Genomic DNA, 230,686 nt, shown 5'->3' with positions numbered 1-230,686 from the left:
GTGGCTAGTTTAGATGCTTTGATTACAAAATAGAAGAAGCTTGCAGTTGCACATTTCTAAATAAAAAAGCTGGAACTGAAAGAATCAGTTCTGGCTTTTTTTCTATGTTTCTCGATTTTTTTTGTACTTAGAATTGCTTTCTTGCAGTGTTAAATATTATATAATAAAAAACATTTTGACCCATTACTTTTCAAGGGATCGAACGATTCTTCGGCTTTAATGATTGGGGATTTGATGATGCTTATAATGATACAAAGATTCTCATCATACAGACCGATTCATTTTTCCATTGAAAATACGCTGAAACGATAGGTGCAATAAAATAGCCTGACAGATCACAAAATGATTTGTCAGGCGAATGTTTATTTGCGGGTCAATTTTACCACCACTTCGCAGCGTGCGGTTTGTGGAAACATATCTACTGATTGCAGATATTCTACGTGAAACACTTTGGCTAATTGGACTAAGTCTCTTGCTAAAGTAGAAACATTACAAGATATATAGACCATCTTCTTCGGTGGTTGTTTCAGCAAAGCTTGCAATAATCGTTCATCCAAGCCTGTCCTTGGCGGATCAACAATGATGCTATCAGGTTTGAAGCCTTCATTGAACCATTTTGGTAAGAGCTCCTCAGCAGTTCCCGTTTCATAATGGGTATTTTGGGCACCAATACGGTGGGCATTTTCTTGGGCATTTTCGATCGCTTGAGGAATAATGTCCATGCCGCGGACTTCTTTGGCATAAGGTGCCACACTCAACCCAATCGTCCCCACACCACAGTAAGCATCAACAACTGTTTCATTTTTGCTCAAGTCAAGGGCTTTTAACCCTTCTTGATACAAGACGCTGGTTTGCTGCGGATTCAGCTGGAAGAATGCGCGGGCGGACAAATCGAAGGTCAGTTCATTCAACCGTTCTTCGATTGCTTCTTTGCCCCAAAGATGAATCGTTTCCTCTCCCATGACGACGGACGTTTTTTTGTTTTGCACATTTTGCATGATGGAAACGACTTGCGGCAAGCGCTGATTGATCTCGCGAATCAGCGCATTTTTTTGCGGCAGTTTGACAGAATTGGTAATGAAAACAACTTGGACTTCGCCAGTGGCGATCCCGATGCGAACCATCAATGTTCGTAAAATCCCGCTATTTTTTCGTTCATCGTAAATCGGGATCTGGTATTTGTTCAACAATTGGACGATGCCGTTGATCACTTTTTGCGTATCTTGTTCTTGTACGAGGCAATCATCAATGGCGACTAAGCGATGAGACTCCATTTCGTATAAACCCGCTTCGATTCGTTTGGTTTGACTGTTGTAACGCAATTGAAATTGTGCTTTGTTGCGGTAATGCCAAGGAACATCCATGCCTAAAGTATCCCTTAGTTCAAACTGTTGGTAACCTTTTGGCTTAAATTTTTCAAGTGCTTGTTTCAATAGGTCTTTTTTGAAGTCTAATTGTTTGTCGTAGACTAAGTGCTGCAATTGGCAGCCGCCGCACCGGTCGTAAAACTTGCAGGGTGGTTGGATGCGATCGCTGCTTGGCTTGATGATTTTGGTCATCTTAGCTTCAGCAAAGCGGGGAGAGGCTTTGGTGACTTCGGCAATGACCTGTTCCCCCGGTAGAACACGGGGAACAAAGATGATCAGCTTTTTGTAATACCCGATGCCTTCTCCGTTGATCCCCAAGCGTTTGATCGTTAGTTGTAGTTTTTGTCCAAGCTGGACTTGTGTATTTGCCATGTGAACTCCTTAAATAAAATAGTCAGTTCATTTTACCACATTTTTTCAGCTTGATTAGAAGGAATTTCATCGTAGTTGTGGTAAAATAGAATGTACGTTCGCGAGGTGAAGAAGATGAATACAATTATTCGTATCAATAAAGGAAAAGGACCATTTTATGAAGTGGCGACATCAGAAGGTGAAACGCTGCGGGTCTCAGAAGATCTTTTGGTCCGTTTTCGGCTATTAAAAGGCAAGGAACTGAGTGAAGAAGAATTAAAAGAAATCAAAAAAAGTGCGGGGTTTGATTTAGGATTGCAGCAAGCCATGAACTATATCAGCTATCAGCTGCGTTCTGAAATGGAAGTCCGTACCTATTTGAAAGACAAAGAAATCGAAAAACAAGACCGAGACTTAGTCGTTAAACGTCTGAAAGAGTTGAATTTGATCGATGACAAAAACTACGGAGAAAGCTACATTCGCACCCAAGTCCGCATGAGTGATAAAGGACCCGTGGTCATCAGTCAGCAATTGAGAAAAAAAGGATTAAAAGATCCCGTGATTCAGGAAGTATTGCCTTTGTATACCGAGGAAATGCAGTTTGAAGTCGGGTATCATACGGCTGAAAAAGCGATGCGTCGTTTTCACAACAAAAGCCATAAAGAAATGATCCAAAAGATAAAAATGCATTTGATGCAAAAAGGTTTTCATCAAGGAGTCATTCAGATGATTTTGGATGAATTACCGATGGAAAAAGATGAGGACCAAGAAAATGAAGCGCTCCAAAGAGAAGGGGCCCGACTTATGCGGCGGCATCAGCGGTTACCATTGATGAAACGAAAAATGAAAATCAAGCAAGGCCTTTATCAAAAAGGGTTTGCCATCGATGATATACAACGATTCTTAGATGAGGAAGTAATGGATGAGTAAGCAATGGGAAACTTGGGATGAAGAAAAAATCAAGACGTTCCAAGAAACATTTTTAACTTGGTATCATAAAGAAAAACGCAATCTGCCTTGGCGGGCGACCAACGATCCGTATGCAATCTGGATCTCAGAGATCATGCTTCAACAAACACGAGTGGAAACAGTGATTGGCTATTTCTATCGTTTTATGGAACAATTCCCGACGATCCAAGACTTGGCGGCAGCCGAAGAACAAAAGCTTTTAAAGGTTTGGGAAGGTTTAGGTTATTACTCTCGTGCCCGTAACCTTAAGGCTGCTGCACAGCAAATCGTTGCCGAATTCGACGGAGAAATGCCCCAATCAATTGAAGAGATTCGCTCATTAAAAGGAATTGGTCCCTACACAGCTGGAGCCATTGGCAGTATTGCTTTTGGCTTGCCAGAACCGGCAATCGATGGAAATGTGATGCGGGTCGTCAGTCGGTTATTTTGTATCGAAGCAGATATTGCGAAAGCCAGCAGCCGAAGACCATTTGACGAGGCGATGAGAACAATCATTTCCCCCGATGAACCTGGTGAGTTTAATCAAGCCTTGATGGATCTTGGCTCACGAATCTGTACACCCACTACACCGAAATGTGAAGAGTGTCCCATCAGTCAGTATTGTCTTGCTTATGCGGAGAATCGACAAACAGACTTTCCAGTGAAATCGAAAAAAGCAAAGCCAAAAGATGTCTATTACATCGCAGGCGCCATCGAAGATCAAGGCTCGTTTTTACTCGTGCAGCGACCTGAAACAGGCTTATTAGCTTCTATGTGGCATTTTCCTTTGGTAGAAGTGACGAAAGAACAGTACGAGGCTCTGCAGCGAACATGGGCAAAAGAGGAGCAGCTGCAGTTGGATTTGATTGCCGAAGATGATGCGCTCGAAATTTTTCCTGATCTGCCTGTCGTTTGGCAAAAACGACATTTTGGCGAGATCACTCATATCTTTAGTCATTTGAAATGGCACGTCCTTTTATTTTACGGCAGAAAACGTGGAGAGCTCACGTTACAAGACAGCGAATGGGCAGCAAAAGAATCCTTTCAAAACTATGTTTTCCCAAAACCCCAGCAGAAATTGGTGGATCAATTAAAGAAATATCAGAAACTCGATAAAGATTTCTAGGCAAAGCTTTCTTTTATTGCTATAATATTAACGATGTCGGTGTAATGAACACCCAAACAAAACGCAAGTTTTCTTGCTGAGGGAAGGGTTGCTATGCGAGTTCCAAAAGAAGGAGAGTTTGTCAGCATTCAAAGCTACAAACATGACGGCAATTTGCATCGAACGTGGCGGGATACGATGGTCTTAAAGACCAGTGAATTCTCAGTGATAGGGGTCAACGATCATACATTAGTGACCGAATCAGATGGAAGACGCTGGGTTACCCGTGAACCAGCAATTGTATATTTTCATAAAAAATACTGGTTTAATGTTATTGCAATGATTCGAGAAAAGGGGGTTTCCTATTATTGTAATCTTGCTTCACCGTATTTACTTGATGAAGAGGCATTGAAATATATCGATTATGACCTTGATATCAAAGTATTTCCTGATGGCGAGAAACGTTTACTAGATGTGGATGAGTATGAATTGCACAGTAAGATTATGCAATATCCGCAAGACATTGATTTTATCTTAAAAGAAAATGTCAAAATTTTAGTAGATTGGATCAATAATGGCAAAGGACCCTTTTCGCAAGGGTATGTGGACATTTGGTATGATCGCTACAAGCAGTTGTCTCAAAAATAAGTAAAATGGGTCGAATCGCTCATTTTCCCTAAGAAACTTCAACCAAGTTGGTTGGAGTTTTTTTGTGTTTCTAATGGAATGCTTCAATCAGCAGGTTTTAAGTTCTGTTTAAGCTGACAGTCCCATGATAGAGAGACCAAGAAAATTAGTGGGGGAAGCACATGAAGAAAAAAGGGAAGCTTGTTATCGGGACCACCATGATTCTGCTTTTTGCAGCGGGGTTTGCTGTGTTGAGAAACGACCAATCCGCTCGTGAGGAGAGTCAAGAAAGTACTTCTCAAACTGAGCTTAACGCTCAAACTGAAGAGACCGCTCAGACTGCCAGTATGGTTCAAATTTATGTAGATCCCTCAGAATACGATGCAGCGATTGAAAGTGAGAACGATTATGTACCGATTTATCAGTCAACAAGTCAAGAGACAGTCATTGGGAAAATCCATCGGGGAAGTTGGGCAACCTTCATCAGTCAAACAGAAGACATGGTTGAAATTCAAACAGACGATGGGGTAACTGGTTATATTGAAAAACAATCAGCATCGATTCAAGAAGTCGCGCTTTCGGCAATCCCAAAAGATCTATCGAACTTCAAAGTCGTCCTTGATGCAGGTCACGGCGGCGAAGATTCTGGGGCACTGTCAACGGATCAAACGATCATGGAAAAAGACTTGACGCTAACAACGGTCCAAACGATCGGCGAAGTGTTGACAGAAGCAGGTATTCAAGTCAGTTATACACGCACTGAAGATCGTTATCTCTCGCTGTCTGATATCACCGCTGCTTCGCTTTCAGAAGAACCAGATTTATTTATTAGCATTCATTACGATAATTCAGAAATACCAAACAGTAATCAAGGACTGACAACTTACTATTACTATACTGGGTCAAAAGAGATGGCAGAAACGATCACTGCCAATTTGAGTTCTTCGGTGGCATTGAGTTCCAACGGCACTCGTTTTGGTAACTATTATGTGTTGCGAGAACAATATCTTCCAGCAGTATTATTGGAGTTAGGCTATTTGAACAGTGACAATGATTTGGCAATGATTACAAGTGAAGGGTATGATCAAAGGGTGGCGCAAGCGTTGCTGACAGCGATTGAAGAGATCGTTGAAGCAGAGGAATAAAAAACGGCGACTACAAAACAGAGGAAGGATCTGTTTTGTGGTCGCTATTTTAAGGAATCACTTCTCGTTAAAGGTTTTGCTCATTTTGATATGGGGCATATCTGCGTCTAAAAAGACATCGCCTTCAGGCTGATAGCCTAACTTCAAGTAAAACTCTTTTGCGGTTATTTGTGCCCCTAAAGTGACTTTTTTGATTCCTTGTTTTTGAATGAAGGCTTCCGCACCTTCGATCAGTTGTCTGCCATAACCTGAACCTCGATGAGCAGCGGGGACCGCCATTCGCTGCAACTTCACTTCATGATCAGAGATAGGTAAGAAACGCAAGGTTGCGACTGCTTCATTATCGTCGTCATATAAGACAAAGTGGACTGCCAATGCTTCATTTTCATCTACTTCCAATGCTAATGGAACACCTTGCTCTTTCACGAATACTTGATTTCGTATTTTCAATGACGCCAAATAAATGTCACTCAGCGTATCTTTTGTTTGTGCAATATGCATAAAAAACTCACCTCAGCTAAGATTTCTCCGTTATTTTTAATAGTATACCACTTTTTTTACAAATTTTTTTTGTTTGCGGCTAAAGTCGCAAGCTTTTTTTTTCAAAATCATCTATAATGTTATAAAAAAGGGAGGGAATCTTTTGTTCGACAAATTCAAACAATCAAAACTGTTCTTTTGGTCATTGGAAGCATTGGTTTTAGTGACACTCGTGTTTGTGTTAAGTAAAGTCAATTTTCTATTTGCACCGATCGGCACGTTTTTTTCTACTTTATTTGCACCAGTATTGATTGCTGGCTTTCTGTATTACCTGCTAAATCCAATCGTCTTATTTTTGATGAAAACCACAAAAATAAAACGACTGTTTGCAGTCATATTGGTTCTGTTGTTATTAGTAGCAGCAATCATCTTGATTTTCGTCAGCGTTATTCCTAATCTAGTGAGTCAGATTACTTCATTGGCGGAAAATATTCCAACATTTGCCAAAAATATGGAAAGTTGGATCTCAAGAATCGCAGATGATCCATTTTTCAAACAAATCGATATCGCGCAGCAGTTAGAAAACCTAAATCTTTCTTATGGTTCTTTGCTGCAGCAGTTTCTTAGTGGGTTATCCACTAGCTTAGGATCGATCGTCAGTACGATTGCTTCCGCGACGATGATCATCGTTACAGTACCATTCATCCTTTTTTACATGTTGAAGGATGGAGAAAAGCTAGTTCCTAATCTGAAAACTGTCTTTCCAGAAAGAAGACGAGATCAGATTGTTGGGTTGCTAGGTGACTTAAACAAGACATTATCCAATTACATTAGTGGGCAAGCGATCGAATGTATTTTTGTCGCTACCTTCACGTTTATTGGTTACTGGATGATCGGCGTTAACTATGCCTTTCTTTTTGGGGTAATTGCAGGCGTCACAAACTTGATCCCTTATTTAGGCCCATATCTTGGTTTGATTCCGGCGGTGTTAGTGACGGTCTTTGATGAACCATTTCGCGCATTATTATGCTGTATCGTGGTTCTGGTCGTCCAACAATTAGACGGAAATGTTATTTACCCGAATGTAATCGGAAAATCATTGGCGATCCATCCGTTAACGATCATTTTGGTCTTATTAGTTGCTGGAAATCTAGCTGGCTTGCTGGGGATTTTCCTAGGTGTGCCATTTTATGCGATTTGCCGAACGATCGTCGTCTTTATTGTTCGCCTGATCAAAGACGACAAAATTAAGAAAAATCAGGAACGGTTGATCGAATAATCAATGACTGGTGTTTTTTATTGCAAAGAAAAAAACTTTGTGATAGGATTTTATCGTGGGCTAAGCCCACGATTTTTTTTAGAAAATGAAAAAATAAGGAGAGAATGCTATTATGAATGCTGACCCCGAGAGTCAGTCGCTTCTAGCGCAAATTTTATTATTGATCGTTTTGACATTGATCAACGCTTTTCTAGCGGCCTCTGAGATCGCAGTTGTCTCAGTTAACAAAAACCGTGTGGAGCAAAAAGCGGAAGAAGGAAATGTCAAATCACAAAAATTATTGAAAATCATTGATAATCCAACAAATTTCTTGTCAACGATCCAAGTTGGGATTACCTTGGTGAATATTTTATCTGGGGCATCTCTGGCAGATACCTTGTCGACCCGTTTGGCACCTTTATTAGGTGGAGGGACGGCGGCTAAAAGCTTAGCGAACATTATTGTTTTAGCGATCTTGACGTATGTGTCGATCGTTTTCGGTGAGTTGTATCCAAAACGGATTGCCATGAACAAATCAGAAGAAGTTGCCCAGTTCACTTCTGGTGTCATTCGAACGATCGGGATTATTGCAAAACCTTTCGTCTGGTTCTTATCTGCTTCGACAAGTTTATTGGCGCGCATCACTCCAATGGAATTTGACGATGAAGACACGAAGATGACCCGTGATGAAATGCGGTATATGTTGGAAACAGAAGGGGTCTTTGAAGAAGATGAATTAGAGATGCTGCAAGGGATCTTTTCATTAGACACGAAAGTCGCCCGGGAAGTCATGGTTCCTAGAACCTCAGCCTTTATGGTGGACATCAATGACTCAGTAGAAGAAATTTTGACTGAAATTTTAGCAGAAAATTATTCTCGTATTCCTGTATATAATGAAGATAAAGACAAAGTCGTAGGGATTCTACATACCAAAAATCTTTTGAAATGTGCGTACAAATACGGCTTTGATACGATGGACATCAAACAAATCCTGCAGGAACCATTGTTTGTGCCAGAAACGGTCTTTATCGATGATTTGCTTTATGAATTAAAGAAAACCCAAAACCAAATGGCGATTTTGCTTGATGAATATGGCGGCGTCGTTGGATTGGTTACACTAGAAGACTTGCTAGAAGAAATCGTCGGCGAGATCGATGATGAATCAGATGAAGTCGAAGAGCTTTATGAAAAAATCTCTGATAAAGAATATGTCATCCAAGGACGCATGTTGATCGATGATTTTAATGAAGCCTTCAACATGAGCTTGCATATGAGTGATGTGGATACGATGGCAGGATATTTGATCACTGCTTTAGGATTAATCCCCGATGAAGGAGAAAAACTATCCTTCGAAGTGGACAATGTGAAGCTGATCTCTGAAGAAATGGAAGGATCACGCGTCTTGAAGATCCGGGTGATTTTCCACGACCCGGAAGAAGGGGAAGTGGAACCAGAGGAAGAGCGGCGCTATTTCCGTAAAGATTTTGAGGAAGATGAGCCTCGCCGTTAAAGTTCCGTATAAATGAAATGAGAAAGACCAAGGCAGTTGCTTTGGTCTTTTTTGTTCGTTTTTTTACGTATTCCCCTTGATTTGTATGGAAGAAACGGTTACGATAAATTTATTGAATAATACAGTTTAAAAACAGATAAAAAAACACGTGTATCTTATCGTTAAGCAGTTTGATTGCAATTTTCCGTAAGAAAAGCGAGAATATCCATAGAAATATAATGAGAATGAGGGGCTTGAAATGAAATTTTACCGTATGCTTAGTGAAGATATCCGTTACAATTTGGCGACTGAAGAGTATTTGATGAATAACGTAGATGTTTCGGAGCCTTGTCTTCTGTTATACATACAAAAACCATGTGTTATAATCGGCAGAAATCAAAATGCGTATCAAGAGATTGATTTTGACTATCTAAGAAGCCGTAAGATCGTTTTGACTCGCAGAACGTCTGGTGGTGGAGCGGTTTATGACGATCTAGGCAATATGAGTTTTAGTTTTGTCACCAAAAAAGATGCCACGAGCTTTGGTGACTATCAAAGTGCAACACAACCTATCATGAAAGGCTTAGCGGCAATGGGAGCCAAGGATGTTGAAGTACATGGCCGTAATGATCTGTTCATTGATGGGAAAAAGTTTTCTGGCAATGCGATGTATACAAAAAAAGGCCGGACGTATTCCCATGGCACATTGATGTATGATGTGGATCTAGAAGAATTGACGAAAGTTCTACATGTTGCCCAAGAAAAAATTGCTTCTAAAGCCACGAAATCAGTTCGGAAAAGTGTGACGAATATCAAGCCCTTTTTGGCAGAGCAATACCAATCAATGGATACCAAGGAATTTCGAGATACACTGCTTTGCCGAATCTATGAAGTAGAATCGATTGATGAAATCAGTGAGCAAGAGATCGTCTTAACGGAAACCGATCGACAAGCGATCCAAACACTGTTTGAAGAACGATATGCCAATAATGAGTGGATTTTTAATGAAGCGCCTGCTTTCGAATGGCAAAAAAGAAAGCGGTTTGAGCAGGTTGGGATTGTTGAAGTCGATTTTACTGTCAACAAAGGCAAGATTGCAGCGATTCAAATTACCGGTGATTTTTTTGGACAAAAAGAGATCAGTGAACTTGAAGCGATGTTGCAAGGTATTGATTTTGAAAAAAGCACCATTAGCCGCTTGCTAGAGGGAATCGCCATCGATCAGTTTATCCATCAGATGACCGCTTCTGAATTTTTAGCATTGCTGTTTGATTAGGAGGAAAAAGATGTTAGAAGCGATCAATCTCACAAAGCGTTACGATCGAAAGGTTCTCGGTGGTTTGTCTTTTTCTGTTCAGGCAGGAGAAATCGTTGGGGTCGTCGGCAAAAGCGGCTCAGGAAAATCGACGTTGTTGCGGCTTTTAAACTTGATTGAAACCCCTGACAGCGGGGAATTACTTTTTGATGGCAAAAAAATCGATACATCGAATAAAAAGCATCTGCTACGTGCACAACAAGAAATCGGCATGATTTTTCAAAATTACAATCTGTTACACAATCGAACCGTTTTCGAAAATGTCTATTTGCCCTTGAAGTTAATGGGAAAGTCAGCAGATATGGTACTTGAGATGCTTTCGTTTGTTGGCATGGAAGATAAAGCCCACATCTATCCGGCCAAGTTAAGCGGCGGAGAGAAACAACGAGTGGCTATTGCACGGGCTTTGATCCGTGAGCCCAAAATCTTGCTGTGTGACGAGCCCACTAGTGCGCTGGACGAAGATACGAAAGCCGATGTTCTTGCTTTGCTCCAAAAAGTTCAACAGACGTTTCAACCAGCTGTCGTCTTTGTCAGTCATGAGCTATCGGCCGTCCGACAAATTTGTCAACGTGTGTTTGTATTGGAGGATGCCGTCTTTGAGGCGGAGTTTGCCAATCAGCCACAACCAATCGTCCGCATTGAAAGCTCTTATGTGAACAAAGTGGAGAGGAGTCTGCTGCATGACGATCAGTGAGAGTATTTTGTATTATCTGCCTGAATTGCTGCAATCTTTGAAAGAAACAGCGATCATGATGGGCATTTCGATGCTCGCAGCCATTGTCTTAGGTCTACCGTTAGGTGTCTGGCTTTTTCTCAGTCGCAGCCGAGGGAAAAAAATCTCATTTCTTTATGAGTGTTTGAATCTCGTTGTGACGATCATCCGCTCGTTTCCTTTTTTATTATTTGTTGTAGCGTTGATCCCGTTGACGCGGATGCTTTTAGGCAGCTCATTTGGACCGATTCCCGCCAGTTTTCCTTTGAGCATCGTTGCTATGAGTATTTTTGCTCGTTTGACGGAGCAAGTGCTGTTGGATGTTCCAGAAGAAGTTTCTTATTTGGCGAAATCTCTTGGTGTCAGTCAATGGCAGTATGTTTGGTCGTTTTTACTAGTGGAAGCTAGAAGCGGCTTGATTTTATCTTTAACGACGACAGCAGTCAGCATGGTTTCTTATTCGACGGTGATGGGGATCGTTGGTGGCGGCGGTATCGGCGATTTTGCGATCCGTTATGGGTACCAGCGTTATGAGTATGGCGTGATGTATTTTGCAATTATCATCATGATTCTTTTGGTCTTTATCCTGCAAGGGATTGGCAATCAAGCAGCAAGAAAACTTGATAAACGAAAATAGGAGGAATGAAAGTGAAAAAAGGATTTGTTTTAGGATTGAGTGTATTGGCATTAGGTGTATTGGGGGCTTGCGGTACAGGTTCTGATGAGGCGAGCGAAGAGAAAATCATCAAGGTCGCTTCGCAAACGACGCCAATGACCGATGTCGTAAAGGTTGCAGCTGAAGCAGTGGAAGATGGCTGGGAAATCCAATTGGTCCAAGTCAATGACAATATCCAGTACAATGAGTTGCTGAATAATGACGAGGTTGATGCTAACTTTGCGCAACATGAACCATATATGCAAATGTATAATGAAGAAAAAGATGCAAACCTAGTGGCACTAGATAAAATCTACAACGCAAAAGTCGGTTTTTATTCCAAAGAGTATACGGATATCAATGATATTCCAGAAGGAACGAAAGTCGCATTGCCAAATGATGTGTCCAATGAAGGTCGAGCGTTAGCGATTTTAGCAGAAGAAGGATTGATTACCCTTAAAGAAGGCGTTGGTGTCAATGGGACATTAAAAGACATTACCGAAAATCCGAAAAATTTTGAGTGGTTATCTGTCGATTTACTGAATCTTGCGGAAGCCTATGATGAACCAAACGTATCTTTGGTATATAATTACCCAACCTATATCGCGAAAATCGGTTTGAAACCAGCAGATGCCCTTTTCTTAGAAAAAACCATCGATGATCGCTTTGCTATCTCATTGGTTGCTCGAGAAGACAATCAAGATTCTGAAAAAATCGCTGTATTGCGCCGTGCCATGACTAGCGATAAAGTTCGTGAGTTTTTAGAAAACGAGCATAGCGATACCTTATTGCCAGCATTTTAATTTATTTCTATCAAAATGGAAGGAGCGCCCTTTGCCTAACTCTCTAAAAGAGAGTAGTCAAAGGGGTTTCTTGTCTTTTTTTGCTTTTTTATCACCCTTATCCATGATATACTGATTTGGTCAGAAAACTAGCGACAGTCTAAAATAGACACTGTTCGCATTGTAAATACAAGAAATGGAGCAATAGAATCAATGGATAATCCAAAATTAAAACAACAAGTCGATAGTCGCCGTACCTTTGCGATTATTTCCCATCCGGATGCGGGGAAAACAACCATTACAGAACAATTATTATTATTCGGTGGCGCGATTCGCCAAGCTGGTACGGTCAAAGGGAAAAAGACTGGTAATTTCGCAAAGTCCGACTGGATGGAAATCGAAAAACAACGGGGGATCTCCGTTACCAGTTCCGTTATGCAGTTTGATTACCAAGGCAAACGGGTCAATATTTTAGATACCCCTGGGCATGAGGACTTTTCTGAAGATACCTACCGTACCTTGATGGCGGTGGATAGTGCTGTCATGGTGATCGATAGCGCAAAAGGGATCGAAGCACAAACGAAAAAACTCTTCCAGGTCGTTAAAAAACGTGGTATTCCGATTTTTACTTTTATCAATAAACTCGACCGTGATGGCCGCGAACCATTAGAATTATTAGAAGAACTAGAAGATCTTTTAGAGATCGAATCATTTCCAATGAATTGGCCGATCGGCATGGGGAAAGGCTTGGAAGGACTGTATGATATCCACAACCAACGGGTCGAATTTTACCGTCCTGACAATCACGGTGGGGAACGTTTAGTTGCCCTAGATGAAAATGGTCAATTCCCAGCAGATCATCCATTTGCCGAAGATGGGCTGTTCCAACAAGTTTTAGAAGAAGTGGAATTGCTGCAAGAAGCTGGCGACGCCTTTGATACAGAAAAAATCGCTCGGGGCGATCAAACCCCTGTATTCTTTGGTTCTGCTCTCACAAATTTTGGCGTACAGACCTTTTTAGAAACCTTCTTGACTTTTGCACCAGCACCTTACGGACATAAAACACTAGCTGGTGAGGAAGTCAGTCCTTATGAACCAGAAATGTCTGGGTTTGTATTCAAGATCCAAGCAAACATGAATCCTGCCCATCGTGACCGGATCGCCTTTGTCCGCATTTGTTCAGGAACCTTTGAACGAGGCATGGACGTTACTTTAGAACGTACTGGCAAAAAAATGAAACTCAGTAATGTGACTCAATTTATGGCTGATACCCGTGAAAATATTGAAGAAGCTGTCGCCGGAGATATCATTGGTGTCTATGACACGGGGAATTATCAAATCGGTGACACGATTTATGAAGGAAAACTAAAAGTTGCTTACGAAGAGCTGCCATCGTTTACTCCGGAACTCTTTATGAAAGTTACTGCGAAAAATGTGATGAAGCAAAAATCTTTCCATAAAGGAATCTATCAGTTGGTCCAAGAAGGGGCTATCCAGTTGTACAAGACGTATCTTAGTGATGAGTATATCATCGGTGCTGTCGGGCAACTGCAATTTGAAGTTTTCCAATATCGCATGATGAATGAGTACAATGCGGAAGTCATCATGACCCCAATGGGCCACAAGATCGCCCGTTGGATCGATCCGAAAGACTTGGATGAGCGTATGAGCTCCAGTCGTAACATTTTAGCGAAAGACCGTTTCGACCAGCCATTGTTCTTGTTTGAGAATCAATTTGCGATGCGTTGGTTCGCAGATAAGTACCCAGATGTCGAATTGAAGAGCTTGATGTAAGAGCCGTTTCCCGCGAGCCTGTCTAGGTATGCGCAACTCTGTACGTAAGGCTGATCTTTTTGAATTGAACGATCGTAGAAAGTCCTTTCTTATCAAAATGGATAAGAAGGGGCTTTTTTTGCTGAAAACGTGCTTTTGATACAGAAGGAAGGCTGTGTGATTGGGGCAATGGTCCAATGATCAGACAATTATCCTAATTTATAAGCATTCTTTTAAAAGAAGATAAAAAGAGTTGGAAAAAGAGCGTAGTATTAAAGATGACCGCAAGGAAGTGCACTTGAAATGAATAGAAAAATATCATAGGCACATTTGGTGATTCAGGAAATTTTCACTTGTTTGAAAGTAGAGGGAAAGCAGAGAATAGATTGCCAGTGATAGAGGTCATTTAATCATTTGATCGAGGGATAAGTTCTTTTTGTCAGATGCTACTAGTGAAGACTAAACTTTCTTTATCTGAGCATGATTCGGTTATAGCCCTTAAAACTTCATTTGAAGCACTGCTAACAGATGGCTTAAGTTTTCCGTTGGTGAACCATGGCTTCATAAATCCAAAATGAATTAGTCTCATTGCTAGTCTACTAGTTATCTATAGATCGATTTTGCTAAAGCGAATGATTATTTGTTAAATAAAAGTGATTTCTGAAAGAAGAAAGGGGACCATGTAGTGCTAAAAAGTTTGTTATTCATATTTTCGGCGATATTTTTCTTTCCAACAGTAGAGGCTGCGGCTGATGAGGTTTCCGAAACGTTGATTTTTGATTTGAACACGATTGACTTTAATGACGAACACTATTATTTGTTGAAAACCACACAAGATCTTCAGTTGACCGTCGATAGCAACGGCAGTGAAGGTGCTTTTGGCGTAGAGATCACAGCTGTCGGGAAGGCATTTTCAGCAGAACTAAACAGCGTGAACGGTTCGGAAGAGAAAATCATTCAGATTGAGGATACTGATGAAGCATCAATGATTCTTAACGTAGCTGCAACATTGAACATAAAGGAATATCTTGATTCCAACTCTGAGTACTACCTATCAGTCACTTTTACAGCAATTGATGATTCAGAGACCTTTACGAAAGATATAAAAATGAATCAGACGGATGAGGAAAAAGAAGAGATATCGGATGAGAATTTAATGACTGAAGACCAAGACGATGAAAAGCAAGAAGACAATGGCATCGAAGATGATTCTGAGAGCCAAAAGGAAGAAGCAGAATCTATTTACGACGAGCAAGCAAACTTGGAAGAAGACTCGCTTGATAAGGATTCTACCAAACTAGAAGATTCAATCAGTGATGTTGAGGATGAGGCTGGTACTGAGTTTTTTTTAGGGAAGAAAAGCCAATGTGAGACAGCAACATTTTTTTCAAAAGAAATGATCATTGAAACAAATATGTTTAGATTTATATTAGGAAAAACCGCTTATTTGATATGAGCAGTTTTTCTTGTCTCACTTCTTCTATTTCTTCCTAAAGAGGAAACCATGGAGAGAAGATACGCAACATTTCTTTAAAAAGGAATCTCTCAATAATTGATGACCAATGGAATAAGTAGAAGCAGAACAAAAGAGAGGAACTAGCCCTCTCTTTTTCTTTTTGATTTTAAAATGTAGATGACTGCAGTTGCTAGCGCTGCAATGAGAACAAAGATGATCCAGATAAGGATTTGATTATTTGTCTGAACGTTGGCAGCGTTCGTTGGACGGTTCTCTTTTTTGAAGTTATCCAAGTCCTCTTTCTCATAAGAAAAAGTAGTGGTGATCGCTTTTCTAGTTGTTTCTATTGTTAAACGGTATTCGCCTTCAATAAGCTCACTATCGTCTATTAAAGGAATCTGCATTCTTGATTTGGTTAACGGCGTTAAAAGAACGGAATCTGCTAACTCTCCAGAGGCAATTGTTTCTCCATTTGGGTTTATTAGTTCGTAGAGCGCATTGTTTAAGTTGCCTAAAATAGGATTATAGTTGAGGGCATAAAATTGTAGGTTTATCGTGTCCTGAAGAGCAACAAATGAGAAATCTTGATAAATAATATCTTGAATATCCTCATATTTGCTAAAAATTAAGTTGATAAAAATGATAGACTCGTAGGCAGACGCAATACTAATAGAATCTTCAGCTGTTTGAACACCTAATATTTGCTTAAAATTAATTCCACCCATTACAGTACCTTCAAGCTCTATGTCGTCTGGAACATTTATGGTAATGCTGACACCAACAGATTCATTAGGAGCAATTTCTATTTGATTCTCTTCGTCTATAGCTTCTGAAGCGATAGTAACATAATTTGAAAAGTCGTATTTATCATCGAGAAGGTTCTCTGTATTCGAAGTGTACAAAATAGAGGATTCTCTTGAAATAGCAGTTGAAGCAAAGGGAGTGACCACTATTGATGAATCACCAGCTCCGATGTTTTCCAATTTAATGTCAAATGTATACTTTTTATCAACATCAGAAGGAAGAGTAATAGTATTTCTTGATGTCTCATATTCGGTATCGCTAAGCGATAGTTTTAAAGTATTCGTTGTCTCATTCGCTGTTGCAATACTTATATTTATATTTGCGATTATTGTCAATATGAGGAAGAACACAGAAACTCTTAGAAAGGAGTCTCTGTGTTTTGATATTTTATCCATATGTTATCCTTTTTAAGAATTAAAGGTCTTGGCCATTGTCTAAGTCAGTAGTATCTGATGCAGTAACTGTGATAGTGGGTGTGCCATCTAGCAAAGCAGTTTGACGATTGAATGTGAAAGTTGTATCTACGCTGGTAGCTACTGATTGGGAAATAGCTTCTGCTTCAACGGCAACATCACCATTTTCGGTGATAACGATTCCTTCAGAATCAGAAGAAACTGTAATTGTAACTTTATTAACTGAACGAGTTAAGTTTGTTAATGTTCCGCCAACGTTTTCAATAGTTCCTGTCATTGTTCCGTTGACAAATAATGCTGGACTTATTTCGAACGTTTCGTTTAAATTCATATCATTAAATGCAAAACTAGATGTTCCTTCTGTTATAGTAACAGCAAATGGAACAGAGGGAACCTCTGGCATAGCAACATCTGCTGACGCAGTGATTCCTCCTACTAGTAGTAAAGATGTTGCCAATGTAGTACCCAAAATAACTTTTTTCATAATAAAACCTCACTTTAATTTTTGCAGATGATTTACTGCTTAAATAAAGTATACAATGATGATGTATTAAGTTATTATCCGTTTTTGCGCTATTTTTAATGAAAAAGTAGAAAGTATTTTATTAATCTGATTTTTTATAAAATAATTTAATCAAATTTTCTAGTAGTCAAGTGATGTTGATTATCAAGTCCACATATTTTTCTGTGTAGCAATTGTCCGTGCGGTAATGATTTATATGAAAATAATTTTGTTGCAATGTTACAATTTGGCTAATATTTTAAGTCAAGATCTTCTCAGAGTTGAAAGAATTGTCGTTCCAACTACGATTCGACCTAGCAAAGTAATTATATTGTTATTCGTAGTCTCTGAGAATTTGCTCTGAATCAGTCGCTATCAGGGGAATCAGTTCTGAAGATTCATATCTGTTATTTCTTTCGTGAACATCTGCAATTCAGTAGAATACAATCTTCTATCATTTTTAAGATACTATTTATAGAAGTAGTTTTACGAGTATGAACTATTGCATAGGTGGGGATTGAACGTATTGTTCTATTTATGCATTTCTATTGAATGGGCAATCAAAGTCATAGATTTGAAAATTATCAATTAATGTTTTTATTCAATTTGTAATCTGTACCTATAAATCTTCTACCTTAACGGGACAGAGATATTAAAGGTTGCTTCAAGCTTAAAATTATAAATCCGTACTTGTTTCATTTTAAAAATATCTCAAAAAAATTAGCTGTTTAGAATTACTATCTCATTAATACTAGATTTTAGTAGGATTCATAATATTAGGAGAATATACAATAAGACTCTTTGAAGAAACCTTAGAGTTTTTTTGTCTCTTTTATTTTTATGAAGTTGCTACTCGTTTCTAATTAACAGGTCTTTTAGTCAGTAGAAAGAAAAATGAGGAACAATGATTATTTTATTTGTAGTTTTTTTGAAAAAAAGACGATAAAAATCGGCTGGTTCTTACTATATCCTTAATAGCAGAGGATCAAAGTTCTTTTAAGGAGTGAATCAAAATGCTGCAAACCAGAATAAATTTCAGTCGACAAAAGAATGCTACCATGTTGACTGTGCGCTTTTTCAGCAACAAGACGAATACGATTTTAGAGAGAAATTTAATTGTGGATCAAGAAGATGATCGCCAATCGGTTCTTGACTACTTAGCACAATCACTAGGGGAAATCAACATCTTGCAATACTCTTCGAAAAACGTTTTGTGTATCGCTGAACGTTCAAGGTTAGAAAAAGCAGGCGGCAGTCATCGATTGGAACATTTTTGGGGAGATGTGATCAGCTATATCGTTGAGTGCGTGGATAAATCTGGTGTTCATTATGATTTGCATGTCATTGGCAATGTTGATTCGGATGATGAAGAAATCATGCGGTCAATCAATCAAATGAGTGATGAATTGTCGATCATCAACATTTATGAATACAAAGATTGCTGGCTAAAAAGAGAAGATATTTTATTACAAGCTCTTTGAAATGAACTTGATTCCTCAAAGAAGTTTGTCCAGCTAGAAAATGATTTTACTCTCCAAGTCACTTACCAATCAATGAAAGAATACGAATTTTTTCTAAGTTTATGGAAACAGCTAATTCACAGGTTCTTTTTCATGGTTTCCAACACTTTTATGTTACAAAAAATAAGAATCGTTTCACAAGTTTTTCTCACCCGTACTGTTTTAAAGAAGAGGGGATTTTTCTGAAGTTTTTATTAAAATTGTCCGTTTAATGAAAAAAGAGGCTTGAATTTAAGTTTATTTTACTATAATTGGATACTGGGATACTTTTTAAATAAGGCGGGTAAAAAATTTTGGAGTATATAGAAAAATTGTATAGGTTTTATTTAACCAAAAAACAGGTAGATAAATTAACTGTTGTTAGAAATATCATTTTGGAGAAGCAGCTGTCTCTCGATAAAATTTGTGAAACGACAAACAAATCTTTGTATCAGGTGAAAATATTGATCAATGAAATCGCCGAAGATATGAGAGAGTTTACGACTTTTGACGAGTCAATTTTTTTGCTGAAAAAGAGAACTGTTTATTTGTCACGAGAATTAAATGAAGAACAAAGCCTGCATATTTTTGTGAATCTAAAGAAAAAATATTTCTTAGAATCTCCTTATTATCGTCTATTATCCTATTTGTTAAGAAAAAGAAAGACCCGTATGGTGGACATCTCGGAAGAATTGATTTTTAGTATTTCTTATTGTTATAAATTGATCAGCTATCTTAAGAAAATGCTGGTTATCCAAAATGTTCCGATTACTATCAATAACAATACAGATTCCATTGATTTGACAGGGGCAGAGCCGTGTGTGAGGATGTACCATTATTTAGTTGAGATCATGGCTTGTAATGTATACATCAATCAGCGAACCCGTGCCAGCGTTGAATTAGCAGCTAAAGAATATGAGCCGTTAAAAACCACGAAAGTGAAGCACGACATTATGTTTTCAATCATTGAAAATGCGGTGTTGAGAGGCTATATTGTCAACGAGTTAGACGATGCTTCCATCACTATTTATGAGCAAATCAAGCAACTAGATGGGGAAAAGCAAGTGATCAAGCTGCTGCCGATCAGAAGTCAGCAAGATATTGAGAAAGAACAGATTTTTTATCATTTCTGGGTTTTTCTTTTCATACCTGAAACGATCTCGGATCAAGAAAAACTACTTTTGGGCCAAAAGCTGAGAAATCTTTTAGGAAATCCGCTGGTCGAATTTTCTGCCGATGTTGTAGCTGTCTTGTCGCAAAAGTATAATCTTTCTAAAGAGATCGAAGAATTCATTACCTATGAATTAGTGATGAATACATGGGGCTGTCTTCATCTCTTTTTGGATAGTTTTGTGTCTACTGAAGATTTGTCCTCTACGAACGAACGAGTATTAGAGGTGGAAGAGCTGATTGCAGCTGCCTTGCAGCGCCATTCGTTTGTAATAGAAAAAGAAGCCCTCTTCTTAAGGAAAATCGCTCAGATCACAGCGTCTTATTTACCTATCCAGGAAGAGGAACCGATTCGCATTGGTATTTCTCTTTTGAACCATCCAGAATATATTCCGGTCATTAAAAACAAACTGTTGAAAATTTACAATGAAAATGTGATTCACTTTAGTTCGAATTTAGGAGACTCAGATATATTGGTTTCTGATGGCGTGCTAATCCATAATGAGTCGCAGAAATTCACATTTTTTGGCAATGTTCATAGTACCAAGGATTGGCACAATCTAAATGTGATGATCCAGTCGATGATTTCTAATAAATATACTTGAAAAGAGAGCGTATGGCTCTCTTTTTTTACTTGAACATCAGGTATCGTTGATCGAAGTACTAACCAAAAGAAGGAAGAGAGAAGACAAAAAAAGATATCTATAAAAGAGGGCTGCGACAGTCACCTTTTATAGATATTTTTTAAACCCATGATCAGGCAAAGCTAACGTGATGAGGATAGCGTTTTTTTGATGGAGATTTCCACCACTTCGGGCATTTGGATCACAGAGATCGTTGCAGGATCATAAGAGCCATCAGGTAATTTTTTCAAGAAGTAATTTTTGATTTCTTCAACTTCCGTCGGGCGAATAGTTCTTTTTTTATTGATCAGCAAAATTTCATTGTGGTTCGGCGCTGAGGTAAAGATCACGGTTGTATCTCCGGCTGTGTAAACCTTTACAAGTTCCGCGTCGGTATTTTCAAGTTGATTCAATACTAGTCGAGAATGGCTGTTCGTAACATTGATTAATTTCACCAGACTCACCTCACATTCTATGTATTTATTAATAACATTATAGGGCGTTTTTTTTCAAAAGAAAAGCCAGACAACTCGGAATTACCCAATTTTTTGGCAAAACATGGTTGTCTGGCAAAGGAAACGTTTCGTTACACGTTTTGGCAGCTTGTTACTCGTTTGTTTCCGATGCTTCTTCTTCAGAAGCCGGATTGGCTTCTTCAAGAGGTGCAGGGGACTCAGCGGAGGTCACAATGATTTTATCTGCATCTTCTAATTGTGCTTTTAGTTGATGTACTTGTGGATGCTCAAGATAAAATTCTGCAATGCCGTCTTCGATTTGATCTTGGATGGTTCTACGCAATGGGCGAGCCCCCATCGTTGCACTGTAACCAAGATCCACCAATTTTTCTTGCACGTCTTGTGGAACGTCGATATGCAATTTTTGTTGGTTAAGGGTTTGATTGACTTCATGCAGCATGAGAGACACGATCGATAACAAGTTTTCCTTGCTTAAAGCTTTAAATTCGATGATGCCGTCAAAGCGGTTGAGAAACTCTGGTGTAAAGTAATTATTCAATTGATTCAAAACGGAACGAGTGATACCTTCACGCGCCGCACCGAAGCCAACGTTAGCTTCAACTTTGCCGGTTCCGGCATTACTTGTCATGATGATCAAGGTGTCCTTAAAGCTGACGGTACGTCCTTGAGCATCGGTCAAGCGACCATCATCGAGAATTTGCAAGAACATATGCAATACATCAGGATGGGCTTTTTCTACTTCATCTAATAGAATCAAGCTGTAAGGATTCCGACGAACTTTTTCAGTCAATTGACCTGCTTCTTCATAGCCAACATAGCCTGGAGGAGAACCAATCAATTTGGATACACTGTGTTTCTCCATGTATTCTGACATGTCGAAACGAATCATTGATTCTTCAGAACCAAACATTTCATAAGCTAATTGTTTTGCTAATTCGGTTTTCCCGACACCGGTTGGACCGACGAATAGGAAAGAGCCGATCGGACGGTTTTGTTTGCCTAAACCGACCCGATTTCTGCGGATCGCTTTTGCAACTTTGTCGATTGCTTCGTCTTGACCAATAACTTTAGCTTTCAAGTCATCCGCAAGATTCCTCAACTGGGTTTGTTCTTTTTCTTTTAATTCCCCAACAGGGATATTTGTCCGTTCTTCAACAATTTGTTCCATGTCTTTTTCGGTGATGACAGGCGTTTCTTCTTCGCTGATTTGACGTTCTTTCATTTTTTGAAGCTTGTTGATTTGATCGCGATAGTAAGCAGCTTTTTCAAAATCTTCTTCTCGAGAGGCAGCTTGTTTTTGTTCTTCCGCTTCTTGTAATTTCTTTTCGATCGTTTTTGGATCAACGATTTGGATCGTCAAGTTTTTCTTCGAACCTGTTTCATCTAGCAGATCGATCGCTTTATCAGGCAAGAATCGATCTTGAATGTAACGGTTAGAAAGGGTAGCGGCAGCTGCGATCGCTTCATCCGTATATTTCACATGATGGTAATCTTCATAACGCGGTTGTAGGCCTTTTAAAATACGAATGGTTTCTTCCACAGAAGGTTCATCCACACGTACTGGTTGCAAACGCCGTTCTAAAGCGGCGTCTTTTTCGATGATGCGGTATTCATTTAACGTCGTTGCTCCGACCATTTGTAGTTCTCCACGGGCAAGAGCTGGTTTTAAGATGTTTCCAGCATCCATATTTCCGTCGCCGGCTGCACCAGCGCCAACGATTTCATGGACTTCATCGATAAACAAGATCACATTTTCCGCTTGCTTGATTTCTTCGATCAATTTTTGGATGCGTTCTTCAAATTGGCCACGAATACCTGTGCCTTGAACAAGCGACGCAACGTCCAAACGAATAACTTCTTTTTCCATCAATTTTTGTGGCACATCACCATCAACGATTTTTTGGGCTAACCCTTCAACAACGGCAGTTTTCCCAACCCCAGGTTCACCAATCAATACAGGATTATTCTTGGTTCGGCGATTAAGGATCTCGATCACGCGTTTGATTTCTGAATCACGACCGACCACTGGATCGACTTCACCATCACGAGCCATTTGAGTGATATTGATGCCATATTCTCCCAGCAGACCCGCAGGCGCTTGGTTATTGCGTGGTGGTTGCCCGCCAACAAAACCGTTACCGCCAGTTTGTGTCGGTGGGGTTTGTTCATAAGGGGGATTTCCTTGCTGCATTTGACGAGACATTTGACGGAATAAATCATCAAGATTGCCAAATCCAAAAGGATCTTGCGCCATTGCAGCTGCAGCATTCCCAGATTGTGCTTTTATTTTTTGGTAACAACTTTGACAATAATCGAGTTGTTTTCTTTGACCATTGACATTGGCATATAAATGAATTGAAGCTTCATTTTTGCCGCAATTTTGACAAAGCATAGATTCACGACCTTTCATATTTGTTCCAACAACCCTATTTTACGGCGCATTTGATTGCTTGTAAAAGAAAAGGGGCTGTGGGCAAAGTAACGGTCACCTTCAAGGTAATGTGTTATTGACCTTTACTGACCATAATTCTATTATACTAACTTTTTGTCAGACTGCAAGAATTTTACCTTTAAAAATTTTACCTTCGATTTCACTTATAGAAGCGGTCTTTTAAATAAAAAGTAATTCCTATATAATAGAAAGAAAGAGGTGAGAATAGACGTTGGAGAACAGAGATTTTGCTGCAGAAGTAGTACGTTTACGTAATGGAGAGATCCAAGAATTGATTGTCCAACAGCCGGAATTTCTGGCGTTTAGAGATGTCTGGCTCCAGTTGGAAGACCGGTCTTCTTTTGTCGGAGAAGCGGGGTTAAATGGGAAGATCATCTACCGTTACGTGCAAGAAAATAAATAGGACATTTATTTCAATCGTTTATTTAAGAGAAAACGGTTGTCTATCGAGGAAAAAAATGGTAATCTTAACAGTTGAAAGGGCGATTTTTTTCGGGTATCATTGCATGCATGGAAATTTTGCCTTCACACAAAAAAACGTATCATAAAGGAGATTGATCAATATGGAAAAGAAAGATTTTCACGTAGTTGCTGAGACAGGGATTCACGCACGTCCAGCTACATTATTGGTTCAAACAGCAAGCAAATTCAACTCTGATATCAACTTAGAGTACAAAGGTAAATCAGTAAACCTTAAATCAATCATGGGCGTAATGTCATTAGGTGTTGGCCAAGGTTCTGATGTAACTATCACTGCTGAAGGTGCTGACGAAGCAGATGCAATCGCTGCAATCGTAGAAACAATGAAAAAAGAAGGTTTGTCTGAATAATGGTTGAGATGCTAAAAGGAATTGCTGCTAGTGATGGTGTAGCCGTTGCGAAAGCCTACCTGTTAGTACAACCTGATTTATCTTTTTCAAAAGTATCAGTTGAAGATACTGCAGCAGAGGAAGCACGCTTAGATGATGCGTTAGCGAAGTCAACAGCGGAATTACAACAAATCCGCGACAAAGCAGCGCAAACTTTAGGTGAAGCAGAAGCACAAGTATTTGATGCTCATTTAATGGTTCTTTCAGATCCTGAGATGATCGGTCAAATCAAACAAAACGTGACAGATAACAAAGTCAATGCAGAAGCTGCATTGAAAGAAGTTACTGACATGTATATTGGTATGTTTGAAGCAATGGATGACAATGCTTACATGCAAGAACGGGCAGCTGACATCAAAGATGTTGCTAAACGTATCTTGGCGCATTTGTTGAATGTGACTTTGCCTAATCCTTCAATGATCAACGAAGAAGTAGTCGTTGTTGCGCATGACTTGACACCAAGTGATACCGCACAATTAGACCGCAACTTTGTTAAAGCTTTTGTAACAGATATCGGTGGACGTACTTCTCATTCCGCAATCATGGCACGTTCTCTTGAAATCCCAGCAATCGTTGGAACGATGGAGATCACTGCAAAAGTGAAAGCGGGCGACATCTTAGCTGTTAACGGCATTATCGGTGACGTTATCGTCAACCCGACAGATGACCAAGCGGCTGAATTTGTTGAAGCTGGGAAAGCCTACGCAGATCAAAAAGCAGAGTGGGAAAAATTAAAAGATGCTGAAACAGTTACGGCTGATGGTAAGCACTTTGAATTAGCTGCGAACATTGGTACACCAAAAGATTTAGAAGGTGTCCACAACAATGGTGCAGAAGCAGTCGGTTTATACCGTACTGAATTCTTGTACATGGATTCTCCTGATTTCCCAACAGAAGAAGACCAATATAAAGCGTATAAAGCAGTTCTAGAAGGAATGGCTGGAAAACCAGTGGTTGTCCGCACAATGGATATCGGTGGCGATAAAGAACTTCCTTACTTAAAATTGCCTCATGAAATGAATCCTTTCTTAGGCTATCGTGCATTGCGTATCAGCTTGTCTGAACTTGGGGACGACATGTTCCGTACCCAACTTCGTGCGTTGTTACGTGCTTCTGCTCATGGTAACTTACGTATTATGTTCCCAATGGTGGCAACATTGAAAGAGTTCCGTACAGCGAAGAAAATGTATGAAGAAGAGCGTCAAAAATTGATTGACGAAGGCGTTGAGATTTCTAACGAGATCCAAGTCGGAATCATGATCGAAATTCCAGCAGCAGCTGTCTTAGCAGACAAGTTTGCGAAGGAAGTTGACTTCTTCAGTATTGGTACCAATGACTTGATCCAATACACAATGGCTGCAGACCGCATGAATGAACGCGTGTCTTACTTGTACCAACCATACAACCCATCCATCTTACGCTTGATCAAAAACGTGATCGATTCAGCGCATGCTGAAGGCAAATGGGCTGGTATGTGTGGAGAAATGGCCGGCGATCAAACTGCTGTGCCACTTCTTGTAGGTATGGGCTTAGATGAGTTCTCAATGAGTGCAACATCTGTTCTGAAAACACGTAGCTTAATGAAACGTTTGTCAACCACTGACATGCAAGAATTAGCAAAACGTGCTTTAGAAGATTGCGATACAATGGAAGAAGTTGTAGAGTTAATCGAACAGTATGTAAAATAATCATTTCTAGGCAACAAGCAATTTTTGCTTGTTGCCTTTTTTTGTTTTAAGAAGACATTTTGTTTGATTTGACTTGCAACAACTTACTACTTTTTTCAGAAAACGAACAGTTTTGTCATATCTTGGAATTAAGCTATGATTCCCTGAGTTTTTCCCGTATCATGGTTAAATGGGGAACAAAATCTAGGACCATGGTAGGAGTATCTCTGCGATCGCCTATGGTATACTAATATCAGATATAAGCATTTCCAAGGAGGAATCATCTTTGAAAGTACTTCTTTATTTTGAAGGAGAAAAATTATTAGCTAAATCAGGTATCGGTCGCGCATTGGCCCATCAGCAACGAGCGCTGACATCTGTCGGGATTCCTTTTACTCTCGATAAAAATGATGAGGATTATGACATTCTTCACATCAACACGTATGGAATCAATAGTATGTATATGGTCAATAAAGCCAAAAGACAAGGAAAAAAAGTGATTTACCATGCCCATTCTACAGAAGAGGATTTTCGGAATTCATTTATCGGTTCAAATCAGCTTTCGCCATTATATAAAAAATATTTGATCAATCTTTATTCCAGAGCCGATCAATTGATCACCCCGACCCCTTATTCGAAAGAACTTTTGGAAGGGTATGGTATCCAAGTGCCGATCGAAGCGATCTCAAACGGGATCGATCTTGACAAATATCAGCCGGATCATGAGAAAGAAAAAGCCTTTCGTGAGTATTTTCAGCTTTTACCTGATCAAAAAGTCATTATATCGGTCGGCTTGTTTTTTGAACGAAAAGGCATTCTTGATTTTGTAGAGATAGCTAGACAATTGCCTGAATATACGTTTATCTGGTTTGGTCATACACCAATGATGACGATTCCTAAGCAGATCCGCGACCTTGTCAATGAAGACCATCCAGAAAATGTGCTGTTTCCCGGCTATATCAAAGGAGACATCATCGAAGGGGCATATTCAGCGGCTGATCTGTTCTTCTTTCCTTCCTATGAAGAAACAGAAGGGATCGTGGTCCTTGAGGCGTTAGCCAGCCACCAAAATGTGCTTGTTCGGGATATTCCAGTATATAAAGGGTGGCTAAGCAATGGGCACAATGCATACATGGAGAAAACCAATCAAGGGTTTATCGAGAAAATCAAAGGAATCGTAGATGGCACGTTGCCACAGTTAAGTGAAGCGGGTTATGAAACGGCCAAGCAAAAGAGTATTGATGAAATCGGATATGAGCTAAAAGAAGTTTATACAAAAGTGATGAATACGGAATAAAGAAACTAATGTAAAGTTTGGAGGTACCGTTTTGAAAATCGGATTTTTTACAGACACCTACTTCCCCCAGGTAAGTGGTGTGGCGACATCGATCAAGACATTGAAAGAAGAGCTTGAGAAAAAAGGCCATAAAGTGTATATCTTTACTACGACCGATCCCAATGCTGATCTAGACGAAGAAGATATCATTCGCATGCCAAGTGTCCCGTTTGTGTCCTTCAAAGATCGGCGAATCGTAGTGCGCGGCATGTTGTATGCCTATTTGATCGCCAAAGAGTTAGAGTTGGAATTGATCCATACCCATACCGAGTTTGGCTCTGGGATGTTAGGGAAAATGGTGGGGCGCAAATTGCAAATTCCTGTGATCCATACCTACCATACGATGTATGAAGACTACTTGCACTACATCGCCAATGGGAAGGTCTTACGGCCGTCTCACGTGAAATATCTTTCGCGGCTATTTGCCAACCACTCGACAGGTGTTGTTTGTCCAAGTGAACGAGTCATCGATACGCTGAGGGGGTATGGTGTGGTTTCACCGATGCGGATCATCCCCACAGGGATCGAAGTCGAGAAGTTTCGTCGACCGGACATTACATCTGAAATGAAAAAAGAATTGCGGGAGAAATTAGGTATCACTGAGGATCAACCCATGCTGCTTTCCCTCAGTCGTATTTCTTATGAAAAGAATATCCAAGCGATCATCGATGGGATGCCGGAAATTCTAACCAAGATTCCTGATGCGCAATTAGTGATCGTTGGGAAAGGTCCGCATAAAGAAAAATTAGAAGAAAAAGTGGTGGATATGGCGCTAACTGACCATGTTCAATTTGTCGGCGAAGTGGCGAATGATAAAGTGGCGATCTATTACCACGCTGCCGATTACTTCGTCAGTGCCTCCACTTCAGAAACACAAGGACTGACATACACGGAAGCAATGGCTGCTGGGACCCCATTAGTCGTTGAAGGCAATGATTACTTAAACACCTTGATCGATGATCCATCGTTAGGCGTCACCTATGAGAATGATCGGGATTTCGCAAAAGCATTTATTGATTATTATGAACAAAAGATTCCTGCTGATCCCGAAGTTCTTTCTAGGAAGATGTACGAGATCTCGGCATTACGCTTTGGTGAGTCGATGCTGTCTTTCTACCATGATATGGTTGCCTATTATGAAACCGAACGCATCGAGAAAGAAACCGAGCAGACGTTAGAAAAATTCAAAGTAAAATTAAAGGCATTTCGCCGAACGATCGATTAAACAGAAAATTTTCGCAAGTTCATGTTTTTAGCGTATACTAAAGACATGAACTTTTTTATTTTGGAGGGATCTGCATGAAATTAGGATTTATCGGTACTGGTGTCATGGGTCAAGCGATGGTTGGTCATCTCTTAGCTGCAGGACATACAGTGAATGTTTACAATCGGACGAAAGCAAAAACAGATGAACTCGTTGCGAATGGAGCAATTTGGTGTGACACCCCAACAGAAGTTGCATCAGAAAGTGAAATCATCTTTACAATGGTTGGTTATCCATCCGACGTTGAAGAAGTTTACTATGGGCCTCAAGGGATTTTTCAAACGGCTGTGACGGGCAAAACATTGGTGGATTTTACCACCAGTACACCTGATTTGGCAGAACGAATCTACCAGACAGCGAAGGAAAAAGGAGCAGCGAGTATTGATGCGCCAGTTTCTGGTGGTGATCTTGGTGCGAGAAACGCCACGCTAACGATTATGGTTGGTGGCGATGAAGAAGCTTACCAACAAGTAAAACCACTTTTTGAAGTATTAGGAAAGACGTTTCAACTTCAAGGAGGGGCAGGAAAGGGTCAGCATACGAAAATGGCCAATCAGATCATGATTGCCGGAACCATGACGGGGATGACAGAAATGCTGGTCTATGCGAACCAAGCCGGTCTTGATTTACCACGAGTGATTGACACGCTTTCTGGCGGTGGGGCAGCCAATTGGTCCATGACGAATTACAGTCCTCGTATCCTAAAAGAGGATTATTCACCAGGCTTTTTTGTCAAACATTTCATCAAAGATTTGGGAATCGCTTTGGATGAAGCCAAGAAGATGGGATTGGATTTGCCGAGCACCACTTTAGCTAAAAAATTGTATGATCAGTTGGCTGAAAAAGGCTATGAAAATGACGGAACGCAGGCGCTGATTAAACTTTGGTGGCAAGATGGAAAAAAATCTTAAAATGACAAAAAAAATACGAAAAATCAATGCAAGATAGAGGATGTTTTGATACAATATAACGGACAGAAAAAGGAGGCTTACGAATGAAAAGTTCGCAATTAGTCGCTATCATCAAACGTTTAGAAGCGATGGTCGAAGCGCAAGACAATGAAGTTCAAGTACGTCGTTTTGAAAAAGAAGGCGTCGAAAAATGTACCGTTACTTATGACAATTCGACAGAAACGTTTGAATTAACGGAAGCAGAATCAAGTCAATCTTATCAATTTGATAATGTTGATATTGTAGCCATGGAAATCTATGATTTGATCCAATAAGAATGAGTGGGACGTTCGTCGTCGCTTTCTCATTTCTATACAGCAAGCCTACTTGGGCTTGCTGTTTTTTATTTTTCTGCTGCTTTTTCTTGGCGATACAGGTGATTAAGGATGATCCCTAATGGATCGAGATCTTCCGGGGCTAAAGGAAGCGCAGCGCTTGCTGGCGGATGTGGCTGGAATGTTTCTTCGGGAGAAAGAATGTTTGTTTGGATCAACTTACCAAAGCTGACTTGATAGTATTTGAGTTGAGTCGTCTGTGATACTGGCTCCTCTAAGTCAAAGGGAATCGAAAAAATCACTTCCGGTTCTTGAATGAACTGATTGACCCTCACGATTTCTTGGTAAAAGCTTTCTGCTAAATGGATCTCTCGCTGCAGTACACTAGCTTGTTCAAACAATAAGTGATCAATCAGGTATGCCAAGCGTTTTTTAAGGAGTGAAAAACAGTCTGTCTTCTTTCCTGCAAAAAAACAGCCGATCTCTCGCCACTTCTCTTCCAAGGGATACGCCTCCATTTGAGGGAGTTGTTTACGTAAGGTTAATAGCGTCAGTTCGTTGACAGTCGGCAATTGAAACGTTTCTGACAATAATTGAAACAACACAGGCAATTTTTTTGTTTGCCGAAAGGGGCCATAACTGCCAATTTGTGGTGTTTGAGTGATCGTGAAGCTATGATTCGTCAAATCAACAAAGCAATAGTTCGCTGAATGGTTCATTTGGCGGTTGTAGATAGGATGAAAAGCTTGGATCAAACGACATTCAAGTAATAGTGCATCCAATTCGGTATCTGTTTCGATGGTTTCAAAATCAACGACATTATAAACAAGTCGAAGTACCTTATTGGCATGCTGCTGGTTTTTTCGGAAGTAGGAAACGACACGCTGCTTCAATGATTTGGCTTTTCCCACATACAAGACTTCGTTGTGTTGATCTTTCATTAGATAAACGCCAGGCTTTTCAGGCAGTGCATTTGCTTTGTTTTTTAGAAACTCTTTGTTCGGATTCATCGATCTTTCCTCTCCTTCCTTCAAAGAGTAGCAGATGAGAGCGGAGAGAGCAACGTTTGCTGACCGTTGACAAGAAAAAAATAGGAATAGAGTGGAAACAATGCAATGATAAACTTTGATATTCAAAGGAAATTTCTCTATAACGGAAACGGATTATTTTGTCAACTCGCAGCTTTTAGAATCTTAGAAAATCAATTCTTAAATAAAAATGTGCTTAAAAATAAAAAAAGTTCGAAAAAATTCTTGCATTTCTCAATAACTTCCGATATAGTTTGACTATCAAATGATTTGATTATCAAAGTATTCGGATGGTGAAGGTTATGGAACCCAATTTAGAAACAGTTAATGACTACTTAGTCAGCGTCTTTAATGACATCTTAGTGATTGAAGAATCTGAATTGAAAAAATCTCAATTCAAAGACCTTTCAATTACCGAAATGCATACCATCGAAGCCATCGGGATGTACAAAAAAAAGACCACGACTGAAGTTGCCAAAGAGCTTTCGATCACTGTTGGGACTTTGACCATCGCGATCAATCGTTTGGTGAAAAAAGAATATGTAGAACGGATTCGCAGTGAAGATGATCGGCGAGTCGTCAAACTAGGTTTGACGAAAAAAGGAAAACTCCTTTATCGTGTTCATCAGCATTTTCATCGTGAGATGGTGAAGGGTGTCTTGAGTCAGATGTCTCCTGAAGAGGAACAGGCACTGTTGAAAGCACTGAAAAATCTGCATGACTTTTTACAAGATTATAAGTGAGAATAATGGATGAATATGTTTGGAAAAATTACCGCGACTGCAAGTTATGTTCCAGAAAAAATCGTAACAAATGATGATCTATCAAATTTGATGGATACTTCAGATGAATGGATTCATTCTCGCACGGGAATCAAACAAAGAAGAGTCGCTGTTGGCGAAAACACTTCTGACCTTTGTATTCGCGTCGCTCAAACGCTCTTGCAAGATGCTCAGCTTTCAGCAGAAAGTCTGGATTTTATCTTGGTAGCGACGATCACACCGGATTTCAATACACCGGCGGTTGCTTGCCAAGTCCAAGGGGCAATTGGGGCAGTCAATGCCTTTGCTTTTGATATCAGTGCAGCATGTGCTGGTTTCGTGTATGCATTGTCTATGGCTGAAAAACTGATTCGAACAGGCGCTAAAAAAGGATTGGTCATCGGTGGAGAAGTACTTTCAAAGGTCTTGGATTGGAACGACCGTTCGACGGCTGTTTTATTCGGAGATGGTGCCGGTGGTCTATTGCTGGAAGCATCTTCAGAGCAGCATTTGCTCAAAGAGTCTTTAAAAGCAGATGGGACGCGAGGCATGTCCTTAACATCTGGGTTTCGGACGAATGAGAATCCTTTTTCACAAAACGTTCCGGCGTATAGTGCTTGTATGCAAATGATTGGACGAGAAATCTTTGATTTTGCGACGCGTGATGTGGTCGCCTCGATCAATGATCTGATACAAGATGAAGCAATTGATTATTTTTTGCTTCACCAAGCAAATTCACGAATTTTAGACAAAGTTGCTCGCAAGCTGAAGCAACCCCGTGAGAAATTTTTGCAAAATATGCAAGATTATGGCAATACTTCGGCAGCCTCGATTCCGTTATTGCTAGATGAAGAAATCAAACGAGGTACACTGTCCCTTGGCAGTGGTCAAAAAGTGGTGTTCTCAGGTTTTGGCGGCGGATTGACATGGGGAACTATGTTAGCCACCTTATAACTTGTTCACGAAACAAAATTACTATTGAAAAACACATTGGAGGAATATACACATGGTATTCGAAAAAATTCAAGAAATCGTAGCAGAAGAATTAGGAAAAGAAAAAGAAGAAATCAAATTGAACACGAACATCCAAGAAGATTTAGAAGCAGACAGCTTGGATCTTTTCCAAATCATTAACGAGATCGAAGATGAATTCGATGTGAAGATCGAAACAGAAGATGGTATCACAACCGTTGAAGATCTAGTTAAATATGTAGAAAAACAACAAGCATAAAACAAAGGCTAGGCAGACAGCCTAGCCTTTCCTTTTTAAGAACGTGTTTTTGCTGATTCATAGACGAACTGCAAGAAGCCATGTTCTCCAACGACAACGATCAAAGTAATGAAGGAGTACAAGATGAAGACAGCCTTTTTATTTAGCGGTCAAGGCGCACAGTACCCCAAAATGGGAGAAGAGCTCTATCACCAAGAAGCCATCGTTCGTGAGACGTTTGAACAAGCCAGCACCATTCTAGGATATGATATGGCGGAGCTATGCTTTACTGAAAACGAACGTTTAAACCAGACGGAATATACGCAGCCTGCCATCTTAACGGTAAGTACGGCTTTTTGGCGTCTTTTGGATGCGCAAGGAATCAAAGCAGATGCTGTTGCTGGCTTGAGTTTAGGCGAATATACAGCCTTAGTCGCTAGTGGTGCGCTTGATTTCCAGACAGCAGTCGCATTGGTACAAAAGCGCGGTCGGTATATGGCAAGTGCGGCGCCAGCAGGTGTTGGGAAAATGGTTGCTGTGATGAACACACCCGCTGAAACGATTGAAGAAATCTGTAAAGAAGCAAGTCAAGTGGGGATCGTGACACCAGCGAATTACAATACGCCGCAGCAGATCGTCATTGGCGGTGAAGCGCCGGCAGTGGATAAAGCGGTGGAATTGTTACAAGCTGCTGGAACCAAACGGGTGATTCTTTTAAATGTCAGCGGTCCTTTCCATACCGCTTTGTTGGAACCCGCATCGCAGCAATTAGCACAGGAATTAGCTCAAATCACCTTTGATGAGTTGCAAGTACCTGTCATCAGCAATACGACCGCGCAGCCAATGCAGCAAGACCAAATCAAGGAACTGTTGACGCTGCAAGTGAAATCGCCAGTGCGTTTTTACGAAAGCATTGCGACACTGAAGCAGCTTGGCATCCAACAAGTCATCGAGATCGGACCAGGAAAAGTATTGAGCGGTTTTATGAAGAAAATAGACAAAGAAATCCAGACTGCGCGTGTAGAAGATAGCCAAACGTTGGCAGATACACTAGCCCGATTCAACTAGGAGGAATTTATGGATCTGCAAAATAGAAACGTCTTTGTAACTGGTAGCTCGCGAGGGATCGGTTTTACCATCGCGGAAGCCTTTGCCAAAGAAGGAGCGAATATCGTTTTAAATGGACGAAAAGAAATTCCCCAGTCACTGATCGATCGCATCACCAGCTACGGCGTGAAATGTGTAGCGATCAATGGGGACATTTCTGATTTTGATCAAGCGGCAGCCATGCTTTTGGAAGCAGAAGCGGCAGTCGGACCGATCCACATTTTAGTCAATAATGCCGGAATCACGAATGACAAATTATTGTTGAGAATGAAACCCGAAGATTTTGATTCAGTGATCAAAATCAATTTGACTGGTACCTTCAATATGACGCAGCACGCGTTGAAAAAAATGATGAAGTTGCGAGAAGGCCGCATCATCAATTTGACGAGTGTGGTCGGCTTGACGGGAAATATCGGGCAAGCCAACTATGCGGCAAGTAAAGCTGGCGTGATCGGTTTTACGAAATCTGCCGCTCGTGAAGGTGCCGCTCGGGGGATCACCTGCAATGCGATCGCCCCAGGATTTATCGAAACAGAGATGACTGAAGTGCTGTCGGATAAAGTCAAAGAACAATCATTGGCAAATATTCCATTACAGCGTTTTGGTTCCACACAGGATGTTGCGCAAACAGCAGTCTTTTTAGCAAAAAGCCCCTACATCACTGGTCAGGTGATCAGTGTAGACGGCGGGATGGCAATGCAAGGGTAGGAGGAAGAAAAGATGAATCGAGTAGTAGTTACAGGATACGGCGTCACTTCTCCAATCGGAAATGACCCAGAAACTTTTTTAGCAAGTTTACAAAACGGGACCAACGGCATCGGCCCGATTACAAAATTTGACGCAGAAGCAACAGGGATCTCAGTTGCTGCTGAAGTCAAAGATTTTCCGTTAGAAAAGTACTTCGTTAAAAAAGATACGAAGCGGATGGATCTTTTTTCCATTTATGGAATTTATGCGGCCTTAGAAGCGATGGAAATGGCGAAGTTAGATACAGAAACCATTGATGTGGATCGTTTTGGCGTGATGGTTGGTTCGGGGATCGGCGGCTTGCCAACGATTCAAGACCAAGTGATTCGAATGCATGACAAAGGAGCAAATCGGGTATCACCAATGTTCGTACCGATGTCGATCGTAAATATGGTTGCCGGCAACATTGCGTTACGGGTAGGTGCGAAAGGCATTTGTACGACGACTGTTTCCGCCTGTGCTTCTGGTACCCATTCAATCGGTGAAGCTTTCCGAAACATCAAGCATGGCTATGCAGATGTCATGATCGCTGGTGGTTCAGAAGCGACGATCTGTGAAATCGGTATTGCTGGTTTTGCTTCGCTGACGGCGTTAACCACTGAATCAGACCCTGACAAAGCTTCCGTTCCGTTTGATAAAAATCGTAGTGGATTTGTCATGGGTGAAGGCGCTGGCGTCTTCATTTTAGAATCATTGGCGCATGCACAAAAACGTGGGGCAACGATTTTAGGTGAAGTCGTAGGGTACGGTGCGAACTGTGATGCCTACCATATGACTGCGCCAAACCCTGATGGATCAGGGGCTGGAAAAGCAATGAAATTAGCGATGCAAGAAGCGGCGATTACCCCAGCTGAAGTTGGTTACATCAATGCCCACGGTACAAGCACGCCCGCCAATGACAGTGCAGAAGCGACATCGATCCAATACGGATTGGGCGAAGACTATAAAAAACCATATGTCAGCAGTACAAAGTCAATGACTGGTCATTTGCTTGGGGCGGCTGGTGGAATCGAAGCCATTGCTTCACTATTAGCATTACAACATCAATTTATTCCACCAACCATCAACGTGACAGAACAAGATCCTGAGATCGACTTGAACGTTGTTATCAATCAAAGCCAACCAGCAGAATTGACCTATGCCATGAGTAATTCACTTGGGTTTGGCGGTCATAATGCAGTGATCTTGCTGAAACGTTGGGAGGAAGCGTAATTGGAAACACATGAGATAAAAGAGCTGCTCAGCCAATTCGATCAATCGACGTTAACTGAGCTTCAATTAAAAAAAGAGACGTTTGAACTTTATTTTAATAAAAATACGACAAGTGGGCTACAAAATGCACAATCTACACCTGCGCCTGCTCCTGCAGCGAATGCTGCGCCAACTCCTGTTGTACCAACGCCTGCTGTCTCAGCGACACCTGACACAGTAGAAGCGGCGAAACCTGTCTTAGAGGGCAAAGAAGTTGTCTCGCCATTAGTGGGTGTCGTTTATTTGAAACCAAGTCCTGACAAAGACAACTTTAAGCAAATCGGCGATCACGTGAAAAAAGGCGATATTCTTTGTATCGTTGAAGCGATGAAAGTCATGAATGAAATCGTCAGCGACGTCGATGGCGAATTGGTTGAAGTCTTGGTTGAAAGCGAACAAATCGTTGAATTCAATCAACCATTATTCCGTGTGAAAGAAGGGTAAAGCAATGAGCGCATTAACGATTCAAGAAATCAAAGAAATCATCCCTCATCGTTATCCGATGCTTTTAGTGGATCGCGTTGAGGAGTTAGAAGAAGGCAAACGGGTCGTTGCGAAGAAAAACGTTACCATTAATGAGCCGTTTTTCCAAGGCCATTTTCCCCATGAACCAGTGATGCCTGGAGTATTGATCGTGGAAGCAATGGCGCAAGCAGGTGCTGTGGCATTATTGTCATTGGAAGACTTTCGTGGGAAAACTGCCTACTTTGGCGGTTTAGACAAAGCGAAATTCAGAAAAAAAGTAACACCAGGCGATACCTTGATCTTAGAAGTAGAAATAATCAAAGTGAAATCTGCAGCTGGCATCGGCAAAGGAATTGCCTATGTTGATGGGAAAAAAGTGGCGGAAGCAGAATTGACTTTCATGATTGGATAGGTGAGACATGTTTTCTAAAGTATTGATCGCAAACCGTGGCGAAATCGCCGTACGTATCATTCGCGCTTGTCGCGAATTAGGTATTCAAACGGTCGCCGTTTATTCAGAAGCAGATAAAGAAGCGTTGCATACAGAGCTTGCCGATGAAGCGATTTGTATCGGACCTGCCAAAGCAGCCGACTCTTATTTGAATGTACAGCAGATCCTAAGCGCTGCGATCGTCACAAAGGCTGAGGCGATCCATCCTGGATTTGGCTTTCTTTCAGAGAATAGCCGCTTTGCTGCGATGTGCGAGGAATGCAATATCGTCTTTATTGGGCCAAAGAGTGAGACTATCGATGCAATGGGAAACAAAATCAATGCAAGACGCTTGATGATCGAAGCAGAAGTACCGGTCATTCCCGGAAGCAAAGGCGCGATTTCTGATGTGGAAGAAGCTTTAACGATCGCTGAAGAGATTGGTTACCCGGTCATGCTCAAAGCAGCAGCCGGCGGTGGCGGTAAAGGGATACGGAAAGTCGCCGATAAAGAAGCGTTGCCACATCATTTTGCTTCGGCACAGCAAGAGGCGAAAGCGGCATTTGGCAACGATGAAATGTACATTGAAAAAATCATTTATCCTGCTCGACACATAGAAGTGCAAGTGTTAGGTGATTCTTTTGGTAATATTATCCACCTTGGTGAACGCGATTGCTCGCTGCAACGCAACAACCAAAAAGTGTTGGAAGAATCTCCTTCTGTGGTGATTTCTGAAAGCAAACGAGCAGAGCTAGGAGAAGCAGCGGTACGTGCCGCACAAGCGGTAGGGTATCGCAATGCCGGTACGATCGAGTTTTTAATGGCAGACACTGGGGCGTTTTATTTCATGGAAATGAACACTCGAATCCAAGTGGAACACCCCATCACTGAAATGGTGACTAACATTGATCTAGTCAAAAAACAACTCGAAGTTGCTAGTGGTGAACCGCTAGGCTTGACACAAGCAGACATCAAGATGACAGGTGCGGCAATCGAATGTCGGATCAATGCAGAAAATCCAGCCTTCAATTTTGCACCGTCACCAGGAAAGATCAACAATTTATTTCTGCCTGGTGGAGGCTTGGGTGTACGGGTAGACAGTGCCATGTATTCCGGCTATACGATCCCGCCTTATTATGATTCCATGATCGCTAAAGTGATCGTTCACGGCGAGAACCGTTTTGAAGCATTGATGAAAATGCAGCGGGCGTTAGCTGAATTAGTGACCGATGGTGTCATTACGAATGCAGAATTCCAAATGGACTTGATCAGTCACCCGAAAGTGATTGCGGGAGACTATACAACCGCCTTTTTACAAGAGGAATTTTTGCCAAATTGGACACCTGAACAATAGGAGGGAAGTTGAGTGGCTTTATTTAAGAAAAAAAACTACATTCGCATCAATCCTAATCGAGGTCAGCTGCCAACGAACGAACCAGTCGTCCCAGATAATCTTTGGGCGAAATGTCCTAGTTGCAAACGAACGCTTTATACGAAGGAGATGGGGGCAGAAAAAGTCTGTCCCCACTGCGGGTATAATTTCCGGATCAGCGCCTGGGAACGGATCGCTATCACGATTGATGAAAAAAGTTTTGAAGAATGGGACACAGATGTTACCACAAAAGATCCCCTTGATTTCCCAGGGTACCTGGATAAAGTCGCACAAATGCAAGAAAAAACTGGTTTGCATGAGGCTGTTCTAACGGGAGAAGCCAAAGTTCGAGGATTGCCGTTAGCAATCGGTGTCATGGATGCGAATTTCATCATGGGCAGTATGGGAACGGTCGTGGGGGAGAAAATCACCCGTTTGTTTGAACGTGCGATCGAAAAACAGCTACCAGTTGTTCTTTTTACCGCTTCAGGTGGTGCGCGGATGCAAGAAGGAATTTTGTCACTGATGCAAATGGCAAAAATCTCTGCGGCGGTAAAACGCCACAGTAAAGCTGGCTTGTTTTATCTAACGGTTTTAACGGACCCGACAACCGGTGGCGTCACCGCTAGTTTTGCGATGGAAGGGGATATCATCCTGGCAGAACCGCAAGCCTTGATCGGTTTTGCTGGACGACGTGTGATTGAACAAACCATTCGTCAGGAACTACCTGAAGACTTTCAAAAGGCAGAGTTTCTGTTAGATCATGGCTTTGTCGATCAAATCGTTCCACGGACGAACTTGCGGGAGAAAATCTACCATTTGATTTCTTTGCATACGCGGAAAGGATGGAATCGCAATGACTAGAGCAGCCCACGAAATCGTTGAACTCGCTCGCAGCAAAGACCGCTTGACGGCACTGGATTACTTTGAAGGCATTTTTTCTGAGTTTGAAGAGTTTCATGGAGACCGTCTGTTTGGCGAAGATGAAGCCGTTGTTGGCGGGATTGCTTGTTTAGATGGCAAGCCCGTGACCGTGATCGGTATTCAAAAAGGCCGTAATCTGCCTGAAAATTTACGCAGAAACTTTGGCTCGCCACATCCTGAAGGCTATCGCAAAGCGTTACGCTTAATGAAGCAAGCAGAAAAATTTCAGCGACCTGTGGTCACATTGATCAATACAGCAGGGGCGTTTTGCGGTATTGGCGCGGAAGAGCGCGGAGAAGGCGAAGCGATTGCCCGTAACTTGATGGAAATGTCCGATTTAACGGTACCGATCTTGGCAATCATCATTGGTGAAGGCGGCAGCGGCGGTGCATTAGCACTGGCATTAGGCGATGAGGTTTGGATGATGGAACATTCGATCTATGCCATTTTATCTCCCGAAGGCTTTGCTTCGATCCTATGGAAAGATGGCAGCCGTGCCAAAGAAGCTGCTGGCTTGATGAAGATCACAGCTCAAGAATTATATGAACTCGGTGTTATTGAAAAAGTGATTGCTGAAACCCATGAAGAGGCCTTTTTACCGAAAGAGCAATTGATGGAACAGATGAAAGCGGCAATTTCAACGAAACTCGCTGAACTTTCTACGTTGCAAACAGAAGAATTGCTTGAGGCAAGGTATCAGCGTTTTCGCCGATTTTAACAACTAGGATATCCACTCTGATTAGAGAGAGGGTATCCTAGTATTTTTTTATTAAAAGTGTTATTGAATAAATCGTGCAAATGACGAAGTTTTTAGTTTAAAATTTAATTATTCTGTGCTATTATGTATATATTCTGAATATAAGAAGATTATATTGCATAAATATTTGTTTTGAAGAGGAGCGTTTTTAATGAAAAAATTATTTGGAGCACTTGTTGTATTGACGGGGATTTTGGTTTTAGGAGCTTGTGGAAATGGCGGCTCATCGAGTACTGGCAGTTCTAGTGCCAGCGGTTCGGCGGATAACCAATTGGAAGCCATCAAAGCAGCCGGTGTGTTAAATGTGGCAACTTCTGCTGACTTTGCCCCCTTTGAATTTCATGCCTTGATTGATGGCAAAGATACGATCGTGGGCGCAGATATCGATATGGTCAATGAGATCGCTGATCGTCTTGGTGTCGAAGTGAATATTTTGGACCTTGATTTCAATGCTGTCTTGACTGCTTTGCAACAAGGAAAAGCCGATATAGCTGTTTCAGGCATCTCAGCAACTGACGAACGTAAACAGACTTTTGATTTCACCGATAACTATTTTACACCAGAACAAAAAGTAGTTGTTAATAAAAACAATGAGTCGGCATTTGATTCAATCGAAAGCTTGTCTGGCAAAAAGGTGGGCGCTCAAAAAGGCTCGATCCAAGAAATGATCGTTCAAGACCAATTAGCGGATTCGCAATTGGTTTCCATCGCCAAAGTTCCGAATCTAGTCAATGAATTGAAACAAGGATCGATCGACGGTTTGGTGCTTGAAAGTGCGGTGGCTGAATCGTATGTTGCACAAAATGATGACCTCGTGATCACTGATGTAGCATTAGAAGCGTCTGAAGGCGATTCTTATGCAATTGCTTTACCTAAAGGGAGTACCGAACTACAAGAAGAGCTAAACAGTATTTTGAAAGAATTGATTGAAGATGGTACAATCGATGAGTATGTACAAAAGAACACAGATCTAGCCAACGAAAATGCGGCGCAATAGATAGAACGGAGTAGACACAATTATGGATTTATCCTTTTTAGCGATATATTACCCTTATTTTCTTTCTGGTGTGGTGATCACCATCGTGATCTCTATCATCACCGTGATCTTTGGAACGATTCTAGGGGTGATTTTTGCCCTAATGAAATTATCAAAAGTGACGCCTTTGCGCTGGTTTGCTAATGCGTATATTGAAGTCATCCGCGGCACACCAATGTTGGTGCAGATATTGATCGCTTTTGGTCTTTTGCAAGGCATGTTTGCCTTGCCGACAGTCTCGATCGGTGTGTTGAGTCTTGATTTTGGGCGGTTATTTCCTGGGATCATTGCGCTCTCGCTTAATTCTGGGGCATATGTTGCTGAGATCGTCCGAGGGGGAATCAATGCCGTTGATTACGGTCAAACAGAAGCGGCTGGTTCTTTAGGGCTGCGGCCTTTTCAAACGATGCGTTATGTCGTATTGCCACAAGCACTACGCAACATCTTGCCGCCACTAGGCAATGAATTTATCGTTTTGATCAAGGATTCCTCTTTGCTTTCAACGATCGGCATCTACGAGCTGATGAACAGTGCGCAGATCGTTGTCACCAGTTCTTTCCAACCATTAACGCCTTTCTATGTGGCGGCGGTCATTTATTTCATCTTGACGTTTACGACTTCGCGACTATTGAGTTTATGGGAAAAGAAACTAGGAAAAGGCTATCGTCGTTAAAAGGAGAAGACAAGCTATGATGTTAGATATTCAAGAGTTACACAAAACCTTTGGCAGCAATCAAGTGCTAAAAGGGATCACAACGACGATCGAGCAAGGAGAAGTCGTTGTGGTGATTGGACCATCTGGTTCAGGAAAAAGCACGTTCTTACGCTGTTTAAACTTACTAGAAGTACCGACAAGCGGAAAAATCTTTTTTGAAGGAACCGATATTACCGATCCAAAGAATGATTTGTATAAGATGCGGGAAAAAATGGGCATGGTTTTTCAAAATTTCAATCTTTTTCCGAATATGACGGTTTTAGAAAACATTACTTTGTCCCCGACGAAAGTCAAAAAGGTAGCAAAACCAGCTGCTGAAACACTAGCAAAGCAACTATTGAATGATGTAGGTCTGCCTGATAAGGCAAACTCCTATCCACAAAGTCTATCTGGTGGACAAATGCAACGGATCGCTATTGCACGTGCCTTGGCGATGGAACCGGATGTGATGCTCTTTGATGAACCGACTTCTGCGTTAGACCCTGAAATGGTTGGCGAAGTATTGTCTGTCATGCAGCGTTTGGCTCAGCAAGGAATGACGATGGTCATCGTCACTCATGAAATGGGCTTTGCGAAGGAAGTCGCGGATCGGATTTTATTTATGGATCAGGGAATCATTATGGAGGAAGGAACGCCAGAACAGCTCTTTGATCATCCGAAAAACCCGAGAACCATTGATTTTTTAAGTAAAGTATTGTAAAATGCGAGAAGCTCGCAGTTGCAAATGACAATTTTGGACTTTTTCTAAGCATCCTTTCAGTAAAAGGATGCTTTTTTGACGAAAAAAAAGACTACTTTAAAGAAGTGATGGAACAAACTGTTGTTTCGACACCTTCGTTTTTCAGTTCTTTTACAAGAAACCTGCAGAAACTAGCGCACTTGCTAGTATTCAAAAAGATTCTATTGTATAATTACAGGTTGAAGAGGTCTGATCCTTTTAGAAACTGCCTGCTTGCTTGTCAACAGCTAGTACGGTTTCTTTTTAAAGATCGACTATGTGGATCGATGACTAGTCGCCGACTTTTAACATGCGAAGAAATCAGATAGTAAAGGAGATTCTATGTTTTCAAATTATAAACCGACTTGGATGGTCGATGCGATTTATAAAATCACCCCTAGCCAACTAAAGGCACAGGGGATCAAAGGGATTTTGACCGATCTTGATAATACCTTGATTGCTTGGAATAATCCTGATGGAACCGAAGAATTAAAAAACTGGTTATTGGAAATGAAAAACGCTGGCATACCGGTGATTGTCGTTTCAAACAACAATAGTGAACGCGTGGCACGGGCTGTTGCGCCTTTTGGTTTAAAGTACGTACACCGCGCATTAAAACCTTTTTCAAGAGGGATCAAACAAGGGTATCAGCAATTAGGCTTGAAAAAAGAAGAGGTTGTCATGATCGGCGATCAGATTATGACGGATGTACGAGGTGCCAATCGTGCTGGTGTTCGCAGCATTCTAGTGAAACCAGTGATCCCAACGGATTCTTGGAAAACCCAGTTTAATCGAGCAGCAGAAAGAAAAATCATGAACTATTTATTGAAACACAACCCAGAGTTAAAATGGCGTGGAGGAATTTAATATGACAGAAGGAATCGAAGAAATTCACTGTATCGGCTGCGGGGCATTGATTCAAACAACAAATCCTAACGAATTGGGGTACACCCCGCAATCTGCATTAGAAAAAGGACTTGAATCAGGAGAAGTCTATTGTCAACGCTGCTTCCGCTTGCGCCATTACAATGAGATCCAAGATGTCGCGCTGACAGACGATGATTTCCTACGTTTGCTGAATGAAATCGGGGAAAAAGACGCCTTGATCGTTAATGTCGTAGATATTTTTGACTTTAATGGTTCATTGATCCCAGGACTACACCGCTTTGTTGGTGATAATCCTGTTTTATTAGTGGGCAACAAGGTGGATATTTTACCGAAATCTTTGAAAAAATCGAAAATGACCCAATGGATGAAGGAACGGGCTCACGAAGTCGGTTTAAGACCCGTCGATGTATTGTTGACGAGTGCCAAGAAACCGGGTGAAACCCAAGCGTTGCTACAAGCGATCGAAACGTATCGTGAAGGTCGTGATGTGTATGTGGTTGGTGTGACGAATGTTGGAAAATCAACATTGATCAATCAAATCATCAAACAAATAGCAGGGATCAACGAGCTGATCACCACTTCGCGATTTCCTGGAACTACATTGGATAAAATTGAGATTCCATTGGACGACGGGCACTTTTTGATCGACACACCAGGAATCATTCATCGTCATCAAATGGCACACTATTTAGGTAAAAAAGATCTGAAAATCGTGGCACCAGCCAAAGAAATTAAACCGAAAGTGTATCAATTGAACCCTGAACAAACCTTGTTCTTAGGGGGACTTGCCCGTTTTGATTTCCTACAAGGAGAACGCAGTTCATTTATTGCTTATGTAGCAAATGATGTAGCGATCCATCGGACCAAATTAAGTAAAGCCGATGAATTTTATGAGAAACATGTTGGTGGGCTGCTGCAGCCGCCACGAGCAGATGAAGTGGCGGATTTTCCTGAACTCGTCCGTTTCGAATTTTCAATCAAAGAAAAAACCGATATCGTTTTTGCTGGACTTGGCTGGATCACGATCACCAAACCATGTGTCATCGCCGGGTGGGCGCCAAAAGGTGTCGATGTGCTTAGACGTAAAGCATTAGTATAAGGAAGAAGGAAGATTATGGACTTACGAGGAAAACAAAAAAGATTTTTACGAAGTGAAGCGCACCATCTAAACCCGATTTTTCAAATCGGCAAAGGCGGCTTGAATGACGCGATGATGGCGCAAATTGAAGAAGCACTAGAAAAACGAGAATTAATCAAAGTCTCATTGCTCCAAAATACCGATGAGGTTGCTGACGAAGCAGCTGAAACGATCCGGGAGAAAGTCGGCTGTGAAGTAGTTCAGATCATCGGACGAGTGATCGTTTTATTCAAACCGTCTAGTAAAGAAAAATACCAAACGATTTCAAGCAAAGTTCGTTCAATTTAGGAGGGAGAAGGCATGCAAGGACAAACATTTGGAAAGGTACAAACGGTTTTAGAGACACAAACACAAGAACTTGTACCGAAAAAGCAAGTGGGCATTCTTGGTGGAAATTTTAATCCAGTACACTACGCACATCTGGTCATGGGTGAGCAAGTAGGGCAAGCATTAGGGCTGGATAAAGTTTATTTCATGCCTGAGTATTTACCGCCTCATGTTGATGAGAAAAAGACAATCCCCGCTGAGCATCGTTTAGCGATGTTGAAGTTGGCGATCGCCGATAATCCGCGATTTGCTGTAGAGACCATTGAGTTGGAACGAAAAGGTAAGAGTTATACGGTTGATACGATGCGGGAATTGACAGCTAAGAATCCAGATACTAATTATTATTTTATCATTGGCGGGGATATGGTGAACTATTTACCAAAATGGCATCAAATCGATGAGCTGATGGAATTGGTAACTTTTGTGGGGGTTCGCCGCCCGGAAGTGCCGATCGATAGCCCATACCCGATTATTTGGATCGATATTCCTCTAATGGATGTCAGCTCAACAACAATTCGTAAAAAAGTGCAACAAGGTTGTTCGGTTCGCTACTTATTGCCTGATAATGTGTTACACTATATTCAAGAAAAGGGGTTGTACTTGGATGAAGAGTGAACACTACACACAAGCAGAACGGGAACTTTTGATGCAAAAGGTCCAAATGCAGATGAGTCAAAAGCGCTTTGAGCATGTGTTAGGTGTCGAAAAAACGGCCGTTGCCCTTGCGGAAAAATATGGCGCTTCACCGGTCAAAGCCAGCATCGCTGCTTTGACTCATGATTATGCCAAAGAACGCAGCGATGAAGAATTTCGATTAGTCATTCGTAGAGATGGATTTGAATTGGATCTCTTGAACTGGAACAATGCTATCTGGCATGGACTCGTCGGTGCTGATTTCGTTCAACGAGAATTAGAAATCGATGACGAAGAAATCTTACAAGCGATCCGTTTGCACACAACCGGAGCTGCCAAGATGAGCCTACTAGATAAAATCATCTATGTAGCAGATTATATCGAACCCGGGCGTACGTTTCCTGGAGTCGTTGAAGCCAGAGAAATCGCAATGATCGACTTAGATGCCGCTGTTGCTTACGAAACGAAACATACCTTGCTTCATTTGATCGAAACAGAAGCAGTTATCTACCCAAAAACGATCGAAACCTACAATTTTTGGGTAGCCAAATATAGGAGGGAATTACCATAGATAGTCAGAAAATATTAGAAATTGCTGTAAAAGCCGCCGATTCAAAACATGCCGAAGATATTATGGCATTAGATGTGCGGGAAATCTCTTTGCTAGCAGATTACTTTGTGATCTGTTCAGGAAATAGCGAACGTCAAATCAATGCGATCATTGATGAAGTCATCGATAAAGAAGAAGAAAATCAAGTATCTGTTCGCCGTGTCGAAGGAAAAGATGGTGGAAAATGGGTCTTGATCGACTTAGGTGACGTGATCGTTCACGTATTCAGTGCCTCAGAACGTGCTTTTTACAACCTAGAAAAATTATGGTCTGATGCGCCGCTTGTGGATCTTAATGAATGGGTCGTGGCGTAATGGCTTACGAAACCTTCGCATTTGTCTATGACGAAGTAATGGATTCCAGTCTCTATAAAAAGTGGCTGGATTTTTCTTGTCGTCATTTAGGAAAAAGAAAACAGCTGTTAGAATTGGCTTGTGGAACTGGTGCGTTAGCCGTTGAGTTTGCCAAGGCTGGTTTTGACGTGACTGGGTTAGATCTTTCAGAAGAGATGCTGATAATCGCTAGTCAACGGGCTGAAAAAGAAGAGGCGGCTGTGCAATTTGTTGCGGGTGACATGCTGGATCTCGTAGATGTTGGCACCTATCAAGCAATTACCTGCTATTCTGACTCCCTTTGCTACATGGAAGACGAGCAGAGTGTGCAGCAAGTGTTTGATGGTGTTTACAGTTGTTTAGAAGAAGATGGCGTCTTTTTATTTGATGTGCATTCCTTATATCAAATCAATGAAGTGTTTCCTGATTATAGCTACCATTACCAGACGGATGAATTTGCCTTTCTTTGGGAAAGCTATCAAGGAGAAAAAGACCATAGCATTGAACATTTCTTGACCTTTTTTGTTGCACAAGAGAGTGGGTTGTTTGAACGCTTAGATGAGCTTCATCAAGAAAGAACCTATCCTCTCGAAAGCTATTTAAGAATGTTAGAAAATGCTGGTTTTGCTAATGTTGAATGCTACGCTGATTTTATCGATACAAAACCAAATGAAAAAAGCCGTCGCTGGTTTTTTGTCTGCCATAAGTAACCGTTATGTAAAACAGGAGGGATGTCGATGAAGGCTTGCGGACTAGTCGTAGAATATAATCCTTTTCACCATGGCCACCAATACCACGTGGACAAAGCCAGGCAAGAAAGCAACGCCGATGTCATTGTAGCCGTGATGAGTGGAAATTTTTTACAGCGTGGTGAACCGGCGATCATCGATAAATGGCAACGAGCCCAAGCGGCATTGCAAAATGGCGTCGATTTGGTCGTTGAACTGCCATCCGCTTGGGCCGTTCAGTCTGCTGATTTTTTTGCAGCGGGAGCGATTAGGATCTTACAAAATCTGCAATGTGATTCTTTGTGTTTTGGTACAGATGCGAAACAACCCTTTGACTATGCAAAGTTCGCTCAGTTTGAAAAAGAAAATCAGCGGATGATCGATGACGCATTTCAACGCATAGCTAGGCAAAATGCTACCTATAGTCAAAAAATGAGTATGGTCCTCAGTGAGCTTTATCCTGAGTACCATGCAGAAAAAGACCAGCCGAATCATCTGTTGGGTATGGGGTATGCACGGGAAGTGTTGTGTTATGAAAAACCAATGAGGCTTGTTCCCATCCAACGAATTGCGGCCTCTTATCATTCAGAACAATTTGAGCATCCAACGATCGCTAGTGCCACAGCCATTCGTCAAGGACTCAAACAAGGTGAAGCTGTTGTGGATTTTGTTCCTGAAGCAACACAAAAATTTCTTTCGCAAACAACAGTCGACTGGGAAACCTTTTGGCCGTATCTTCAATACCAGATCATTTCTGCCCCCCTCGAAAAATTAGCTGCTATTTACCAGATGGAAGAAGGACTAGAATATCGACTAAAACAATATGTGACTGCGGCGGATTCGTTTGCAGATTTTATCAAGTTGTTAAAGACAAAACGCTATACCCAAACGAGACTGCAGCGTCTTGCTTGTTATGTATTGTTCCAAGTGACAAAAGCTGAAATGAAGGAAGCCCAAGCACATCCCTTTATTCGAGTCTTAGGCTATACAAAGCAAGGGCAGCAATATTTAAAAGAAGTCAAAAAAGAGCTGACCCTTCCGCTGATCGCTAAATTCGGTAAGAAAGAAGCACAGCGCTACGGCTTGTCATTGCGGATCGACCAGATCTATCAGCAAGGGAATCCTCAAATCACAGAACAAAATTTTCGAAGAATTCCGCTTTTTATTGATAAATAAGTGAAAATTACTTCACAGAACGCCATTTGACAAGTATAATGAATAAGGATTTTTAAAAACAAGAAAGCGAAGTGAAATCATGGGTCGTAAATGGGCAAATATCGTAGCGAAAAAAACTGCTAAAGATGCAAACAATAGCCGAGTTTATGCAAAATTTGGAATCGAAATCTACGCAGCAGCAAAATCGGGTGATCCTGATCCTCACGCGAACCAAAAATTACGCTTTGTTATCGAACGTGCGAAAACCTACAATGTGCCAAAACACATTATTGACCGTGCGATTGAAAAAGCCAAAGGTTCTGGCGATGAACAATACTCAGAACTTCGATATGAAGGATTTGGACCAAATGGATCAATGGTGATCGTCGATACTTTGACAAACAACGTCAACCGTACCGCAGCCGATGTTCGGGCCGCTTTTGGTAAAAACGGCGGGAATATGGGTGTTTCTGGGGCAGTTGCTTATATGTTTGATAACACAGCATTATTTGGCTTTGCTGGTGACGATGCCGATGAGATCTTAGAATACTTGATGGACAAAGAGATCGATGTTCGTGATGTCGTTGAAGAAGATGGACAAATCATCGTTCACGGTGAACCAAGTGACTTCCATGCCATTCAAGAAGCCTTGAAAGAAAAAGGAATCACTGAATTCTCAATTGCAGAAATGCAAATGATTCCTCAAAATGAAGTAACCTTGACGGGTGACGATCTAGAAAAATTCGAAAAAATGATCGATGTGTTAGAAGATCTTGAAGACGTACAAAACGTCTATCACAATGTGGCAGATGCGGAAGAATAAGTGTCACTTGGCAGCCTAGAGACAATCTGGCTGCCATTTTTTTAGTATGTTTTTTTATGTAGAGGCTTTGTCGCTTATGCAAGAGAAATAATGAAGCGGTAGCGTTGCTCATTTACTGAAAATTCTTCTGTGTTGATCATCTTTTCAGTTGGTTTCTATACATTTTATGTGTTATGATTTACTACATAAGCAAACAACTCGTTAGGGGGGCAGACATGGAAGAAAAAATCGTTTTAGAGCCATTTAATCGAATCTTAAGTGGTTTTGAAAAGCTAGCAGAAGTGTCTGTATCGATTTCTGACTGCTCGGCTCTTTGTCGGAAATATCAAAAGTATGGGGTGGAAGGGTATCGTCTAGGCGATTATCGTGGTTCTTCTTATTTGAATCGTTATTTAAATGTCGTCGTTGATCGCGCACCCTTGTTAATTTATAAAGAGCGATTCTTGATTCCTTTGGTCTTTCGCATGTCGGAATACTCTGAACGGCTCTTTATCGATGATTATCGAATGGAAGGGTTCTTCATGCTGTTGGATTGGCTTTTGGAACACCGACCAGAAAAAGCAATTATTGATTATAAGCGAACGCGTGCTTTACCTCACAGAAAAGAATTGGTGATCGATAGTTCTTATGTGCTTTTTCGATTGACGGAAATTCTCGACGGTGCTGGTTTTCCTCTTAGTCGCTTTACAACGATCGAGGAATTTAGTCAATGGAATCGTACCCATCGTTTGATCGATAATGGCAGTATCGGACGTCATACAAAATTATTTGTTCCAGAAGATCCGGAACACGTTTCTGAGCTGCAGATGATTTTAACAATCGTTGGGATGCGTTATCCAGAAACCCGCTTATTTATTGGCGAATTAAAAGGCTAAAAAACATCACAATCGGCTGGTTTCATTTGAGAATCAGTCGAAAGTGATGTTTTTTTGTTAGGTTATTCGTCAATCCGTGATGCTTCTTGAAACTGATAAGTGGCAGGATCAGCTTTCACTAGAAGCGGCAATTCTTCTTGGGTAAGGACGGTCAACTGATGCATCGCCCGTGTCGCCATTGTATAAAAAATCAATTGGTCTTGTTCAGTCGCGAAAGTGGCACCTGGTGTCCAGACAAATACTTGGTCAAACTCTAGCCCTTTTGCTAAAAAGGCCGGGAAGATCATGACATTGCGTTTCATGAAGTCTTCTTCAGAGGTGATCAGCTGCACTTGTTCCTGCATTGTTTCTGTCAGCTGGGCATATAACTGCTGGCAATCCTTTGCGGTTTTACAAATGATCGCGGTGCGCCAACGCTGATTCTCCGCTGCCTTTCGAATACTGGTTTCTAGGAAAGCCAGATTTTCAGATTCAGTTCCTTTAACAATTGTTGGTACCGCACCTTTACGAGCCGTCAATTCCACTTGATCACTGCCAACTAAAAATTGATTGGCGAAATCTGTGATTTCCTTAGTCGAACGATAGCTGGTTTTCAATTGATAACGTTTCACGCTTTCGTGGGGGAATAATTCTGCTAATGCTCCGACGATCGTTTCATTGCCATAAACTTTTTGGTTCAAATCGCCGCACAGGGTGATACCAGCCTTTGGATAAAGCTGACGCAGCAGAGCCACTTGTGCTGGTGGAAAATCCTGCATTTCATCGATAAAGATAAACCGAGCTTTTTCTTCGACGTGAACAGGATAAAGCTGTTTGATCAGTAAGAAAAACAAAACGGCGTCTTCTTGTTTGATCTGTCTTTGGCGCATGCCTTGTCGAATATCGGCAATACTTTGCTGCCAAGTCGCAGCCTCGATGCCAGTTTCTTTGACTGCAGCAGACTCAACCGATTGTAAAAAGTGTAAGTATTGCTTGGCTTGGTTGATAAACTGAAAGTTTTTCACTCCCCGCGTCAAGGAACGGAACTTCTTGCGGACGATCTGCTGTCTAAGTTTCTTCCGCAAACGGCGTTCGTTTTCTTCGCTGTATTCTTGATGAGGATCATTGGCAAATACTTGTTGCAATTGTTCTTCGGTCGCTTCTTTGACCCAGTCTTTTTTGGCTTCATCTTTTTCCAAGCCGCCGATTTTTTTTAATAATTTCGTTTGAAGCAGTTGGGTTCTTTGGTAAATCGGCAGTTCGTTATTGGTTTCTTGATACCAGCGGCGAATCTGTTCTTTCGTCAAATAGGTTTGCCCTTGGATTTTTAGATCACGGAACAAGGGACCGATCGGTGCAATCGAACGGACATAACGGTTGATTTTTTCCACCAAAAAAAGACTACTTTTGATTTTTTCAATGGCATCATCGTCGCCGCTTAAAAAGTTCTCTTCTTGTTGGGTTTCTTTTGTTACTTCATAGCCAGTCAGAATCAATTGGATAAAGTGGTGGAAGGTTCTTGTGGGCACTTCACTTTCCCCTAATGAAGGCAGGACCATGGATATATAGTCAGAAAACAAATGATTGGGTGAAAACAGCAAGACTTGTTTTTCGTCCAGCCATTTGCGATTACGGTAAAGTAAAAAGGCGACCCGTTGCAATAAAGCAGAGGTTTTCCCACTTCCAGCAATCCCTTCGATCAGTAAAAATTTATTGGTGGTATCACGAATAATTTGGTTCTGTGCTTTTTGGATCGTTGAAACGATGTTACGCATTTGAGAAGAAGAGGCCTCATCCAAGATTTCCAATAAAAATTCGTCATTGATGATCTCCGAAGTATCGACCATCGATAAGATCTCACCATTTTGAATTTTAAACTGGCGTTTTAAGAGCAGCTCTACCGTAAAACGGTCGGTGTCTGTTTCGTAGAATGTTTCACCAAGTTCTCCTTCATAGTAAAGATTAGCGATCGGTGCGCGCCAGTCAATGACGATCGTTTCTTCCTCTTTGTCTCGTAAAGAAGCGATCCCTAAATAGAGGGTCTCGGTTTCTTGCTCTTCTTTGAAATCGATTCGAGCAAAGTAGGGATTGCCTGCCATCGTTGTTAGGGTTTTGACGCGTTTTTCTTGTGATTCTGCGGTTTGATACTTGATCAGCAGTTCTTGTTCATGCTGCTGGTACTCGATCACTGATTCATAAAAGGCTTCACTGTCGCCTCCGCGAATTTTCTTATCGGCGATTTCTTTTAATTGATCATCCATTTTAGCGGCTAATTCTTGTTTTTGCTGCGAAAGGATCGCTTGTTCTCTGTGGATCAGAGCAATGGTTTCATTGACATGTTGTTGTTCTTTTTGACGTTCGTTCACGAAGGATCCTCCTTAAAAAAATTGCGACATAAAATTATAGCATATTTTCCCTGTGAATGTCGTGGAAAAAAAGAAACTATGCTAATATTTATAAAAAGAGCTTAGGTGTTCAAAAACGAAACGAAATAGAGGTGGAAAAGGTGAGAGAAGAAGCAGAATTGCGCCAATTGATCCTGTCTGTTGGGAAACGTGTTGGGGCACGTGCCATCGGTTTATCTGGTTCACGGACCGATCCACAGGCGCCAAAAGATATTTTGCAGGATTTTGACGTGGTCTTCGTGATGGAGGATATTCAGCCTTTGGTCGATGATTCTTCATGGTTAGAAGCCTTTGGATCAATCATGATCAGGCAAACACCGGAAGCTAGCACGATTTATCCGCCGAGTTTGGGCGGGTGTTTTACGTACTTGATGCATTTTTTAGACGGAGTAAGAATCGATCTCATGCTATGTCCACTTGCACTGGTCGATCGTCTTGCTAAAGAACCAGGCTTGCAGCCGCTGCTTGATCCAGACCAATTACTAAGTTTTGCTAATCAAGCAAATCATTCGCATTACTGGATCAAGCGCCCGACCCAAGCCGCTTTTCAAGAACACTGCAACGAATTTTGGTGGGTAAGCACGTATGTCGTGAAAGGGCTGCTTCGAAAGCAACTAATTTATGCTACGGATCATTTATACACCATTTGTTGGCAAGAATTGTTATGGATAGAAGATTTGTTTGTTGCCCATGCTCAGCAATTTCAGGTGAGTACTGGGAAAAATCATAAATACCTGCAGTCGTTTCTAACGGAAAAGGAGTGGCGGGAATTGACCTCATTGCTTGATTTTTCCACGATCACTGCTTGCGGTCAGTCCCTTTTGAAGATGCAAAAACGATTTGATAAGCAAGCAAAGAAAATCAGCGAGAAATTAGGGTTGGCCTATGATTGGCAAGAAGCTGAGAATGTCCAAACATATACGAAGTATTGGAGTGAAAAAAATTGGCAGATGAGACCAGAGAACCAAAAATAAAAGACAGTCAGATTCAAGCGTTTTGGCAGCGGTTTTTAAAAGCAAATCCAAGAAATCAATCTTCTCTGACCTATGAAGATGCTTGGTCCTTTGGTGATACTTCAGAAATGGCGGATGAACTGGCAGCACTTGTTTTAGCTGGCAAAAAGACAGCGACGACCTCCGCCGCTGCGCTCTATGAAATCGAGCAAGAAGCATTGCCACAATCAGAAACGTATAGTGTCCTTTTAGATGGTTCGGATGTACCAAGAGCTGTTCTTTATTTAGAGTCAGTGTCGATCGTGCCATTTGATGAAGTGACAGCAGCGTTTGCCTTTTTAGAAGGGGAAGGAGATCGCACTTTGGCTTATTGGCGCCGTGTTCATGAAGCTTTTTTTCGACGAGCTTATGCCTCAGCGGGGGTGTCTTTTCACGATCAAATGCTATGCGTTTGTGAAAAGTTTTCTGTCGTGTATCAGGAGGAATAAAGACACGTTTTTCTTTGGAAATCATGGGAATAGCTTTTGTCTTTTTGAAAAAGGTGTATAATCAAAAGCAAACAAAGGAGGAAATCGTATGCCATTTATTCATGTCGAACTAGTTGAAGGGCGTTCGCAAGAACAACTGACGAATATGATGAAAGAAATCACTGAGGCGGTCCATAAAAATACGGGTGCCCCTAAGGAGCATATCCATGTCATCATCAATGAAATGAAGCAAGGAACCTATGCTGTGAATGGCGATTGGAAATAATTCTCTTGCTTTTTCTTGTAGGTAGTGGTTTAATTGAGCCATAATCGATCAATAAAAAAGACACCTGAGTTTGAGAGTCTTCGATAAGAGAGGGAAATCTTGGCTGAAAATTTCCTGGAAGAAAACCAAAGGATGACCACTTTTTTAGACCTCTGTCGAAACGGAGGCGGTTGAACCGTTATCTCATGAAGAGGAAAACAGACTTTTTCTGTTTTCGAACAATAGGTGGAACCACGAGTGATCGTCCTAGTATCGTAACCGATACTAGGACTTTTTTATTGATTGAAATCATTCAAAGGAGGACATTCATATGTCATTATTTATTACATTTCCTGATGGCGCAAAAAAAGAATTTGCTGTTGGGGTAACAACTAAAGAGATTGCTGAAAGTATCTCGAAAAGTCTTGCAAAAAAAGCCTTAGCTGGAAAAGTCAATGGACAACTGATCGATCTTTCACGTCCGATCGAAGAAGATGCAACGATTGAGATCGTGACACCCGATCATGAAGACGCCTTAGGTTTACTTCGTCATTCGACAGCTCATTTAATGGCTCAAGCCATGCGCAGACTCTATCCATCGATCCATTTTGGAGTAGGACCTGCAATTGATTCTGGTTTTTACTATGACACAGACAATGGGGAAAACCCAGTAACTGCGGAAGATCTACCAGCAATCGAAGCAGAAATGATGAAAATCATTAAAGAAAATCTGCCAATTGAACGACGTGTATTAACAAAAGAGGAAGCTTTGGCTCTTTTTGCTGAAGATCCATACAAAGTTGAGTTGATCACAGAATTACCAGATGACGAAACGATTACTGCCTATCAGCAAGGAGAATTTGTTGACTTATGCCGCGGCCCTCATGTCCCATCGACAGGTCGTATCCAAGTGTACAAATTGTTATCAGTAGCCGGAGCCTATTGGCGTGGAAGTTCTGATAATCAAATGATGCAAAGGGTATATGGAACAGCCTTTTTCGATAAGAAAGACTTGAAGGAATTTATTCGTTTACGAGAAGAAGCAAAAGAACGCGATCATCGTAAATTAGGGAAAGAATTAGAATTGTTTATGTTGTCCCCTGAAGTCGGCGCGGGTTTGCCTTTCTGGTTGCCAAAAGGAGCAACGATCCGTCGTACGATCGAGCGTTATATCGTGGATAAAGAAGTTAGCCTTGGGTACCAACACGTTTACACACCAATCATGGCAAACGTGGATTTATACAAAACATCAGGGCACTGGGATCATTACCACGAGGACATGTTCCCACCAATGGATATGGGGGATGGCGAAATGCTGGTTCTACGACCAATGAATTGCCCGCATCACATGATGGTTTACAAAAATGACATCCATTCGTATCGTGAACTACCAATTCGGATCGCTGAATTAGGAATGATGCACCGCTATGAAAAATCAGGGGCACTATCAGGGTTGCAACGGGTTCGGGAAATGACCTTAAATGATGGTCATACATTTGTTCGTCCTGATCAAATCAAAGAAGAATTCAAACGGACACTGGATCTTATGGTGGGCGTTTACGAAGACTTTAATATTACTGACTATCGTTTCCGTTTAAGTTATCGCGATCCACAAAACAAAGACAAATATTTTGATGACGATGCGATGTGGGAAAATGCGCAAACAATGCTAAAAGCGGCCATGGATGAATTAGAATTGGATTATTTTGAAGCTGACGGTGAAGCAGCTTTCTACGGACCTAAACTAGATGTCCAAGTGAAAACAGCTTTAGGTATGGAAGAAACCTTGTCAACGATCCAATTGGATTTCTTATTGCCTGAACGGTTTGATCTAACATATGTTGGTGAAGATGGCGAAAACAATCACCGTCCAGTGGTGATCCACCGCGGAATCGTTTCAACGATGGAACGTTTTGTGGCTTACCTGACAGAAGTCTATAAAGGGGCATTCCCGACTTGGTTGGCACCAATCCAAGCATCGATCATTCCGGTCTCAGTCGAAGCCCACAGCGACTATGCTTACGAAATCAAAGAACGCCTGCAAGCGCAAGGACTGCGAGTGGAAGTGGATGACCGCAACGAAAAAATGGGGTATAAGATCCGTGCATCACAAACCCAAAAAATTCCTTACCAAATTGTTGTTGGGGATCAAGAAGTCAATGATGCGACAGTCAATATCCGTCGCTACGGCAGCAAGGAGACCCAAGTCGAAGAATTGAATCTGTTTGTTGATGCAATGGCTGCTGAAGTGAAAAATTATAGCCGAGCATAGCTTTTGGTTCAAAGAAAACGAATGATTTTATAGTATAGGCACCTGCTTTCAGCAGGTGCTATTTACCTTTTTTAATCTATATAAAATAAAATGATTAGATTTTTTTTGTTTTTGTGAATAAAATCGTGTATAATTAGTATGTGATAAAAAGGAATAAACTAGAAGGAGTTTGTGATGAATTATAATTACGGAGTTAGAAAGAAATCGGTTGTATCGGTCATTTTATTAACATTTATTACTTGTGGCATTTATACATTCTTTTGGATGTACCAAACAACCAAAGAGCTGGCAGAATACAGCGGGGATAATCGTCTTTCGCCAGAGACGTCGATTTTACTCACGATCCTTACTTGTGGATTGTATCAAATTTATTGGTGGTACCGAATTGCGGATATCTTTATGAGTGCACAACAGCGAGCGAATATGCCTCGTCTGAGTGACAACAAAATTCTTTTTGTCGTCTTGAGCCTGTTTGCTTTTGATTTCATCAACATGGCGATTTTACAAGGTGATATGAACCAAATGTGGGAAGCGGCTGATCAAAATGCCATGACCTCATCTAACAATACAAACGATTCGTCTGATTCAGATGATTGGGTAGATTATTGATTTGTCCGTTTAAATGGTTAACGGGGTTTCCTTGTCCAGGTTGTGGCATGACGCGCGCCTACTTGCACTTATTTCAGGGTGATCTTGAAGGTGCGCTGCATTTTCATCCCTTGTTTTGGTTAGTGCCGATCGTATTCGGAATCGTTTTATTCAAAAAAAATCCGAAAATCAGCAAACTTTACTACAGTCACAACCTGTGGGTGACATTGACACTTTTGGTACTAGTGGTTTATGGTGGTCGGCTCTGGCTTCATTTTCCACATGACGCGCCAATGGACTTTGATCCAGAGAGCATTTTCCCACAACTACTACGTCGGATTGGTCAAGTGATTCACTAACAGCCATTCACCCAAGCATTAAAAATCTTTAAGAAAATGCTTTGTTTTTTTCTGAAAGCGAAGGGAACATGCGACAGTAGTTGAATCTTTATGAAAATTGTGTTATATTTACAATGTAATGATACTTAGAGTGAGTGAGCGGTTTTTTCGCTCACTCTTTTTAATGGAATGAAGTTCGTTTCGTTGAGAAATAAAGGAGGCGATGTTGTGAGTACGGTAGTGGAAACTGTTACAGATATAGTGACCCCTATTCTGGATGCGCAAAAATTTGAATTAGTTGAAGTAGAATTCGTGAAGGAAGGGAAAAATTGGTTTCTTCGTGTGTTCATTGATAAAGAAGGCGGAATCGATATCGAGGAATGTGCCTTTGTCAGTGAACAACTTAGTGAACAATTAGACCAATGCGAACCTGATCCTATTCCACAGGCCTATTTCTTGGAAGTTTCTTCCCCTGGCGCCGAGCGTCCATTGAAGAAAGAAGCAGATTATCAACGGGCAGTCGGCGAGTACATTCATGTTTCTTTATATCAACCGATTGATGGAGAAAAACAGTTCGAAGGCTTTTTACAGTCATTCGATGAAAATCAGCTAGTTATGAAGACCCGAATCAAAACCAGAGAAAAAGAACGAACGATCGACCGGAAAAATATTGCCAAAGCTCGTTTAGCCATTCAATTTTAAACACGGAGGAATGAAAGAATCATGAGTAAAGAAATGTTGAATGCATTGGATGCATTAGAAGCAGAGAAAGGCATTTCAAAAGAGATTGTCATCGATGCCTTGGAAGCGGCATTGGTTTCAGCGTACAAACGTCATTACGGGCAAGCACAAAATGTGGAAGTAGAATTTGATCAGAAAAAAGGCAATATCCACGTCTATGCAGTCAAAGAAGTGACAGAAGAAGTCATGGACTCGCAACTAGAGGTTTCATTAAAAGAAGCGATGACAATCAACCCCGCTTATGAAATCGGCGACAAAATCCGCTTTGAAGTAACGCCTAAAGATTTTGGTCGTATTGCGGCGCAAACGGCAAAACAAGTCATTTTGCAACGGGTCCGTGAAGCGGAAAGAAACATTATCTATAACGAATTTAGTGCGTACGAAAAAGACATTTTGCAAGGAATCGTTGAACGACAAGACAATCGTTATATCTATGTAAACTTAGGCAAAATTGAAGCCGTGCTTTCAAAACAAGACCAAATGCCAAATGAGTTTTATCAACCCCATGATCGGATCAAAGTATTCGTTTCTCGTGTTGAAAATACTTCAAAAGGACCTCAAGTATTCGTTAGCCGCAGCCATCCAGATTTGCTGCGCCGATTATTTGAACAAGAAGTGCCAGAAGTATATGATGGTACTGTAGAGATCGCAAGTATTGCTCGTGAAGCAGGGGATCGTGCCAAAGTTGCTGTTCGTTCCTTTGATGCCAACGTCGATCCAGTCGGCACTTGTGTTGGCCCTAAAGGTCAACGGGTTCAAGCGATCGTCAATGAACTAAAAGGCGAAAACATGGACATCGTGGAATGGAATGAAGATCCAGCGATCTTCATCGCCAATGCGTTGAATCCAGCAGAAGTCAGCGACGTTATTTTTGATGTTGATAATCCGAAGGCTTGTACTGTTGTCGTGCCTGATTACCAACTATCATTAGCGATCGGTAAACGCGGACAAAATGCTCGCCTAGCAGCCAAATTGACTGGCTTCAAAATCGATATCAAATCAGAAACAGACATGGAAGAATTTTATGCGAAGCTGGATGAAGGCGACTATATCGATGAGTATGATGCCAATGCTTCAGAAGCTGCTGAAGAAATCAGTACAGAAGCAACAGAATCTGCAGAAACAGTTGATGAAGCGATCCTTCCATCAGACATGACTGCGGATGATTATGAAAATGTTGAGTTTGACGAAAAATAGTTGAGGTGAGATCGTGATGAAAAAACGAAAAATTCCTTTACGAAAATCAGTGATTTCAGGCGAAATGCTACCTAAGAAAGAAATGCTTCGTATCACTCGTTCAAAAGAAGGCGTTGTTTCCATCGATCCGACAGGAAAAATGCCAGGTCGGGGAGCTTATATAGCGATCGAACCGGCTGAAGCCCAGAAAGCATGGGATAAGCGTATCTTGGATCGAGTGCTGGAAACGAAATTGACAGATGAATTTTACCAAGAACTATTGGACTATGTAACGCACCAAAAAGCGCGAAAAGAGTTATTTGCAAATGAATAAAACCAAAGCATTAAATATGTTAGGACTAGCCATGCGTGCTGGGAAATTAGTAACTGGTGAAGAAATGACTTTAAAAGAGATTCGCAATGAGAAAGCTGCTTTAGTCATTATCGCCAGTGATGCTGGTAAAAATACACAAAAGAAAATTAAGGACAAAAGTTCTTATTACGAAATTCCGCTCCTAGATGCATTTTCTGCTGATGAAATCAGTGCGGCCATTGGGAAACCAAGAATGGTCATTGGCATCTTAGATCAAGGATTTGCAAGGAAGGTGCAGGAATTAATATTAGGTTAGGAAGGTGATTGCATGGGAAAAAAAAGAATTTATGAACTTGCAAAAGAATGGAATAAGTCGAGCAAAGAGGTTGTTGAAAAAGCACAATCTTTAGGCTTTGATGTCAAAAATCATATGGGCGCGATCTCAGATGGAGAGGCGCAAAAATTGCAGCAGTCATTAGGCGGCAATCCAAATGGTAAAACATCTGCAAACTCAAATCCCGCAAATCAGAAACCAGCCAACCAGCCGGAAAAACAAGAACAAAAGAAATTTAAAACGCAAAGAAATAATCCTAACTTCCAAAACCGTCATAACAATCAAAGTCAACAGCGAACTACGCAAAGCAATAACCGTCCTGCTGGTCAAGGACAAGTAGATCGCACGAACAGTCAAGGAAGTAACAGACCAAATAACCAAGGAAGTCATAATCGAGTGAATAACCAAGAGAATCGTAACAATCAAGGGCAACAAAACCGCCCAACAAACCAAGGACAACAAAACCGCCCAACAAACCAAGGACAACAAAACCGTCCGAATAATCAAGGGCAACAAAATCGCCCAACAAACCAAGGACAGCAAAACCGTCCAAACAACCAAGGGCAACAAAATCGTCCGAACAATCAAGGACAGCAAAACCGTCAAAACAACCAAGGGCAACAAAATCGTCCGAACAATCAAGGACAGCAAAACCGTCCGAATAATCAAGGGCAACAAAATCGCCCAACAAACCAAGGACAGCAAAACCGTCCAAATAACCAAGGGCAACAAAACCGTCCGGCCGCTCAATCTGCAGGAAATACGCAAGGGGCAGACCGTAACAATAACCGTCCGCAAGGATCGAATGATTCTCGTGGAGGAAATCAAAACCGCGGCAAGTCAAACTACGGTGGACGCAACAATAATTTCAACAATAACAATCGCAACAAATTCAATAAAAAAGGCAAAAAAGGCCGTCAGCAGACGGAAAAGAAACCGCCAGTTCCAGCACGTAAATTCCGTGAGCTACCAGAAGTATTGGAATATTCAGAAGGCATGAACGTAGCGGATATCGCGAAAAAAATCTACCGTGAACCAGCAGAGATCATCAAGAAACTCTTTATGATGGGGGTTATGGTCAATCAAAACCAACCTTTAGATAAAGATACGATTGAACTGCTTGCTACCGATTACGGAATCGAACCACAAGAAAAAGTTCAAGTGGATATCGCAGACATCGATAAATTCTTCGAAGCAGAAGAACAAATTGAAGAGAATTTAGTATCACGACCACCTGTTGTGACGATCATGGGTCACGTTGACCACGGGAAAACAACATTGCTTGATACTTTACGTCATTCACGCGTAACAAGTGGTGAAGCTGGGGGAATTACGCAGCATATTGGCGCTTACCAAATCGACATCAATGGCAAACCAATTACTTTCTTAGATACTCCTGGACACGCGGCCTTCACTAGTATGCGTGCACGGGGAGCAAGTATCACCGATATCACGATTCTTGTTGTCGCAGCTGATGATGGAGTGATGCCACAAACAGTAGAAGCGATCAACCATGCGAAAGCAGCAAAAGTGCCGATCATCGTTGCAGTAAACAAAATCGATAAACCAGGTGCTAACCCACAACATGTGATGCAAGAATTAAGTGAACATGAGTTGATCCCAGAAGCTTGGGGTGGCGATACGATCTTCGTTGAAATCTCAGCGAAATTTGGGCAAAACATTGAAGAATTGCTTGAAATGATCCTCTTAGTAGCAGAAGTCGAAGATTTGAAAGCTGATCCTACCCAACGGGCGATCGGTACAGTCATTGAAGCGCGCCTTGATAAAGGAAAAGGTCCTGTAGCAACACTATTGGTTCAACAAGGGACTCTTCATGTAGGTGATCCAATTGTTGTAGGGAATACTTTCGGTCGTGTTCGCGTAATGACGAATGATTTAGGTCGTCGTGATAAAGCAGCTGGACCTGCTACACCAGTCGAAATCACAGGATTGAATGATGTGCCTCAAGCAGGTGATCGTTTCGTTACTTTTGAAGACGAGAAAACAGCTCGAGCAGCGGGTGAAGAACGTGCAAAACGTGCTTTGATGGAGCAACGCGCATCAAGCAGTCGTGTGACATTGGATAACTTGTTTGAAAGTCTAAAAGAAGGCGAACTGAAAGAAGTAAATGTCATCATCAAAGCAGACGTACAAGGTTCAGCTGAAGCATTAGCTGCTTCATTGAAGAAAATCGATGTTGAAGGTGTGCGAGTGAACATCGTCCATTCAGCCGTTGGTGCAATCAATGAAAGTGATGTAACGCTAGCAGCAGCAAGTAATGCCATCATCATCGGATTCAACGTCCGTCCAACACCGCAAGCCAAACAGCAAGCGGAAGCGGAAAAAGTCGATATTCGTTTGCATCGCATCATCTACAAAGCGATCGAAGAAATCGAAACTGCGATGAAAGGGATGCTTGATCCTGAATTCGAAGAAAAAATCACTGGTCAAATGATCGTTCGTGAAACATACAAAGTATCTAAAGTGGGCACGATCGCAGGTTGCTACGTAACGGAAGGCAGTATTCGCCGTGACAGTGGCGTCCGCGTGATCCGTGACGGCATCGTTATCTATGAAGGCAAACTTGCCAGCTTGAAACGCTTCAAAGATGATGTCAAAGAAGTGAAGCTAGGGTTTGAATGTGGCGCGATGATCGAGAAATTCAACGATCTTAAAGTTGATGACGTGATCGAAGGCTATGTCATGGAAGAAGTACCGACAAAATAACGGAATGACAACTATACAAGGAGGCTTTTTGAATGGCTAACTATCGAGATCGCCGAGTGGCACAAGAAATCTTAAAAGAAGTCAATCAAATTCTTCGTAAAAAAGTTCGTGATCCTCGCGTGCAAGATGTGACGATCACAGATGTACGAGTAACTGGAGATTTACAGCAAGCAACGATCTTTTACAGCACCCTAACGGACTTAGCTTCAGATAAGCAAAAAGCCCAAGCAGGACTGGAAAAAGCAACTGGCTTGGTTCGTCGTGAATTAGGTCAAGCGTTAACGCTCTATAAAGTTCCAGAAATCCAATTCGAATTGGATGAATCAGTACAATACGGGAATAAAATTGATGAAATGATTCGCGCATTGCACTCAGAAGAATAAAAAAAAGAGCAGCTTCCAATCGAAGCTGTTCTTTTTTATTTGAAAAGAGCATCAGGTATTCATCAGTAAAGTTACCAGTCCAGCAACACCTGTCCCCAAGAGCCAGCCTCCGATCACATCTGTTAAAAAATGGATCCCTAAGTAGACTCTGCTAAAGCCGATCATAAAGCTTAACAAAACTGCCAGCAGAGTCATCGGAAGGACTGCTGAGGGAACCAATTGTCCAAGATTCAAGGCGATCGTTCCGTACATGGCAGCGGATGTGGCAGCATGGGCACTAGGAAAGCTGTGATCTTTTTCTTCAACTAAACGATGATCGATCGGACGATCTCGTCGGACGATCCGTTTGATCAGGTAAGCAGCTGCTGATACTATGAAGATACTGACTGCTGTTTTTGGTGCAAGATCCGCCCGCGATGATGGAAAGACAAACAATAGTAAAGCGATCGCAACTGTCGGAAAGGCTTTTCCTAAATTGGTAAAAAAGTGCATCATGCGCGTCAAAGAAGGCGTACGGCTCTGGATGATCTGCAAAGCAAACGCTTCTTCCCAACGCTGCATCGTGCCGAGCTGAATCATGATCAAAAAGATGGCAAATCCAATAAATGACCCTATCGTTAAAACAACCATTTTAGGACCTCCTTATATGCTTAGTTTATCATGTAATGAGAAGGAGCGAAAAGGATTTTGTCGTGCAATGAATTTTTTTTATATGTTATAATAAGCAAGTTGAAGTGAAATGGAGGAATACGATGGACGGGATTTTACCATTATGGAAAGAGCGTGGACAAACAAGTCACGACTGCGTGTTTAAATTACGAAAAATATTAAAGACAAAAAAAATCGGACACAGCGGCACACTAGATCCTGACGTGGATGGTGTCTTGCCCATTTGTATCGGAAAAGGAACGAAGATCGTCGAATACTTGGTTGATTCTGGAAAAGTCTACACCGGGGAAATCACCTTGGGCTTCAGTACCACTACAGAAGATCGGTCGGGGGATATCGTTGAACAACAAGCACTAACTCGTCCGTTTACGAAGACAGAAATCGATCAGGCAATGAAACAGTTGACGGGGACGATTACCCAGATCCCGCCGATGTATTCGGCGGTCAAAGTCAATGGCAAACGACTTTACGAATATGCTCGCAACAATGAAACTGTCGAGCGACCACAGCGCAAAGCAGAAATTTATTCCTTCAAACGAATTTCAGAGCCGGTTTTTCATGAGGACAATACGCAAAGCTGGCGTTTTGAAGTTTCTTGTGGAAAAGGGACTTATGTTCGCACGTTAGCGGTCGACACAGGAAAATTGCTGGGTGTACCCGCGCATATGTCTGATTTGACTCGCTTAAAAAGCGGTGGTTTTTCTAAAGAACAATCTTACACGATTGCAGAGGTGCAAAAGGCAGTCGATGAACAACGTGTTTCGGAACTACTGCTACCGGTGGAATATGGGGTATCGGAGTTTGTTCAAGTGACGATCGATGCGGACCTCTGGCAGAAAGTAAAAAATGGCATGCGCTTGCCTTTCAGCGTGTTTGGATTACAAGAGCGCCCAGAGGAATTAGTGGCGATTTTTTATCGAGAACAATTGATCAGTATCTATAAAGCTCATGACAAATACCAAGATATGATGAAACCGGTAAAAGTCATCCGTACAGAAATAGGAGAATGAACATGGAAATCATTGAAATGAGACACCCTTATGATCACGAAACGATTCCTGATGAGGAGATCGTCTTAGTGTTAGGCTTTTTCGATGGCGTACATCTAGGTCATCAGAAAGTCATTGAAACAGGACGAAAGATCGCAGAAGAAAAAGGGTTAAAATTGGCATTAATGACCTTTAATCAACATCCCTCGATCGTTTTTCAAAAAGTCGATCCTGAAAAAATGCAATACCTGACCAGCTTGGCTCAAAAGGAAGCGCATATGGAAAAGCTTGGAGTAGATATTCTTTATATCATTGAGTTTACTTCTGCTTTTGCAAATCTGGCACCACAGGTGTTTGTGGATGAATACATGATCGGTCTGCATGCAAAAGTTGTTGTTGCTGGATTCGACTATACCTACGGCAAGAAAGAGATAGCCAACATGGCGCTGTTACCAACATATGCAGAAAATCGTTTTGAAGTTGTGACTGTCGCGCAAGAATCGTTTGATGAAGAAAAGGTTAGCTCCACACGCATTCGCTCTGCCCTACAAAATGGCGATATGGCACAAGTCAATCGCTTGTTAAGGTATATTTATGAATTTGAAGGAACCGTCGTTCACGGTGATGCTAGAGGACGAGAACTTGGGTTTCCAACCGCGAATATCAAAGTAAAGAGCACCGTTCGGTTGCCAAAAGAAGGCGTCTATGTGACGGAAATCAAAGTCGGTGACAAGTGGTATCCATCGATGGGATCGATTGGTCACAATGATACGTTTGGTCAGGGGCGCCAGTTAACAGTTGAAATCTATATTCTCGATTTTCACCAAGATATCTATGGTGAAACCGTGGCGATCCGCTGGCATCATTTCTTACGTGATCAAGTCGCTTTCAATGGCGCACAAGCGTTGATCGAACAATTAAAGCAAGATGAACGAGACACTGAAACTTATTTTGATGGGCTTTCTGAAGAAAACTAAGCATTCGTAGTGAAAAGAAGCGTTTCTGGCTTCTTTTCACTTTTTCTTTTTCTTTCTTTTTATAAAGTAGTTTATTTGAATTCTAATGCTTTCCCCATGAGGAAAAAACGTTTTTTCGATATACTAAAAAATAGGCAAAAATGATAATTTATGCAGAACGCTGCAAAGGGAAAGGGAGAGAAAAAGTGACAATTGGAAAAAAAGCGAAAAAGGGGAAAGAAAAGAAAGATTTAACTAAAATGAAAACGCCTCATACGTATGTCATCATCTTTGGGGTCGTATTGTTGGCGTGGTTGCTGACTTTCTTAGTTCCCGCTGGAAAATTCAGTACACAAGAAATCGAGTATACCGATGCAAATGGGGAAATAAGTACCAGAACGGTCTTGATGCAAGATTCGTTTCGTTATGCCTACCCGTTAGATAACGAATACGTCTATCAACAGTTGAATCAATTGGAAGACGATCCACAAGAGTTGGAAGAATTAGATGTCGATCCTGAGGCTTTAGCAGCTGTTCTAGCTGAAGGGCCTAAAGAGTTGTCCCAGAGTCAATTAGATGAGGTGGGACTGACCGATGACACGCTTTACAGTCTTTACGGCGAAAAAATTTATGATACTTCTGAAAAACTGCACAAAACAGCCAAGGTTTGGGGAACTGATGACTTTAACGGTTTCGGCTTCTTAAATTTTGTTTTTGAAGGATTGGTTTCTGGTGATAAATACGGCTCAGCAGTTGGGATCGCAGCACTGATCCTAGTGGTCGGTGGTGCGTTTGGTATTATCATGCAAACCGGAGCGATTGATGCGGGGATCTTTGCATTTATCAGCAAAACTCGTGGATTAGAACGCTTGGCATTGCCGCTGTTGTTCTTTGCTTTTTCATTTGGGGGCGCTACCTTTGGGATGGCAGAAGAAGTCATTCCGTTTTCGATGGTCATGGTGCCTTTCGTGATCGCATTGGGGTATGATTCGATCGTGGCGGTCACCGTCACCTATGTCGCCTCCCAGATTGGAAATGCCACCTCGTGGATGAGTCCGTTTAGTGTGGCAGTAGCTCAAGGGATCGCAGGTATTCCCGTTCTTTCAGGCGCAACGTTCCGAATCATCATGTGGGTCGTGGTTACCGCACTATCCGCAGGGTACCTCATGATCTATGCCGAAAGAATTCGCAAGAATCCTGAGAAATCGCTAACGTATCAATCGGATGCGTATTTTAGAAATCATCTTGAAAAAACCTCCAGTGAGCAAAAACCATTTTTATTAGGTCATAAATTGATCTTGGTTGAAATGCTGGCGGTTTTGATCTGGATCGTATGGGGTGTGACGCAGAAAGGCTACTATATTCCCGAGATTGCTTCTCAATTCTTTGTTATGGGCTTAGGGGCAGGAATCATAGCGGTTCTTTTCAAATTAGAAAATATGGGCTTGAATGATGTGGCGAGTGCCTTTCAATCTGGTGCCTCAGAATTGGCAGGAACTGCAATCGTTGTAGGGATGGCCAAAGGGATTCTTCTGGTTCTCGGCGGTTCTGATGCCAATGTGCCGTCAGCGTTGAATACGATTTTGCACAGCATCGGCGGATTGTTAAGCAATGTTCCAGCTTTTATTGGTGCCTGGTTCATGTACATTTTCCAAAGCTTCTTCAATTTGATCGTGACTTCAAATTCAGGTCAAGCTGCATTAACCATGCCGATCATGGCGCCATTAGCCGATCTTTTAGGTGTCTCTAGACAGATCGCTGTCTTGGCTTATCAATTAGGCTCGGGCTTTATGGATGCCTTCACTCCAGTATCGGCAAGTCTGATCGGTGTCTTAGGTGTTGCAAGAATCGAATGGGTGAAATGGGCGAAATTCCAGATCAAAATGCAAGGTTTCTTATTTGTATTAGGAACGATTTTTATCTTTATTGCGGTCGCAATCGGCTTGCAATAAGAAGTAATCAGCCACAAGGAGGAAGCACTTATGAAGGTGATACGACAAGCAGAGGTTTACGCTCCTGACTATTTAGGAAAAAAAGATATTTTATTAAATGAAGACAAGATCATTGCTATTCAAGATTCGATTGAAGGAGGATTCTCAGGTGTTCCTCTTGAAGAAATCGATGGCACAGGGTTACTCGCTGTGCCCGGCTTTATTGATTGCCACTTTCATATCTTAGGAGGTGGCGGGGAAGGCGGCTTTCAAAACCGGACACCAGAAGTGAAATTGAGTCAATTGACCTCTGCAGGAGTAACGACAGTGGTTGGCTGTTTAGGTACTGACGGAGTAGGCAGAGATATGACTGCCTTGATCAGTAAGGCGCGTGGACTAGAGGCGGAAGGCATCACGACTTATCTTTATGACGGTTCGTATCGATTGCCTTTGGCGCCCGTCACGGATTCCATCATCCAAGATTTTTTGACTATCGATAAAATTATTGGTATCGGTGAAATTGCCGTTTCTGACCATCGTTCTTCACAACCAAGTTTCGAAGAATTTACCCGCGCGGTTGCGGATGCTCGTGTTGGTGGGATGCTTTCTGGAAAAGCAGGTATCGTAAACGTCCACTTAGGTGGAGGAAAGAAAAAATATGAGCTGCTTTTACGAACCATCGAAGAGACAGAGATTCCAATCAGCCAATTTTTACCGACACATGCCAATCGGACCAGCGAGCTTTTCGAAGCAAGTATTGCTTTTGCAAAAATGGGTGGAACGATTGATTTTACGGCGAGTGAAGATCCTGATTTCTGGGAAAAAGAAGACGATGAGGTTCGCTTCAGTAAAGGATTGAAACGTTTGTTAGCAGAAGGGATCGGCCTGGATCAATTTACCATGACCTCTGATGGGCAAGGCAGCCTCCCGTACTTTGATGAAAACAATCAATTCATAGGTCTGGGTGTCGGCAGTTCGCGAGCGCTGATGGTAGGCATTAAAGAAGCAGTCCAAAAAGAGCAGATTCCATTGGAGATCGCCATTCGAGCAATCACTTCCAATCCAGCGAAAGTATTGAAGCTTGATCAAAAGGGACGTCTTGCAGCAGGGATGGATGCTGATATTTGCTTGCTGAACAAAGACTCATTAGCAGTAGAAACGGTTCTAGCAAAAGGCAGAACAATGGTAGAAGAACAAGAAGTAAAAGTGTGGGGTACCTTTGAACAACTAACATAAGAAGAATTCAGTTTTAACAGACTAAGAAACGGTTGTTTTTCTAAACAGAGTTGTAGAAGAAAATAAGCAGCCCGATCCATGACCAGCATTTACTGGACTTGATCGGACTGCTTTTTTCAATTAAACGCAAGTATTCTTAAGCTTGCAACTCATCCAATTTCTTCATGTCTTCTTCAGAAATTTCAAAGTCAACTTTGGCATTGTCAGCAATGTATTCTTCATGAACGGATTTTGGCAATGGCAGAATGTCTTTTTGTAGCAAGTAACGAATTGAAAGTTGTGGAATAGATTTTCCATAGGCTTCAGCAATCGTCTTCACTGCATCGTTATCGAGTAAACGACCAGTAGCGATTGGTGAATAGCCTTCCACTAAAATTTCGTGCGCTTTGCAAAATGTCAATAGTTCTTCATTTGTGCGGCCAATATGGTAAATAAACTGGTTGACCATCGGTTTCACATCGCAATGATCAAAAATATTTTGCAAATCTTTTTGATCGAAGTTGGAAACACCAATCGATTTTACTTTTCCACTTAAGTAGGCTTCTTCTAATGCTTTCCAAACATCGATGTTTTCAAGATAAAAATCTTTGTTTTCTGGATTGTTTCCCATGATTTTCCAAGGACGAGGGGCATGGATCAAAATCAAATCGATATACCCTAAGTCAAGTTTTTTTAGAGAAGCATCAATGCTATCAACCGCTTCTTGGTAGGTCTTTAACTCAGCAGGTACTTTCGTGGTAACAAAAATTTCATCGCGGGCAACGCCTGAATCGCGCACAGCTTTCCCAACCGCTTCTTCGTTTTTGTAAGCTGCCGCTGTATCGACATGTCGATAACCATTTTGAATGGCAAATTTTGTTGCGTTGTAAGCATCTTCTGGAGAAGATTGCCAGGTTCCAAGGCCAATCTTAGGAATTGCCAGTTTGTTCTGCAAGGTAAATGTTTCTTGTAATATCACGTATCTCAACCTACTTTCATCGCTTTTTTTTGTTACATCTTCCATTATAAAACGTTTTCTTGTTTGAAACAAATCAGACGCTGAAACTTTTGAGGGAAATTGACTTTCAAAAGGATCTTTGATACATTATCAGCAACCTAAACACAGAAAGATGTGGAAAAAATGGATTTTGTTAAAGAAGATTTTGCCTATTATCGGCGCTCTTTTGAATTGATGTATCGCAGTTATTTCCGTAGAAGAATGATTGCCCTTGGTGTGGCGATTTTGATTATCTTAGGTTATTTACTTTTGTTACAAGAAAGTTTGCTTTTAAATATCATTTTGCTAGTTATATTGCTAGGCATAATGGCGTGGTTGGTTTCACTTTATCAGCGAGCGAGTGAGGTCGTACTTGCTTTCGAAGAAGAAAATCAGGTGCCGCAAATTCATCAACTGACAGAATTTGAGGATCATTATGCGTTCCAAATGAATGATGGAACAACGATGCGCGTGAAGAAAAACGGAAATCGCAACTTTCCTTCCAATAATAAGCAGTACACGTTGATGGCAGGCTATAAAAAAGTTTTCTTTGTGCAACAACCCTTGATGATTTTTTATTATGACCTCTTGGAGATGAAGTATGATGAAGCGTATCGTTTGAAACGAAACCGCCAAAACGGGTTCAATCGTTGGTCGCGTTATTTCAGTTTTCGCTCCTTTAAGGGATCGATTGGCAATGTCTTTCAATTCTTGCTGGGAAATATTTTCTTCTTATTTATTGCGTATCGGTTGATCCGCTATCTGATCGATATTTTGCTGCACATTTTATAACTGTTACCAAGGTGAAGATTCTCATCGTTTTCATAGACTGGTGAAAAAGATGATAGGACTTAATTTTTTTAAAAAGGTATACTTAAGTCAGATAAGACAAGCAATTGTCTTTCATGAATAAGAGTCCTGCTCTTGTTAAGTAAGCCGTCAACAACAGCTTATCTATTGTGGCGCTAACAGTTTGGGGGAAGTGTTAGTTCTTGTAACAAACAGATTTTTTTCTGGGCGGGATAAGAACAAAAGCGGTATTTTACCGTACTTAATAAGAGTAGTGCTCTTTATTTTTTCTATGAATATTTGAAGACATCACTTCTTGGAAGTGGTGTTTTTTCTTGCTTAAAAATAGTCCAAGTGATAGGAGAATTCTAAGAACTATGCTACAATGAGTGCCGGTGCTCTCAGCGGTGGGAGCAAAAAAGAAGGTAGAGGAGAATTACTTAGGAATGCCTGAAGGTCAAACAATAAACGATCTATCTACAAAAAGCGCGCAAAATATTTCTGCGTATATACATATACCTTTCTGTGAACATATCTGCTACTACTGTGACTTCAACAAAGTGTTTTTAGAAGGGCAGCCAGTGGATGAGTACATCGAAGCGTTACTAAAAGAAATTGAGCTGACCCTCTTGCGTCAGCCTCTCAATGAGGCGAAAACGATTTATATCGGCGGCGGGACGCCAACGTCGCTTTCGGCGAACCAACTGGATCGATTGCTTTCAGGTGTGCATGAATTGCTGCCAACACACACAACCAAAGAGTTTACTGTGGAAGCAAATCCTGGTGATTTGAGTGAAGGAAAAATGCTGGTTTTGAAAAATCATCAAGTCAATCGCTTGTCGATGGGGGTCCAGACCTTTGATAATCGCTTGCTTAAAAAAATTGGCCGCAAGCATACCGCTGAAGATGTTTATTCAACTATTCAGCTGCTGGAAAAACATGATTTTCAGAATGTGACGATCGATTTGATTTATGCACTTCCGGGACAAAGCATAGAAAGCTTCCGTGATACACTGACGCGAGCGATTGATCTCGGGTTGCCTCACTATGCGATGTATTCTTTGATTTTAGAAAACAAAACCATGTTTATGAACTGGGTTCGCCAAGGGAGAATGGCACTGCCTTCTCAAGAAGCTGAAACGCAGATGTTTGATGAGGCGATCGCCGCGATGACAAAAGCTGGATTGAACCAATATGAAATCAGTAATTTTGCACGACCAGGGTATGAGTCCTTACATAATCTAGTGTATTGGAACAATGAACATTATTTTGGCTTTGGGGCAGGCGCCAGCGGGTATCTTGGACAGACTCGCTACAAGAACAAAGGTCCAATCCAGCATTATTTGAAACCATTACAGGAAAATCAGTTGCCAATCCACGAAATCGAAGAATTGACAACCAGCAATCAAATGGAAGAGGAACTGTTTTTAGGCCTTCGTAAAAAGGTCGGCATTTCAAAAATACAGTTTGCAGAAAAATTCGGGAAGTCTTTTCAGGAAATCTATGGTTCAACGAGCGAACAGTTGATTCAAAAAGGCTGGTTGGCTAGTCAAGGTGACCGTGTCTTTTTAACGAAAGCTGGGATGTTTATTGGCAACGAAGTGTTTGAAGCATTTCTCTTGGATGGAGAAAAATAAGAAAGAACGAGTAAGAGAAGTAGCCATTTCGTGCTGCTTCTTTTTTTGATTTCTTTTTTAGCACTCTCTTAGAAAGAGTGCTAAAAAAGTGATGCAAATACTTGACATTCCTAGCAAATATGGTATATTTATAATCGTGTTAGCACTTAATAGGAATGAGTGCTAACGGAGGAGTGGATAAAATGTTGACACCTAGACAACAAATGATTTTACACCTCATCATCCAAAATTATACGAATACTGGTCAGCCCACGGGCTCGAAGCGATTGATGGAAGATGGGGTTGAAGCTAGCTCTGCCACCATTCGTAATGAGATGAAGGCGCTGGAAGAAGCTGGACTTCTGTTAAAGACACATTCATCTTCAGGGCGTGTGCCGTCAATAAAAGGGTATCGCTATTACGTTGATCACTTATTGAAGCCATCGGAAGTTGACCAAAACGAAATTCAAACCATTCGTCATTCTTTTGGAAAAGATTTTCATGAAATCAATGAAATCATCCAGCAGTCTGCCACGATCTTGTCCAACTTGACTAGCTATACAGCGTTGTCTCTCGGTCCAGATATGAAGGAAAGGAAATTGACCGGTTTTCGAATCGTCCCATTGAATGCACGACAGATCATCGCGATCATCGTGACGGATAAAGGGAATGTCGAAAATCAAGTCTTTACTCTTCCTGAATCGATGAGCAGCGAAGATTTGGAAAAAATGGTAAGGATCATCAACGACAAATTGATCGGTGAGCCTCTAATGACGGTCTACCATCGTTTAAGAACAGAGATTCCTATGATTCTGCATAAGTATTTTCAAACGACTGACGGAATCGTTGATCTCTTTGATACGATGCTGAGCCACATTTTTGAAGAAAAAATCTTCGTCGGCGGGCGAATGAATCTTCTGGATTTTGAACTGACGCAAGATGTTAGTCAGTTCAAATCGATGTATTCATTTATGAAAAATGCAGATCAGCTGACACAGCTGCTGGCGCCAAGAGATTCTGCGATTCAAATCAGAATCGGCTCTGAGCTTGGCAATGACTTGTTACAAAATATGAGTCTGATCCAAGCTAGCTATGAAATCGAAGGTCATGGACAAGGAACGATCGCTTTATTAGGTCCATCAAGTATGCCGTATTCACGGATGTTTGGTTTGATGGAAGTTTTTCGAGGCGAGTTAGCAAAAAAATTGGCCGATTATTATCGCGCATTAGACGCTGCCAATGAATAAGCGGCAATGAAACAAATCGTAGAAGGGATGGTTGAAACGTGACGGAAAAAGAAGAGCGTTTAGATGAAGAATTAGATAATACTGCTGAAGAAACCGCAGAAACAACTGAATCTTCAAATGAATCAACTGAAACTGAAGCACAGACTCCTCAACCAGAGGAAGAAACAGTGGAAAAAAGCGAATTGGAACTTTTGCAAGAAAAGAATAATGAATTGGAAGATCAATTCCTGCGTGCTCGTGCAGAGATCGCAAATATCACTTCACGTAACCGCAACGAGCGGGAACTTTTACAAAAATACCGCTCGCAAGATCTTGGCAAAAAACTGTTGCCAGCAATCGACAATTTGGAACGAGCGATGGCAGCAGATGTCGATCAAGACCAAGCGGCGAATTTGAAAAAAGGCGTTGAAATGGTTCTTGAAAGTCTGCGTCAAGCCTTAAAAGAAGAGGGAATCGAAGAGATTCCTGCTGAAGGTGCAATGTTCGATCCGAACTTGCATCAAGCGGTGCAGACTGTACCTGCCTCTGATGAAACACCGGCAGACACAATCGTTACTGTCTTGCAAAAAGGGTATAAATTGCATGATCGTGTCTTGCGTGCAAGCATGGTCATCGTTGCACAATAGTTCTTTCTATCTAGTAAGTAGATGTTTAAATTAAAAAAGGGAGTGTATTACTTATGAGTAAAATTATCGGTATCGACTTAGGAACAACAAACTCAGCTGTTGCTGTCCTTGAAGGCGGCGAAGCAAAAATCATTACGAATCCAGAAGGAAACCGTACCACACCTTCTGTTGTCTCATTCAAAAATGGTGAGATCCAAGTAGGGGAAGTTGCAAAACGCCAAGCAGTGACAAATCCTAATACGATTTCTTCTATTAAACGCCATATGGGTGAAGCTGGATACAAAGTAGAAGTTGAAGGCAAATCGTATACACCACAAGAAGTTTCCGCAATGGTTCTTCAATACATCAAAGGATTTGCTGAAGACTATTTAGGGGAAAAAGTTGAAAAAGCAGTCATCACTGTTCCTGCATACTTCAACGATGCACAACGTCAAGCAACCAAAGATGCTGGTAAAATTGCCGGTCTTGAAGTAGAACGGATCGTCAATGAACCAACTGCCGCAGCTTTAGCTTATGGGTTAGATAAAACAGATAAAGATGAAAAAATCTTGGTCTTTGACTTAGGTGGCGGTACTTTCGACGTATCGATCCTTGAATTAGGTGATGGCGTCTTTGACGTATTATCAACTGCTGGGGACAACAACCTAGGTGGGGATGACTTTGATAACAAAATCATCGATCACATGGTAGCAGAATTCAAAAAAGAAAACGGCATTGATCTTGGAAAAGACAAAATGGCTTTGCAACGTTTGAAAGATGCTGCTGAAAAAGCGAAAAAAGACTTGTCAGGTGTAACAAGTACACAAATCAGCTTACCGTTTATCACAGCTGGCGATGCTGGTCCATTGCACTTGGAAATGACCTTGACTCGTGCGAAATTTGATGAATTAACAGCAGACTTAGTAGAACGTACAAAAATTCCAGTACGTCAAGCTTTGAAAGATGCTGGTCTATCACAATCAGAAATCGACGAAGTGATCTTAGTTGGTGGTTCAACTCGTATTCCGGCAGTAGTTGATGCTGTACGTAAAGAAACCAATAAAGAACCAAACAAATCAGTAAACCCAGATGAAGTGGTAGCGATGGGGGCTGCGATCCAAGGTGGCGTGATCACTGGGGATGTGAAAGATGTTGTCTTACTAGACGTTACACCATTATCATTAGGTATCGAAACGATGGGTGCTGTCTTCACAAAACTGATCGATCGTAACACAACGATCCCTACAAGTAAATCACAAGTCTTCTCAACTGCAGCAGACAATCAACCAGCCGTTGATATCCATGTCTTGCAAGGGGAACGTCCAATGGCTGCTGATAACAAAACATTAGGAAGATTCCAATTGACGGATATTCCACCAGCACCTCGTGGCATCCCTCAAATCGAAGTAACATTTGATATCGATAAAAATGGGATCGTTAATGTTTCTGCAAAAGATTTAGGTACACAAAAAGAACAAAAAATCACGATCAAATCATCTTCAGGTTTATCAGATGAAGAAATCGAACGCATGGTAAAAGATGCTGAAGCAAATGCTGAAGCCGACAAACAGCGCAAAGAAGAAGTTGATCTACGCAATGACGTCGATGCATTGTTGTTCACTGTTGATAAAACATTGAAAGAGCTTGAAGGCAAAGTGGATGCAGACGAAGTCAAAAAAGCGGAAGAAGCTCGTGATGAGTTGAAAGCTGCGGTTGAAGCAAACAACTTAGAAGAAATGAAAACGAAACGTGATGCTTTGAATGAAATCGTACAAAACTTAACCGTTAAATTATACGAACAAGCAGCACAACAACAAGCACAAGAAAATCCAGAAGCTGCACAAGGCGGCGCAGACGATGTGGTTGACGCCGACTTTGAAGAAGTAGACGGTGACGATAAATAATCGCTGTTTGTGAAAAAGCCAAAGTCACCGCTTTGGCTTTTTCTTATGAATTTGCGAAACGTATTTTTCTAGAGCGAATTATATGCTAAAATACGAGAGACGCAAGAATAGAGTGGAGGGAAGCCAATGGCAGACAAAAGAGATTATTATGAGGTCTTAGGTCTACAAAAAGGGGCTTCGGATGACGAAATCAAAAAAGCTTATCGTAAGCTTTCAAAACAATATCATCCAGACATCAATAAAGAACCTGATGCAGAAGCAAAGTTTAAAGAGATTTCTGAGGCCTATGAAATATTAAGTGATTCCCAAAAAAGAGCTGCTTATGACCAGTATGGTCATGCTGGTACCGATCCGAACTACGGAGGCGGTTATGGCGGTGGATTCGGCGGCTTTAACAGTGGCGGATTCTCCGGTGGCGGTTTTGGTGGATTTGAAGACATTTTCGAATCATTTTTTGGTGGTGGAGGCGGCAGAGCAGCCAATCCTAATGCACCTCGACAAGGAGCAGACTTGCAATATGCGGTTGATCTTTCCTTTGAAGAAGCGATTTTCGGAGTGGAAAAAACTGTTCAATACAATCGTGAAGAAACCTGTCATACCTGCGGCGGGAACGGGGCAAAACCAGGTACTTCACCAGAAACCTGTCATAAATGTCATGGTGCAGGTACTATCAATGTTGAACGTCAAACACCGCTTGGTCGTGTAATGAGCCGTCAAACCTGTGATGTTTGTCATGGAACTGGGAAAGAAATCAAAGAACCATGTACAACCTGTCATGGTACTGGCCATGAAAAGAAAAAACATAATGTAAAAGTCAACGTGCCTGCAGGTGTCGAAGATGGACAACAAATGCGTTTATCTGGCCAAGGGGAAGCTGGAACCAATGGTGGTCCTTATGGGGACCTATACGTTGTTTTCCGTGTAGAAGAAAGTGATATTTTTGATCGTGACGGTTCAGAGATTTATTACGAGTTGCCGTTGAACTTTGTCCAAGCAGCTTTAGGAGATGAGGTCAATGTGCCAACCGTTCACGGGAATGTGAAGTTAAAAATCCCAGCTGGGACCCAAACAGGCACAAACTTCCGCTTACGCGGTAAAGGAGCACCTCGCTTACGGGGAGGCGGCAATGGCGATCAACAAGTCAAAGTGAAGCTGATCACACCTAAGAACTTAAATGAGGAACAAAAAGAAGCATTGCGGGCTTATGCAAAAGCTAGTGGTCATGAAACCACCGAACAACAACCAGAAGGATTTTTTGATAAAATGAAAGATGCTTTTGGTGGGAAAAAGAAATAACAAGTAAATAATCCAATTCATGCCCTTATAAAACCATCAGTTTTATAAGGGCATGAGTGTTTGTATGGCTATAAATGTGCAGTATGGGCGAGAATCGAATCTTCTTGGCCATCTTTTTTTCTTTTCCTTTGAAATCGCTTGCTTAGTGTGTCACAATAAAAGTAGACCAATTGAAGGAGGAGATACAATGGAAAGAATATTTGCGAGTCCGTCACGATACGTTCAAGGAAAAGGAGTATTGAAGGATGGTTTATCTCACATTAAAGATCTAGGAAAGAAAGTGCTGCTTTTGACCGATGAAACAGTTTGGAAAATTGCCGGGGAAGATTTATTTGAAAATCTCAAAGCGGCTGATTTAGGTCCGGTAAAAGAAATTTTTGGTGGAGAAGCTTCTGCAAATGAAATCGATCGTATCGTCTCTAAAGCCAAAAGCGAATCCATTGAAGTAATTGCTGCATTAGGTGGCGGGAAAGCCATCGATACTGGGAAAGCTGTTGCGGATGAATTAAACATACCGATTGCTGTTTTGCCAACGATCGCTTCTACTGATGCACCAACTTCGGCACTTTCTGTTATTTATACAGATGAAGGTCGCTTTGAAAAATATCGTTTTTACAACAAAAACCCTGAACTTGTCTTAGTGGATACAGCCGTTATTGCGAAAGCGCCTGCCAAATTACTTGCAGCGGGTATTGCGGATGCACTAGCAACCTATGTCGAAGCACGCGCCGTTGCCCGAAGCCATAGTAAGAATATGGTGGGTGGTATTCAACCAATTGCCGGCATGGCAATCGCTGAAAAATGCGAAGAGATTCTTTTTGAGAATGCACTGAAAGCCTATCAAGCAAATAAAAAACAAGTCGTTACCGAAGCTTTTGAACAAATCGTGGAAGCCAACACTCTGTTAAGTGGTTTAGGCTTTGAAAGTGCTGGTTTGGCAGCAGCTCATGCGATCCATAATGGCTTGACAGCCCTTGAAGGAGACGTCCATGATTTGACTCATGGGGAGAAAGTTGCTTACGGGACACTTACACAATTGATGCTGGAAAACGCGGATCCTGATGAAATTGACCAATATATTGAGTTGTATCAGGCGTTGGAATTACCAACGACATTAGCTGAAATGCATCTTTCTGATGTTAGCGATGCAGAGCTTATGAAAGTCGGTAAACAAGCAACCATCGAAGGGGAGACGATTCACAATATGCCGTTCACGGTATCCGCAGAAGATGTTGTAGCCGCGATCAAAGCCGTGGATGCCTATGTGACTGCTTATTATCCTCTTTAATGTTATTTTATAAACGTTCATTGATCGATACTTGTTGATTAAAAAAAATATTTGACAAAAAAAAAGAGTCGTGCTATTTTGATAACAAGCAAATTAAAGGAGGGAACAAGACATGACGAACTTCAACACACAAACTACCTGTTGTTGTTGTATGGTGCAAAAAGCAGCATACCCATTTGTCATGCCTATTATTAGTTCCTTTGTCGCAGCAGATCGCTGATTTTTTTAGTGATTCGCTTCTATCCGGATAAGACGACATTTTTTTGGGGTACTGATGTAATAGTCAGTACCCCTTTTTGTTTGCTTTTTTTTACCGCTTTCAATGGCGACGGCTGATGATTGCAAGCCAAAATATGTATATGAAGCTTACAAGTTTTGCCTAAAAATCTGAATAAGGAGTCAAACGATGATCGTTAAAAATGTAAAAGAATTGATAGGGCATACCCCGCTCTTTGAATTTGATACCGCAGCTTTAGGCGGAAAAAAGGGAAGTAAAATCTATGCGAAACTTGAATATTTAAATCCTGGTGGCAGCATTAAGGACCGCTTAGGAAAGTACTTGATCGATGAGGCATTTCGAGAGCGTACAATCAATCATGAGACAACAGTAATTGAACCGACAGCCGGAAATACCGGGATTGGCTTAGCTATTGCCGGGATCGAGCATGGACTAAAAATGATTTTTGTTATTCCGGAGAAATTCAGCATTGAAAAGCAGCAATTGATTGAGGCATTAGGCGCAACTATCGTTCATACACCAACGGAAGCTGGCATTCAAGGGGCAATCGAAAAAGCAAAGGAATTAGCAAAAGGACAGCCGAATAGTTTTATGCCATTGCAGTTTCATAATCAGAACAATCCTGCAGCCTATCAAGCAACATTGGGGCCTGAGATCTATCAGGAATTACATGGAAAAATTGACAGCTTTGTTGCAGGCGCTGGCAGTGGTGGTACTTTTGCGGGTGTCGCGACGTACTTAAAGAAGCAAAAATCAAGCACTCGTCTTGCTGTTGTTGAGCCGGAAGGATCAATCTTGAACGGCGGTCCTGCCCATGGCCACGAGATTGAAGGGATCGGTGTTGAGTTCATTCCACAATTTTTTGACGATTTGCTTATTGATAACATTTATACGATAAGTGATGCCGAAGGCTTTGCCTTTACTCGTTACTTGGCAAGAAACTATGGTCTGCTTGTTGGAAGTTCAAGTGGAGCCGTGATGGCAGCAGCAGTAAAAGAAAGCCTCGAATTACCAACCGGAAGCTCGATCGCCACAGTCTTTCCCGATGGTGGCGACCGCTATCTATCAAAAAAGATTTATGCTGGCGAATCAGCAATCACACCATTCATAGGAGGAACAAACAATGCATTTTAATACAAAAGTAATTCACGGCGGTATCAGCGAAGACGAACTCACCGGTGCAGTCAGTGTGCCAATCTACCAAACATCTACCTATCGGCAAAATGCTCTAGGTCAGCCAAAGCAATATGAATACAGTCGTTCAGGCAACCCAACTCGTTTTGCCTTAGAAGAATTGATTGCGGATCTTGAAGAAGGCGCTCAAGGGTTTGCTTTTGCCTCTGGATTAGCAGCCACCCATGCGATCTTCACGCTTTTTCAGACAGGAGATCATGTCATTTTAGGAGATGACGTTTATGGGGGGACATTTCGTTTGCTTCATCAAGTATTAGAAAAAAGCGGGTTGACTTATTCACTTGTCAAAACCGATGATTTAGTTGCTATTGAAACAGCAATTCTTCCGGAGACCAAAGCGATTTTTCTGGAAACACCGACGAACCCGCTGTTAAAAATCACGGATATCAAATCGGTTGCGAGACTAGCTGCCCAGCACGATCTCTTGACGATCGTGGATAATACCTTTGCGACGCCATATTTTCAAAAGCCGCTACAATTAGGCGCAGATATTGTGATTCACAGTGCTACCAAGTACCTCGGTGGACACAGTGATGTAGTAGCTGGATTAGCGGTTGCCAAAGAGCCGCTAATCGCCGAAAGAATTGCCTTTTTACAAAACGCTATTGGCGGTGTATTGGGGCCTCATGATAGCTGGTTGATCCAACGAAGCATCAAAACACTTGCTTTGCGGATGAAAGCACATCAAAACAATGCGATGAAAATTGCCCACTACTTACAAGCACATCAAGCTGTTGCAAAGGTCTATTATCCAGGATTGATTGACCATGAAGGTCATGAGATCGCCAAATCACAGATGTCTGGGTATAGCGGTATGATATCTTTTGAACTAAACGATGAATCGAAAACAGCAGAATTTGTTGAATCATTAAAGATTTTTACTTTAGCAGAAAGCTTAGGTGGCGTGGAAAGCTTGGTAGAAGTGCCAGCCGTGATGACCCATGCCTCGATCCCTAAAGAAATTCGTGAGCAATCTGGGATCAAAGATGGCTTGATTCGGTTGTCGGTGGGCATCGAAGACGGTGAGGATCTGCAGGCAGATTTAGAGCAAGCGTTTGAAAAGGCAGGTAGCTAGTGATGGGGAGAGAGTTTATTCCAATTTTTTCTGACTGGGCAGCTGAGTACGATGAAACAGTTGCAGGTAAGGATGAAGAATATCGAGCGGTTTTTTTCAAATATGAACAGTTACTCGCTGAAATAGCTGAAAAAGCAGGGCAGTCTGTGGTAGAATTTGGTAGTGGAACTGGAAATCTAACACAAGCTCTGCTTGATCAAGGAAAAAACGTGCTGGCAATCGAGCCATCGCCAGAGATGCGGCGGATCGCCAAGTCAAAACCCAGTCTTTCTAAAGTGACTTTTGTAGATGGTGATATGGAGATTTTTCCTGAAATCACGGATGTAACCGATACGATCGTTTCTACCTATGTTTTTCATCATCTTACGGAGGACGAAAAACAACGGGCAATCGGCAAATATGCGGCGATGCTGCCAAAAGGCGGGAAAGTGCTTTTCGGGGATACGATGTTTCTTTCCTTAGCCCGAAAAATGGAGCTAATCGATGAAGCGCGGCAAGCTGGACACCAGCGACTAGCCGCTGATCTGCAACGGGAGTACTATCCAGTTACTGCGGATATCGAACGATATTTTCGCCAACATGGGTTTACCAGTCGTTTTAAGCAAATCAATGAGTATGTTTGGCTTGTGGAAGCACAAAAAGAGTAGGAGAGATGTACAATGAAAATGAATGTTGAAAGCTTTAATTTGGATCATACGAAAGTCAAAGCACCTTATGTACGGGTTGCCGATAAAAAACAAGGAACAAATGATACCATCATCAAATATGATGTTCGTTTGAAGCAGCCGAACCAAGCACATATGGATATGGCAAGTCTGCATTCTTTAGAACATTTGACGGCAGAGTTGATTCGTAATCATGCAGATTATATCGTGGATTGGTCACCCATGGGATGCCAAACCGGCTTCTATCTGACTGTCTTGAATCATGACGATTATGAAGAGATTTTGACAGTCCTAGAAAAAACCATGAAGGATGTTTTGCAAGCAAATGAAGTACCTGCCAGCAATGAAGTGCAATGCGGTTGGGCGGCGAACCATACCTTAGAAGGTGCGCAAAAATTAGCGCAAGAATTTCTTGATGAACGTGACAATTGGTCGACCGTTTTTGCCTAAACAAAATAGAAGTAGAAAAAAGGTGCCTGCGTTTGTATTCGCGGACGCTTTTTTTGTTAATCCCGCAAAGAGAGGGGGGATTCACTATTTTTCGTTTATGGTTCTACCGCTTGGACCGTGATGCGGTGATGCCGACTCCATTCGGATTGTAGGTATGACTAATGTAAAACTCAAATCCTTCATGAACAAAGAAAAGTCTCCGAATGGCGCTAACGTCCCTGATGTGAGCATCTAAACCATACTGTACGATCAATGTCTCTTTGATCTCCTCAACATCAGCCTCTTTCTCGAATTGTGAGAAATCAATACCGAAAAATTCTGGGACATCAACCAATGTGATTTTCGCTAATCTTTCATCACCAGAATCATCAAATTCAAAATCAAAGCTGATTTTGGACAGTTTGTCCCGTGAACCTAAAGGCACTCTTTTTGTCTCGAGAGCGCTGCTATCAACCATCATTGATAACAAATCAATGGCTGAATCAGGTAAGCGAGTGGTTACTTTTCTTACTTCATCAACCATTACTCCTTGATCGGGAGAAAAAACTTTTCTAGTCTCTTCTGTGACGATCACATTTTCGCGGCGCCGCTTTCGGTTGATGGCACTGCGCTCTTGGTTTACCCGATCACTACGTTTGATAAGATCGAGGCCAAGATCGCTGATGGACTCAGGGGAAGGTCTTTCTTCCAGTAAAGCAGTTAAGTAATCGATCTCTAAAAACTGCTCGTAGGCAGCTGCCGGCTGGTTTTCGCTGTAGAAGAGGGCAGCGCCAAGCAAAAAACAACTGATACCCAAAGAAAGCAAAAGGCTTCTTCTGCTATGCTCCCGGATTTTTTTTCTAAGTCGACTCAGTTTCATTTGATCCTTCAACTCCCAAGTTTTTTTAGATGACTTCTGATAAAAGTGGTGATTGAATTTCATCCTGCGTTTTACCAATATCAGTCACGTGAGATCGCTTAATGGATTACTTAATTTCTGTTTCAGAAAACTGATCATGCCAGGCCACATCAGAAACGGTTCGGTTAATAAGAGTGACAATGATTGCTTCACCATCGGAATTGATCCAGGCATTGGATTCCACACCTACGACTGCTAGTCGCCAAGAAGGAAGGCCACCCATGATTTCAAGAACTTGATCGCAAGACATTCCTATTTGCAGTTGATGGAGCAAGTCTTTGTTGACTGTTCGATTCCACCGTCGCGGCAGCCAGATCTGCAATTGTTCACAATACGAAAATTGAGGGGCAACTGTTTCGGTACTGCTCTGAGTTTGTGCAACGTCATCAGAAGAATGAGTTGTTTCTGATGCGGGTTCTGATGCATGGTTCTCAGTTCTGGAAGAAGAAGCTCTGGTTTCTGAATCAACTGACAAAGATTGAGAAGACGACGTTGCTTCTGGTGAAAAACTGCTTTTGGTGTTGTCATCCATGATTTCGTCAATCAAGGTACAGCCAGTGAGAAAGAGGGAGAGTATCATTAGTGGGAAAAATAAAATGATGGTTTTCATAAGATAGGTTCCTCCAAAATGATTTTCTTTGCCTTACTTTGTTATTTTAATGTTGGTTTTTTATTAGGAAAACCCCGTCATTTGCTATAAAATAAAAAGAAAAATGTTTGTATACCTATTTTGGTTTGGAGGGAGTGTTGTTTAATAAGTGTAACATGTTGCTTCTGATCTGGCTGCTTGATTTCAAATGTCCTTTCATGGTTTTAGTAAAATTAGTATCTGCAGCTTACGATGGTGAAAAGGAAATGTTATAATAGATTTAACTACTCAATAAAAATTTGCTATTTTAAAGGTGAACCCTGTTTACTCTTACCAGGTCAACAGGAATCAGCATACCGTTTGCTAAGAATTTATGTAAGGATTCATAACAAGGAGAGGAGGGAATGAAGATGAGCATCTTAAAGCAGTGGCAAGCAAAACATCAAGCGAAAAAAGAAGCAAAAAAACAAGCGTTACGTTTAAAAAATGCGCAACTTCGTGCAGCAGGGAAAGAGCCATTGAAGGGTTGGGGAAAGATGGTTGATACTGGCGTCGGAGGGGCGAACAAAGCCAACCCTATCGATACAAAAGTATTTTTAGGTGAAAATCAAAAGCGGATTTCAGAAGAAACCAAACGAAAAAATCAATAAAAAAAAGACCTCTGCAACAGTCCGAGAAAAGATCTGTTGCAGAGGATTTTTTTAGATATTCAATACTTTGTCTAAGAAATCTTTCGTACGATCGTGCTTAGGGTTGGAAAAGATTTGCTCAGGTGTACCGTCTTCCAAGAAATTACCGCCATCAATAAACATCACACGGTTTGCTACTTCTTTGGCAAAGCCCATCTCATGAGTAACGATTACCATGGTCATTCCTTGTTTTGCCAAATCCTTCATAACATTGAGTACATCTCCAACCATTTCTGGATCGAGGGCGGAGGTTGGTTCATCGAACAACATCACATCGGGATTCATTGCTAAGGCTCTAGCGATTGCCACCCGTTGTTTTTGTCCTCCAGACAGATTGTCAGGGTACATGTCTTTTTTATCTGCCAAACCCACCGTCTCTAATAAACGAATCGCGTTTTGTTCCGCTTCTTGCCGAGAAGCATTTTTTAGATCCATCGGAGCTAAAATAATATTTTCTAAAACCGACAAGTGAGGGAAGAGATTGAAATGCTGAAACACCATGCCGATATGTTGACGAACAGCATTGATATTGGTGTTTTTATCCATCAGATGTGCGCCGTCAACGATAATATCGCCGCTGGTTGGTTCTTCTAAGCGGTTCAAACAGCGTAAGAACGTCGATTTCCCAGATCCTGAAGGGCCGATCACACAAACGACTTCTCCTTCAGCGATTGAAACATTGATATTGTTCAATACGGTATTGTCGCCGTATTTTTTTACAAGATTTTCAACTAAGATTTTTTCTTTCATGCTATTTCACCTTCTTTTCTAAAACTTTTGCAAGTTTCGTTAAAGCTGTGATCACGACTAAGTAAATAATCGCGATGATCAAGTAGACATAGGTACTTTGTGTGGTTCGTGCAACGATGATTTTCCCAGTTTGCAATAATTCTACGACTCCAATAACCGAGATGATCGTTGTATCTTTCAACGAGATAACGAATTGGTTAACGAAAGATGGAATCATGATTTTGATCGCTTGCGGTAAAATGATTTTCTGCATTGTCCGAGTGTAGGTCATCCCCAAACTACGAGAGGCTTCCATCTGACCTTTTGGCACCGCGTTGATCCCACCACGGACGATCTCAGCGATATAGGCACTGGCATTTAAGGTCAATGTAATGACCCCGGCTGCAAAGTCCGGAATCGTGATACCAATCGCATCGGAAAGACCGAAGAAGATGAAGAAAGCCAATACCATCATAGGAATACCACGAATGATATCAACATAGATCCCTGCAAAAACCCGCAATGCTTTGATTGGAGCAACACTGAATAGTCCAAAAATGATTCCGATCACTAATGCTAAGGCAAAAGAAATCAATGCTAGTAAAAGGGTATTCCATAATCCTTTTAATAAGACGTTATAGTTGTTGCTGATCAAACCAGTGATCGTTGATTCATCCACTCGTTTTTCTGTGGCAGATCCATCTTCAATGTATTTATTGATGATTTGATCGTACTCCCCAGTCCGTTTCATTTCTTTCAATGCTTCATTGAACATTTGGATCAGTTCAGGATTTTGGCCTTTTTTCACCGCAAATCCGTACTGACCACCAGATTCTTTTTCAATCGGTGTCACTAGTTTTTGACCTTGGCTGATGGCATAACCAATCACTGGATAATCATCCATCATGGCATCGATTTGCCCACCGTTAACAGCCGCATATAATTGATCGGCAGCATCATAATATTTGATGGAATAGCCATATTTCTCTTCGTTGGCGATCAAGAAGTCTGCACTTTCTGTCCCAACTTTTGCACCGACGGTTTTTCCATCTAGATCTTCATAGGATTTGATGGAATCATTGCCTTCTTTTACAGCGAGCTGAATGCCGCTTTCAAAGTAAGAATCAGAGAAGTCGTAGGATTGACGACGCTCATCAGTGATTGTCATCCCAGCGATCATCCCATCTGCTTGGTTACCATCCAAGGCTTGCAAAGCTCCGGAAAAACCGATGAAATTGAATTCGATGTTGAACCCTTGCAATTCTGCCGCTCGGTTCATTAAATCAACATCGATCCCTACATACTCATTGTCTTCATTTTGGAATTCAAATGGAGCGAAGGCGGAGTCACTAGCAATTCGGTAAACATCTTTCTTTGGTTCGACTTTCACCATTTCACTAGTGTCTGCATCTGTATCAGACGTTGTGATGTAAGTATTGACGATTTCGTCGTATTTGCCGGAAGCTTTCATATTGGCTAAACCAGCATTGAATTTTTCTAGGAGTTCTTGGTTTTGGCCTTTTCTGACGGCAAATCCGTAAGAAGCACCTTTTTCAGGTTCGCCGACAAGTTTCATCGGTTCGCCATTGTTGATAGCATAGCCAAGCACTGGATAATCATCAAAAGCGGCTGCCACAGTACCATTGCGTACAGCGCCATATAGTCCAGTAGCGTCATCATATAATTTGATGTCGTAGCCATATTGGTCTTTATTGCTTTCTAGAAAGCGAGCACTTTCGGTACCAACCTTTGCACCGACCGTTTCGCCTTCAAGATCCTCGTAGCTAGTAATACTGTCATTGTCAGCAGCTACTGCCATTTGAATCCCACTATCGAAATAAGGATCAGAGAAATCAAAGGTCTCTTTACGTTCATCTGTGATACTCATCCCAGCGATCATGCCATCTAACTGATTTGATTGCACGCCTTGAATGGAGGCGTCAAAACCTAAAGGACGTAAATCAACTGCAAAACCTTGATCTTCTGCGATCGCATTTAATAAATCTATATCGATCCCAACGTATTCATTATTTTCATTTTGGAATTCGAAAGGAGCAAATGTTAAATCTGTTCCTATCTTATACGTAGTTTCCTCCGCACTTGCTGACTTTACTGATAGCGTAAAAATGCTGATAATCAGCGCGATTAAAGCGAAGGACATGTGTTTTCTTTTCAAGAAAATTCCCCCTTTAGATATAACGTATTTATAGATTATATGGATTTTTTCTTCAACACACAAGTCTTTCTCTTTAAAAATATGACAAAATCGTTTAAACCTCACATCAGATGTTAGAAAATCAAACATGTTAAGTTATGCTTAATCGCATGAAACTTTCATAGCAAATGATGGCGAAAGTATGTTCGCTATGATATACTTATTTATGGAAAAGCGGCAGCGAGTTTTTCTTTTTTTGTTGTCGTTTAGAATAATCGAGGGGGAATGAAGATGATCGAAAGAACAACTTCCCATGAATTTGACTTAGTATCAAAATATCAACCAGCTGGGGATCAACCAGAAGCGATCCATCAATTGGTTGACGGGGTGGTCGGTGGAAAAAAAGCACAGATTTTGTTAGGAGCCACTGGGACCGGTAAGACTTATACGATTTCTAATCTAATCAAGGAAGTCAATAAACCGACATTGATCATTGCCCATAATAAAACACTGGCTGGACAATTATATGGCGAGTTCAAGGACTTCTTCCCAAATAATGCAGTCGAGTACTTTGTCAGTTACTATGATTACTATCAACCAGAAGCGTATGTTCCTTCCAGTGATACATACATCGAAAAAGACTCCAGTGTCAACGATGAAATCGATAAGCTCCGTCACTCGGCGACAAGTTCTTTATTAGAGAGAAACGATGTGATTGTTGTAGCTTCTGTCTCTTGTATTTTCGGTTTAGGTTCGCCGATCGAGTATGCAAGACAAGTTGTTTCTTTACGAGTAGGGATGGAAAAGTCTCGGGATCAACTATTAAAAGAATTAATCGAGATCCAATTTGAACGAAACGACATCGATTTTCAACGGGGGCGTTTTCGCGTGCGCGGCGATGTTGTGGAGATTTTCCCAGCTTCTCGTGATGAGCGAGCGTTGCGCATTGAGTTTTTTGGCGATGAAATCGATCGGATTCGTGAAGTTGATGCCTTGACGGGCGAGATCATGAGTGACACCGAACATGTGTCGATCTTTCCGGCAACCCACTTTGTGACCAATGAAGACCATATGGAACATGCGATCGCTTCAATCCAAAGTGAACTCGATGAACGACTGAAAGTTTTGCGAGCAGAAAATAAGCTGCTGGAAGCACAGCGTTTAGAGCAGCGAACCAACTATGATATTGAAATGATGCGAGAAATGGGGTATACCTCAGGGATCGAAAACTACTCTCGCCACATGGATGGACGAAAAGAAGGGGAACCGCCTTATACGTTATTGGATTTCTTCCCAGATGATTTTCTATTAGTAATCGATGAATCACACGTAACGATGCCCCAAGTTCGTGGGATGTATAATGGTGACCGTGCTAGAAAACAAATGTTAGTGGATTATGGCTTCCGTTTGCCTTCTGCACTGGACAACCGTCCGTTACGCTTGGAAGAATTTGAGAAACATGTCAATCAAATCGTCTATGTGTCAGCAACACCTGGACCCTATGAATACGATCAAACCGATACCGTCGTTCAACAAATCATTCGACCAACTGGTCTGTTAGATCCGGTGATCGAAGTACGACCGATCATGGGTCAAATTGACGACCTCGTGGGAGAAATCAATGAGCGAGTCGAGCGAAATGAACGGGTCTTTGTGACGACCTTGACGAAAAAAATGTCTGAAGATTTGACGGATTACTTCAAAGAATTAGGGATCAAAGTCAAATACTTGCACAGTGACATCAAAACATTGGAACGAACAGAGATCATTCGAGACCTGCGCCTCGGTGAATTTGATGTACTGGTCGGAATCAACTTACTGCGAGAAGGGTTAGACGTGCCGGAAGTTTCTCTGGTTGCGATTCTTGATGCCGATAAGGAAGGCTTCCTGCGCAGCGAACGCTCATTAGTCCAAACCATTGGACGGGCAGCCCGAAACTCTGAAGGAAAAGTAATCATGTACGCTGATAAAATGACTGATTCGATGCAGCGAGCGATCGATGAAACGGCGCGACGCCGAAGTATCCAAGAAGCCTACAACGAAGAACATGGGATCGTACCGAAAACCATTATTAAAGAAATTCGCGATCTGATCGCGATCACAAAAGTGGCAGAAGAGACCGGTGAATACACCACGACTTCTTATGAAGAACTGAGTCGTGAGGAAAAAGCAACCTTGTTGTTGAAGCTAGAAAAAGAGATGAAAGATGCTGCGAAAGCATTGGATTTTGAAACGGCTGCTACCTTAAGAGATACTATTTTTGAGCTAAAAGCTGCTGATTAGAAGGAGAAACACTATGGCAAATGATAAAATCGTGATCCATGGGGCACGGGCCCATAATTTAAAAAATATCGATGTGACAATTCCCAGAGACCAACTCGTTGTTGTTACTGGTCTTTCGGGTTCAGGGAAAAGTTCCTTAGCTTTTGATACGTTGTATGCCGAAGGACAACGCCGATATGTAGAAAGTCTATCGGCGTATGCCCGTCAGTTTTTAGGTCAAATGGATAAACCAGACGTAGATAGCATTGATGGACTTAGTCCAGCGATTTCTATCGATCAAAAAACCACCAGCAAGAACCCGCGATCAACAGTAGGGACGGTTACTGAAATCAATGATTATCTGCGGCTTCTTTACGCTAGAATCGGTCACCCGATTTGTCCAAATGATCACATCGAGATCACTAGTCAGTCGGTTGAGCAGATGGTGGATGAAGTTTTGGCATTACCAGAACGCACCAAGATCCAATTGTTGGCACCGATCGTTTACCAAAAGAAAGGGCAGCACAAAAAAGTCTTCGAACGTATCCAAAGAGAAGGCTATGTAAGGATGCGCGTAGACGGTGAAGTCTATGATGTTTCTGAAGCGCCTGAATTAGAAAAAAATAAAAAGCACGATATTGCCATCATCATCGACCGGATTGTTGTGAAGGAAGGCATACGTTCACGCCTGTTTGATTCTTTTGAAGCGGCATTACGGTTAGCGGACGGCTATGCGGTAGTCGATGTGATCGGCCAAAAAGAAATGCTCTTCAGTGAACATTATTCTTGTCCTTATTGCGGTTTTACGGTTGGAGAATTAGAACCACGCCTATTTTCATTCAATGCGCCTTTTGGTGCTTGTCCAGACTGTGATGGTCTTGGCGTGAAGCTAGAAGTCGATGTCGACTTAGTGATTCCCGATCAAAGCAAAACGTTGCGTGAAGGCGCACTATTGCCATGGAATCCAATCAGTTCACAATATTATCCGCAAATGCTGGAACAAGCCTGTCAAGAATTCAATATCGATATGGACACACCATTTGAAGAATTGCCAGAAGAACACAGAGATATTATCCTGAATGGTTCGAATGGGGAGATGTTCCATTTCCATTATGAGAATGATTTTGGTGGGGTGCGTGATGTTGAGGTCGCTTTTGAAGGGATCTTACCAAATATCAAACGCCGTTATCATGAAACCAACTCTGATTTTACCCGTGATCAAATGCGTTTGTATATGACAGAGTTGACTTGTAAAACCTGTCATGGCTATCGCTTGAACCCTCAAGCGCTGTGCGTGCAAGTCAATGGGAAGCATATTGGTGAAATGAGTGAGATGGCGATCAACAATGCCTTGAACTTTGTCGAAGAATTGAAACTAACGGAACAAGAGCAAATGATTGCACGTCCGATCGTGAAAGAAGTCGATGATCGTTTAAGCTTCTTAAAAAATGTCGGATTGGACTATTTGACCTTGAGTCGTGCGTCAGGCACACTCTCTGGTGGGGAAGCGCAACGAATTCGCTTGGCAACACAAATCGGCTCCAATTTGTCTGGGGTGCTTTACATTCTTGATGAGCCATCGATCGGTCTTCACCAACGAGACAATGATCGCTTGCTAGATTCATTGCGGAAAATGCGTGATCTCGGGAATACCCTGATTGTCGTTGAGCATGACGAAGACACGATGCGGGCAGCAGACTACTTGATCGATGTCGGTCCGGGTGCAGGACATGCAGGTGGCGAGATCGTCGCTGCAGGCACTCCCGATGAAGTCGCTGTCAATGAGTCTTCTTTAACAGGTCAATACTTATCTGGAAAACGAGAAATCCCAACACCGACGGAACGCCGCAAAGGCAATGGTGAAAAGATTCGTGTGACCGGTGCTTCTGAGAATAACTTGAAAAACATTTCGGTCGATTTTCCATTAGGAAAGTTCGTCGCAGTTACAGGGGTCTCTGGCTCTGGTAAATCAACATTAGTCAATGAAATTTTGAAAAAATCCTTGGCGCAAAAAATCAATCGGAATTCGAACAAACCTGGCCGCTTTAAAACCATTACTGGTTATGAAGCTATTGAGAAATTGATCGATATCGATCAGAGCCCGATTGGTCGGACACCTCGAAGCAATCCGGCAACGTATACCAGTGTCTTTGATGACATTCGTGATTTATTTGCTAAAACCAATGAGGCGAAAGTCCGTGGTTATAAAAAAGGCCGCTTTAGTTTTAATGTAAAAGGTGGACGCTGTGAAGCATGTAAAGGGGACGGAATCATCAAGATCGAGATGCACTTCTTACCTGATGTCTACGTACCTTGTGAGGTTTGTCATGGCAAACGTTATAACTCAGAAACGTTAGAAGTTCATTACAAAGGAAAAAATATTTCGGAAATCTTAGATATGACCGTGGAAGATGCAGTGGAATTTTTCCAACATATTCCCAAAATCCATCGAAAATTGCAAACGATCGTCGATGTCGGTTTAGGTTATGTCACTATGGGACAACCAGCGACTACTTTGTCTGGTGGGGAAGCGCAACGGATGAAGCTTGCCAGTGAACTGCACAAAAATTCCAATGGCAAGAGTTTTTATATCTTAGATGAACCGACGACTGGTCTGCATACGGATGATATTGCCCGTTTGTTGAAAGTTTTGGAACGATTTGTCGACGCTGGCAACACCGTTTTAGTGATCGAACACAACTTGGATGTCATCAAATCAGCGGACCATGTGATTGACCTAGGTCCAGAAGGTGGCGAAGGCGGTGGCACGATCATTGCAACTGGTACACCAGAAGAAATTGCTGCGGTTTCAGACAGCTACACCGGTCATTATTTGAAAAAAGTCCTTTAAGCAGATGAAAAAGCACTCACTTTTTCACTTGTCTGTCAATAGGTTTCGCTAAAGTTTAAGGAAGCGTGAAATATCTGCAAATTTCATGATAAGGGCTTGAAATCAAAATTTTATTTGATAGAATAGCAATAGGTATACGTATATTCGCATTGAATAAACTGCCTATAAGTTCTATCCGTTCAAAGTGGGAGAAAGCAATCAAAGATAGATACTTTGATTGCTTTTTTCTTTGTGGTATTATAATGCTATTGTAATCAAACGAAACGAGAGAGGTCGTTTTTCGTATTCAAAAGAGAGAGTGATTTTTGATGAGTCAGGAAAATTTTCTTCCCATATTATTAGGAAGTGATATGAATGTTTATGGTATGGCCAGAGCGTTCCACGAAGCATATGGTATTCAATCAGTTGCCTATGCAGGCGCCGAACTTGCACCAACCCGCTTTAGTAAAATTGTAAAAATCAATCAAGTGGAAGGTTTTGACCATGATCCCGGATTCACTGAGACGTTGATCAAGTTAGGAAAAAATACTTACAATGATCCTGCAATGAAATATTTGTTGATTCCTTGCGGCGATGGTTATGCGGAACTGTTGGCGAAGCATAAAGAAGAATTGGCGCCCTATTATACCTTTATCGCTAACGATTATTCTTTACTAAAAAGGTTGATCAACAAAGTAAGCTTTTACGAAGTCTGCGAGGAATATGGCTTGCCTTATCCTAAGACCTTCATTTTAACGCCTGAACTGTTGACGGAAGGAACGTTCAAAGGAGAGCTGCCTTTTGATTTTCCTGTGGCATTGAAACCGGCAAATAGTGTAGCATGGCTGTCAGTTGATTTTGAAGGACGCAAAAAAGCCTTTATTATTGATAATCGAATAGAATTTGAAGAAATCGTTTCTCGCATTTATCAAGCGGGTTATCAATATGAAATGATCGTCCAAGATTTTATTCCCGGTGATGACAGCAACATGCGGGTTTTAAATGCCTATGTTGATGAGAATCACGAAGTTCGCGTGATGGGCTTAGGTCATCCTTTACTAGAAGACCCAACCCCTGGCGCTGTCGGGAATTACGTAGTGATCATTCCAGACGAAAATGATCAAATTTATCAAATGATCCGTAAGTTTTTAAAAGAGATCGAGTATGTTGGATTTGCCAATTTTGACTTGAAATATGATGCGCGAGACGGGCAATATAAACTATTTGAAATCAACTTGCGCCAAGGAAGAAGCAGTTTCTTTATTACCTTAAGCGGATTGAATTTGGCAAAGTTTATCACTGAAGATTTAGTCTTCGAAAAACCTTATACAGAAACGGTTTATGGCAAAGCTGACGCGCCAGAAGCGAAATTATGGCTAGGGGTACCAAAAAACATCTTCTTGACTTATGCAAAAGAAAATCCTGCGAAAGAACGAGCAAAAAAATTATTAGCAGAAAATCGCTGGGGAACGACCGTCTTTTATAAAGAAGACTTATCTCTGAAGCGTTGGATTCTGTTAAAGAGAATGTTCCATCTATACAACAAACGATTCAAAACGTATTTCCATACGAAAGAAGGCTAGAAGATGGAGAATTTTTTTAGTATTTTAGGCGGCATGGGAACGTTAGCGACGGAAAGTTTCGTCCGCATTTTAAATCGACGGACACAGACCCATAAAGACCAAGATTACTTGAACTATGTTTTATTCAATCATGCGACAGTACCGGATCGGACGGCATATATTTTAGACAATACGTTAGAAAACCCTGTTCCTTATTTAATGGACGACATCGAAAAACAAAATTTATTAAAGCCAAATTTTATTGTGTTGACTTGTAACACAGCGCATTATTTTTTTGATGAGTTGCAAGCGGCTACTGAGATTGAGATTTTGCATATGCCTCGTGAGGCAGCGAAAGTCGTTTTTGAAAAAGGCGTCACTGGAAAAGTGGCCTTTCTTGGGACAGAAGGCAGTGTCAAAGCCGGCATCTATGAGAAAGAATTGCGCCAGTTGGGACTTGATGTCTATCTCCCAGAGCCAGCGATCCAAAAAAAGGTCAATACATTGATCTATGATCGAATCAAAGAAAATGATCATCTGGATCAAGAACTTTACTTTGAGATACTGGAAGAAGTCACCGAACGCATCGGCTGTGAAAGCGTAGTACTTGGATGTACCGAGTTATCCTTGATGGATGAATTTGTGACTGACAATCCTTATCCAGTCGTGGATGCCCAATCCATTTTAGTTGATCGGACGATTGAAAAAGCATTGGCAAATCGCCAAGCAATCTAAAGCTGATAGCGACGTTAGCGGCATTTTTTGAGCTAACGTCTTTTTTTATGCCGGTGTTCCAATGATACGCCCGGCATGATATAATAGAGTTGTTTCAGAAAGGAGTTTTACCTATGACTGAAGTGGATCATTTAGAATTGGTCATTATTACTGGGATGAGCGGAGCCGGCAAAACGGTCGCTATCCAGAGTTTTGAAGATATGGGGTACTTTTGTATCGACAATATGCCCCCAAGCTTGATCCCTAAATTTTGGGAACTGATCAAAGAATCAGGAAAAGTGACAAAAATTGCCTTAGTTGTCGATCTGCGTTCAAGATCGTTTTTTGAAGAAATCCAAAGTATGCTGATCGATATTGAAAACACGAATTTTATCGACACACGGATGCTCTTTTTAGATGCATCGGACAATGAATTGGTGTCAAGATACAAAGAAACGAGAAGAGCACATCCTTTGGCGATGGATGGCTTAGTTACGGAAGGCATTCGCAAAGAGCGAGCGATCTTAAACGATTTGAAGACGCGTGCCAGTATTGTTATCGACACAACGTCGTTGACCCCACGGCAACTGAGAGAAAAAATCAATCAAGAATTTCGTGCTTCTCATGAGACAGGGTTTCGTATTGAAATACTTTCGTTTGGCTTCAAGTATGGCTTGCCGATCGATGCTGATATCGTGATGGATGTTCGTTTCTTACCGAATCCCCATTACATTCCAGAGTTGCGTCCTTTAACGGGTAAAGATGAACCCGTGTATGATTACGTCATGTCTTTTCCAGAAACGGAAGAATTCTATCAGCAATTTAGTACACTGTTGCAAACGATCATGCCAGGCTATGTCAAGGAAGGCAAAAGCAGCTTGACGGTGGCTATCGGCTGTACTGGGGGTCAACACCGTTCGGTTGCATTATCGGAGCGCATCGGTGCGGTTTTGGCAGAAGACTATCGCGTCAATATTACTCATCGCGACAAAGATAAGCGCAAAGAGACGGTGAATCGTTCATGAAAATGAAAACGTACCGGATCAGAAAGCCGAAGATCGTTGTGGTAGGTGGCGGAACTGGGTTACCAGTCATCCTGAAGAGCTTGCGGAATCAAGGTGTCGACATCACAGCGATCGTTACGGTCGCTGATGATGGCGGTAGCAGCGGCGAGATCCGCAATTTGGTTTCCTCTATTTCACCACCGGGGGATCTGCGCAATGTTCTGGCGGCTCTATCTGATATGCCGCAATTGTATAATGATATTTTTCAATACCGTTTTAAAGCGGAAGACAAATTTTTAGCCAATCATGCCCTTGGGAACTTGATTATTGCGGCGATTGCTGAAATGCGTAGCAGTACCTATGAAGCCATTCAAATTTTGTCGAAAATCATGCATATCGATGGACGAGTATATCCTTCCTCAGATCTGCCATTGGTGTTGCACGCTGTTTTTAAAGACGGCACCGAAGCGGTAGGCGAGTCCAAAATCGCGGTTGATCGCAAAACGATCGAACGGGTCTTTGTTCGTAATCAAGAAAATAATGATGAGCCGAAAGCAGCTCGTAAAGTTGTTTCATCAATTATGGAGGCAGATATGATCGTCTTGGGTCCTGGTAGTCTCTTTACTAGTATTTTGCCCAATCTCATGATCAGCGAGATCGGCCAAGCAATGTTGGAAACACAAGCTGAAACGGTTTATATTTGTAATATCATGACCCAAAAAGGTGAAACCGAACACTTTAGTGATGCCGACCATGTGAGAGTCTTGCATAAGCATTTAGGCAAACCCTTTATTGATACGGTGTTAGTCAACACCGAGAAAGTTCCAGAAGGATATATGGACCCAGAGATTTATGATGAATATCTTGTACAAGTGAAACACGATTTCCAAGGACTGCGAGAAGAAGCCAGCCGTGTCATTTCAGCTGACTTTCTGGAGCTTAGAGATGGCGGAGTTTTTCATGACGGAGATAAAGTGATTGAAGAACTTCTACGTATCGTTTACGGGGCCAAAATCTAAGAAAGGAGGGATTTTTTTATGTCCTTTGCAGCAGAAGTAAAAAAAGAATTGACTGCATTAGAAGTTCATCGCGAACATGCCAAGGCAGAACTGGCAGCTTTGATTCGGATGAATGGGTCATTAAGTATCAACAACCAGCAATTTGTTTTAAACGTTCAAACAGAAAACGCGGCGATTGCCAGACGTATTTACTCTTTACTAAAAGATCATTACGACGTGCGCAGCGAGTTGCTGGTCCGTCGCAAAATGAAATTAAAAAAGAACAACGTCTACATCGTTCGTTTGAAGCAAGAGACAAAGCGCGTGCTTTTGGACTTAGATATCATGGACGGGCTGATGTTTCAAAGCCATGTTTCTGATGAGATCATGGGCAATACTCAAAAAATGCGTTCCTATTTACGAGGGGCTTTCATGGCATCAGGATCGATCAACAATCCAGAAACTAGCCGCTATCACTTAGAGATTTATTCCATCTACGAGGAGCATAACCAAGATATTTGCGATATGCTAAACGCATATGGTTTGAATGCCCGTGCATTAGAACGTAGAAATGGGTATATTTCTTACTTGAAAGGCGCTGAGAAAATCGCTGATTTTTTGACACTGATCGGCGCCACCAATTCCATGTTGAAATTCGAGGACGTGCGGATCGTGCGAGACATGCGTAACTCAGTCAACCGTTTGGTGAATTGTGAAACCGCCAATATGAACAAAACGATCGATGCTGCTTCGAAGCAGATCGACAATATCGAGTTTATTCAAGATCGAGTTGGCTTGCAAGCTCTACCTGAAAAGCTACAAGAAATCGCCGAATTACGTTTGGAACATCCCGAGGTCAGCTTGAAAGAGCTAGGAGAAATGATTCCATCAGGAGCGATCTCGAAATCAGGGATCAATCATCGCATTCGAAAAATCAACGAATTTGCCGATCATCTTCGTGAACAAGTCAGCTAGTCGAATGGAATAAAAATGAATCAAAAGAGCAGGAGCAGATTTGACGTGGATGTTCGCGTCAAATCTGCTCCTGCCCTTTTATTTGTGGTTACTCATTGATCAATGCAGTTAATTCCTCAGCAGTGATCGATTCATCAAAAATGTGCCCATTTAAGATAATCGTTGGCACAAATTGAATGTTGGCGTTTTTCGCTTCTTCCACAATTTCTCCGGCGATCGCAGGATGATTTTGTTCAGATAGCCCTAAGGTATTTTTCGCATATTCTGCCACTTCATTTAAAGATAGACGACCCCATTCGTCTTGTGTTTGATAAATTTTTGTAATCTCAGCGATCGTTGCCTGAGGATCTGTACTGGAAACAAACCGATGCATCACATTGCCTCGTTGCAATGATTCTTTTTCTTTGTCGAATAATTTGATGACACGGCGTAGTTTCCCAGCTGTGACAGCTTCACTTAAGGTCGGTAACGATTCCTCAAACCATTGCCGACAATAAGGACAACGCAAATTCATAAATTCGACGATCGGTTTAGCGGAAGGGTCTCCGATATGTATCCCTGTTACCGCATTTGTTTCTTGTGCTTTGATGATTGAAATATCCATTAAGATTCCTCCTTTTTCTTTTAGTTTACCGAAGTTTCTACTGAAAGAAAAGCCTCAGGTATTTTGATCCGAGTCTGTGAAATGAGGAGGGAAATTAGCTAAATACTATGTATTTCGTTTCACGAAATAAAGAAAATTACCCAGCCGGTGCTTTTATATTCCTTGATTTTCAGCTATAATGAATTGTGTTTTATTGTGCAAAATGATGATTAAAGGAAGTTATATAGATGAGAAAAAGAAAAACAATGGATGGCAATACGGCAGCTGCCTATATTTCCTATGCCTTTACGGAACTTGCGGCGATCTATCCGATAACCCCTAGTTCAACCATGGCTGAATTAGTGGATCAGTGGTCTGCTCAGGGAAAGCATAATCTTTTTGGGCAGCCGGTGAAAGTGGTTGAAATGCAATCTGAAGCAGGGGCGGCGGGTGTGGTTCACGGCTCATTAAAAACCGGCGCCTTAACGACGACCTATACGGCATCTCAGGGACTTTTGTTAATGGTACCAAATATGTACAAGATTGCTGGGGAAATGCTGCCAGGCGTCTTTCATGTCGCCAGCCGAGCAGTAACAACCAATGCCTTGAATATTTTCGGAGATCATACCGACGTAATGGCCACTCGACAAACAGGCTTTGCTATGCTAGCGGAAAGCAGTGTTCAAGAAGTAATGGATTTAGCGCCAGTCGCTCATTTAGCAGCAATTGAAGCCAACATTCCATTTTTAAACTTTTTTGATGGTTTCCGAACCAGTCACGAGATTCAAAAAATCGAGGTGCTGGACTATGAAGAACTCGCACAACTGGTTAATCATGAAAAGTTGGCTGCTTTTCGTCAAAAAGCGATGAATCCGAATCACCCAACAACGAGTGGGACGAATCAAAATCCTGATATCCATTTTCAACAGCGGGAAACGATCAATCAGCACTATCAAACATTGCCTGAGATCGTTCGTTTTTACATGAAGAAAATCAATGCTTTAAGAGGAACCAACTATGATTTAGTGGATTATTATGGTGCTGCGGACGCCGAAGAAGTTATCGTTTCGATGGGGTCCTCGACGCAAACGATCCAGCAAACGGTGGATCATTTGTGCGCTTCTGGACGCAAGGTGGGAGTCTTGTCGATCCATCTGTATCGACCATTCCCATTAGAAGTCTTCTTAGAAAAAATGCCTGCTACCGTCAAAAGTATCGCTGTATTGGATCGCAGCAAAGAACCTGGTGCCAACGGAGAGTCTTTGCTTTTGGATGTGCAAAGTGCCATGTATGATGCAGCGATTCGGCCGACGATCATTGGTGGACGCTATGGTCTTGGGTCAAAAGATGTAACGCCTGATCAAATCGTTGCCGTTTATGACGAATTGATTAAGCCAAAAGCGAGCCAAAAGAAACGCTTCACCATTGGGATCACGGATGATGTGACGCAATTGTCGTTGCCCTCAAAAGGCACGCTAGATCTAACTGATCCATCCACCTTCCAAGCGAAATTCTGGGGATTCGGCTCTGATGGGACCGTTGGGGCGAATAAGTCAGCAATCAAAATCATCGGTGATCATACCGAAAAATATGTGCAAGGCTATTTCCACTATGATTCGAAAAAATCTGGTGGTCTAACGGTTTCCCATCTGCGATTTGGGGATACCCCCATTCGTTCTACCTATCTGATCGAACACGCGGATTTCGTTGCATGTCATACGCCTGCGTATTTGCATACGTATGATTTGCTGAAAGGACTCAAAAAAGGCGGAACCTTTTTATTAAATACGACCTGGTCACAAGAGCAAATTTTAAATAATCTACCGAAGAAGATGAAACGTTATCTTGCTGAAAACGAGATCCGTTTTTATACCATCAACGCCATGCAGTTGGCAATGGAAGTTGGCTTAGGTGGGCGGATCAATACCGCGATGGAAACAGCCTTCTTTTACTTGGCAAACATCATTCCGACCGAGGAAATCTTGCCGATTTTAAAAGAAGAGGCGCTGAAAAGTTATCGGCACAAATCGATGGCGATCGTTGAAAAGAACCAAGCAGCCATTGATCGCACCATCGAATTATTACAAGAAATCCCTGTTCCAAGCGAGTGGGCAACAATCGAAGTGCCGGAAAGGACATCCACTGCTATGACACAATTTGTGCGGGAAATTGTGGAACCCATCAACCGTCAAGAAGGCAATCAACTATCCGTCGGCACCCTCGTAAGGAACCAAATGACTGAAGGGGTGATCCCTGTCGGGACAACAGCGGTTGAGAAGCGGGGCATCGCTGTTGAAGTGCCCGAGTGGCTATCAGATCGCTGTACCATGTGCAATGAGTGTGCCTTCGTCTGTCCTCATGCGGCGATCCGCCCGTTTTTGGCAGATGAAGATGAATTAACCGAAGCACCGGAAGGCTTTATCGTCAGAGAGATGCGAGGAGCGAACGGCCAAAAATATCGAATTCAAGTTTCCGTTGAAGATTGTACAGGTTGCGGCCTTTGTGTGGAGGCATGTCCCGCCAAAGGGAAAGCCTTGACGATGCGTCCTTACGAAGAACAAAAAGAGCAAGCTTTAAATTGGGCTTTTGCGATGACTTTACGCCAAAAGGAAAATCCAGCAAAACCAGGAACTGTTTTGGGCTCCCAATTCAATAAGCCCTTATTGGAGTTCTCTGGTGCTTGTGCGGGCTGTGGGGAAACCCCTTATGTCAAACTTCTGACCCAAATGTTTGGTGATCGCATGATGATCGCCAATGCGACCGGTTGCTCTTCGATTTGGGGTGGAACCTCACCAGTATCCCCTTATACAACCAATCACTTAGGACAGGGTCCAGCTTGGTCAAACTCGCTGTTTGAAGACAATGCCGAATATGGCTATGGCATGTTCTTAGCCAACCAAACCCGACGGGAGAAATTAGCAGCCCAGTTGCAGTCATTGAAAGCCGCTGTATCAGAAGAATTGCAGGCTTTGATTGATGATTGGGACCTTCATCGAGAAGAAAGTGCTGGGACACAGCAGCGAGCAGCAAAATTGATCGCCGCCTTAGAAGCTGAGGCTTCCACGACACCTCAGCTGAACAAAATCCTGCAGGAAAAAGATTTGTTTGTTAAGCCAAGCCAATGGATGATAGGTGGCGATGGCTGGGCATATGATATTGGGTTTGGCGGTATCGATCATGTTCTCGCTTCTGGTGCAGATGTCAATATTCTTGTGTTAGATAATGAAGTTTATTCCAATACGGGGGGGCAAGTCTCCAAAGCGACACCAACTTCGGCTATTGCTAAATTCGCTGCTAGTGGCAAGTTTGTTTCCAAAAAAGATTTAGGAATGATGGCGATGACCTACGGACATGTCTACGTCGCACAAATCGCATCTGGTGCTAATCAAATGCAAACGATCAAAGCCTTTGAAGAAGCCGAGCGGTTCCCGGGACCGTCAATCATCATTGCCTATACGCCATGTATCACTCACGGTCTTGCTGGCGGAATGCGTCAATCCTTGAAAGAAGCGCAAGAAGCAGTTGCATCAGGGTATTGGAGTCTCTACCGCTATAACCCGCTGTTGGCAGAAAATGGGAAACAGCCAATGACGCTCGATTTCAAAAAGCCAGCATTTGATCAAATGCCTGCCTTTATGCAGACCCAAGTCCGATTTGCTTCCTTGCAGTCTGCCAATCCCAATGCGGCGCAAGCCTTGTTTGAAAAAACCGTTTCAGATGCGAAAACTCGTTTCTATAACTATGCCCGCTTAGCAGGTCAAGAAGAAAAAATTCGAGCAAAGCTTGAAAAAAATGTAAGTACTGATACAGAACAACCAATGGCAGTAAAAACGGAGCGTGTGCGAAGAGAAAAACAGCCGTTAAGCGAAGAACAGCTCGCTGAAAGAGCAGCACGGCGTGCAGCGCGCGCAAAACGTCGTCAGCAAGAATAATCGCTAGCTGAGGAACGACCCTGGAAAAACGCTTTATCACGTTTTTTCAGGGTCGTTTGTTGTTTTTCCTATGAAATGCGTGCAAGAAGCTCTTTTAGATGAAATCTTCTAAGACCTTTGACAAACAATGATTTCATGATAATGGTAAACTAAATAAAAGAGCTGTTTATTTTTTCAAAACTTTTTCATAAATTTGTTTTTTTTCAAATCTTTGAAGAGGTCCTATGTTATACTATTATCTGAAGTCTTAAGAATAAAGGAAGGCTGTTTATGTTGATAAATTTCAGGGATTTTTTTAATTTAGATTATTGGAGAGAATTGCTCTCATTTGATATATTTTCTTGGTCTTTTTTAGTAAATGTTTTAGATGTGATCGTTGTTTGGTACTTGGTTTATAAGCTTATCCAGCTTGTGCGAGGGACAAAAGCGATCCAGTTGTTCAAAGGAGTCGGACTGTTCATTGTTCTAAGGTTTTTGGCTGGTATCGTAGGATTAAAGACGCTATCTTGGTTGATGGATCAAGTCATTACTTATGGGGTGATCGCCGCAATTGTTATTTTCCAACCAGAAATTCGACGGGGGCTAGAGCATCTTGGACGCAGCTCTTTCTTCAAGACTTCTAAAAACGAAAAACGGCGGGATGAAGTTTTGGTCCAAGCACTGGACAAAGCTGTTCAATATATGGCAAAACGAAAGATCGGTGCATTGATCACGATCGAGCGGACGACTGGTTTAGAAGAATACATCGAAACTGGGATTCCCTTAGATGCGGATGTGACGGGCGAACTACTGATCAATATTTTTATTCCTAATACACCGCTGCATGATGGTGCAGTCATTTTAAGAGATGATAAGATCGCTGTTGCTAGTGCCTACTTGCCATTGTCAGAAAGTCCACTGATTCCGAAAGAATTCGGGACACGTCATAGAGCAGCTGTTGGGATATCAGAAGTCAGTGACGCATTGACCATTATCGTCTCAGAAGAAACCGGCGACGTTAGTATTACGCTAAATAATCGCATGCTGACTGAACTTTCTCGCCAAGAGTATCTCGACGTGTTGAATCGCGAATTAGTTCCGGAAGAAAAACCTGGCAAACGCAACTTGCTGCAATCTTTCTTTGAAGGGGTCAACAAAGGAGGAAGAAAATGATCAAGAAAGAGCGTCGTCAAAACGTATTTTATGGTATACTAGCGCTGTTCTTTAGTCTGGTTTTGTTTTTCATCGCCAGCGGATCAAGCCTGCAAGTCAATCTTGCGGGAACATCAAATCCTTATGAGGAAGAGATCGAAAATGTACCGATTCAGACCACCTACGACACGGATGAATACTTCATCCAAGGATTTGAAACAACAGTGGATGTGACTTTATCTAGTCGAAATCGGGTACAATTGAATGCAGAACGTAGTGAGGAAACACGGAGCTTTCGAGTCGTAGCTGATTTGACTGGGCTCGATGAAGGAACCCATGAGGTCCCTTTAGAAGTAAAAAATCTTAGTTCAAGCGTCACAGCTGAAATCGAACCAAAAACAGTCACTGTGACGATCGAGAAAAAAGTGACCCAAACGTTTACCGTTGAACCCGTCATCTCCACTGACGGAGCAACGAGTGGTTACGGCGTCGATTCAATGAGTGTCGATCCGCAGAAAGTAGAAATCACAACTGGCGATCAAACATTAGCTGAAATCGACCGAGTGGTAGCGATCGTAAATCCAGATGATATCACTGGGGATTCGATCACTGTCAATGGAACCATCGAAGCCTGGGATAGCGACAACAATCCATTAGCGATCATCGCGGATCCTGATTCGGTAGATGTTGCATTGGTGATGGAGGCTCCAAGCAAAGAAATTGAATTGTTTGTTACACAACAAGGGACAACTCCAGACGGGATCTCCCATTACATTTATCGCATGAGTAGTATCAGTGCCGTTCTGACAGGACCACAAAGTATCTTGGATGAAACCCAACAGATCGGTGTGCCGGTGGACGTTAGTGAGATCACGACAACGACGGAACGGACAGTAACCATTCCAGTGCCTGAGGGGACAACAATCAATCCAACGGTCGTGACGATCCAAATCACACCGGTTGCAGAAGCTACTACGGAGAATCAATCAAACAATGATAGCAATGAAGCAGTGAATAGTGAGAATTCTCAAGACAACTCTTCAACAGACGACACGACGAACGAACAAACAGAGAATTCCGCAAGCAGCACGACGACAAGTAGTTCTTAGTCGTTTGACTGTAGAGAATGAATAAGAGAGGTTATTAAAATGGGAAAATATTTTGGTACTGATGGTGTTAGAGGAGAAGCTAACAAGGAATTGACACCTGAGTTAGCATTTAAATTGGGGCGTTACGGCGGCTATGTACTAAGTCAACATGAAACCGGAGACCGTCGTCCTCGCGTATTGGTTGGGCGAGACACACGAATTTCTGGACAAATGCTAGAAAGCGCATTGATTGCTGGTTTGTTATCCGTTGGGATCGAGGTATTTCAATTAGGCGTTATTTCCACACCAGGAGTGGCATACTTGACGAAAGTACAAAAAGCAAGCGCAGGTGTGATGATCTCTGCCTCTCACAATCCTGCACAAGACAATGGGATCAAGTTCTTCGGAAATGATGGCTTTAAATTAGTCGATGAACAAGAAGCTGAAATTGAAGCATTGCTTGATGCGCCGGAAGATACACTTCCTCGACCTTCTGCCGATGGCTTAGGAACGGTGGATGAGTTCCCAGAAGGGTTATTGAAATACTCTCAATTTCTACGTCAAACAATTCCTGACGATTTAGAAGGGATCACGGTTTGTGTCGATGCAGCAAATGGCGCAACAGCTACAAGCGTTAATCGTTTGTTTGCCGATCTAGAAACAGAATTCTTCACAATGGGAACTTCCCCAGATGGGTTGAACATCAATGATGGTGTTGGTTCGACTCACCCCGAACCATTAGCCGAATTCGTCGTTGAAAAAGGGGCCGATGCTGGTCTTGCATTTGATGGAGATGGCGATCGGGTCATCGCAGTTGATGAACTAGGAAATATCGTTGATGGCGATAAGATCATGTATATCTGTGCAAAATATTTAGCAGAACAAAAACGCTTGAACCAAGGAACGATCGTTACAACAGTCATGAGCAATTTAGGGTTCCACAAAGCAGTGGAAGCAATTGGTCTGAAAGATGTGATCACACAAGTCGGTGACCGTTATGTCGTAGAAGAAATGCGTAAAAACGATTATAATTTCGGTGGCGAGCAATCAGGGCATATGATTTTCTTGGATTTCAATACGACAGGTGACGGTTTACTATCAGGAATTCAACTATTGAATATCATGAAACAAACGGGCAAGAAACTGTCGGAATTAGCAGGAGAGGTAACGATCTATCCACAAAAACTTGTCAACATTCGAGTGACAGATAAAAATGGTGCGATGGATGTTCCAGCTATCCGTAAAATCGTGGAAGAGACAGAAGCAGAAATGAACGGTGAAGGCCGGATCTTGGTTCGTCCTTCAGGAACAGAACCATTGCTTCGGGTGATGGCAGAAGCACCAACCATTGAAAAAGTCGATTACTATGTTGAAAAAATCGCAGCGGTCGTTCGAGAAGAAATCGGTGCGGAATAAATGAAGAAGTAAGACGATCAAAGATATTCTTTGGTCGTCTTTTTTGTCTACTTACCAGCAAGAAGCCAACTTGCGAACTAGAGAAACTTGTCAACGAATTTGTCGACAACGCTTAAAAGGGAACACGCCGTGGGCAAGCCTTGCGAAGTATAGTTGCTTTTAAAAGTCTTTTCGGATTTGTTGGGCAGAAAACAAGAAAAAAGAACCCCTATGAACGATCGAGTCATCGAACGAGGAGTTCTTTTTATTAAACAGAAGATAACCAATTCGGTTTCAGTTTTTTAAAAAACTATTCAACGGTAACGGATTTTGCTAAGTTTCTTGGTTTATCAACATCGAATCCGCGTTGTAAAGTGGCAAAGTAAGCCAGCAGCTGTGTTGGAACGACTGCCACTAAGCTGGTTACCAATGGATGAACATTTGGCAAAATGATTTGATCAGTCGCTTTTGCTAACTCTTGACTAACGATCACAAGGGTGTGAGCCCCACGAGATTCGACTTCTTTCAAATTGCCTCGCGTATGAGAGCCAGTCACTTCTTCCGTGATCACACCGATCACTGGTGTACCTTCTTCGATCAACGCGATGGTGCCGTGTTTTAATTCACCAGCCGCAAAGCCTTCCGCTTGGATATAAGAAATTTCTTTTAATTTCAATGCCGCTTCCATTGATACATAGTAATCATTCCCACGACCAATGTAAAATGCATTACGGGTTTCGGAAAGAAAATCTTCAGCAAATTGACTGATAACAGCTTTTTCATCCACTAAAGCCTCCATTGCAGAAGCAACGATGCTTAGTTCATGGAACACGTCAAAATCCAATGCTTCAGGGACAGCTTTTTCATCACCAATGGCTTTTGCTAATAAGGTCATGACAGCGATCTGTCCGGTATATGCTTTTGTAGAGGCAACGGCGATTTCTGGACCAGCATGAAGCAATAAGGTATGGTTCGCTTCTCGAGAAAGAGTAGAACCAGCAACATTGGTAATCGTGAGACTAGGAAGACCTAACTGGTTGATCGTCACTAATACTTGACGGCTATCTGCCGTTTCACCACTTTGTGATAAGAACAAGAAGAAGGGTTTTGCTGACAACAATGGCATGTTGTAGCCAAACTCACTAGATAAGTGAACCTCAACAGGGATCTGTGTTAGCTTTTCTAAAATGGATTTTGCTGCCCAACCAGCATGATTACTGGTACCACATGCGATGATGTAGATTCGATCGCTCGCTAAAAGTTCGTTTTTTAACGCTGGATCGATTACTACTTCACCGGATTCTCCTTGATATTCTTGGATCAAGCGGCGCATCACGGTTGGTTGATCATCGATTTCTTTTAACATGTAGTAAGGGTACGTTCCTTTTTCGATGTCAGTCAGATCTAGTTGTGCTTCATAAGATTCACGGTACACAAGGTTTCCTTTTGGATCTTCGATTTCGATCGCATCGGCTGTTACGGTCACCATTTCGCCATCTTCGATCTCAACAAAATGAGTCGTTTGATCGAGCATTGCTAAGGCATCGCTGCAAATGACATTAAATCCATCTCCCAAACCGATCAATAAGGGACTTTTATTTTTAGCAACATAAATGGTTTCTGGATCTTTTTTTTCTACTAAAGCAAAGGCATAAGAGCCGCGAATCAAGGACAAAGCTTTTTTAAAGGCCGCTTTGGTCGTGCTGTTGTCTTGCTCTTTCAACACTTCAATCAAATGAACAACGATTTCGGTATCTGTTTGACCTTCAAACTGGTGGTTGCTTAAATATTCTTGATGAAGCTCTTCAAAGTTTTCGATCACACCATTATGAACCAAAACGAGTGCTTGGTTTGCCGAAGTGTGAGGATGAGCATTCATTTCTGATGGCTTGCCATGGGTCGCCCAACGGGTATGTCCGATACCGATCGTTCCTGTTACTTCAGAAGTCACTTTTTCTTCCAAGTTTTTGATTCTTCCTTGGGCTTTCACTAAATGATCCGAAGTCCGATCAGCGACATAAAGGCCTGCTGAGTCATAGCCCCGATACTCTAAGCGTTCCAATCCGTTTAAAATAATTCGTTCTGCATTTGATTTTCCTACGATTCCTACAATTCCACACATAATGATAATCCTACTTTCAAAAAATTTAGTTTGGCATTATGTATTTCTATCTGCGCAGCAAGTCTTTGTCATCATCTTACGATGAGATTTGTTCTTGCCTGTAGAGTGCAGTCCCTAGAGTCATCCGCCGAATGTTTCGATAAACTCTTTCCTCGTCATCTGTTTCCAGATCAGGCGCTATCCATATTGGTCTATCTATCCTCCTTGTGAAATATTTTATAGAAATACAAGCAATATCATAATATTTATTCCTGTTTCTGTCAACTGTAAGTTATATGAAAATAATTGGTATAGTTATTGGTAAGGTTGATTTGAACCAGTCTAAAGGGAATCAAAATAGCTGACATAGCTTTGTCGAATAAGATTCCCAAGAAATTTCCTCATAAAGCTATGCTTTTTTTTTTAAGTTCGCTACAATAAAAAAGTAAGAAAGTGAGGGAATGAAATGCCAGAATTTGTAAATTGTATGACTTTTTCAGAGCTAAAGAAAATAGTAGCTGCGATAGAAAAAGATCCTAATGTCACAGATGAAACAAAGGTCATGTTGGATACGGGCTGGGACAGCTTGCAAGAAATTTTACCCGGATCAGTCACCGTGGAAACCGCGCAAACATTCAAAGTCCAGGATGAACTAACAAAGGAATTTTTTGGCGGCTACGTCTTAGCTGAAAAAAGCGAGAAATTTGATGCGGTTGGTGACGAAGAAGCAGTGATCGTCATCAAAAATCTATACTAAATTATGGGAAAGGCGAAAAGTTAGGTGGGAAAATGAATAAAAGAAGATGGATCGCAGCGGCGATCGCAGCAGGGTTATTTATCTGCTCGGGGGTTTTTTCAGTAATCACAAATCGTTCAGAGCAAGAGGAAACTCAAACGCTGCAAGGTTTAAATGCTTTGTTCTACGGAAGTAATGCGATCGAAGAGACAACGTTAGTTGCCGGAGATCAAGACAATCGCATTGTTCGCTTATCTTTAGAAGGAACGATCGCCAGCAGCTCCAGTGGCGGCTTATTCACAACAGAATCTTATGATCATCAGCGATTTTTAGAAGAACTACGGATGATCCAAGAAGATCCAACTATTGGGGGCATCTTGATGGAAGTCAATACCCCAGGAGGCGGCGTCTATGAAAGTGCCGAGATTGCTCGTGAATTAGCAAAAATCAAAGAGTTAGGGATTCCGATGTATGTCAGTATGAAAAACATGGCAGCCAGTGGCGGTTATTATATTTCGGCAGGTGCTGATAAAATTTTCGCAACGGATGAAACGATTACCGGTTCGATCGGAGTGATCATGTCGGGGCTCAACTATGCCGGCTTATTCGAAAAGCTAGGGATCGAAGACAATACGTATAAAAGTGGTGCACTAAAAGATGTAGGTTCAGCAACGAGAGAGCCAACAGAAGCCGATAAAGAAGTCTTGCAGACCTATGTCGACAATGCTTATGGTCGGTTCGTTAAAATTGTGGCTGAAGGACGCGGCATGACAGAAGAAGCCGTTAGAAAGATCGCTGATGGCCGCATCTATGATGGTCAGCAAGCAGTGTCTGTTGGCTTAGTGGATGAAATCGGTTTTCCTGAAGATACATTAGCAGCAATGCAAGCAGATCTAGGCTTGGAAGATGCAGAGATTTTCAGCTATGACGTTTCATCTACTGGATTTGCTTCTACTTGGTTAGGTTCAAGTTTAGCCGAACTGCAAGGACTAAAAGAATCAAATACAGAACGAGTGATCCAATTGATGGAAAGCCTAGGAACAAGCGATGCCCCTAAACCTCTTTATTACTATGGAGGTGAATAACTATGACAGATAAAAACAAGTATTCCGCTGCCGCATCGTCAACAGATGACAATCACACAAGTACATCAATCGATCAAAGGGAACAGCGCGAAACCTCCACACCGTCAACCGGTCATACGGATGTACGAACTGAAGCGCAGGTTTCAGAAACAGCCGAACCAGTAAACGCCAGCAAAGCGATGAAGAACGCACAAGTAAACCATCCCGATGATTTTTATCAACAAGTCTTGACGTCTTTTCAAGAAGAAGAGTATAACCAAAGTGAAATCGAAGAAAGACAAAAAGCGTGGCAACATTTTGAAGAACCTGAAAAACAGACCGAAGACAAACGGTTCTTTAATGACTTTCCTAGCTACTTTTTTGCCGGTTTTTGGATACGTCTGTTTGCTTTTTTAGTGGATCTTCTAGTGATCCGGGCAATCACGCAAATAACGATCGGCAGTATCTATAATCTAGCGAATCTAACGGCAACTAACCAGCGGTTTGGACTTTACAACGTCTGTGCCTTAGCGATCTATCTGGGCTATTTTGTTCTGATGACGAAGCTGAATCATGGCCAAACAATTGGGAAAATGCTCTTTGGCATTCGCGTTATTTCTTTTGTAGAAGAAGAACTCAGTTGGCAAACGGTCTTGATCCGCGAACTTTGCGGGCGCTATGTGCTGCAATTCAATGTTTTCTTTTATCTCGGTTATTTACCAATCGTCTTTAATAAAAATAAGCAGCAGGCTGCGGATTATTTTGCAGAAACAAGTGTGGTAACCATCAATTTGATCAAGGCCTTTAATAAACAGGTGGATGCCAATCACGTAATGATTGGTGCACAAAACTAACTAGCAGATCAAGCAATTAGTAAAGGAGGGGTCGTGAATGGGTGAGACGATTGATTTCCCGGGACCAAATGAGCGGCTTCGTCTGGCGGCAGAAAAAGCCTACCAGTCAAAAGAGTTTTTGCAGGCTTTTCGTTTGTACAATGAACTTTATCAAAAAAACGCCAGTTTTGAGATCAATCAATGGCTCGTGGAATGCTTGCAACAGCTGAATGATTTTGCCAAAGCGTTAGATCTTGCGGAAGACTATCTAGATGATTATTTGAAACAAACTGATGGTTTTTTACAAATTGGTCATCTGCTGATCTTGGATGGTCAATACTTAAAAACTCGGCGCTGGCTTACATTAGGTCAGAAAACAAAAATTCCAAAACGCTATCAGGAACAGTTGGCTAGTGAACTAGCTAAAGTAGAAGAAGTACAACAAATTTTAGGATTGGAAGATTTTCATGGGAAACGCAAGCATTTACGCGCATTAGATGAAGCCAATCAACCGGTGAGTGCAACAGAGTGGCACATTTTTACCCAAGCTATTACCAAATCACAATTTATCTCGCTGATGCATGACACGTTGGCTTCCATCAAAAATCCGTATTTGCTACCTAAATTAGTGGATGAGCTCGTGCGTCTTGAAGTGGACGAACCTTTTGACCTAATCGATTACCTTGGGAATATGCAGCAAATCGTTCCGAAAGAATTGAAACTTTTACAGGAGGATGACGCTGTTAAAGCGATCCATAAAGCGATCGAAGAAACGATCGCCCAAGAGGACCCGATTTTAGCGGAAAGTGTCTCAGCAGAAATCGATGATCATTTAGCGATAAGTTACCCGTTTTTACCGGCAAAAGAAGAGGCAAACGCATGGGTGGCAAGCTACATTGAAGATTATCGCGGGTTATTTGAAGAAAAAGAACAGCCAAAAGCAGACAATGAAATAGAAGAACGCAAACGACACTTGCGCAATATCCTACGTTTGAGCATTCGCTGAAAGAAAAATTCGCAACTTTCATGGTAAAATGTTTACAATTAAACAACGTTAGTGTACTATTTAAAGGTATGCATGAAGCTATTTCATATGTAAATCAATTAATATTCGGAGGGAAATAAATGACTGCAAAATGGGAAAAAACAGGCACCAATGATGGTGTTTTGACATTTACGATCGCTCAAGCGGAAATCCAAAAAGGCTTGACGACTGCATTCAATAAAGTGAAAGGCAATCTTAACGTACCTGGCTTCCGTAAAGGGAAAGTTTCACGCCAAGTATTTAACCGTATGTACGGCGAAGAAGCGTTGTATGAAGATGCATTGAACGCTGTTCTTCCAGAAGCTTATGAAGCTGCTGTAAAAGAAGCAGGGATCGATCCGGTTTCGCAACCAAAAATCGACGTTGACAGCATGGAAAAAGGTCAAGACTGGGTAATCAAAGCAGAAGTTACTGTAAAACCTGAAGTAAAACTTGGTGATTACAAAGATTTAACTGTTGAAAAACAAGACCGTGAAGTAACAGAAGAAGACGTTGATGCACGCATCAAACGCGAACAAGAAGCACAAGCTGAATTAGTTATCAAAGAAGACGAAGCAGCTGAAAATGGCGACACAGTCGTTATCGACTTTGAAGGCTTCTTAGGAGAAGAAACATTTGAAGGCGGCAAAGGTGAAAACTACTCACTTGAACTTGGCTCAAACTCATTCATCCCTGGTTTTGAAGAACAATTAGTAGGAACAAAAGCTGGCGATAGCAAAGACGTTACCGTGACTTTCCCAGAAGATTATCAAGCAGAAGATTTAGCTGGTAAAGAAGCAGTCTTCAAAGTAACGGTTCACGAAGTAAAAGCAAAAGAACTTCCTGAATTAGATGATGAATTCGCAAAAGACGTTGATGACAGCGTTGAATCATTAGCTGAATTAAAAGAAAAATATCGTGCTGAATTGACTGAAACAAAAGAAAAAGCAGCAGAAGATGCAAAAGATGAAGCTGCGATCCGTCAAGCAGTTGAAAACGCAGAAATCGTTGAATTACCACATTCAATGGTACATGATGAAGTACACCGTTCAATGGATGAGTTCTTGAACAATATGCAACGTCAAGGAATCTCACCAGAAATGTATTATCAATTAACTGGTTCAACTGAAGCAGATCTTCACACACAATTTGAAGGCGAAGCAGAAACACGCGTGAAAACAAACCTTGTCATTGAAGCGATCGCTAAAGAAGAAGGTTTGGAAGCAACAGAAGAAGATATCGAAAAAGAAATCAAAGAACTTTCTGAAGCTTACAATATGCCAGTAGATCAAATCAAACGCGTCTTAACAGAAGACATGTTGAAACATGATATTACAATGAAAAAAGCAGTTGAACTTGTAACAGGTACTGCAAAAGAAGCGTAGGCAAAACTCTAAAAACGGCGAACATCTAGTGGTGTTGGCCGTTTTTTCATGGGAGTAAATAGGGGGTATTTCGGAATTACTAACAAATGATAAGAAAACGTTAGGCAAAGTAAAAATGACTTTTTCTTTCAAAAAAGTTATGATATGATTGTTTAAGACTGCAAAGTTAGTAAACCAAATTCCACTCCTTTAAATAGGTTGGAAAATTTTCAAGGGGTGAACAGTATGTACGATAATACAAACGGTAATGAAGCTGTTCGTTGTTCTTTTTGCGGAAAAACGCAAGAAGAGGTGAAAAAGATCGTTGCAGGGCCTGGGGTCTATATCTGTAATGAGTGCATTGATTTGTGCAAAGAAATCATTGATGAAGAGTTTTACGAAGAAGCAGTTCGGGAGTTTACCGAAGTGCCGAAACCGCAAGAACTATTGAATGTCCTCAATGAATATGTGATTGGACAAGATCGTGCCAAACGAACATTGGCTGTAGCGGTTTATAATCACTACAAACGCGTCAATGTAGAAACGACAGCTGAAGATGTGGAGTTACAGAAAAGCAATATTTGCTTGATCGGACCAACAGGTTCAGGTAAAACATTTTTGGCACAAACGCTAGCACGTTCACTGAATGTGCCTTTTGCAATCGCTGATGCAACCAGTTTAACAGAAGCCGGCTATGTCGGTGAAGATGTGGAAAATATTCTTTTGAAGCTTTTACAAGCTGCTGATTATAATGTAGAAATGGCTGAAAAAGGGATTATCTATATTGATGAGATCGATAAAATCGCCCGTAAGAGTGAAAATGTATCGATTACTCGTGATGTCTCCGGTGAAGGTGTTCAGCAAGCTTTGCTGAAAATCCTAGAAGGAACCACTGCTAGTGTGCCGCCTCAAGGGGGACGGAAACATCCGCATCAAGAGATGATCCAAATCGATACGACCAATATTCTCTTTATCGTTGGTGGGGCGTTTGACGGGATCGAAACAATTGTTAAAAACCGCTTAGGTGAAAAAACCATTGGGTTTGGTACAAACAACAAACGTCTTGAAGAAGGCGAGAGCGTGATGCAACAGATCATTCCTGAAGATTTGCTTAAATTCGGTTTGATCCCTGAATTTATCGGCCGTTTGCCAGTGATGGCTGCTTTAGAGAAATTGACGGTAGATGATTTAGTGCATATTTTGACTGAACCAAAAAATGCCCTTGTCAAACAATATCAAAAATTGATGGCATTAGATGACACAGAACTCGAATTTGAGCCAGAGGCTTTACGTGCGATTGCTGCGCAAGCAATTGAGCGAAACACCGGTGCTCGTGGATTACGTTCGATCATCGAAAATATCATGATGGAAGTCATGTTCAATGTTCCTTCTGATGAGTCGATTCAAAAAGTCACTATTACGGAAGAAGCTGCGAAAGGACTTGGCGAACCAAAAATCATTTACAATGAAGAGACAAAAAAAGCAGTCTAATCGAGACCAAGTCGGATAGTTTCATTGCTATCCGGCTTTCTTTTTGAAAAAAATGAAAAGGAGCGATCCAATGAAAGTACATGAAGCTGAGATCGTCATTAGTGCTGTTTCACCAGCACAATACCCAGATACACCCTTACCGGAGATTGCCTTAGCAGGGCGCTCCAATGTCGGTAAATCTTCCTTTATCAATACATTGATTAACCGTAAAAACTTAGCCCGAACCTCGTCAAAACCGGGGAAAACCCAAACATTGAATTTTTATTTGGTTGAAAATACGCTGCATTTTGTCGATGTCCCTGGCTATGGCTATGCAAAAGTATCAAAAACCGAGCGAGCAAAATGGGGAAAAATGATTGAAACGTACCTCGAACAAAGAGAGCAGCTGCGAGCAGTAGTATCTTTGGTAGATTTGCGCCATGCACCTTCCCAAGAAGATGTTCAGATGTATGAATTTTTAAAGTATTATGAGATCCCTGTGATCGTTGTTGCCACCAAAGCAGACAAAATCCCTCGTGGGAAATGGAATAAGCATGAAAGTATGATCAAAAAAGCGTTGTCCTTTGATCCAGCTGATACGTTCATTCTTTTTTCTTCCATTACCAAACAAGGAAAAGAAGAAGCATGGAAAGCCATCGAAGCAGCAATCAAATAATTTTGAATAAAGAAACGAAGCGAGCAAGTCGCTCCCTTCGTTTTTTTGCTTTTTAAAAGTAAAAATTGGGGATTTAGGCTATTCTACGGAGCGTAGAGTGCCAAATTTGCCCAATTTCAGCGAAAATCTCCTTAATATTTGTTAAACTTGTAACAAGGAGGTGTGGTCGAATGCATGAAACATTAAGTAAAAAATTAAAAGACTATCGATCAAGACATAACTTAACCCAGAAGGAATTAGCTGCGAGGTTATTTGTTTCTGATAAGGCCATTTCAAAATGGGAACGAGGAAATGGGTTGCCAGACATCGAGACATTGGTTCGTCTCGCCGATTTATTAGGCACTCCAGTGGAAGAGCTATTAAAAGAAAAGAAAGAAACCTACTATTATGAATACAAAAGTGAACGGAGGGTTCTACGGCTTCCGTTAATGCACATTTTGATTCCCAATTTATTCTTATTACTGAATCAAGTGACGAGCGTTCGAGAGTTTTTTGTTCTGATGAAAGAGGTACCCACTGCGTCTGGCTGGTTCTGTCTTGGCGTTAAAGCCAAAGGGGTCATTGCTATGGGGCTTATCAGTTTGGGACTGCTATCGATCGGTGTTATGTCCTTTGGCGCGTTGGCAATCGGGACCATCAGCATCGGCGCGTTCGCTTTTGGTCATTTCTGTTTTGCCTTGCTCGTTGGTATAGGAAATATCGCCGTTGGATCGGTTGTTGTTGGAAATGTTGGTATCGGATTACTTGCATTAGGAAATGTTGCTGTTGCATGGATTGGAGTTGCAAATTATGGTGTAGGGAGTTTTATGGCTGTTTTGCCATCGAGTGCAACGGCAAAGGATTTCAATCATGCGATTCAGCAACTGCTAGCGACAGACATCCCGGATTTGATCAAAACCACTTTTTTTGAACCAATGATTCGCTTTACTCAATCCCCAATCGTGGTAGCTGGCTTTGTGGTCACGATCCTAGCAGGCGTCGTTTTCATTCTTTGTCTGGTGATTATCGGCTTGATTCGCTTACGGCAAAGTGTTTTATATGAAAAGTTGTAATGTGAGAAGGAGGATCAGATTCTAATTCTCCCAGATAAGTTGATTTGGTCGCTCATTTCTTAGCTAAAAAGGTAAAAAAGGCAAGGACCTCGCAGTCCTGTGCCTTTTTTGTTAGTCTGCTTTTTTTATATTATTTGCTTTTTTTTGCTCTTTTTCATCATCAGGTTCGTTTTTTAAGAAACGCTCAATGTCCTTTTCCTGCTTTTTATTGTCTTTGTCGTTATCGGGAAGAAAGGCAAAATCATCAAACATTTTATCTAGCGAGTCTTCTCGTTGGAATTTTAAGCCCATAAGGTTCACCTCCAAGCGCCTTTAGTTTACCACGAACGGTCGTAGATTTCACCAAAAAAAAGCGAAATAGTGTTCAATCGTTTCTCCCTTTACTATAATTAAAGAAAGGGGATAGAAAAGAGGGATAGCGATGATCAAAACTGAAAAAATTTACGGCTTTCTACAATCGACACAAATGGAAGCATCACAGTTACGTTTGTTGATTGAAAATTGGTTCGCTTTGGTTCGTCTTAGCTATCAGCCGACGGAATACTATTACAATCAGCAAGAAAAGAAACCTTATGATTTTGATGAGGTCAGTCAACTGCTGCATAGCGCCCCTGAAGAAATCAATACTGAATTGATTGTGACGGACGGCCAAAATGAGTCCAGTATCCATATCATTCAAGAGGCTGTTTTACAACGGCACCTGTTTACGAAAGACGTATTTTCCACACAGAAAACAGTGATTTTAAGTTACTTCGATGAAACGATGCAAAGAGATGGATTGTTTGGCTATTTGCGTTCATATGATGAGTACCTGATGCATAACGTCGAGCGAATCGAGAAAAGACAAAATTTTCAATCGATTGCTGAAATCAACGCGTTACCGAAGCGGAAAAATTTTGAACAAGAGATCGTTATTGATTGCAATCAATTTGCTGGGTACGATGTTTTTTACAATGGCTACACACTGACCTCTTGTTGGCGAATGTACTTTTCGGTATTCTATGCCCGTATTATTCCTCAGGTGATCATTACGGATGCCCAACAAGTCGAGCAGGTCCAAGTTAGAGATCAGGGAATCGTGATGGTGGAATTGTATCGCGATCCGTTTCAGTGGGATCACGAGTTGAATCTTTCATACCAGCGTTTGTTTCGCGATCAAACTGGGATCGATCAATTGACATGGGATAATGGCGTCGGTATTTTGAGGGAACCATATATTGAGTACGCCTTTGGCGACCAATTGATCCAAACCATCCAGTACCAAAATGATCGGCTGCAGCCGACGACTAAGCGTAACGCGACACATTTCGTCACTCGAAGCTTCGATTTGGTGAACGAAGAGTACCAGGAGCGACGGGTGAAAGGTTACTTGAATGCACAAGCGTATTTTCCTTGGATCGACCAAGACCGGTTGCGCATGATGGATTATATTGTATTAAAACCGGAATTGACTATAGATGATGGAATTGAGGCATATGCCTTTTATATTCGGAATCACCTCGAAATTGATTACTCAGAGGATCGCTTTAAAGACTATACAGCTTGCTTACAATTTTATTTACCAGAAACAGCCTTGAAGGAGCTGCCGATAGACGGATTGAAAGCAGCGATGCCGGATGTTCATTTTGGCTATTTGCACCGCACGCGCAAATATACGTGGGTTAACCTAAAGAAGGATGGGAAAAAACTACGAGTGTATTTTATGAATACCCAAAAGCTAGTCGAACAGCAGCTCTTTACCAATCAAGAATGAAAAAGACCCGCAAGATCACGAGGATCTTGCGGGTCTTTTCAATTAGGCAGCTTGTTCAGGCGCTTTTTTCAACAAACCGAATACAACGCCAGAAACGATCGCACCGATTAAGATGAATAGCAAGAACAAAATTGGTTTAGATAATAATAGAACAACGAAGATCCCACCATGTGGTGCCATTAATTGGATATCAAAGGCACCGACAAGCGCACCAGTCAGTGCAGAACCAACGATAAAGCTTGGGATCGCCCGCAATGGATCTGCTGCTGCAAATGGGATCGCACCTTCTGTGACGAAGGATAGCCCCATGACGATGTTTGTTAAACCAGCTTCTTTTTGGTCTTTGGTGAATTTATTTTTAAACAATAACGTTGCGACAAAGATTGCCAATGGAGGAACCATTCCGCCCGCCATTACAGATGCCATCACGACGCTACCACCTTCAGCAACGGTCGTTGCCAATGTTGCAGTACCGAAAACATAAGCGGCTTTGTTGATTGGGCCACCTAGATCGGCTGCCATCATTGCTGCTAACAAAGCACCAAGTAAAGCGGCGTTGGTACCACTTAAGCCAGTCAAGAAGCTATTCAAACCGTCATTGATGGCTTTCATTGGCACGTTGATCAGTAACATCAAGAAGCCAGTGATCAATAGGCCGAAAACAGGGTAGAAAAGGATCGTTTTGATTCCTTCTAATGATTTTGGTAAACCTTTGAATAATGAACGCAAGAACTTGATGACATAACCAGCTAAGAAACCGCCAATCAATGCTCCTAAGAATCCAGCACCACCCGTATTTGCTAGGGCACCTGCTGCGAAACCGACGATCAATCCAGGTCGGTCACTGATACTTGAAGCGATGAAACCAGCTAAGACAGGTAACATAAAACCAAATGCCGCGCTACCGATTTGATTGAACCAAGAAGCGGCTTGGTTGTAGTTTCCTAATTGACTCAAGGCATCTTGAGGGACACCCATGAACTGGTCCACCATGAAGGAAATAGCGATCATGATTCCACCGGCAATAACAAATGGTAACATGTGAGAAACACCATTCATCAAATCTTTATAGATTCGTTGACCGACTGAACCATCAGCAGAAGCGTCCTCTTTATCAGAAGCTTGGCCACTACCGTGAAAAACAGGAGCAGTTCCGCTCAATGCTTCATTGATTAATTGCTCGGTTTTACGGATACCATCGCTCACAGGACGGTTTACTAAATGTTTGCCGTCAAAGCGATCCATTTCAACTTTTTTATCGGCAGCTACGATCACACCAGCAGCTCGGGCGATATCAGCTTCTGTTAAACGATTTTTGATTCCTTCTGAACCATTTGTTTCGACTTTGATGTCAACACCAAGTTCTTTGGCTTTCTTTTTCAAAGCATCTTCTGCCATGTAGGTGTGGGCGATCCCTGTCGGGCAAGCTGTAACTGCGACGATATAGGGACGTTCGCTAGCAGGTGCTGCTTCTTGGTTTGCCGCTTCTTCTGCTAAAGCATCGGCTTCTTGCTGTGCCTCAGCTTCTGAGAAAAGTTGTTGTACTTGATCAGCAGTTGTCGCTGTTTTTAGTTTAGCAACGAAATCTGGATCGATCAATAAGCGAGATAGAGCTGCTAACGCTTGTAAATGAGTATCATTTGCTCCTTCTGGTGCTGCGATCATAAAGAAGAGGTACGTTGGTTGTCCATCTAACGCCTCATAGTCGACACCCGCATTACTCTTTGCGAATAAAACCGTCGCTTCTTTGACTGCACTGTTTTTGGCATGGGGCATTGCGATGCCGTCACCTAACCCTGTTGAGGTTTGGGCTTCTCGGGCAAGAATTCCTTCTTTGTAGATTTCGACATCTGAAATCCGTCCGACAGCATATAATTTTGCTACCATTTCATCAATGGCACCTTTTTTGTCTGTTGCTTGCAAGTCCATGATCATGGCATCTTTCAGCATCAACTCATTGATTTTCATTTTTCCATCCTCCTATAGATTCACTTGTTTAATAATGACTTCCGGTAGTAATTCTTCGATAAATGACGCCTCAGCTAAATCATCTGAGAACGCAGTGGCACTGCCACAAGCGACCCCCCATTTGAATGCTTCAACCACATCTTTGGTCTTTGCGTAACGCCCAATGAATCCAGCAATCATGGAATCTCCAGCGCCAACTGAATTTTTCAAAGGTCGTTTCAACACATTGGAGCGATAGATCTCATTGCCAGTAAAGAGCAGGGCACCATCACCACCTAGAGAGACGATGACATTTTTAGCGCCATCCTTTAGCATTCTTTGGCCATAAGGCAAGATATCTTCGATCGTTGAAAAAGAAGTCTCATAAAGTTCCGCTAATTCATGATTATTTGGTTTGATCAGCAAAGGCTGATCGGATAAGGCATCAAATAGTTCCGCACCAGTCGTATCAATGACAAATTCTGCACCAGCTTCTTTAACGATTTTGATCAATTCTTTATAAAAGTCGGCTGGAAGACCAGCTGGTTTACTTCCTGATAGGATGACGATGTCTTTGGCAGAAAGAGCGGCTAATTGGTGTTTCAATTCAGCGATTTCTTGCTCTTGAATGACTGGACCAAGGCCGTTGATTTCTGTTTCTTCGCCGGATTTTAATTTGATATTGATCCGGGTATCGGCAGCGACTTGCGTAAAATTGCTGTTGATTTCCTCTTTGGTCAGCCACTCTTCAATAAAACGACCAGTAAATCCGCCAACAAAACCAAGGGTAGTCGAGGAGATGCCAATTCGCTTCAAAATCCGTGAGACATTGATTCCTTTGCCACCAGGTAGTTTAAAGTCTTGTTTCATTCGATTAAGGGTACCGATCTCCAAATGATCGACGTGGACGATAAAGTCGATCGATGGATTGAGTGTTACTGTGTAAATCATTGTATTACCTCCATAATGGTTGTTTTTGCTCTGAATTTCGCTAAATAGTTTTTTGGGCAATAATCGGTGATGATCGTTGCACCTTCAATAAAAGCAACTTGAGCAAAAGTTGTTTGCTGAAACTTGGAATGGTCTAGCAAGACATAGGCTTGTTGACTGTGCTCTAGTGCAATCTGCTTGATCAGGGCTTCTTCAGGATCGGGTGTGGTGAAACCAGCTTCCGAATGAGCACCGTTCATGCCCATAAAACAGCGGTTAAAGCGCAATTTACGCAACTGTTCACCGGCATTGATTCCTAAAACAGCGTTCGTAGCTATCTTAATGGTTCCCCCTAAAATCATGGTGTCGATCCCGTGATCAATCAGTAGGGAAGCGTGCTTGACGGAGTTCGTGACAACTTTCAGCGCTGTGATGGACGATAAGAAAGGAATCATTTCAAGGGTCGTTGTTCCTGCGTCTAGATAAATGACTTCACCATTTTTGATCGTTTGTGCGGCTGCGCGAGCAATTTTTTGTTTTTCTGTTTGAAATTTCGCTTTTTTTTCAGACATGTTGGGTTCAAAACCTAATTGCTGGCTTTTTTTGGCCCCGCCGTGAATTCTAACTAGAAACCCTTTATCTTCCAGTTCTTGGAGATCTCTGCGGATCGTTGATTCTGAAGCATCCAGCAGTTGGATCAGTTCACTGACTTTGACGATCTCCTCTTGCTCTAATCGTGCCAAAATCGCTTGATGCCGCTCCTCTGTAAGCATTTACATCACCTCTTCACCTGCCATAGTAACATATGATTCATTCAAAATCAATCATAAACAGTAAAAAACATTCAAAATGAAAGCGCGAATAATAGAAATCGGTCACAAACGGTCATGCTAACCTTCATTTTCCTGAGATTGCTGTCCTTATATTTGACAATTTTTACTATTATTTGGCTTAATTGAATTAAGGGGGGATAAATAAATGAATAACAAAGTCATTTTACAAGGGTTCGAATGGGACCTGCCGGCAGATAGCCAACACTGGAACAAATTGAAAGAAATGAGTAAAGAAATCAAAGAGTATGGATTTACCGCAATTTGGCTGCCGCCTGCCTATAAAGGGACAGCTGGGTCCGAAGACGTTGGATATGGTGTCTATGATTATTATGATCTAGGCGAATTCGATCAAAAGGGGTCGGTGCCAACAAAATATGGGACAAAGGATGAATACTTAGAAGCCATCAAAGCACTGCAAGAACAAGGAATAGAGGTTTATGCCGACATCGTTTTCAATCACTTGATTGGTGCCGATGAAAAAGAAGTCGTTCCAGCGGTTAAATACAATACCGAAAACCGTAATGAACCGATCAGTGATGAGGAAGAAATCGAAGCCTGGACCAAGTTCACATTCCCAGGACGTCAAGGGACGTACAATGATTACGTTTGGACGTGGCATAATTTTTCTGGTGTTGATTATGATGACCGTAACAAAGACCACGGGATTTTTAACTTCGCTGATAAGGGCTGGGAAAGCCAAGTGGATGATGAGATGGGCAATTATGACTACTTAATGGGTTGTGATCTGGACATGGAAAACCCTGAGACGGTGGAACAGCTCAATAAATGGGGGCAATGGTACCAAGAGCTGACTGGTGTTGATGGCTATCGCTTAGATGCGGTCAAACACATTGAGTTCAATTATTATGCGGACTGGATCTTGAACCGTCGGGAAGAAAAAGGCAAACCGCTATTCGTTGTGGGAGAATATTGGTCAGGGGATCTGCCAAAATTAGAAGAGTATTTAGATTCTTCAGGAAATCTGATTTATTTATTCGATGTGCCTTTGCACTATAATTTATATGAAGCATCTCACTCAAATGGCGAATATGATATGAGTCAAATTTTTGCCGGTACACTGACTGCCGCGCGCGAAGATTATGCCGTGACTTTTGTGGACAATCATGATACACAGGTTGGTCAAAGTTTACAATCTTGGATAGACGGTTGGTTTAAAGTCCATGCTTATTCATTGATCCTTTTACGAAAAGCGGGTGTACCGGTTGTTTTCTGGGGTGACTTATTCGGAATCCCAGCGCAAGAAATCGCTCCTGTTGGTGATGCTTTGATCCATATGTTAAAACTTCGAGAGAAGCTTGCATTTGGGAATCAAGTGGACTATTTTGATGATTCTAATTGTATTGGTTGGGTATTAACGGGGGATTATGAACACGAACTTTCTGGATTGGCGGTCGTGATGACCAATGCTCAAGGTGCGGAAAAAGAAATGACCATCAGCGCGATCCATGGTGGAGAGACCTTCGTGGATATATTGAGAAATAATGAAGCGAAAGTTGTTTTAGATGATACCGGAAAAGGTGTTTTCCCGGTCAATGATGGGCAAGTGTCAATCTATGTGAATGAAAAGCTAGTAGAGAAATACTTTAGCTGATCTCTTTCAATAGTCATAATAAGAGGCTGGTAAGTTTACAGCCTTTTTATTATGCAAACAAACAACGGACTGACTTTTATCTTTCAAAACTGATGGCATCGTGAGTACTAAAATCAAAGCGCTTTTAATTAAAAGTTTTCAAAGCGTTCGGTTTTCCCCATTCACGGATAATGCTATAATTGAGAAGATTGAGAAAGAAAGGATGTTTAAAAGCATGTCATCCAAAAGTGAATTACTTAAACGCATGAATCCACGGCAAAAAGAAGCCGTTATGCATACGGAAGGGCCGTTGCTGCTGATGGCAGGGGCAGGAAGCGGGAAGACCCGTGTCCTAACCCACCGAATCGCCTATTTAATAGAAGAAAAAAATGTAAATCCATGGAATATTTTAGCCATCACATTTACGAATAAAGCGGCACGTGAAATGAAAGAACGGGTCAGTCAACTATTAGGATCGGGTGGTGAAGACGTTTGGGTTTCAACCTTCCACTCGATGTGTGTCAGAATTTTGCGCAGGGATGTTGATCGAATCGGGTATTCGAAGAATTTTACTATCATTGATTCTTCTGAGCAAAATACGCTGATGAAACGAGTATTAAAAGAATTGAATATCGATCCCAAAAAATATGATCCTCGTTCTATTTTGGGAACGATCTCTCATGCAAAGAATGAGCTGTTGACACCTGAAGCTTACCAAGCCATGGAAGGTAGTCTCTTTGAGCAAATCGTAGGTCGTTGTTATGAAAAATATCAAAAAGAGCTGCGTAATAATCAATGCATGGACTTCGATGATTTAATCATGAATACGATCCGCCTCTTCCAAGACAATGAAGATGCGCTGCAATTTTATCAACGGAAATTCCACTATATCCATGTCGATGAATACCAAGATACCAACCATGCCCAATACACGCTAGTCAATTTATTGGCCGCTCGTTTTCGAAATCTTTGTGTCGTTGGGGATGCGGACCAAAGTATTTACGGTTGGCGTGGCGCCAACATGCAAAATATTTTAGACTTTGAAAAAGACTATCCGGATGCCGCAACGATATTGTTAGAGCAAAACTATCGTTCAACGCAAACGATTTTAAATGCGGCAAACCAAGTAATCAAAAATAACCGCAACCGCCCAGACAAAAATCTGTGGACAGAAAATCGTGATGGGGAAAAAATCACTTATTATCGCGGGGATAGTGAACGAGATGAGGCGCGATTTATCGTCAGTGAAATGCAGAAACAAATTGCAGAAAAGAACCGTAAATTCGGTGATTTTGCGATTTTGTATCGGACCAACGCCCAGTCACGGATCATTGAAGAAATGCTTTTAAAAGCCAACGTTCCTTATACGATGGTCGGCGGCAGAAAGTTCTATGACCGCAAAGAAATCCGTGATATTTTGGCTTATTTATCGGCGATCGCCAATCCTCGTGATTCCATCAGCTTGGAACGAATCATCAATGTACCAAAACGTGGGATCGGTGCGACATCCGTCGAAAAACTACGAGATTTTGCGAATCTTCATGAGTGGTCATTGCTAGAAGCAGCCATGAACGTCGAGTTGGCGAATATTTCTGGAAAGGCCGGCAAAGAATTAGGAAGCTTTGGGATGATGATGGATGGCTTCGCCCAAATGGTTCCTTACCTCTCAGTAACTGAACTGACGAAAGAAATATTAGAAAAGACGGGTTATCGTCAAGAGTTAGTCAACCAGAATAATTTAGAAGCACAAGCTAGACTTGAAAACCTGGAAGAATTTTTATCGGTTACCCAAGAATTCGATAAACGATTTGAGGCGCAAAACGAAGACGATGCAGATGCACCAGATGAGAAGTTGAGTGTTTTCTTAAATGACTTAGCTTTATTGTCAGACGTCGATAGTTATGAAGAAGAAAGTAGTCAAGTGACGTTGATGACCTTGCATGCTGCAAAAGGACTGGAGTTTCCAGTGGTATTCTTGATTGGTTTGGAAGAAAATATCTTCCCGCTTTCTCGGGCTTTAATGGAAGAAAGCGAACTCGAAGAAGAACGGCGCCTTGCTTATGTGGGAATCACTCGTGCTGAGGAAGAGCTCTTTATGACCAACGCTTTTTCCAGAACATTATACGGCCGTACCCAATACAATCGCCCGTCACGGTTTATCGAAGAAATCGAACAAGATCTGCTGCAATCATTAGGCGAGCGTTCACAGCCGAAAGCTGCTGCACCGTTTCAACCAAAAGTCTTTAAACCGAGCTATACACAGCCGCGTCAAACGACCGTCACTTCTAAGCAACAGACCTCTGCAGCGGGGAATACATGGCAAGTTGGCGAGAAAGTTCAACATAAAAAATGGGGAATCGGTACGGTCGTTCGGACGACTGGCAGCGCGCAAGACATCGAATTAGATGTGGCATTCCCACAACAAGGCGTCAAACGACTGTTGGCGGCCTTTGCGCCGATTGAAAAAGTTGAAAAATAAGGAGGATATTAGGATGGATGTTCCTTCAAAAGAAATCCAATCACGAGCAGAAGAGCTACGTACGCAATTAAATCAGTACGCGTACGAATACTATGTAAAAGATCAACCTTCTGTTGAAGATTATCTCTATGATCAGCTGTATGCAGAACTGGTTGAAATTGAAACCAACTACCCGCAGCTAGTAACCGAAGACTCGCCCACCCAACGAGTAGGTGGCATCATTTTACCTGGCTTTGAAAAAGTCACCCATGATATCCCACTTTATAGTTTGAACGATGTGTTTGATAAAGAAGGAATCGTGGCTTTTGATGCCCGTGTTCAAAAAGCATTGGGGAAAGCGGTAGATTATGTCTGCGAGTTAAAAATCGATGGATTGTCTATCTCATTAAAATATGAAGAAGGGCGCTTTGTTCGGGGAGCAACTCGAGGGGATGGTACGGTAGGTGAAAACATTACAGAAAACCTAAAGACCGTCAAATCGATCCCACTAAAATTAAAAGAACCAATCTCGTTGGAAGTTCGTGGCGAATGCTATATGCCAAAGGCTTCGTTTTTGAAGTTGAATCAACAGCGAGAAGAAGAAGGGGTGGAAGTTTTCGCCAATCCGAGAAACGCAGCTGCTGGAAGCTTGCGACAATTAGACACACGGATCGCAGCCCAAAGAAACTTAAGCACCTTCTTGTACACACTGGCTGATTTTGGTCCGATTGAAGCCAATGATCAATTTTCGGCATTGAATGAATTAGATCAATTAGGCTTTCGTACAAATCACGAACGCAGAGTGTGCCACACCATCGATGAGGTGTGGGCATATATCGAAGAGTTTCATGACAAGCGCAGTGAGCTTCCTTACGAGATTGATGGTGTTGTCATCAAAGTCAATAATTTTAAAGATCAAGATGCGCTAGGCTTTACCGTAAAAGCACCCCGATGGGCGGCGGCATATAAATTTCCACCGGAAGAAGCGGAAACAGTGATCGAAACGATCGAATGGACCGTGGGACGAACGGGTGTTGTGACACCGACCGCTGTTATGACCCCTGTCCGGGTTGCCGGAACGACGGTCAGCCGCGCCAGTTTGCATAATGTAGATTTCATTAAAATGAAGGACATTCGCATTGGCGATTCGGTCATCATCTATAAGGCGGGGGACATTATTCCAGAGGTTGCGAAAGTCTTGGAAGAAAAACGCACGGAAACAAGTGAACCCTTTGAAGCGCCTACACATTGTCCCGAATGTGGGAGTGAGCTGATCCATTTAGATGAAGAAGTTGCCTTGCGTTGTATCAATCCGAAGTGTCCAGCGCAGATTAAAGAGGGCTTAAGCCACTTTGTTTCCCGAAATGCTATGAATATTGATGGTTTAGGGCCACGTGTTTTAGAGCAAATGTTCGATAAATCCTTAGTCAAAGATGTGGCCGACTTGTACTTTTTAACAGAAGAACAATTGCTGACCCTCGATAAAATCAAAGAGAAATCAGCTAATAACCTTTTGCGTGCCATCCATCAAAGCAAAGAAAATTCAGTTGAGCGCTTGATTTTCGGGCTAGGCATCCGTCATGTTGGTGCCAAAGCGGCTCGGATTTTAGCGGAACATTTTGGTGACCTTCGGACCCTTAGCAAAGCCAAAGAAGAAGAGATCATTTCGTTGGAAACCATTGGTGCTACAATTGCAGAAAGTGTCGTTACGTATTTTGACAATCAAGAAGTTCACGACCTTTTAGATGAACTTGAAAAAGCGGGTGTTAACTTTGCTTATCTAGGGCTGAGAACGGATCAATTGGAAGAAGTGGAGTCGCCATTTAAAGAGAAAACAGTCGTTTTGACAGGGAAATTGAGTCATTTCACCCGCGAAGAAGCCAAAGAAAGAATCGAAAACCTTGGTGGAAAAGTCACCGGAAGTGTGTCGAAAAAGACTGATATCGTTGTTGCCGGGGAAGAGGCTGGCAGTAAACTGACCAAAGCCCAGTCCCTAGGCGTTACCGTTTGGGATGAAGCTCAAATGGTGGCTGCGATCGAAGGCAGTCATTCGGCAGAACAATAACTGTTAAGTATTGTCACAGACGAGAAGCAGTTGTTTCTTCTTGTCTAATTGAAATCATTTCTTCCCTGCAATACGAGGAAAGAAATGATTTCTGCTTTTATTTGCAATTATATTTGATAATTTTCAAATTCTATTTCATGATTTGTTAAAAAAATGATACAATACATTGGAAAAACGTAAACGTAGATTACGGATACGAGAAAGAGGAGGATTTTATGGCGATCAGCGAAGAACAAGTCAAACACGTTGCCAAACTAGCAAAACTTTCATTCTCAGACGATGAATTACATGAGTTTACCTCTCAGCTAGGAAAAATTATTGATATGGTTGAAACACTTGAAGAAGTGGACACCACAGGAGTACCATTCACATCGAATGTCGCAGAAACGATCAATGTGATGCGTGAAGATGTAACGACCGGTGGCTGGGACCGTGATGAATTAATGAAAAATGTTCCAGAATCTGAAGAAGGCTTTATTAAAGTGCCTGCAATCATTGACAATGGGGAGGCGGGTGCCTAATGACTGAACTATATAATAAAAGCTTAGAAGAATTGCATAGCTTATTAGTATTAAAAGAAATCACTGCGACAGATCTAACGAGCGAAACCTTTGCTCGCATTAAAGAAACAGAGCCAAAAGTCGATGCGTTTCTTGCATTGAACGAAGAAAAAGCCCATGCGTTAGCGCAAGCTATCGATCAAAAAGGTATCACTGAAAGCAATGTGTTGGCAGGGATTCCCATTGGGATCAAAGATAACATTGTTACCAAAGATCTACGCACAACAGCTGCTTCTAAAATTTTAGGCAACTTTGACCCAATCTACGATGCAACCGTCATGGACAAAGTTTACCAAGCAGACATGATTCCAGTAGGTAAGTTAAACATGGATGAATTTGCGATGGGGGCGAGTACGGAAACGTCGTTCTTTAAGAAAACAAAAAACGCTTGGGACGAGACAAAAGTACCTGGTGGTTCATCAGGTGGCTCGGCGGCTGCCGTTGCAGCGGGACAAATCCCCTTATCATTAGGTAGCGATACGGGTGGTTCGATTCGCCAACCAGCAGCTTTCAATGGAATCGTCGGGTTGAAGCCAACATACGGACGGGTTTCTCGTTTTGGTTTGATCGCGTTTGCATCTTCGTTAGATCAAATTGGTCCAATGACCCGTGGTGTGAAAGACAATGCCATCGCATTAAATGCCATCAGTGGGTTTGATGCAAAAGATAGTACGTCAGCCGGGGCAGCTGTTCCTGATTTTACAGCAGGTCTGACTGGTGATATCAAAGGCATGAAAGTTGCTTTGCCAAAAGAATACTTAGGCGAAGGAATTCAAGCGGGCGTCCGAGAAGCGATCTTAAAAGCTGCAGACACTTTCCGTGCGTTAGGAGCGACCGTGGAAGAAGTCAGCTTGCCACATTCAAAGTATGGGGTAGCTGTTTACTATATCATCGCTTCTTCAGAAGCAAGTTCTAATTTGCAACGTTTTGACGGCATCCGTTACGGTTTCCGTTCAGAAAATGTCAGCAATTTAGAAGATGTCTATGTTAATTCGCGCAGTGAAGGATTCGGGGAAGAAGTAAAACGTCGGATCATGTTAGGTACGTTTTCACTAAGTGCTGGCTACTACGATGCCTACTTCAAAAAAGCCGGTCAAGTACGAACGTTGATCAAACAAGATTTCGATAAGGTCTTCAGCCAATACGACTTGATCATTGGCCCAGCTTCCCCAACGGTAGCATTTGGTATTGGAGAAAATATCAATGATCCGATCACTATGTACTTGAATGATATTTTAACCATTCCTGTGAACTTAGCAGGACTGCCAGGGATGTCGATTCCAGCAGGTTTTTCTGAAGGACTGCCTGTCGGCTTGCAGATCATTGGGAAACATTTTGATGAAGCAACCATGTATAAAGCGGCTTATGCCTTTGAACAAGCAACTGATTTCCACACGAAAAAACCAGTGATTTTAGGAGGGGATAAGGCATGAACTTCGAAACAGTCATTGGGCTTGAAGTCCACGTAGAATTAAAAACAGAATCAAAGATTTTTTCTCCAGCACCTGCTCACTTTGGCGCTGAACCAAATAGCAACACGAATGTGATCGACTGGGGCTATCCAGGTGTTTTACCAGTAATGAACAAAGCGGCTATCGAATTTGGGATGAAAGCTGCGCTTGCGTTGAATTGTGAAATCTCAAAAGAAACACATTTCGACCGCAAAAACTATTTCTATCCTGATAATCCAAAAGCCTATCAAATTTCACAATTCGATCAACCGATAGGTCATGATGGGTGGATTGAAATCGAAGTGGAAGGTAAAAAGAAAAAAATCCGCATTGAGCGAGTTCATTTGGAAGAAGATGCCGGGAAAAACATGCACGGCAAAGGCGGTTATTCTTATGTTGATCTAAATCGTCAAGGAACCCCTTTGATCGAGATCGTTTCCGAAGCAGATATGCGTTCACCAGAAGAAGCATATGCGTATCTAGAAGCATTGCGCTCAATCATCTTGTTTACAGAAGTATCTGATGTGAAGATGGAAGAAGGTTCCATGCGTTGCGACGCCAATATTTCGTTGCGACCTTACGGCCAAGAACAATTCGGAACAAAAACAGAATTGAAAAACTTAAACTCTATGTCCTTCGTGAAAAAAGGTTTAGCATTTGAAGAAAAACGCCAAGCCAAAGTATTGCTTTCTGGAGGCGAGATCCAACAAGAAACTCGTCGTTTTGATGAAGCAACCAGCAAAACTTTATTGATGCGTGTCAAAGAAGGTTCTTCTGATTATCGTTACTTCCCAGAACCAGATATCCCACGATTTGTGATCGATGATGAATGGATCGAACGGGTACGTCAAAGCTTGCCAGAAATGCCGCAAAAACGTCGTGCCCGTTACATCTCTGAATTGGGCTTACCAGAATACGATGCAATGGTCTTGACTTTATCAAAAGAAATGTCCGATTTCTTTGAAAAAACCATTGATGCCGGTGCTGATCCCAAACAAGCTTCTAACTGGTTGATGGGGGAAGTTTCAGCGTATCTGAACAGTGAAAAATTGGAACTGCCAGAAACAAAATTAACCCCAGACAATTTAGCGGGAATGATTCGTTTGATCGCCGATGGCACCATCAGTTCGAAGATTGCGAAAAAAGTCTTCAAAGAATTGATCACAAACGGCGGCGACGCTGAAGAAGTCGTAAAAGCCAAAGGATTGATCCAATTATCAGATCCTGCGCAATTACTACCAATGATCAATGAAGTATTAGATAACAACCAACAATCCGTCGATGACTTCAAAAACGGAAAAGACCGCGCAGTTGGTTTCTTAGTTGGTCAAATCATGAAAGCAACCAAAGGACAAGCGAATCCAGGCGTTGTGAACAAGCTGTTGCAAGAAGAACTAGCAAAGCGATAAGAGGCAAGCGATGAAAAGAGCAAGAGTAATCTATAACCCGACATCTGGGAAAGAATTGATTCGAAAAAATTTAGCAGATATTTTAGATGTTTTGGAAAGAGGCGGTTATGAGGCGAGTGCGTTTGCCACGACCGCTGCACCATTTTCCGCCCGTGATGAAGCAAGAAGAGCTGGCGAAGCTGGTTTTGATTTGGTGGTAGCTGCCGGTGGTGATGGCACGATCAATGAAGTCGTCAATGGGATCGCTCCTTTAGAAAAGCGACCAAAAATGGCGATCATTCCTGGAGGAACCACCAATGACTACGCACGTGCACTAAAGATTCCTCGGACCGATATCAAAGCAGCTGCGGAAGTGATTTTGAAGCAGCAAACGGTGAAGATGGATGTTGGAAAAACACCTAACACGTATTTTATCAACATCGCTGCTGGCGGACACTTAACAGAACTGACCTATGATGTTCCTTCTGAGTTGAAAAGTGTTTTTGGCTACTTAGCTTATCTAGCAAAAGGAGCGGAATTACTCCCTCGTGTCAAACCGATCAAAATGCATCTAAAGTATGAAGACGGAGAATACATTGGCGGAGCGTCGATGTTCTTTTTAGGGCTGACGAATTCAGTGGGAGGCTTTGAACAGATCGCGCCTGATGCAAAGCTTGACGATGGGAAATTTTCGTTGATCATTGTCAAAACGGCCAATATTTTTGAGATTGTCCACTTAGTTGCTTTAATGATGAATGGTGGCAAGCACATCAACGATCGTCGTCTGATTTATACGAAAACATCTTTTCTTGAAGTAGACGCGCCAGAGCAGGTCAATCGATTAATGATCAACCTTGATGGTGAATACGGCGGAGATGCTCCTATGCGCTTTGAAAATCTACACAATCATATTGAGTTTTTTGCGAATGTCGATCAAATTCCTGATGATGCGGTCGTTGGTGAGCAGAACTATCAAGAGATGAGCGAAGGTTTTATTAAAGAAGTCGAACGTCTTTCCGATGAGGACATCAATGGCGATGGCAAGATCGGCGACGAAACAAGGTAAACGATTTTTCTTTTCATGCAAAGTGAAAGAACAGGGACTTTTGGACCTGTTCTTTTTTTAAAAAATAAATTGTGGAAAAAGTAACAGGAATATTTTTAAGAAAAGTTGATAGAACAGCTTTTCTTAAATTTTAGTAAAGGACGTTTTTTGCGTTATGTTCCACAGCGGACGTTTGTTTCACGGATGTTAGCGTGATTCATGAAGATAAAACGAATGAAAAATTGGAAAAACGAACGATCTTCGCTAAAAAACGAACTTTTTGAAAATATACTCGTTAAAGTTCGTCATTTACGTATTTCTATGCAATCTAATGATGCAAAAGCCAGAGAGAATATGCTATAATGGTGAAACGAAGAAATGGGGGGACCGGAATGGAGCACATCGATTCTACAAAAGCGCTAGATCTGCTTAGAGATGACGCAGAACGAATCAAAAAGCTGATCCGAAACCAAGAAAATAGTTTATGTATCGCACAATGCAAAGCATTTGAAGAAGTGGTTGATACCCAAATGTATGGTCTATCACGGCAAGTGGCATTTGCGATCCGCTTGGGGATCGTCGATAATCAAACAGGACAACAATTGATGGCGGATCTCGAAAAAGATCTGAACCAATTGTACAGCGAGGTCTATGAAGACCAGCGGACACCTGAAATCGGCAAGGAGGCATAAACTTGCCAGAAAAAGTAAAGAAAAGACATTTATTAGATTATAGTATTTTGTTACCATATATTGTTATGTGTGTCACAGGCTTGATGATGGTTTATAGTTCCACATCTTATGTGGCGATGACCGCCACACAACCGACCACAGCTGCTTCTTACGTCATCAATCAAACATTATTTTGGTTGGTGAGCCTAGTAGCGATCACTGTCATGTATAAAATGAAAACGGATGTTTTTCGGAATAAAAAATTTGTCCAGATCGCCATGATCGTCATCTTGTTTTTATTGATCGCTGCTTTCTTTTTCCCAAGAAGAAACGGGGCCCATGGTTGGTTAACGATTGCGAGCTTTTCTATTCAACCAGCTGAGTACTTGAAATTTATTGTCATCTGGTTTTTATCGGTGACGCTATCTTATCGTCAAAAAGGCATCCAACAAGAGTTTTGGAAAACGGTTTGGCGTCCAATCGGAATCGTTTTCGTCTACACCGGGATCATGGCCTTTTATCCCGACTTAGGGAATGCTGTGATCGTCATGCTACTGGCTTTTGTCGTTTTATTATCTAGTGGATTGAATTACTTGTACACTTTGATATTGGGGTTGGCAGGTATCGTTGGGAGTATGTTGATTGTCCTATTTGTGAATCTAACTGGCGGTAAGCTTTTACCAGCTTATGTTTATAGTCGCTTTTCATCCTTTTTGAACCCGTTTGCTGATGAATACAATACAGGTCATCAAATGGTCAATGGGTATTACGCAATGTTCAACGGTGGACTTTTCGGGCGCGGGCTTGGAAATAGTATCCAAAAACGTGGCTTCTTAAACGAAGCGCACACCGATTATATATTTTCGATCGTTATGGAAGAATTAGGCTTGATCCCATCGATCATCATTTTAGGCGTTTTGTTCTATATGGTGGGACGGATCTTTCTTGTCGGTATCCGTTCAAGAGATCCCTTTAATTCCATGATGTGTATCGGCATAGGGACATTATTTATGTCTCAGATTTTCATCAACTTAGGGGGGATCACTGGTTTGATCCCATTGACGGGAATCACTTTTCCGTTTTTAAGTCAGGGTGGGTCAAGTTTGCTGATGCTGTCGATTTGTATTGGTTTTGTATTAAATATCAGTGCCGAAGAAAAGAGGAAACAATATTATTTGAATTATTGATCAATTGAATGGAGTGGATTAGATGAAGAAAATTCTTGTTGCCAATCGTGGAGAAATCGCGATTCGTGTCTTCCGCGCATGTGCGGAGTTAGGAATCAAAACAGTCGGTATTTATGCTGCGGAGGATGAATACTCCGTCCATCGTTTTAAAGCAGACGAAGCGTATTTAGTGGGGAAAGGCAAACGGCCGATTGATGCGTATTTAGACATTGAAGATATTATTCGCACAGCGAAAAAAGCCGGGGCTGAAGGGATTCATCCAGGGTATGGTTTTTTATCAGAAAACCTGGGCTTTGCTCAGCGCTGTGAAGAAGAAGGTTTGATTTTCATCGGACCATCCACTCACCACTTAGATATTTTTGGCGACAAGATCAAAGCAAAAGCAGCAGCGATCGAGGCGGGGATTCAATCCATTCCCGGATCTGACGGTCCAGTGGCATCGATTGACGACGTTTTAGCATTCGCTGACGAACATGACTATCCAATCATGATCAAAGCAGCTCTTGGCGGCGGTGGTCGAGGCATGCGTGTCGCTCATGATGAAAAAGAAGCACGTGATGGCTACGAACGTGCCAAAAGTGAAGCGAAAGCGGCATTTGGTAGTGACGAAGTTTACGTTGAAAAATATATTAGTAATCCAAAACATATTGAAGTCCAAATTCTAGGGGATACGCACGGAAATGTCGTCCATCTATTTGAACGTGACTGCTCTGTTCAGCGCCGTCACCAAAAAGTAGTCGAAGTGGCACCTTGTGTGTCAATGACGACTGAACAACGGGAAAAAATTTGTCAAGCTGCCGTTCAATTGATGAAGCATGTTGGCTATATCAATGCCGGAACAGTGGAATTTTTAGTTGAAGGCGATAAATTTTACTTCATCGAAGTAAACCCTCGGGTCCAAGTGGAACATACAATCACTGAAATGATCACCAATTTAGATATCGTGACGACACAAATACTAATTGCACAAGGCAAGGATCTGCATAAAGAAATTGGGATTCCTGAACAAAAAGATATTCGCTTCGAAGGGGTTGCGATTCAATGTCGCGTGACAACGGAAGATCCAGCGAATAATTTTATGCCAGATACTGGTAAGATTGATACCTACCGTTCTCCAGGTGGATTTGGGGTTCGTTTGGATGTCGGAAATGCTTACGCAGGTGCGGTGGTAACCCCGTATTTTGACTCACTGCTTGTAAAAGTCTGTACACATGCGGCAACCTTTGATCAAGCGATTCAGAAAATGATGCGCTGTTTGAAAGAATTTCGTGTACGTGGGGTAAAAACAAACATTCTCTTCATGCGAAATGTCGTTTCTCATCCAGCCTTTCGTTCGGGTGAAGCCAAAACCACCTTTATCGACAATACGCCGGAACTATTCAATTTCCCTCGGATTCGTGATCGTGGAAACAAAACCATGAAGTATATCGGGGAAATTACCATCAATGGATTTCCGGGGATCGAAAAACAAAAGAAACCATTTTATAATGAGCCACGGATGCCACAACACATCCAAGCAACGCCTGATTTTGTCAGCGCCAAAAATATTTTAGATACGAAAGGTGCCGAGGGTGTCGTTGAATGGATCGGTCAACAAAACAATGTCTTACTGACGGATACAACCTTCCGAGATGCCCATCAAAGTTTGTTGGCAACTCGTGTAAGAACCCATGACTTTAAGAAAATTGCCGCGATGACGGAAGCTGGCCTGCCACAATTGTTCTCAAGTGAAATGTGGGGTGGAGCAACGTTCGACGTTGCCTACCGTTTCTTAACAGAAGATCCATGGGAAAGATTGCGGATGTTCCGGAAAAAAATGCCGAATACCTTGTTGCAAATGTTGTTTAGAGGCTCCAATGCTGTGGGATATTCCAATTATCCAGACAATGTATTGGAAGAATTCATCAAAGAATCTGCAGCGCAAGGAATTGATGTGTTCCGAATCTTTGATAGTTTAAACTGGGTTCCACAAATGGAGAAAAGTATTCAAGCCGTTCGCGATACAGGAAAAATTGCAGAAGCAACGATTTGTTATACCGGGGATATCAATGATCCGACCCGTCAAAAATATTCAGTACAATACTACAAAGATATGGCGAAAGAATTGCAAAACCTTGGTGCCCATATCATTGCTATCAAGGATATGGCTGGATTATTAAAACCGCAAGCGGCTTATCGTTTGATCAGTGAGCTAAAGGATACGATCGATGTGCCGATTCATCTGCATACCCATGATACGAGTGGAAATGGGATCATTACTTACTCAGCAGCTACTAAAGCCGGTGTTGACATCGTGGATGTCGCTATGTCAGCGGTCAGTGGCGCAACGAGTCAACCAAGTATGAGTAGTTTGTATTATGCACTATTGAACGGCGAACGCTGCCCAGAAATCAATGTAGACAATATCCAACAGTTGAACCACTACTGGGAAGATGTCCGCATGTACTACCATTCCTTTGAAAATGGCTTGAACGCACCTCAAACGGAAGTGTACAAGCATGAAATGCCGGGGGGACAATATACCAATCTCCAGCAGCAAGCCAAAGCCGTTGGTTTAGGCGAAAAATGGGATGAAATCAAAGAAATGTATCATGAAGTCAATATGATGTTTGGAGACATCGTGAAAGTGACGCCTTCTTCGAAAGTCGTTGGGGACATGGCACTCTTTATGGTTCAAAATGGCTTGTCTGAGAAAGATGTTTTTGAAAAAGGCGATACATTAAGCTTCCCTGAGTCAGTAATCACATTCTTCCAAGGTGAGTTAGGTCAGCCAGTTGGTGGCTTCCCGAAAGAATTACAGCGCATTATCTTGAAAGGACGCCCAGCCTTTACCGAACGTCCTGGAACATTCGCGAAGCCAGTTGATTTTGCTGATGTGAAGCAAGAACTAGCGGAGAAAATCGGCTATGAACCAAAACATGAAGAAGTCTTGAGCTACTTGATGTATCCGCAAGTCTTCCTTGATTATCGAAAAGCTTATGAACAGTTTGCAGATGTGAAAGTTCTTGATACTCCAACTTTCTTTAACGGCATGCGCTTAGGTGAAACGATCAATGTTGAATTAGAAAAAGGCAAAATCTTGATCATTCGTCTCGATGAGATCGGTGAGCCAGATATTGAAGGCAACCGAACACTCTTCTTTAACTTGAACGGACAACGCCGAGAAATCGTCGTTAAGGACAACTCAATCATCAGCTCTGTTCAAACGAAACGTAAAGCAGAGCCAACGAACAAAGAACAGATCGGTGCTTCGATGAGTGGCTCAGTTTTAGAAGTATTAGTCAAAAAAGGCGACCGGGTGGCACGTGGACAAACCTTGATGGTCACGGAAGCGATGAAAATGGAAACTTCGGTTGAAGCCCGCTTCTCAGGCGTAGTTGAACATGTGTATGTAACCGATGGGGAACCAATTCAGTCAGGAGATCTTTTGATTGAAGTCAAAGAGAAGTAAGGAGTCGATCCACAGATGAAGCGAAGAGGATTATTGTTTTGCGGCTTATTTGTCCTAGCCCTAATAATCGTGTATTTGCAGCCAGTTTTCATGCAAAACGCTTCAGATTCAAGAGTGACGATCGAAAACCCAATCAAAGCACCAACAAACATGAATTACGAACCAATCGCAGCTCAAGGATTAGCTGAATTGATCGGGGAACCTGTTTCGGATTTCGAAGAAGTCTATGGTCTTCCAGTTCAAACATATCGATCAGGTTACGAGTTTGAAATTCGGGTCTACAATCAATTAGACGATCAACAGTATGTTGAGATCAATACCGATGGTGAAAGTGTGCAAGCAATCAAAGTAATCGGCGCCGGGGGCTCTTCCCTGGCACCTTTTACGATGGGCATGACCTTGACTGACTTGACGGAGTTGACCATGATCTATCCTAACTTTACCTTGACACAAAATGATCGTGCGATCAGTTTCGAATTGATGGAAGAAGATATGAACTACCGTCCATTAGTGGCTTTTGACAACGGGACATTTGCTGTTTTGTTCTTTGATCAGGAGACTGCCCAACTGCAAGCCGTCACTTACTTGGATCAGACCACATTACTTAAACTGGCAGCTTATCCCTTGACGGAAGGGCAGCGACCGCTGTTTCAAGTTTCGCAAACAATTGACCAAGCCCAAGCCAACCTTGAAAAAGAGACCCTGGCGTTTGTTATCATCGATAAAATTCGCCAGCAAATCGGCTTAGACAGCTTCTCACAGGATACTCAAACACATCAAGAGGCAGCTGGTCTTTTATCTGATTTGATCAATAATCTATCAGATCATTTGACTTCTCAACGAATCCATTCTTATCAGCGAGCACTTTCTTCGGAAAAGACAAGTAATTTTGTCTTATCGAATGACGAATGGCGAGAGTTGTTAGCGGAAAAGGAATTGGAAGCATCTGCTTCGATCTTTGAAGCGCCTGTTTATGATCCAACTTTTACGATTTTATCTTGGTTCAGTAATCCAAGATTTACTGAGCGCCTGACCCATGAACAATCAGAAAAGATAGGAATTGCTTTTTCTGAAGCAAATATGGTAGTCTTAGTGCAAGAAGATGTGGAAGGGACCGAGGATAGTACGTCAGATGATTTACGATGAAGCCTTTTTTGAGATTGAAGATCAAATCGAAGCACTTGTGAAGGCAATCAAAGCAAGTGAAACGTGTAAAACCTATCAAAAAGCGAAACAGGTCATGCATCAAGACCCTGATGTTCAGACATTGATGCAATCGTTTTTAGAAAAAAAACTAGATTTTGAAAGAATTGAAGCTTACGGTGAGTATGCGCCTGATTTCAAAGAAAAAAAACGGGCGTTGCGCACAGCCAAGCGGCAGTTGGATCTTAATGAACAAGTAAGTGAGTATCGCTGGAGTGAAACACAACTGCAGCGTTTGCTGGATGAACTGACTGTGGCGATCTCTACTTGTTTTTCTCCCTCTGTCAAAGTGGACGCTGGGAGTCCCTTTTTTCAATCAAAATCAAGTTGTGGAGGAAATTGTCATGCACGAGGATAAAGAGCCTTTTACGATGCAAAAGCGTCGAGGATTGATCGTATGGGTTTACAGCCTACGTCAACTAAAGAATTTGCGCCGTTTTGGTTTTGTTCATTATGTGTCACGCAAGATGAAATACGTGGTCATGTATTTGAACGAAGAAGAATACGAAAGCAAAAAAACAAAAATCGAGCAGTTTCACTTTGTTCGACAAGTTGAAGCTTCCTATCGACCAGATGTCGAAATGGATTTTGCTGAAAAAATTGGTACGTCAGCAGCCTATCCAGTGAAAGATGAAGGGTTTGATATCGAAGAAAAAAATACGATGATTCGATTGGCAGAAAACGTGTAATAAAAAAGTGGGGGTGCCTTGAGTCACCGCCATTTTTTTATTGCTATTTATAGAAACAGTGCTATATTTGTATTTACGAAGATCTTGGAGGGAAAAAAGCATGCGTGTAGTAGCCGGAGAATATGGTGGCCGCAGATTAAAAAGTCTCGCTGGAGACAACACTCGCCCCACGACAGACAAAGTAAAAGGGGCGATTTTTAACATGTTAGGGCAATATTTAGATGGAGGTGTTGTACTGGATTTATTCAGCGGAAGCGGGGGCTTAGCTATCGAAGCGGTCTCTCGGGGAGCTGATCATGCGGTTTGTGTCGACCGTAGTTTTCCAGCAACCAAAGTGATCCGCGAAAATATTGCTATAACCAAAGAACCCGAAAAGTTCACGGTGCTAAAAATGGATGCGAATCAAGCTTTACGGCAGTTTGCAGCTGAGGGACAAAGCTTTGACTATCTCTTTTTAGATCCACCTTACGCAAAGCAAGAGATTGTGCAACAAGTGGAATCAATGTTGATAGACGGATTGATCCGCCCCTTTGCTTACGTAGTTTGCGAAACAGACAAGTCCATCGTCTTACCAGAACAAATCGGCTCGTTGCATTTGGTCCGTGCCCAAACCTATGGCATATCGGCAGTGACGATCTATAGAAATGAGGGATAACGTGAAAAAGATTGCTTTATTTCCAGGGAGTTTTGACCCATTGACATCCGGTCATGTTGATCTGATCGAGCGAGGAGCCACGCTTTTCGATGAATTGATCGTCGGCGTTTTTACAAACACCAATAAAAAAAGTTTTTTTACTAGTGAAGAAAAAGTTCATTTGATCGAAGAAGCCCTCGCCCATATTCCTAACGTCAAAATTCTGGCACAAGAAACAGAGCTAACAGTCACGATTGCGAAAAAATTAGGTGCTCAGTTTCTGCTTAGAGGCATTCGCAGTGTGAAAGACTATGAATATGAGCGGGACATTATGGAAATGAACCATCACCTAGAACCCTCATTAGAGACCGTCTTTCTTTTAGCAGACGCAAAACATAGTTTCATCAGTTCCAGTTTGTTGAAAGAGATCTTAACCTTTAACGGCGATGTTGCCGAATATTTACCTCAAAATATCTACGATGCTATAGTAAAGAAGCGTGATACCAATGAATCTTAAATCAACGATCAAATATGTTCTCTTGTTTGTTTTAGCGCTGATCATCGCCGCTTGTGCCTTTTTGCCGATTCCCTATTATATCGAGCAACCAGGAGCAACGATCGATTTAAAAGAGCTGATTACCGTCAATCAAAAAGAAGACACATCAGCCGGCTCCTTTTCTTTGACCAGTGTTGGGATTCGACAAGCTACCGTGTTCACAGCGATTGGAACGAAATTCAATGAATTCCAAGACTTGATCAGTGAGGAAGAACTTTTAGGCGGTGCGACAGATGAGGAGTACAACCGCATTCAACGCTACTATATGGAATCCTCGCAAAATAGTGCGATTGAGCAAGCATTAAAGCTGGCAGACTTACCTTATGAAATGACCTATAAAGGGGTCTATGTCATGGGGATCGATCCAAATTCTAGCTTTGCTGGGAAAATATCCGTTGGAGATACCGTCACCGCAGTCAATGGTAAAGAATTTAAAAGCAGTCAAGATTTTATCGACTACGTCCAAAGTCAAACCATTGGTGATGAAATCACCGTGACTTACTTGCAAGATGGCGAAGAAAAAGAAGCAACGGGCAAACTAATTGAACTGGAGAGCAATCAAAAAGCCGGTATCGGCATCTCCCTCGTCGATCATACAGAGATCACTTCTGATGAAGAGATCGTGATCGATTCTGGCAATATCGGAGGACCTTCCGCTGGTTTGATGTTCACCCTTGAAATCTATGAACAGTTGACCGGAGATAACCTACGTAAAGGTCACAACATAGCTGGGACAGGAACGATCTCAGCTGACGGAAACGTTGGTCGAATCGGTGGGATCGATAAAAAAGTAGCGAGTGCCAGTGAAAGTGGTGCAGAAATCTTCTTTGCCCCAGATGATGAAATCACTGACGAAGAGCGTGAAATAGATCCTTCCATCAAAACAAATTATGAAGAGGCAGTGGCAGCAGCGAAAAAGTTAGACACGGATATGAAAATCGTTCCGATCGCCAATGTCCAAGATGCCTTGGATTATCTAGCAACACTAAAAGAAGCAAATTAAAACGGCGCTCGCCGTTTTTTTTATTGTCTAAAGAATACAGTAGGCTCAAAGAAAAGGTTATGCTATACTTTTAGATAAGGAGTGTGAATCTAGTGGAATTAAAAAGACAACAACCGATCGTTGAAGCATATCATTTCGATATGAAACCGAAAGACAAAGAAATGGAAACCAAATTGAATGTAGGCTTTGCGCCGTTAAAAGTCAAAGATGAAGAATATATGGAAAAAAACAGTATTATTGGCGCCCGGCTAGAATTTCAATTAGTGTTCCCTGATTATGTTTTGTCAGGACGTGTCGGACAGGTCAATCATATTTTGAATCGTAAAGTCAATTCTGGAGAAGATCTAACAAAAGCTGAAACTGATCGTTTGGTTGAGCCATTGTTTGATATCGTCAAACGCCTGACGTATGAGGTGACAGAAATCGTGACCGACAAACCAGGACTCCAACTGAACTTCAATACCAACTCGAACCCCACACAAGAATCGACCGAAGAAGAAAAATAAGTTGAAATAGGAGGGATTTCCATTGTTTTCCAACCAAATGCAAGTGATGCTCTACGTTGATGATGTGACGAAAGCTGTCGAATTTTGGCAAGAATTAGGCTTTGTGATCATTGAACAGCAAACGATCGATGGAACATCCGTCGTCGAAATCGCTCCTTCAAAAGAGGCAGAGGTTCATTTTGTCTTATATGACCGTGAGTTCATCGAAACGCACTCACCTGAAGTCGCATTGAATTCTCCATCGATCATGTTTTTTGCTGAGGATATTACAGCTCTCTATAAAAAACTTTTAGAGATGGAAGCAGAAGTGGGTGAATTGATTCAGATGGAAGAACAACTGGTTTTCAATTTTGCCGATCCAGATGGCAATTATTTTGCTGTATCAGGAAAATAGGTTTTGCCGATCGTAACCAATCATTCGTCTTTATGAACCCGACTCTATGCTGTCGAACCGTTCAAGGCGAATGATTGTTTTTTGTTTTAATGCAAGACATTTTGCAACTAAAGGACTAGAATTGATAATAAAAGAATCAAATGCCTTTAAGGAGGGAATGACAATGCAAAAATATCTTTATGCAATCAGTGATATTCATGGAATGGCCGATCTTTTTAAAAGGCTTCTTACGGAATATGATCCTAAAATCCATCAGTTGCTTTTGATTGGTGATCTAAATGACCGAGGACCAAAGTCCAAAGAGTGTTTATTGCTTGGAAAGAAATTAGTCGAAGAACATCAAGCGATTTATTTACGTGGCAATCACGAAGAGTATTTTCTGCAATTTCTAAATGCCCCTGAGGATTGGTTCGCCGCCTACGTACGCAATGGTGGCAAAGAAACGCTTGAAAGTCTTTTGCATACAGGCGCCACTGAGGAGTATTCGCCGACGGAAATCGCCTTAATGATCCGAAGTAGGTATGGAGACTTAATAGAGTTTTTAATGGAGCGGCCACTTTATTACGAGTGGGGAAAGTACCTCTTTGTCCATGCGGGCGTGGATTTAAGTAAAAAAGATTGGCGGAAGACCACCGACCACGATTTTATCTGGATTCGCGAACCTTTTCATAAAGGGAAAAACCGTACAGGAAAAACGATCGTTTTTGGCCATACCATCACGCCCATGCTGCATGGAGATATGCAGACAACGGATCTTTGGCAACAAGACGACAAAATCGGCATCGATGGTGGGGCAGTATTTGGTGGATCGGTGCATGGCGTGATTTTTGATGACAAAGGGGTCCTTCAGGATATCGAATATCAAAATTTAGCAGGACCTTGGCAACCAGACTTTTAAAAGTCTTTTCTGAAAAGAGAAAAGCAGCCATTACAAGAGTCGCGAAAGCAACGTTGTTTTCGTGCAATCTTGTTCGCTCAATGGCTGTCTTTTTTATGTTAAAATAGCAAAAGCAACAAAGGAAAGGTGAGAACGAATGGCAGAAATGAATCAAGAGGTACTTGATTTAGTGAAACAAGAACTAACCTCTTTTACCCAAAAACAAATCAGTACGGTGTTACAATTATTGCAAGAAGGAAATACCGTTCCGTTTATTGCCCGCTACCGTAAAGAAATGACGAATGGACTTGACGAAGTTCAGATTCGAGAAATCGAAGAGCGGTATCAGTACTTAGAAAACCTAGAGAAACGCAAGCAAGAAGTTTTACGCTTGATAGAAGAACAAGAAAAGCTAACGCCTGAACTATCACAGGCGATTTTAGCTGCGACAAAAATGCAGGCCGTCGAAGACCTGTATCGTCCTTATAAACAAAAACGACGCACCAAAGCGACGATCGCCAAAGAAAATGGCTTGGAACCATTTGCTCAGTGGCTGTTAAGCTTCTCAAAAATAGGTGACGTACAAGAAAAAGCGACCGAATTTATGAGTGATGCTGTTCCTACTGTAGAAGATGTCTTGGCTGGCGCCCATGAGATCATTGCAGAAGTCGTTGGTGATACTGCAGAATTTCGAAGTTGGATTCGGAGCTATTATTCTAACAAAGGACTGTATAAGAGCACGGTCAAAAATGCTGAAAAAGATGAAAAAGGCGTTTATGAAATGTATTACGATTTCCAACATCCTATCAATAAGATGGTTTCCCACCGGGTTTTAGCCACCAATCGTGGAGAAAAAGAAGACATTTTGAAGGTAACGCTTGTGGCAGATGAAGAAAAAATCATGGAGTACCTACGTCGGAAATTGATCACAAATAGTGATTCACCCGCAGCCAGTTTTGTCCAAACTGCTGCTGCTGACGCCTTGAAACGTTTTATCTTACCAGCGATCGAACGAGAGATCCGCAATGAGTTGACAGAAAAAGCCGACGAACAAGCAATTGCGATTTTTGGAGAAAATCTTCGCAATCTGTTGCTGCAGCCGCCATTGAAGGGCAAAGTCGTTTTAGGGTTTGATCCAGCGTATCGAACGGGCTGTAAATTGGCCGTCGTTGATGAGACAGGAAAAGTACTAGCGATCGAAGTGATCTATCCCCATAAACCGGCGCCGATGAACAAACGAGAAGCGGCTGGACCAGCGTTTCGTCGCTTATTGCAAACCTATAAAGTTGAAATGGTCGCAATCGGTAATGGAACGGCGAGTCGAGAGTCAGAGCAATTCGTCGCTGAACAATTAAAATTGATCGATCAAGAAGTATATTATGTGATCGTGAATGAGGCAGGCGCTTCTGTTTATTCGGCCAGTCCGATCGCCCGGCAAGAATTCCCTGATCTGCAAGTGGAAGAACGCAGTGCCATCAGTATTGGTCGCCGTCTCCAAGATCCCTTGGCAGAATTAGTCAAAATCGATCCACAATCGGTGGGCGTCGGGCAATACCAGCATGACGTTTCGCAAAAGCGCTTAGCCGAACAATTGGATTTTGTCGTGGAAACGGTCGTCAACCAAGTAGGCGTTGATGTCAACACCGCAAGTGCGGCACTTTTACAGCACGTGGCTGGCTTAAATAAAACGACTGCCCAAAATATCGTGACCTATCGAGAAGAAAACGGGGTATTTACGCAGCGCAATCAACTAAAAAAAGTCCCTCGCTTAGGGCCAAAGGCCTATGAACAGGCGATCGGTTTTATGCGGATTCCTGGCGGAAAAGTCATTTTGGATAATACCGGGATCCATCCAGAAAGTTATGACACTGCTAAAGAAATTTTGGCGATCGCCGGCATTTCTTTAGCGAAACTAGGGAAAGAACAAATGGAAGAAAATAAAGCGAAGCTTGCCCAACTGCGCCCAGCAGAGCTTTCTGCAAAATTGTCAGTCGGGAAAGAAACCATCACGGATATCTTAAAGGCATTAATGCAGCCAGGACGTGATATGCGGGATGAAATGCCAGCCCCATTATTGCGCAAAGATGTGTTGAGTATGGAGGATCTAAAACCGGGAATGGAATTGAAAGGAACTGTTCGAAATGTGATCGACTTTGGTGCTTTCGTCGATATCGGTGTCAAACAAGATGGACTGGTTCATTTGTCGAAGCTGAGCCGTTCGTTTGTAAAACATCCGAAAGACGTTGTTTCCGTTGGTGACGTCGTAACCGTTTGGATCGAGCAAGTAGATGTCAAAAAAGGCCGTATCAGTTTAACAATGGTCGATCCAGGAAATGCTAAATGACCCAACAAGAATTGCAGCGTTTGGTGGAAGAGCTTTCGCTGTCTGTTTTCAATAAACCATTTACGCATCGAGCGGTATTTAATTCTCGCTTAAAAACAACCGGTGGCCGTTACCATCTAAGTGATCACCACTTGGATTTCAATCCAGTGATGCTTACTGAACACGGGATGGAGGTTTTTATCGGCATTATCAAGCATGAATTATGTCACTATCATTTGCATTTAGCAGGTCTTGGTCATCGTCACCAAGATCCTGCTTTTAAAGCATTGCTGGCAAAAACGGGAGGCCTGCGGTATGCACCTCCTGCCAAAAGGACAGCTAAACATCGCTATCGATGTCAAAATTGCGGCTGCGAGATTCGGCGGCAGCGGCGTGTGGATATCAAAAAATATGTTTGTGGAAAATGTCGTGGACGTTTGCTAGAAATAGGAAATGATGAGAAAAGTCAAGTCGAAAAATAAAACTCGTTGCTATTTTTTTCATTTTGTATGATAATGTAGGTCGTGTGACAACCTGATATTTGTCAATACACGCGTTTTTTTACGACGCGGATTTGAGAAAAGAGGATTATAATAATGGAAAATCAAAACAAAATACATCATTTTGTTGGAATCAAAGGTTCCGGTATGAGTTCATTGGCTTTGATTCTGCACGAAAAAGGCTACCAAGTACAAGGCTCTGATGTGGAAGAATATTTCTTCACTCAACGTGATCTAGAAAAAGCAGCAATCAAATTGTTGCCTTTCGATAAAGCAAACATTCAACCAGAAATGGTCATTATCCAAGGGAATGCTTTCCCTGACACCCACGAAGAAATCATACGGGCCAAAGAACTTGGTTTAGAAGTCACTCGTTATCATGACTTTATTGGCCAATTCATTCAGCCCTATACGAGTATTGCTGTGACTGGTTCTCACGGAAAAACCAGTACGACAGGATTGCTTTCTCATGTTTTAAGCGGCATCCGGCCAACAAGTTTCTTGATTGGCGATGGTACCGGTCATGGAGAGCCCGATGCGGAATTCTTCTCGTTTGAAGCTTGTGAATACCGCCGTCATTTCTTAGCTTATTCACCGGACTATGCAATTATGACCAACATCGATTTTGATCATCCGGACTATTTCCACTCGATTGACGATGTCTTCTCAGCCTTTCAATCGATGGCAAGTCAAGTAAAAAAAGGCATTTTTGCTTTTGGTGATGACGAGTACCTGCGTAAACTTGAAGCAGATGTCCCGATCTACTATTACGGCGTCAACGATAACGACGATGTTCAAGCAAAAAACATTGAACGCACCACCCAAGGTTCAGAGTTCGACGTCTTTATCCATGGTGAAAACATTGGCCATTTTGTCTTGCCAGCGTTTGGTCAACACAACATCAACAACGCACTCAGTGTGATCGCTGTGGCTTACAAAGAAGGATTGGACATGAAAGAAGTTGCCGCTGAGATGCTCTCATTCCCTGGAGTGAAACGTCGCTTCAGCGAAAAAATCGTAGCGGATATGACGATCGTAGACGATTACGCCCATCATCCTGCAGAAATCAAAGCAACGATTGATGGCGCTCGTCAAAAATATCCGGATAAAGAGATTATTGCTGTCTTCCAACCTCATACCTTTACCCGTACGATCGCTTTAATGGATGAATTTGCGGAAGCGTTAGATCTTGCAGACCATGTGTATCTATGTGATATTTTTGGATCTGCTCGTGAATCCCGAGGGGATGTTAAAATTGAAGATCTGGGCAATAAAATTCAAAGAGGCGGAACTGTGATCAAAGAAGAGAACGTTTCTCCGCTACTAGATCATCAAAATGCTGTCGTGATTTTTATGGGAGCAGGCGATGTGCAAAAATTTGAAACAGCCTATGAAAAACTACTAAGCAATACAACTCGTAACGTATTGTAATCAAAGACTCTTGTGGCGTGTTTGCTGCAAGAGTTTTTTACATCTGAAGTTTTTGCAAAAGCAGCACCGCGAACTTGCACTTTTGTCGGCATCTGATAGAATATACTCAGATGAAACTATTCTTTTTGGAGGAATTAAATTTTGAATATAGGAAAACCGCGAAAAATAGGGAAAAGTATTGAAGATATCGAGGAAGGCGATTCGTTATCCTTAACAGAATCGATCGAAGACAATCAACTGTTGTTATATTTAGGACTTACTAATGATGCAAACCCTTTGTATATTCAACATGACTACACGCAAAATACTGAGTATCAGCGTCCCATCGTACCATCCATCATGTTGATGGGGATCATCACCAGTGCCGTATCGAAACATTTGCCTGGTCCTGGCTCTCATGTAGTCAATTTTTCGGTGAACTTTATTGAACCTGTATATCATTATGAAACATTGACCTTTGAATTCGAAGTGATCAAAGTGGATAAAATGAAAGACGTGGTAACTATTTCGGTTGAAGCGATCAACACAGAAGATCATCGTATTTTAGATGCTGTGGTCATGGTCCAGCCGCCAAAAGCAGTAGCAGTAAATGAGGAGGAACAACAAGATGAATAATTTAAACAATGAAACCGTCCAAGCCCAAGGCTTAAATCGCTTTTATTCAAAAGTGTATTTATTCTTCGGCGTTGGGCTTGCGATCAGTGCGATTTCAGCCTATATTTTTGGGGAAGTCTTCCAAGCGCAAACCCTGCAATTTATCGACAATTTTCCGCTAGGATTTACCGGTCTTTGGATCTTACAGATCATTCTAGTTATTGTATTAGGGGTGAAGGCGCAGAAAAATCCGTCCTTGACCGTTGCTGGCTTTTTAGTCTATTCGCTCTTGAATGGATTGACCTTGTCTGTGACATTGATGATCTATGACTTTGGATCGATCGTGGGAGCATTTGTTTCAGCAGCCGTCACTTTTGGTGTCATGTCAGCATTTGGGATCATGACCAAACGTGATCTAAGTGTGGTTGGTCGTATCGGCTATGGTCTGTTGATCGGGATCATCATCTCAACGCTCTTGAATGTATTTATTTTACGCAGTCAACCGGTTGACTTTTTCTTATCGATCGTGACCGTCTTTGTCTTTATGGGAATCACCGCTTATGACAATCAGCAAATCCGCAATGTATACTTCGCAACGAATGGTGGCGCAAATACAGGAGTGGCCGTTTTCATGGCATTACAACTGTATTTAGACTTCATCAACTTATTCCTAGCGTTATTGCGAATCTTTGGCAAAAACAACTAAAAAAAGTGCGAGGAAACTCGCCTTTTTTTTTGTATAAAATGAGAGAGAAAACAAAGCAATTCATCGCTTTTGTGCCCGTTCTTTGATAGAATAAAGAGGAACTTTTTGAGAAAAGGAGTAATCAAATGCCAAAAAATAAATTACTACTCGTTGATGGGAATAGTGTGGCTTTTCGCGCGTTTTTTGCGTTGCATAATTCATTAGAACGGTTTAAAAATGCCAACGGGCTGCACACAAATGCCATCTATGCGTTTCATACTATGTTTGAAAATGTGATGGAAAAAGAACAGCCAACACATGTTTTAGTGGCTTTTGATGCTGGAAAAACCACCTTCAGGACAGCGATGTATGAAGATTATAAAGGTGGGCGTTCAAAAACCCCTGGGGAATTTAAAGAACAAATGCCTTACATTCGCGAATTGATCAACGCGTTAGGTGTTCAATACTACGAATTAGATAACTATGAAGCCGATGATATCATTGGCACATTGGCAAATAAAGTCGATAAAGAGCTATTTGATGTCGTCGTTTTATCTGGCGATCGCGATTTGACCCAGCTGGCAACGGAGCACGTGAAAGTTGACATTACGGTCAAAGGCGTTAGCGAAATTGAAAGTTATACGCCCGCTCATGTGGCTGAAAAATATGACGGCCTAACACCCTTACAAATCATCGACATGAAAGGGCTAGCTGGCGATGCTTCCGATAATATTCCCGGCGTCACCAAAATTGGTGAGAAGACAGCCATTAAGCTTTTAAAGGAATATGGCTCCGTTGAGGGAATCTATGAACACATCGATGAAATGAAAAAAAGCAAGATGAAAGAAAACTTGATCAATGACCGTGAGATCGCCTTTCTTTCAAAACAATTAGCAACCATCGATGTGGATGCGCCCGTTGAGGTCGATGTCGACAAACTGAAATATGAAGGCAAAGATTTAGAGAAATTGGTGCCATTCTACCAAGAAATGAACTTTAATAGCTTCTTAGATAAGCTGCAAATTACAGCTGAACCAGTTGAGATGGAAGACATTTTGTTTTCGGTCGTTGAAGAAGTAACGGAAGATATGTTCCAGGGAGACACAGCATTGTATGTCGAGATGATGGGGGATAACTATCATTTGGAAGACATTGTCGGTGTTGCTTGGGGCAATCAAGAAAAAATTTATGTCAGCAATCGTGAAGAATTGTTTGAAAGTCCAGCCTTTACCGATTGGTTAAAAGACGAGAAACGTAAAAAATTCGTCTATGATGCCAAACGCACGTACGTGGCGTTAAACCGGTACACGACAGCACCAAAGGGAATCGCTTTTGATGTTTTATTGGCAGCTTATCTTTTAGACACGAATGATACGAATAATGACATCGCAGGTGTTGCCGCTCACTATGGCTATGATGCGATCCAATCGGATGAAGCGATTTATGGAAAAGGAGCGAAAAAAGGGCTGCCGGCGGATGAGGAAGACTTCTTTGCTCATTTAGCCCGTAAAGTAGCGGCGATTACAAACCTAACACCAAAACTTACGGAAGAATTGGCAGCGAAAAATCAAACAGCGCTCTTTGAAGAAATGGAACTGCCTTTATCAATGATTTTAGCTGAGATGGAGATTACCGGCATCAAAGTTGATGCGTCTCGCTTGCATCAGATGAAGGGCGAATTTGCACAACGGTTGCATGAAATTGAAGAAAAAATCTACGCCGAAGCTGGAGAAACCTTCAACTTAAACTCGCCGAAACAACTGGGTGTGATTTTATTTGAAAAAATGGGCTTACCAGTTATCAAAAAAACCAAAACTGGCTATTCGACCGCAGTCGATGTGTTAGAACAACTAAAAGAGCAAGCACCAATCGTTGAAGACATTTTGACTTATCGTCAAATCGCTAAGATCCAATCAACCTATGTAGAAGGCTTATTAAAAGTGATCCAAGGAGATGGCAAAGTCCATACGCGATATGTACAAACCTTGACCCAAACTGGTCGTTTAAGTTCTGTCGATCCAAACTTACAAAACATTCCGATTCGTTTAGAAGAAGGTCGAAAGATCCGCGAAGCCTTTGTGCCACGAGAAGCTGATTGGGTTATCTATTCTTCTGACTACTCTCAAATCGAATTGCGGGTGTTGGCACATATTTCAGATGATACCCATTTGAAAGAAGCCTTTATCGAAGGTCAAGATATCCATTCAAGCACAGCGATGCGAGTCTTTGGTATCGAAAAAGCAGAAGATGTGACACCAAATATGCGTCGTCAAGCCAAAGCGGTCAACTTCGGTATCGTTTATGGGATTTCTGATTATGGATTATCACAGAATCTAGGAATCACCAGAAAAGCCGCCCAACAATACATCGATACGTATTTTGAAAAATATCCTGGTGTGAAAACGTATATGGAGGATGTGGTTCGTGAGGCGAAGGACAAAGGGTACGTTGAAACCTTGTATCATCGCCGTCGTTACCTACCTGATATCAATTCTCGCAATTTCAATATTCGAACTTTTGCCGAAAGAACCGCCATCAATACACCGATTCAAGGCAGTGCGGCGGATATCTTAAAAATTGCCATGATCGATTTGGCGAAACGTTTGAAAGAAGAAAAATTAGCAGCAACGATGCTGCTGCAAGTACACGATGAACTAGTCTTTGAAGTACCTGAATCTGAATTGCCTCGTCTTGACGCTTTAGTGAAAGAAGTGATGGAGCAAGCCGTTGCATTGCATGTCCCTTTACTGACAGACAGCAATTGGGGCAAAACATGGTACGATGCAAAATAAATGAGGTGAACAGAGGTGCCGGAATTACCAGAAGTTGAAACGGTCCGCAAAGGACTTGAAAAACTTGTTTTAAATAAAACGATCGAATCGGTCGAGATCCTTTGGCCGCGAATCATCGAAAGTCCTGAAGTGCCGATCTTTTCGGCACTGTTGAAAGGGCAACGTTTTGAAAAATTTGAACGACGTGGAAAATTTTTGATTTTTAAATTGACAGATTATGATCTGATCTCTCATCTACGAATGGAAGGCAAGTACGAGTATTTTGAGTCAGACCCGATTGTCGATAAACATACACATGTCATTTTCCATTTTACAGATGGCAGTCAGTTAAATTACCATGATGTAAGAAAATTTGGTCGTATGACCTTAGTGGATAAAGACCAAAGCGCAGCCTATAAAGGGATCATGCAATTAGGTCCTGAACCTAAGCCTGAATTGTTTTTATTAGAAGCATTTGAACAAGGATTGAAGCGTTCGAAAAAAGCCATCAAACCGTTATTGCTTGACCAAAAGCTCGTTACTGGTTTGGGCAATATTTATGTAGATGAGGCGCTGTGGCAAGCAAAAATCCATCCAGAGCAACCAGCGGATTCATTAATGCCAACTGAAGTAGATGTGCTGCATGAAGCAATCATCGATGTCTTAGAGCGAGCTGTTGAAGCAGGCGGAACTACCATTCGGACCTATCTCAATGCACTAGGAGAAGCCGGGAAATTCCAAATGTCATTAAATGTCTATGGCCAGACAGGCAATCCTTGTGGCCGATGTGGCACACCAATCGTCAAGATCAAAGTTGCCCAACGGGGGACGCATTTTTGTCCTCAGTGTCAAAAACTGCATGTGAGGTCCAACAAATGAGTTTTGTTTTAGGCGTCACTGGGGGAATCGCCACTGGAAAAAGTACTGCAGTCGCGCATTTTCGATCACTGGGTTTACCGATTATTGATGCCGATATCATCGCAAGAGAAGTCGTTGAACCGAATACGGAGGGCTTGCAGGCGGTGACGCAAGCCTTTGGTCCGCAGATTTTGACCGATGATGGGCACCTAGATCGACAAACCCTCGGTGCTTTGATTTTTAACGATCCAGAAAAACGCCGCATGCTGAATCAGACGTTATCTCCTTTTATTCGACAAGAGATTTTGTCTCAGATCGAAGAAAAAAAACAGGAAGTGCCCTTGTTGATCGTTGACATTCCTTTGCTTTATGAAGCCGACTACGACCAATACATGGATCAAACCGCAGTCGTTTATGTGCCAGAAGCGATTCAAAAAGAGCGGTTGATGGCACGTAATCAATTGAATGAGCAAGACGCGCAACAACGAATCGACAGTCAGCTTTCAATTGAGAAAAAGAAACAACGGGCCGATATTGTCTTTGATAATCAAGGAACGATCGCCCAACTCAATCAGCAGATCGATGATTGGTTAGCATCCTTAAACAAATAGATAAGACAGCAGGTTCCCTTCAGTAAAAGGGAACCTGCTATTTTATCTTTCAATAGCAAACCTAGCCCTATCATTTCTAAAAACAACTGGCGCTGAAACATGTCGGAAACTGTTTGGTTTGGAAAGTAAGACGATCGTTTATGAATGGTTAAATATCAAAGTACCAGCCCTGATTTATTTTGGGGTCACGATCACGCGATTGCTGGAAAAGGGGTGAAGAACGATCGGCTGATCATAAAAAGAGGTGAGAACCTCCTCAGTAAAAATCGTCTCTCGTTGACCAGCGGCGTGGACTTTGCCGTTTTTTAACATCAGCAAATGAGTGAAAATCGGTAGTAGCTCTTCTGTATGATGGGTAACGTAAAGAAGAGTCGGCGTATTCGGCAGTTGTGAAAAAGCCTCCAGACGGGTTAGCAGTTCTTCTCGCGCAAATAGATCAAGGCCCGTACAAGGTTCGTCCAAAATCAGGATCTCTGGTTGTGCCATCATGGCCCGTGCGATCATGACAAATTGTTTTTCCCCTTGAGAAAGGACGTGATAGGAACGATGGATCAAATGCGACAAACCTAAGTCAGTCAAAAGCGCTTTTGCTTGGATCAGCTGCTCTTCTTCATAGGACTCATAAAGACCAATACTGGAATAAAGCCCCGAAAGAACGATCTCTTCGGCAAGATCGCGACCATAAAACTTGCTTTGCAGCGCTGAACTGACCCAACCAATGCGCCGTTGAAGATCGGGCACAGACGTTTTTCCGTAACGCTCACCTAAGACCGTTCGTTGACCAGAAGAAGGCCATAAACTTCCCGTGATCATTTGGAGTAATAAACTTTTGCCAGCACCATTCAGACCTAAAATCACCCAATGCTCATTTTTTTTCACTTGCCAATTGATCGCTTTTAATAAATAGTTCTTGTCGCGAACGAATGAAACCTGTTGGAAATCGAGGATTGTCATCTATTGTCGAACCTTAAACAGGTTCTTCACCTCCAGTTGTAAGAATATTCAGAAAATAATCGCTCATATTATAGCATAAAGAAAAACATTTTGCTGACTGTTTGGTATCGCATTCATATCTTTTGTCAGAATTCAGAATGCTTGTTATGATGAAACTATACAGGAGGGATGATAACTATGGGTACTTTTAAAGACGAAAAAGATGTGATCGTTGGCAAGGCTAAAGAAAAAATCGGTGAGTGGACCAATAAAGAAGAACTTGCCCATTCTGGGAAAGAACAAGCACACGAAGGTCAGATCAAGAAAGAGCACGATCAAAAAAGAGTCAATGAATTAGAAGATCAAAATGACGAGCGCGATGCCCGCAATGATCGAACTACCCCAGAAAATGTCAGCAGTGAAGAATTGTTGCGAGCTGAAAATCCTGATGCCAATAAAATTTCTTCTGCCGATCGTCGAGATGCAGACCAGCTGAAGCATTATACTGGAATTGAAGATAAATTATAACTGAACACGGATGCCTTCGTCTTCTAGACGAGGCATTTTTTTGTTAACCAGAGTGGATGAAGAGTCAAGAGACTACTGCTCAGTTGACAATTGCTCAACATCTCATTATAATCCATTAAGATCGCATAGAGAGAAGCAAAGAAATTGGGAGGTGGTCATCAAATGCTTATTTATGCATTGTGTACGACTGTCAAGAAAGTAGAACAGCCGCAATAGGAAACGGAAAATTAGAAAGAAGGCTTTTTTATGATCGAACCTTACCAATTTCATTCAATTAAACATCAAGTATACCAATTAGTTCGAACCTATCAATCGGTGAATGATCCTCGAACGATCAAAACGGTTGAAACGATGACCAAAGACGCCATAGAACATTTTTTTCCTGAAGAAGAAACAGCACCACGTGAAATTTTAGCTGCTTTCTTTCAACACGGGATGACGATCAGTCGCAGCAATGAGCTGTTAACAGAACTCAAAGAGTACGTCCGACCCTTTCAGGTGCCGACAACAAAACAAATTGAAAAAATGTTTCGGAAAGTAAAAAAACTGAAAATACCTGATTTTGCTTCCGTTGATTTAAAAGAGACCACTTATCTTGCTTGGGATGATATTGGTAGTCAAAGCAAGTTTATGATCATAGCCACTGAGCAGGGATTTACAGGACTTCACGGTCATGTGTCAACCGAGGTCAAAAAAGGGATCTGTCCCTTGTGCCAGCATGAAGGAAATGTGTCAATGTTTCTTTCTTTGACTAAGAGCAACGGCGATGGGACGTATACGAAACGCGGAAATTATATTTGCCGTGATAGCCAACGGTGTAATCAGCAGTTGGAACAGCCAGCAAATTTGCATGATTTTGTTTCTTTGCTGCAAATGAAAGATAAATAACGAATTGAAACGGCAGAAAGATTTCTGTCGTTTTTTTTAATTGAAAAAAACAACAGTTATAACATTATTTAAATTTTGTATTAAATGAACAGAATAAACCACTTTGGCTATTGTACCAATGGATTTCATGTTATAATTAATCATAGAAACCGATGACTTTACGTGAAAACGTAAGCGCATAAGAGAGAAAATGAGGTGGAACTATGCAATGTCCAAAATGTCATCATAACAATTCGAGGGTAGTTGATAGTCGACAAGCCGATGATGGACGTGTGATTCGCCGTCGTCGTGAGTGCGAAAATTGCGGCTATCGCTTTACAACATTTGAACGTATTGAAGAGGCACCCTTGCTTGTGATCAAGAAAAATGGTGCCCGTGAAGAATTCAACCGAGAAAAAATTTTACGGGGCTTGATTCGTTCTGCTGAAAAACGACCAGTGACAATGGATCAGATGGAAACAATCGTCGATCATGTGGAAAGTCGTGTCCGTGCTCTTGGTGAAAATGAAATATCTACGACACAAATTGGTGAGTATGTGATGGAAGATCTAGTTGATTTAGACGAGATCGCTTATATCCGTTTTGCCAGTGTATACCGCCAGTTTAAAGACATGTCAGTTTTCTTAAAAGAACTACAAGACATCGTCGAAAAAGCGAAAGAACCACAAGAATAGAGGGGGACAACAAGTGGGCAATAGTTTACCGAATCAATCGTACAAAGTGTTCAAAAGCCGTCCACTTACAACGGAAGGGAAAGACGCCCTCATTTATTTGTATCAACCAATTATTGAAAGTGATGCTTTAGCGTTGTATTTGACACTAGCAAGCGATGTCCAAGCCCAAAGCATTTCTGGCGAGGAGTCGATGACGACCGTGCATCTAGATATCTTGAATGCCATGAATGTCGGAATGCCTCGCTTCATAAAAGCCAAGCAAAACCTAGAAGGTATCGGCTTGCTGAAATCATATGAAAAAGCAGATTTGCAAAACGGATCCTCCTATCTGTATTGGTTGCAAGAACCGGTCCATCCAGCAGTTTTTTTTCAAGATGAATTGTATGCCTATCTGTTGTTGGAAAGAGTCGGAGAGCGTAAATTTAATCAGCTGGTCAAGCTGTATCAGCCAAAGCAGTGTTCCTTGACCGATTATCAGGAAGTGACTCAATCCTTCTCAGCCGCCTATGGGTTAAATACCGCACGTTTTGCTTCCCATGAAGAAACGTTACAGGCAGTCAGTGATTCTTTTCAAGAAACCAATGCGAACTTGGTGCTTGACGAAAAGCAGTTGGATTGGGACTTTCTTTTATATGAAGCGCAGCGTCGGTATATCCGTGCCGCTAATTTCACGCCAAGTTTTCGACAAAAGTTAGTTCTATACCATTCTTTATATGGCTATGATGTGTTGGAATTGTTGGATTTGATGGCGGACAATGTTTCTTTGACAACAGGCGAGGTCGACCAGAAAAAGCTGGAACAAGCCATCATGAAGAAATCACGACAAACATTCACGAAAACATCAAAAAGAGAAGATCCCCAAGCGGAAAGTCAGTTGCGCCGCTTCAATACCTTAAAACAGAATGGTTTTTCAGAAAATGATGTATTATTGATTCAAGAAAGTGAGAACAATGCACCGATCGCTTTTCTAAAGGCGATCAAAGCGGAGAAAAACAGTTTCATGACGGATTCAGAACAATGGCTGATCAAGAGCCTTGTCGAACGGTCACCATTGCCGAATAGTGTGATCAATGTTCTGGTTCATTATGTCTTGGTGGTCCAAAACAATGCCGCTTTGTCAGGGAATTATGTGAACAATATCGCCGCCCAATGGTCAGAATTAAAAATCGGCACGGCAGAAGATGCCATCAAACATGTTCGGAGCCTTGTTCGAAGTGCCAAGGAAAAACGCAGCCGACCACAAACTAGCGGCAAAAAAATCATTCGCGAAGAAAAGCTGCCTTCTTGGGCTGAAAAACCAGTGGAAGAGACAGCCTTAACACCAGAGCGACAAGCAGAATTAGATAAAAAACTGCAAAACTACTTGCATAAGAAAGCTGGTGACAAGTAATGGAAGATGTAGGGAAAAACTTAGGAAAACTATTGGATAAACGCAATTACCGTGATCAGTTTTCAGCAATGATGGCAGAGGTTTTACAAGATCCTGATGTCAAAGCGTTTATTGCCGAAAATGAAGAGGTATTGACCGAAGCAGATATTCAAAAAAGCTATGCGAAACTGTATGAGTTCGTCCAAGAAAAGCGGAAATTCCGCATCAATGATCCATCCATGATCGCACCGGGCTATGAGCCGCGCTTAGCATTAAATTTTCATTTTATTGACGTCACCTATGTACCAACGAAAGAACTACTGGCATATCAAAAACAAGAAGAAATTCGCAGTCGCATCAAAGCGATGGATATGCCTAAAGATATACAAGAAGCAAGTTTTGCAGATTATCAGCAAACGCCTGGCCGAATGGAGGCCATCGCAGCTGCCGTTGATTTTATTAGTGAGTTGACAGCCAATCCACAGGAGTTTCATAAAGGCCTTTACTTTGTGGGAAGTTTTGGGATCGGAAAAACCTATCTGCTTGGCGCGATCGCCAGAGATTTAGCGGAGGCAGGCTACACGACGACATTGGTTCACTTCCCGACATTTGCAGTAGAGATGAAGCAAGCAATCGGCAAAGATCAGGTGGGGGATAAGCTGAACGCAGTGAAAAAAGCCCCAATCTTAATGATGGACGATATCGGTGCTGATGCGATGAGCAGCTGGATTCGCGACGAAGTCTTCGGTGTCATATTGCAATACCGCATGCAAGAACAACTGCCGACCTTCTTTACTTCGAATTTTACTATGCATGAGTTGGAACAGCATCTTTCGGTGACGCAACGAGGTGAATCCGAACCATTAAAAGCCAAGCGCATTATGGAACGTATCCGTTATTTGACACAAGAAATTCAAATGACTGGTAAAAACCGACGAAATGATGGCCAATAACTGACTATTACTGGAGGAAGAAGATGATGACAAAACAGGTAATAATAGGATTATCCTTTGCAGCAATGCTGCTTTTAACAGCTTGCGGCAATCAGGGAAACAGCGCTGCAAATGGGGAGACTGGAACTTCTGAAACTAGCGAGCAGACCAGTTCCGTATCAAATAGTACATCAGAAACGGAAACAGCCGCAATTTTTACTGGTGTTATCCAAGAAGATGCGATAGCAGGATCGGATGATACCTTTTCACTCTTTTTGAAAGAGGTGGCGGCAGTGGAAGATGACGATCAAGTCGTCCAAAGTTTTCAAAATGATGGGGTCATCCTACATGTCCCAGTCGAGGCTTATTCAGGAGATCTGGAGGAATTGACGGAAGGTGCTACCGTCCAGGTGACGTTGCAAGGCATACCGATCATGACGATGTCGATCCCACCGCAAATTCCCGGTAACTCGATTCAAAAGGTTGAATTAGTGAACGATTAATGCAATGTGCGCCTTGGCAATGGCACCACAGTCAAGACGCACATTTTTTTCTATTTATGGAAAGCGTGTTATACTACAAAAGAAGGAGTGACAATATGAACGAACATGCATTATCGGATCGTTTGGCTTGCGTGGGCGAACAAATTCCCGACCAAGCACGTTTCGCCGACATCGGTTCCGACCATGCTTACTTGCCTGTTGCATTGATGCTGCAGAACAAAATCTCTTATGCTGTAGCTGGAGAAGTTGTTCAAGGACCTTATGATTCTGCCAGCAAACAAGTGCGTAAGAACGGGTTAGCTGATAAAATCGTGGTTCGCTTGGCAGATGGACTGGACGCGATTCAACCTGAAGACAACATCGACACCGTTGTCATTGCTGGAATGGGCGGCACACTGATACGTTCGATTTTAGAAGAAGGTAGCCGGAAAAATCGCTTAGCGGGAGTCAAACGCTTGGTCTTACAACCGAATGTTGGGGAACGGACTTTGCGAGAATGGCTCGTTAGCAACAACTTTATAATCATTCATGAAGTACTTTTAGAAGAAAACGACAAAAACTATGAAATTATCGTTGCGGAAACTGGAAAAACGACGTATACGTCCCAGCAATTATTTTTTGGTCCTTTTTTATTAAAAGAAAAAAATCCAGTTTTCCTTAAAAAATGGCAACATGAATTAAAGCAACGACAACGCGTCATTAAAGAGTTAGAGAAAGCCAAAGAACCACCTGCTGAAAAAATCAATGAATTAAAGGATCAGATCGAATGGATCAAGGAGGTGTTGGCATGATTTCTGGTCAAGAATTTATCAAACGCTTTGAAGCATACTGCCCTTTGTGGTTGGCAGAAGAAGGCGATCCTGTTGGTCTACATGTTGGCACATTAAACAAACCGCTCGAGCGAGTCATGATGACTCTTGATGTACGTCCAGAAGTGGTTGCAGAAGCCATCGAGAAAAAGATCGACTTGATCATTGCCAAACACCCACCGATCTTTCGGCCTTTGAACCGCTTGCTGACAGATGATCCACAACAAAAGATGCTAATGGATCTCGTCAAGCATGATATTGCCGTTTACGCCGCCCACACCAATATGGATATTATTGAAGATGGTTTGAACGATTGGTTTTGTGAACTATTAGAAGTTGAACCCGACACGTATTTGAAGCAAACCCATCAAGTAAAAATGAAGAAGCTAGCTGTTTTTACCCCTGTTGAATCGGCACCAGCGTTACGAAAGGCATTAGGTAAAGCAGGTGCTGGTCAGCAAGGTAATTACCAAAATACCAGCTATTCCTTGATTGGTACCGGTCGCTTTACGCCACTGCAAGCGGCACATCCTGCCATTGGTGAGATTGGAAAAGAAGAACAGGTGCAAGAAGCGAAGATCGAAGTCATTTTTCCAGAAACGATCGAGAATAAAGTGCTTTCGGCAATGATCGCTGCTCATCCTTACGAAGAGCCAGCTTATGATCTGTATGCCTTAGACAATTTGCCGAAAACCTATGGAATCGGACGGGTTGGCAACCTCGCTGAGCCTCTTTCCCTTGATCAGTTTGTCGAACGTGTCAAAGAGCGCTTTGGTTTGACTGCTTTACGCCTCGTCAGCTTTCCTGGTGCACCTGAAAAAATTCAGCGAATCGCCATTTGCGGCGGCAGTGGCCAATCGTTTTATTCGGATGCCTTACGCCATCAAGCGGATGTGTACATCACTGGCGATATCAGTTACCATTTCGCCCATGACATGCAAGCCAATGGGTTGATTGGGATCGATCCAGGGCACAACATCGAAAAGGAATGTATTCCTCGGTTTATTGAGAAATTCAACCAGTGGAAAGCAGAAGAGAACTGGGCTGTGACCTTTGTTCCTTCCACCACTTCAACAAATCCATTTGACTATAGATAGGAGAATCTTTTATGTACGAAAATTTATTGCCTCGCTTTTTGAATTATGTAAAAACAGAAACTCGCTCTGATGCGACAAGCACGACAACACCTTCTACCCAAACACAGGTCGCGTTTGCCAAAGAACTGCAAAAAGAACTTGAAGAATTAGGATTAAGCGATGTTCATTACAATGAATCAAATGGTTTTGTGATCGCAACATTACCAAGTAACGTGGATCATGACGTACGCTCCATCGGTTTTATCGCCCATATGGATACCGCCGATTTTAATGCAGAGAATGTTGATCCGCAGATCATCGAAAATTACGATGGCGAATCAACCATTAAATTAGATAAAGAAGGAAAATACACATTAAACACAAAAGATTTTCCGAATTTAAAAAATTATGCTGGGGAAACCTTGATCACTACTGATGGTACTACTTTATTAGGTTCTGATGATAAGTCAGGTATTGCAGAAATCATGACAGCCATGGAAATTTTACTTAAAAACCCAACGATCAAACATGGGGAAATCAAAGTCGCATTTGGCCCTGATGAAGAAATTGGGGTTGGTGCAGATAAATTCGATGTTGAAGATTTCAATGTTGATTTTGCGTATACAATGGATGGCGGTCCAGTAGGAGAATTGCAATACGAGACCTTTAATGCGGCGCAAGCTGAAATTACGATCCAAGGAAAAAATGTCCACCCAGGAACTGCTAAAGACACCATGATCAACGCTTTGCAACTAGCAGTCGATTTTCAAAATGCGCTACCGGCTGATGAAGTTCCTGAGAAAACCGAAGGGACAGAAGGGTTCTTCCATTTGATGAGTCTCAGCGGCTCAGTAGAAGAAGCGAAAATGGCATACATTATTCGAGACCATGACCGGACCCGTTTTGAAGAAAGAAAAGCACAATTATTAGTGGTTCAAGAAAGCTTGAATGCCCGCTTTGATGAACCGAGAGTACACGTTCATCTATATGATCAATACTACAACATGAAAGAAATCATCGAAAAAGATATGAGTATCATTGATCTAGCAAAAGATGCGATGGAAGCAGTGGGAATCACTCCGATCACAGAACCTGTTCGTGGTGGAACCGATGGCTCGAAAATCTCCTATTTAGGGATTCCAACACCGAATATCTTTGCTGGTGGAGAAAATATGCACGGACGTTATGAGTTCGTCTCACTACAATCAATGATGAAAGCGACCGATGTGATTGTGAAAATCGCCGAACTGAATGCTCAAGCATAAACGTTGATTTTTGATTTGTTGGAATAAATGAAAAACTCTTGGGCTGGGAACTCTTCACGCAGGTCTTGCGTAAGACCCGGCCTTTTTAGGATGTGAATAGGATGAAAATTCTCGTTTTATACAATGATACAGCGGGGAAAAGTGAAGCAAAAGAAACAGCAGAAAAATTCCAAGCCTATGTGAAAGAACAAGGCGAAGAGCATCAAGCGTTCTTGCAGGCCTCAAATCCAGACGTGGATCCCAAAGACGTTCGAGAGGCTGCCGAAAAACACGCAGTCGATACGATTGTGATCATTGGTGGAGATGGGACGATCCATCATGGATTGCAAACCTTTAAAGAAAAGTTAGATGTGTTGAAGGTCGGCATCATTCCTGGTGGAACCGTAAATAATTTTGCCAGAATGTTGGGGATACCGGTGAAGCCCGAAGAGGCCTTCGAGACGATCTTAACGGGGGTTGAGCGATCAATCGACTACGGGACGGTCAATGATCAAGTCATGATCTCGACCATGACCATTGGTCTTCTGGCAGATACCGCCGCAGCCACTTCCCAAGAAGAAAAACAGCAATATGGGCCGTTAGCGTTTATGAAACGGTTCATTCATCTGTTGATCAAAAAGAAACAATACAAATTAGAAGTCATTGCTGACGAACGGAAATGGCAGGGGAAAACTCAATTACTGACGATCGTCATGTCGAATTCAGCAGGTGGGTTTAAGAACTTCGATGAAGAAGCAAAGCCTGATGACGGATTGTTTCATATCATTCTTTTGCCAAAACTGAATATTTTACGATTTATTTTGTATTTACCAAGAATTATTCGTGGTAGAATTGCCAAAGTACCAAGTGTTGAATATTTCACTGCCGCAAAGGTCTCAATAAAGGCCAAAGAAAAAACGGTTCATACTCGAACCGATGGCGACCCAACGGATGATCTACCGATTGAGATGAAAGTTATCAAACATGGTTTGACGATGCTGGTACCTGAAGAAGCACAAGAATCAAAATAATGATCCCTACGATCAATCATATGGAGGAAATGGATGAATGCACTGATTTACAATCCATTGTGGTTTTATTTAATTGCAGTCAATCTTTATCTTTTCTGTCTGATGGGGTATGATAAATATCAGGCAGTGAAACAAGGTTGGCGGGTTCCCGAAGCAAATCTCCTTTTTATGGGGGCGATTGGCGGAGGATTAGGCGGTTTAATTGCGCAACGCGTATTTCGCCACAAAACAAGAAAGAAGAAGTTTCACCTCTTTTTTGCTTTTGGCACCGTTTTTGCTATCCTGCTGATGGTCTTTTTTGCATAAATTCGGTATAACAAGCAAGGAGTTAATATGAAAACTAAAGTGAAGTTCGCCCTTAATTTACTTTTACTAGTAGGGATTCTGGGTGTGATGTATTTTTTTGTCCGTAACTCGATGATGGATATTTTGGCGGGGCTAAGAGAGACCAGCTTTCTCGTCGTCTTACTGGTTATGGGGCTTGGCACATTGTACCTAGTGATTGAAGGACGAACAGTCAAAGAGATTGCCGTGACTTTCCAACCGGAATTCACAACCAAGGCGGGGTTTCTGACCGTCTGTTACAGTGGTTTTTATCGGATTGTGACGTTTGGGGCAGGCACCTTAATCTCAGAGGTGAATTTTTACCGTAAAAATGGCTTGCAGTTGTCACAGGGCGTTGGGGTCACCACCTTACACATGGTGATGTATAAGTTCGCCATATTGACTTATGCAATCGCTGGGTTGATCATTCAATTTTCGCTATTCTATGACAATGCACCCAATATGATTTGGGTAATTTTAGCGGGGATCGTACTCGTTTTTTTGATCATTGCCGCTTTGTTAGCACTTTCGGTCAGCATCAACATCCAAGTTTTTTTCGTGATCGTCAGCAATAAGCTGTTCAAAAGTGCGACATTAAGAGGATTGGTTGACAAATGCAACACCCAAATTTATTCTTTACGAGAAACAGTCAATGCGATTATTACCGACCGCACCGCTTTCTTGCGCATCTATTTGTGGAATCTTTTGAAGATGCTGCCTTGGTATGTGATTCCTTATGTGATTCTTGTTGTGCAGCATCCAGAGATCGATTTCTTGTTGACGTTATCCTTCATCAGTTTTGCCGTCGTCTTGTCCGGGGTGATTCCAACACCGGCAGGGATCGGATCATTTGAATTTATTTATATGCTGCTTTTTGGTCCATTAGTTGGCACGGTCGATGCTGCGTCTTCCATGCTACTGTACCGTTTAGCAACATTCATTTGGCCCTTCATAATTGGTTTTGCTTATGTAATGAAAGAAAAACGCAAAGATATTAGCCAAGAGTTGACTGAATTAAGAAAAGAAAAAGTGGAAAGTTAAAAACACGCTTATCTTCGAATTGAGGATAAGCGTGTTTTTTTCAGTCTTTCAAATCAATGATCCGATCAACAAAGGATTCATAAAACTCGCCTTCATGGGAAACGATCAAAACTGTTCCAGGAAAGGCCGCTAGGGTTTCTTCCAAATTGTTTTTCGTATCTTGATCGATATGGTTGGTCGGTTCATCAAGAATCAAGAAGTTACTTTTGATCAACATCATTTCGGCTAGTTTGACTTTTGTCTGTTCACCACCACTTAATAGCTTCAATTCTTCCTGGGCTAATTGGCTAGGTAAACCTGCCCGAGAAAGTTGCCGTCGCAATTCTTTGTTGGTGGCCTTCGGAAAAAGATCCTCAAGGTATTGAAGAGGGGTCTGCAATGGATATTCCCAGTCAAGGTCTTGAGAAAAGTAATTGAATTTTGTATGCTGTGGGTAAGAAACGGATCCCTCAATTGCTGGGATCACACCAAGAATCGTTTTGATCAATGTTGATTTACCGATCCCATTAAATCCCCGTATAGCAATTTTTTCGCCATAGCGGATCGTTAGGTTGATCGGGGAGAGTAAGGGCTTTTGGTCGTATCCAATGACTAGATTGGTGGTTTCTAAGGCCAAGGTGGTAACGATTGGTGCCAAATCAAATCCTAAATGGGGTTTAGGGACATCTTGCGGTGGGGTCAAACGATCAATTTTTGCCAACTGCTTTTCACGACTCTTTGCCATCGTTGAACGAGAACCAGCTTTGTATTTACGAATATAGCTTTCGGTTTTCTTGATATGCTCTTGTTGTGCTTCGTATTGCTTCATATAGCTTTCATTTTGCAGCGTTTTTAGTTTTAATGCTTTGTCTAAATTCCCCGTATACTTAGAAAGCTTGCCAAATTCGATATCAATGATATGGGTCGTGATTTCGTTAAGGAATTGACGATCATGAGAAACGACTAAATAGGTACCGGTAAAGTCCTGTAAAAACTCAACCAGCCATTTGATATGCTCATCATCTAAGTGGTTGGTCGGTTCATCTAAAATCAGCATGTCGGGTTTTTCTAGCAGCATTTTTGCCAAGATCAGTTTTGAGCGTTGACCACCACTTAAAGAAGCGAGGGGGGTATCCATTCCGAGAACCGAAATACCTAACCCTTCTGCTAAATCATCGATCAATGTATCCATTTGGTAGAAATTTCCTTGATCCAATTGATTTTGCAATTCGCCCGCTTTTTCTAAAAGCTTATCGTCGAGGCTTTCGCCATAAGAAGTATAAAGATCGGCAATCTGTTGCTCTTTTTCGAAGTCTTCTGCAAAGGCAGAGCGCAAAAAATCACGGATCGATTGCGTTTCATCAACATTGACGTATTGATCCAAATAGCCCATTTTCAAATTTTTCGGAAATTGGACGAAGCCATCATCGGGGAGAATTTCTCCTGTAATGATTTTGATTAAAGTACTTTTGCCAGCGCCATTCCGTCCAATCAAACCGACTTTTTCACCACGGTTGATTTGAACGGAAACGTCTTCGTAAAGCAATTTGTCGCCAAATTGTTGGCTAATATTCGTTAATGTTAACATCATTTCCTCCATATAAAAAAGCTGTAAACAGTAGACGTTACAGCTAAGTAGATAATCTTACTGAATAAAAATCGCCAAAGAGCGATCAAAACGATCAGGAAAATCGATTGTTCCTGACCAATCAGGACCTAGCATACCATTGCTGCTTCCCATCTGTCAATTTTCATGAAAGAATACTGAAAAAAATCTTGATGTTCGAGGGAAAACTTTTGACCATTACTGACCAACGTTGTATAATAGAAGAGTAGAAAAAAGGATACTGCTTGCAGCGTACTTTTTTCTGACTACCATTTTGGGAGGGAAAAGTATGAACCCAGAAAAAATGACGACTACATTACAAAGTGCTATCGCTGAAGCCCAGCAGATTGCCATGACCCGTCACCATCAAGAAATTGATATTCCGCATTTATGGAAGATTTTATTGCAAGCCAATCAATTCGGCCGCAATTTTTACACGGACACAGGTCTCGATGTCGATGCTTTTGAAAAAGAAGTCGACCGACTATTAGATGAACTGCCTTCGGTTGAAGGAGGAAATGTTCGTTATGGTCAATCTATGAGTCAAAATCTGTTTCATCTTTTGTCTGAGGCAGATCAATTAAAAAATGAATTTCAAGACGAGTATCTTTCCACAGAAATCGTCCTTTATGCGTTGATGAAATTGAAAAATCATCCATTGACGGTGTATTTAAAGAAACAAGGAATCACTGCGAAAGAAATCAAGCAAACGATCGAAACATTAAGAGGAGGGGATCGTGTGACCTCACAAAATCAAGAAGAACAATACAAAGCATTAGAAAAATACGGCGTTGACCTGGTGCAACAAGTCCGCAGCGGAAAAATGGACCCAATTATCGGACGAGACGAAGAAATTCGCGATGTGATTCGCATCCTTTCTCGGAAGACAAAAAACAATCCCGTTTTGATTGGTGAACCAGGGGTTGGTAAAACAGCCATCGTTGAAGGATTGGCACAACGGATCGTGCGAAAAGACGTCCCAGAAAACCTAAAAGACAAAACGATCTTTTCTCTGGATATGGGTGCCTTGATCGCAGGTGCTAAATTCAGAGGTGAATTTGAAGAGCGTTTGAAAGCTGTCTTACAAGAAGTGAAAAAAGCCGATGGACGCATCATTCTCTTTATTGATGAGATCCACAATATTGTAGGTGCTGGTAAGACGGAAGGCAGCATGGATGCTGGAAACTTACTAAAACCAATGCTGGCACGGGGAGAATTGCATACGATTGGCGCAACCACCCTTGATGAATACCGTCAATACATGGAAAAGGATAAAGCTTTGGAACGTCGTTTCCAAAAAGTGCTGGTACAGGAACCAACCGTTCAAGACACGATTTCGATTTTACGTGGCTTGAAAGAACGGTTCGAGATCCATCATGGCGTCAACATCCATGACAACGCGCTTGTTGCTGCGGCGACCTTATCTGATCGGTATATCACGGACCGCTTTTTACCAGATAAAGCCATTGACTTGATCGATGAGGCGAGTGCCACAATTCGGGTGGAAATGAATTCGATGCCTACTGAGCTCGACCAAGTTACCCGTCGTTTGATGCAACTTGAGATCGAAGAAGCCGCATTGAAAAAGGAATCCGATGATGCATCGAAAAAACGCTTAGGCATTTTACAAGAAGAATTGGCGGAATTGCGTGAAGAAGTCAATACCATGAAAATGCAGTGGGAAACGGAAAAAGAAGAAGTCAATGCAGTTTCCAACAAACGGGCAGAGATCGATAAAGCCAAGCATGAGTTGGAAGATGCTGAAAATAACTATGATTTGGAACGGGCAGCTGTTCTTCGTCATGGGACGATTCCACAACTGGAAAAAGAACTAGCTGAACTGGAAGAAAAAAATCAAGATGAAGGCATTCGGATGGTCCAAGAATCAGTGACCGAAAATGAGATTGCCCTAGTCGTTGGACGTTTGACAGGGATTCCTGTTGCGAAATTAGTGGAAGGCGAACGGGAAAAACTGTTGAAATTAAATGAGACCTTGCATCAACGAGTGATCGGACAAGACGAAGCCGTCGATGCCGTCAGTGATGCCGTCATTCGTTCACGAGCTGGCCTGCAAGATCCAAATCGACCATTAGGTTCCTTCTTGTTCTTAGGTCCGACCGGCGTCGGTAAGACCGAATTAGCGAAAGCGTTGGCGGTCAACCTCTTTGATTCAGAAGAGCATATGGTTCGGATCGATATGAGCGAATACATGGAAAAACATTCGGTGTCTCGCTTAGTCGGTGCCCCTCCAGGCTATGTAGGATTTGAAGAAGGTGGCCAATTGACTGAAGCTGTTCGACGCAATCCATACACGATCGTCTTATTGGATGAGATCGAAAAAGCCCATCCTGATGTTTTCAATATCTTATTACAAGTGCTTGATGATGGCCGTTTGACAGATTCAAAAGGGCGAGTCGTTGATTTCAAAAATACAGTCTTGATCATGACTAGCAATATCGGCTCTCAAGTCTTGCTAGATGGCGTGACCGCAGAAGGGACGATCCCAGAAAACGTTGCTGAAAATGTCCGTAATCTCTTGAGAGGGCATTTTAAACCAGAATTCTTAAATCGGATCGATGACACGATTTTGTTCACACCGCTTAGTCTAAACGATGTGACAGGCATCGTCGACAAGATCATCGCACAGCTGTCACAACGACTGGAAGTCCAAGATATACTGTTGACTATCACTGAAGAAGCCAAACGCTGGATCGCTGAAAATGCTTATGAGCCAGCGTATGGTGCGCGACCTCTCCGTCGGTTTATCACGAGAGAAGTCGAAACCCCGTTGGCAAAAGAAATCGTTGCTGGCAGAGTCTTACCAAAGACCCAAGTCACGATCGAATTATTGAACGAACAGCTGGTTTTTGAAAATACGCCAATTACCGAGGAATAAAAAGATAAAAAATGGATAAATGCAAAACGATGGTTGCCGTTTCATTGGTAGCCATCGTTTTTTTTGTCGCTCAACATAAGACAAAAAAGTTCCCCTTGCTTGTTGTTTGGAGGAAATTCGCACTTCGATTATACTGTTCTTATGGAGTAGGAGAGGAATGAAAAGATGAATACTTTTTTTGAAACGTTGAATGAGCGAAAAGGGGAATTGCTGACAGCTGTCTTTGAGCATTTGTCATTGTCGATCATTGCGCTGCTGGTGGCGATCGTTATTGCTGTCCCGTTAGCCATTTGGCTGGTTAATCATAAACGGGCAGCGGAAGTCGGCCTACAAATAACGAGTGTGCTACAAACGATTCCATCACTGGCACTGTTAGGTTTATTGATTCCATTTGTGGGGATCGGAACGCCGCCTGCGTTGATCGCACTAGTTATTTATGCGTTATTGCCGATCTTTCAAAATACCTATATTGGCCTTTCGGAGATCGATCCATCAATCGAAGAAGCTGCGGCGGCATTTGGTATGTCTCGGATGCGCCGATTGATCAAAGTCGAATTGCCGATTGCCTTGCCTGTCATTATTTCGGGGATTCGCACGGCGTTGGTCTTGATCATCGGAACAGCGACTTTAGCCGCTCTGATTGGCGCTGGTGGGCTAGGTTCCTTTATTTTGTTGGGGATCGATCGGAATGCCCCTGAATTAACGTTGATCGGCGCGATCGGGTCTGCTTTACTGGCTATTATTTTCAGTACGTTGATCCGTTATCTACAACACCTGAAACCGCGCTATACCTTGATTACGCTGGCAGCGATCATCTTGCTGATTGGCGGCGTTTCTTTTTCACAGAGCGGATTTTTCGCGCCGAAAACCATTACCATAGCTGGGAAGTTAGGGTCTGAACCTGATATCTTGATCAACATGTACAAAGAATTGATTGAGCAAGAAGATCCTGATGCCCAAGTTGAACTAGAGCCAAATTTTGGAAAAACCTCTTTCTTATTCAGCGCATTGGACAATGGTCAAGTTGATATATATCCAGAGTTTACTGGTACCGTGTTGGAGAGCTTAGTTGAGGTACCAGAAGAGCTTGCGAGTCAAAAACTTGACTCAGACGAAACCTATACCGAAGCAGTCAATCTGTTACAGGATCAGTTTGAGATGACCTTGCTTCAGCCGATGGCGTATCAAAATACCTATGCGTTGGCTGTGAAAAAAGAATTTGCTGAGGAAAATGGACTAACCACGATCTCTGATTTGAAGAAAATCGAAAATAAAATCAAAGCCGGCTTTACCCTCGAATTCATTGATCGGACGGACGGTTATGCGGGCATCCAAGAACTCTATGGGCTAGATTTTCCAAGTGTCCAAAGTATGGAACCAGCATTGCGTTATCAAGCCATCAATAATGGCGATATCAATCTACTGGATGCCTATTCCACGGACAGTGAATTGCGTCAATATGGCTTAGTTATTCTAGAAGACGATCAAGAACTATTTCCACCTTATCAAGGAGCGCCTTTGATGAAAGAAGCCTTTGCCAAGGAACATCCAGAAGTCGTCCGTGCATTGGAAAAGTTGGCAGGTAAAATCACCGAAGAACAAATGAGTGAAATGAATTATCAGGTCAATGTCGAAGGAAAAAATCCAGCAGAAGTCGCGCGTACCTTCCTGATAGATGAAGGATTAATTAAGGAGGGACAAGAATGACACCAATTATTGAATTTAAAAACGTCAGTAAAAAGTTTGATCAAAAAATAGTGATCGATCAATTAGATCTGAGCATCAATAAAGGGGAAATCTTTGTTTTGGTCGGTCCTTCTGGGAGTGGGAAAACGACGACTTTGAAGATGATCAACGCGTTGTCAGAACCAACGGATGGCGATATTTACTTCAAAGAAAAACGAATCAAAGAATACAATATCCAAAAAATGCGTTGGCAAATGGGGTATGTTCTCCAACAAATCGCCCTGTTTCCGACAATGGATGTGAAGCAAAATATTGAAGTAATCCCAGAGATGTTAGGGTGGTCGAAAAAAGATCGCTCAGAAGCCGTGGATCGTTTGCTGACACAGGTCAAACTTGACCCAGAGCAATACCGCCATCGAATGCCTAAAGAGTTGTCAGGAGGAGAACAGCAGCGGATCGGGATTTTAAGAGCGTTAGCTGCTAACCCAGAAATTATTCTGATGGACGAGCCCTTTAGTGCTCTTGATCCAATTTCTCGAAATTCCTTACAGGAGTTAGTCCTCGATTTGCACCAAGAGCTTGGGACGACGATTATTTTTGTCACGCATAACATGAAAGAAGCGGTAAAACTAGGTACGCGCATTGCTGTCATGAATCAAGGGAAGATCGTCCAATGTGATACACCGGAAGTGATTGTCTCGCAACCAAAAACTGCTTTTGTGAAAAGTTTTTTTGAAGAGACCGGTGAAGACGAAGCAAAACTGGTCACTGCAGGGGATTTGATGCGGATGAACTTTTTCAGCGATGAAGTCAACCCAGTGGCTCCTCAAATCGCTGCATCTACTACTTTAAATGAGTTGTATACCTTATTTGCAACTCATGACACGGTAGTGATTGAAGAAGAGCAGAAACTCGTAGGGAGTCTAAGTCGAAAAGATGTGTTTGCTTTCTTGAGTCGTGATCGAACGTAAAAGGTTCTTTATGGCCACTAGAAATGTCATATTTTTTTAAAAATCGATGATTTCTCTTGCTCAATGTAAAAATTCCACGTAAGATTGAGGAAGATATCTTTTGTCAGAATGCCAGAAACGAGCTTTGATAATGACAAAAGATGCAGTAAAGGAGCGAAAGAGCAGCTATGGTAAAAATCCTAAAAGAGAATTGGTTACTGCTTTTCTTTATCGTCGCCGTGGTTCTCATCCGTTTGTTTGTCCTGACGCCAGTTCAAGTCAGTGGCCATTCTATGGATCCAACTTTGGCCGATAAGCAGCGTTTGATTGCATCAAAAATTTCTTCATATGACCGCCAAGACATCGTGATATGTGTTGAACCAGATGATCCAAGCAAAATTGCTGTCAAGCGGCTGATTGGTTTACCCGGTGATACGATTGAGATGAAAGATGATGTCCTAACAATCAATGGAGAAGTATACGAAGAACCCTATTTAGATGAGTTTAAAGAGAAATTTGCGGACGATCAATTACAAGACGAATATTCTTATCGCGAAATGTTTCAGCAGATCGCCGCTGGTGCCGAACACTTTACCGACGATTTTACGGTAACTGTTCCTGAAGGCAGCTATTTTGTGATGGGAGACAATCGTTTGATCTCTCGGGACAGTCGTAGTTTCGGGGTCGTAACAGAAGATCAAATGGAGGGGAAAGTGCTGCTGCGTTTTTGGCCTTTGAATCAAATCAAACTTTTCTAATCACAAAAAAACATTCTTGCCAATGCAGCGAAAACGCCGCAACTGGCAAGAATGTTTTTTTAGATGACCCAAGCGACAAATGCAACCATTGAAAAGAACATCGTCCAAACCGCAATAATAGCTGATGCGATAAAAATAATTTTGATTGATAAAGGTTGGACAAATTTTCGGGCATCTTTAGAGAACGCATAGGTGATCGATGAAAAAATCAAGCAGCATAAAATAAAAAACACTGTTAGAACCATAAGCCTCTCCTTTACTGACGCAATGTCAAATGAATAATGTAATTATAACAGACCATGGTTTTTTGGGGAAATAAAAATGATTAAACGAGGGAATTTTCTTGTAGTTGTAACCGTTTTATAGGGAAGTGTAAGGAAGGTCGAACCTTGTTAGACAGCGAATCCATAAAAATAAGATGTGTTATTTAAGTATTTTTATAAATTTTTCTTTATCAATAAAAGAACAAAAGAAAAAAGCTTGTTGAAAAACGATGGTTTCAACAAGCTTTTAAAGGTTGGTTATGATAATTTTTTAATCCGATAACTTTCAAAGTAATCAGGTTTGCCTCGTCCTTGAACATACGCGATCACGCCCATCAAAGCAGCGCCAATCGTGTTGGTTAGTAAATCGCCCATCGTATCCATCAATGCTTCACGACCAATAAACGGGGTGCCATCTAAGGTTGCATAACGTTGGAGATTCATTCCACCAACAGAGTCGCAGATGAATTCCCAAAACTCCCAGAAAACACCACACAAGCCAGCAAAAGCAAAGCCCATCAGTAAAAATAACCAAGGCGAAACTTTTGAAACGGGCACTTCTTTTAGTAAGAGACAGATCAATCCATAGCCAACAGCCGTCAAGACCATAGGACTCACCGCATGTAGAATTTTATCCCAGAAAGCAATGGTTTCGATCAAATGTAAGATCGTCCCCATGAATACGGAGATCAGCAAGAAAAACCAATAAAAGTAAACGGTGGCATTTGGTAGCTGGATTTTTAAGAACTTTTTACTCATTTCCGGGACAAAGATCAATAAAATCCCAAGCAATGCTTGCCCCAAGAAAATCAGTCCTTGTGTTTGCGGATAGACGCCACGAAAAAATTCCCACAAAGAAAAACAAAACACGAGAATACCAAAAATAGTGAATACCTTTTGCAGTCGCTGATAATTTTGGGCCATATTAGTTGCCCTCCAAAAGATAGTCGGCTAAGCCAGCTACAAGTGCTACTTCAGAGGAGTAAATCTCGCCGTTTAATTTGATCAAACCCACCGTATAAAGATTGACATAGTGGAACTGATTTTCCGCAACGGTTTGTAATGCTGCCAGCTTTTGCTGATTATCGGCACCTTGTTGGCGACTATCCGTATAAAGCCCTAAAACAGGAATGCCTTTTGCATAGGCGACGCCGATCTCAGAGGCAACCCCAGCATCGATGGTCAAACCATCCAGCAAAGCGATCATCAAATCGCTTTCCAGTACTTTTTCGGTATCTGCCAACGCAATCATTTTGCTATCCGCGTAGGCGGACTTATCATTGATCGCGGCATTTTCTTGAGGTAAATAAATCTCCAGCTGCGGATACTGCTGACGAATCGACGCAACAAGTTCGGCGTTGTAGCGAAGGTCACTAGCAGCAAACAGGGGAGCAGCAAAATATAGTTTCATTCAAAAACACTCCTTAATCATTCATAGTTGTACGTTTTGTTGATTCGTTGTTTAGAAATAATCACTGAAATAGGCTTCCATATCAGGGATGATCGATTCTAGTAATGCCAGTGTTTCTGAATCGGTATTTAGCCGTTCCACACGCTCTAAGTAAGCTGGACGGCGGTAATTCATCAACAGACAAGACAATGTCTGAATATCCAGCTGGACAGCTTTTCCGATGGCTTCTCTTGAAACCACGATCTCCCCGTGATTGTATTGGACACCGAAGATTCCGTTGTTCCAATCGGCAACTGGGTCAGAAACAACAAAGTGAAAGGGTGTTTGAAAGGCTTCAAATGGGAAGTTTTTCAAAAACTGTTCAACATCGACGATCCGCGCCATGTAATAAGGCTCAATGGTTTCTTTGATTTGGCTATCATCCAGGTAGAAGGACAGGGGTTCATTTGAATAAATGTCTCCTTTGACCCAATAGACCATTGAGAAATGAGCAGAGATAAAATTCCAAAGACCATTGCGGGCTTCTTGATTTAAGTAGAACATTTCCTTTACATGGAAGACTTCTTCGGCTACCCAATAAAAAAGTACACCAGTCGGATGACCACTGGCATTGTAATAGACAGCCGCGGTGCGCTCTTCTTCATTTTCATAGCGCCAATACTCTTCCCAGTGAAAAGAGGTCCGCTGCAAGGCGCCATGGTTTTCCCGGGAGAATTGGTTATAGACAGTAAAGACATCAGGGTCATCTACTTCTTTGCGCTCTACGATCCCAGGGACTTCTTTGGTTTTCGGAAGCTGGGTATCACGAATTTTGAAGGTCAGCTTGTCGGACATGATCTCCCAGCCTTTGCGACGATAGTAGGGCACATTGTATGGATAAAGGTAGGAGATCCATTGCTGATCTTCCCGCATAGTTTCTAAGGCAAGCTTGATCAAGTCTTTCATCAGGCCATGTCCGGCATATTCAGGGTAGGTCCCAACACCGGTCACTCCGCCCATTTTGATCAATTTGCCGTGTATATTGACTTCACAAGGATAAACGGCGATTTGCGAGATCAACTTGTCTTCATTGAACCAGCCAAAGACCTTGGAAAGCTCTAAGATCGGGCGCTTAGATTTAATCATTTCCCGTTTGCTCTCATAGCCGCTTTCTTCAATATCCGATTCAGTGATCTGAAAAACGTAGCTTAACAGTTCATTGAACTGATCAACGTCTTTTTCATCCACCGCTCGAATATGTAGATTTTGATGAAAATTATTGTCCATTCTTTCAACTCCAATTTATTTGCTAGCTCTAGTATAGCAAAACCTGAATGAATATGTCTAAATAACGGTTAAGAAAAATACTTTAACTATTGGCGTTTCGTTGGTATAATAGAAAAGCTGACTAAAAGAAATGAGGAACGTATCCATGAACATAGAAGAAATGAAAAAACGACAGGAGAAGATTCGTAATTTCTCCATTATCGCCCATATCGACCATGGGAAATCAACACTGGCGGACCGTATTTTGGAACAAACCCATACGGTGACGTCTCGGGAAATGCAAAACCAATTATTAGACTCCATGGATCTTGAACGTGAACGAGGAATCACGATCAAATTAAATGCCGTGGAACTTAACTATACCGCCAAAGATGGAGAAACCTACATCTTCCATTTGATCGACACCCCAGGGCACGTCGATTTCACCTATGAAGTTTCCCGCAGTTTGGCCGCTTGTGAAGGCGCCGTACTCGTCGTTGATGCGGCTCAAGGGATCGAAGCACAGACATTGGCAAACGTCTACTTGGCGTTAGACAATGATTTAGAGATCCTACCAGTCATTAATAAAATAGACTTGCCAGCTGCCGATCCTGAGCGGGTACGAACAGAGATCGAAGATGTTATCGGAATCGATGCCAGTGAAGCTGTTTTAGCGAGTGCCAAAGCAGGTATTGGGATCGAAGACATTTTGGAACAAATCGTTGAGTATGTCCCAGCTCCAGCAGGTGATATTGAAGCACCGTTAAAAGCGTTGATCTTTGACTCCGTGTACGATTCCTATCGTGGGGTGGTCTTAAACGTCCGCATTATGGACGGGATGGTCAAACCTGGAGATAAAATCAAAATGATGAGCAATGGCAAGACCTTTGATGTCACGGAAGTCGGCGTCTTTTCACCCAAAGCCATTCAACGAGATGCGTTGATGGTGGGTGATGTTGGTTATATCACTGCTGCCATCAAGACTGTTAAAGATACGCAAGTCGGAGATACGGTGACTTTAGCCAACAATCCAGCAGCCGAAGCATTGGAAGGCTACCGCCAAATGAATCCAATGGTTTATTGCGGATTGTACCCAATCGATACCTCACGCTACAACGACCTTCGAGAAGCATTGGAAAAATTACAACTGAATGATGCAGCATTGCAATTTGAGCCAGAAACCTCTCAAGCGTTAGGATTTGGGTTCCGATGCGGCTTCTTAGGCCTATTACACATGGATGTCGTGCAAGAACGGCTAGAACGTGAATTTAACCTTGAGCTGATTACGACTGCACCATCCGTAATCTATCATGTCAACAAGACAGATGGCTCAATGGTCGTCGTTGATAACCCAGCAGAATTTCCTGAACCAGTCACGATCGACAACGTGCAAGAACCTTACGTCAAAGCACAAATCATGGTCCCTAATGATTACGTCGGTGCTGTAATGGAATTGTCCCAACGCAAACGGGGAGACTTTGTCACGATGGATTACTTGGATGATTATCGAGTAAACGTCGTTTATGAGATCCCATTATCGGAAATCGTCTTTGATTTCTTTGATAAATTGAAATCCAGCACGAAAGGGTATGCATCACTCGATTACGAAATGTCTGGTTACCGCACTAGCAAGCTAGTGAAGATGGACATCTTGCTGAATACTGAAAAAGTCGATGCGTTAAGCTTTATCGTTCACCGTGACTTTGCTTATGAACGCGGCAAAGCCATCGTTGAAAAACTGAAGAAACTGATCCCACGACAACAATTTGAAGTACCGATCCAAGCAGCCATCGGACAAAAAATCGTTGCCCGTTCAGACATTAAAGCCTTGCGTAAAAACGTATTGGCGAAATGTTATGGCGGTGACGTTTCTCGGAAACGCAAACTTCTGGAGAAACAAAAAGAAGGGAAGAAGCGGATGAAACAAATCGGCTCTGTCGAAGTACCGCAAGAAGCCTTCATGGCAGTTCTGAAGATGGATGAGGATGAACCGAAGAAATAGATTGTTTTAAATTGAAAAATCGATTAAAGGAATCTTTTCGTGTGGCAGAAAAAGTGTGACTAGTTGTTTATAACATTTGGCTCTTCGACATTTAGTGTTGGTAGAGAAAGATACAACTGAAAATTTAGTCATGACCAGTTAGGCAGAGTGCTTAACTGGTTTTTTTCGGCTCTTTGTCAACAATGAAAATGGGACTGAAGAATCAATTGTGATTCATTAGTCCCAAAAATTATAGAGCCATGATTTCTTGCGAACAAATTGGAAATAAGCAAAAGGAAACAGGATGTAGAGACTATTTAGAAACGGTCTCATTCATTCTGTTTTTGTGTGTAGTTAGAACAGGTAGGTTAGCAGCATGATATCTTCATCCGTAAAATCAATGAATGAGAGATCAACTGCTTGATCAAGTTGCTTTTTGATTCGTTGAAATTTTTGATTTGCTAGTCTTTTATATGTGGATCGATCAATGGTAACTGACGAGTCGTGATCGTTCGCCATATGCTTTTCTAAAAGACAGTTTCCTTGAAAAAGAAAGTCAAGAATGAGTTTATTTGAAAGCGTGATAGCTAAATCGCTGGCGATATGTTTTAAAAGCTTATATAAAACTTCATTGGTTTTAGCTGTATTTAGTCGTGAAAAAAGCTGATTAAAAAGTTCATAGTATTCGCTGTTTGTTCGTTCTGCACGATCATTCAAGGAATCGTCTGCCAAAAATTTCTTGTGCTCATTTTTTTTATTGATAATCGTTGAAGAAACGGAGACAACACTCATGATGTTTCCATTCAGAATACACAGAATATCATAGATATGGGCCATCGTCGGTGGGTAGGTAGTGAAGGTTAAGAGCCGGATTTCCAGGAGAATCTTATTGTCTATATCATTAGATGGGTCATAATCAGTGACTAGGACTGTTCCGCCACCGCGATCGATCGTTTTTAGATTTCTAGACATCTTTCTGACAAATGAATGAACCTCTCCCTTATCCATCGCCTCTGTTCGTCTGGAACTCATGGAAAAGATTGCTCTCTTTCCAATCAATTCGTTAAACCGCTGAGCCAAATGTTCCGCAATTCCATTGTCTCTGGCTGAAATCAGCATTGGGACTCTGACATCAGTTACTTTTTTGATCCCTAAAATAATCAGCTTCCGAATAAAAGTGATTTTTGGCTCTGATATCCCTTTATGATACTTACGCAAGAAACGCTCGATTTTCTTGAGAATGCCAGTAATTCCTTTAAAATTATCGTCCTGTTTTGGAAAAATATAGTTCTCAATAGGGAAGCTTCCTCTAATAATTTCCGCGATCGTTTTGATAATGTAATTCTGTAAAATCGGATCTTTGATTAGCGGCGTCTCTGATAAAAAGTTGAATAAGCGTTTTTCCAAGGTATGCTGGTAGTCTTGCTCGCTATAAAAAACTAAATTTGTTGGCAAGGTATTAATCAAATGTTCGATCGTCTGCTTTTCAAAGATATGTCGGTCGATTAACCAATTCTCGGCTGGTGTACTGTTTAAGATTTCTAGTGTGGACAAGTTGGATTGAGTGGAAAAGGTAAGCCTTTCTGGAAATTTATCCCAAAAATGTTTCTCATCTCGTGGGCCTTCAACGTTTTGGTCAATTTTCTCAGATAAATGCCTGGTTGATACAAGAATTGTTGTACTGGCAGCACTCTCTATATTTCGATTGAAAAAAGCTTGAGAGATCGAATATAAGATCTCTTTTTTTATATAGGCAATGTTTGAACTGGCTGAAATAGCGGCAAGCGCTTGAATCACTTTTTTGGTAACCATAATTTCTCGTGAAATTTGTCTGCATTCTGTTAAATAAATGCTTGAAATAATTTCAACTTTTTCCTTTAAAAGACGTTCGCTAAATTTAGGGAAATATCCCACATAAGGACTGATTTCATAAAACTGTTCGATATTTTGCATATGAGGTGGTATCAGTAAAGCCACCAATGGTTGAGTGCCGCCTTCATTTTTATAATAAAAAGAGAGCTCATCGAGTTTTCTTGAAACATCTGATGCTGAAATGGAAGAATCTAGCTCGATGACCAAAAAAGAAGACAGACCTTCTTTTTTCCTTTTTAACTCTGGGAGAATATCAAGCTTGTTTTGTTCGGACCAAAGAGCATAGAAGATTTTTCTTGCAGATTTGGAAGTTTCTTTCCTTTTATTTTGCTCGATCAATTTTTCTAAAAAGAATTTTCTCCCGACGCCTTTTTCGCCTCTTAAAATAATTATTTTCAGCTCATTGCTTGGATAATAAAAGATCGGTAAAACATTTTGTACTACATTGTATAACGAACTCGTTTCACCAATGTCTAAAGCATCCAACTGAAATTCAGTCGCACTAAGAATTGATGTTTCATTTAGAAAAAGGTAGTTATTCAAGTGGTCATCTTTTTGAATTGTATGAGGCAAAGATAGATAGGGAAAATTCTTTGTCAAAACTTGAGTAGAAATGAATAAAGTTGGTCGTCCTTTTAGCTTGATCAGTTGTTTTTCTTGATGCAGCTTATTCAACATACGCGAAACATTGGAGCGATCAATTACTAAATCAACTGATAGAACCAATGCGCAACAGTCTGAAAAATCATAAGTACCCTGCATGATTTGCTCTTGAGTCATCTCTTCGATGCGATGGAGTAGTTTTTCCTGCTGAGTTGCCATAATTTCCTCCTAAATTTGTTGTATTTATCCAAGAATGCGCTTACACTGTTTTTCATAGAATTATACCACAAAATAATAGTTGGTGTTTCTATAGTGTAATATATTACTTTTAATGCTTTTATAAAGGTATTTTATTGTGGTACACAAAAGGTTTTTGGGAGATTTTGACTTGTGGTTTTGGATATGTGATAGTGAGGATGTTCTTAAAGGATGTAGTCTTAAATTTACCAGAGAGGAGCCGTTATTCAAGTAAGAGATTACAAACAATGCATAGGAGGAAACAGAAATGGAAAATTTAAAATTGACACGGATCGATTTTCGTTTGATCCATGGGCAGGTAATGACCAGATGGGTTAAGGAATACAACATTAAAGATATCGTGGTGATTGACGACAAATCAGCGAAGAGTCCCATCTTGAAAAAAATACTATTAAATGCGGCACCCTCATCGGTAAATGTTTTTGTAGAATCGATTGCAAGCGCTACCGAAAAATGGAAGCAGAATGATTTCCCTAAGAATAATTTACTTATTCTCTTCAAAGATACAAAAACAGCGGCCAAAGCATGGAAAGACGGAATTAAGTATACCTCGCTACAAATTGGCGGCATTGAAGGTTCCGGAAACAAAAAAAATATCAATAAAAATATTGTCATGTCAGAAGAGGATGTTCAGGACCTGGTTCCGCTACACGAAAGTGGGGTGCGAGTTTACGGACAACCGATTCCCGAAGATACGGAGTATGCATTTAAAAATATTTTAAGTAAGTTTTAAAAAAGGATTGTCTTTTCATTCAAGAAATTTCTTGAATGAACACTTTAATGAAATGATAGTAGGCATTTGAACAAGATTCATTAGTGCGAAGGAGGAAAAGAAATGGTTCAAGCATTATTTATGGGATTGTTAGCTCTGCTAAACGGGATTCAGTGGCCGCTAAGTTGGTGGCTGATCCGCGAACCGATTATGGCCGGGTTCTGGGTTGGGTTAATCTACGGCGATCCAGTTCAGGGAGTAATAATTGGAGCAACAATCAACGTGGCCTATCTAGGGTGGATTAGTGCAGGTGGGGCGAATGCTTCAGACCTATATTGGGCGGGATTACTTGGAACATTTGTTGCGATCCAAGGGGGGATGAGTATTGAGCAATCGGCTGCTTTCGCCATTCCGATTGGATTATTAGGAAATTATGTTCATGTAGCATACATGACTCTAGCGTCATTTTGGCCGACGCGAATGGATAAATTAGCCGACAAGGGTGATTGGAAAGGCATTCGCAAAATTCAAATGTTTGGTGGTCCGTTTATTGTGCTCTTCTTAAGAGCGTTACCGGTCTTCTTTATCGCCCTTTTTGGAAGCGAGTACATTCAGATTATTATTAATAGTTTACCTGATTGGGCAATGAACGGTCTTGGAGCCGTCGGGAAAATTTTACCAGCTTTAGGGATGTCGATGTTGTTGAAATTTATGCTAAAAAAGGAACTTATCCCATTCTTTATCATTGGCTTCGCGATTGCGGCTTATACCGGCATGACAGACTTAATGATGTATGTCATCATCGCTGTGGCGATTGGTCTATTAATGTTAAAACTTGGTTTTGCGAAAGAAGAGGGGGAAACAGAGAATGGCTAAAGCATTAGAAAAAAAGGATATCAAAAAAGCAGCTGTCACTTGGTGGTTAACATCACATTTAACTTACAACTATCAACGATTACAGGCAGGCGCGATGACAACCGTTATGGGACCGCTTTTGAACAAGATGTATGAAGGAGACAAGGAAGAAATTACCGATGGATTGCAACGGCATATGCTGTATTTCAATACAGAACCTCGCTTGGGAGCCTTTCTACCAGGAATGGTGATCGCTTTGGAAGAAGGAATCGCTAATAATCCAACCGAAGAAATCGATAAATCGATGGTCACGGAAATTAAAACCGCGTTAATGGGCCCGTTAGCGGGAATCGGCGACACTGTTGTAGCCGGATTGTTGAAGCCAATCGTTCTAAGTGTGACATTAGGCTGGGCTTCACAGGGGCAGATTTGGGGAGTTTTTGCCTTTGGGATCATCTTTACGTTGATGGATTTTGCGATGACATACGGTATGTTTACACAAGGCTACAAATTAGGGATGGACTCGATTGATCGTTTCTTAGAAGGACCATTCATCAAAAAAATGACTTCCTTTTTAGGAATCGTCGGCCTGTTCTGTCTAGGTGTAATGATCGTCAAATATGTCAGTGTTCAAGCAGTGTTAGAAGTGAAACTAGAGACGACAACTTTGTCAGTTGGTGAAACCTTGAATAAGATCATTCCAAGTTTCTTACCACTTGCCTTTACTTTTTTAGCTTATTGGTTGCAGGTCAAAGGACAAAGCGTCACTCGTGTGTTGTTGGTACTCTTCGCGATCGGTTTCCTAGGCGGTGCAATCGGGGTATTAGGATAAGGAGATAAACGTATGATTAAGTTGATTATTGTTACTCACGGACCTTTAGCTGATGCCTTCAAAGAAAGCGGTGCGATGTTTTTTGGAGATCAGGTAGATCAGGTAGCTACGATCGGATTGCTTCCAACAAAAAGCCCAGAGGTGTTAGAAAAAGAAATCAAAGCAGCTGTCGTCCAATCTGGAACGAAGGAATGTCTCATATTCGTTGACATTTTAGCTGGCACGCCATTTAATGTCGTAGCTCTCATGATTGAAGAGTTAAAAGAATATCATATTGAATGTTTTGCCGGGGTAAATATGCCAATAGTGATGGAAGCATTAGCTTCAAAGGAATCAATGAATGTAGCAGAACTAACAGAGCACATTGGAGAAATATCCGCTGCTACTATTGTTAATCTTCGACAGAGATTAGAAATTTAAAAGGAGCGAATCGGAAAATGATAAAAGCAGAAAACACAATGCGAATTTTTAATACTGGTATAATGGCCGTTGTCCGCGTAGAAACGATTGAACGAGGGATCGAAGTTGCAAAAGGTTGTTTAGACGGTGGGGTTGATGTTATGGAAATCAGCTATACCAACAATAACGCTGGAGAAGTCATCCGAGCAATCAAAGCAACATTCGGTGATCAAATCTTGATCGGTGCCGGAACTGTTTTAGAAAGTACCACTGCACGCTTGGCAATCATGGATGGCGCGGAATTTGTTATTGCTCCAACTTATGATCAGGGCGTTCAAGAGCTGTGTAATTTGTATCAAATTCCTTACGCACCAGGGTGTACCTCTTATACAGAAATGATGGAGGCCTTGAAAAATGGTGCTTCATTTATTAAAGCCTTCCCAATTTCCAATTATTATGGCCCTAGTTTAGCGAAAGTAATAAAGGTTCCTGTGCCGCATACACCAATTTTAGCATCTGGCGGTGCAACTCTGGAAAACCTTCATGAATGGTTTGAAAATGGTGTGGATTGTATTGGTATTGGGGGACTCCTAACTAAAGGTACATCAGAAGAGATTGCACAAAATGCCCAGAAATTGACAGCTATAGTCAGTGAGGTTCGAGGAAAGTAAGAGGGGAATCAAATGAAAAAAACGGCGATCGTAAACGCGAATAGTTTTGGGAAATACTTTCCAGAATACATGGATCAGTTAAATAAACAAGTCGGGGAAACAAAACGTTTCAAATTTCCTTCAGACATCTCTCCTGAGGATTTAGCAGCTGAATTGAAGGGTTTTTCCTTCATCATTATCGGGACCGAACCTAGATTGCCTAAAAGTTTTTTTGAAAAAATGCCTAAACTTCAATTGGTCGTACGCTTTGGGATCGGCTATGATAACGTGGATGTTATCGCGGCTAAAGAAAACAAGGTAATGGTCTCCAATATTCCGGCGTATATGGAAAGAGACGATGTTGCCGAATATGCCGTATCTTTGATTTTGACTGCAGCGAAATTAGTTACCTACACTGCTGAAAAAGTGAAAGAAGGTGAGTGGTCCAAAGATCGTGGACGATACTTAGGTCATCGCTTGAACAAGAAAACGATCGGCATTTGTGGTTTTGGAAACATTGGTACACGAGTTGCGGAGATTATGCAGGCATTTAACTGTAAGATAATTTGTTACGATCCGTATCTTTCTGTCGAAGAAGTGGAAAAACGCGGTGGAGAAAAGGTGGACTTTGACGAATTGTTGGCACAAGCAGATATCATCTCTCTGCACATGAACTGTACGGCTGAGAACAAAGGATTATTCAATAAGTCAGCCTTCAAGAAAATGAAAGCCAGCGCGGTTCTGGTTAATACTGCTCGAGGTGCTTTAGTAAATGAAGAAGATTTAGTGTTGGCACTAACGGCTGGCAAATTTGGTAGCTATGCCACTGATGTTTTAGAAAATGAACCTCCAACAGCTGATCATCCATTTATGAACCAAGAGAAAATTGTTTTGACACCTCATATTGGGGCTTATAATCATGAATGTAATGAAATGATGTGCGAAAGTGTCGTTGATGACATTGCTAGAGTTAATGCTGGTGGAGAGCCGAAACATTTGTTGGAAGGATAAAACTTAATTATTGAGCACGGAGATCTTAACTTATCAGTAATGATGGGAATAGAATAGATTCATTTGATTAGACATACATTATGGGATTAAAACTTGACCTAGAAATAGCAAGTGGAGAAATCGGTTTTAATCGTTCTGTATTTTCGGGCATAATAATCAAAGAATAAGGCCAACGATTGAGAAATAAATAAAAATAATCACTATCAGGAATGAATTGAATGGCAGACAAAAATTGATCTGCTCAGCCTATGAGATACATCCGGTTATCTAAGAGAAATAGTCAGAGCTGCAGAAAAAGCAAGTGAATGACAACGCTATTTCTTATGAGTGGTGTCGAAAGATGTGAAGACGTAGATCAATTTCATTTGTAACGAAAAAGCCCACTGAGATGTCAGTATCTCAATGGGTTTTTTGGTTTTATAAAAATGGCTCAAGAAAAGATTTGTTTTCCGGTCGTTTGCTTTCCTCTAAACTTGCAATACTTGTTAATAGAGAGAACAGATTGATTTTCGCCATTTTTTCTTCGACAGTTACTTGCAATTCATTATACGCACCATCCAGTACTTCTTGTATATTTGCACCAACAATGCAGTCTGGATTCGTTTTAGGATCGACTTGAATGAGATTTGTGTTTCCATGAATACTTTTATATATATCAAGTAGACTAATATCTTTGGGGTCCTTTGCTAAATAGGGCTTTGGTTTCCCAGTAGTTGTTCGAATCAGTCCAGATTTTTTTAAGTTTGCCATTATTTTTCTGACATTTGCAGCATTAGTTTCTACACTTTGAGCAATCATCTCACTTGAGAGCATATTAGTATCTTTATAGATGACGATATAACACATAATATGAATTGCATCACTGAGTTGAATAGAATATTTCAAGTGAATTCAGTCCTTTTTAGATTTTCTTCTTGACTTATCTTAACATACTATTTATTATATAGGTGTATCTTATAATTGTACAGCAGAATGTGCGAACTAAAAAGGAGTGTTTTATATGACATATTTAGTAACAGGAGCTACTGGTGGTTTTGGAGGATATGCACTTGAATTCTTGAAAGATTTAGTTTCTAAAGATCAGATCTATGCTTTGGTACGATTTGAAGAAAAAGCAGCTACACTAAAAGAGAAAGGCTACAATGTAAGAGTAGGGGATTATTCTGACATCAATTCGTTGAGTAACGCTTTTGACGGCATTGACCGCTTGCTTTTTGTGTCTGGCGCACCAGGCAATCGTCAAGAAGAACATGCTAATGTGGTTAAGGCAGCCAAAGACGCTGGTGTTCAGTATATTGCTTATACAAGTTTTGCTGATGCAGATCACTCAACAAGTGCATTAGCTGCTGATCACATCTTTACTGAAAAACAAATCAAAGAAGCGGGAATTGCGCATACATTTTTACGTAATAACTGGTATTTAGAAAATGAAATGCCGATTATTGGCGGTGCGTTAGCTAGTGGGAAATTCGTTTACGCAGCTAAAGAAGGCAAAACCGGCTGGGCTTTGAAGCGCGAATATGCTGAGGTTGCTGCAAAAGCACTAGCAGGAACAGAATACCCTGAAATCCTTGAATTATCGGGCAGCCCTATTACTTATGCTGAATTAGCAGCAGCTTTAAAAGAAGCAACAAGGAAGGAAATCGAAGTAGTTTCATCTGATGATCAAACCTTTGTAGATAGTTTGACAGCAGGCGGTTTACCACAACCTGTTGCAGAAATGTTCTTGTCTTTCCAACATGATATTAAAAATAATCAATTAGATGTGACATCTAGTGACTTTGAACAAGCTTTGGGTAAGCCTTTGACGAGTCGCGTAGAAGCAATCAAAGAGTTGTTAAATTAGTCTTGCTATTTCCCGATTATCGAAAATAATCGGGAAATTTTTATAAAGAAGGTGTTGACGATGAACCATAGCGAAAAGAGGAAATGGCTGATTAACTATTTATTAGAGGAAAACAGTCACTTAAGTAAAATAGTAGATGCTAGCTCGGATGATCCGAAAGAACAAAATGATTTATTGCGATGCTTATTAAATATAAGAGAAGCGCGACCTATTCATAAGGACTTTATTGACATTCAAAATCAATTTCTTTTAGAAGAAAGAGCTGAAAATCAGATTTTTTCACTAAACGATGCGCAACAGTATACAAAAAACCTTTATCTCTGGCAAGGAGATATCACGAGGTTGGAAGTGGACGCCATCGTAAACGCTGCAAACGCACAGCTACTAGGATGTTTTGTTCCATTACACAGGTGCATCGACAATGCGATCCACTCTGCAGCAGGTATTCAATTAAGACTAGCATGCAAAGAAATCATGGACGCACAAGGGCATTTGGAAGAAACCGGCTATGCAAAAATCACCGACGGCTATAACTTGCCTGCAAAAAAAGTGATACATACTGTTGGGCCAATCATAAAAGATACCGTAACTAAAGAACACGTATCCTTATTGGCTGACTGTTATCGTCGCGTCTTGTTGCTTTGCGAAGAGTATCAATTGAAGAGCGTCGCTTTTTGTTGTATCTCAACAGGAGAATTTCGTTTTCCCAATGAGTTAGCTGCAGAGATCGCTATCAAAACAACGCAAGAATATGTAACGCGTGTTCATTCACCTATAAAAATTATTTTCAATGTGTTTAAAGACATTGATAAGGAGTTGTACCATGAAAAACTACAACAATTATCAGAAAGTTTATCAAAAGATAACTGAAGCAGAGGCAATCGTTATCGGTGCTGGATTAGGCCTTTCTGCTGCTGCCGGGTTAACCTATTCTGGTGAACGGTTCAAAAAATATTTCAGAGACTATATTGATCATTATTATTTAACCGATATGTATTCTGCCGGATTTTATCCCTTCGATTCATTAGAGACGTATTGGGGTTATTGGAGTAAACATGTTTTTCATAATCGATATCAGCCTGAGGCTTTGCCGCTATATAAAGAGCTTCTATCTTTGGTAGAAGAAAAAAATTACTTTGTCATTACTACTAATGTAGATCATCAGTTCCAAAAGACGGGCTTTGATAAGAGACGATTATTTTATACACAAGGTGATTATGGGTTATTTCAATGTTCACGTGCTTGCCATAACAAGACGTACGAGAATGAATCATTGATTATGCAAATGGTCCATCAGCAGAGTCAGTTCAAAATTCCCAAGCACCTCATACCATATTGCCCCAAATGTGGACAACCGATGCGGGTCAATTTACGGATAGATCAATTTTTTGTACAAGATGATGGTTGGGAAAGCGCAGCTAACCGATACAAAGAATTTCTAGAAAATTATTTAGGTACTAAAATCGTTTTTTGGGAGATCGGCATTGGTAACAACACGCCTTCCATTATAAAATATCCATTCCAAGAAATGACGAGGGCAACGAATCAGTCGACCTATATCGTCTGTAACCAACAAGCACAACGCATACCAGATGAACTCATGGATAAAACGATTATTCTGCAAGGAAATATAGTTGAAACGATCAGAGAAATCGATCATTTTAGATAGGAGCGCATTCATGGACCATTCAAAAATGAAGACAGAAGATTATTTGAATTATTTAAAAAATGAGATTCATTCTACTGTGTTCGCCACAGTAGACGAAAACGGAAATCCGGTCACCAGGGTAATCGATATTATGTTGGTGAAAGAAACGAAGCTGTATTTTTTGACTGCAATATCCAAGCCATTTTATAAACAGCTCAAAATGAACCCGGTCGTTTCCATTACAGGTATAGAAGGAGAAACATCAATGGAATCGTTTTCTATTACCTTACAAGGGAGAGTAAATGAAATAGGCTCTACCTATTTAGATGAAATTTTCGAGAAAAATCCTTACATGGCAAAAATATACCCCTCTGTAGAAGACCGAAATGTTTTACGAGTCTTTGAAATTTATAAAGGCGTTATGTCAATCTTTGATTTAAGCAAAAAGCCTATCTATCAAAACGTTAAATCTTTCGGATAACTCAAAGCAAAAGGAGACAATCACATGGCAAATAAAGTATCAGAAGAGGAAATGAACGAAGAAGAGTGGTTAAGCTGGTATAAGAAGCAGGAATTACCACAATATCCAAAACAGCATTTACTGTTGACAATTTGATATTCAATGTCACGTCGGATGCAGTATACATTTTACTTGTCAAAAGAAAAAATCATCCTTTCAAAGGAAGGTTCGCTTTGCCAGGTGGCTTCGTTAACGAAGGAGAAAATATCATTAAAGCCGCCATCAGAGAGTTAAAGGAAGAAACGGGCGTGGAAGTGCAGGAAGTTTCTTTATTAGGTGTATATAGAGATAAAAATCGGGATCCCCGTGGATGGACTATTTCTGCTGTCTATATAACTGTTCTACAGCAGATGAAGACTCTTTATGCAGGAGATGATGCTTCTGAGGCTTTTTGGTATAGGGTTGATAAGGATAAAGTACTCTATCAATATGTTACGTCAAAAGAACGATCCTCTACGGAGAACTGGGAATCTCTTTTTGCTTTTGATCATGCGCAAATCATCCATGATGGATTTAAGTGGTTGAACGACGAATTAAGGCAAATAGGCCTTTAACAAGTAGAAGCGATGTGGCTTAATTTTTTTCGAGTGGGGATAATTATTTATATGATACAATTGATTGATCGCCGGGCGACTTTTGCCATCTCTTTCCTGATATCCTCTAAAAACCATGGATAGTCAGTTTGGTTCCGATGTAATGAACTACATCTGAGGATTTGTCAGACTTAAAAGATGATGGCTTCAAATCCTCACTTCTTTCTCTTAGTAATAGTCAGCTTTGTTATAATCCTGTTTTACACAAAAGTAGTTGATTTATCTAGGAATAAGGTGGGTTAGACATAACCGGAATTGATAAGGAGGATCTGAACGAATAATCTACTTTGACGAATCTCATCTAGAAGAATAGAATGAAAGTACCTTCGTGAGAAGGTGCTTTTTTTATAGTAAAAAATGACCAAAAGAACTTAAATTATTTATTTTTATATGATTTCAATCTAATGATAGTTGGCTAAGTGATAGAGCTTTGGTTTCATAAAGAAAATCACACGATTTTGATTGGCAAAAGATAGGAGATGTTTTGTGCATGAAGGCATTGTACTTTAAAGAATTTGGCGATTCAGATGTGTTAACTTATGGTGAATTGCCTGATCCAGTCATTCAAGAAAATGAGCTAATGATAGAAATGATGTATATTGGGTTAAATTATGCAGATATTTATCGAAGAAAGGGCAGCTATCATATTGAATCCCGAGATCCTCTTATTAATGGCTATGAAGGTGTAGGAAGGATTGTTCAAAAAGGAAGATCAGTCTCTAAGTTTCAGCTAGGGGAAACGATTCTTTTTGTGGATGTTCCTTTTGCTAATGCAGAATTGGTGGCTGTTCCTGAGGAAAATGCCATCCATATTCCATCAGGTATACCATCTAAATTAGCAGCCAGTATTGGTCTGCAAGGGTTGACAGCTGATTTTTTAGCTCATGATCTTGGCAATAATGTGAATAATAGTAAGGTCTTCGTCCATGGGATAAGTGGTGGTGTTGGACAAATTTTATCGCAACTATTAACCGCAGATGGTCTAGAAGTTTATGGCGTCACTTCCACGGAAGAAAAGCGACAACTGGCTTTAGACCAAGGAGCAAAACAAGTCTTTTTAAGAAATACAGAATGGCAAGAAACCTATACTTCTTTCTTTGATACCGTTTATGATGGCATTGGGCATACATTAGCCGAAAGTGTCGACTTGCTCAAAAATAGAGGGAAGGTTATCTTTTTTGGCATGGCCGGCGGAAATCCGCCAGCGATCGACTTTATTCCCTTGTTATCAAAATCAAAAAGTATTTTAACAGGGGATCTGTGGGATTACTTGACAAGTTTTCAAGAGCGGGAGAGAAGAAGCACCCGACTGTTTACTTACTTTAGCAAGGATCAAATGAAAATCAGTCAACCAACCATTTTTTCCTTAGCTGACGGAAAAGCTGCCCATGATTATTTAGAATCTGGAAAAAGTGTCGGGAAAATTTTGCTGCAACCATAAGAAAGTAAAAAAGCTAAATGACTTTATTATAAAAGATACACCGAATGTTTGCTAATTCACTAAATTATCTTTTTATATAATCGATACTTTTCTTATGATAAATCATTAAGGATAAAAATAAGTATAAAATGAGTAGAATATTGCAAGAATCTAATGTTTTCTGTTTCTTCAGTGAGAATCAGATAAAACTTTGTGATAAACAGTACATTTAATTTGAAAATATTTAATTACAGCGGTAAGATAAATATATCAAATACTTAAGGAGTGATATCTATGACAAACTATGAAGAAAAGGAAGCAAAAGCATTGGTAAAGATTGCCGAGGTTCTTGATAAGTTAGATGAGAATTTAGCTGAATTAGACACACTAGATGCTGACGCAAAAAAACATAGTATGAAGAAATGGATCGTTGAGAAAAAAGCGATTCACGAAATCAAAAAGATCGCACACGAAGCCGGTAAGTATGAAAAGTACGATGAAAAAGCACTACAAAAAGAAATTGATGAAGTTGAGAAGTATATGTAATTGAAGAAAAATAAGAAATTGTCTTCATTATTCAGCAATTGAAATCTGAATTGATAAAAGCCAGATTCTAATTGAAGATTTAGAATGGACGATGATCTCACTAAGCCCATGCTCTTATGAGTGTGGGCTTGTTTGCTGTACATATGATTAAACACGACAAGCTGAATAGGCATAAAAGATCATGTTCTACAACGACAAGATAAAACCTTAGTTAAAGGGAGACGGGGAAAAATCAAAAAAAACAAAGAAAGTCTGTTTTTTCGTTTTTTTCATCGACTTTCTCCATTTTTTTAGACAAGCTTTTCGCTTATTCTAAATTTATGAGCGGTATCAAAGTAAAAAGTTAACAAAACGTTTAGACCATTTGAAAATACCTTTGCAGAAAATAGTGACGAGAGATTTATGGCTGATAAGCAATTCGATTGCCTTTTACAACATAGTAGAAAGTTCTTTATTGAAGATAAAATAATAAACTATATAGATGAAACGGGTGATTACATGGAAACAACATTTTTCATTTCTAAAAATACTTCTGTTACGTCAAAACAGTTGGAAAATGAAGTGATTGGACATGCTTGCGAGATCTTGCAACGTGACATTTTAACCGTTGTGACAGACACGAGGAAGGCAAATAAAATTGAATTGGTTTTACTTGATGAAAAAAATGAAACGGATGCTTTTCATATACTTTTCGTATCGCCAGATAAAGTAAAAGTGTGTGCTGAAACACCGTTAGGATTAATGTATGGGGTTCTTGAAATCTCTCATAAAATTTTAGGTGTTCAACCCTTTTGGTATTTCATGGAGATTCCCCCAATAAAAAAGCCATTTATTGAATGGACAGGTTTTGACTTAACATTGCCTGATTTTGCAACGGACTATCGGGGCTGGTTCGTTAATGATGAGTTGCTGCTGGATCAATGGGAAGATAATGGTTCAAATGAATATGTATGGGAACGTATTTATGAAACATTGTTACGTTTAGGCGGAAATGTCATCATCCCTGGAACAGATAAGAACAGTCATAGACATCGAGAAAGTGCGCAAGCGATGGGGTTGATCTATACACATCATCATGCCGAGCCACTAGGCGCTGAGATGTTTGCTAGAAGGTATCCCAGTTTGAAGGCTTCATACGAGGAACATTTTGTGTTGTTTCAGGAATTATGGAAAAAAGCCTTACACGAGCAAAAAGGTACCAAGGTTATTTACACACTCGGTTTTCGTGGACAAGGGGATTGTCCTTTTTGGTCAGAAGATCTTGATCGACAGTGGTCTGCAGCGGAAAAAGCAGCAGTGATCAATGAAATCGTCCATCTACAATATCATATGGTTAAAGAAGTCGATCCTCATGCAGTATGCTCGATGAACATTTATGGGGAGATGACGGAATTATTTAATCTTGGCTTACTTGAGCTTCCAGATGATGTGATTGAGATTTGGGCGGATAATGGTTATGGCAAAATGGTTTCTCGTAGACAAGGGAATCACGATCCACGAGATGAGGTGTTAACAAACACACCAAAACCAAATCAATCAAGAGGAATCTATTATCACGTTGCCTTTCATGATTTACAAGCATCTAATTTCTTGACGATCTTGCCTAATAGCCCAGAATTTGTTTCTAGAGAGTTAATGGCGGTTAGAGAAGTCAAGATGGATAAGTTTGTCTTAGTTAATACAGGTAACATAAAACCGCATATTTTGTTCTTACAAGAAATAGCGAATTTCTGGCGAGCAGATTATCAGTTACGAACCAATCAAGAGATAATTTTAGAGCATGTAACACAATACTATCAAAATCAGCAAGAAGAGATCCAAGCTGTCTATGAAGCTTGCTTTGAAGCGGTTATCCGCTATGGAACATATGAGGATCAAACCGCTGGGGATGAGTTTGCCTGTTATTTGATTCGAAAAATTATTCAATCCTGGCTCAAGCAAGAAACAAAAATTCCGAGGTTAGAATGGTTGACGGGTGATCGGAAAATCAAGGAGCAAGTCACAGAAATTTTCTCTATGGTAGGAGAAAAGATAGTAGCCTGGGAGAATCTATTGCTGAGATGCCAGCAGATTACATTATCCCTTCAGGATAAAAATCCGGAAAATGCTCGCTTTTTTAATGATATTTACCTCTCAGTAGCCGTTCAATGCAAAACATTAAAAGCACTGCTCCGTTTGTTAGACGCTTATCAGATGATTGATCGGGAAGAAATGGTTTTTGTATTTGTAAAAGTTTTCGATGCGTTAGAAGAAATCCATCAACTAATTCAAATACTGAAAGAAAATCCAAGTGATACATGGTATGATTTTTATGAAAACGATGGCTATACCAACCTAACATTGACAAAAGAGATGATTAAAAGTCTGTTGTCTTACATTCGCATCATTGGCGATGGTCCAGATCAAGACCAGTGGGAGAGAAAATATATTATGGACTCCATTGAATCAAGAGTTATGTTGCTTTCAAATACTAAAAAAGCGTTGACGGATGAAAAGTTAGCAAGAAAAATCAGAGTAAGTTTTAGAAAAGTTCGTAAATAATATTAATTTGAGATGAAACGCCATTCAAAAGTTAGACTTAATATCTTACTTTTGAATGGCGTTTCATCTAGTATGCAGTTTTTTATTAGAATTCATTAGGCGTGTTGGCCAATTCTAGCACCATATTATACCAAGCAACACCTGCATGTTGTGATTCTGACAGTCCTTCTAGTTGATAGCCATGCTTTTTGTAATATGGAACCAATGATTCTAAACAAGTTAAGGTGATTCCTTTTCTGTTTTGAAGACGACATTTTTCTTCAAGGGCTGACAGTAGTTTGTTACCAATTTGGCAGTTTCTATAATCAGGAGCGACAGCTAAGCTAAGAATACTTTGGTAGCCACCAAAAGGCTGATTAGGACGAGTACTTTCAAAAAGATCGTCAGAGAGATAACGTTTAGAAATAATGGGTCCTACAACGTAGCCGATCGGATAATCCTTTCCATTTACTGCAACAATAAAACTGTCACTTATTGTAAGTATACGATCCATCATCGCAGATTTGGATGCTGCTTCATCCGCTGTAAATCCTGCATTTTCAATCTGCATGATTTGATCAATATCATCTATTTTAGGTGGTCTGAAGAAAACGTTCATTCAATCACTCCCATCTTTATTCAAAAATAGTTTATCACATAATGATATATAACGTTTATATTTGATGACGATTAAAATTTATAGACTTAAAATTTCTAGTACAGAATTGTTGTCATACTTTTATTCAAATGAAACAAAAATAAGAATTATTAGTTGTTGACTGAATGGGTCTTATAAGAAAAAGTCAAATTAATGATAATAATCCGCAATTCTTCATTTTATTCTAACAAAATGACAATTTTCTTAGGTATTCATCACAAATCTATCACATTTCCAAGCTAAAGTTTGTTATTATCTGAAAATTTTCATCATTCAGATAAAAGCTTCTTCATTATGAGCAAATTTTTTATAGTTAGTTGATAGAAAACAGGACGAGCGTATGTGTTTTCGATCCAAGTTACACGCCAATGCGTCTAATTTCTATATTTGCTGGTATGAAGAAGAGCGCAAAAAAAAATCCTTAAGTTACAGGGGACGAAATGGAGGATAACATGAAAAAAAGGAAAACAAGCTGGGCTCTCGTATTGTTAACAAGTCTGATGGTATTAGGTGCTTGTGGTAGTGGAGGCCAAGACCCAACAGATAGTTCGGGAGGGAATGTGTCAGGGGGAGCTAGTTCTGATCCTAATGTATTAGTGGTCGCATCAGGTGCGGATCCAGTGACATTAGATATCCATCAAACGAACGACCAAGCAACTACCAGGGTAGCAAGACAGATTTACGAAACACTGATCAAACAGACCAACGATCTTGAGTTAGTGCCAGGGTTAGCAACAGAGTGGGAAGAAATTGAAGAGAACCTTTATGAGTTCAAGTTGCGAGAAGATGTTGTCTTTCATAATGGGGAAGCGATGACAGCTTCTGATGTTGCCTACACCCTTCGACGGGCGGTTGCCTCACCTTCGATCAGTCATATCATTGGTTCGATCGATCCTGATACGATCGAAGTGATCGATGATCATACGATCCATATCGGGACAAATGGTGCCTTCGGGCCTTTCTTGACTCATTTAGCACATCCTGCGGTTGGAATTTTGAGTGAGAAAGCTGTGGAAGAAGCTGGTGAAGATTATGGTATCAGCAGCGTTGTGGGAACGGGTCCCTTTGAATTTGTTGAATGGGCAACCGGTAGTCACGTGACGTTAGATCGATTTGACGATCACTGGGATGAGCCAGCGGGAATGGAAAGAATTGAGTTTCGGACAATTACAGATTCAAGTGTTCGTTTGATTGAACTAGAGTCAGGAACCGTCGATATTGTTTATGATATCGCTCCTTCTGATAATGAAAAGGTTGAAGAAAACGATGAATTGACTTTATTAGCGACAGAAAATTTAGGAACGGAATACTTAGGTTTCAACGTTCGAAATGATACACCATTGCAAGAAGTAGGGGTACGTCGTGCGATTGCCCATGCTATCGATGTCGAATCGATTATCCAAACGGTTCATATGGGGATCGGGACTAAAATGAGTGGACCGATCAACGAATTGGTTTTTGGATATAATGAAAACTTGGAAGCTACTCCTTATGACGTTGAATTAGCAAAAGAACTATTAGCAGAAGCTGGTTATCCAGATGGCGGGTTTTCCCTTTCGTTGTATGTAGGTGATAACAATCAAGAACGAATCCGTGTCTCGCAGGTTGTTTCCGCTGCTTTAGAAGAATTAGGTATCACTGTTGAGGTCAACCAAATGGAGTGGGGAGCATTTTTAGATGCTGCAGCAGCTGGTGAACCAGATATGTTCTTACTAGGTTGGACAACGATCACAACAGATGCTGACTATGGATTGTATCCACTGTTCCATTCAAGTAGCTTTGGCGAAGCTGGAAATCGTACGTTCTATCATAATGAACGGGTAGATGAATTACTTGATGCAGCTCGTAGCACTTCTGACCAAGAGGAACGCTTGGCCTATTATCACGAGGCGCAAGAGATTATCAATGATGAGATGCCATGGGTTTACTTACAAACCAGAGAAAATGTTTCAGGTATCCGCAACTGGGTGCAAGGGTTCGAACATCATCCAACTGGAAGTTACTTCTTAGATACGGTGTCAAAAAACTAAATTGGATTGAGAGTATAAAATAAAGAGCCGCAATGGCTCTTTATTTTGAGGAGATGAATAGATGTTCCAATATATTGTAAAACGAATTCTGTGGTTGTTTCCTATCCTGCTAGGCGTCTCTTTTATTGTATTTACGATTATGTATCTATCACCTGGAGACCCTGTAACGATGGTGTTGGGGGAAGGAGCGACTCCTGAACAATATGAGGCCATGCGTGTGCAAATGGGGCTTGACCGTAGTTTTATCGAACAATTTTTTCATTATATAAAAAATGTTGTCGTCGAATTTGATCTTGGGAGATCGTATGTTTCTGGCCGGGTGGTCATGGATGAAATCCTAGTCCGTTTGCCCAACACAATCAAATTATCAGTATGGAGTGTGTTATTTGCCTCGCTGATTGGGATTCCACTGGGAGTGATCTCTGCTTCGAGACCTTATTCCAAGGTTGATAATTTCGTGATGTTTCTTTCACTAGTTGGGGTTTCTATGCCAACCTTTTGGCAGGCACTCCTTTTAATTATTCTTTTTACTTCTACCCTGGGCTGGTTTCCAGCATCTGGGTTTGAAACTTGGCAGCAAATGATCATGCCAGTATTTGCATTGGCTTCCTCATCAATTGGCACGATCGCCCGGATCACAAGGTCGAGTATGATGGACGTTTTAGACCAAGATTATATTCGTACGGCAAAAGCCAAAGGAGTAAATGGTTCAAAGGTGACGTTCCATCATGCTTTAAGAAATGCCTTGATTCCCGTAGTGACAGTCATTGGTTTGCAGTTTGGGGCTTTATTAGGTGGGGCTGTATTGACCGAGACTGTTTTTAGTATCAATGGGATCGGGACATTGATGGTGAATGCGATCCGTACAAGAGACACAATGATCGTCCAAGGCGGCGTTTTATTTATTGCATTTATTTTTACGATGGTTAATCTATGTGTCGATATTCTCTATGCATATATCGATCCGCGAATTAAAACCTCATATGATTAAGGGAGGAACTCATGTTTTCTAGAAAAAAGGCCATAGCGAAAACGCAAGCACTTGCAGGCGTACCAGAAGGATCGAAACAAGAGATTTGGCTTTCCTTAAAAGCAAATCGCCGAGCAATGTTTGGGTTACTATTTATCACGTTACTGACGATTACTGCGATTTTTGCAGACTTTATAGCTCCCTATGGTATGAGGGAGCAAAATCTAGCCAATGCATTGCAATTTCCAAGTCGTTCTCATTGGTTTGGGACAGATGACTTGGGACGTGACGTATTGTCTCGTTTGATTTACGGAACGAGAATATCGCTGACTGTAGGCGTTAGTGCGGTGTTACTGGCACTCTTTTTTGGTGGCATCTTAGGTGTCTTATCCGGTTATTTCAGAGGGTGGATCGATACGCTGATTATGCGTTTTTGTGACATTTTACTATCCATCCCTTCCATTTTGTTGGCAATCGCCATCGTGGCTTCTTTGGGATCCAGTCTGCCGAACATGATCTTGGCGATCGGGTTGGCGAATATCCCCATTTTTGCTCGTATTATTCGGGCAAGTGTGATGGCGGTCAAAGAGAAGCAATTTATTGAAGCTGGAAAAGCGCTGGGCGCAAATAATGGATTGCTGATTTTCAAACACATCTTGCCAAATATCCTTTCACCAGTCATCGTGCATTCATCAATGGGCGTTGCCACAGCAATTTTATCTGCTGTTGGCTTAGGATTTATTGGCTTAGGTATGGAGGCTTCCGTTGCGGAATGGGGAACGATGTTAAATTTTGGACGAGGCTATATCCGAACACATCCCTACCTGACGATTTATCCAGGGATCGCGATCATGTTGACCATTTTATCCTTCAATTTGATCGGTGACGGAATCCGAGATGCCATCGATCCGAAGATGAGAGAGAGGTAAGCAGTTATGGACACGATCATGCGCGTCAAGAATCTACAAAAGTATTTTCCTGTGAAGAAGAAAAACTTTTTCGGTGTGGGAAAAGACTATGTGAAAGCAAATAAAGATCTTACGATCGATATATATGAAGGAGAAACATTAGGCATCGTCGGTGAAAGTGGCTGTGGAAAATCGACCTTTGGACGCACGATTATTCAGCTCCAACGACAAACCGGAGGCTCGACCCTTTACTATGGAGAGACGATCGAAGATTTCATGCCTCGTTACGTAAAAAAAGTCTATCAAGAACTGCCACAAAAGATGAAACAGTTTACTGATTCAGTCAATGAGCTTCAGTCGATCGAATCAAAACTTGCGGACGATTCAACTGCTGATATAGAAGCAACAACGGAACGGTTACGTCTAAAGAAAATCGCTTTTGAGAATGAATATGGCAATACCCTACGATTAGTCGGAGGCTTGATTTTGCATGATGATCTACAAAAGGTTAGTAAGCTTCTTTCGTCTCGTTACGAAGCTGCAGCAAAACTTGCCGCTAGCAAGCGAGCATTAACGTTTAATCAGCAAAAACAAGCGATGAATGGGGCAGTAGATCAAACAGGGCTCATGAACTTGGAAAAAACGATCGCTGAACAACAAAATGACTTAGCAGCTATTGATAAGCAAGTCACACAACTAAAAAAAGATGTCATGAACAAAAAAGATTTTTCATACTATGAAGAGCAGCTTGATTCTGGCATCGATCTAGCTGCTTTGACTCAAATGGAATCAAGAGTTTTACGAAAAGACCTGCAAATTATCTTTCAGGACCCTTACTCCTCACTAGATCCACGATTAACAGTGGGTGATATTATTGGAGAAGGTTTGTTGATACACAAATTTTTTGCTAGTAAAAAGGACCCAAACTATGAAACCTATATTCTTGATATCATGGAAAAATGTGGGTTAAAGAAAGAATTTATTCATCGCTATCCGCATCAATTTTCTGGTGGACAACGACAACGAATCGGGATTGCTCGTGCCTTAGCTTTAAAGCCCAAATTCATTGTTTGCGATGAAGCTGTTTCAGCGTTAGATGTTTCAATTCAGTCACAGATCATCAATTTGCTTCATGATTTGCGGGAAGAACTCAATTTGACATACTTGTTTATCACCCATGATCTTGGAGTTGTAAAATTTATTTCTGATCGAATCGGTGTGATGTATTTTGGGCATCTTGTAGAATTAGCTTCAGCTGAGACGATTTTTTCTAACCCGATCCATCCGTACACACGGCAATTATTAAATGCCATTCCAACACTAGACGAAGAGTATCGACCATGGGCTCTTGATGAAACCCATCCTGATTTGGCATTCAACTATTCAAAAGAAACTGATGCTGATCCAGATTGGGTAGAAGTCGAGCCGAATCATTTTGTGAAGTGTACGCGAAAATAGTTTTTTTAGAACATAGGAATTGAAACATGGTTGATGAGTCAATCACTCGAACCATAAGCATGATACGATTGGTTTAATGGGAAAAAATCAAAAGGAGGTCCAGATGGATTTACTAGAAGTTGATAATCTGCATACGTATTTTGATACGAAACGGGGCACTGTCAAAGCTGTCAAAGGCGTTACTTTTTCATTAAAAAGAGGGAAGACATTAGGAATTGTTGGAGAAAGTGGGAGTGGCAAAAGTCAAACAGCCATGTCGATCCTTCAACTTTTTCAGCGAAATCAATATATAGCGGAAGGGCAGATCCGTTTTGATGGAAAAAATATCCTCGAATTAAGCAAAAAAGAGCTTTTGAAAATTCGCGGAAATGATATTTCAATGATCTTTCAAGAGCCTATGACAAGTTTGAATCCGGTATTTACAATCAAAGCACAACTGACAGAAGCCTTGAAACTTCATCAGCACGTCGACAATAAGACGGCGACTTTACGGGCATATGAGCTGTTAGAAGCTGTCAAGATCACAGATCCTAAACGAGTAGCCAAGCAATTTCCTCATCAGTTATCTGGAGGAATGAGTCAGCGGGTAATGATCGCAATGGCATTAGCTTGCAATCCGAAGCTATTGATTGCCGATGAACCGACTACCGCACTCGATGTGATCATCCAAGCAGAAATCCTTAAGTTAATGAATGAGTTAAAAGACAAGCTGGATACAAGTATTTTGTTTATTACCCATGATTTGGGTGTCATTAGTAAAATGGCCGATGATGTGATCGTGATGCATGGGGGAAAAATCGTCGAGAGTGCCCCAATCAATGAGATAATCAAAAATGCTTACCATCCGTACACAAGGCGCTTACTTGCTGCGTTTTTAAGAACCGACATTCGAAACAAGAAAACAGCGCCTGATGACTTTTACAGTAAGGAAAACAATGTCTTTGATTTCACCACATTTAAAACAGAAGAAACAGCGGACCCGGATTGGGTTCAGGTAGGAACAAATCATTTTGTCGCTGCTAGTTTGAGAAAAATCGATAACTAAACGAAAAAGTCGTAAAACAAAGCTTTGTTTACGGCTTTTTTCAGTATGCTGGGAAGGAAGACTTTTGTGAGGAAGTTGTGAGAAAGATGTAAAAAATAGGGGAAGGTTTGCTCAAGAGCCTTGCCTTAAAGTCCACTTCAAGAATTATACTGGAACTACCATTTTTGATGGGAAAAGAAAGGAGCAATTCAATGAACAAATGGACAAAAGGACTTTTTCTGACAATGCTTTTTCTAGCAGGATGCAGCAGTGATTCAATGAATGACGAGCCAGACATTAGTACAACGGAAACAAGTACTAGTGACACCGTTACGCAACAAATGAGAGAAGCAGGGATTGATGGAGAGGCCGATATTTTGATCGCCTACTTCACAAGACCAGAAAATTTAGAGCATGAACCAGCAGTCGAAGCAGTTTCTGGAAGTAGTTTTAATGTGATCGATAACACTTTAGTAGGAGATGTCCAAGTCATAGCAGAGATGATCGCTGAACAGACCGGAGGTGCGTTGTTCTCGATTCAAACAGAAGTAGGTTACCCTAACGTTTACGATGAACATACAGCTTTTGCCACTAGAGAGGTGGAAGAAGATGCCCGACCAACATTGATGACTGACGTTGCCCAAATGACTGAAGTGGATGTTCTCTTAATCGGCTTTCCCGTTTGGTGGAACCGTGCCCCAAGAGCCGTTTTAACATTTCTTGAAGCCCATGATTTTACGGATAAACAAATCATTCCATTTGCAACCCATGGGGGAAGTGGACTGACCAATAGTCAAAACGAACTTCAAACGTTGTATCCAGCGTATGACTTTCTGGAAGGCTTTGCAGCAAGAGCGGGAAGTGTTGAAGAGGCTGAACCTGAAGTATTAGAGTGGCTAAATCAGATGGGATTATAAAAAGAGCAGCAATAAAGAATAAAAGAATTTCTTTAATTATAGAGGGGGCCTTGTTTAAAGGCTTCTTCTTTATTTTATTTTTCTATGAGCCTGTTAGACGTCTATTTGAGATATATGATATGATTAATCTAATGATTTAGCGTAAAAGCAAAGAACCTTATTTTCAGCTATAATACTCGTCGATTCAATAAAAATTTTTAATCAATTGCTGTCTTAATTTAGGTAAATTAAATATTATTCCATTTAGCTAAAATTGCGTACATAAAGATTGTTTTAGGGGGACTAAAAGTGGCTGTATTAAAATATGAAAAAATCAAACAAGATATTCTTCGAGATATTGAAGCTGGTAAATTTAAACCGGGGGACCGTATCTATTCAGAGGGAGACTTAAAAGCAAAATATGGGGTAAGTAATACAACCGTCATCAAAGTGATGAATGATCTGGTTGCACAAGGTTATCTCATTCGGAGACAAGGCGAAGGAACATTTGTACGAAAAAACATTCTAAATAAACGTGTTTTCTTTAGCGAAAATACACGCCCTTTGACTATTGATAAAAAAGAACCAATATCTGAAAAGACTGTCGTGGAAGCGGTAGATCTCATTCAACAAATAACGAATTCAGATATAGCAAAGATTTTACATGCTCCTTCGTTTGAAGAAACAAGGGTACCGTTTTTAAAACTAAGTCAAGTTGCATTTATTAATAATAAGCCGTGGAAACTTCAATTTAGATATGCACATATCACTGGACCGACTGATATTCCAATCGCTCAGCTGAAAAAAGGGTTGTCATTTACTAAAGTGCTAGAAGATTTAAACCAAATACCAGAATCAGAGAAAATGACAATCTCTGTATCTGACTTTGAATCGATCATAGATAATTTATCAGAGAAAGATCAAAAAATAATGAAAAGCTATTTTAAGAATAATCGACCAGCAGCTTTGTTTGTGAGGAATCGAATTGTTTATGATCGTTTTGAAAATGCTATTGAATATGATCAGGCATTTATTCATCCTGATTACTATAGTATTGATATTATTAATTAGTTAACAACTATATTTCAAAGCATATAACTGACGTTATGTGCTTTTTTTATTCCATTAAAGCAAAAAACTTGAAAACGCTTGCATCAGAAGCGAGAATATTATATACTGCAACCAGATAACACGTTAACGCTATAAGTTGCGAATGGAGGAAAAACATGCTTTCTAAAAGAATTGAACCTTTAAAGGATAATTATCAAAAACTAGAAGTATTAGAATTAAGTACGAAAGAAATTGATCAAGCGATTAATCAGTGTTTACAGAAAATTGATCAAAATATGGCTATATTTGGAGAGAAATTTCCTGCACCTGCCACTAAAAACCAAAATTACCAAGTTATTGATAACACAGAATGGACGACGGCTTTTTGGACAGGCATTTTATGGCTCGCATATGATATTACCAGGGAAAATAAGTATAAGGATTTAGCAGAAAAGCATATGGAAAGCTTTTCCAGAAGATTGTCTCAAAATATAGAAATCAATCATCATGATCTAGGTTTTCTTTATACTCTTTCGTGTGTCAGTTGTTACAAAATCACAGGCAATTCCCAAGCTAGAGAAATTTCCATTAGCGCAGCTGACAAACTCGTTGAGCGATTTCAAAATAAAGGGAAATTTATACAAGCTTGGGGAGATTTGGATGACTCTAATGAATATCGTTTAATTGTTGACTGTCTCTTAAATCTACCATTATTGCATTGGTCATATGAGGAGACTGGTGACGATATCTATAAAGCTGTGGCAGAGAAACATTATGAGACCACCATTAAATATGCGATTCGAGAAAATGCTTCAGCATTTCATACTTATTATTTCGATCCCACAACAGGTCAGCCCCTATATGGTAAAACGAAGCAAGGATTCTCTGACGACTCCAGTTGGGCACGCGGTCAAAGTTGGTTGATTTATGGAATAGCATTAAATCAGCATTATTGTAGAAAGGAGGAAAATATAAAACTTTATGAAGCTGTAACAAATTACTTTTTAAATCGTTTGCCTAGTGATCTAATCTGTTTTTGGGATTTGATTTTTGAAGAGGGATCTGATCAACCTCGGGATACCTCTGCTAATGCAATAACCCTTTGTGGGATGAATGAAATGGAAAAATATCTAGCGGATAACCATCCTATGAAAAAAATGTATCACAACATCCAACAAGGTATGCTAAGAAACTTAATGAACCGTTACACAGAAAAAAAGGGCACAGGAGCTGTAGCGCTCATCAATGAAGGGGTCTATTCCTGGCATTCCGGAAAGGGTGTGAATGAAGGGAATATTTGGGGGGATTACTTCTATATGGAAGCACTGGTAAGACATAAAAAAAACTGGCAATTATTTTGGTAAAAAGACTAAAGGAGGGAATCAAATGGCGAAACCAAATATTAAAATGACACGAATTGATGAACGCTTGATACATGGTCAAGGTCAAATGTGGATCAAATCATTGGGTGTCAACTTATGTATCGTAGCTAACGATCAAGCCGCAAATGATCCATTTCAACAACAATTGATGAAAGCGGTGGCACAAAATGTGAGCATGCGCTTTTTCACGATTCAACAAACATGCGAAATCATTCATAAAGCCTCGCCTAAGCAAATGATTTTTATCGTTGTGGCAAATCCGCAGGATGCACTGGCACTTGTCAAAGGAGGTGTACCAATAGAACAAATCAATGTTGGGAATATTCACAATGCAGTAGGAAAAACGAAAATATCCAACTATATTTTTATCGGTGAAGAAGATAAAAGAGCGTTAAAAGAATTAAAGGATGCATTTCACATCAAGTTTGATACTCGTACCTCACCGATGGCTCCAGACGTTGATTCATTGAAACAACTCATGTCTCATCTTGAAAACGAATAGGAGAGAATAAAATGAATATATCAATTATGCAAGCTTTTTTACTGGCACTTATGGCAGGCGTTTGTTATTCGGGTCTATTGCTAGGCATTTTTACAAATCGTTGCATTGTCCTTTCCTTTTTTGTAGGGTTGATTCTTGGTGATGTTCAAACTGGATTAATGATGGGTGCCATTGGTGAACTTGCTTTTATGGGATTTGGCGTTGGCGCTGGGGGAACGGTCCCACCTAATCCTTTAGGTCCAGGAGTGGTGGGGACCATAATGGCGATAACTTTAAAAGATCAAGGGGTCACACCTGAAAGTGCCTTGGCATTATCTTATCCATTTGCAGTATTATTTCAAATTTGCCAGACACTCATTTATACAGTATGTGCTGGTTCATCCGAAGCTGCAAGAGTTGCGGTAGAAAATGGCCGTTTCAAACGCTTTAAATGGTTTGCACATACAACTTTCATTAGTTTTTTCTTTGTGGGATTCTTTATTGCATTACTTTCTGCTTTAAGTATGGAGCCTCTTAGAAAATTTGTCGAAATGATTCCGAATGAATTGGTTCAAGCACTGACTGTTGCTGGAGGCTTACTACCCGCAATCGGTTTTGCGATGATTCTATCGGTCATGGTTTCCAAAGACGTTATTCCTTACGTGATCTTAGGCTACATTTGTATTGCGTATTTAGATTTACCTGTTATGGCGATTGCATTAGTAGGAGCAGTATTTGCAATGATCGATTACTATAATCAAGAAAAAAGACAAGAACTTTCAATGACTTTCGCTCAACAAGGAGGAATCGAAGAAGATGGAATCTAAAGAACAAAAACTAACGAAAAACGATTATTTTATAGCAACTATGCGCTCATACTTCCTCCAAAATGGCTTCAACTATAACACGTATCAAGGAACGGGTTATGCAAATATTATTTTTCCGGGATTAAAAAAGATCTACAAAGATGATCAGGAAGCATTGAAAAAAGCCACTATTGATAACTTGGAATTTTATAATGTCAATCCTCAAACAGTCCCCTTTGTTACTAGCTTACAATTAGCAATGCTTGATCACGGGGAAGATGTATCAAAAATTAGAAGTATAAAAATGGCATTAATGGGTCCATTGGCAGGAATTGGGGATGCAATATCTCAATTTGGTGTAGCACCGTTATTTTCAACGATTTTTGCTAGCATGGCGATTGCGGGTATTACTGCTAGTCCAATCATGTTTTTAGTTTGTATGATTGGCTTTAATCTGTTTCTTAAGTGTCTTTTAGGCTGGCTGGGTTATCGAATGGGCACAAGTGCGATTGAAATGCTCAGCCAAAAAATCAACCAAATCTCTCGGGCAGCGAATATTGTAGGAGTCACAGTTATCTCTGGTTTAGCGGTGAGCTTCGTAAAAGCTGAAATGGCGATCGAGTACGCAACAACAATTGAAGGCGAACAACAAGTAGTAGCGCTCCAAACTGTTTTTGATCAAATTTTGCCTCGGCTCTTGCCTGGATTAGTTACGATTATGGTTTATTATCTAATTAAAAAGAAGAATTGGAATGTTTACAAGCTGCTCATTCTATTGTTTGTTTTGGGTATTTTAGGGTCGCTGTCAGGTATCCTTGGATGACTTTTCATGTAGTTATTAGACCATAGTTCTATCAATTTAATAGTTATTCGGTTTTTATTCAACTCAATGACAGTTTCTTTATGTATATGATGACAAGAAGCCTCCGCCTAATGCAGAAAGGAAAAATATGAAAATACTTGCTTTATTTCTGTTTCTGATCCATTTGCTTATACTACCAATCAATGTTCACAGCACAACGATTGAACATAATTTATTATTGAACGGGGACTTTTCACAACAATCTGAGAATACGAATGGGTGGCATGATTCAATTGGAGCAGATCACTGGCGCCTTTGGTTCCCTTCAGATATCCGTCCAAAAGTGAGAGTAACAGAAGAAAACAGCATTGAAATTTCTTCCAATCAAGTCAGTCGTGCAGCAGTTTTTCAAGAAGGTATACCTGTTCGTCCAAATACAGAATATCGCGCAATTGTCGAGGTGAAAGCAACAGATATTTCTAATGCACTTGGTGGAAGAATAAGGGTTCAGTACATGGAAAATGGAACTCAGATATCTCTTTACTCTAGTGAAGCTGTTTCAGGAACTTCGGGATGGGAAAGCCTTGCAGTTACTTTTACGACTGGAGCAGATACGGAACAAGTAAAATTGGAGCTTTTTTTTGATAATACCTCGGGATTAATTGAATACAGAAATGCACGTTTGTATGATCGCATATATGAAGAAATTCAAGAGATTATCATTTCTCAAGAAGAGCTGCATTTGCAAATTGGTGAACGCCAGTTAATCGAGCTGGAAACTTACCCCGAAGATTTCCCTCGGAAAAACCTATCTTTTTCTTCAAGTGATCCAAAGGTAGCTCAAGTAAATGAGCGGGGGTATGTTACTGGTGTAGCAACAGGGATTAGTGAGATCATTATTAGCGATAAAAATGAGACTATTAAAGTAAGTATCCCCATTTTTGTTACAAAAGATAGACATGATAATGTACATCTTACATTAGATCAAATGCATATCATACCTCTCTTCCAACCACTTGAAGAATTAGACGTTTTTGTGGAAAACCAAGATTTATTAGAGGTCTTTGATGGGATTATTCTGCCTAAAAGAGAGGGAACAACACGAATAAAAATAACCAATACAAGTGGTGAGCTGATCGTTCTCGTTGATGTATCTATTGATAAAGGTGACCACAACAAATTTGATGACATGAGAACAAAGTGGCACGAAATGATTCTGGGAGCTAACTATTTTAATTCTGATGATCCGTTAATGATTGATAAGCAAAGATCAATGGATAGAACAGCCAACCTATTATGGGAAACATTGAATAAAGATGAAGATAAGGAAGCTTTGTGGGAAGAACAATCTGAATTGACAGCATCAGCTAATTTAACAACTAGTTTTAGAAATTTAACGACTTTAGCTCTGTCAGCAACCAATCCTTATTCAGAATATTATCTCAACAGAAATTTATTAGAGGATGTCTTTTCGGGATTAGAATGGATGTACATTTATAAGTATAATCTCTCTGTCCAAACGTATGGAAACTGGTGGGATTGGGAAATTGGCGTTCCGCGAGCAATTAATGACTTAGTTACCACTTTACATCCTTTTTTATCACAAGAACAAATTGGCGATTTTTTAAGACCGATTGAACGTTTTTTGCCAGATGTCAATTATAATAGATATAGTGTAAATCCAGAACTTGCACTTGAAGCAACTGGAGCTAATCAAGTGGATAATACCCGAATAATACTAATTAAAAGCATCTTGGAAGAAAATGATTCTGGTGTTAGTGAAGCGATAAGCGCATTAGAAAAAGTTTATCCTTTTGTAACCGAGGGTGATGGCTTTTATACTGATGGTTCGTTTTTACAACATGACAACGTTCCTTATATTGGTTCATATGGAAATGTTCTTCTTGATGGTATCTCACAGATATTCACAATGACTCAGTCAACAGACTATTTTCCAGCTGATAGTATAGTTAGAGTGATAGATTTCTGGATTCAAGAATCAATCGTCCCGTTCATGTATAAAGGAAATATGATGGATATGGTCAGAGGAAGAGCTATCTCAAGGAGCCAAATGGAGAGCAATGTTGCTGGAGCTGAAATGACAAAAGCGATGATTCGTTTTGCGAGTATTCCAGAACTATCGAACAGCGAAAGATATTTTCATTTTGCTAAGCATTGGATAGAAGCAAATAGTGCGAATTTTGACTACTTAAATAGTTTATCAAGCTTTAGAGATATTGCACTAGCAAAAACAATATTATCTAATCCTGATATAGCCTCCGATAGTCCTTACACAACAAAACTTACAAATTTTGCGAATATGGATCGAATGACCTATTTTAATAAAGATTTTGATTTTAGTTTTGGGTTAAGTATGTCCTCTAGTAGAATCAAACGATACGAAACAATGAATAATGAAAACCTTCAAGGATGGCATACGGGCGATGGAATGCTTTATCTATATAATGATGATCTAAATCAATTTAATCAAGACTTTTGGGCGACAGTTGATCCCTATAGATTGCCAGGTATTACTGTGGATAAGCAAATTCGACTTGATCAAAGCGGTTATAGTGTAGCGGAAACAGACTTCGTGGGAGGTTCCACCGTTGATGATCGTTATGGTAGTTTTGTCATGGATTTTATCAATTATGAAAGAACGTTGACAGCTCAAAAGTCATGGTTCATCCTTGGTGACGAGCTTGTTGCTATCGGAAGTAATATAAACTTTCAAATTGACCGTATCATTGAAACAGTTATAGAGAATAGAAAGCTGAATGAGACGATTAATTACAGATTTTTTGTGAATAACGAACAGATTGATTTATCAAATGGACAACAAAACTTTTCTAATGTTGAAAGTGTTTATTTGGAGGCTTCTGATCCGCAACAATCTATCGGATATAAATTTATCAACCCTCAAGAATTAACTTTGATGATTGAAGAACGTAAGGATAGTTGGAATCGGATCAATGGATCAGGGAGCATTGACCCGATTACGAGAAGCTACTTTACAATGTGGAAAACGCATATCCATCAAGAAGATGAGTACAACTATGCTATCTATCCTAATAGGGACAGAACTGAATTCGAAAAAATTGAACCCGCTAAAATATTGCGCAATGATAAAAACATTCATGCAGTACAGTCAAATAATGTAATTGGTATTAATGTCTATAATGAAACCGAAGTCGAAATCCTTGATATGAAATTTCAAGCCCCGATGGCCCTTACACGAGTGGACAGCGATGAAACGATTATACTTTCACACTCAGATCCTACAATGAAGCGTGCTCAAAAGGATTTGATTCATCTAAAAGACGATGGTTATCGTATTAAAGAAGCAGATAGTAATATTTCAGCGAAAAAAATCACTTCTTTAGATGGTCTCGATTACTGGGAAATCGAAATCGATCCAACAGGTTCAAATGGTCAAAATAGCCAGATTCTATTTAACAAAAAGTAAAGAAAACCAAATAATAGCTTAACTTGATTGGCTATCATAATAGTGGGGCAAGTCTTTTTGTCCCTCTATTATTAATGTGCGAACAATTTTTCATGTCATTCCATAAAACGATCTTCTTAAAATTCTACAGTCTTCTCCGCTTTTTTAGCATGATTCGCTGAATTAGCGATTCTTTGTTATTATTAAAAATGAATAGACCAAGAAGTAGGATGATTCTTTTCATTGCTAAGAGTTAAAATGTTGCAAAAAAGAGGAGGCGATTTAGTGGAATTTCGTTTATTAAAATATTTCTTCACGATTGCAGAGGAAGGGACAATTTCTCAAGCTGCAGAAGTGCTCCACATCACCCAACCGACATTGAGCCGTCAATTAAAAGAATTAGAAGATGAATTAGGAACGGCTCTTTTCATTCGTGATAATCGTACAATGCTCTTAACGGAAGCAGGTCGTTTTTTAAAAAGCCGTGCCGAGGAGATATTGAGTCTAACGGATCAAACCATGCAAGAGTTTGAAGATCGTAAGAAACAGTTGTTTAGTGGTCATTTCACAATTGGCTGTGTGGAAGCAGATAATTCCGACACGCTTTCCTTGATGTTGGAAGAATTTATCAGTGACTATCCAGATGTCCGCTTTCATATTCACAGTGGCACAGGAGATGATATCAACGAGCGTTTAGAGAAAGGCTTATTGGATTTGGCGATTTTGATCGAACCCATCGAAATCGAGAAATACGAAAAAGTCGTTCTACCAAGAAAAGAAACTTGGGGCATGTTGACATCGGCTGATTCTTTTCTCGCCCATAAAGAAGAGATTACACCAGAGGATATCAAAGGGGTGCCATTGCTAGTGTCAAGGCGTCCGGAAGTGCAGCAAATGTTCAGTCAATGGTCAAAAATACCAATAGAAGAATTACCGATCGTTGGAACATATAACTTGATTTTCAATGTCTTTTCCTTAGTAGAAAACCATGTTGGTTCGGCGTTGACCATCAGCGGAGCTGTCGGAGAACGGAGGGATGAAACGATCAAATTTTTGCCTTTAGTCCCTCAAATCGAAACCAGCTGTGTCTTGGTGTGGAAAAGAAATCGTGTGATGTCGCCGGTTGTGACGGCGTTCATTGCCCGCTTTCGTGACGCTTTTGAATAATTGCATCCTAAAAGCCAAAAGAAGTGGAGTGATCCGCTTCTTTTTTCTTCCACCTCTTCCTATGCTTCGTAAGCATAGGGACTTTTTATAGAAAGCATTATTCAACGGCTCCGCTTTGCCTTACTATTAAATATACCAAGAAGAGAAACCAAGGAGGTGACAAAATGCCGGCAATACTTGTGTATTCACGAGCAGGGGAGAATCTTATTGAAGGGCAGCGAAAAAAGCTGATAGTGGGAAATACGCGGGTTCTAGCAGAGAAAATAGCAGAGAAATTACAATGCCCGCTTTATTCTCTTGAACCGACTTATCCTTACCCTGAAAGCTATCAAGCAATGGTCGAGCTAGCAAAAAAAGAAAAGGCGGCTAATGATTTCCCCCTCTATCAAGAGGTATCGACAGCGTTTTTTAAAGAACGGGTCTTGTTTATCGGTTTTCCCAATTGGTGGGGCACATACCCGATGATCCTAGCGAGTTTTTTAAAAGATCACCGATTGGAAGGGAAGATTATTTTTCCGTTTTGTACTCATGAAGGCTCAGGATTCGGCAATAGCATTGAAGACTTTAAAAAGACTTGTCCTGATGCAGTTGTTTATCCTGGATTAGCTGTTCGTGGTTCAAGAATAGAGAAAGCGGATACAGCTATTCGAAATTGGTTAAATCAGCATTTCATTAAAATAGATGAAGGAGTCGATCGATATGGTCAAGAAACAAACAGCAGGAAGAGATAACTTAGGCAACTTTGCGCCGAAATTCGCGCAACTGAATGATGATGTGTTATTTGGTGAAGTTTGGTCACGTGAGGCAGAATTGGCTCCTCATACGAGAAGTTTATTGACGATATCTGCCTTGATTTCCGGGGGCAATTTTGAACAGTTGACTGCCCATTTAACGATTGGCAAGGAAAACGGGATCACTGTAGAGGAAATTGCAGAAGTAATCACTCATCTGGCTTTCTATGTTGGCTGGCCCAAAGCTTGGTCTGCTTTTAACATCGCCAAAACGGTTTATCAAGAAGAGTCAGCAGAATTGGAGGAAAAATAAATGTCAAAAGCTGATGCAGCAAAAGAAGCAGGAATCTTTTTATTGGGCAACACAAATGATGCCTATGCGCAATATTTTAGCGGTCAGAGTTACTTGAATCCTTTAGTAGCTGATTCAGCGATTCCAGTCAACGTTGGCAATGTGACCTTTGAACCGGGTTGTCGCAACAATTGGCATCGGCATATCGATGGTGGGTATCAATTGTTGTTGGTGACTTCAGGAGAAGGCTGGTACCAAGAAGCAGGTAAGAAACCGCAAAAACTTACTGTTGGGGATGTCGTAGTCATCAAGGAAGGGGTCAAACATTGGCATGGGGCAGCAAAAAATAGTTGGTTTGCCCATGTCGCGATTACTGCTGGTGCTTCAGAATGGTTAGAAGCAGTCAGTGATGAAGAATACGATCAATTGCCTGACGCATAAGTGATGGTAAGGCAGCCGTACTTGAAGGCGTGTAACAAATCTTATGAGGTCTCACCTGACTGGCAGCCAATACTGTGGCTAGTCAAAAGAGATCGAAGAGATCAATGTGAATGAATGTACGGTCGATTCGATGATTCAACCGGGGTAAATAGGAAAGAAAAAAGAAGCGTCCGCTTGCACAACTAACGTGCGAATGGACGCTTCTTTTTGTTTAGCCAAGATAAAATTCAATCAACGTTTTTGCAATTAGTTTTGTCATGGGATGACCTTTAGTAAAGCTTGATGCTAAATAAATCGTCCTTGATAAGGGGAAATCTGCTAGTTCACGTAAAACGAAAGGCGCCTGATCTTCATAGCCCCAAGTAATTTTAGGAAAGAACGTGATTCCTAGTCCTTGATTGATAAGGGAGCGCAGCGTCGCTGGATCGTCCGTCGTTGAACCGATAGCCAAACTGATTTTTTTTGCTTCAAAAGCTTCGTCGATGGTTCTACGCAGCGGGCTGTTTTCAACCAGCATCAGCAAAGGCACGTGTTGGATATCGGCAACTTGCAAGTCTTTTTTTTCTGCCAAGGGATGCTTTTTGGGGATCGCCAGTAAGATGGGTTCCGTGAATATTGGCAGATTGGTCAAGCCGTTCTTTGGCTCAGAGGTAATGTAGAAGGCTTGTTCTTTGTTGGTCTCCTTACTGCCGTGCTGCTTGATCGAAAGTTGGATCTCAGGGTGCTTTTCAACGAATGTCGCCACCAAGTTGGGCAAGGAAACAGAAGCGACTTCAGAGTAAATCGTCACTGCAGGGACCATTTTTCCATTTAAGGCTTGGATCGCACTCATTCCTTCGTCGAAACGTGCTAACGTCTCAACGACATAGGGATAAAATTCTTCAGCATACATCGTCAACTCGATATGCCGACCGGCATGATAGAACAAAGGAACGCCTAGTTCACTTTCTAGGTGTTTCATGGCACGGCTCAAGGCAGGTTGTGAGATGTATAATTCTTGTGCAGATTGGGTAATATTTTTCGATTCGGCTACTTTTTTAAAGTAGCGTAAATGATCAAGGTTCATCAGATACTCCTCTTTCCATACCTTTTGGTTATGGATATTCACGAAACTGGTATTTTTTATTATAACAAACTTCCGTTATTATGACACAGGAAAGAGAAATTGTTTAGGAGGTGTTTCATGAGTACAGGTTTCTTATACCCAGGACAAGGCAGTCAGACCAGCAAGATGCTTGAGGACGTGCCTGCCAGTTATTTCCATCGGCTAGAACAGGCGACAGGCTTTGATTTACACCCTGTATCGGGGGATCTCAAACAAGATACCGTCTCTATTCAGTTGGCCCTTTTAGTAAAAGCGGCTTTTTACACGGACCAGATGAAAGCATCTGGTGTGCAACCTCAGCTTGTGGCGGGGCATTCGATTGGCGCTTTTTCCGCTGCGTTAGCTTGTGAAAGCTTAAGTTTCGAAAACGCCGCTAGCTTGGTCTATCATCGGGCGACACTGATGAAAGAAGCCTATCCGACTGATTATGCCATGGGGGTACTGGTTGGTGTAACGAGAAGTGAAGCAGAAGCGCTCGTGGCAAATACATTTGATCCTGCTGCTCCCGTCTATTTATCAAATGAAAATTGCCCCATGCAGCATACGATCTCTGGTCATATCAAAGGCTTGCGCAAGACGCTAGCTCAAGCGAAAGATTATCATGCGCAAACCGCCAAACTTTTAGCAGTGCCTGTCCCGTCCCATTGTGTGTTGATGGCAGAACCCGTGAAACGGTTTGCGCCATTTATGAACACGGTATTCCTTGATGTGCCTATCTGTCCCTACCTCAAAAATACGGATGGTCGGATGACCATGAACCCTGAAGAGATCCGTCGAGATTTGCTGCAAAATATTGCTTATCCGGTGCAGTGGAACAAGATCATGGATGTTGCCTACGAAGCAGGACTTGATTTGGCTCTTGAATTTCCTCCTGGCAATACCCTAACAAAACTGATCCAAGCAAAATTTGGTGAAAACAAAGCGATCCGTGTGATCAATTTGGATCAACATGGCATGGATGATGCTTTATTCCTATATCAAAAATGGAGATGAATACAATGAAAAAACCTGCAAGAAACTGGGCAAGTAAACGTGAAAAGAAAGCCCAAACCATGAAAAAAATCGAGCATCTTCTCGATGGGAAATATGTCCCAACGGAAGCAATCATTGAAGTCTTAGAACAGTTGATCCGTCCGGGAGACAAAGTGGTCCTTGAAGGCGACAATCAAAAACAAGCAAGCTTTCTATCAAAAAGCTTAGAACAAGTCGATGCTCAAAAAGTCAACAATTTGCATATGATCATGTCGAGTATCTCCCGTCCAGAACATTTGACGATATTTGAAAAAGGCATTGCAGCGAAAATCGATTTTTCTTATGCAGGAGCACAAAGTACGCGCGTTGCCCAAATGATTGAAGACAAAACCATGAAATTAGGGGACATTCATACGTATTTGGAATTATATGGTCGCTTATTTATCGACTTGATTCCGAATGTGGTCCTTGTGGCGGCGGACAAAGCCGATCGCCAAGGAAATCTTTATACAGGTTACAATACGGAAGAAACACCAACGATCGTCGAAGCAGCAGCCTTTAAAGATGGGATTGTGATCGTCCAAGTTAATGAAGTGGTCGATCGTTTGCCGCGGGTCGACATTCCCAGCGATTGGATCGATGTCGTCGTGGTAGCAGACCAACCGTATCAATTAGAAGCCCTCTTTACGAGAGATCCGCAAAACATTACAGAATTACAAATTTTGATGGCGATGATGGCATTAAAAGGAATCTATGCAGAACATGAAGTACAATCGTTGAATCATGGAATCGGTTTTAATACCGCTGCGATCGAGTTACTTTTACCAACCTATGGAGAAACCCTTGGAATCAAAGGAAAAGTAGCGAAAAACTGGGTCTTGAATCCTCATCCAACGATGATTCCAGCTATCGAATCTGGTTGGGTCGAAAGCATCCACAGTTTTGGTGGGGAAGTTGGTATGGAAAAATACATTGCCGCTCGTCCAGATGTATTCTTTGTCGGAAAAGACGGCACGATGCGCAGCAATCGAGCATTATCCCAAACTGCAGGTCAATATGCCATCGATATGTTTATCGGTTCGACCTTACAACTGGATTATCAAGGAAACTCTTCTACAGTGACGAAAGGCCGCTTATCTGGATTTGGTGGTGCACCAAATATGGGGCATAATCCGGGGGGCCGTCGGCATTCGACTCCAGCTTGGCAATCCTTGCGGGATGAAACAGATCCTTTAGCAAAAGGACAAAAATTAGTCGTTCAAATGGTTGAAACGTATGGTTCCAATAAAAAACCTGTTTTTGTAGAAACGTTAGATGCGTTGGCTGTCCAAAAGCAAGCTGGTTTAGCCAATGCCCCAATTATGATCTATAGCGAAGATACGACGCATATCGTGACAGAAGAAGGCATCGCTTATCTTTATAAAGCAAACTCAAAAGAGGAAAAACAAGCAGCAATCGCAGCCATCGGTGGTGTAACCCCACTAGGAATGACCAGCACAAAAGCTTCTCTGGATGCCTTGCGCAAAGCAGGAATCGTGAAATTACCAGAAGACTTAGGGATCAAACGCAGTGATGCCAAACGATCATTGCTAGCAGCTCAAACCGTTGATGATTTGATCGAATGGTCCGATGGGTTGTATGAACCGCCAATGAAATTCAGAACGTGGTCTTAATAAGAGCAAGAGGAGAGAAGAAGAGATGGAAAAATTAGCTTATACGTATCAAACAACGAAACCAGTCACCAAAAAAGTCCATGTTGGCGTGGTGGGTTCTGGTGACTTGGAAATTCTGCTTTTTCCAACAGACAAACAAGAAACCACCGTTTCAGTGTGTACAGGAAGTGACGGCTTTGGCGATGTGTGGCAAAATGTCTTGACGCGTTTTTTTGAGCGCTATCCAATCAGTGCGCAAATCGTGATCAACGACTTTGGCGCCACTCCCGGTGTGGTTTACCTACGATTAACCCAAGCAATGGAGGAACTAGCAGATGAAGAATAGTTTTGTAGAATTAAACGCCAGAGAACGGGTGCACGCCTTATTGGATGCCAAGAGCGGTCGTGAATTGATCGATCCATTCGACCAAATGATCGCACCCAATCTGGTGGCTCAAGACATCGTGCCACAAAGCGATGATGGGATCGTTGTGTGTCGTGGAACGATGTCTGGAGAAAACGTGGTCGTGATCGCTATGGAAGGGAAATTCCAAGGTGGCGGTATCGGTGAAGTTTCTGGTGCAAAAATCATCGCTGCATTGACGCATGTGTTGGAAGAAAACCAAAAGGGCAATCCGATCACACCGATCATCATCCTCGATACTGGTGGGGTACGCCTCCAAGAAGCGAATTACGGCTTATTGTCGATCGCAGAAATCGGCAATTTGATCGTTGCAATAAAATCGTATGTGCCAGTGATTGGCTTAGTGCCAGGTCGGGTGGGTTCTTTTGGCGGTATGTCGATTACCTCAGCACTTATGAGTTACTTGATAGCGACGAAGAAAGCCCGTATCGGTTTGAACGGTCCTGAAGTCATCGAACAAGAAGCTGGCGTGAGAGAATTTGATTCCAGTGATAAAGATTTGATTTGGAATACCATTGGCGCCAAACAACGTTTGGCAGCACAAATGATCGATGAACTAGTGACTGACAGTGTCGAATCGATCCAAGAAGCTGTGATTGCGGCGATGGTTAAAAAGAAAGACAGTCATCGCAGCGAAAAAAGTGGTTTTTATCTTTCTCTTTTAAACGAACTTGATCTATCAAAGCCGCTGACTATCGAGGCATACAATAAGGCTCTTGCAGCGCATAAAGCAACTGAAGTGGCACCTATTACTGTAACAGAAGGCAAAGAAGCTGCTGCTGACAGTATCGGTTATCACTGGTTTTCAGCATTGACGAATCTGCAATTCCCAACCTCAACTAGTGCAACTGTCTATGCAGCTGCATCTGACCTTTTTACTGAAGAAGTCGTTGTTACAGCGATCGTGCCAAACCCAACTAATCCGATGTATCGGGTACGCAAGGGAGAAGTTGGTTTAGTCGAAGGGTATGAGATGGGCCACCTGTTAGAAACTGTTTATCAAGAAGACAAAGAGAAAGCAGTCAAACGGCCAATCATTGCGGTCATCGATGTCCCTAGCCAAGCGTATGGCTACAATGAAGAATTGATTGGTATTCATGCAGCTTTAGCAAACAGTGCGGCAGCTTATGCCAAACTACGCCAAGCGGGTCATCCAGTGATCGGTTTTATCGCTGGTAATGCGATCTCTGGGGCTTTCTTAGCGCATGGCTTGCAATCAAGTCGTCTGATCGCACTAAATAGTGAAAAAATCACTGTTCAGGCAATGTCAAAAGAAAGTGCAAGTCGGGTCACCAAACGGTCGATTGCCGCGATTGAAGCCGCTGCGGAAAAAGTACCAAGTATTGCTTATGATATCAAAAATTATACGAAACTTGGGGCAATCTTCACTTTCTTATCCTCCATTACGGATCAGTCTGTCACCTCTGAAAGCAAAGCGACTGTAATTGAAGCGATCAATGAGGCGATTGATGATGTGCGTAAAACGAATGACACGATGTTGACCAGTCGCTACACCAATCCGATCGCTAAAAAGAGCGGCCGGCTGGAAACGAATAACGTATTTGAAAAAATGAATGCAGAATGGAATGAGTAACGAATGAACCGTGCCCACGATATCGTTCAATTAGATAAAGAAGTTCTTGATATGTTTGATATTCCGAAATGGTTTTCTGAAAAAGAACAGCTTTTTGCGACCGTCCGTCGTGGGAAACCCAGCAACCCTAGCTATTTACCCGTGGGGTTGCGCGGGGAAAAGCGGCAAGAACGGTTTGCCTTTGAGGCACCCTGTAACATGATCAAACGAACGATCCATCCTTGGGAATTGACCAGTCGTGAGAGCTTCCGATTCAATGAAGTAGCCAATTATCCAGTTTACCGCAGCTATCAAAAAGCACGGCTTTTATTGAAGTACTATTCTTGGGGAATTGGTGGCAGTTTGGGTTTTGAATTAGCTGCAAAACAGGCAGCAATCAAGCCGACAAGTGATTTAGATCTGTTGCTTTATGCCGACACGAAAGAAAAGCTGCCATTGGAACTATTGGAAAAGCAGGCAGCCTTTTTTCAACAGATCGATGTTCAAGTTATCACAAAACAAGGCGGGTTTGCCTTAAAGGAGTATTTGGAACATCCATCAAAAAAAATCTTAGTAAAAACAGACGAAGGGCCAAAACTCACCACTGAGATTTGGTAATTATTAGAAAAGTGAGCGAAAAACATGTTTGAGAACAACGATTTAAAAATCAACATCAGTGATTTCCAAAAAGTATTTGCCGTGACAGCAGTAATGATGCAAACGATTTTGACTTTTGCCTTATCCAATACCCAAGATGAAAAGACTGCAGCATTCATCGGTACCTTTTATGTCTTGGTGAAATTTACCGCACCCCTGTTTATTTTTGCTATTGTTTATAACATGGTTAAGACAAGTCAACATCTGTCTTATCTAGAATTTTTGAAAGAAAAGTTTTTTGAACTTGTCGTGCCATACGTGCTTTGGACGACGGCTTATTTATGGCTCTTTCCCACTGTCCAACAAGGAAAACCTTATACTGATACAGCAACGTTTTTACTGAAATATGTGACGGGGGATGCGGCGCCACACTTGTGGTATACGATCATGATGCTGCAGATCCAATTGTTGATGCCGTTTTTTGTCTGGTTAGGCTACAAAGTGTTGACGAAGAAAAAAGCTGTTTGGCCAGTATTGATCGTCGCAACTGCTTTGTATGTCGCTTGGTATGTGTTTTATGATCGCCAAGTTTTTGAAGGACCGCATCATGAAAGCTGGTATTTATTGGATCGGTTTGTCTTTAGCTTTGTGATCTATGGGATCTATGGCGAAGCCGCTTTGATTTATCACGAAACCGTCTATCGCTTCCTATACAAGATTCGCTATGCTTTCTTGCCAGTGGGTTTAGCATTGGGGCTATTATCTGCCAATCATCTGCTACATTATGCAGGTGATCTAAGTTTCGCTCATGCACCGTATTTAAATACATTGCAAAGCTTATATAGCTTAGTATTGATTTTTGCAGTCTTTATGTTTGGGTCAACTATGATCAAGAACAATGCCCCTCAGTTAGGGACATTTAAGTGGCTATCTACTTATGCGTATCGAACCTATCTTGCCAATGTTTTTGTCTTTCAAGTTTTGTTGCTATGCTTCAAAGATTTGTTGCTGCAACTGCCAATGGGCATCATGATCATCGTCGCTTATTTGGCAACTGCCAGCTGTGGTTTTTTAACAAGCTATGTTTTGCATGTTTTATGGGTAACGATCAAAGGTCAAATCAAAAAATAGAGGAGGAGTTGGATGTTTGCATTTGCTGTAGAAGAAAATTGTCGACGACTCGCCCAATTGGTAGAAGAAGCCTTGATTGCAGAAGTGACATTGTCCCCAAAACCTGGGTTAGTGGATGCCATTGATTCAGGTGCCCATCACGATATGGATCAAGCACTCTTTCTGCGATCAGCTCGAGCATTGACGCCATACTTTGAAGAAATGGCCTTGGTGTCTTGGGGAAGCAGCATGTCTCAAGAGTTGCGGGAAGCAATCGCTGCAATCGGTCGGAAGGCAGAACAGGCGATGTTGGCAGCCACTGGTGGCATCAACACTCATAAAGGAGCCATTTGGGCATTAGGCTTGCTCATCAGCGCCGTCAGTAGCCAACTTAGTCGCAAACAGCGGATTTTTTTGCCAGAAGTCTTTTCTGACATCCAGCTTCTCACTGCATTTCCTGATCGTGCGCTGACTCAACAAACGGAAAGTCATGGCAAAACTGTTCAAGCCAAATATGGACATCTCGGTGCGTATGGGGAAGCTGCTGCTGGGTTCCCCCATGTTCAAATCGCTCTAGCGGATTATTTTTCTCGGGATTGTTCCAATGAGACTGAAAAAAGGCTCCACATGCTGTTGGCGATCATCGCTACACTGGACGATACGTGTATTTTATACCGCAGCAATCAAGAGGTACTGGCACTGGTTCAGCAACTCGCACAAAAAGCCAATCAGCAAGCGTTGCCGAACCCAGCATTTCATGCACTAGCAGCCTTCTGCCAGTCAGAAAATGTGTCTCCAGGCGGCAGTGCTGATCTGTTGGCTGCCAGCTTCTTTTTATTGTCCATCAACTCGGTTTTACCCGTAAACGAAGGAAAGACCGTTTACCAATAACTCTTTTCCTTAGAAGAAAGCCAACGATTCTTCTAAGGATTTTTTGTTTCATTTTTTCGCTCGATTAAGAAAAATAAAATCTCTTGCTATTTGCATAGTTTAATGATTAGATAATTCTTAGGCACTACTGAAATGCTTCGTTGCTCCATTGCAACGAATAAAGGAGTTACAGATGAAATACTATAATGCTTTTCTTCAAAATCTTGTGTTGCGGCGCTGGACGGTCCTGTTTATGCTTGCGGGCATTCTTTTTTTGTTTCGCAGTATGATGACCATTCTTTTGCTGACCTTTATCTTTACGTATCTGATTTATCGGCTGGTTCTTTTGCTCCATCGAAAAAGTCATCTGCCCATTAAGCTTACGAGCATCCTGACTTACAGCTTGATTGTTTTTATTCTTTATTTAGTAGCAACAAATTATGTACCAATCATCATCAAACAATCCGTCCAATTAGTCAATTCCGTTGCGGATTTCTACCAACGGACAGACTCCAATAATGAATTGATCGAATATGTCTTGAATTTATTGCAAACCAGTGAATATATTCAGAAATTACAAAGCGGCGTTCTAGTCGTGATCAATTATCTGTATAATTTCGGTGAGTTGGCATTGACGGTGCTGATCTCATTTCTGCTTAGTTTCTTCTTTATGATCGATAACAAAAAGACCGTTGCGTTTTCTCGGCTATTTTTGCAAGGGCGAGGGGCGTGGTTCTTTGAAGATGTTTACTATTTAGGAGCTAAGTTTACGCGTGCTTTCGGAAATGTGATTGAGACGCAGTTGGTGATCGCCTTAGTTAATACAGCAATCACTGTCTTCGCCTTAGCGGTGATGGGCTTTCCGCAGCTGTTGAGTTTGGCGTTGATGATTTTCTTTCTCAGCTTGATTCCTGTTGCTGGTGTGATCATCTCGTGTATTCCATTGACGTTTATTGCGTATTCTATCGGCGGATTTAATGACGTGATCTACATTCTATTGATCATAGTGTTTGTTCATGCGTTGGAATCCTATATCTTAAATCCCCGCTTGATGGCCAATAAAACAGAGATCCCGATGTTTTACACGTTTATTCTCCTGTATCTTAGCGAACATCTCTTTGGCTTGTGGGGCTTGATCATCGGGATCCCATTGTTCACCTTCTTTTTAGATTTAATGAATGTGAAAGAGATTCCGCGATTGCGTAAAAAAACCGATGACACCTTGCAGGACCAATAAAAATGATTGCTGTAAAGGATGGCAATTGATAGAAAAAACCATCTCTGCCGATGAAAGGCGAGATGGCTTTTTTATTTCGCAGCAATTTTTTTCGTAAAGGAGACAAAGCAGATTGCTGAAGAGGGGCTTTGAAACCTGCCTGTTGGGGAATACCCCAAAGAATGATAAAAGTGAACCAGCTTGGGTTCTTGCAGGATCGTATTCAAACGAATCGTATCTGTTTGTACGTTCCTTTCAATCAAGATCATTGCTTGTCTACCAATCCCGCGGTTCTCGTAGGAGGGAAGAAGGGCGATGGAAGATAGCTTCGTCGTATGTTCCTGCTCAACCGTCAGTTTTAGGAAGCCAACGGTTTTCTGAGCGGTCATGATTAAATAATAAGTGGTGTTCGACGCAGAAAACTTTGTGTTTAGCTTCTCGAAACTTTGTAAATAGGGAGAAGTTTCTTTGTCTTGATAACGGAGAAAGAGGGATTTGAAGGCCGCTTTTTGTATCAAGTAGATTGAGAGCAGATCGGAAAGCTTCGCTTCTTTAAGCTGAATAAGCATGCACACCTCCATAAAAAATCAGACATCATTTATTGAAAGACATTGATTCGGCTTAGCAGATCCTGATGGAAAAGCCATCGATTAGCAGTCTTTCATTGGCTCGTTTCTGTTTTGATCCTTCCCTCAACCACAGGTTCACAAACGAAGAGATCCGCAGGGGTTCGTGCCGTCGGTGTTTTATTGAAAAAGATCATTTATCGATGTAACCAAGTCGTCATAGGTTTGACCGGTAGCGATTGCATAAACGGAAAGCAAAAAGACGAGGGCTGCTGCCAGCACGTAAAAAATACGGAGGCGATAGCCGTCACCTGTCCGGCGATTTTTTACAAAAGTAAAAACCGTCACAGCTAGATAAGCGAAGGTCAATAAACAAATAAGATACGTAATAATTTCTGGAGTCATAAGCGTTTTCCTTTCTTTTTTTATTTGTATAAAAATATACTCAATAAATATAATATAACCATTTCGATACCGTCAAAGAAAGCGCTCAATTTTTGACACATAAAAACTGACCGAATGGTAGCCACTGGTCAGTTCTATTCAAAAACGATGGGTATGATCTTAATTGTCTTTTTTTTCCGCATCTAGCAAGCTTCTTAGTTCATCAGCTAAAGCGATACAGGCAATACTATCTGTTAAAGACATCAAGGGATTTTCGAGTTGTCCTTGTGCAAGAGCGGTGTGAACTGCTTGAATCTCTGAATGGAAATCATCGATCTCGTACCCAATATCATAGACCGTGTCTTCTTGGTCAATCGTCACGGTAAAAGAAGCGGGGCGATGGAAGTTGGGGATCGTGATTTTCCCTTTTGTTCCTTGTAATTCCGCCACCGTCTCTTTTGTTTGGTCAAATCCGGTCTCAATCACTGCAACAAAGTCTTCACTGACAAAGCGTGCTTCAACGTAGGTATCGACCCCAGTTTCATACAGGCTGTAATCGATCAATTCGGCAGTTAAGTTTTCTGGTGAAAAATCTTGGATAAAGGCTAAGTTATAGATCCCCATATCCAGTAAAGCACCCCCTTGTTTTGGCAGATAATGATAAGTACTGCCTTCGACTGGTAAATGGCGGCGAAAAGTAGTCGTGACACTTGTTAGCTCACCGATATGACCACCATCCACAAGTTCTTTTAGTTTGCGATACGCTGGGGTGAAGCGTGGCTTCATGGCTTCCATAAAGAAGACTTCGTGTGCTTGGGCTTGTTTTTGTACATCGCGCATTTCTTGTGCAGTCAAGGTTGCTGGTTTTTCACATAAAACAGCTTTTTTTGCTTGAAAGGCTTTGATGATCCATTCATAGTGATACAAATGCGGCAAAGCAATATAAACGATATCGATAGCTGGATCATCTAATAGGTTTTGGTAGTTATCAAAGACGGCATCACACGGAAATTTTGCTTGAAACGCTTGCGCTTTTTCCATCGTACGACAAGCAACCCCATAAAGCTGGGCATCTTGAAAATTTTCTAAACTTGCAGCAAAGCGATTGGCGATATTTCCGGCACCAATAATTCCCCAATTGATCATTTCATTTCCCTCTTTTCTTCAGTTGACGGGTATTCTGAGAGAATCCCTGATTCCAAAACAGATTGTTTTTTTCTTAACTCGACAATATTTTTTTGATATTCTTTGGCATACAGCAAGGCAAACAGTGAATCTAAAATATACTCAAAGGCGACCTGTGAAGAAAAGGTACCGACTTTGAGAAAATCACGTTCATCATGAGAAGCGATGATCGCATGGGTCGCTAATGGGATGATTTTCGCATGGGCGTTGCCAGAGATTACGATCACTGGTACCCCAACATCACGAAAGTGTTGCATGATTTTTTCGTATTGTGTATTTTTCCCACGATAGGTAATAAACACGGCACAATCATTTTGCGTGACGTTCGATGCATTCCACGCATCATCCCCATATTCATCCGCAATGATCAGATACTTATTGATTTTGACCAACTTATTTTGAAAACTTCTTGCCCGGATCTGAGAATCACCGCGAGCAAATAAGAAAATCCGCTGTGCAGCTTCCAACGATTGCACCACTGCTTCCATCGTTTCTGGGGCAACCTGAGCATGGGTTTTGTGGATCGAGTTGATCGTTAGATCGGCCATTTTTTTCAAAATATCAGGTGTTTGATCCTTGGGCGAAAAGGGGAAATTCGCGTCAACAAAGGTTGGATTGAACATCTGATTATGGGCAATTTCAGCCAGACCTAAGCGAAAACTTTTAAATCCTTCATAACCCATCTTTTTGGCTAGACGAATGACGGAGGAGTGGGATGTGTACGTATGCTTGGCGATGACTTCAATCGTCAACGAAGGCACATCATTGATATTTTGCAAAATATAATCGGCAATCCGTTTCTCCGTATTGGTCAATCCTTCTTGAAGCCGTAATTTATCTCCTAATAACATCAAACCACCTCTTTCTAATCATAGCCTAGGACAAAGAAAACCAAAAGCAAAAACTGCGCCTTATTGGCAATTTGGTAAAAATGTTCAGAACCACTCAGCAGTTTGCGAAAAAGTCTGGTCAAAAGAACCTGTTTTTGGCAAAAGACTTCCCATTTCGAAGGATTTCATCAATAATCAAGCTATCAATTCATAGGAGGCGTTACAATGTTAACTATCGCATATCTCGGAAACGGAAAAAGCACCAATCGCTACCATCTGCCTTTTTCAACCAAGCTACAGGATAAGATCAAAGTAAAGACGATCTATTCTCCAAGCGGCAAGCTGACCTGGCCAACACTGGAAGACGTTCATTACACCTCTAACTTAGAGGATATTTACCGTGATCCTGAAATTCAATTAGTTGTGGTCACGACCCCTAGTCATTTGCATTATAAATTAGGCAAGGATGTCTTGCTCCATGGGAAAAATGTCTTGATCGAAAAACCTTTTACGGAAACTTCGGCACAAGCAAAGGAATTGTTCGCACTGGCGCAGGAGAAAGGCTTGTTTGTGCAATGCTATCAAAATCGCCGCTTTGATTCCGATTTTTTGACCACGCAAAAAGTGATCGAAAGCGGCGTGCTCGGAGATCTCTTAGAAGTAGAGATGCATTATGATTATTTTCGCCCAGAGATTCCACGGTCAGTGACCGAATTTTCACTGAATACTAGCTACTTGTATGGACACGCTTGTCATACACTGGATCAAGTGATCTCCTATTTTGGGCAACCAGACGATGTCCATTATGAGGTTCGGCAATTGCTTGGAAAAAATCGCATGAATGATTACTTCGATTTGGATCTGTTTTATGGTCGAATGAAAGTCTCAGTCAAATCTAGTTACTTCCGATTAAAAGAACGGCCTAGTTTCGTCGTTTATGGTGAAAACGGCGTTTTTGTTAAACAAACGAAGGATCGACAAGAAGAGCATCTAAAACAGTTTTATCTCCCGGATCATGCCGATTTTGGGATCGATTTACCGGAACACTATGGCACACTAACTTATATGGATGCTAACGGTGACTACCATGAAGAAAAAGTCATCTCTGAAATTGGTGATTATAGCCGTGTGTACGAGGGCGTCTATGAAACGATCATCAATGGCAAAGAGAAAATCGTGAAAGACGAAGAAACGATTTTACAAATCGAAATGCTAGAAACAGGCATCAATCAAATGATCACTGAGTCATAAGGCAGAGTGATTACGAGGCTTTTGACAAACAAAGCGCCTGAAGGCATCAACTGACTCATCGTAAAGGAGTAGATACGAATCGAATCTTCAGAAATCCTGCAAGAAGAACAGCAGCTGCAGTTTGCTCATTTTGACAATGAGCTCGCATTGCGATTGGTAATTGCCATTGATCAGTACGTTAAAAGGAACTATCCGAAGCCTGTAGGGATCAAAGTTGTTCATCATGGCTTGCCGATCATTCGATTTTTAATGGCAGGGCGAAAAGAAAGCCCTTGGCTTGAAAGAAAAGAACGAACGGTACTAGAAAGCGGGCATAGTTCACTATACGTCTATGCGCAAAAAGATAGAGATATACAATTTGCTAAATGGGCACAAGACGAACATTATGCAGTTTGTGGTGGTGGTTTTCCAATTATCGAAGATAGAGAAGTCACTGGTGCTATCTGTGTGTCAGGTTTGGCCCATTTAGAGGATCATAAAGTGATCACCGAGGTATTGAAACAAATGATCTAAGAAGATAGAAAAGGGGAAGCAAGATGAACTTAGCGATTTTAGGGGCAGGCATGATCGTCCATGATTTTTTGACGGTGGCAGGGGATGTCCCGCAGCTTGAACTGTCCGCTATTTTTGGGACAGAAAATGATTTAGAGAAAATGAATCACTTAAAACAGCAATACGGGATTCAAACCGTCTATACAGAGTTAGGGTCATGTTTGGCGGATCCCTTCGTTGACACCGTGTATGTCGCATTGCCCAATCATTTGCATTTTTCCTTTGCCAAAGAAGCGATCCTCGCTGGCAAACACGTCATTTGTGAAAAGCCATTTACGTTGCAGACACGAGAATTAGTAGAATTAACAGAATTGGCTGCTGCCCATGGGGTGCTTTTGATGGAAGCCATCACGAATCAGTACTTAGCCAACTACCAAGGAATAAAAGCGCAGCTTGAAACATTGGGAGAGCTGAAAGTGATTGAATGCAACTATTCGCAATATTCTTCTCGTTATGATTCATTCAAAGAGGGAATCGTTTTACCTGCATTTAACCCAAAAATGGGTGGTGGGGCATTGATGGATATCAATATCTATAATATTCATTTTGTGGTCGGGCTTTTAGGAAAACCTAAAAGTGTCCGCTATTTTGCTAATGTCGAAGAGGGGATCGATACTTCTGGCATGCTGTTTTTAGACTATGAACAAACAAAAGTCGTTTGTATTGGCGCCAAAGATTCGACAGCGACGATTCGCTCAACGATCCAAGGGACGAAAGGATCGATCATCGTCAATGGACCGACGAATATGCTTGCCAGCTATGACGTTGAACCGGTCAATGGGGCAAAAAGCCATCAGGATCAAAGCGTTCACGGACATCGTATGTTTGAAGAATTTGCCCGTTTTGCACAAGCCATTCACGAAAATGATCATGCCTTTGTCAAGGAACGCCTTGCACATAGCAAGCTGGTGATGGAAGTAGTGGAAAAAGCATTGGCAGATGCCCAGATTGTATTAGGATAATCGCATCAATGTGGAAAGACACCAGCTTCTTAGAGAAGTTGCTGGTGTCTTTGTCTGTTGTCTTATTTTTTCTTCTTTAAACTCAATAAGGTTAGTGGGATACCCAAGGTGAGATAGCCGACAATTGTCATCAAACAGACGACCAGCCAAAAGTTATCTACTGCTAGAAACGCAATCAGGCCATAGGCCACCAGAATCGAGAGGAAATAAAAAAGAAAGAGCTGAAAAAAACGTTTAAAACTCACAGTCATTCATTCTCCTTTGTCGTTAAACTGACAAGAAAAGTATACCATATCAAACGCAATTTTAAGGGATGATTGTGATCATTCGCAGGAGCCTTTAAAGGCGAATTGTTTTGTGGGCTGACCGTGATTCGCTATACTTGAAGGGAAGAGAAAGAGCAGGATTTTTTTAAGAGAAGGAGGAGACAGATGAAAAAGGTGGATGTACTGATTATCGGAGCGGGTCCAGCTGGTACGGCTGCTGCCTACGGGTTAAAAGCCAAAGGAAAGACAGTGGCGATCGTCGAAGCTGATTTATGGGGTGGCACGTGCCCCAATCGCGGGTGCGATCCGAAAAAACTACTGATGCGAGGCGTAGAAGTCAAAACAGAGGCGAAACGTATGCAAGGCAATGGCGTTCAAGGGCAGGTAGCCATTGATTGGCCGGCACTGATGGCGTTTAAGCGCTCGTATACTGATCGTGTGCCGGAGTCAACCAAACAAGGGTTACTAGCAGAAGGAATCACTACTTACTACGGACAAGCCGCTTTTCGTGATGCCCATACGGTCGTCGTGGACGCCGAAGAGATTCAAGCAGAAAAAATAATCATTGCGACAGGACAGCGTCCAGCCGTACTACCAATCGTCGGCAAGGAGCATTTACAAAACAGTACTGATTTTCTTTCCTTTGAAAAGATGCCAGCAACGATTGCTTTCATAGGTGCTGGATATATTACCTTCGAATTGGCGATGATCGCTCAAGCAGCAGGTGCTGAAGTTCATGTGATTCATCATAATGACCAGCCACTAAAAGGATTTGATGCTGAATTGACCGCAGAAATGGTTCGTTCAATGCAGGACCAAGGTGTTTCGTTTCACTTTAACCAGAACACACAGCGAATCATGAAAGAACAAAACCACTATACAATTCAGACACAAGCGTTGTCTCTCACCGTAGAAGCAGTGATTGGTGCCACGGGACGCAGACCCAATAGCGATCAGCTGCAACTGGAAAAGGCAGGGGTAGAAACGTCAAAACAAGGGATCGTTGTAAATGAGTTTTTGCAGACTAGTCAAACACACATCTACGCAATCGGAGATGTGCTAGCGAAAAAGCAGCCAAAACTGACGCCTGTTGCTAGCTTTGAAGCCGCCTATCTTGTCGAGCATATAGATGACCAGAAAACGCCCATCCGCTATCCACTGATCCCTACACTAGTTTTTGGTGCGGAAAAACTGGCAAGAGTCGGGATCAGTGAGCAAGAGATTGCCGATAATGCCTCAGAATATCATAGTGAGGTGATAGATCTTTCTTCTTGGTATACCTATCGACGAATCAATGATCAAGAGGCAAAAATCAAATTGGTTTATGACACATTTGATACAATCGTTGCTGTCACGATTTTTTCTGCATTGGCGGATGAGTTGATCAACCACTTCGTTTTTGTGTTGGAAAATCAGCTATCGAAAGAAGCACTGGCACAAATGATTTTTGCCTACCCCACACCTGCTAGCGATTTGTCCTATTTTCTATAAATAAACAAACAAGCCTGCGCTAGTTTCCGCTAGCACAGGCTCTAAATTATTATGTCCGTATTGACTATAGTCCGTGAACCTTAAATGAACCTTAAAGTTAGGCTGGGTTTCATTTAAGCAATGTCTTTGTTTTCTAGTAACCCTAGGTTTAGGCTTTTTTTGAAAGCCGACGGACAGCAACAATCAGTAAGATCGATGACAAGAAGAGTCCGACCAAATAGATGATGAAAATAGAATCTGGCTCATAGTGCCGATAATTGAATATTTTTACCATAAAAAAGAGAAACGGGATCGCTGCAATAAGGGTTGAAACGAAACGTTTCCGCCATTGTATGAAAAACGATCCAATCACTAGAAAAAGACAAAACGGGATCCAAAAGACCAAATGTCCGATAAGTTCGATTTTTCACACCTCCTAGCAAGTAAAATCATCATAACGTTTCTTCCTAAAAAGCAAGCGTGAATGAAAAAATAATCTCATTAGGCATGTATGAAATTATGAGTGGAGTCTTCTGAAAAGTTCACAAGAAATCTGAGAATTTCAAAAGGAAATGAAAAAACGGGCGGTTAGGAATGTCCCAATAGTCCGAGACAAAAAAGCACCTCTTGCAGCATTCGTTTTCACTTGAATCCTGCAAGAGGTGCTCTTCCGTAGAAAATCTGGTGCTTTATTCAATTGATATCAAAGAAATGATTAGGAAGGAACGGCAGTCTTTTTTTATGGCAAGATGTTCTTACTATACAAAAGGGAAATGACCATACCTATGTCCAATAGATCCTTATAATAAAATCCTTTCAGTGGCCCAAAGTGTAAGAAAAATCCGAGAATCAGTAATACAAACAGCAGCAGGAAGAGCATGTTGAAAATGGTCATTAAGCGAAAACTGAAATGCCAATTACTCAAGAAATACTGATATTTCGCTGCTCGGTAAATTTTGTTTTGAATCGGAATTTTCTTGAGTGCAGGGATCGATTCATGATAGGACGTAAATAACTCGTAGTCTTTTTTTGTCAGCACTTCTGAGAAAATGTGCGTCCCCGCTTGAAAGTCGAAATAGCCCCAATGGAATTGTTCTTTATCCTCTGGTGATTCGTGCTTCATCAGCTTTCTTGGCTTGATGGTGAAGGCTTTGATGTTCTCATAGGGGTAACTGAAATAGGTGTTGCTTTCTAAATAGTCGATGATGACCAGAAAAAGCATTCGGGTTTCTGTGAAAACCAACAAACGATTGCCGCGGGTATCATGAAAGATGTCACGGTATGCTTTTGCTTTCTCAGTTGTTGCATACGCATAGGCGCCAAGCCCTTGGTTGGCGAAGGCGAGGTTTCCATCTGGCGTCAAAGGCAGATAGCCAAGAATCGTTTCGTCTTTTGCTAAAAGCGTCCGAAGCTCCTCTAATAGATCTTGCAAGAAAACATATTGTTTGGACAGCTCGAAGGTTGTTGCTTTTTCTTGTTCAGTTACTTTTATCAGTGATTTATTTTCATTTAAGACTAACTGTTTAAAATCCATCGATAGTCATCCTTTCTTTTAAGCGTTTGCGGCCACGGGAAAGACGATTGTAGATTGCTGAGACATTTAAGTCCGTCTGTTCTGCGATGGTTTCGGGTGACTCTTGGTAAAAATAGTAGAGCAGAAAGATCCTTTGATCAAGGGCTTCAAGGTCTTCAATAAAGCCCAAAAAGGTTTCCTTTGTTAAAGGTGATTCTTCAATAGCTAGTTCCTGCTCATCAACAGGTTTTTCTTCCAATGAGCGCTTGTTCAACTTCCGCTTGTGGTCAATCGCACGACTACGACTGATCAAAAGCAGCCAAGTAATCAAGCGGCTTCTGTCAGGTTGATACGCAGCAATCTTTTGCCAAACCTCATAAAAAACTTCGTTCGCTACATCTTGGCGCTCGCTCATTTCATGCGGTTGGGAGAGGACACTATGAATCGTCCTCAGCATGCTATCACCATAAACAGCTAACAGTTCTTCTAAGCCGGCATAGTCTTTCTTTTTGATTCGTTCAATGATTTCTTCATCCTGCACCTTCTTCACCCCTT

Annotated in this window: 218 protein-coding genes (1 of these 218 cut by a window edge); 180 read left to right on the top strand and 38 right to left on the bottom strand. The window is 41.4% G+C overall.

Annotation, left to right across the window (positions count from 1 at the left end; genetic code table 11):
• On the top strand, window positions 1-33 hold the 3' portion of the coding sequence (gene glyS / locus IGJ12_RS09715) for a glycine--tRNA ligase subunit beta (RefSeq protein ID WP_430618962.1). The gene continues 2,040 nt to the left of window position 1, outside the view; only the last 33 of its 2,073 coding nucleotides appear in the window; its start codon lies beyond the left edge, outside the window; the stop codon is at window positions 31-33.
• A gap of 329 nt (window positions 34-362) precedes the next feature.
• On the opposite strand, the gene rlmD is transcribed toward glyS, so the two are convergent.
• On the bottom strand, window positions 363-1,739 hold the full coding sequence (gene rlmD, locus IGJ12_RS09710; protein WP_008378249.1) for a 23S rRNA (uracil(1939)-C(5))-methyltransferase RlmD: 1,377 nt from the start codon (window positions 1,737-1,739) through the stop codon (window positions 363-365).
• Between the two features lie 114 nt (window positions 1,740-1,853).
• On the opposite strand from rlmD, the gene recX reads away from it, so the two are divergent.
• The 4 genes from recX (at window position 1,854) to IGJ12_RS09690 (ending at window position 5,543) form a co-directional block, all read left to right on the top strand.
• On the top strand, window positions 1,854-2,648 hold the full coding sequence (gene recX / locus IGJ12_RS09705; protein WP_430601011.1) for a recombination regulator RecX: 795 nt from the start codon (window positions 1,854-1,856) through the stop codon (window positions 2,646-2,648).
• Window positions 2,641-3,792, top strand: coding sequence for an A/G-specific adenine glycosylase (gene mutY / locus IGJ12_RS09700; RefSeq protein WP_016610228.1), 1,152 nt, complete (start codon window positions 2,641-2,643; stop codon window positions 3,790-3,792). The genes recX and mutY overlap by 8 nt, the downstream gene beginning before the upstream one ends.
• 93 nt (window positions 3,793-3,885) lie before the next feature.
• Entirely contained in the window at window positions 3,886-4,419 is a 534-nt protein-coding gene (gene ntdP, locus IGJ12_RS09695) for a nucleoside tri-diphosphate phosphatase (RefSeq protein ID WP_005225863.1), read from the top strand.
• Between the two features lie 161 nt (window positions 4,420-4,580).
• On the top strand, window positions 4,581-5,543 hold the full coding sequence (locus tag IGJ12_RS09690) for an N-acetylmuramoyl-L-alanine amidase (protein ID WP_016612206.1): 963 nt from the start codon (window positions 4,581-4,583) through the stop codon (window positions 5,541-5,543).
• Between the two features lie 57 nt (window positions 5,544-5,600).
• Here the strand turns inward: IGJ12_RS09690 and IGJ12_RS09685 are convergent, their stop codons facing one another.
• Window positions 5,601-6,044, bottom strand: a complete 444-nt coding sequence (locus IGJ12_RS09685; protein ID WP_005235519.1) for a GNAT family N-acetyltransferase — start codon at window positions 6,042-6,044, stop codon at window positions 5,601-5,603.
• A gap of 142 nt (window positions 6,045-6,186) precedes the next feature.
• On the opposite strand from IGJ12_RS09685, the gene IGJ12_RS09680 reads away from it, so the two are divergent.
• From IGJ12_RS09680 to IGJ12_RS09645, 8 genes are all read left to right on the top strand, one after another.
• Window positions 6,187-7,302, top strand: coding sequence for an AI-2E family transporter (locus IGJ12_RS09680; protein WP_008378242.1), 1,116 nt, complete (start codon window positions 6,187-6,189; stop codon window positions 7,300-7,302).
• A gap of 112 nt (window positions 7,303-7,414) precedes the next feature.
• Complete coding sequence (locus tag IGJ12_RS09675; protein WP_005235523.1) at window positions 7,415-8,791, top strand: hemolysin family protein; 1,377 nt, start codon at window positions 7,415-7,417, stop codon at window positions 8,789-8,791.
• A 238-nt stretch (window positions 8,792-9,029) separates the two neighbouring features.
• A complete protein-coding gene (locus IGJ12_RS09670; protein WP_005235525.1) occupies window positions 9,030-10,046 on the top strand; it encodes a lipoate--protein ligase in 1,017 nt (338 codons plus the stop codon).
• A gap of 10 nt (window positions 10,047-10,056) precedes the next feature.
• Window positions 10,057-10,782, top strand: a complete 726-nt coding sequence (locus tag IGJ12_RS09665) for a methionine ABC transporter ATP-binding protein (RefSeq protein ID WP_144330601.1) — start codon at window positions 10,057-10,059, stop codon at window positions 10,780-10,782.
• Window positions 10,769-11,437, top strand: a complete 669-nt coding sequence (locus IGJ12_RS09660) for a methionine ABC transporter permease (RefSeq protein ID WP_086332439.1) — start codon at window positions 10,769-10,771, stop codon at window positions 11,435-11,437. The genes IGJ12_RS09665 and IGJ12_RS09660 overlap by 14 nt, the downstream gene beginning before the upstream one ends.
• Before the next feature lie 5 nt (window positions 11,438-11,442).
• Window positions 11,443-12,258, top strand: a complete 816-nt coding sequence (locus IGJ12_RS09655; protein WP_144330602.1) for a MetQ/NlpA family ABC transporter substrate-binding protein — start codon at window positions 11,443-11,445, stop codon at window positions 12,256-12,258.
• 192 nt (window positions 12,259-12,450) lie between these two features.
• Window positions 12,451-14,031: a peptide chain release factor 3 gene (locus tag IGJ12_RS09650; RefSeq protein WP_008378231.1), complete on the top strand. Its 1,581-nt coding sequence runs from the start codon at window positions 12,451-12,453 to the stop codon at window positions 14,029-14,031.
• A gap of 664 nt (window positions 14,032-14,695) precedes the next feature.
• Window positions 14,696-15,466, top strand: coding sequence for a hypothetical protein (locus IGJ12_RS09645; RefSeq protein ID WP_430618961.1), 771 nt, complete (start codon window positions 14,696-14,698; stop codon window positions 15,464-15,466).
• A gap of 140 nt (window positions 15,467-15,606) precedes the next feature.
• On the opposite strand, the gene IGJ12_RS09640 is transcribed toward IGJ12_RS09645, so the two are convergent.
• Together IGJ12_RS09640 and IGJ12_RS09635 are read right to left on the bottom strand one after the other, a co-directional pair.
• Entirely contained in the window at window positions 15,607-16,665 is a 1,059-nt protein-coding gene (locus IGJ12_RS09640; protein ID WP_005235552.1) for a WxL protein peptidoglycan domain-containing protein, read from the bottom strand.
• A 19-nt stretch (window positions 16,666-16,684) separates the two neighbouring features.
• On the bottom strand, window positions 16,685-17,167 hold the full coding sequence (locus IGJ12_RS09635; RefSeq protein ID WP_005235554.1) for a hypothetical protein: 483 nt from the start codon (window positions 17,165-17,167) through the stop codon (window positions 16,685-16,687).
• Between the two features lie 1,031 nt (window positions 17,168-18,198).
• On the opposite strand from IGJ12_RS09635, the gene IGJ12_RS09630 reads away from it, so the two are divergent.
• Together IGJ12_RS09630 and IGJ12_RS09625 are read left to right on the top strand one after the other, a co-directional pair.
• Window positions 18,199-18,666 carry a hypothetical protein gene (locus IGJ12_RS09630; protein WP_101699139.1) on the top strand — a complete coding sequence of 156 codons (468 nt, stop codon included), beginning with the start codon at window positions 18,199-18,201 and terminating at the stop codon, window positions 18,664-18,666.
• Between the two features lie 473 nt (window positions 18,667-19,139).
• Window positions 19,140-20,459 (top strand): helix-turn-helix domain-containing protein, encoded by a 1,320-nt coding sequence (locus IGJ12_RS09625; RefSeq protein ID WP_223347168.1) that lies wholly within the window; start codon window positions 19,140-19,142, stop codon window positions 20,457-20,459.
• A gap of 161 nt (window positions 20,460-20,620) precedes the next feature.
• Here IGJ12_RS09625 and IGJ12_RS09620 read toward each other — a convergent pair whose 3' ends face one another.
• Together IGJ12_RS09620 and IGJ12_RS09615 are read right to left on the bottom strand one after the other, a co-directional pair.
• A complete protein-coding gene (locus tag IGJ12_RS09620; protein WP_008378223.1) occupies window positions 20,621-20,932 on the bottom strand; it encodes a DUF1827 family protein in 312 nt (103 codons plus the stop codon).
• A 151-nt stretch (window positions 20,933-21,083) separates the two neighbouring features.
• Window positions 21,084-23,345 carry an AAA family ATPase gene (locus IGJ12_RS09615; RefSeq protein WP_430618960.1) on the bottom strand — a complete coding sequence of 754 codons (2,262 nt, stop codon included), beginning with the start codon at window positions 23,343-23,345 and terminating at the stop codon, window positions 21,084-21,086.
• 271 nt (window positions 23,346-23,616) lie between these two features.
• Between IGJ12_RS09615 and IGJ12_RS09610 the strand changes: the two genes are divergently transcribed.
• The 7 genes from IGJ12_RS09610 (at window position 23,617) to IGJ12_RS09580 (ending at window position 29,766) form a co-directional block, all read left to right on the top strand.
• The gene (locus IGJ12_RS09610; protein ID WP_005235564.1) at window positions 23,617-23,808 is read left to right on the top strand and encodes a hypothetical protein; all 192 of its coding nucleotides are present in this window, start codon (window positions 23,617-23,619) and stop codon (window positions 23,806-23,808) included.
• Window positions 23,809-23,968: 160 nt separating this feature from the next.
• On the top strand, window positions 23,969-24,235 hold the full coding sequence (locus IGJ12_RS09605) for a phosphocarrier protein HPr (RefSeq protein ID WP_003126335.1): 267 nt from the start codon (window positions 23,969-23,971) through the stop codon (window positions 24,233-24,235).
• Complete coding sequence (gene ptsP / locus IGJ12_RS09600; RefSeq protein ID WP_008378209.1) at window positions 24,235-25,962, top strand: phosphoenolpyruvate--protein phosphotransferase; 1,728 nt, start codon at window positions 24,235-24,237, stop codon at window positions 25,960-25,962. Before IGJ12_RS09605 ends, ptsP begins: the two co-directional genes overlap by 1 nt.
• 265 nt (window positions 25,963-26,227) lie before the next feature.
• Window positions 26,228-27,238 carry a glycosyltransferase gene (locus IGJ12_RS09595; RefSeq protein ID WP_430618959.1) on the top strand — a complete coding sequence of 337 codons (1,011 nt, stop codon included), beginning with the start codon at window positions 26,228-26,230 and terminating at the stop codon, window positions 27,236-27,238.
• A gap of 31 nt (window positions 27,239-27,269) precedes the next feature.
• Window positions 27,270-28,502, top strand: coding sequence for a glycosyltransferase family 4 protein (locus IGJ12_RS09590; RefSeq protein WP_430618958.1), 1,233 nt, complete (start codon window positions 27,270-27,272; stop codon window positions 28,500-28,502).
• Between the two features lie 74 nt (window positions 28,503-28,576).
• Window positions 28,577-29,452: an NAD(P)-dependent oxidoreductase gene (locus IGJ12_RS09585; protein ID WP_005235572.1), complete on the top strand. Its 876-nt coding sequence runs from the start codon at window positions 28,577-28,579 to the stop codon at window positions 29,450-29,452.
• An 83-nt stretch (window positions 29,453-29,535) separates the two neighbouring features.
• On the top strand, window positions 29,536-29,766 hold the full coding sequence (locus IGJ12_RS09580; RefSeq protein ID WP_005225886.1) for a YkuJ family protein: 231 nt from the start codon (window positions 29,536-29,538) through the stop codon (window positions 29,764-29,766).
• 68 nt (window positions 29,767-29,834) lie between these two features.
• Here IGJ12_RS09580 and IGJ12_RS09575 read toward each other — a convergent pair whose 3' ends face one another.
• On the bottom strand, window positions 29,835-30,776 hold the full coding sequence (locus tag IGJ12_RS09575) for a GIY-YIG nuclease family protein (protein WP_430618957.1): 942 nt from the start codon (window positions 30,774-30,776) through the stop codon (window positions 29,835-29,837).
• A 320-nt stretch (window positions 30,777-31,096) separates the two neighbouring features.
• Between IGJ12_RS09575 and fabT the strand changes: the two genes are divergently transcribed.
• The 24 genes from fabT to IGJ12_RS09455 all read left to right on the top strand — a co-directional run bounded on the left by fabT (window position 31,097) and on the right by IGJ12_RS09455 (window position 49,796).
• A complete protein-coding gene (gene fabT, locus IGJ12_RS09570; protein ID WP_008378199.1) occupies window positions 31,097-31,537 on the top strand; it encodes a fatty acid biosynthesis transcriptional regulator FabT in 441 nt (146 codons plus the stop codon).
• 9 nt (window positions 31,538-31,546) lie between these two features.
• On the top strand, window positions 31,547-32,509 hold the full coding sequence (locus tag IGJ12_RS09565; protein WP_142437120.1) for a beta-ketoacyl-ACP synthase III: 963 nt from the start codon (window positions 31,547-31,549) through the stop codon (window positions 32,507-32,509).
• Between the two features lie 52 nt (window positions 32,510-32,561).
• On the top strand, window positions 32,562-32,786 hold the full coding sequence (locus tag IGJ12_RS09560) for an acyl carrier protein (protein ID WP_005225890.1): 225 nt from the start codon (window positions 32,562-32,564) through the stop codon (window positions 32,784-32,786).
• A 123-nt stretch (window positions 32,787-32,909) separates the two neighbouring features.
• On the top strand, window positions 32,910-33,833 hold the full coding sequence (fabD, locus tag IGJ12_RS09555) for an ACP S-malonyltransferase (RefSeq protein ID WP_430618956.1): 924 nt from the start codon (window positions 32,910-32,912) through the stop codon (window positions 33,831-33,833).
• A gap of 9 nt (window positions 33,834-33,842) precedes the next feature.
• Complete coding sequence (gene fabG / locus IGJ12_RS09550; protein WP_008378189.1) at window positions 33,843-34,580, top strand: 3-oxoacyl-[acyl-carrier-protein] reductase; 738 nt, start codon at window positions 33,843-33,845, stop codon at window positions 34,578-34,580.
• A 12-nt stretch (window positions 34,581-34,592) separates the two neighbouring features.
• Window positions 34,593-35,831 (top strand): beta-ketoacyl-ACP synthase II, encoded by a 1,239-nt coding sequence (gene fabF / locus IGJ12_RS09545; RefSeq protein WP_016610185.1) that lies wholly within the window; start codon window positions 34,593-34,595, stop codon window positions 35,829-35,831.
• Complete coding sequence (gene accB / locus IGJ12_RS09540; protein ID WP_016612188.1) at window positions 35,832-36,314, top strand: acetyl-CoA carboxylase biotin carboxyl carrier protein; 483 nt, start codon at window positions 35,832-35,834, stop codon at window positions 36,312-36,314.
• 4 nt (window positions 36,315-36,318) lie between these two features.
• Entirely contained in the window at window positions 36,319-36,747 is a 429-nt protein-coding gene (gene fabZ / locus IGJ12_RS09535) for a 3-hydroxyacyl-ACP dehydratase FabZ (RefSeq protein WP_005225895.1), read from the top strand.
• 7 nt (window positions 36,748-36,754) lie between these two features.
• Window positions 36,755-38,119, top strand: coding sequence for an acetyl-CoA carboxylase biotin carboxylase subunit (locus IGJ12_RS09530; protein ID WP_005235585.1), 1,365 nt, complete (start codon window positions 36,755-36,757; stop codon window positions 38,117-38,119).
• A 12-nt stretch (window positions 38,120-38,131) separates the two neighbouring features.
• A complete protein-coding gene (accD, locus tag IGJ12_RS09525; protein WP_005235586.1) occupies window positions 38,132-39,001 on the top strand; it encodes an acetyl-CoA carboxylase, carboxyltransferase subunit beta in 870 nt (289 codons plus the stop codon).
• Window positions 38,994-39,779 (top strand): acetyl-CoA carboxylase carboxyl transferase subunit alpha, encoded by a 786-nt coding sequence (locus IGJ12_RS09520; protein ID WP_430618955.1) that lies wholly within the window; start codon window positions 38,994-38,996, stop codon window positions 39,777-39,779. The genes accD and IGJ12_RS09520 overlap by 8 nt, the downstream gene beginning before the upstream one ends.
• Window positions 39,780-39,969: 190 nt before the next feature.
• Window positions 39,970-40,815 (top strand): transporter substrate-binding domain-containing protein, encoded by an 846-nt coding sequence (locus tag IGJ12_RS09515; RefSeq protein WP_005235588.1) that lies wholly within the window; start codon window positions 39,970-39,972, stop codon window positions 40,813-40,815.
• Between the two features lie 22 nt (window positions 40,816-40,837).
• Window positions 40,838-41,527 carry an amino acid ABC transporter permease gene (locus IGJ12_RS09510; RefSeq protein ID WP_005225900.1) on the top strand — a complete coding sequence of 230 codons (690 nt, stop codon included), beginning with the start codon at window positions 40,838-40,840 and terminating at the stop codon, window positions 41,525-41,527.
• Window positions 41,528-41,543: 16 nt separating this feature from the next.
• Window positions 41,544-42,269 carry an amino acid ABC transporter ATP-binding protein gene (locus tag IGJ12_RS09505; protein ID WP_016612186.1) on the top strand — a complete coding sequence of 242 codons (726 nt, stop codon included), beginning with the start codon at window positions 41,544-41,546 and terminating at the stop codon, window positions 42,267-42,269.
• A gap of 360 nt (window positions 42,270-42,629) precedes the next feature.
• Window positions 42,630-43,154, top strand: coding sequence for a YqeG family HAD IIIA-type phosphatase (locus IGJ12_RS09500; RefSeq protein ID WP_008378174.1), 525 nt, complete (start codon window positions 42,630-42,632; stop codon window positions 43,152-43,154).
• A gap of 1 nt (window position 43,155) precedes the next feature.
• Window positions 43,156-44,274 carry a ribosome biogenesis GTPase YqeH gene (yqeH, locus tag IGJ12_RS09495; RefSeq protein WP_430618954.1) on the top strand — a complete coding sequence of 373 codons (1,119 nt, stop codon included), beginning with the start codon at window positions 43,156-43,158 and terminating at the stop codon, window positions 44,272-44,274.
• A 15-nt stretch (window positions 44,275-44,289) separates the two neighbouring features.
• Complete coding sequence (gene yhbY / locus IGJ12_RS09490) at window positions 44,290-44,601, top strand: ribosome assembly RNA-binding protein YhbY (protein WP_005225905.1); 312 nt, start codon at window positions 44,290-44,292, stop codon at window positions 44,599-44,601.
• Between the two features lie 12 nt (window positions 44,602-44,613).
• Entirely contained in the window at window positions 44,614-45,255 is a 642-nt protein-coding gene (locus IGJ12_RS09485; protein WP_016620357.1) for a nicotinate-nucleotide adenylyltransferase, read from the top strand.
• Complete coding sequence (gene yqeK / locus IGJ12_RS09480) at window positions 45,245-45,844, top strand: bis(5'-nucleosyl)-tetraphosphatase (symmetrical) YqeK (protein ID WP_429967824.1); 600 nt, start codon at window positions 45,245-45,247, stop codon at window positions 45,842-45,844. The genes IGJ12_RS09485 and yqeK overlap by 11 nt, the downstream gene beginning before the upstream one ends.
• Before the next feature lie 11 nt (window positions 45,845-45,855).
• Entirely contained in the window at window positions 45,856-46,197 is a 342-nt protein-coding gene (rsfS, locus tag IGJ12_RS09475; protein ID WP_034695537.1) for a ribosome silencing factor, read from the top strand.
• Entirely contained in the window at window positions 46,197-46,925 is a 729-nt protein-coding gene (locus tag IGJ12_RS09470) for a class I SAM-dependent DNA methyltransferase (protein WP_430619588.1), read from the top strand. The genes rsfS and IGJ12_RS09470 overlap by 1 nt, the downstream gene beginning before the upstream one ends.
• A 27-nt stretch (window positions 46,926-46,952) precedes the next feature.
• Window positions 46,953-48,119 (top strand): nucleotidyltransferase, encoded by a 1,167-nt coding sequence (locus IGJ12_RS09465; RefSeq protein WP_430618953.1) that lies wholly within the window; start codon window positions 46,953-46,955, stop codon window positions 48,117-48,119.
• A 79-nt stretch (window positions 48,120-48,198) separates the two neighbouring features.
• Window positions 48,199-48,921 (top strand): YebC/PmpR family DNA-binding transcriptional regulator, encoded by a 723-nt coding sequence (locus IGJ12_RS09460; RefSeq protein ID WP_005225911.1) that lies wholly within the window; start codon window positions 48,199-48,201, stop codon window positions 48,919-48,921.
• Window positions 48,922-49,136: 215 nt separating this feature from the next.
• A complete protein-coding gene (locus IGJ12_RS09455; protein ID WP_008378159.1) occupies window positions 49,137-49,796 on the top strand; it encodes a hypothetical protein in 660 nt (219 codons plus the stop codon).
• A gap of 62 nt (window positions 49,797-49,858) precedes the next feature.
• On the opposite strand, the gene helD is transcribed toward IGJ12_RS09455, so the two are convergent.
• Window positions 49,859-52,141 (bottom strand): RNA polymerase recycling motor HelD, encoded by a 2,283-nt coding sequence (gene helD / locus IGJ12_RS09450; protein ID WP_430618952.1) that lies wholly within the window; start codon window positions 52,139-52,141, stop codon window positions 49,859-49,861.
• A 140-nt stretch (window positions 52,142-52,281) separates the two neighbouring features.
• On the opposite strand from helD, the gene IGJ12_RS09445 reads away from it, so the two are divergent.
• From IGJ12_RS09445 to rbfA, 12 genes are all read left to right on the top strand, one after another.
• Window positions 52,282-53,154: an aminoglycoside 6-adenylyltransferase gene (locus IGJ12_RS09445; protein ID WP_034872541.1), complete on the top strand. Its 873-nt coding sequence runs from the start codon at window positions 52,282-52,284 to the stop codon at window positions 53,152-53,154.
• A complete protein-coding gene (locus tag IGJ12_RS09440; RefSeq protein ID WP_430618951.1) occupies window positions 53,124-53,621 on the top strand; it encodes an ASCH domain-containing protein in 498 nt (165 codons plus the stop codon). The genes IGJ12_RS09445 and IGJ12_RS09440 overlap by 31 nt, the downstream gene beginning before the upstream one ends.
• 88 nt (window positions 53,622-53,709) lie before the next feature.
• Window positions 53,710-53,886: a 2-hydroxymuconate tautomerase gene (locus IGJ12_RS09435; protein WP_005225916.1), complete on the top strand. Its 177-nt coding sequence runs from the start codon at window positions 53,710-53,712 to the stop codon at window positions 53,884-53,886.
• Window positions 53,887-54,196: 310 nt separating this feature from the next.
• Entirely contained in the window at window positions 54,197-56,137 is a 1,941-nt protein-coding gene (thrS, locus tag IGJ12_RS09430) for a threonine--tRNA ligase (protein ID WP_005235617.1), read from the top strand.
• Between the two features lie 174 nt (window positions 56,138-56,311).
• Window positions 56,312-56,746: a DUF4234 domain-containing protein gene (locus tag IGJ12_RS09425; protein WP_008378150.1), complete on the top strand. Its 435-nt coding sequence runs from the start codon at window positions 56,312-56,314 to the stop codon at window positions 56,744-56,746.
• Entirely contained in the window at window positions 56,731-57,084 is a 354-nt protein-coding gene (locus IGJ12_RS09420) for a DUF2752 domain-containing protein (RefSeq protein ID WP_034695542.1), read from the top strand. The genes IGJ12_RS09425 and IGJ12_RS09420 overlap by 16 nt, the downstream gene beginning before the upstream one ends.
• A gap of 207 nt (window positions 57,085-57,291) precedes the next feature.
• Window positions 57,292-57,765 (top strand): ribosome maturation factor RimP, encoded by a 474-nt coding sequence (gene rimP, locus IGJ12_RS09415; RefSeq protein ID WP_008378146.1) that lies wholly within the window; start codon window positions 57,292-57,294, stop codon window positions 57,763-57,765.
• A gap of 21 nt (window positions 57,766-57,786) precedes the next feature.
• Complete coding sequence (gene nusA / locus IGJ12_RS09410) at window positions 57,787-59,001, top strand: transcription termination factor NusA (protein WP_430618950.1); 1,215 nt, start codon at window positions 57,787-57,789, stop codon at window positions 58,999-59,001.
• Between the two features lie 16 nt (window positions 59,002-59,017).
• Window positions 59,018-59,314: an RNase P modulator RnpM gene (gene rnpM, locus IGJ12_RS09405; protein ID WP_005225922.1), complete on the top strand. Its 297-nt coding sequence runs from the start codon at window positions 59,018-59,020 to the stop codon at window positions 59,312-59,314.
• Complete coding sequence (locus IGJ12_RS09400; RefSeq protein ID WP_005235626.1) at window positions 59,307-59,609, top strand: YlxQ-related RNA-binding protein; 303 nt, start codon at window positions 59,307-59,309, stop codon at window positions 59,607-59,609. The genes rnpM and IGJ12_RS09400 overlap by 8 nt, the downstream gene beginning before the upstream one ends.
• A gap of 12 nt (window positions 59,610-59,621) precedes the next feature.
• The gene (gene infB, locus IGJ12_RS09395) at window positions 59,622-62,354 is read left to right on the top strand and encodes a translation initiation factor IF-2 (protein ID WP_430618949.1); all 2,733 of its coding nucleotides are present in this window, start codon (window positions 59,622-59,624) and stop codon (window positions 62,352-62,354) included.
• Window positions 62,355-62,386: 32 nt separating this feature from the next.
• On the top strand, window positions 62,387-62,737 hold the full coding sequence (gene rbfA / locus IGJ12_RS09390; RefSeq protein WP_005225925.1) for a 30S ribosome-binding factor RbfA: 351 nt from the start codon (window positions 62,387-62,389) through the stop codon (window positions 62,735-62,737).
• Window positions 62,738-62,788: 51 nt separating this feature from the next.
• Here rbfA and IGJ12_RS09385 read toward each other — a convergent pair whose 3' ends face one another.
• Window positions 62,789-63,367, bottom strand: coding sequence for a phosphatase PAP2 family protein (locus tag IGJ12_RS09385; protein WP_005235629.1), 579 nt, complete (start codon window positions 63,365-63,367; stop codon window positions 62,789-62,791).
• Window positions 63,368-63,489: 122 nt separating this feature from the next.
• Here IGJ12_RS09385 and truB point away from each other — a divergent pair, with 122 nt between their 5' ends.
• The 4 genes from truB to iadA all read left to right on the top strand — a co-directional run bounded on the left by truB (window position 63,490) and on the right by iadA (window position 68,518).
• Window positions 63,490-64,416, top strand: coding sequence for a tRNA pseudouridine(55) synthase TruB (gene truB / locus IGJ12_RS09380; RefSeq protein ID WP_016610162.1), 927 nt, complete (start codon window positions 63,490-63,492; stop codon window positions 64,414-64,416).
• Window positions 64,417-64,418: 2 nt separating this feature from the next.
• Window positions 64,419-65,372, top strand: coding sequence for a riboflavin biosynthesis protein RibF (gene ribF, locus IGJ12_RS09375; protein ID WP_194199627.1), 954 nt, complete (start codon window positions 64,419-64,421; stop codon window positions 65,370-65,372).
• 239 nt (window positions 65,373-65,611) lie between these two features.
• Window positions 65,612-67,303, top strand: a complete 1,692-nt coding sequence (gene yfcC / locus IGJ12_RS09370; protein ID WP_176273503.1) for a putative basic amino acid antiporter YfcC — start codon at window positions 65,612-65,614, stop codon at window positions 67,301-67,303.
• A gap of 30 nt (window positions 67,304-67,333) precedes the next feature.
• Window positions 67,334-68,518: a beta-aspartyl-peptidase gene (gene iadA / locus IGJ12_RS09365; RefSeq protein WP_016620344.1), complete on the top strand. Its 1,185-nt coding sequence runs from the start codon at window positions 67,334-67,336 to the stop codon at window positions 68,516-68,518.
• 136 nt (window positions 68,519-68,654) lie between these two features.
• Here iadA and IGJ12_RS09360 read toward each other — a convergent pair whose 3' ends face one another.
• Window positions 68,655-69,521, bottom strand: coding sequence for an aldo/keto reductase (locus IGJ12_RS09360; protein WP_005235638.1), 867 nt, complete (start codon window positions 69,519-69,521; stop codon window positions 68,655-68,657).
• Window positions 69,522-69,638: 117 nt separating this feature from the next.
• Here IGJ12_RS09360 and IGJ12_RS09355 point away from each other — a divergent pair, with 117 nt between their 5' ends.
• The 11 genes from IGJ12_RS09355 to IGJ12_RS09305 all read left to right on the top strand — a co-directional run bounded on the left by IGJ12_RS09355 (window position 69,639) and on the right by IGJ12_RS09305 (window position 81,861).
• Window positions 69,639-70,286, top strand: a complete 648-nt coding sequence (locus IGJ12_RS09355) for a hypothetical protein (RefSeq protein ID WP_005235640.1) — start codon at window positions 69,639-69,641, stop codon at window positions 70,284-70,286.
• Between the two features lie 443 nt (window positions 70,287-70,729).
• On the top strand, window positions 70,730-71,920 hold the full coding sequence (gene hemW, locus IGJ12_RS09350) for a radical SAM family heme chaperone HemW (RefSeq protein ID WP_430618948.1): 1,191 nt from the start codon (window positions 70,730-70,732) through the stop codon (window positions 71,918-71,920).
• 182 nt (window positions 71,921-72,102) lie between these two features.
• Window positions 72,103-73,146 (top strand): heat-inducible transcriptional repressor HrcA, encoded by a 1,044-nt coding sequence (hrcA, locus tag IGJ12_RS09345; protein ID WP_430618947.1) that lies wholly within the window; start codon window positions 72,103-72,105, stop codon window positions 73,144-73,146.
• A gap of 38 nt (window positions 73,147-73,184) precedes the next feature.
• Window positions 73,185-73,772, top strand: coding sequence for a nucleotide exchange factor GrpE (gene grpE / locus IGJ12_RS09340; protein ID WP_430618946.1), 588 nt, complete (start codon window positions 73,185-73,187; stop codon window positions 73,770-73,772).
• 53 nt (window positions 73,773-73,825) lie between these two features.
• Entirely contained in the window at window positions 73,826-75,655 is a 1,830-nt protein-coding gene (gene dnaK, locus IGJ12_RS09335; RefSeq protein ID WP_005235649.1) for a molecular chaperone DnaK, read from the top strand.
• 126 nt (window positions 75,656-75,781) lie between these two features.
• The gene (gene dnaJ, locus IGJ12_RS09330) at window positions 75,782-76,951 is read left to right on the top strand and encodes a molecular chaperone DnaJ (RefSeq protein ID WP_005235650.1); all 1,170 of its coding nucleotides are present in this window, start codon (window positions 75,782-75,784) and stop codon (window positions 76,949-76,951) included.
• 187 nt (window positions 76,952-77,138) lie between these two features.
• Window positions 77,139-78,239: a glycerol dehydrogenase gene (locus IGJ12_RS09325; protein ID WP_008382170.1), complete on the top strand. Its 1,101-nt coding sequence runs from the start codon at window positions 77,139-77,141 to the stop codon at window positions 78,237-78,239.
• 406 nt (window positions 78,240-78,645) lie between these two features.
• On the top strand, window positions 78,646-79,611 hold the full coding sequence (locus IGJ12_RS09320) for a PLP-dependent cysteine synthase family protein (RefSeq protein ID WP_430618945.1): 966 nt from the start codon (window positions 78,646-78,648) through the stop codon (window positions 79,609-79,611).
• Window positions 79,601-80,746, top strand: coding sequence for a cystathionine gamma-synthase (locus tag IGJ12_RS09315; RefSeq protein WP_430600993.1), 1,146 nt, complete (start codon window positions 79,601-79,603; stop codon window positions 80,744-80,746). Before IGJ12_RS09320 ends, IGJ12_RS09315 begins: the two co-directional genes overlap by 11 nt.
• 2 nt (window positions 80,747-80,748) lie before the next feature.
• A complete protein-coding gene (locus IGJ12_RS09310; protein ID WP_430618943.1) occupies window positions 80,749-81,393 on the top strand; it encodes a class I SAM-dependent methyltransferase in 645 nt (214 codons plus the stop codon).
• Window positions 81,394-81,405: 12 nt separating this feature from the next.
• A complete protein-coding gene (locus IGJ12_RS09305) occupies window positions 81,406-81,861 on the top strand; it encodes an S-ribosylhomocysteine lyase (protein ID WP_430600991.1) in 456 nt (151 codons plus the stop codon).
• A 103-nt stretch (window positions 81,862-81,964) separates the two neighbouring features.
• Here IGJ12_RS09305 and IGJ12_RS09300 read toward each other — a convergent pair whose 3' ends face one another.
• Both IGJ12_RS09300 and IGJ12_RS09295 read right to left on the bottom strand, forming a co-directional pair.
• Window positions 81,965-82,720 carry a Tat pathway signal sequence domain protein gene (locus IGJ12_RS09300; RefSeq protein ID WP_430618941.1) on the bottom strand — a complete coding sequence of 252 codons (756 nt, stop codon included), beginning with the start codon at window positions 82,718-82,720 and terminating at the stop codon, window positions 81,965-81,967.
• Window positions 82,721-82,826: 106 nt separating this feature from the next.
• Window positions 82,827-83,369, bottom strand: coding sequence for a hypothetical protein (locus IGJ12_RS09295; RefSeq protein ID WP_430618940.1), 543 nt, complete (start codon window positions 83,367-83,369; stop codon window positions 82,827-82,829).
• Between the two features lie 389 nt (window positions 83,370-83,758).
• Here IGJ12_RS09295 and IGJ12_RS09290 point away from each other — a divergent pair, with 389 nt between their 5' ends.
• Window positions 83,759-83,998: a hypothetical protein gene (locus IGJ12_RS09290; protein WP_008382185.1), complete on the top strand. Its 240-nt coding sequence runs from the start codon at window positions 83,759-83,761 to the stop codon at window positions 83,996-83,998.
• Between the two features lie 51 nt (window positions 83,999-84,049).
• On the opposite strand, the gene IGJ12_RS09285 is transcribed toward IGJ12_RS09290, so the two are convergent.
• Window positions 84,050-84,787 carry an amino acid ABC transporter ATP-binding protein gene (locus IGJ12_RS09285; protein ID WP_005235668.1) on the bottom strand — a complete coding sequence of 246 codons (738 nt, stop codon included), beginning with the start codon at window positions 84,785-84,787 and terminating at the stop codon, window positions 84,050-84,052.
• 1 nt (window position 84,788) lies between these two features.
• On the bottom strand, window positions 84,789-86,942 hold the full coding sequence (locus IGJ12_RS09280) for an amino acid ABC transporter substrate-binding protein/permease (protein ID WP_244731756.1): 2,154 nt from the start codon (window positions 86,940-86,942) through the stop codon (window positions 84,789-84,791).
• A gap of 270 nt (window positions 86,943-87,212) precedes the next feature.
• On the opposite strand from IGJ12_RS09280, the gene uvrB reads away from it, so the two are divergent.
• From uvrB to whiA, 7 genes are all read left to right on the top strand, one after another.
• Window positions 87,213-89,204, top strand: a complete 1,992-nt coding sequence (gene uvrB / locus IGJ12_RS09275; RefSeq protein ID WP_430618939.1) for an excinuclease ABC subunit UvrB — start codon at window positions 87,213-87,215, stop codon at window positions 89,202-89,204.
• A 13-nt stretch (window positions 89,205-89,217) separates the two neighbouring features.
• Window positions 89,218-92,034: an excinuclease ABC subunit UvrA gene (gene uvrA, locus IGJ12_RS09270; protein ID WP_430618938.1), complete on the top strand. Its 2,817-nt coding sequence runs from the start codon at window positions 89,218-89,220 to the stop codon at window positions 92,032-92,034.
• Between the two features lie 308 nt (window positions 92,035-92,342).
• Window positions 92,343-93,596, top strand: a complete 1,254-nt coding sequence (locus IGJ12_RS09265) for a hypothetical protein (RefSeq protein ID WP_016611874.1) — start codon at window positions 92,343-92,345, stop codon at window positions 93,594-93,596.
• Between the two features lie 3 nt (window positions 93,597-93,599).
• Window positions 93,600-94,310, top strand: a complete 711-nt coding sequence (locus IGJ12_RS09260) for an amino acid racemase (protein WP_005235674.1) — start codon at window positions 93,600-93,602, stop codon at window positions 94,308-94,310.
• Between the two features lie 113 nt (window positions 94,311-94,423).
• The gene (rapZ, locus tag IGJ12_RS09255) at window positions 94,424-95,314 is read left to right on the top strand and encodes an RNase adapter RapZ (RefSeq protein WP_016611873.1); all 891 of its coding nucleotides are present in this window, start codon (window positions 94,424-94,426) and stop codon (window positions 95,312-95,314) included.
• Entirely contained in the window at window positions 95,311-96,312 is a 1,002-nt protein-coding gene (locus IGJ12_RS09250; protein ID WP_008382192.1) for a gluconeogenesis factor YvcK family protein, read from the top strand. The genes rapZ and IGJ12_RS09250 overlap by 4 nt, the downstream gene beginning before the upstream one ends.
• 18 nt (window positions 96,313-96,330) lie before the next feature.
• Complete coding sequence (gene whiA / locus IGJ12_RS09245; RefSeq protein WP_005235679.1) at window positions 96,331-97,266, top strand: DNA-binding protein WhiA; 936 nt, start codon at window positions 96,331-96,333, stop codon at window positions 97,264-97,266.
• Between the two features lie 88 nt (window positions 97,267-97,354).
• Here whiA and IGJ12_RS09240 read toward each other — a convergent pair whose 3' ends face one another.
• Entirely contained in the window at window positions 97,355-97,870 is a 516-nt protein-coding gene (locus IGJ12_RS09240) for a DsbA family protein (RefSeq protein WP_430615208.1), read from the bottom strand.
• 227 nt (window positions 97,871-98,097) lie between these two features.
• Here IGJ12_RS09240 and nifJ point away from each other — a divergent pair, with 227 nt between their 5' ends.
• The 4 genes from nifJ (at window position 98,098) to glmM (ending at window position 105,416) form a co-directional block, all read left to right on the top strand.
• On the top strand, window positions 98,098-101,781 hold the full coding sequence (gene nifJ, locus IGJ12_RS09235; RefSeq protein ID WP_086299392.1) for a pyruvate:ferredoxin (flavodoxin) oxidoreductase: 3,684 nt from the start codon (window positions 98,098-98,100) through the stop codon (window positions 101,779-101,781).
• 270 nt (window positions 101,782-102,051) lie between these two features.
• Window positions 102,052-102,933 carry a diadenylate cyclase CdaA gene (gene cdaA / locus IGJ12_RS09230; RefSeq protein ID WP_005235688.1) on the top strand — a complete coding sequence of 294 codons (882 nt, stop codon included), beginning with the start codon at window positions 102,052-102,054 and terminating at the stop codon, window positions 102,931-102,933.
• Window positions 102,930-104,021, top strand: a complete 1,092-nt coding sequence (locus IGJ12_RS09225; RefSeq protein WP_016620048.1) for a CdaR family protein — start codon at window positions 102,930-102,932, stop codon at window positions 104,019-104,021. Before cdaA ends, IGJ12_RS09225 begins: the two co-directional genes overlap by 4 nt.
• A 39-nt stretch (window positions 104,022-104,060) precedes the next feature.
• Window positions 104,061-105,416, top strand: coding sequence for a phosphoglucosamine mutase (glmM, locus tag IGJ12_RS09220; RefSeq protein WP_016620049.1), 1,356 nt, complete (start codon window positions 104,061-104,063; stop codon window positions 105,414-105,416).
• A 289-nt stretch (window positions 105,417-105,705) separates the two neighbouring features.
• Here the strand turns inward: glmM and glmS are convergent, their stop codons facing one another.
• Window positions 105,706-107,517, bottom strand: coding sequence for a glutamine--fructose-6-phosphate transaminase (isomerizing) (glmS, locus tag IGJ12_RS09215; protein ID WP_008382201.1), 1,812 nt, complete (start codon window positions 107,515-107,517; stop codon window positions 105,706-105,708).
• Window positions 107,518-107,962: 445 nt separating this feature from the next.
• Between glmS and IGJ12_RS09210 the strand changes: the two genes are divergently transcribed.
• From IGJ12_RS09210 to IGJ12_RS09175, 8 genes are all read left to right on the top strand, one after another.
• Window positions 107,963-108,253: a hypothetical protein gene (locus IGJ12_RS09210; RefSeq protein WP_005235701.1), complete on the top strand. Its 291-nt coding sequence runs from the start codon at window positions 107,963-107,965 to the stop codon at window positions 108,251-108,253.
• Window positions 108,254-108,285: 32 nt separating this feature from the next.
• Complete coding sequence (sppA, locus tag IGJ12_RS09205) at window positions 108,286-109,317, top strand: signal peptide peptidase SppA (protein ID WP_430618937.1); 1,032 nt, start codon at window positions 108,286-108,288, stop codon at window positions 109,315-109,317.
• A gap of 2 nt (window positions 109,318-109,319) precedes the next feature.
• Window positions 109,320-110,150 carry an RDD family protein gene (locus IGJ12_RS09200; RefSeq protein ID WP_086332413.1) on the top strand — a complete coding sequence of 277 codons (831 nt, stop codon included), beginning with the start codon at window positions 109,320-109,322 and terminating at the stop codon, window positions 110,148-110,150.
• A 37-nt stretch (window positions 110,151-110,187) separates the two neighbouring features.
• Window positions 110,188-111,135 (top strand): hypothetical protein, encoded by a 948-nt coding sequence (locus IGJ12_RS09195; protein WP_086332412.1) that lies wholly within the window; start codon window positions 110,188-110,190, stop codon window positions 111,133-111,135.
• 119 nt (window positions 111,136-111,254) lie between these two features.
• Window positions 111,255-112,538: a trigger factor gene (tig, locus tag IGJ12_RS09190; RefSeq protein WP_005235710.1), complete on the top strand. Its 1,284-nt coding sequence runs from the start codon at window positions 111,255-111,257 to the stop codon at window positions 112,536-112,538.
• Between the two features lie 225 nt (window positions 112,539-112,763).
• A complete protein-coding gene (clpX, locus tag IGJ12_RS09185) occupies window positions 112,764-114,008 on the top strand; it encodes an ATP-dependent Clp protease ATP-binding subunit ClpX (protein WP_005235713.1) in 1,245 nt (414 codons plus the stop codon).
• A gap of 70 nt (window positions 114,009-114,078) precedes the next feature.
• Entirely contained in the window at window positions 114,079-114,663 is a 585-nt protein-coding gene (yihA, locus tag IGJ12_RS09180) for a ribosome biogenesis GTP-binding protein YihA/YsxC (protein ID WP_430618936.1), read from the top strand.
• 170 nt (window positions 114,664-114,833) lie between these two features.
• Complete coding sequence (locus IGJ12_RS09175; RefSeq protein ID WP_430618934.1) at window positions 114,834-115,715, top strand: helix-turn-helix transcriptional regulator; 882 nt, start codon at window positions 114,834-114,836, stop codon at window positions 115,713-115,715.
• 111 nt (window positions 115,716-115,826) lie between these two features.
• On the opposite strand, the gene IGJ12_RS09170 is transcribed toward IGJ12_RS09175, so the two are convergent.
• Window positions 115,827-116,006: an SPJ_0845 family protein gene (locus IGJ12_RS09170; protein ID WP_008380128.1), complete on the bottom strand. Its 180-nt coding sequence runs from the start codon at window positions 116,004-116,006 to the stop codon at window positions 115,827-115,829.
• Window positions 116,007-116,136: 130 nt separating this feature from the next.
• On the opposite strand from IGJ12_RS09170, the gene IGJ12_RS09165 reads away from it, so the two are divergent.
• Window positions 116,137-117,468 carry a hypothetical protein gene (locus IGJ12_RS09165; protein ID WP_005235720.1) on the top strand — a complete coding sequence of 444 codons (1,332 nt, stop codon included), beginning with the start codon at window positions 116,137-116,139 and terminating at the stop codon, window positions 117,466-117,468.
• A 42-nt stretch (window positions 117,469-117,510) separates the two neighbouring features.
• On the opposite strand, the gene IGJ12_RS09160 is transcribed toward IGJ12_RS09165, so the two are convergent.
• The 3 genes from IGJ12_RS09160 to IGJ12_RS09150 are packed head-to-tail and all read right to left on the bottom strand — an operon-like array spanning window position 117,511 to window position 121,118.
• A complete protein-coding gene (locus IGJ12_RS09160) occupies window positions 117,511-119,436 on the bottom strand; it encodes a PTS fructose transporter subunit IIABC (RefSeq protein WP_005235722.1) in 1,926 nt (641 codons plus the stop codon).
• A 12-nt stretch (window positions 119,437-119,448) separates the two neighbouring features.
• Window positions 119,449-120,366, bottom strand: a complete 918-nt coding sequence (pfkB, locus tag IGJ12_RS09155; RefSeq protein WP_005235724.1) for a 1-phosphofructokinase — start codon at window positions 120,364-120,366, stop codon at window positions 119,449-119,451.
• On the bottom strand, window positions 120,363-121,118 hold the full coding sequence (locus IGJ12_RS09150) for a DeoR/GlpR family DNA-binding transcription regulator (protein ID WP_005235726.1): 756 nt from the start codon (window positions 121,116-121,118) through the stop codon (window positions 120,363-120,365). The genes pfkB and IGJ12_RS09150 overlap by 4 nt, the downstream gene beginning before the upstream one ends.
• Window positions 121,119-121,323: 205 nt before the next feature.
• On the opposite strand from IGJ12_RS09150, the gene IGJ12_RS09145 reads away from it, so the two are divergent.
• The 27 genes from IGJ12_RS09145 (at window position 121,324) to coaE (ending at window position 152,680) form a co-directional block, all read left to right on the top strand.
• A complete protein-coding gene (locus IGJ12_RS09145; RefSeq protein ID WP_005235728.1) occupies window positions 121,324-122,790 on the top strand; it encodes an alpha-amylase in 1,467 nt (488 codons plus the stop codon).
• 214 nt (window positions 122,791-123,004) lie between these two features.
• Entirely contained in the window at window positions 123,005-125,248 is a 2,244-nt protein-coding gene (pcrA, locus tag IGJ12_RS09140; protein ID WP_034878535.1) for a DNA helicase PcrA, read from the top strand.
• Between the two features lie 13 nt (window positions 125,249-125,261).
• The gene (ligA, locus tag IGJ12_RS09135) at window positions 125,262-127,292 is read left to right on the top strand and encodes an NAD-dependent DNA ligase LigA (protein WP_086299399.1); all 2,031 of its coding nucleotides are present in this window, start codon (window positions 125,262-125,264) and stop codon (window positions 127,290-127,292) included.
• 215 nt (window positions 127,293-127,507) lie between these two features.
• Window positions 127,508-127,813 (top strand): Asp-tRNA(Asn)/Glu-tRNA(Gln) amidotransferase subunit GatC, encoded by a 306-nt coding sequence (gene gatC, locus IGJ12_RS09130; protein WP_005225977.1) that lies wholly within the window; start codon window positions 127,508-127,510, stop codon window positions 127,811-127,813.
• Window positions 127,813-129,285, top strand: a complete 1,473-nt coding sequence (gatA, locus tag IGJ12_RS09125; RefSeq protein ID WP_016611859.1) for an Asp-tRNA(Asn)/Glu-tRNA(Gln) amidotransferase subunit GatA — start codon at window positions 127,813-127,815, stop codon at window positions 129,283-129,285. Before gatC ends, gatA begins: the two co-directional genes overlap by 1 nt.
• Window positions 129,282-130,712, top strand: a complete 1,431-nt coding sequence (gatB, locus tag IGJ12_RS09120; protein WP_005225979.1) for an Asp-tRNA(Asn)/Glu-tRNA(Gln) amidotransferase subunit GatB — start codon at window positions 129,282-129,284, stop codon at window positions 130,710-130,712. The genes gatA and gatB overlap by 4 nt, the downstream gene beginning before the upstream one ends.
• Before the next feature lie 10 nt (window positions 130,713-130,722).
• A complete protein-coding gene (locus IGJ12_RS09115) occupies window positions 130,723-131,757 on the top strand; it encodes a diacylglycerol kinase (RefSeq protein ID WP_005235735.1) in 1,035 nt (344 codons plus the stop codon).
• Between the two features lie 371 nt (window positions 131,758-132,128).
• The gene (locus IGJ12_RS09110; RefSeq protein ID WP_008380108.1) at window positions 132,129-132,428 is read left to right on the top strand and encodes a YlaN family protein; all 300 of its coding nucleotides are present in this window, start codon (window positions 132,129-132,131) and stop codon (window positions 132,426-132,428) included.
• Between the two features lie 2 nt (window positions 132,429-132,430).
• Window positions 132,431-133,594, top strand: coding sequence for an FtsW/RodA/SpoVE family cell cycle protein (locus IGJ12_RS09105; RefSeq protein WP_008380107.1), 1,164 nt, complete (start codon window positions 132,431-132,433; stop codon window positions 133,592-133,594).
• 22 nt (window positions 133,595-133,616) lie between these two features.
• Window positions 133,617-137,045 (top strand): pyruvate carboxylase, encoded by a 3,429-nt coding sequence (locus tag IGJ12_RS09100; protein WP_005235747.1) that lies wholly within the window; start codon window positions 133,617-133,619, stop codon window positions 137,043-137,045.
• A gap of 15 nt (window positions 137,046-137,060) precedes the next feature.
• Window positions 137,061-138,191, top strand: a complete 1,131-nt coding sequence (locus IGJ12_RS09095) for a CAP-associated domain-containing protein (RefSeq protein WP_430618932.1) — start codon at window positions 137,061-137,063, stop codon at window positions 138,189-138,191.
• Window positions 138,178-138,606: a YlbF family regulator gene (locus tag IGJ12_RS09090; protein WP_086316171.1), complete on the top strand. Its 429-nt coding sequence runs from the start codon at window positions 138,178-138,180 to the stop codon at window positions 138,604-138,606. Before IGJ12_RS09095 ends, IGJ12_RS09090 begins: the two co-directional genes overlap by 14 nt.
• On the top strand, window positions 138,593-138,937 hold the full coding sequence (locus IGJ12_RS09085) for a YlbG family protein (protein WP_005235753.1): 345 nt from the start codon (window positions 138,593-138,595) through the stop codon (window positions 138,935-138,937). Before IGJ12_RS09090 ends, IGJ12_RS09085 begins: the two co-directional genes overlap by 14 nt.
• Window positions 138,938-139,037: 100 nt before the next feature.
• Window positions 139,038-139,592, top strand: coding sequence for a 16S rRNA (guanine(966)-N(2))-methyltransferase RsmD (gene rsmD, locus IGJ12_RS09080; RefSeq protein WP_005235756.1), 555 nt, complete (start codon window positions 139,038-139,040; stop codon window positions 139,590-139,592).
• Window position 139,593: 1 nt separating this feature from the next.
• Window positions 139,594-140,088, top strand: a complete 495-nt coding sequence (gene coaD / locus IGJ12_RS09075) for a pantetheine-phosphate adenylyltransferase (protein WP_005231326.1) — start codon at window positions 139,594-139,596, stop codon at window positions 140,086-140,088.
• Window positions 140,078-141,130, top strand: a complete 1,053-nt coding sequence (locus IGJ12_RS09070; protein WP_429967813.1) for a SepM family pheromone-processing serine protease — start codon at window positions 140,078-140,080, stop codon at window positions 141,128-141,130. Before coaD ends, IGJ12_RS09070 begins: the two co-directional genes overlap by 11 nt.
• Before the next feature lie 92 nt (window positions 141,131-141,222).
• Complete coding sequence (locus IGJ12_RS09065; protein ID WP_008380094.1) at window positions 141,223-141,636, top strand: DUF1149 family protein; 414 nt, start codon at window positions 141,223-141,225, stop codon at window positions 141,634-141,636.
• 22 nt (window positions 141,637-141,658) lie between these two features.
• Window positions 141,659-142,030, top strand: a complete 372-nt coding sequence (locus IGJ12_RS09060) for a VOC family protein (RefSeq protein WP_005235761.1) — start codon at window positions 141,659-141,661, stop codon at window positions 142,028-142,030.
• Window positions 142,031-142,193: 163 nt separating this feature from the next.
• Window positions 142,194-142,928: a metallophosphoesterase family protein gene (locus IGJ12_RS09055; protein ID WP_429967812.1), complete on the top strand. Its 735-nt coding sequence runs from the start codon at window positions 142,194-142,196 to the stop codon at window positions 142,926-142,928.
• Window positions 142,929-143,064: 136 nt separating this feature from the next.
• Window positions 143,065-145,251 (top strand): Tex family protein, encoded by a 2,187-nt coding sequence (locus tag IGJ12_RS09050; protein WP_429967811.1) that lies wholly within the window; start codon window positions 143,065-143,067, stop codon window positions 145,249-145,251.
• Window positions 145,248-145,712 (top strand): SprT family protein, encoded by a 465-nt coding sequence (locus IGJ12_RS09045; protein ID WP_008380085.1) that lies wholly within the window; start codon window positions 145,248-145,250, stop codon window positions 145,710-145,712. The genes IGJ12_RS09050 and IGJ12_RS09045 overlap by 4 nt, the downstream gene beginning before the upstream one ends.
• Before the next feature lie 114 nt (window positions 145,713-145,826).
• Complete coding sequence (murC, locus tag IGJ12_RS09040; RefSeq protein ID WP_005235767.1) at window positions 145,827-147,161, top strand: UDP-N-acetylmuramate--L-alanine ligase; 1,335 nt, start codon at window positions 145,827-145,829, stop codon at window positions 147,159-147,161.
• A 141-nt stretch (window positions 147,162-147,302) separates the two neighbouring features.
• Window positions 147,303-147,776 (top strand): MaoC family dehydratase, encoded by a 474-nt coding sequence (locus IGJ12_RS09035; RefSeq protein ID WP_005235769.1) that lies wholly within the window; start codon window positions 147,303-147,305, stop codon window positions 147,774-147,776.
• Window positions 147,769-148,461 carry a Bax inhibitor-1/YccA family protein gene (locus IGJ12_RS09030; RefSeq protein WP_010748195.1) on the top strand — a complete coding sequence of 231 codons (693 nt, stop codon included), beginning with the start codon at window positions 147,769-147,771 and terminating at the stop codon, window positions 148,459-148,461. Before IGJ12_RS09035 ends, IGJ12_RS09030 begins: the two co-directional genes overlap by 8 nt.
• Before the next feature lie 125 nt (window positions 148,462-148,586).
• Window positions 148,587-151,232: a DNA polymerase I gene (gene polA, locus IGJ12_RS09025; RefSeq protein ID WP_430618931.1), complete on the top strand. Its 2,646-nt coding sequence runs from the start codon at window positions 148,587-148,589 to the stop codon at window positions 151,230-151,232.
• Between the two features lie 15 nt (window positions 151,233-151,247).
• Entirely contained in the window at window positions 151,248-152,090 is an 843-nt protein-coding gene (mutM, locus tag IGJ12_RS09020; RefSeq protein WP_016620072.1) for a DNA-formamidopyrimidine glycosylase, read from the top strand.
• Entirely contained in the window at window positions 152,087-152,680 is a 594-nt protein-coding gene (gene coaE, locus IGJ12_RS09015) for a dephospho-CoA kinase (protein ID WP_005235783.1), read from the top strand. The genes mutM and coaE overlap by 4 nt, the downstream gene beginning before the upstream one ends.
• A 174-nt stretch (window positions 152,681-152,854) precedes the next feature.
• On the opposite strand, the gene IGJ12_RS09010 is transcribed toward coaE, so the two are convergent.
• Window positions 152,855-153,634, bottom strand: coding sequence for an ABC transporter ATP-binding protein (locus tag IGJ12_RS09010; RefSeq protein ID WP_087664098.1), 780 nt, complete (start codon window positions 153,632-153,634; stop codon window positions 152,855-152,857).
• 168 nt (window positions 153,635-153,802) lie between these two features.
• Between IGJ12_RS09010 and IGJ12_RS09005 the strand changes: the two genes are divergently transcribed.
• From IGJ12_RS09005 to IGJ12_RS08950, 12 genes are all read left to right on the top strand, one after another.
• A complete protein-coding gene (locus IGJ12_RS09005) occupies window positions 153,803-154,141 on the top strand; it encodes a CsbD family protein (RefSeq protein WP_430618930.1) in 339 nt (112 codons plus the stop codon).
• 246 nt (window positions 154,142-154,387) lie between these two features.
• Entirely contained in the window at window positions 154,388-155,029 is a 642-nt protein-coding gene (locus tag IGJ12_RS09000) for a FusB/FusC family EF-G-binding protein (RefSeq protein ID WP_008380069.1), read from the top strand.
• 203 nt (window positions 155,030-155,232) lie between these two features.
• Entirely contained in the window at window positions 155,233-155,703 is a 471-nt protein-coding gene (gene nrdR / locus IGJ12_RS08995) for a transcriptional regulator NrdR (protein WP_005226004.1), read from the top strand.
• 13 nt (window positions 155,704-155,716) lie between these two features.
• A complete protein-coding gene (locus IGJ12_RS08990; protein ID WP_430618929.1) occupies window positions 155,717-157,093 on the top strand; it encodes a replication initiation and membrane attachment family protein in 1,377 nt (458 codons plus the stop codon).
• On the top strand, window positions 157,093-158,025 hold the full coding sequence (dnaI, locus tag IGJ12_RS08985) for a primosomal protein DnaI (protein WP_008380067.1): 933 nt from the start codon (window positions 157,093-157,095) through the stop codon (window positions 158,023-158,025). Before IGJ12_RS08990 ends, dnaI begins: the two co-directional genes overlap by 1 nt.
• A gap of 23 nt (window positions 158,026-158,048) precedes the next feature.
• Window positions 158,049-158,507 (top strand): hypothetical protein, encoded by a 459-nt coding sequence (locus IGJ12_RS08980; protein ID WP_008380064.1) that lies wholly within the window; start codon window positions 158,049-158,051, stop codon window positions 158,505-158,507.
• A gap of 95 nt (window positions 158,508-158,602) precedes the next feature.
• Window positions 158,603-159,298 (top strand): tRNA (adenine(22)-N(1))-methyltransferase, encoded by a 696-nt coding sequence (locus tag IGJ12_RS08975; RefSeq protein WP_008380063.1) that lies wholly within the window; start codon window positions 158,603-158,605, stop codon window positions 159,296-159,298.
• A complete protein-coding gene (locus IGJ12_RS08970; RefSeq protein WP_430618928.1) occupies window positions 159,295-160,413 on the top strand; it encodes a Nif3-like dinuclear metal center hexameric protein in 1,119 nt (372 codons plus the stop codon). Before IGJ12_RS08975 ends, IGJ12_RS08970 begins: the two co-directional genes overlap by 4 nt.
• Before the next feature lie 11 nt (window positions 160,414-160,424).
• Entirely contained in the window at window positions 160,425-161,657 is a 1,233-nt protein-coding gene (pepT, locus tag IGJ12_RS08965; protein ID WP_016611839.1) for a peptidase T, read from the top strand.
• 101 nt (window positions 161,658-161,758) lie between these two features.
• Window positions 161,759-162,667, top strand: a complete 909-nt coding sequence (locus IGJ12_RS08960) for a diacylglycerol/lipid kinase family protein (RefSeq protein ID WP_016611838.1) — start codon at window positions 161,759-161,761, stop codon at window positions 162,665-162,667.
• Between the two features lie 33 nt (window positions 162,668-162,700).
• Entirely contained in the window at window positions 162,701-162,973 is a 273-nt protein-coding gene (locus tag IGJ12_RS08955) for a DUF1294 domain-containing protein (protein WP_005235800.1), read from the top strand.
• A gap of 27 nt (window positions 162,974-163,000) precedes the next feature.
• Window positions 163,001-164,032, top strand: coding sequence for a lysylphosphatidylglycerol synthase transmembrane domain-containing protein (locus IGJ12_RS08950; RefSeq protein ID WP_429960763.1), 1,032 nt, complete (start codon window positions 163,001-163,003; stop codon window positions 164,030-164,032).
• Window positions 164,033-164,072: 40 nt separating this feature from the next.
• Here the strand turns inward: IGJ12_RS08950 and IGJ12_RS08945 are convergent, their stop codons facing one another.
• Entirely contained in the window at window positions 164,073-165,599 is a 1,527-nt protein-coding gene (locus IGJ12_RS08945; protein ID WP_034872663.1) for an ABC-F family ATP-binding cassette domain-containing protein, read from the bottom strand.
• 307 nt (window positions 165,600-165,906) lie between these two features.
• Between IGJ12_RS08945 and clpB the strand changes: the two genes are divergently transcribed.
• The 4 genes from clpB (at window position 165,907) to lepB (ending at window position 171,907) form a co-directional block, all read left to right on the top strand.
• Window positions 165,907-168,513, top strand: a complete 2,607-nt coding sequence (gene clpB, locus IGJ12_RS08940; RefSeq protein ID WP_008380058.1) for an ATP-dependent chaperone ClpB — start codon at window positions 165,907-165,909, stop codon at window positions 168,511-168,513.
• Between the two features lie 165 nt (window positions 168,514-168,678).
• On the top strand, window positions 168,679-170,220 hold the full coding sequence (locus tag IGJ12_RS08935) for an ABC transporter permease/substrate-binding protein (RefSeq protein WP_005235809.1): 1,542 nt from the start codon (window positions 168,679-168,681) through the stop codon (window positions 170,218-170,220).
• Entirely contained in the window at window positions 170,217-171,170 is a 954-nt protein-coding gene (locus IGJ12_RS08930) for an ABC transporter ATP-binding protein (protein WP_005235811.1), read from the top strand. The genes IGJ12_RS08935 and IGJ12_RS08930 overlap by 4 nt, the downstream gene beginning before the upstream one ends.
• Window positions 171,171-171,337: 167 nt before the next feature.
• Window positions 171,338-171,907 (top strand): signal peptidase I, encoded by a 570-nt coding sequence (lepB, locus tag IGJ12_RS08925; protein WP_060792036.1) that lies wholly within the window; start codon window positions 171,338-171,340, stop codon window positions 171,905-171,907.
• 59 nt (window positions 171,908-171,966) lie between these two features.
• On the opposite strand, the gene IGJ12_RS08920 is transcribed toward lepB, so the two are convergent.
• From IGJ12_RS08920 to IGJ12_RS08905, 4 genes are all read right to left on the bottom strand, one after another.
• Window positions 171,967-172,152, bottom strand: coding sequence for a hypothetical protein (locus tag IGJ12_RS08920; protein ID WP_005226019.1), 186 nt, complete (start codon window positions 172,150-172,152; stop codon window positions 171,967-171,969).
• 276 nt (window positions 172,153-172,428) lie between these two features.
• A complete protein-coding gene (locus tag IGJ12_RS08915) occupies window positions 172,429-173,094 on the bottom strand; it encodes a hypothetical protein (protein ID WP_430618927.1) in 666 nt (221 codons plus the stop codon).
• A gap of 1 nt (window position 173,095) precedes the next feature.
• The gene (locus tag IGJ12_RS08910; RefSeq protein ID WP_430618925.1) at window positions 173,096-173,581 is read right to left on the bottom strand and encodes a nucleoside 2-deoxyribosyltransferase; all 486 of its coding nucleotides are present in this window, start codon (window positions 173,579-173,581) and stop codon (window positions 173,096-173,098) included.
• Window positions 173,582-173,632: 51 nt separating this feature from the next.
• Window positions 173,633-174,847, bottom strand: coding sequence for a GNAT family N-acetyltransferase (locus tag IGJ12_RS08905; protein ID WP_005235821.1), 1,215 nt, complete (start codon window positions 174,845-174,847; stop codon window positions 173,633-173,635).
• Window positions 174,848-174,992: 145 nt separating this feature from the next.
• Between IGJ12_RS08905 and lepA the strand changes: the two genes are divergently transcribed.
• Window positions 174,993-176,828 (top strand): translation elongation factor 4, encoded by a 1,836-nt coding sequence (lepA, locus tag IGJ12_RS08900; RefSeq protein ID WP_005235823.1) that lies wholly within the window; start codon window positions 174,993-174,995, stop codon window positions 176,826-176,828.
• Between the two features lie 333 nt (window positions 176,829-177,161).
• Here the strand turns inward: lepA and IGJ12_RS08895 are convergent, their stop codons facing one another.
• Complete coding sequence (locus tag IGJ12_RS08895; RefSeq protein ID WP_430618924.1) at window positions 177,162-179,018, bottom strand: transcriptional antiterminator; 1,857 nt, start codon at window positions 179,016-179,018, stop codon at window positions 177,162-177,164.
• A gap of 769 nt (window positions 179,019-179,787) precedes the next feature.
• On the opposite strand from IGJ12_RS08895, the gene IGJ12_RS08890 reads away from it, so the two are divergent.
• From IGJ12_RS08890 to IGJ12_RS08865, 6 genes are all read left to right on the top strand, one after another.
• On the top strand, window positions 179,788-180,273 hold the full coding sequence (locus IGJ12_RS08890) for a PTS system mannose/fructose/N-acetylgalactosamine-transporter subunit IIB (protein WP_005235828.1): 486 nt from the start codon (window positions 179,788-179,790) through the stop codon (window positions 180,271-180,273).
• Window positions 180,274-180,375: 102 nt separating this feature from the next.
• Window positions 180,376-181,128, top strand: coding sequence for a PTS mannose/fructose/sorbose/N-acetylgalactosamine transporter subunit IIC (locus tag IGJ12_RS08885; RefSeq protein ID WP_005235830.1), 753 nt, complete (start codon window positions 180,376-180,378; stop codon window positions 181,126-181,128).
• Window positions 181,121-181,939, top strand: a complete 819-nt coding sequence (locus tag IGJ12_RS08880) for a PTS system mannose/fructose/sorbose family transporter subunit IID (protein WP_430618922.1) — start codon at window positions 181,121-181,123, stop codon at window positions 181,937-181,939. Before IGJ12_RS08885 ends, IGJ12_RS08880 begins: the two co-directional genes overlap by 8 nt.
• A gap of 12 nt (window positions 181,940-181,951) precedes the next feature.
• Window positions 181,952-182,359, top strand: a complete 408-nt coding sequence (locus IGJ12_RS08875; RefSeq protein WP_430618921.1) for a PTS sugar transporter subunit IIA — start codon at window positions 181,952-181,954, stop codon at window positions 182,357-182,359.
• A gap of 17 nt (window positions 182,360-182,376) precedes the next feature.
• Window positions 182,377-183,009, top strand: a complete 633-nt coding sequence (locus IGJ12_RS08870; protein WP_005235836.1) for a ketohydroxyglutarate aldolase — start codon at window positions 182,377-182,379, stop codon at window positions 183,007-183,009.
• Between the two features lie 12 nt (window positions 183,010-183,021).
• Entirely contained in the window at window positions 183,022-183,999 is a 978-nt protein-coding gene (locus IGJ12_RS08865; RefSeq protein ID WP_430618919.1) for a D-isomer specific 2-hydroxyacid dehydrogenase family protein, read from the top strand.
• A 417-nt stretch (window positions 184,000-184,416) separates the two neighbouring features.
• Here the strand turns inward: IGJ12_RS08865 and IGJ12_RS08860 are convergent, their stop codons facing one another.
• On the bottom strand, window positions 184,417-184,884 hold the full coding sequence (locus tag IGJ12_RS08860; protein ID WP_008380035.1) for an Rrf2 family transcriptional regulator: 468 nt from the start codon (window positions 184,882-184,884) through the stop codon (window positions 184,417-184,419).
• A 115-nt stretch (window positions 184,885-184,999) separates the two neighbouring features.
• Between IGJ12_RS08860 and IGJ12_RS08855 the strand changes: the two genes are divergently transcribed.
• From IGJ12_RS08855 to IGJ12_RS08820, 8 genes are all read left to right on the top strand, one after another.
• On the top strand, window positions 185,000-185,845 hold the full coding sequence (locus IGJ12_RS08855) for an SDR family oxidoreductase (RefSeq protein ID WP_430618918.1): 846 nt from the start codon (window positions 185,000-185,002) through the stop codon (window positions 185,843-185,845).
• Window positions 185,846-185,905: 60 nt separating this feature from the next.
• A complete protein-coding gene (locus IGJ12_RS08850; protein WP_005235845.1) occupies window positions 185,906-186,715 on the top strand; it encodes a protein-ADP-ribose hydrolase in 810 nt (269 codons plus the stop codon).
• Window positions 186,669-187,514, top strand: coding sequence for an SIR2 family NAD-dependent protein deacylase (locus IGJ12_RS08845; protein ID WP_008380029.1), 846 nt, complete (start codon window positions 186,669-186,671; stop codon window positions 187,512-187,514). Before IGJ12_RS08850 ends, IGJ12_RS08845 begins: the two co-directional genes overlap by 47 nt.
• A gap of 10 nt (window positions 187,515-187,524) precedes the next feature.
• Window positions 187,525-187,974 carry a pyridoxamine 5'-phosphate oxidase family protein gene (locus tag IGJ12_RS08840; RefSeq protein WP_016620089.1) on the top strand — a complete coding sequence of 150 codons (450 nt, stop codon included), beginning with the start codon at window positions 187,525-187,527 and terminating at the stop codon, window positions 187,972-187,974.
• A gap of 131 nt (window positions 187,975-188,105) precedes the next feature.
• Window positions 188,106-188,567 carry an NUDIX domain-containing protein gene (locus IGJ12_RS08835; protein ID WP_430618916.1) on the top strand — a complete coding sequence of 154 codons (462 nt, stop codon included), beginning with the start codon at window positions 188,106-188,108 and terminating at the stop codon, window positions 188,565-188,567.
• A gap of 529 nt (window positions 188,568-189,096) precedes the next feature.
• On the top strand, window positions 189,097-190,047 hold the full coding sequence (locus tag IGJ12_RS08830) for a zinc-binding dehydrogenase (RefSeq protein WP_430618914.1): 951 nt from the start codon (window positions 189,097-189,099) through the stop codon (window positions 190,045-190,047).
• A gap of 273 nt (window positions 190,048-190,320) precedes the next feature.
• The gene (locus IGJ12_RS08825; protein WP_015509648.1) at window positions 190,321-190,572 is read left to right on the top strand and encodes a hypothetical protein; all 252 of its coding nucleotides are present in this window, start codon (window positions 190,321-190,323) and stop codon (window positions 190,570-190,572) included.
• Window positions 190,573-191,070: 498 nt separating this feature from the next.
• Window positions 191,071-193,113 (top strand): glycosyl hydrolase 115 family protein, encoded by a 2,043-nt coding sequence (locus IGJ12_RS08820; RefSeq protein ID WP_176273501.1) that lies wholly within the window; start codon window positions 191,071-191,073, stop codon window positions 193,111-193,113.
• Window positions 193,114-193,198: 85 nt separating this feature from the next.
• Here the strand turns inward: IGJ12_RS08820 and IGJ12_RS08815 are convergent, their stop codons facing one another.
• A complete protein-coding gene (locus IGJ12_RS08815; protein ID WP_008380015.1) occupies window positions 193,199-193,711 on the bottom strand; it encodes a GNAT family N-acetyltransferase in 513 nt (170 codons plus the stop codon).
• Window positions 193,712-194,202: 491 nt separating this feature from the next.
• Here IGJ12_RS08815 and IGJ12_RS08810 point away from each other — a divergent pair, with 491 nt between their 5' ends.
• From IGJ12_RS08810 to IGJ12_RS08735, 16 genes are all read left to right on the top strand, one after another.
• Window positions 194,203-195,780, top strand: coding sequence for an ABC transporter substrate-binding protein (locus tag IGJ12_RS08810; RefSeq protein WP_430618913.1), 1,578 nt, complete (start codon window positions 194,203-194,205; stop codon window positions 195,778-195,780).
• Between the two features lie 61 nt (window positions 195,781-195,841).
• The gene (locus IGJ12_RS08805) at window positions 195,842-196,771 is read left to right on the top strand and encodes an ABC transporter permease (RefSeq protein WP_430618912.1); all 930 of its coding nucleotides are present in this window, start codon (window positions 195,842-195,844) and stop codon (window positions 196,769-196,771) included.
• Window positions 196,772-196,782: 11 nt separating this feature from the next.
• The gene (locus tag IGJ12_RS08800; protein ID WP_430618911.1) at window positions 196,783-197,679 is read left to right on the top strand and encodes an ABC transporter permease; all 897 of its coding nucleotides are present in this window, start codon (window positions 196,783-196,785) and stop codon (window positions 197,677-197,679) included.
• A 6-nt stretch (window positions 197,680-197,685) separates the two neighbouring features.
• Window positions 197,686-199,116 (top strand): ATP-binding cassette domain-containing protein, encoded by a 1,431-nt coding sequence (locus tag IGJ12_RS08795; protein WP_430618910.1) that lies wholly within the window; start codon window positions 197,686-197,688, stop codon window positions 199,114-199,116.
• 103 nt (window positions 199,117-199,219) lie between these two features.
• Entirely contained in the window at window positions 199,220-200,161 is a 942-nt protein-coding gene (locus IGJ12_RS08790) for an ABC transporter ATP-binding protein (RefSeq protein ID WP_430618908.1), read from the top strand.
• A gap of 191 nt (window positions 200,162-200,352) precedes the next feature.
• The gene (locus IGJ12_RS08785; RefSeq protein ID WP_430618907.1) at window positions 200,353-201,057 is read left to right on the top strand and encodes a flavodoxin; all 705 of its coding nucleotides are present in this window, start codon (window positions 200,353-200,355) and stop codon (window positions 201,055-201,057) included.
• A 288-nt stretch (window positions 201,058-201,345) separates the two neighbouring features.
• Window positions 201,346-202,107 carry a GntR family transcriptional regulator gene (locus tag IGJ12_RS08780; protein ID WP_128489892.1) on the top strand — a complete coding sequence of 254 codons (762 nt, stop codon included), beginning with the start codon at window positions 201,346-201,348 and terminating at the stop codon, window positions 202,105-202,107.
• Window positions 202,108-202,262: 155 nt separating this feature from the next.
• On the top strand, window positions 202,263-203,450 hold the full coding sequence (locus IGJ12_RS08775; protein ID WP_430618906.1) for a glycoside hydrolase family 88 protein: 1,188 nt from the start codon (window positions 202,263-202,265) through the stop codon (window positions 203,448-203,450).
• 22 nt (window positions 203,451-203,472) lie between these two features.
• Window positions 203,473-203,970, top strand: coding sequence for a PTS sugar transporter subunit IIB (locus IGJ12_RS08770; protein WP_128489501.1), 498 nt, complete (start codon window positions 203,473-203,475; stop codon window positions 203,968-203,970).
• 11 nt (window positions 203,971-203,981) lie between these two features.
• Complete coding sequence (locus tag IGJ12_RS08765; protein WP_016611815.1) at window positions 203,982-204,776, top strand: PTS mannose/fructose/sorbose/N-acetylgalactosamine transporter subunit IIC; 795 nt, start codon at window positions 203,982-203,984, stop codon at window positions 204,774-204,776.
• The gene (locus IGJ12_RS08760) at window positions 204,766-205,578 is read left to right on the top strand and encodes a PTS system mannose/fructose/sorbose family transporter subunit IID (protein ID WP_086292358.1); all 813 of its coding nucleotides are present in this window, start codon (window positions 204,766-204,768) and stop codon (window positions 205,576-205,578) included. The genes IGJ12_RS08765 and IGJ12_RS08760 overlap by 11 nt, the downstream gene beginning before the upstream one ends.
• A gap of 127 nt (window positions 205,579-205,705) precedes the next feature.
• Complete coding sequence (locus IGJ12_RS08755; RefSeq protein WP_430618904.1) at window positions 205,706-209,023, top strand: polysaccharide lyase family 8 super-sandwich domain-containing protein; 3,318 nt, start codon at window positions 205,706-205,708, stop codon at window positions 209,021-209,023.
• Window positions 209,024-209,287: 264 nt separating this feature from the next.
• Window positions 209,288-210,169 (top strand): LysR family transcriptional regulator, encoded by an 882-nt coding sequence (locus IGJ12_RS08750; protein ID WP_034878550.1) that lies wholly within the window; start codon window positions 209,288-209,290, stop codon window positions 210,167-210,169.
• A gap of 164 nt (window positions 210,170-210,333) precedes the next feature.
• Window positions 210,334-210,900 (top strand): flavodoxin, encoded by a 567-nt coding sequence (locus tag IGJ12_RS08745; protein WP_430618902.1) that lies wholly within the window; start codon window positions 210,334-210,336, stop codon window positions 210,898-210,900.
• The gene (locus IGJ12_RS08740) at window positions 210,869-211,213 is read left to right on the top strand and encodes a carboxymuconolactone decarboxylase family protein (protein WP_430618901.1); all 345 of its coding nucleotides are present in this window, start codon (window positions 210,869-210,871) and stop codon (window positions 211,211-211,213) included. Before IGJ12_RS08745 ends, IGJ12_RS08740 begins: the two co-directional genes overlap by 32 nt.
• Window positions 211,214-211,633 (top strand): cupin domain-containing protein, encoded by a 420-nt coding sequence (locus tag IGJ12_RS08735; RefSeq protein WP_008379994.1) that lies wholly within the window; start codon window positions 211,214-211,216, stop codon window positions 211,631-211,633. It begins immediately after the preceding gene.
• 211 nt (window positions 211,634-211,844) lie between these two features.
• Here the strand turns inward: IGJ12_RS08735 and IGJ12_RS08730 are convergent, their stop codons facing one another.
• Window positions 211,845-212,699, bottom strand: a complete 855-nt coding sequence (locus tag IGJ12_RS08730) for a LysR family transcriptional regulator (protein ID WP_430618899.1) — start codon at window positions 212,697-212,699, stop codon at window positions 211,845-211,847.
• 117 nt (window positions 212,700-212,816) lie between these two features.
• Here IGJ12_RS08730 and IGJ12_RS08725 point away from each other — a divergent pair, with 117 nt between their 5' ends.
• The 8 genes from IGJ12_RS08725 to IGJ12_RS08690 all read left to right on the top strand — a co-directional run bounded on the left by IGJ12_RS08725 (window position 212,817) and on the right by IGJ12_RS08690 (window position 221,173).
• Window positions 212,817-213,731 carry an ACP S-malonyltransferase gene (locus IGJ12_RS08725; protein WP_430618898.1) on the top strand — a complete coding sequence of 305 codons (915 nt, stop codon included), beginning with the start codon at window positions 212,817-212,819 and terminating at the stop codon, window positions 213,729-213,731.
• 5 nt (window positions 213,732-213,736) lie between these two features.
• Window positions 213,737-215,383: a malonate decarboxylase subunit alpha gene (gene mdcA, locus IGJ12_RS08720; RefSeq protein WP_086372984.1), complete on the top strand. Its 1,647-nt coding sequence runs from the start codon at window positions 213,737-213,739 to the stop codon at window positions 215,381-215,383.
• A 25-nt stretch (window positions 215,384-215,408) separates the two neighbouring features.
• On the top strand, window positions 215,409-215,708 hold the full coding sequence (locus IGJ12_RS08715; RefSeq protein ID WP_005226050.1) for a malonate decarboxylase subunit delta: 300 nt from the start codon (window positions 215,409-215,411) through the stop codon (window positions 215,706-215,708).
• Window positions 215,698-217,380, top strand: coding sequence for a biotin-independent malonate decarboxylase subunit beta (mdcD, locus tag IGJ12_RS08710; protein WP_430618896.1), 1,683 nt, complete (start codon window positions 215,698-215,700; stop codon window positions 217,378-217,380). Before IGJ12_RS08715 ends, mdcD begins: the two co-directional genes overlap by 11 nt.
• Window positions 217,381-217,383: 3 nt before the next feature.
• On the top strand, window positions 217,384-217,977 hold the full coding sequence (locus IGJ12_RS08705; protein ID WP_430618894.1) for a malonate decarboxylase holo-ACP synthase: 594 nt from the start codon (window positions 217,384-217,386) through the stop codon (window positions 217,975-217,977).
• A gap of 24 nt (window positions 217,978-218,001) precedes the next feature.
• Window positions 218,002-219,087 (top strand): acyltransferase family protein, encoded by a 1,086-nt coding sequence (locus IGJ12_RS08700; RefSeq protein WP_430618893.1) that lies wholly within the window; start codon window positions 218,002-218,004, stop codon window positions 219,085-219,087.
• 12 nt (window positions 219,088-219,099) lie between these two features.
• A complete protein-coding gene (locus IGJ12_RS08695) occupies window positions 219,100-219,957 on the top strand; it encodes a triphosphoribosyl-dephospho-CoA synthase (RefSeq protein WP_142437573.1) in 858 nt (285 codons plus the stop codon).
• 172 nt (window positions 219,958-220,129) lie between these two features.
• Window positions 220,130-221,173 (top strand): AI-2E family transporter, encoded by a 1,044-nt coding sequence (locus IGJ12_RS08690; protein ID WP_008379977.1) that lies wholly within the window; start codon window positions 220,130-220,132, stop codon window positions 221,171-221,173.
• Between the two features lie 71 nt (window positions 221,174-221,244).
• Here the strand turns inward: IGJ12_RS08690 and IGJ12_RS08685 are convergent, their stop codons facing one another.
• The 4 genes from IGJ12_RS08685 to IGJ12_RS08670 all read right to left on the bottom strand — a co-directional run bounded on the left by IGJ12_RS08685 (window position 221,245) and on the right by IGJ12_RS08670 (window position 224,138).
• Window positions 221,245-221,721, bottom strand: coding sequence for a GNAT family N-acetyltransferase (locus IGJ12_RS08685; protein WP_430618890.1), 477 nt, complete (start codon window positions 221,719-221,721; stop codon window positions 221,245-221,247).
• A 177-nt stretch (window positions 221,722-221,898) separates the two neighbouring features.
• Window positions 221,899-222,123 carry a hypothetical protein gene (locus IGJ12_RS08680; protein WP_005226057.1) on the bottom strand — a complete coding sequence of 75 codons (225 nt, stop codon included), beginning with the start codon at window positions 222,121-222,123 and terminating at the stop codon, window positions 221,899-221,901.
• 159 nt (window positions 222,124-222,282) lie between these two features.
• Window positions 222,283-223,248, bottom strand: coding sequence for a Gfo/Idh/MocA family protein (locus tag IGJ12_RS08675; RefSeq protein WP_430619578.1), 966 nt, complete (start codon window positions 223,246-223,248; stop codon window positions 222,283-222,285).
• Window positions 223,245-224,138, bottom strand: a complete 894-nt coding sequence (locus IGJ12_RS08670; protein WP_016620120.1) for a MurR/RpiR family transcriptional regulator — start codon at window positions 224,136-224,138, stop codon at window positions 223,245-223,247. Before IGJ12_RS08670 ends, IGJ12_RS08675 begins: the two co-directional genes overlap by 4 nt.
• Window positions 224,139-224,342: 204 nt before the next feature.
• On the opposite strand from IGJ12_RS08670, the gene IGJ12_RS08665 reads away from it, so the two are divergent.
• The 3 genes from IGJ12_RS08665 (at window position 224,343) to IGJ12_RS08655 (ending at window position 226,882) form a co-directional block, all read left to right on the top strand.
• Entirely contained in the window at window positions 224,343-225,368 is a 1,026-nt protein-coding gene (locus IGJ12_RS08665; protein ID WP_005235906.1) for a Gfo/Idh/MocA family oxidoreductase, read from the top strand.
• Window positions 225,369-225,440: 72 nt separating this feature from the next.
• Window positions 225,441-225,881, top strand: a complete 441-nt coding sequence (locus tag IGJ12_RS08660; RefSeq protein ID WP_430619587.1) for a heme-binding protein — start codon at window positions 225,441-225,443, stop codon at window positions 225,879-225,881.
• A 23-nt stretch (window positions 225,882-225,904) separates the two neighbouring features.
• Window positions 225,905-226,882, top strand: a complete 978-nt coding sequence (locus IGJ12_RS08655; protein ID WP_061054187.1) for a Gfo/Idh/MocA family protein — start codon at window positions 225,905-225,907, stop codon at window positions 226,880-226,882.
• Between the two features lie 62 nt (window positions 226,883-226,944).
• On the opposite strand, the gene IGJ12_RS08650 is transcribed toward IGJ12_RS08655, so the two are convergent.
• Entirely contained in the window at window positions 226,945-227,133 is a 189-nt protein-coding gene (locus tag IGJ12_RS08650; protein ID WP_005226063.1) for a hypothetical protein, read from the bottom strand.
• A 180-nt stretch (window positions 227,134-227,313) separates the two neighbouring features.
• Between IGJ12_RS08650 and IGJ12_RS08645 the strand changes: the two genes are divergently transcribed.
• On the top strand, window positions 227,314-228,639 hold the full coding sequence (locus IGJ12_RS08645; protein ID WP_061054186.1) for a dihydrolipoyl dehydrogenase family protein: 1,326 nt from the start codon (window positions 227,314-227,316) through the stop codon (window positions 228,637-228,639).
• A 242-nt stretch (window positions 228,640-228,881) separates the two neighbouring features.
• Here the strand turns inward: IGJ12_RS08645 and IGJ12_RS08640 are convergent, their stop codons facing one another.
• From IGJ12_RS08640 to IGJ12_RS08630, 3 genes are all read right to left on the bottom strand, one after another.
• Window positions 228,882-229,049, bottom strand: a complete 168-nt coding sequence (locus IGJ12_RS08640; RefSeq protein WP_005235914.1) for a hypothetical protein — start codon at window positions 229,047-229,049, stop codon at window positions 228,882-228,884.
• A gap of 308 nt (window positions 229,050-229,357) precedes the next feature.
• Window positions 229,358-230,152 carry a hypothetical protein gene (locus IGJ12_RS08635; RefSeq protein ID WP_430619577.1) on the bottom strand — a complete coding sequence of 265 codons (795 nt, stop codon included), beginning with the start codon at window positions 230,150-230,152 and terminating at the stop codon, window positions 229,358-229,360.
• Window positions 230,142-230,681, bottom strand: a complete 540-nt coding sequence (locus IGJ12_RS08630; RefSeq protein WP_430619576.1) for a sigma-70 family RNA polymerase sigma factor — start codon at window positions 230,679-230,681, stop codon at window positions 230,142-230,144. Before IGJ12_RS08630 ends, IGJ12_RS08635 begins: the two co-directional genes overlap by 11 nt.
• Between the last annotated feature and the right edge of the window lie 5 nt (window positions 230,682-230,686).

The organism is Enterococcus sp. DIV0802b (assembly GCF_050543535.1).
In the GTDB taxonomy this organism is placed as follows: domain Bacteria; phylum Bacillota; class Bacilli; order Lactobacillales; family Enterococcaceae; genus Enterococcus_D; species Enterococcus_D entomosocium.
This window is presented reverse-complemented; position numbering and strand designations above follow the sequence as displayed.

Coding starts and splice junctions, on each gene's coding strand:
- IGJ12_RS09195 (WP_086332412.1), top strand. CDS start 110,188: ATGGGTGAGACGATTGATTTCCCGGGACCAAATGAGCGGCTTCGTCTG.
- polA (WP_430618931.1), top strand. CDS start 148,587: ATGCCAAAAAATAAATTACTACTCGTTGATGGGAATAGTGTGGCTTTT.
- IGJ12_RS09325 (WP_008382170.1), top strand. CDS start 77,139: ATGGAAAGAATATTTGCGAGTCCGTCACGATACGTTCAAGGAAAAGGA.
- IGJ12_RS09385 (WP_005235629.1), bottom strand. CDS start 63,367: ATGGTTGTTTTAACGATAGGGTCATTTATTGGATTTGCCATCTTTTTG.
- sppA (WP_430618937.1), top strand. CDS start 108,286: ATGAATAAAAGAAGATGGATCGCAGCGGCGATCGCAGCAGGGTTATTT.
- uvrB (WP_430618939.1), top strand. CDS start 87,213: ATGATCGAAAGAACAACTTCCCATGAATTTGACTTAGTATCAAAATAT.
- IGJ12_RS09170 (WP_008380128.1), bottom strand. CDS start 116,006: ATGGGCTTAAAATTCCAACGAGAAGACTCGCTAGATAAAATGTTTGAT.
- IGJ12_RS08865 (WP_430618919.1), top strand. CDS start 183,022: ATGAAAAAAACGGCGATCGTAAACGCGAATAGTTTTGGGAAATACTTT.
- IGJ12_RS09225 (WP_016620048.1), top strand. CDS start 102,930: ATGATCAAGAAAGAGCGTCGTCAAAACGTATTTTATGGTATACTAGCG.
- cdaA (WP_005235688.1), top strand. CDS start 102,052: ATGTTGATAAATTTCAGGGATTTTTTTAATTTAGATTATTGGAGAGAA.
- yqeH (WP_430618954.1), top strand. CDS start 43,156: ATGACAGAAGGAATCGAAGAAATTCACTGTATCGGCTGCGGGGCATTG.
- ptsP (WP_008378209.1), top strand. CDS start 24,235: ATGGTTGAGATGCTAAAAGGAATTGCTGCTAGTGATGGTGTAGCCGTT.
- IGJ12_RS09310 (WP_430618943.1), top strand. CDS start 80,749: ATGGGGAGAGAGTTTATTCCAATTTTTTCTGACTGGGCAGCTGAGTAC.
- IGJ12_RS08935 (WP_005235809.1), top strand. CDS start 168,679: ATGAATACTTTTTTTGAAACGTTGAATGAGCGAAAAGGGGAATTGCTG.
- IGJ12_RS08870 (WP_005235836.1), top strand. CDS start 182,377: ATGATAAAAGCAGAAAACACAATGCGAATTTTTAATACTGGTATAATG.
- IGJ12_RS08735 (WP_008379994.1), top strand. CDS start 211,214: ATGTCAAAAGCTGATGCAGCAAAAGAAGCAGGAATCTTTTTATTGGGC.
- IGJ12_RS08945 (WP_034872663.1), bottom strand. CDS start 165,599: ATGTTAACATTAACGAATATTAGCCAACAATTTGGCGACAAATTGCTT.
- IGJ12_RS09505 (WP_016612186.1), top strand. CDS start 41,544: ATGATGTTAGATATTCAAGAGTTACACAAAACCTTTGGCAGCAATCAA.
- IGJ12_RS09690 (WP_016612206.1), top strand. CDS start 4,581: ATGAAGAAAAAAGGGAAGCTTGTTATCGGGACCACCATGATTCTGCTT.
- IGJ12_RS09425 (WP_008378150.1), top strand. CDS start 56,312: ATGAATTATAATTACGGAGTTAGAAAGAAATCGGTTGTATCGGTCATT.
- IGJ12_RS09500 (WP_008378174.1), top strand. CDS start 42,630: ATGTTTTCAAATTATAAACCGACTTGGATGGTCGATGCGATTTATAAA.
- IGJ12_RS09250 (WP_008382192.1), top strand. CDS start 95,311: ATGAAAATGAAAACGTACCGGATCAGAAAGCCGAAGATCGTTGTGGTA.
- IGJ12_RS08890 (WP_005235828.1), top strand. CDS start 179,788: ATGGAAAATTTAAAATTGACACGGATCGATTTTCGTTTGATCCATGGG.
- IGJ12_RS09650 (WP_008378231.1), top strand. CDS start 12,451: ATGGATAATCCAAAATTAAAACAACAAGTCGATAGTCGCCGTACCTTT.
- IGJ12_RS09050 (WP_429967811.1), top strand. CDS start 143,065: ATGGCAGAAATGAATCAAGAGGTACTTGATTTAGTGAAACAAGAACTA.
- IGJ12_RS08730 (WP_430618899.1), bottom strand. CDS start 212,699: ATGAACCTTGATCATTTACGCTACTTTAAAAAAGTAGCCGAATCGAAA.
- pepT (WP_016611839.1), top strand. CDS start 160,425: ATGTACGAAAATTTATTGCCTCGCTTTTTGAATTATGTAAAAACAGAA.
- truB (WP_016610162.1), top strand. CDS start 63,490: ATGGACGGGATTTTACCATTATGGAAAGAGCGTGGACAAACAAGTCAC.
- IGJ12_RS08650 (WP_005226063.1), bottom strand. CDS start 227,133: ATGACTGTGAGTTTTAAACGTTTTTTTCAGCTCTTTCTTTTTTATTTC.
- IGJ12_RS09455 (WP_008378159.1), top strand. CDS start 49,137: ATGGAAGAAAAAATCGTTTTAGAGCCATTTAATCGAATCTTAAGTGGT.
- IGJ12_RS09165 (WP_005235720.1), top strand. CDS start 116,137: ATGATCAAAACTGAAAAAATTTACGGCTTTCTACAATCGACACAAATG.
- IGJ12_RS08715 (WP_005226050.1), top strand. CDS start 215,409: ATGGAAAAATTAGCTTATACGTATCAAACAACGAAACCAGTCACCAAA.
- uvrA (WP_430618938.1), top strand. CDS start 89,218: ATGGCAAATGATAAAATCGTGATCCATGGGGCACGGGCCCATAATTTA.
- IGJ12_RS09565 (WP_142437120.1), top strand. CDS start 31,547: ATGAATATGTTTGGAAAAATTACCGCGACTGCAAGTTATGTTCCAGAA.
- IGJ12_RS09070 (WP_429967813.1), top strand. CDS start 140,078: ATGAATCTTAAATCAACGATCAAATATGTTCTCTTGTTTGTTTTAGCG.
- rsmD (WP_005235756.1), top strand. CDS start 139,038: ATGCGTGTAGTAGCCGGAGAATATGGTGGCCGCAGATTAAAAAGTCTC.
- fabG (WP_008378189.1), top strand. CDS start 33,843: ATGGATCTGCAAAATAGAAACGTCTTTGTAACTGGTAGCTCGCGAGGG.
- IGJ12_RS08845 (WP_008380029.1), top strand. CDS start 186,669: ATGAAAAACTACAACAATTATCAGAAAGTTTATCAAAAGATAACTGAA.
- IGJ12_RS08950 (WP_429960763.1), top strand. CDS start 163,001: ATGAAAACTAAAGTGAAGTTCGCCCTTAATTTACTTTTACTAGTAGGG.
- IGJ12_RS08880 (WP_430618922.1), top strand. CDS start 181,121: ATGGCTAAAGCATTAGAAAAAAAGGATATCAAAAAAGCAGCTGTCACT.
- IGJ12_RS08700 (WP_430618893.1), top strand. CDS start 218,002: ATGTTTGAGAACAACGATTTAAAAATCAACATCAGTGATTTCCAAAAA.
- IGJ12_RS08850 (WP_005235845.1), top strand. CDS start 185,906: ATGAACCATAGCGAAAAGAGGAAATGGCTGATTAACTATTTATTAGAG.
- IGJ12_RS09560 (WP_005225890.1), top strand. CDS start 32,562: ATGGTATTCGAAAAAATTCAAGAAATCGTAGCAGAAGAATTAGGAAAA.
- IGJ12_RS08725 (WP_430618898.1), top strand. CDS start 212,817: ATGAGTACAGGTTTCTTATACCCAGGACAAGGCAGTCAGACCAGCAAG.
- IGJ12_RS09485 (WP_016620357.1), top strand. CDS start 44,614: ATGCAAGGACAAACATTTGGAAAGGTACAAACGGTTTTAGAGACACAA.
- IGJ12_RS09640 (WP_005235552.1), bottom strand. CDS start 16,665: ATGGATAAAATATCAAAACACAGAGACTCCTTTCTAAGAGTTTCTGTG.
- IGJ12_RS09510 (WP_005225900.1), top strand. CDS start 40,838: ATGGATTTATCCTTTTTAGCGATATATTACCCTTATTTTCTTTCTGGT.
- IGJ12_RS09315 (WP_430600993.1), top strand. CDS start 79,601: ATGCATTTTAATACAAAAGTAATTCACGGCGGTATCAGCGAAGACGAA.
- IGJ12_RS09470 (WP_430619588.1), top strand. CDS start 46,197: ATGGCTTACGAAACCTTCGCATTTGTCTATGACGAAGTAATGGATTCC.
- mdcA (WP_086372984.1), top strand. CDS start 213,737: ATGAAAAAACCTGCAAGAAACTGGGCAAGTAAACGTGAAAAGAAAGCC.
- IGJ12_RS09685 (WP_005235519.1), bottom strand. CDS start 6,044: ATGCATATTGCACAAACAAAAGATACGCTGAGTGACATTTATTTGGCG.
- IGJ12_RS09580 (WP_005225886.1), top strand. CDS start 29,536: ATGAAAAGTTCGCAATTAGTCGCTATCATCAAACGTTTAGAAGCGATG.
- IGJ12_RS08905 (WP_005235821.1), bottom strand. CDS start 174,847: ATGGACAATAATTTTCATCAAAATCTACATATTCGAGCGGTGGATGAA.
- lepB (WP_060792036.1), top strand. CDS start 171,338: ATGGTAAAAATCCTAAAAGAGAATTGGTTACTGCTTTTCTTTATCGTC.
- IGJ12_RS08810 (WP_430618913.1), top strand. CDS start 194,203: ATGAAAAAAAGGAAAACAAGCTGGGCTCTCGTATTGTTAACAAGTCTG.
- IGJ12_RS09520 (WP_430618955.1), top strand. CDS start 38,994: ATGACTAGAGCAGCCCACGAAATCGTTGAACTCGCTCGCAGCAAAGAC.
- IGJ12_RS09115 (WP_005235735.1), top strand. CDS start 130,723: ATGAAAAGAGCAAGAGTAATCTATAACCCGACATCTGGGAAAGAATTG.
- IGJ12_RS08705 (WP_430618894.1), top strand. CDS start 217,384: ATGAACCGTGCCCACGATATCGTTCAATTAGATAAAGAAGTTCTTGAT.
- IGJ12_RS08820 (WP_176273501.1), top strand. CDS start 191,071: ATGGAAACAACATTTTTCATTTCTAAAAATACTTCTGTTACGTCAAAA.
- hrcA (WP_430618947.1), top strand. CDS start 72,103: ATGTTGACACCTAGACAACAAATGATTTTACACCTCATCATCCAAAAT.
- IGJ12_RS08695 (WP_142437573.1), top strand. CDS start 219,100: ATGTTTGCATTTGCTGTAGAAGAAAATTGTCGACGACTCGCCCAATTG.
- rlmD (WP_008378249.1), bottom strand. CDS start 1,739: ATGGCAAATACACAAGTCCAGCTTGGACAAAAACTACAACTAACGATC.
- rnpM (WP_005225922.1), top strand. CDS start 59,018: ATGAAAAAACGAAAAATTCCTTTACGAAAATCAGTGATTTCAGGCGAA.
- IGJ12_RS08930 (WP_005235811.1), top strand. CDS start 170,217: ATGACACCAATTATTGAATTTAAAAACGTCAGTAAAAAGTTTGATCAA.
- IGJ12_RS09530 (WP_005235585.1), top strand. CDS start 36,755: ATGTTTTCTAAAGTATTGATCGCAAACCGTGGCGAAATCGCCGTACGT.
- IGJ12_RS09290 (WP_008382185.1), top strand. CDS start 83,759: ATGAGCATCTTAAAGCAGTGGCAAGCAAAACATCAAGCGAAAAAAGAA.
- pfkB (WP_005235724.1), bottom strand. CDS start 120,366: ATGATTTACACAGTAACACTCAATCCATCGATCGACTTTATCGTCCAC.
- IGJ12_RS09435 (WP_005225916.1), top strand. CDS start 53,710: ATGCCATTTATTCATGTCGAACTAGTTGAAGGGCGTTCGCAAGAACAA.
- IGJ12_RS09320 (WP_430618945.1), top strand. CDS start 78,646: ATGATCGTTAAAAATGTAAAAGAATTGATAGGGCATACCCCGCTCTTT.
- IGJ12_RS09635 (WP_005235554.1), bottom strand. CDS start 17,167: ATGAAAAAAGTTATTTTGGGTACTACATTGGCAACATCTTTACTACTA.
- IGJ12_RS08690 (WP_008379977.1), top strand. CDS start 220,130: ATGAAATACTATAATGCTTTTCTTCAAAATCTTGTGTTGCGGCGCTGG.
- IGJ12_RS08830 (WP_430618914.1), top strand. CDS start 189,097: ATGAAGGCATTGTACTTTAAAGAATTTGGCGATTCAGATGTGTTAACT.
- IGJ12_RS09585 (WP_005235572.1), top strand. CDS start 28,577: ATGAAATTAGGATTTATCGGTACTGGTGTCATGGGTCAAGCGATGGTT.
- IGJ12_RS09010 (WP_087664098.1), bottom strand. CDS start 153,634: ATGACAATCCTCGATTTCCAACAGGTTTCATTCGTTCGCGACAAGAAC.
- IGJ12_RS09665 (WP_144330601.1), top strand. CDS start 10,057: ATGTTAGAAGCGATCAATCTCACAAAGCGTTACGATCGAAAGGTTCTC.
- coaE (WP_005235783.1), top strand. CDS start 152,087: ATGAGTTTTGTTTTAGGCGTCACTGGGGGAATCGCCACTGGAAAAAGT.
- nrdR (WP_005226004.1), top strand. CDS start 155,233: ATGCAATGTCCAAAATGTCATCATAACAATTCGAGGGTAGTTGATAGT.
- recX (WP_430601011.1), top strand. CDS start 1,854: ATGAATACAATTATTCGTATCAATAAAGGAAAAGGACCATTTTATGAA.
- IGJ12_RS09605 (WP_003126335.1), top strand. CDS start 23,969: ATGGAAAAGAAAGATTTTCACGTAGTTGCTGAGACAGGGATTCACGCA.
- gatC (WP_005225977.1), top strand. CDS start 127,508: ATGGCGATCAGCGAAGAACAAGTCAAACACGTTGCCAAACTAGCAAAA.
- IGJ12_RS09355 (WP_005235640.1), top strand. CDS start 69,639: ATGGATTTTGTTAAAGAAGATTTTGCCTATTATCGGCGCTCTTTTGAA.
- IGJ12_RS09045 (WP_008380085.1), top strand. CDS start 145,248: ATGACCCAACAAGAATTGCAGCGTTTGGTGGAAGAGCTTTCGCTGTCT.
- yfcC (WP_176273503.1), top strand. CDS start 65,612: ATGAAAACGCCTCATACGTATGTCATCATCTTTGGGGTCGTATTGTTG.
- IGJ12_RS08675 (WP_430619578.1), bottom strand. CDS start 223,248: ATGATCAATTGGGGAATTATTGGTGCCGGAAATATCGCCAATCGCTTT.
- dnaK (WP_005235649.1), top strand. CDS start 73,826: ATGAGTAAAATTATCGGTATCGACTTAGGAACAACAAACTCAGCTGTT.
- iadA (WP_016620344.1), top strand. CDS start 67,334: ATGAAGGTGATACGACAAGCAGAGGTTTACGCTCCTGACTATTTAGGA.
- IGJ12_RS09200 (WP_086332413.1), top strand. CDS start 109,320: ATGACAGATAAAAACAAGTATTCCGCTGCCGCATCGTCAACAGATGAC.
- rbfA (WP_005225925.1), top strand. CDS start 62,387: ATGGCTAACTATCGAGATCGCCGAGTGGCACAAGAAATCTTAAAAGAA.
- infB (WP_430618949.1), top strand. CDS start 59,622: ATGGGAAAAAAAAGAATTTATGAACTTGCAAAAGAATGGAATAAGTCG.
- IGJ12_RS08815 (WP_008380015.1), bottom strand. CDS start 193,711: ATGAACGTTTTCTTCAGACCACCTAAAATAGATGATATTGATCAAATC.
- dnaI (WP_008380067.1), top strand. CDS start 157,093: ATGGAAGATGTAGGGAAAAACTTAGGAAAACTATTGGATAAACGCAAT.
- IGJ12_RS09030 (WP_010748195.1), top strand. CDS start 147,769: ATGAATAATTTAAACAATGAAACCGTCCAAGCCCAAGGCTTAAATCGC.
- IGJ12_RS08655 (WP_061054187.1), top strand. CDS start 225,905: ATGAACTTAGCGATTTTAGGGGCAGGCATGATCGTCCATGATTTTTTG.
- fabF (WP_016610185.1), top strand. CDS start 34,593: ATGAATCGAGTAGTAGTTACAGGATACGGCGTCACTTCTCCAATCGGA.
- IGJ12_RS08665 (WP_005235906.1), top strand. CDS start 224,343: ATGTTAACTATCGCATATCTCGGAAACGGAAAAAGCACCAATCGCTAC.
- IGJ12_RS09085 (WP_005235753.1), top strand. CDS start 138,593: ATGCACGAGGATAAAGAGCCTTTTACGATGCAAAAGCGTCGAGGATTG.
- IGJ12_RS09660 (WP_086332439.1), top strand. CDS start 10,769: ATGACGATCAGTGAGAGTATTTTGTATTATCTGCCTGAATTGCTGCAA.
- IGJ12_RS08960 (WP_016611838.1), top strand. CDS start 161,759: ATGAAAATTCTCGTTTTATACAATGATACAGCGGGGAAAAGTGAAGCA.
- fabT (WP_008378199.1), top strand. CDS start 31,097: ATGGAACCCAATTTAGAAACAGTTAATGACTACTTAGTCAGCGTCTTT.
- IGJ12_RS08855 (WP_430618918.1), top strand. CDS start 185,000: ATGACATATTTAGTAACAGGAGCTACTGGTGGTTTTGGAGGATATGCA.
- yhbY (WP_005225905.1), top strand. CDS start 44,290: ATGGACTTACGAGGAAAACAAAAAAGATTTTTACGAAGTGAAGCGCAC.
- murC (WP_005235767.1), top strand. CDS start 145,827: ATGGAAAATCAAAACAAAATACATCATTTTGTTGGAATCAAAGGTTCC.
- glmM (WP_016620049.1), top strand. CDS start 104,061: ATGGGAAAATATTTTGGTACTGATGGTGTTAGAGGAGAAGCTAACAAG.
- fabZ (WP_005225895.1), top strand. CDS start 36,319: ATGAGCGCATTAACGATTCAAGAAATCAAAGAAATCATCCCTCATCGT.
- IGJ12_RS08975 (WP_008380063.1), top strand. CDS start 158,603: ATGAACGAACATGCATTATCGGATCGTTTGGCTTGCGTGGGCGAACAA.
- hemW (WP_430618948.1), top strand. CDS start 70,730: ATGCCTGAAGGTCAAACAATAAACGATCTATCTACAAAAAGCGCGCAA.
- IGJ12_RS08680 (WP_005226057.1), bottom strand. CDS start 222,123: ATGACTCCAGAAATTATTACGTATCTTATTTGTTTATTGACCTTCGCT.
- ribF (WP_194199627.1), top strand. CDS start 64,419: ATGGAAATCATTGAAATGAGACACCCTTATGATCACGAAACGATTCCT.
- IGJ12_RS09265 (WP_016611874.1), top strand. CDS start 92,343: ATGAGTCAGGAAAATTTTCTTCCCATATTATTAGGAAGTGATATGAAT.
- IGJ12_RS08980 (WP_008380064.1), top strand. CDS start 158,049: ATGATGACAAAACAGGTAATAATAGGATTATCCTTTGCAGCAATGCTG.
- yqeK (WP_429967824.1), top strand. CDS start 45,245: ATGAAGAGTGAACACTACACACAAGCAGAACGGGAACTTTTGATGCAA.
- IGJ12_RS08745 (WP_430618902.1), top strand. CDS start 210,334: ATGCCGGCAATACTTGTGTATTCACGAGCAGGGGAGAATCTTATTGAA.
- IGJ12_RS08875 (WP_430618921.1), top strand. CDS start 181,952: ATGATTAAGTTGATTATTGTTACTCACGGACCTTTAGCTGATGCCTTC.
- fabD (WP_430618956.1), top strand. CDS start 32,910: ATGAAGACAGCCTTTTTATTTAGCGGTCAAGGCGCACAGTACCCCAAA.
- IGJ12_RS08920 (WP_005226019.1), bottom strand. CDS start 172,152: ATGGTTCTAACAGTGTTTTTTATTTTATGCTGCTTGATTTTTTCATCG.
- IGJ12_RS08755 (WP_430618904.1), top strand. CDS start 205,706: ATGAAAATACTTGCTTTATTTCTGTTTCTGATCCATTTGCTTATACTA.
- IGJ12_RS09515 (WP_005235588.1), top strand. CDS start 39,970: ATGAAAAAATTATTTGGAGCACTTGTTGTATTGACGGGGATTTTGGTT.
- IGJ12_RS08760 (WP_086292358.1), top strand. CDS start 204,766: ATGGAATCTAAAGAACAAAAACTAACGAAAAACGATTATTTTATAGCA.
- IGJ12_RS08970 (WP_430618928.1), top strand. CDS start 159,295: ATGATTTCTGGTCAAGAATTTATCAAACGCTTTGAAGCATACTGCCCT.
- IGJ12_RS09160 (WP_005235722.1), bottom strand. CDS start 119,436: ATGAAAATCAATGAGTTGATGCTGAAAGATGCCATGATCATGGACTTG.
- ligA (WP_086299399.1), top strand. CDS start 125,262: ATGGATGTTCCTTCAAAAGAAATCCAATCACGAGCAGAAGAGCTACGT.
- IGJ12_RS08670 (WP_016620120.1), bottom strand. CDS start 224,138: ATGTTATTAGGAGATAAATTACGGCTTCAAGAAGGATTGACCAATACG.
- IGJ12_RS08825 (WP_015509648.1), top strand. CDS start 190,321: ATGACAAACTATGAAGAAAAGGAAGCAAAAGCATTGGTAAAGATTGCC.
- IGJ12_RS08915 (WP_430618927.1), bottom strand. CDS start 173,094: ATGGCCCAAAATTATCAGCGACTGCAAAAGGTATTCACTATTTTTGGT.
- pcrA (WP_034878535.1), top strand. CDS start 123,005: ATGTCATCCAAAAGTGAATTACTTAAACGCATGAATCCACGGCAAAAA.
- IGJ12_RS08885 (WP_005235830.1), top strand. CDS start 180,376: ATGGTTCAAGCATTATTTATGGGATTGTTAGCTCTGCTAAACGGGATT.
- IGJ12_RS08785 (WP_430618907.1), top strand. CDS start 200,353: ATGAACAAATGGACAAAAGGACTTTTTCTGACAATGCTTTTTCTAGCA.
- IGJ12_RS09210 (WP_005235701.1), top strand. CDS start 107,963: ATGCCAGAATTTGTAAATTGTATGACTTTTTCAGAGCTAAAGAAAATA.
- IGJ12_RS09240 (WP_430615208.1), bottom strand. CDS start 97,870: ATGGATATTTCAATCATCAAAGCACAAGAAACAAATGCGGTAACAGGG.
- IGJ12_RS09285 (WP_005235668.1), bottom strand. CDS start 84,787: ATGAAAGAAAAAATCTTAGTTGAAAATCTTGTAAAAAAATACGGCGAC.
- IGJ12_RS09460 (WP_005225911.1), top strand. CDS start 48,199: ATGGGTCGTAAATGGGCAAATATCGTAGCGAAAAAAACTGCTAAAGAT.
- IGJ12_RS08910 (WP_430618925.1), bottom strand. CDS start 173,581: ATGAAACTATATTTTGCTGCTCCCCTGTTTGCTGCTAGTGACCTTCGC.
- nifJ (WP_086299392.1), top strand. CDS start 98,098: ATGAGAAAAAGAAAAACAATGGATGGCAATACGGCAGCTGCCTATATT.
- IGJ12_RS08740 (WP_430618901.1), top strand. CDS start 210,869: ATGGTCAAGAAACAAACAGCAGGAAGAGATAACTTAGGCAACTTTGCG.
- IGJ12_RS09400 (WP_005235626.1), top strand. CDS start 59,307: ATGAATAAAACCAAAGCATTAAATATGTTAGGACTAGCCATGCGTGCT.
- IGJ12_RS09300 (WP_430618941.1), bottom strand. CDS start 82,720: ATGAAACTGAGTCGACTTAGAAAAAAAATCCGGGAGCATAGCAGAAGA.
- IGJ12_RS08840 (WP_016620089.1), top strand. CDS start 187,525: ATGGACCATTCAAAAATGAAGACAGAAGATTATTTGAATTATTTAAAA.
- IGJ12_RS08645 (WP_061054186.1), top strand. CDS start 227,314: ATGAAAAAGGTGGATGTACTGATTATCGGAGCGGGTCCAGCTGGTACG.
- IGJ12_RS09150 (WP_005235726.1), bottom strand. CDS start 121,118: ATGCTTACAGAGGAGCGGCATCAAGCGATTTTGGCACGATTAGAGCAA.
- IGJ12_RS08770 (WP_128489501.1), top strand. CDS start 203,473: ATGGCGAAACCAAATATTAAAATGACACGAATTGATGAACGCTTGATA.
- IGJ12_RS08805 (WP_430618912.1), top strand. CDS start 195,842: ATGTTCCAATATATTGTAAAACGAATTCTGTGGTTGTTTCCTATCCTG.
- IGJ12_RS09005 (WP_430618930.1), top strand. CDS start 153,803: ATGATAACTATGGGTACTTTTAAAGACGAAAAAGATGTGATCGTTGGC.
- IGJ12_RS08800 (WP_430618911.1), top strand. CDS start 196,783: ATGTTTTCTAGAAAAAAGGCCATAGCGAAAACGCAAGCACTTGCAGGC.
- IGJ12_RS09675 (WP_005235523.1), top strand. CDS start 7,415: ATGAATGCTGACCCCGAGAGTCAGTCGCTTCTAGCGCAAATTTTATTA.
- IGJ12_RS09110 (WP_008380108.1), top strand. CDS start 132,129: ATGGAGCACATCGATTCTACAAAAGCGCTAGATCTGCTTAGAGATGAC.
- IGJ12_RS09055 (WP_429967812.1), top strand. CDS start 142,194: ATGCAAAAATATCTTTATGCAATCAGTGATATTCATGGAATGGCCGAT.
- IGJ12_RS09090 (WP_086316171.1), top strand. CDS start 138,178: ATGATTTACGATGAAGCCTTTTTTGAGATTGAAGATCAAATCGAAGCA.
- IGJ12_RS09360 (WP_005235638.1), bottom strand. CDS start 69,521: ATGGAAGATGTAACAAAAAAAAGCGATGAAAGTAGGTTGAGATACGTG.
- ntdP (WP_005225863.1), top strand. CDS start 3,886: ATGCGAGTTCCAAAAGAAGGAGAGTTTGTCAGCATTCAAAGCTACAAA.
- mutY (WP_016610228.1), top strand. CDS start 2,641: ATGAGTAAGCAATGGGAAACTTGGGATGAAGAAAAAATCAAGACGTTC.
- nusA (WP_430618950.1), top strand. CDS start 57,787: ATGAGTAAAGAAATGTTGAATGCATTGGATGCATTAGAAGCAGAGAAA.
- IGJ12_RS09465 (WP_430618953.1), top strand. CDS start 46,953: ATGAAGGCTTGCGGACTAGTCGTAGAATATAATCCTTTTCACCATGGC.
- yihA (WP_430618936.1), top strand. CDS start 114,079: ATGAAAGTACATGAAGCTGAGATCGTCATTAGTGCTGTTTCACCAGCA.
- IGJ12_RS09630 (WP_101699139.1), top strand. CDS start 18,199: ATGCTGCAAACCAGAATAAATTTCAGTCGACAAAAGAATGCTACCATG.
- clpX (WP_005235713.1), top strand. CDS start 112,764: ATGTACGATAATACAAACGGTAATGAAGCTGTTCGTTGTTCTTTTTGC.
- IGJ12_RS09295 (WP_430618940.1), bottom strand. CDS start 83,369: ATGAAAACCATCATTTTATTTTTCCCACTAATGATACTCTCCCTCTTT.
- IGJ12_RS09670 (WP_005235525.1), top strand. CDS start 9,030: ATGAAATTTTACCGTATGCTTAGTGAAGATATCCGTTACAATTTGGCG.
- IGJ12_RS09100 (WP_005235747.1), top strand. CDS start 133,617: ATGAAGAAAATTCTTGTTGCCAATCGTGGAGAAATCGCGATTCGTGTC.
- clpB (WP_008380058.1), top strand. CDS start 165,907: ATGAACCCAGAAAAAATGACGACTACATTACAAAGTGCTATCGCTGAA.
- IGJ12_RS09175 (WP_430618934.1), top strand. CDS start 114,834: ATGCATGAAACATTAAGTAAAAAATTAAAAGACTATCGATCAAGACAT.
- whiA (WP_005235679.1), top strand. CDS start 96,331: ATGTCCTTTGCAGCAGAAGTAAAAAAAGAATTGACTGCATTAGAAGTT.
- IGJ12_RS09615 (WP_430618960.1), bottom strand. CDS start 23,345: ATGCTTTGTCAAAATTGCGGCAAAAATGAAGCTTCAATTCATTTATAT.
- IGJ12_RS08635 (WP_430619577.1), bottom strand. CDS start 230,152: ATGGATTTTAAACAGTTAGTCTTAAATGAAAATAAATCACTGATAAAA.
- IGJ12_RS09145 (WP_005235728.1), top strand. CDS start 121,324: ATGAATAACAAAGTCATTTTACAAGGGTTCGAATGGGACCTGCCGGCA.
- mdcD (WP_430618896.1), top strand. CDS start 215,698: ATGAAGAATAGTTTTGTAGAATTAAACGCCAGAGAACGGGTGCACGCC.
- IGJ12_RS08795 (WP_430618910.1), top strand. CDS start 197,686: ATGGACACGATCATGCGCGTCAAGAATCTACAAAAGTATTTTCCTGTG.
- IGJ12_RS09095 (WP_430618932.1), top strand. CDS start 137,061: ATGAAGCGAAGAGGATTATTGTTTTGCGGCTTATTTGTCCTAGCCCTA.
- IGJ12_RS09575 (WP_430618957.1), bottom strand. CDS start 30,776: ATGAATCCGAACAAAGAGTTTCTAAAAAACAAAGCAAATGCACTGCCT.
- IGJ12_RS08685 (WP_430618890.1), bottom strand. CDS start 221,721: ATGCTTATTCAGCTTAAAGAAGCGAAGCTTTCCGATCTGCTCTCAATC.
- IGJ12_RS08790 (WP_430618908.1), top strand. CDS start 199,220: ATGGATTTACTAGAAGTTGATAATCTGCATACGTATTTTGATACGAAA.
- lepA (WP_005235823.1), top strand. CDS start 174,993: ATGAACATAGAAGAAATGAAAAAACGACAGGAGAAGATTCGTAATTTC.
- IGJ12_RS08775 (WP_430618906.1), top strand. CDS start 202,263: ATGCTTTCTAAAAGAATTGAACCTTTAAAGGATAATTATCAAAAACTA.
- IGJ12_RS09000 (WP_008380069.1), top strand. CDS start 154,388: ATGATCGAACCTTACCAATTTCATTCAATTAAACATCAAGTATACCAA.
- IGJ12_RS09655 (WP_144330602.1), top strand. CDS start 11,443: ATGAAAGTGAAAAAAGGATTTGTTTTAGGATTGAGTGTATTGGCATTA.
- glmS (WP_008382201.1), bottom strand. CDS start 107,517: ATGTGTGGAATTGTAGGAATCGTAGGAAAATCAAATGCAGAACGAATT.
- gatB (WP_005225979.1), top strand. CDS start 129,282: ATGAACTTCGAAACAGTCATTGGGCTTGAAGTCCACGTAGAATTAAAA.
- rapZ (WP_016611873.1), top strand. CDS start 94,424: ATGACTGAAGTGGATCATTTAGAATTGGTCATTATTACTGGGATGAGC.
- thrS (WP_005235617.1), top strand. CDS start 54,197: ATGTCATTATTTATTACATTTCCTGATGGCGCAAAAAAAGAATTTGCT.
- IGJ12_RS08955 (WP_005235800.1), top strand. CDS start 162,701: ATGAATGCACTGATTTACAATCCATTGTGGTTTTATTTAATTGCAGTC.
- IGJ12_RS09260 (WP_005235674.1), top strand. CDS start 93,600: ATGGAGAATTTTTTTAGTATTTTAGGCGGCATGGGAACGTTAGCGACG.
- dnaJ (WP_005235650.1), top strand. CDS start 75,782: ATGGCAGACAAAAGAGATTATTATGAGGTCTTAGGTCTACAAAAAGGG.
- IGJ12_RS08765 (WP_016611815.1), top strand. CDS start 203,982: ATGAATATATCAATTATGCAAGCTTTTTTACTGGCACTTATGGCAGGC.
- IGJ12_RS09305 (WP_430600991.1), top strand. CDS start 81,406: ATGAAAATGAATGTTGAAAGCTTTAATTTGGATCATACGAAAGTCAAA.
- tig (WP_005235710.1), top strand. CDS start 111,255: ATGACTGCAAAATGGGAAAAAACAGGCACCAATGATGGTGTTTTGACA.
- gatA (WP_016611859.1), top strand. CDS start 127,813: ATGACTGAACTATATAATAAAAGCTTAGAAGAATTGCATAGCTTATTA.